217 protein-coding genes, 4 tRNA genes, 1 pseudogene and 1 riboswitch (2 of these 223 cut by a window edge) are annotated in these 226,462 nt (G+C 56.7%); of the genes and pseudogenes, 127 read left to right on the top strand and 95 right to left on the bottom strand.

The features are described from left to right. The 5 genes from ACXAGD_RS10640 to ACXAGD_RS10620 form a co-directional block, all read left to right on the top strand. Positions 1-766, top strand: the 3' portion of a protein-coding gene (locus ACXAGD_RS10640) for a sigma-54-dependent transcriptional regulator (RefSeq protein ID WP_475210415.1). The gene continues 575 nt to the left of window position 1, outside the view; the window shows 766 of its 1,341 coding nt (coding positions 576-1,341); its start codon lies beyond the left edge, outside the window; its stop codon occupies positions 764-766. A 125-nt stretch (positions 767-891) separates the two neighbouring features. Further along, positions 892-1,902: a TRAP transporter substrate-binding protein DctP gene (dctP, locus tag ACXAGD_RS10635; protein ID WP_475210413.1), complete on the top strand. Its 1,011-nt coding sequence runs from the start codon at positions 892-894 to the stop codon at positions 1,900-1,902. A gap of 68 nt (positions 1,903-1,970) precedes the next feature. After that, the gene (locus ACXAGD_RS10630) at positions 1,971-2,603 is read left to right on the top strand and encodes a TRAP transporter small permease subunit (RefSeq protein ID WP_475210411.1); all 633 of its coding nucleotides are present in this window, start codon (positions 1,971-1,973) and stop codon (positions 2,601-2,603) included. A gap of 11 nt (positions 2,604-2,614) precedes the next feature. Then, positions 2,615-4,015 carry a TRAP transporter large permease gene (locus tag ACXAGD_RS10625; RefSeq protein WP_475210408.1) on the top strand — a complete coding sequence of 467 codons (1,401 nt, stop codon included), beginning with the start codon at positions 2,615-2,617 and terminating at the stop codon, positions 4,013-4,015. A 66-nt stretch (positions 4,016-4,081) separates the two neighbouring features. Continuing rightward, positions 4,082-4,417: a hypothetical protein gene (locus ACXAGD_RS10620; RefSeq protein ID WP_475210405.1), complete on the top strand. Its 336-nt coding sequence runs from the start codon at positions 4,082-4,084 to the stop codon at positions 4,415-4,417. A 538-nt stretch (positions 4,418-4,955) separates the two neighbouring features. Here ACXAGD_RS10620 and ACXAGD_RS10615 read toward each other — a convergent pair. Further along, entirely contained in the window at positions 4,956-5,753 is a 798-nt protein-coding gene (locus tag ACXAGD_RS10615; protein ID WP_475210402.1) for an IclR family transcriptional regulator, read from the bottom strand. Positions 5,754-5,854: 101 nt separating this feature from the next. On the opposite strand from ACXAGD_RS10615, the gene ACXAGD_RS10610 reads away from it, so the two are divergent. The 3 genes and pseudogenes from ACXAGD_RS10610 to ACXAGD_RS10600 all read left to right on the top strand — a co-directional run bounded on the left by ACXAGD_RS10610 (position 5,855) and on the right by ACXAGD_RS10600 (position 10,484). After that, positions 5,855-8,317, top strand: coding sequence for an FAD-dependent oxidoreductase (locus ACXAGD_RS10610; protein WP_475210398.1), 2,463 nt, complete (start codon positions 5,855-5,857; stop codon positions 8,315-8,317). 23 nt (positions 8,318-8,340) lie between these two features. Beyond that, positions 8,341-9,588 carry a Tm-1-like ATP-binding domain-containing protein gene (locus ACXAGD_RS10605; protein WP_475210396.1) on the top strand — a complete coding sequence of 416 codons (1,248 nt, stop codon included), beginning with the start codon at positions 8,341-8,343 and terminating at the stop codon, positions 9,586-9,588. A gap of 181 nt (positions 9,589-9,769) precedes the next feature. Then, a pseudogene (locus ACXAGD_RS10600) lies at positions 9,770-10,484 on the top strand (IS6 family transposase). Between the two features lie 114 nt (positions 10,485-10,598). Here the strand turns inward: ACXAGD_RS10600 and ACXAGD_RS10595 are convergent. Further along, entirely contained in the window at positions 10,599-11,912 is a 1,314-nt protein-coding gene (locus ACXAGD_RS10595; RefSeq protein WP_475210393.1) for a GH1 family beta-glucosidase, read from the bottom strand. Between the two features lie 2 nt (positions 11,913-11,914). After that, complete coding sequence (locus ACXAGD_RS10590) at positions 11,915-12,946, bottom strand: LacI family DNA-binding transcriptional regulator (RefSeq protein WP_475210391.1); 1,032 nt, start codon at positions 12,944-12,946, stop codon at positions 11,915-11,917. A 209-nt stretch (positions 12,947-13,155) separates the two neighbouring features. Between ACXAGD_RS10590 and ACXAGD_RS10585 the strand changes: the two genes are divergently transcribed. The 9 genes from ACXAGD_RS10585 (at position 13,156) to ACXAGD_RS10545 (ending at position 23,560) form a co-directional block, all read left to right on the top strand. Next, positions 13,156-14,514, top strand: a complete 1,359-nt coding sequence (locus ACXAGD_RS10585; protein WP_475210388.1) for an ABC transporter substrate-binding protein — start codon at positions 13,156-13,158, stop codon at positions 14,512-14,514. A gap of 55 nt (positions 14,515-14,569) precedes the next feature. After that, entirely contained in the window at positions 14,570-15,577 is a 1,008-nt protein-coding gene (locus ACXAGD_RS10580) for a carbohydrate ABC transporter permease (RefSeq protein WP_475210385.1), read from the top strand. A gap of 3 nt (positions 15,578-15,580) precedes the next feature. Then, positions 15,581-16,729: a carbohydrate ABC transporter permease gene (locus ACXAGD_RS10575; protein ID WP_475210383.1), complete on the top strand. Its 1,149-nt coding sequence runs from the start codon at positions 15,581-15,583 to the stop codon at positions 16,727-16,729. Positions 16,730-16,738: 9 nt separating this feature from the next. Next, on the top strand, positions 16,739-18,394 hold the full coding sequence (locus tag ACXAGD_RS10570; RefSeq protein ID WP_475210380.1) for an alpha-glucosidase: 1,656 nt from the start codon (positions 16,739-16,741) through the stop codon (positions 18,392-18,394). A gap of 3 nt (positions 18,395-18,397) precedes the next feature. Next, the gene (locus ACXAGD_RS10565) at positions 18,398-19,483 is read left to right on the top strand and encodes an ABC transporter ATP-binding protein (RefSeq protein WP_475210379.1); all 1,086 of its coding nucleotides are present in this window, start codon (positions 18,398-18,400) and stop codon (positions 19,481-19,483) included. A 333-nt stretch (positions 19,484-19,816) separates the two neighbouring features. Beyond that, the gene (locus tag ACXAGD_RS10560; RefSeq protein WP_475210377.1) at positions 19,817-21,730 is read left to right on the top strand and encodes an amidohydrolase family protein; all 1,914 of its coding nucleotides are present in this window, start codon (positions 19,817-19,819) and stop codon (positions 21,728-21,730) included. A 269-nt stretch (positions 21,731-21,999) separates the two neighbouring features. After that, a complete protein-coding gene (locus tag ACXAGD_RS10555) occupies positions 22,000-22,338 on the top strand; it encodes a hypothetical protein (protein WP_475210374.1) in 339 nt (112 codons plus the stop codon). Between the two features lie 81 nt (positions 22,339-22,419). After that, a complete protein-coding gene (locus ACXAGD_RS10550; protein WP_475212563.1) occupies positions 22,420-22,593 on the top strand; it encodes a carbohydrate porin in 174 nt (57 codons plus the stop codon). Between the two features lie 478 nt (positions 22,594-23,071). Further along, positions 23,072-23,560 carry a CHAP domain-containing protein gene (locus ACXAGD_RS10545; RefSeq protein WP_475212561.1) on the top strand — a complete coding sequence of 163 codons (489 nt, stop codon included), beginning with the start codon at positions 23,072-23,074 and terminating at the stop codon, positions 23,558-23,560. A 295-nt stretch (positions 23,561-23,855) separates the two neighbouring features. On the opposite strand, the gene ACXAGD_RS10540 is transcribed toward ACXAGD_RS10545, so the two are convergent. Continuing rightward, on the bottom strand, positions 23,856-25,190 hold the full coding sequence (locus tag ACXAGD_RS10540; RefSeq protein WP_475210373.1) for a hypothetical protein: 1,335 nt from the start codon (positions 25,188-25,190) through the stop codon (positions 23,856-23,858). A gap of 99 nt (positions 25,191-25,289) precedes the next feature. Here ACXAGD_RS10540 and ACXAGD_RS10535 point away from each other — a divergent pair, with 99 nt between their 5' ends. The 4 genes from ACXAGD_RS10535 to ACXAGD_RS10520 all read left to right on the top strand — a co-directional run bounded on the left by ACXAGD_RS10535 (position 25,290) and on the right by ACXAGD_RS10520 (position 29,195). Continuing rightward, positions 25,290-25,523 (top strand): hypothetical protein, encoded by a 234-nt coding sequence (locus ACXAGD_RS10535; protein WP_170466840.1) that lies wholly within the window; start codon positions 25,290-25,292, stop codon positions 25,521-25,523. A 10-nt stretch (positions 25,524-25,533) separates the two neighbouring features. Beyond that, positions 25,534-27,000, top strand: coding sequence for a guanitoxin biosynthesis MBL fold metallo-hydrolase GntH (gene gntH / locus ACXAGD_RS10530; RefSeq protein WP_475210367.1), 1,467 nt, complete (start codon positions 25,534-25,536; stop codon positions 26,998-27,000). Positions 27,001-27,014: 14 nt separating this feature from the next. Beyond that, positions 27,015-27,995: a CobW family GTP-binding protein gene (locus ACXAGD_RS10525; protein ID WP_475210365.1), complete on the top strand. Its 981-nt coding sequence runs from the start codon at positions 27,015-27,017 to the stop codon at positions 27,993-27,995. 90 nt (positions 27,996-28,085) lie between these two features. Further along, the gene (locus ACXAGD_RS10520; RefSeq protein WP_475210363.1) at positions 28,086-29,195 is read left to right on the top strand and encodes an HlyD family secretion protein; all 1,110 of its coding nucleotides are present in this window, start codon (positions 28,086-28,088) and stop codon (positions 29,193-29,195) included. Between the two features lie 260 nt (positions 29,196-29,455). Here the strand turns inward: ACXAGD_RS10520 and ACXAGD_RS10515 are convergent, their stop codons facing one another. The 3 genes from ACXAGD_RS10515 to ACXAGD_RS10505 form a co-directional block, all read right to left on the bottom strand. Next, positions 29,456-30,313, bottom strand: a complete 858-nt coding sequence (locus ACXAGD_RS10515) for a tyrosine-protein phosphatase (protein ID WP_475210360.1) — start codon at positions 30,311-30,313, stop codon at positions 29,456-29,458. A gap of 82 nt (positions 30,314-30,395) precedes the next feature. Further along, positions 30,396-31,085, bottom strand: coding sequence for a hypothetical protein (locus ACXAGD_RS10510; RefSeq protein WP_475210359.1), 690 nt, complete (start codon positions 31,083-31,085; stop codon positions 30,396-30,398). A gap of 157 nt (positions 31,086-31,242) precedes the next feature. After that, positions 31,243-32,901, bottom strand: coding sequence for a sulfatase-like hydrolase/transferase (locus tag ACXAGD_RS10505; RefSeq protein WP_475210356.1), 1,659 nt, complete (start codon positions 32,899-32,901; stop codon positions 31,243-31,245). 270 nt (positions 32,902-33,171) lie between these two features. On the opposite strand from ACXAGD_RS10505, the gene ACXAGD_RS10500 reads away from it, so the two are divergent. From ACXAGD_RS10500 to ACXAGD_RS10490, 3 genes are all read left to right on the top strand, one after another. Then, positions 33,172-34,149 carry a helix-turn-helix domain-containing protein gene (locus ACXAGD_RS10500; protein WP_475210355.1) on the top strand — a complete coding sequence of 326 codons (978 nt, stop codon included), beginning with the start codon at positions 33,172-33,174 and terminating at the stop codon, positions 34,147-34,149. A 416-nt stretch (positions 34,150-34,565) separates the two neighbouring features. After that, entirely contained in the window at positions 34,566-34,991 is a 426-nt protein-coding gene (locus tag ACXAGD_RS10495; RefSeq protein WP_475210352.1) for a DUF427 domain-containing protein, read from the top strand. 6 nt (positions 34,992-34,997) lie between these two features. Next, complete coding sequence (locus tag ACXAGD_RS10490; protein WP_475210350.1) at positions 34,998-36,317, top strand: ABC1 kinase family protein; 1,320 nt, start codon at positions 34,998-35,000, stop codon at positions 36,315-36,317. An 11-nt stretch (positions 36,318-36,328) separates the two neighbouring features. Here ACXAGD_RS10490 and ACXAGD_RS10485 read toward each other — a convergent pair whose 3' ends face one another. From ACXAGD_RS10485 to ACXAGD_RS10475, 3 genes are read right to left on the bottom strand one after another with little or no spacing between them, the layout of a single operon-like run. Beyond that, positions 36,329-36,727: a DUF4149 domain-containing protein gene (locus ACXAGD_RS10485; RefSeq protein WP_475210347.1), complete on the bottom strand. Its 399-nt coding sequence runs from the start codon at positions 36,725-36,727 to the stop codon at positions 36,329-36,331. Between the two features lie 17 nt (positions 36,728-36,744). Next, a complete protein-coding gene (locus tag ACXAGD_RS10480; RefSeq protein ID WP_475210344.1) occupies positions 36,745-37,596 on the bottom strand; it encodes a methyltransferase family protein in 852 nt (283 codons plus the stop codon). After that, positions 37,593-38,072: a thiol-disulfide oxidoreductase DCC family protein gene (locus tag ACXAGD_RS10475; protein ID WP_475210341.1), complete on the bottom strand. Its 480-nt coding sequence runs from the start codon at positions 38,070-38,072 to the stop codon at positions 37,593-37,595. Before ACXAGD_RS10475 ends, ACXAGD_RS10480 begins: the two co-directional genes overlap by 4 nt. Before the next feature lie 675 nt (positions 38,073-38,747). Between ACXAGD_RS10475 and ACXAGD_RS10470 the strand changes: the two genes are divergently transcribed. The 4 genes from ACXAGD_RS10470 to ACXAGD_RS10455 all read left to right on the top strand — a co-directional run bounded on the left by ACXAGD_RS10470 (position 38,748) and on the right by ACXAGD_RS10455 (position 43,242). Continuing rightward, positions 38,748-40,277, top strand: a complete 1,530-nt coding sequence (locus tag ACXAGD_RS10470; RefSeq protein ID WP_475212557.1) for an FAD-binding domain-containing protein — start codon at positions 38,748-38,750, stop codon at positions 40,275-40,277. A 2-nt stretch (positions 40,278-40,279) separates the two neighbouring features. Continuing rightward, the gene (locus ACXAGD_RS10465; RefSeq protein WP_475212555.1) at positions 40,280-40,411 is read left to right on the top strand and encodes a DUF2256 domain-containing protein; all 132 of its coding nucleotides are present in this window, start codon (positions 40,280-40,282) and stop codon (positions 40,409-40,411) included. Next, complete coding sequence (locus ACXAGD_RS10460; RefSeq protein ID WP_475210339.1) at positions 40,408-41,640, top strand: FAD-binding domain-containing protein; 1,233 nt, start codon at positions 40,408-40,410, stop codon at positions 41,638-41,640. Before ACXAGD_RS10465 ends, ACXAGD_RS10460 begins: the two co-directional genes overlap by 4 nt. A 108-nt stretch (positions 41,641-41,748) precedes the next feature. Then, positions 41,749-43,242, top strand: a complete 1,494-nt coding sequence (locus ACXAGD_RS10455; RefSeq protein WP_475210336.1) for a cryptochrome/photolyase family protein — start codon at positions 41,749-41,751, stop codon at positions 43,240-43,242. A 476-nt stretch (positions 43,243-43,718) separates the two neighbouring features. On the opposite strand, the gene ACXAGD_RS10450 is transcribed toward ACXAGD_RS10455, so the two are convergent. Next, positions 43,719-43,928 (bottom strand): hypothetical protein, encoded by a 210-nt coding sequence (locus ACXAGD_RS10450; RefSeq protein ID WP_475210334.1) that lies wholly within the window; start codon positions 43,926-43,928, stop codon positions 43,719-43,721. A gap of 376 nt (positions 43,929-44,304) precedes the next feature. Further along, a complete protein-coding gene (locus tag ACXAGD_RS10445) occupies positions 44,305-44,562 on the bottom strand; it encodes a hypothetical protein (RefSeq protein WP_475210333.1) in 258 nt (85 codons plus the stop codon). Positions 44,563-45,419: 857 nt separating this feature from the next. Between ACXAGD_RS10445 and ACXAGD_RS10440 the strand changes: the two genes are divergently transcribed. After that, positions 45,420-46,832, top strand: coding sequence for a radical SAM/SPASM domain-containing protein (locus ACXAGD_RS10440; RefSeq protein WP_475210329.1), 1,413 nt, complete (start codon positions 45,420-45,422; stop codon positions 46,830-46,832). Here ACXAGD_RS10440 and ACXAGD_RS10435 read toward each other — a convergent pair. Continuing rightward, positions 46,819-47,820: a radical SAM protein gene (locus ACXAGD_RS10435; protein ID WP_475210328.1), complete on the bottom strand. Its 1,002-nt coding sequence runs from the start codon at positions 47,818-47,820 to the stop codon at positions 46,819-46,821. The genes ACXAGD_RS10440 and ACXAGD_RS10435 overlap by 14 nt on opposite strands. A gap of 343 nt (positions 47,821-48,163) precedes the next feature. Here ACXAGD_RS10435 and ACXAGD_RS10430 point away from each other — a divergent pair, with 343 nt between their 5' ends. From ACXAGD_RS10430 to ACXAGD_RS10405, 6 genes are all read left to right on the top strand, one after another. Next, entirely contained in the window at positions 48,164-50,110 is a 1,947-nt protein-coding gene (locus tag ACXAGD_RS10430; RefSeq protein WP_475210325.1) for a hypothetical protein, read from the top strand. Positions 50,111-50,191: 81 nt separating this feature from the next. Beyond that, entirely contained in the window at positions 50,192-50,515 is a 324-nt protein-coding gene (locus ACXAGD_RS10425) for a hypothetical protein (RefSeq protein WP_475210322.1), read from the top strand. Positions 50,516-50,520: 5 nt separating this feature from the next. Further along, positions 50,521-51,603: a hypothetical protein gene (locus ACXAGD_RS10420; protein WP_475210320.1), complete on the top strand. Its 1,083-nt coding sequence runs from the start codon at positions 50,521-50,523 to the stop codon at positions 51,601-51,603. Beyond that, positions 51,600-53,663 (top strand): glycosyltransferase, encoded by a 2,064-nt coding sequence (locus tag ACXAGD_RS10415; protein WP_475210319.1) that lies wholly within the window; start codon positions 51,600-51,602, stop codon positions 53,661-53,663. Before ACXAGD_RS10420 ends, ACXAGD_RS10415 begins: the two co-directional genes overlap by 4 nt. After that, positions 53,660-54,112: a hypothetical protein gene (locus ACXAGD_RS10410; RefSeq protein ID WP_475210317.1), complete on the top strand. Its 453-nt coding sequence runs from the start codon at positions 53,660-53,662 to the stop codon at positions 54,110-54,112. Before ACXAGD_RS10415 ends, ACXAGD_RS10410 begins: the two co-directional genes overlap by 4 nt. A gap of 100 nt (positions 54,113-54,212) precedes the next feature. Next, on the top strand, positions 54,213-55,868 hold the full coding sequence (locus ACXAGD_RS10405) for a N,N-dimethylformamidase beta subunit family domain-containing protein (protein WP_475210315.1): 1,656 nt from the start codon (positions 54,213-54,215) through the stop codon (positions 55,866-55,868). A 3-nt stretch (positions 55,869-55,871) separates the two neighbouring features. Here the strand turns inward: ACXAGD_RS10405 and ACXAGD_RS10400 are convergent, their stop codons facing one another. Then, positions 55,872-56,336 carry a putative molybdenum carrier protein gene (locus ACXAGD_RS10400; protein WP_475210313.1) on the bottom strand — a complete coding sequence of 155 codons (465 nt, stop codon included), beginning with the start codon at positions 56,334-56,336 and terminating at the stop codon, positions 55,872-55,874. A 201-nt stretch (positions 56,337-56,537) separates the two neighbouring features. Between ACXAGD_RS10400 and ACXAGD_RS10395 the strand changes: the two genes are divergently transcribed. The 5 genes from ACXAGD_RS10395 to ACXAGD_RS10375 are packed head-to-tail and all read left to right on the top strand — an operon-like array spanning position 56,538 to position 61,630. After that, positions 56,538-57,500: a hypothetical protein gene (locus ACXAGD_RS10395; protein WP_475210311.1), complete on the top strand. Its 963-nt coding sequence runs from the start codon at positions 56,538-56,540 to the stop codon at positions 57,498-57,500. Then, positions 57,497-58,372, top strand: a complete 876-nt coding sequence (locus ACXAGD_RS10390) for a ThiF family adenylyltransferase (protein ID WP_475210310.1) — start codon at positions 57,497-57,499, stop codon at positions 58,370-58,372. The genes ACXAGD_RS10395 and ACXAGD_RS10390 overlap by 4 nt, the downstream gene beginning before the upstream one ends. A 17-nt stretch (positions 58,373-58,389) precedes the next feature. Next, a complete protein-coding gene (locus ACXAGD_RS10385) occupies positions 58,390-59,553 on the top strand; it encodes a hypothetical protein (RefSeq protein ID WP_475210309.1) in 1,164 nt (387 codons plus the stop codon). Next, on the top strand, positions 59,550-60,656 hold the full coding sequence (locus ACXAGD_RS10380) for a hypothetical protein (protein WP_475210307.1): 1,107 nt from the start codon (positions 59,550-59,552) through the stop codon (positions 60,654-60,656). Before ACXAGD_RS10385 ends, ACXAGD_RS10380 begins: the two co-directional genes overlap by 4 nt. Next, positions 60,656-61,630, top strand: coding sequence for a hypothetical protein (locus tag ACXAGD_RS10375; RefSeq protein ID WP_475210303.1), 975 nt, complete (start codon positions 60,656-60,658; stop codon positions 61,628-61,630). Before ACXAGD_RS10380 ends, ACXAGD_RS10375 begins: the two co-directional genes overlap by 1 nt. On the opposite strand, the gene ACXAGD_RS10370 is transcribed toward ACXAGD_RS10375, so the two are convergent. Together ACXAGD_RS10370 and ACXAGD_RS10365 are read right to left on the bottom strand one after the other, a co-directional pair. Further along, complete coding sequence (locus ACXAGD_RS10370) at positions 61,627-61,917, bottom strand: YiaA/YiaB family inner membrane protein (RefSeq protein ID WP_475210300.1); 291 nt, start codon at positions 61,915-61,917, stop codon at positions 61,627-61,629. The genes ACXAGD_RS10375 and ACXAGD_RS10370 overlap by 4 nt on opposite strands. Positions 61,918-61,965: 48 nt before the next feature. Further along, positions 61,966-62,667, bottom strand: coding sequence for a PspA/IM30 family protein (locus ACXAGD_RS10365; protein ID WP_475210298.1), 702 nt, complete (start codon positions 62,665-62,667; stop codon positions 61,966-61,968). A gap of 113 nt (positions 62,668-62,780) precedes the next feature. Between ACXAGD_RS10365 and ACXAGD_RS10360 the strand changes: the two genes are divergently transcribed. Both ACXAGD_RS10360 and ACXAGD_RS10355 read left to right on the top strand, forming a co-directional pair. Beyond that, positions 62,781-63,380: a TetR/AcrR family transcriptional regulator gene (locus tag ACXAGD_RS10360; RefSeq protein ID WP_475210297.1), complete on the top strand. Its 600-nt coding sequence runs from the start codon at positions 62,781-62,783 to the stop codon at positions 63,378-63,380. Positions 63,381-63,480: 100 nt separating this feature from the next. Beyond that, the gene (locus ACXAGD_RS10355; protein WP_475210295.1) at positions 63,481-64,884 is read left to right on the top strand and encodes an MATE family efflux transporter; all 1,404 of its coding nucleotides are present in this window, start codon (positions 63,481-63,483) and stop codon (positions 64,882-64,884) included. A gap of 5 nt (positions 64,885-64,889) precedes the next feature. Here ACXAGD_RS10355 and ACXAGD_RS10350 read toward each other — a convergent pair whose 3' ends face one another. The 8 genes from ACXAGD_RS10350 to ACXAGD_RS10315 all read right to left on the bottom strand — a co-directional run bounded on the left by ACXAGD_RS10350 (position 64,890) and on the right by ACXAGD_RS10315 (position 72,451). After that, positions 64,890-65,987 carry a M56 family metallopeptidase gene (locus tag ACXAGD_RS10350; protein WP_475210293.1) on the bottom strand — a complete coding sequence of 366 codons (1,098 nt, stop codon included), beginning with the start codon at positions 65,985-65,987 and terminating at the stop codon, positions 64,890-64,892. Further along, positions 65,974-66,369, bottom strand: a complete 396-nt coding sequence (locus tag ACXAGD_RS10345) for a BlaI/MecI/CopY family transcriptional regulator (RefSeq protein ID WP_475210291.1) — start codon at positions 66,367-66,369, stop codon at positions 65,974-65,976. The genes ACXAGD_RS10350 and ACXAGD_RS10345 overlap by 14 nt, the downstream gene beginning before the upstream one ends. A gap of 65 nt (positions 66,370-66,434) precedes the next feature. Then, on the bottom strand, positions 66,435-66,839 hold the full coding sequence (locus ACXAGD_RS10340; RefSeq protein WP_475210290.1) for a DUF2160 domain-containing protein: 405 nt from the start codon (positions 66,837-66,839) through the stop codon (positions 66,435-66,437). A gap of 8 nt (positions 66,840-66,847) precedes the next feature. Further along, positions 66,848-67,645 (bottom strand): carbohydrate ABC transporter permease, encoded by a 798-nt coding sequence (locus tag ACXAGD_RS10335; protein WP_058280831.1) that lies wholly within the window; start codon positions 67,643-67,645, stop codon positions 66,848-66,850. Then, a complete protein-coding gene (locus ACXAGD_RS10330) occupies positions 67,642-68,505 on the bottom strand; it encodes a carbohydrate ABC transporter permease (protein ID WP_058280832.1) in 864 nt (287 codons plus the stop codon). The genes ACXAGD_RS10335 and ACXAGD_RS10330 overlap by 4 nt, the downstream gene beginning before the upstream one ends. Continuing rightward, entirely contained in the window at positions 68,502-69,578 is a 1,077-nt protein-coding gene (locus ACXAGD_RS10325; protein WP_475210289.1) for an ABC transporter ATP-binding protein, read from the bottom strand. Before ACXAGD_RS10325 ends, ACXAGD_RS10330 begins: the two co-directional genes overlap by 4 nt. Position 69,579: 1 nt before the next feature. Then, positions 69,580-70,629: an ABC transporter ATP-binding protein gene (locus ACXAGD_RS10320; RefSeq protein ID WP_475210287.1), complete on the bottom strand. Its 1,050-nt coding sequence runs from the start codon at positions 70,627-70,629 to the stop codon at positions 69,580-69,582. Positions 70,630-70,711: 82 nt separating this feature from the next. Further along, positions 70,712-72,451 carry an ABC transporter substrate-binding protein gene (locus tag ACXAGD_RS10315; protein WP_475210285.1) on the bottom strand — a complete coding sequence of 580 codons (1,740 nt, stop codon included), beginning with the start codon at positions 72,449-72,451 and terminating at the stop codon, positions 70,712-70,714. A gap of 244 nt (positions 72,452-72,695) precedes the next feature. On the opposite strand from ACXAGD_RS10315, the gene ACXAGD_RS10310 reads away from it, so the two are divergent. Genes ACXAGD_RS10310 through ACXAGD_RS10280 form a run of 7 tightly spaced genes read left to right on the top strand, consistent with a single transcriptional unit; the run spans position 72,696 to position 80,082 of the window. Next, positions 72,696-74,057 carry a V-type ATP synthase subunit B gene (locus ACXAGD_RS10310; RefSeq protein ID WP_475210284.1) on the top strand — a complete coding sequence of 454 codons (1,362 nt, stop codon included), beginning with the start codon at positions 72,696-72,698 and terminating at the stop codon, positions 74,055-74,057. Continuing rightward, positions 74,035-74,640 carry a V-type ATP synthase subunit D gene (locus ACXAGD_RS10305; protein ID WP_475210282.1) on the top strand — a complete coding sequence of 202 codons (606 nt, stop codon included), beginning with the start codon at positions 74,035-74,037 and terminating at the stop codon, positions 74,638-74,640. Before ACXAGD_RS10310 ends, ACXAGD_RS10305 begins: the two co-directional genes overlap by 23 nt. Then, positions 74,637-76,433: a V-type ATP synthase subunit I gene (locus ACXAGD_RS10300; RefSeq protein WP_475210280.1), complete on the top strand. Its 1,797-nt coding sequence runs from the start codon at positions 74,637-74,639 to the stop codon at positions 76,431-76,433. The genes ACXAGD_RS10305 and ACXAGD_RS10300 overlap by 4 nt, the downstream gene beginning before the upstream one ends. Next, positions 76,430-76,873 carry an ATP synthase subunit C gene (locus tag ACXAGD_RS10295; protein ID WP_170324458.1) on the top strand — a complete coding sequence of 148 codons (444 nt, stop codon included), beginning with the start codon at positions 76,430-76,432 and terminating at the stop codon, positions 76,871-76,873. The genes ACXAGD_RS10300 and ACXAGD_RS10295 overlap by 4 nt, the downstream gene beginning before the upstream one ends. After that, entirely contained in the window at positions 76,873-77,550 is a 678-nt protein-coding gene (locus ACXAGD_RS10290; RefSeq protein WP_475210277.1) for a hypothetical protein, read from the top strand. The genes ACXAGD_RS10295 and ACXAGD_RS10290 overlap by 1 nt, the downstream gene beginning before the upstream one ends. Before the next feature lies 1 nt (position 77,551). Further along, on the top strand, positions 77,552-78,244 hold the full coding sequence (locus ACXAGD_RS10285; RefSeq protein ID WP_475210274.1) for a hypothetical protein: 693 nt from the start codon (positions 77,552-77,554) through the stop codon (positions 78,242-78,244). Further along, positions 78,241-80,082 carry a V-type ATP synthase subunit A gene (locus ACXAGD_RS10280; protein ID WP_475210272.1) on the top strand — a complete coding sequence of 614 codons (1,842 nt, stop codon included), beginning with the start codon at positions 78,241-78,243 and terminating at the stop codon, positions 80,080-80,082. The genes ACXAGD_RS10285 and ACXAGD_RS10280 overlap by 4 nt, the downstream gene beginning before the upstream one ends. Before the next feature lie 8 nt (positions 80,083-80,090). Here the strand turns inward: ACXAGD_RS10280 and ACXAGD_RS10275 are convergent. The 6 genes from ACXAGD_RS10275 to ACXAGD_RS10250 form a co-directional block, all read right to left on the bottom strand. After that, positions 80,091-80,165, bottom strand: a tRNA-Glu gene (locus tag ACXAGD_RS10275). Positions 80,166-80,187: 22 nt separating this feature from the next. Beyond that, positions 80,188-80,262 (bottom strand) — tRNA-Glu (locus ACXAGD_RS10270). Between the two features lie 98 nt (positions 80,263-80,360). Beyond that, positions 80,361-82,103, bottom strand: coding sequence for a single-stranded-DNA-specific exonuclease RecJ (gene recJ / locus ACXAGD_RS10265; RefSeq protein ID WP_475210271.1), 1,743 nt, complete (start codon positions 82,101-82,103; stop codon positions 80,361-80,363). 91 nt (positions 82,104-82,194) lie between these two features. Further along, a complete protein-coding gene (gene glpX, locus ACXAGD_RS10260) occupies positions 82,195-83,178 on the bottom strand; it encodes a class II fructose-bisphosphatase (protein ID WP_475210269.1) in 984 nt (327 codons plus the stop codon). A 69-nt stretch (positions 83,179-83,247) separates the two neighbouring features. Next, complete coding sequence (locus ACXAGD_RS10255; RefSeq protein WP_475210268.1) at positions 83,248-84,534, bottom strand: homoserine dehydrogenase; 1,287 nt, start codon at positions 84,532-84,534, stop codon at positions 83,248-83,250. Between the two features lie 128 nt (positions 84,535-84,662). Beyond that, complete coding sequence (locus ACXAGD_RS10250; RefSeq protein ID WP_475210267.1) at positions 84,663-84,911, bottom strand: hypothetical protein; 249 nt, start codon at positions 84,909-84,911, stop codon at positions 84,663-84,665. A 99-nt stretch (positions 84,912-85,010) separates the two neighbouring features. Between ACXAGD_RS10250 and ACXAGD_RS10245 the strand changes: the two genes are divergently transcribed. Then, positions 85,011-85,598 (top strand): TetR/AcrR family transcriptional regulator, encoded by a 588-nt coding sequence (locus tag ACXAGD_RS10245; protein ID WP_475210265.1) that lies wholly within the window; start codon positions 85,011-85,013, stop codon positions 85,596-85,598. Positions 85,599-85,603: 5 nt separating this feature from the next. On the opposite strand, the gene ACXAGD_RS10240 is transcribed toward ACXAGD_RS10245, so the two are convergent. Next, entirely contained in the window at positions 85,604-86,515 is a 912-nt protein-coding gene (locus ACXAGD_RS10240; RefSeq protein ID WP_475210263.1) for a pirin family protein, read from the bottom strand. A gap of 156 nt (positions 86,516-86,671) precedes the next feature. Here ACXAGD_RS10240 and ACXAGD_RS10235 point away from each other — a divergent pair, with 156 nt between their 5' ends. Beyond that, positions 86,672-87,166, top strand: a complete 495-nt coding sequence (locus tag ACXAGD_RS10235) for a hypothetical protein (RefSeq protein ID WP_475210261.1) — start codon at positions 86,672-86,674, stop codon at positions 87,164-87,166. Here ACXAGD_RS10235 and ACXAGD_RS10230 read toward each other — a convergent pair. Genes ACXAGD_RS10230 through ACXAGD_RS10220 form a run of 3 tightly spaced genes read right to left on the bottom strand, consistent with a single transcriptional unit; the run spans position 87,114 to position 89,998 of the window. After that, on the bottom strand, positions 87,114-87,734 hold the full coding sequence (locus ACXAGD_RS10230) for a TadE/TadG family type IV pilus assembly protein (protein WP_475210258.1): 621 nt from the start codon (positions 87,732-87,734) through the stop codon (positions 87,114-87,116). The two genes, ACXAGD_RS10235 and ACXAGD_RS10230, sit on opposite strands and share 53 nt — an antisense overlap. Then, complete coding sequence (locus tag ACXAGD_RS10225) at positions 87,735-88,265, bottom strand: TadE/TadG family type IV pilus assembly protein (protein ID WP_475210256.1); 531 nt, start codon at positions 88,263-88,265, stop codon at positions 87,735-87,737. It abuts the gene before it with no gap. Further along, positions 88,262-89,998, bottom strand: a complete 1,737-nt coding sequence (locus tag ACXAGD_RS10220) for a pilus assembly protein TadG-related protein (protein ID WP_475210254.1) — start codon at positions 89,996-89,998, stop codon at positions 88,262-88,264. Before ACXAGD_RS10220 ends, ACXAGD_RS10225 begins: the two co-directional genes overlap by 4 nt. 333 nt (positions 89,999-90,331) lie before the next feature. Between ACXAGD_RS10220 and ACXAGD_RS10215 the strand changes: the two genes are divergently transcribed. The 4 genes from ACXAGD_RS10215 to rpoD all read left to right on the top strand — a co-directional run bounded on the left by ACXAGD_RS10215 (position 90,332) and on the right by rpoD (position 96,321). Next, positions 90,332-91,762, top strand: a complete 1,431-nt coding sequence (locus ACXAGD_RS10215; RefSeq protein ID WP_475210253.1) for a Glu/Leu/Phe/Val family dehydrogenase — start codon at positions 90,332-90,334, stop codon at positions 91,760-91,762. A gap of 132 nt (positions 91,763-91,894) precedes the next feature. Next, complete coding sequence (locus ACXAGD_RS10210) at positions 91,895-92,191, top strand: hypothetical protein (RefSeq protein WP_475210250.1); 297 nt, start codon at positions 91,895-91,897, stop codon at positions 92,189-92,191. Positions 92,192-92,271: 80 nt separating this feature from the next. After that, entirely contained in the window at positions 92,272-94,218 is a 1,947-nt protein-coding gene (dnaG, locus tag ACXAGD_RS10205; RefSeq protein ID WP_475210248.1) for a DNA primase, read from the top strand. A gap of 114 nt (positions 94,219-94,332) precedes the next feature. Further along, the gene (rpoD, locus tag ACXAGD_RS10200; protein ID WP_475210245.1) at positions 94,333-96,321 is read left to right on the top strand and encodes an RNA polymerase sigma factor RpoD; all 1,989 of its coding nucleotides are present in this window, start codon (positions 94,333-94,335) and stop codon (positions 96,319-96,321) included. A gap of 200 nt (positions 96,322-96,521) precedes the next feature. Here rpoD and ACXAGD_RS10195 read toward each other — a convergent pair whose 3' ends face one another. Further along, positions 96,522-97,526: a helix-turn-helix domain-containing protein gene (locus ACXAGD_RS10195; protein WP_475210242.1), complete on the bottom strand. Its 1,005-nt coding sequence runs from the start codon at positions 97,524-97,526 to the stop codon at positions 96,522-96,524. A gap of 321 nt (positions 97,527-97,847) precedes the next feature. On the opposite strand from ACXAGD_RS10195, the gene ACXAGD_RS10190 reads away from it, so the two are divergent. The 6 genes from ACXAGD_RS10190 (at position 97,848) to ribD (ending at position 101,435) form a co-directional block, all read left to right on the top strand. Beyond that, positions 97,848-98,285, top strand: coding sequence for a thiol-disulfide oxidoreductase DCC family protein (locus ACXAGD_RS10190; protein ID WP_475210241.1), 438 nt, complete (start codon positions 97,848-97,850; stop codon positions 98,283-98,285). After that, positions 98,286-98,825 carry a DUF4166 domain-containing protein gene (locus ACXAGD_RS10185; protein ID WP_475210240.1) on the top strand — a complete coding sequence of 180 codons (540 nt, stop codon included), beginning with the start codon at positions 98,286-98,288 and terminating at the stop codon, positions 98,823-98,825. Between the two features lie 87 nt (positions 98,826-98,912). Next, positions 98,913-99,314 (top strand): hypothetical protein, encoded by a 402-nt coding sequence (locus tag ACXAGD_RS10180; protein ID WP_475210239.1) that lies wholly within the window; start codon positions 98,913-98,915, stop codon positions 99,312-99,314. A gap of 18 nt (positions 99,315-99,332) precedes the next feature. Beyond that, entirely contained in the window at positions 99,333-99,746 is a 414-nt protein-coding gene (locus ACXAGD_RS10175; RefSeq protein ID WP_475212552.1) for a secondary thiamine-phosphate synthase enzyme YjbQ, read from the top strand. A 121-nt stretch (positions 99,747-99,867) separates the two neighbouring features. Next, positions 99,868-100,338 (top strand): transcriptional regulator NrdR, encoded by a 471-nt coding sequence (gene nrdR, locus ACXAGD_RS10170; RefSeq protein WP_170324479.1) that lies wholly within the window; start codon positions 99,868-99,870, stop codon positions 100,336-100,338. Further along, positions 100,335-101,435: a bifunctional diaminohydroxyphosphoribosylaminopyrimidine deaminase/5-amino-6-(5-phosphoribosylamino)uracil reductase RibD gene (gene ribD, locus ACXAGD_RS10165; RefSeq protein ID WP_475210237.1), complete on the top strand. Its 1,101-nt coding sequence runs from the start codon at positions 100,335-100,337 to the stop codon at positions 101,433-101,435. Before nrdR ends, ribD begins: the two co-directional genes overlap by 4 nt. On the opposite strand, the gene ACXAGD_RS10160 is transcribed toward ribD, so the two are convergent. From ACXAGD_RS10160 to ACXAGD_RS10150, 3 genes are all read right to left on the bottom strand, one after another. Next, complete coding sequence (locus ACXAGD_RS10160) at positions 101,432-103,432, bottom strand: capsular polysaccharide biosynthesis protein (RefSeq protein ID WP_475210236.1); 2,001 nt, start codon at positions 103,430-103,432, stop codon at positions 101,432-101,434. The genes ribD and ACXAGD_RS10160 overlap by 4 nt on opposite strands. Then, positions 103,432-104,562 carry a polysaccharide biosynthesis/export family protein gene (locus tag ACXAGD_RS10155; protein ID WP_475210235.1) on the bottom strand — a complete coding sequence of 377 codons (1,131 nt, stop codon included), beginning with the start codon at positions 104,560-104,562 and terminating at the stop codon, positions 103,432-103,434. The genes ACXAGD_RS10160 and ACXAGD_RS10155 overlap by 1 nt, the downstream gene beginning before the upstream one ends. Before the next feature lie 91 nt (positions 104,563-104,653). Then, positions 104,654-105,952, bottom strand: coding sequence for a capsule biosynthesis protein (locus ACXAGD_RS10150; RefSeq protein ID WP_475212550.1), 1,299 nt, complete (start codon positions 105,950-105,952; stop codon positions 104,654-104,656). A gap of 138 nt (positions 105,953-106,090) precedes the next feature. Between ACXAGD_RS10150 and ACXAGD_RS10145 the strand changes: the two genes are divergently transcribed. From ACXAGD_RS10145 to ACXAGD_RS10120, 6 genes are all read left to right on the top strand, one after another. Beyond that, positions 106,091-106,678: a riboflavin synthase gene (locus tag ACXAGD_RS10145; RefSeq protein WP_475210233.1), complete on the top strand. Its 588-nt coding sequence runs from the start codon at positions 106,091-106,093 to the stop codon at positions 106,676-106,678. A gap of 103 nt (positions 106,679-106,781) precedes the next feature. Beyond that, positions 106,782-107,903 carry a 3,4-dihydroxy-2-butanone-4-phosphate synthase gene (ribB, locus tag ACXAGD_RS10140; protein WP_475210231.1) on the top strand — a complete coding sequence of 374 codons (1,122 nt, stop codon included), beginning with the start codon at positions 106,782-106,784 and terminating at the stop codon, positions 107,901-107,903. Positions 107,904-107,905: 2 nt separating this feature from the next. Continuing rightward, positions 107,906-108,457 (top strand): 6,7-dimethyl-8-ribityllumazine synthase, encoded by a 552-nt coding sequence (locus tag ACXAGD_RS10135; RefSeq protein ID WP_475210228.1) that lies wholly within the window; start codon positions 107,906-107,908, stop codon positions 108,455-108,457. Continuing rightward, complete coding sequence (gene nusB, locus ACXAGD_RS10130; RefSeq protein ID WP_475210225.1) at positions 108,454-108,936, top strand: transcription antitermination factor NusB; 483 nt, start codon at positions 108,454-108,456, stop codon at positions 108,934-108,936. Before ACXAGD_RS10135 ends, nusB begins: the two co-directional genes overlap by 4 nt. Positions 108,937-108,995: 59 nt before the next feature. Next, positions 108,996-109,292 (top strand): hypothetical protein, encoded by a 297-nt coding sequence (locus tag ACXAGD_RS10125; protein WP_475210223.1) that lies wholly within the window; start codon positions 108,996-108,998, stop codon positions 109,290-109,292. 145 nt (positions 109,293-109,437) lie between these two features. After that, entirely contained in the window at positions 109,438-110,820 is a 1,383-nt protein-coding gene (locus tag ACXAGD_RS10120) for a PIG-L deacetylase family protein (RefSeq protein WP_475210220.1), read from the top strand. A 208-nt stretch (positions 110,821-111,028) separates the two neighbouring features. On the opposite strand, the gene ACXAGD_RS10115 is transcribed toward ACXAGD_RS10120, so the two are convergent. Both ACXAGD_RS10115 and ACXAGD_RS10110 read right to left on the bottom strand, forming a co-directional pair. Further along, complete coding sequence (locus tag ACXAGD_RS10115) at positions 111,029-111,454, bottom strand: SRPBCC family protein (protein ID WP_475210219.1); 426 nt, start codon at positions 111,452-111,454, stop codon at positions 111,029-111,031. Continuing rightward, the gene (locus ACXAGD_RS10110) at positions 111,451-111,771 is read right to left on the bottom strand and encodes an ArsR/SmtB family transcription factor (protein WP_475212547.1); all 321 of its coding nucleotides are present in this window, start codon (positions 111,769-111,771) and stop codon (positions 111,451-111,453) included. Before ACXAGD_RS10110 ends, ACXAGD_RS10115 begins: the two co-directional genes overlap by 4 nt. 114 nt (positions 111,772-111,885) lie before the next feature. Between ACXAGD_RS10110 and ACXAGD_RS10105 the strand changes: the two genes are divergently transcribed. Further along, positions 111,886-112,317, top strand: coding sequence for an MmcB family DNA repair protein (locus ACXAGD_RS10105; RefSeq protein ID WP_475210216.1), 432 nt, complete (start codon positions 111,886-111,888; stop codon positions 112,315-112,317). A 4-nt stretch (positions 112,318-112,321) separates the two neighbouring features. Here ACXAGD_RS10105 and ACXAGD_RS10100 read toward each other — a convergent pair whose 3' ends face one another. Next, on the bottom strand, positions 112,322-112,510 hold the full coding sequence (locus ACXAGD_RS10100) for a DUF6324 family protein (RefSeq protein ID WP_068334412.1): 189 nt from the start codon (positions 112,508-112,510) through the stop codon (positions 112,322-112,324). Positions 112,511-112,587: 77 nt separating this feature from the next. Here ACXAGD_RS10100 and ACXAGD_RS10095 point away from each other — a divergent pair, with 77 nt between their 5' ends. Both ACXAGD_RS10095 and ACXAGD_RS10090 read left to right on the top strand, forming a co-directional pair. Further along, on the top strand, positions 112,588-113,070 hold the full coding sequence (locus ACXAGD_RS10095; protein WP_475210213.1) for a GNAT family N-acetyltransferase: 483 nt from the start codon (positions 112,588-112,590) through the stop codon (positions 113,068-113,070). A 47-nt stretch (positions 113,071-113,117) separates the two neighbouring features. Further along, a tRNA-His gene (locus ACXAGD_RS10090) sits at positions 113,118-113,194 on the top strand. 103 nt (positions 113,195-113,297) lie between these two features. Here ACXAGD_RS10090 and ACXAGD_RS10085 read toward each other — a convergent pair. The 10 genes from ACXAGD_RS10085 to secG form a co-directional block, all read right to left on the bottom strand. Next, complete coding sequence (locus tag ACXAGD_RS10085) at positions 113,298-114,104, bottom strand: ABC transporter permease (protein ID WP_475210211.1); 807 nt, start codon at positions 114,102-114,104, stop codon at positions 113,298-113,300. Beyond that, the gene (locus ACXAGD_RS10080) at positions 114,101-114,988 is read right to left on the bottom strand and encodes an ABC transporter permease (RefSeq protein ID WP_475212545.1); all 888 of its coding nucleotides are present in this window, start codon (positions 114,986-114,988) and stop codon (positions 114,101-114,103) included. The genes ACXAGD_RS10085 and ACXAGD_RS10080 overlap by 4 nt, the downstream gene beginning before the upstream one ends. Positions 114,989-115,057: 69 nt before the next feature. After that, positions 115,058-115,771, bottom strand: coding sequence for a transporter substrate-binding domain-containing protein (locus ACXAGD_RS10075; RefSeq protein ID WP_475210210.1), 714 nt, complete (start codon positions 115,769-115,771; stop codon positions 115,058-115,060). Positions 115,772-115,804: 33 nt separating this feature from the next. After that, entirely contained in the window at positions 115,805-116,581 is a 777-nt protein-coding gene (locus ACXAGD_RS10070) for an ABC transporter ATP-binding protein (RefSeq protein WP_475210208.1), read from the bottom strand. A gap of 146 nt (positions 116,582-116,727) precedes the next feature. After that, a complete protein-coding gene (locus ACXAGD_RS10065) occupies positions 116,728-117,450 on the bottom strand; it encodes a phosphate/phosphite/phosphonate ABC transporter substrate-binding protein (protein WP_475212543.1) in 723 nt (240 codons plus the stop codon). Positions 117,451-117,455: 5 nt separating this feature from the next. Continuing rightward, the gene (locus ACXAGD_RS10060; protein WP_475210207.1) at positions 117,456-117,893 is read right to left on the bottom strand and encodes a tellurite resistance TerB family protein; all 438 of its coding nucleotides are present in this window, start codon (positions 117,891-117,893) and stop codon (positions 117,456-117,458) included. Positions 117,894-117,913: 20 nt separating this feature from the next. Beyond that, complete coding sequence (locus ACXAGD_RS10055) at positions 117,914-118,363, bottom strand: tellurite resistance TerB family protein (protein WP_475210206.1); 450 nt, start codon at positions 118,361-118,363, stop codon at positions 117,914-117,916. A 122-nt stretch (positions 118,364-118,485) separates the two neighbouring features. After that, positions 118,486-119,259, bottom strand: coding sequence for an isocitrate lyase/PEP mutase family protein (locus ACXAGD_RS10050; RefSeq protein ID WP_475210203.1), 774 nt, complete (start codon positions 119,257-119,259; stop codon positions 118,486-118,488). 103 nt (positions 119,260-119,362) lie between these two features. Beyond that, the gene (locus ACXAGD_RS10045) at positions 119,363-121,006 is read right to left on the bottom strand and encodes a CTP synthase (RefSeq protein WP_475210200.1); all 1,644 of its coding nucleotides are present in this window, start codon (positions 121,004-121,006) and stop codon (positions 119,363-119,365) included. 160 nt (positions 121,007-121,166) lie between these two features. Beyond that, a complete protein-coding gene (gene secG, locus ACXAGD_RS10040) occupies positions 121,167-121,532 on the bottom strand; it encodes a preprotein translocase subunit SecG (RefSeq protein WP_170325501.1) in 366 nt (121 codons plus the stop codon). A 151-nt stretch (positions 121,533-121,683) separates the two neighbouring features. Between secG and nthA the strand changes: the two genes are divergently transcribed. The 5 genes from nthA (at position 121,684) to ACXAGD_RS10015 (ending at position 125,059) form a co-directional block, all read left to right on the top strand. After that, a complete protein-coding gene (nthA, locus tag ACXAGD_RS10035; RefSeq protein WP_475210197.1) occupies positions 121,684-122,298 on the top strand; it encodes a nitrile hydratase subunit alpha in 615 nt (204 codons plus the stop codon). Next, positions 122,295-122,972, top strand: coding sequence for a nitrile hydratase subunit beta (gene nthB / locus ACXAGD_RS10030; protein WP_475210195.1), 678 nt, complete (start codon positions 122,295-122,297; stop codon positions 122,970-122,972). Before nthA ends, nthB begins: the two co-directional genes overlap by 4 nt. Beyond that, positions 122,969-123,304, top strand: a complete 336-nt coding sequence (locus ACXAGD_RS10025) for a nitrile hydratase accessory protein (protein WP_475210192.1) — start codon at positions 122,969-122,971, stop codon at positions 123,302-123,304. Before nthB ends, ACXAGD_RS10025 begins: the two co-directional genes overlap by 4 nt. Before the next feature lie 217 nt (positions 123,305-123,521). Next, positions 123,522-124,817 carry an adenylosuccinate synthase gene (locus tag ACXAGD_RS10020; RefSeq protein ID WP_475210190.1) on the top strand — a complete coding sequence of 432 codons (1,296 nt, stop codon included), beginning with the start codon at positions 123,522-123,524 and terminating at the stop codon, positions 124,815-124,817. After that, entirely contained in the window at positions 124,817-125,059 is a 243-nt protein-coding gene (locus ACXAGD_RS10015; protein WP_475210188.1) for a DUF2842 domain-containing protein, read from the top strand. Before ACXAGD_RS10020 ends, ACXAGD_RS10015 begins: the two co-directional genes overlap by 1 nt. Before the next feature lie 27 nt (positions 125,060-125,086). Here the strand turns inward: ACXAGD_RS10015 and ACXAGD_RS10010 are convergent, their stop codons facing one another. Further along, a complete protein-coding gene (locus tag ACXAGD_RS10010; protein WP_475210187.1) occupies positions 125,087-125,647 on the bottom strand; it encodes an N-acetyltransferase family protein in 561 nt (186 codons plus the stop codon). Positions 125,648-125,827: 180 nt separating this feature from the next. Then, a complete protein-coding gene (locus ACXAGD_RS10005) occupies positions 125,828-127,462 on the bottom strand; it encodes a hypothetical protein (RefSeq protein ID WP_475210184.1) in 1,635 nt (544 codons plus the stop codon). 100 nt (positions 127,463-127,562) lie between these two features. On the opposite strand from ACXAGD_RS10005, the gene ACXAGD_RS10000 reads away from it, so the two are divergent. Then, on the top strand, positions 127,563-128,291 hold the full coding sequence (locus ACXAGD_RS10000; RefSeq protein WP_475210182.1) for a thiamine diphosphokinase: 729 nt from the start codon (positions 127,563-127,565) through the stop codon (positions 128,289-128,291). Positions 128,292-128,324: 33 nt separating this feature from the next. Here ACXAGD_RS10000 and ACXAGD_RS09995 read toward each other — a convergent pair whose 3' ends face one another. Genes ACXAGD_RS09995 through ACXAGD_RS09985 form a run of 3 tightly spaced genes read right to left on the bottom strand, consistent with a single transcriptional unit; the run spans position 128,325 to position 130,834 of the window. After that, the gene (locus ACXAGD_RS09995) at positions 128,325-128,735 is read right to left on the bottom strand and encodes a GFA family protein (protein ID WP_475210180.1); all 411 of its coding nucleotides are present in this window, start codon (positions 128,733-128,735) and stop codon (positions 128,325-128,327) included. A gap of 22 nt (positions 128,736-128,757) precedes the next feature. Then, positions 128,758-130,131: an L-serine ammonia-lyase gene (locus ACXAGD_RS09990; protein WP_475210179.1), complete on the bottom strand. Its 1,374-nt coding sequence runs from the start codon at positions 130,129-130,131 to the stop codon at positions 128,758-128,760. A 1-nt stretch (position 130,132) separates the two neighbouring features. Continuing rightward, a complete protein-coding gene (locus ACXAGD_RS09985) occupies positions 130,133-130,834 on the bottom strand; it encodes a glutathione S-transferase family protein (protein WP_475210178.1) in 702 nt (233 codons plus the stop codon). A gap of 168 nt (positions 130,835-131,002) precedes the next feature. Here ACXAGD_RS09985 and rpiA point away from each other — a divergent pair, with 168 nt between their 5' ends. The 6 genes from rpiA (at position 131,003) to ACXAGD_RS09955 (ending at position 137,197) form a co-directional block, all read left to right on the top strand. Then, positions 131,003-131,788: a ribose-5-phosphate isomerase RpiA gene (gene rpiA / locus ACXAGD_RS09980; RefSeq protein WP_475210176.1), complete on the top strand. Its 786-nt coding sequence runs from the start codon at positions 131,003-131,005 to the stop codon at positions 131,786-131,788. 141 nt (positions 131,789-131,929) lie between these two features. Further along, a complete protein-coding gene (gor, locus tag ACXAGD_RS09975) occupies positions 131,930-133,288 on the top strand; it encodes a glutathione-disulfide reductase (protein ID WP_475210174.1) in 1,359 nt (452 codons plus the stop codon). 72 nt (positions 133,289-133,360) lie between these two features. Further along, positions 133,361-134,503 carry an FtsH protease activity modulator HflK gene (hflK, locus tag ACXAGD_RS09970; protein ID WP_475210173.1) on the top strand — a complete coding sequence of 381 codons (1,143 nt, stop codon included), beginning with the start codon at positions 133,361-133,363 and terminating at the stop codon, positions 134,501-134,503. Further along, positions 134,503-135,381 carry a protease modulator HflC gene (gene hflC / locus ACXAGD_RS09965; protein ID WP_475210172.1) on the top strand — a complete coding sequence of 293 codons (879 nt, stop codon included), beginning with the start codon at positions 134,503-134,505 and terminating at the stop codon, positions 135,379-135,381. Before hflK ends, hflC begins: the two co-directional genes overlap by 1 nt. Then, on the top strand, positions 135,381-135,575 hold the full coding sequence (locus ACXAGD_RS09960; protein WP_170324515.1) for a DUF2065 domain-containing protein: 195 nt from the start codon (positions 135,381-135,383) through the stop codon (positions 135,573-135,575). The genes hflC and ACXAGD_RS09960 overlap by 1 nt, the downstream gene beginning before the upstream one ends. A gap of 185 nt (positions 135,576-135,760) precedes the next feature. Then, positions 135,761-137,197, top strand: a complete 1,437-nt coding sequence (locus tag ACXAGD_RS09955) for a DegQ family serine endoprotease (protein WP_475212540.1) — start codon at positions 135,761-135,763, stop codon at positions 137,195-137,197. A 212-nt stretch (positions 137,198-137,409) separates the two neighbouring features. Here ACXAGD_RS09955 and ACXAGD_RS09950 read toward each other — a convergent pair whose 3' ends face one another. The 5 genes from ACXAGD_RS09950 to ACXAGD_RS09930 form a co-directional block, all read right to left on the bottom strand. Continuing rightward, complete coding sequence (locus ACXAGD_RS09950; protein WP_475210168.1) at positions 137,410-138,078, bottom strand: Crp/Fnr family transcriptional regulator; 669 nt, start codon at positions 138,076-138,078, stop codon at positions 137,410-137,412. A 153-nt stretch (positions 138,079-138,231) separates the two neighbouring features. Beyond that, positions 138,232-138,837: an inner membrane-spanning protein YciB gene (locus tag ACXAGD_RS09945; protein WP_475210167.1), complete on the bottom strand. Its 606-nt coding sequence runs from the start codon at positions 138,835-138,837 to the stop codon at positions 138,232-138,234. A gap of 16 nt (positions 138,838-138,853) precedes the next feature. After that, complete coding sequence (locus ACXAGD_RS09940; RefSeq protein ID WP_475210165.1) at positions 138,854-139,756, bottom strand: EamA family transporter; 903 nt, start codon at positions 139,754-139,756, stop codon at positions 138,854-138,856. A gap of 88 nt (positions 139,757-139,844) precedes the next feature. Beyond that, on the bottom strand, positions 139,845-141,008 hold the full coding sequence (gene ftsY, locus ACXAGD_RS09935) for a signal recognition particle-docking protein FtsY (protein ID WP_475210164.1): 1,164 nt from the start codon (positions 141,006-141,008) through the stop codon (positions 139,845-139,847). Positions 141,009-141,066: 58 nt separating this feature from the next. After that, complete coding sequence (locus ACXAGD_RS09930) at positions 141,067-141,705, bottom strand: lysoplasmalogenase family protein (RefSeq protein ID WP_475210163.1); 639 nt, start codon at positions 141,703-141,705, stop codon at positions 141,067-141,069. A gap of 128 nt (positions 141,706-141,833) precedes the next feature. On the opposite strand from ACXAGD_RS09930, the gene ACXAGD_RS09925 reads away from it, so the two are divergent. Next, the gene (locus ACXAGD_RS09925; RefSeq protein WP_475210162.1) at positions 141,834-142,229 is read left to right on the top strand and encodes a hypothetical protein; all 396 of its coding nucleotides are present in this window, start codon (positions 141,834-141,836) and stop codon (positions 142,227-142,229) included. A gap of 7 nt (positions 142,230-142,236) precedes the next feature. Here the strand turns inward: ACXAGD_RS09925 and xseA are convergent, their stop codons facing one another. Further along, positions 142,237-143,730 carry an exodeoxyribonuclease VII large subunit gene (xseA, locus tag ACXAGD_RS09920; RefSeq protein ID WP_475210160.1) on the bottom strand — a complete coding sequence of 498 codons (1,494 nt, stop codon included), beginning with the start codon at positions 143,728-143,730 and terminating at the stop codon, positions 142,237-142,239. 75 nt (positions 143,731-143,805) lie between these two features. On the opposite strand from xseA, the gene purD reads away from it, so the two are divergent. Next, positions 143,806-145,068 (top strand): phosphoribosylamine--glycine ligase, encoded by a 1,263-nt coding sequence (purD, locus tag ACXAGD_RS09915; protein ID WP_475210159.1) that lies wholly within the window; start codon positions 143,806-143,808, stop codon positions 145,066-145,068. A 91-nt stretch (positions 145,069-145,159) separates the two neighbouring features. Here the strand turns inward: purD and ACXAGD_RS09910 are convergent, their stop codons facing one another. Then, positions 145,160-145,906, bottom strand: coding sequence for an FG-GAP repeat domain-containing protein (locus ACXAGD_RS09910; RefSeq protein WP_475210158.1), 747 nt, complete (start codon positions 145,904-145,906; stop codon positions 145,160-145,162). After that, complete coding sequence (locus ACXAGD_RS09905; RefSeq protein ID WP_475210157.1) at positions 145,906-146,229, bottom strand: 2Fe-2S iron-sulfur cluster-binding protein; 324 nt, start codon at positions 146,227-146,229, stop codon at positions 145,906-145,908. The genes ACXAGD_RS09910 and ACXAGD_RS09905 overlap by 1 nt, the downstream gene beginning before the upstream one ends. Positions 146,230-146,356: 127 nt before the next feature. On the opposite strand from ACXAGD_RS09905, the gene ACXAGD_RS09900 reads away from it, so the two are divergent. Further along, positions 146,357-146,731: an OB-fold nucleic acid binding domain-containing protein gene (locus ACXAGD_RS09900; RefSeq protein ID WP_475210156.1), complete on the top strand. Its 375-nt coding sequence runs from the start codon at positions 146,357-146,359 to the stop codon at positions 146,729-146,731. Positions 146,732-146,854: 123 nt separating this feature from the next. Then, positions 146,855-147,940, top strand: coding sequence for a Hint domain-containing protein (locus tag ACXAGD_RS09895; RefSeq protein ID WP_475210154.1), 1,086 nt, complete (start codon positions 146,855-146,857; stop codon positions 147,938-147,940). Between the two features lie 15 nt (positions 147,941-147,955). Here the strand turns inward: ACXAGD_RS09895 and ACXAGD_RS09890 are convergent, their stop codons facing one another. Both ACXAGD_RS09890 and ACXAGD_RS09885 read right to left on the bottom strand, forming a co-directional pair. After that, positions 147,956-148,645, bottom strand: coding sequence for a glutathione S-transferase N-terminal domain-containing protein (locus ACXAGD_RS09890; protein ID WP_475210151.1), 690 nt, complete (start codon positions 148,643-148,645; stop codon positions 147,956-147,958). A 23-nt stretch (positions 148,646-148,668) separates the two neighbouring features. Next, a complete protein-coding gene (locus ACXAGD_RS09885; protein WP_475210149.1) occupies positions 148,669-149,604 on the bottom strand; it encodes an alpha/beta hydrolase in 936 nt (311 codons plus the stop codon). 132 nt (positions 149,605-149,736) lie between these two features. Then, positions 149,737-149,814, top strand: a riboswitch (SAM riboswitch). 65 nt (positions 149,815-149,879) lie between these two features. Between ACXAGD_RS09885 and metZ the strand changes: the two genes are divergently transcribed. The 5 genes from metZ (at position 149,880) to ACXAGD_RS09860 (ending at position 156,615) form a co-directional block, all read left to right on the top strand. Further along, positions 149,880-151,070, top strand: a complete 1,191-nt coding sequence (gene metZ / locus ACXAGD_RS09880) for an O-succinylhomoserine sulfhydrylase (protein ID WP_475210148.1) — start codon at positions 149,880-149,882, stop codon at positions 151,068-151,070. A 170-nt stretch (positions 151,071-151,240) separates the two neighbouring features. After that, a complete protein-coding gene (folE2, locus tag ACXAGD_RS09875) occupies positions 151,241-152,344 on the top strand; it encodes a GTP cyclohydrolase FolE2 (protein ID WP_475210147.1) in 1,104 nt (367 codons plus the stop codon). A 274-nt stretch (positions 152,345-152,618) separates the two neighbouring features. Continuing rightward, positions 152,619-153,542: a hypothetical protein gene (locus ACXAGD_RS09870; RefSeq protein WP_475210146.1), complete on the top strand. Its 924-nt coding sequence runs from the start codon at positions 152,619-152,621 to the stop codon at positions 153,540-153,542. Between the two features lie 50 nt (positions 153,543-153,592). Next, complete coding sequence (locus ACXAGD_RS09865; RefSeq protein ID WP_475210144.1) at positions 153,593-155,041, top strand: TrkH family potassium uptake protein; 1,449 nt, start codon at positions 153,593-153,595, stop codon at positions 155,039-155,041. Next, positions 155,041-156,615 (top strand): thiamine pyrophosphate-binding protein, encoded by a 1,575-nt coding sequence (locus ACXAGD_RS09860; protein WP_475210143.1) that lies wholly within the window; start codon positions 155,041-155,043, stop codon positions 156,613-156,615. The genes ACXAGD_RS09865 and ACXAGD_RS09860 overlap by 1 nt, the downstream gene beginning before the upstream one ends. A gap of 50 nt (positions 156,616-156,665) precedes the next feature. On the opposite strand, the gene ACXAGD_RS09855 is transcribed toward ACXAGD_RS09860, so the two are convergent. Next, entirely contained in the window at positions 156,666-158,405 is a 1,740-nt protein-coding gene (locus ACXAGD_RS09855) for a serine protease (RefSeq protein ID WP_475210141.1), read from the bottom strand. 205 nt (positions 158,406-158,610) lie between these two features. Here ACXAGD_RS09855 and ACXAGD_RS09850 point away from each other — a divergent pair, with 205 nt between their 5' ends. Further along, positions 158,611-159,540 carry a glycine--tRNA ligase subunit alpha gene (locus ACXAGD_RS09850; protein ID WP_475210140.1) on the top strand — a complete coding sequence of 310 codons (930 nt, stop codon included), beginning with the start codon at positions 158,611-158,613 and terminating at the stop codon, positions 159,538-159,540. 8 nt (positions 159,541-159,548) lie between these two features. Here the strand turns inward: ACXAGD_RS09850 and ACXAGD_RS09845 are convergent, their stop codons facing one another. Further along, positions 159,549-160,175, bottom strand: coding sequence for a MarC family protein (locus ACXAGD_RS09845; RefSeq protein ID WP_475210139.1), 627 nt, complete (start codon positions 160,173-160,175; stop codon positions 159,549-159,551). A 97-nt stretch (positions 160,176-160,272) separates the two neighbouring features. On the opposite strand from ACXAGD_RS09845, the gene ACXAGD_RS09840 reads away from it, so the two are divergent. The 9 genes from ACXAGD_RS09840 (at position 160,273) to glmM (ending at position 171,097) form a co-directional block, all read left to right on the top strand. Then, the gene (locus ACXAGD_RS09840) at positions 160,273-160,794 is read left to right on the top strand and encodes a DUF6446 family protein (RefSeq protein WP_475210138.1); all 522 of its coding nucleotides are present in this window, start codon (positions 160,273-160,275) and stop codon (positions 160,792-160,794) included. A 7-nt stretch (positions 160,795-160,801) separates the two neighbouring features. Then, a complete protein-coding gene (gene gltS, locus ACXAGD_RS09835) occupies positions 160,802-162,016 on the top strand; it encodes a sodium/glutamate symporter (protein WP_475210137.1) in 1,215 nt (404 codons plus the stop codon). A 9-nt stretch (positions 162,017-162,025) separates the two neighbouring features. Then, entirely contained in the window at positions 162,026-164,101 is a 2,076-nt protein-coding gene (gene glyS / locus ACXAGD_RS09830; RefSeq protein WP_475210135.1) for a glycine--tRNA ligase subunit beta, read from the top strand. A 64-nt stretch (positions 164,102-164,165) separates the two neighbouring features. Further along, positions 164,166-166,706: a putative PEP-binding protein gene (locus ACXAGD_RS09825; RefSeq protein WP_475210133.1), complete on the top strand. Its 2,541-nt coding sequence runs from the start codon at positions 164,166-164,168 to the stop codon at positions 166,704-166,706. Positions 166,707-166,892: 186 nt separating this feature from the next. Continuing rightward, complete coding sequence (locus tag ACXAGD_RS09820; RefSeq protein WP_475210131.1) at positions 166,893-167,534, top strand: cell wall hydrolase; 642 nt, start codon at positions 166,893-166,895, stop codon at positions 167,532-167,534. A gap of 85 nt (positions 167,535-167,619) precedes the next feature. Next, complete coding sequence (locus ACXAGD_RS09815) at positions 167,620-167,772, top strand: hypothetical protein (RefSeq protein WP_475210130.1); 153 nt, start codon at positions 167,620-167,622, stop codon at positions 167,770-167,772. 31 nt (positions 167,773-167,803) lie between these two features. Further along, a complete protein-coding gene (locus ACXAGD_RS09810; RefSeq protein WP_475210128.1) occupies positions 167,804-168,724 on the top strand; it encodes a dihydroneopterin aldolase in 921 nt (306 codons plus the stop codon). Then, a complete protein-coding gene (gene folP / locus ACXAGD_RS09805) occupies positions 168,721-169,719 on the top strand; it encodes a dihydropteroate synthase (RefSeq protein ID WP_475210125.1) in 999 nt (332 codons plus the stop codon). The genes ACXAGD_RS09810 and folP overlap by 4 nt, the downstream gene beginning before the upstream one ends. Positions 169,720-169,753: 34 nt before the next feature. Then, entirely contained in the window at positions 169,754-171,097 is a 1,344-nt protein-coding gene (gene glmM / locus ACXAGD_RS09800; RefSeq protein ID WP_475210124.1) for a phosphoglucosamine mutase, read from the top strand. On the opposite strand, the gene ACXAGD_RS09795 is transcribed toward glmM, so the two are convergent. Beyond that, complete coding sequence (locus ACXAGD_RS09795) at positions 171,094-171,996, bottom strand: DMT family transporter (RefSeq protein ID WP_475210123.1); 903 nt, start codon at positions 171,994-171,996, stop codon at positions 171,094-171,096. The genes glmM and ACXAGD_RS09795 overlap by 4 nt on opposite strands. 77 nt (positions 171,997-172,073) lie before the next feature. After that, positions 172,074-173,096: a ketol-acid reductoisomerase gene (ilvC, locus tag ACXAGD_RS09790; protein WP_475210120.1), complete on the bottom strand. Its 1,023-nt coding sequence runs from the start codon at positions 173,094-173,096 to the stop codon at positions 172,074-172,076. A gap of 131 nt (positions 173,097-173,227) precedes the next feature. On the opposite strand from ilvC, the gene ACXAGD_RS09785 reads away from it, so the two are divergent. After that, positions 173,228-173,683 (top strand): Lrp/AsnC family transcriptional regulator, encoded by a 456-nt coding sequence (locus ACXAGD_RS09785; protein WP_475210118.1) that lies wholly within the window; start codon positions 173,228-173,230, stop codon positions 173,681-173,683. Continuing rightward, complete coding sequence (locus ACXAGD_RS09780) at positions 173,680-174,138, top strand: Lrp/AsnC family transcriptional regulator (RefSeq protein WP_475210117.1); 459 nt, start codon at positions 173,680-173,682, stop codon at positions 174,136-174,138. Before ACXAGD_RS09785 ends, ACXAGD_RS09780 begins: the two co-directional genes overlap by 4 nt. Before the next feature lie 6 nt (positions 174,139-174,144). On the opposite strand, the gene ACXAGD_RS09775 is transcribed toward ACXAGD_RS09780, so the two are convergent. Further along, positions 174,145-174,759 carry a GntR family transcriptional regulator gene (locus ACXAGD_RS09775; protein WP_475210115.1) on the bottom strand — a complete coding sequence of 205 codons (615 nt, stop codon included), beginning with the start codon at positions 174,757-174,759 and terminating at the stop codon, positions 174,145-174,147. A gap of 320 nt (positions 174,760-175,079) precedes the next feature. Between ACXAGD_RS09775 and ACXAGD_RS09770 the strand changes: the two genes are divergently transcribed. Beyond that, positions 175,080-176,207, top strand: a complete 1,128-nt coding sequence (locus ACXAGD_RS09770) for an aminotransferase class V-fold PLP-dependent enzyme (RefSeq protein WP_475210112.1) — start codon at positions 175,080-175,082, stop codon at positions 176,205-176,207. Positions 176,208-176,229: 22 nt separating this feature from the next. On the opposite strand, the gene ACXAGD_RS09765 is transcribed toward ACXAGD_RS09770, so the two are convergent. The 3 genes from ACXAGD_RS09765 to ACXAGD_RS09755 all read right to left on the bottom strand — a co-directional run bounded on the left by ACXAGD_RS09765 (position 176,230) and on the right by ACXAGD_RS09755 (position 178,483). Further along, positions 176,230-177,426: a UbiH/UbiF family hydroxylase gene (locus tag ACXAGD_RS09765; RefSeq protein ID WP_475210110.1), complete on the bottom strand. Its 1,197-nt coding sequence runs from the start codon at positions 177,424-177,426 to the stop codon at positions 176,230-176,232. A gap of 76 nt (positions 177,427-177,502) precedes the next feature. Continuing rightward, complete coding sequence (locus ACXAGD_RS09760; RefSeq protein WP_170331034.1) at positions 177,503-177,751, bottom strand: hypothetical protein; 249 nt, start codon at positions 177,749-177,751, stop codon at positions 177,503-177,505. 87 nt (positions 177,752-177,838) lie between these two features. Beyond that, positions 177,839-178,483 carry a pyrimidine 5'-nucleotidase gene (locus ACXAGD_RS09755; RefSeq protein ID WP_475210107.1) on the bottom strand — a complete coding sequence of 215 codons (645 nt, stop codon included), beginning with the start codon at positions 178,481-178,483 and terminating at the stop codon, positions 177,839-177,841. Positions 178,484-178,583: 100 nt separating this feature from the next. Here ACXAGD_RS09755 and ACXAGD_RS09750 point away from each other — a divergent pair, with 100 nt between their 5' ends. Then, positions 178,584-179,231 carry a GntR family transcriptional regulator gene (locus ACXAGD_RS09750; protein WP_475210106.1) on the top strand — a complete coding sequence of 216 codons (648 nt, stop codon included), beginning with the start codon at positions 178,584-178,586 and terminating at the stop codon, positions 179,229-179,231. Positions 179,232-179,234: 3 nt separating this feature from the next. Here the strand turns inward: ACXAGD_RS09750 and ACXAGD_RS09745 are convergent, their stop codons facing one another. Both ACXAGD_RS09745 and carA read right to left on the bottom strand, forming a co-directional pair. Further along, positions 179,235-181,109, bottom strand: coding sequence for a glycosyltransferase (locus ACXAGD_RS09745; protein WP_475210105.1), 1,875 nt, complete (start codon positions 181,107-181,109; stop codon positions 179,235-179,237). A gap of 84 nt (positions 181,110-181,193) precedes the next feature. After that, complete coding sequence (carA, locus tag ACXAGD_RS09740; RefSeq protein WP_475210104.1) at positions 181,194-182,360, bottom strand: glutamine-hydrolyzing carbamoyl-phosphate synthase small subunit; 1,167 nt, start codon at positions 182,358-182,360, stop codon at positions 181,194-181,196. A 183-nt stretch (positions 182,361-182,543) separates the two neighbouring features. Here carA and ACXAGD_RS09735 point away from each other — a divergent pair, with 183 nt between their 5' ends. Next, a complete protein-coding gene (locus ACXAGD_RS09735) occupies positions 182,544-183,029 on the top strand; it encodes a GatB/YqeY domain-containing protein (protein ID WP_475210102.1) in 486 nt (161 codons plus the stop codon). 22 nt (positions 183,030-183,051) lie between these two features. On the opposite strand, the gene ACXAGD_RS09730 is transcribed toward ACXAGD_RS09735, so the two are convergent. From ACXAGD_RS09730 to ctaD, 4 genes are all read right to left on the bottom strand, one after another. Next, positions 183,052-183,546, bottom strand: a complete 495-nt coding sequence (locus ACXAGD_RS09730) for a DUF2244 domain-containing protein (RefSeq protein WP_475210101.1) — start codon at positions 183,544-183,546, stop codon at positions 183,052-183,054. A gap of 44 nt (positions 183,547-183,590) precedes the next feature. Continuing rightward, complete coding sequence (locus ACXAGD_RS09725; RefSeq protein WP_475210098.1) at positions 183,591-184,190, bottom strand: DsbA family protein; 600 nt, start codon at positions 184,188-184,190, stop codon at positions 183,591-183,593. A gap of 105 nt (positions 184,191-184,295) precedes the next feature. After that, entirely contained in the window at positions 184,296-185,324 is a 1,029-nt protein-coding gene (locus tag ACXAGD_RS09720; RefSeq protein ID WP_475210097.1) for a bestrophin family protein, read from the bottom strand. A gap of 153 nt (positions 185,325-185,477) precedes the next feature. Next, positions 185,478-187,136: a cytochrome c oxidase subunit I gene (ctaD, locus tag ACXAGD_RS09715; RefSeq protein WP_170331069.1), complete on the bottom strand. Its 1,659-nt coding sequence runs from the start codon at positions 187,134-187,136 to the stop codon at positions 185,478-185,480. Between the two features lie 301 nt (positions 187,137-187,437). On the opposite strand from ctaD, the gene ACXAGD_RS09710 reads away from it, so the two are divergent. After that, entirely contained in the window at positions 187,438-187,857 is a 420-nt protein-coding gene (locus tag ACXAGD_RS09710; protein ID WP_475210091.1) for an HIT family protein, read from the top strand. Here ACXAGD_RS09710 and ACXAGD_RS09705 read toward each other — a convergent pair whose 3' ends face one another. Then, on the bottom strand, positions 187,858-188,283 hold the full coding sequence (locus ACXAGD_RS09705) for a MerR family transcriptional regulator (RefSeq protein WP_475210089.1): 426 nt from the start codon (positions 188,281-188,283) through the stop codon (positions 187,858-187,860). A gap of 80 nt (positions 188,284-188,363) precedes the next feature. Here ACXAGD_RS09705 and ACXAGD_RS09700 point away from each other — a divergent pair, with 80 nt between their 5' ends. Next, complete coding sequence (locus ACXAGD_RS09700) at positions 188,364-189,296, top strand: cation diffusion facilitator family transporter (protein ID WP_475210085.1); 933 nt, start codon at positions 188,364-188,366, stop codon at positions 189,294-189,296. Between the two features lie 288 nt (positions 189,297-189,584). On the opposite strand, the gene lipB is transcribed toward ACXAGD_RS09700, so the two are convergent. Both lipB and ACXAGD_RS09690 read right to left on the bottom strand, forming a co-directional pair. Next, on the bottom strand, positions 189,585-190,241 hold the full coding sequence (gene lipB / locus ACXAGD_RS09695) for a lipoyl(octanoyl) transferase LipB (RefSeq protein ID WP_475210084.1): 657 nt from the start codon (positions 190,239-190,241) through the stop codon (positions 189,585-189,587). A 39-nt stretch (positions 190,242-190,280) separates the two neighbouring features. Then, positions 190,281-190,940: a DsbA family oxidoreductase gene (locus tag ACXAGD_RS09690; protein ID WP_475210083.1), complete on the bottom strand. Its 660-nt coding sequence runs from the start codon at positions 190,938-190,940 to the stop codon at positions 190,281-190,283. A gap of 143 nt (positions 190,941-191,083) precedes the next feature. On the opposite strand from ACXAGD_RS09690, the gene ACXAGD_RS09685 reads away from it, so the two are divergent. Further along, positions 191,084-191,170, top strand: a tRNA-Leu gene (locus tag ACXAGD_RS09685). Positions 191,171-191,249: 79 nt separating this feature from the next. Here the strand turns inward: ACXAGD_RS09685 and ACXAGD_RS09680 are convergent. After that, entirely contained in the window at positions 191,250-191,516 is a 267-nt protein-coding gene (locus tag ACXAGD_RS09680) for a helix-turn-helix transcriptional regulator (protein ID WP_475210080.1), read from the bottom strand. Between the two features lie 596 nt (positions 191,517-192,112). On the opposite strand from ACXAGD_RS09680, the gene ACXAGD_RS09675 reads away from it, so the two are divergent. The 6 genes from ACXAGD_RS09675 to ACXAGD_RS09650 all read left to right on the top strand — a co-directional run bounded on the left by ACXAGD_RS09675 (position 192,113) and on the right by ACXAGD_RS09650 (position 198,952). After that, positions 192,113-192,253, top strand: a complete 141-nt coding sequence (locus tag ACXAGD_RS09675; RefSeq protein ID WP_475210078.1) for a hypothetical protein — start codon at positions 192,113-192,115, stop codon at positions 192,251-192,253. A 354-nt stretch (positions 192,254-192,607) separates the two neighbouring features. Then, positions 192,608-194,203: a hypothetical protein gene (locus ACXAGD_RS09670; RefSeq protein WP_475210076.1), complete on the top strand. Its 1,596-nt coding sequence runs from the start codon at positions 192,608-192,610 to the stop codon at positions 194,201-194,203. 181 nt (positions 194,204-194,384) lie between these two features. Beyond that, positions 194,385-195,440 carry an AAA family ATPase gene (locus tag ACXAGD_RS09665; protein WP_475210074.1) on the top strand — a complete coding sequence of 352 codons (1,056 nt, stop codon included), beginning with the start codon at positions 194,385-194,387 and terminating at the stop codon, positions 195,438-195,440. 295 nt (positions 195,441-195,735) lie between these two features. Further along, positions 195,736-196,875, top strand: a complete 1,140-nt coding sequence (locus ACXAGD_RS09660; RefSeq protein ID WP_475210072.1) for a DUF262 domain-containing protein — start codon at positions 195,736-195,738, stop codon at positions 196,873-196,875. Beyond that, positions 196,872-197,990 carry an AAA family ATPase gene (locus ACXAGD_RS09655; protein ID WP_475210070.1) on the top strand — a complete coding sequence of 373 codons (1,119 nt, stop codon included), beginning with the start codon at positions 196,872-196,874 and terminating at the stop codon, positions 197,988-197,990. The genes ACXAGD_RS09660 and ACXAGD_RS09655 overlap by 4 nt, the downstream gene beginning before the upstream one ends. Before the next feature lie 14 nt (positions 197,991-198,004). Next, the gene (locus tag ACXAGD_RS09650) at positions 198,005-198,952 is read left to right on the top strand and encodes a hypothetical protein (RefSeq protein WP_475210068.1); all 948 of its coding nucleotides are present in this window, start codon (positions 198,005-198,007) and stop codon (positions 198,950-198,952) included. Positions 198,953-199,151: 199 nt separating this feature from the next. Here ACXAGD_RS09650 and ACXAGD_RS09645 read toward each other — a convergent pair whose 3' ends face one another. From ACXAGD_RS09645 to ACXAGD_RS09625, 5 genes are all read right to left on the bottom strand, one after another. After that, complete coding sequence (locus ACXAGD_RS09645) at positions 199,152-200,105, bottom strand: PD-(D/E)XK motif protein (protein WP_475210066.1); 954 nt, start codon at positions 200,103-200,105, stop codon at positions 199,152-199,154. A gap of 6 nt (positions 200,106-200,111) precedes the next feature. Further along, the gene (locus ACXAGD_RS09640; protein ID WP_475210064.1) at positions 200,112-202,406 is read right to left on the bottom strand and encodes a Z1 domain-containing protein; all 2,295 of its coding nucleotides are present in this window, start codon (positions 202,404-202,406) and stop codon (positions 200,112-200,114) included. Further along, entirely contained in the window at positions 202,306-203,880 is a 1,575-nt protein-coding gene (locus ACXAGD_RS09635) for an ATP-binding protein (RefSeq protein WP_475210062.1), read from the bottom strand. The genes ACXAGD_RS09640 and ACXAGD_RS09635 overlap by 101 nt, the downstream gene beginning before the upstream one ends. After that, a complete protein-coding gene (dcm, locus tag ACXAGD_RS09630; RefSeq protein ID WP_475210060.1) occupies positions 203,880-205,184 on the bottom strand; it encodes a DNA (cytosine-5-)-methyltransferase in 1,305 nt (434 codons plus the stop codon). Before dcm ends, ACXAGD_RS09635 begins: the two co-directional genes overlap by 1 nt. Before the next feature lie 574 nt (positions 205,185-205,758). Further along, positions 205,759-206,589, bottom strand: a complete 831-nt coding sequence (locus ACXAGD_RS09625) for a tyrosine-type recombinase/integrase (RefSeq protein ID WP_475210059.1) — start codon at positions 206,587-206,589, stop codon at positions 205,759-205,761. 313 nt (positions 206,590-206,902) lie between these two features. On the opposite strand from ACXAGD_RS09625, the gene ACXAGD_RS09620 reads away from it, so the two are divergent. From ACXAGD_RS09620 to ACXAGD_RS09600, 5 genes are all read left to right on the top strand, one after another. Then, positions 206,903-207,886, top strand: a complete 984-nt coding sequence (locus ACXAGD_RS09620) for a glycosyltransferase family 2 protein (protein ID WP_475210058.1) — start codon at positions 206,903-206,905, stop codon at positions 207,884-207,886. A gap of 5 nt (positions 207,887-207,891) precedes the next feature. Beyond that, complete coding sequence (locus ACXAGD_RS09615) at positions 207,892-208,827, top strand: hypothetical protein (RefSeq protein WP_475210056.1); 936 nt, start codon at positions 207,892-207,894, stop codon at positions 208,825-208,827. Continuing rightward, positions 208,824-210,815, top strand: coding sequence for a tetratricopeptide repeat protein (locus ACXAGD_RS09610; protein ID WP_475210055.1), 1,992 nt, complete (start codon positions 208,824-208,826; stop codon positions 210,813-210,815). The genes ACXAGD_RS09615 and ACXAGD_RS09610 overlap by 4 nt, the downstream gene beginning before the upstream one ends. A gap of 134 nt (positions 210,816-210,949) precedes the next feature. Continuing rightward, on the top strand, positions 210,950-211,948 hold the full coding sequence (locus ACXAGD_RS09605; protein ID WP_475210053.1) for a glycosyltransferase family 2 protein: 999 nt from the start codon (positions 210,950-210,952) through the stop codon (positions 211,946-211,948). A gap of 31 nt (positions 211,949-211,979) precedes the next feature. Beyond that, a complete protein-coding gene (locus tag ACXAGD_RS09600; protein WP_475210052.1) occupies positions 211,980-212,963 on the top strand; it encodes a hypothetical protein in 984 nt (327 codons plus the stop codon). 3 nt (positions 212,964-212,966) lie between these two features. On the opposite strand, the gene ACXAGD_RS09595 is transcribed toward ACXAGD_RS09600, so the two are convergent. Further along, the gene (locus ACXAGD_RS09595) at positions 212,967-213,272 is read right to left on the bottom strand and encodes a DUF6476 family protein (protein WP_475210051.1); all 306 of its coding nucleotides are present in this window, start codon (positions 213,270-213,272) and stop codon (positions 212,967-212,969) included. Here ACXAGD_RS09595 and ACXAGD_RS09590 point away from each other — a divergent pair. Both ACXAGD_RS09590 and rpoH read left to right on the top strand, forming a co-directional pair. Continuing rightward, positions 213,271-214,305 (top strand): RluA family pseudouridine synthase, encoded by a 1,035-nt coding sequence (locus tag ACXAGD_RS09590; protein ID WP_475210050.1) that lies wholly within the window; start codon positions 213,271-213,273, stop codon positions 214,303-214,305. The genes ACXAGD_RS09595 and ACXAGD_RS09590 overlap by 2 nt on opposite strands. A gap of 145 nt (positions 214,306-214,450) precedes the next feature. Then, a complete protein-coding gene (rpoH, locus tag ACXAGD_RS09585) occupies positions 214,451-215,347 on the top strand; it encodes an RNA polymerase sigma factor RpoH (RefSeq protein WP_475210049.1) in 897 nt (298 codons plus the stop codon). Positions 215,348-215,394: 47 nt separating this feature from the next. Here the strand turns inward: rpoH and ACXAGD_RS09580 are convergent, their stop codons facing one another. Then, positions 215,395-216,465, bottom strand: coding sequence for a fasciclin domain-containing protein (locus ACXAGD_RS09580; RefSeq protein WP_475210045.1), 1,071 nt, complete (start codon positions 216,463-216,465; stop codon positions 215,395-215,397). 216 nt (positions 216,466-216,681) lie between these two features. After that, positions 216,682-217,860: a dipeptidase gene (locus ACXAGD_RS09575; RefSeq protein ID WP_475210043.1), complete on the bottom strand. Its 1,179-nt coding sequence runs from the start codon at positions 217,858-217,860 to the stop codon at positions 216,682-216,684. A 152-nt stretch (positions 217,861-218,012) separates the two neighbouring features. On the opposite strand from ACXAGD_RS09575, the gene ACXAGD_RS09570 reads away from it, so the two are divergent. Genes ACXAGD_RS09570 through ACXAGD_RS09560 form a run of 3 tightly spaced genes read left to right on the top strand, consistent with a single transcriptional unit; the run spans position 218,013 to position 220,205 of the window. Beyond that, positions 218,013-218,987 carry a Gfo/Idh/MocA family protein gene (locus ACXAGD_RS09570; RefSeq protein WP_475210041.1) on the top strand — a complete coding sequence of 325 codons (975 nt, stop codon included), beginning with the start codon at positions 218,013-218,015 and terminating at the stop codon, positions 218,985-218,987. A gap of 59 nt (positions 218,988-219,046) precedes the next feature. Continuing rightward, positions 219,047-219,316 carry a DksA/TraR family C4-type zinc finger protein gene (locus tag ACXAGD_RS09565; RefSeq protein WP_475210040.1) on the top strand — a complete coding sequence of 90 codons (270 nt, stop codon included), beginning with the start codon at positions 219,047-219,049 and terminating at the stop codon, positions 219,314-219,316. A gap of 13 nt (positions 219,317-219,329) precedes the next feature. Next, positions 219,330-220,205: a DMT family transporter gene (locus tag ACXAGD_RS09560; RefSeq protein WP_475210039.1), complete on the top strand. Its 876-nt coding sequence runs from the start codon at positions 219,330-219,332 to the stop codon at positions 220,203-220,205. On the opposite strand, the gene ACXAGD_RS09555 is transcribed toward ACXAGD_RS09560, so the two are convergent. From ACXAGD_RS09555 to ACXAGD_RS09545, 3 genes are all read right to left on the bottom strand, one after another. Further along, the gene (locus tag ACXAGD_RS09555; protein ID WP_475210037.1) at positions 220,206-222,026 is read right to left on the bottom strand and encodes a M3 family oligoendopeptidase; all 1,821 of its coding nucleotides are present in this window, start codon (positions 222,024-222,026) and stop codon (positions 220,206-220,208) included. A 79-nt stretch (positions 222,027-222,105) separates the two neighbouring features. After that, a complete protein-coding gene (locus ACXAGD_RS09550) occupies positions 222,106-223,086 on the bottom strand; it encodes an alpha/beta hydrolase (RefSeq protein ID WP_475210034.1) in 981 nt (326 codons plus the stop codon). Then, complete coding sequence (locus ACXAGD_RS09545) at positions 223,086-223,376, bottom strand: SCP2 sterol-binding domain-containing protein (RefSeq protein WP_475210032.1); 291 nt, start codon at positions 223,374-223,376, stop codon at positions 223,086-223,088. Before ACXAGD_RS09545 ends, ACXAGD_RS09550 begins: the two co-directional genes overlap by 1 nt. Positions 223,377-223,406: 30 nt before the next feature. Between ACXAGD_RS09545 and ACXAGD_RS09540 the strand changes: the two genes are divergently transcribed. Both ACXAGD_RS09540 and ACXAGD_RS09535 read left to right on the top strand, forming a co-directional pair. After that, positions 223,407-224,015 carry a tetratricopeptide repeat protein gene (locus tag ACXAGD_RS09540; protein ID WP_475210030.1) on the top strand — a complete coding sequence of 203 codons (609 nt, stop codon included), beginning with the start codon at positions 223,407-223,409 and terminating at the stop codon, positions 224,013-224,015. A 22-nt stretch (positions 224,016-224,037) separates the two neighbouring features. Then, positions 224,038-226,462 carry the 5' portion of a helicase-related protein gene (locus ACXAGD_RS09535; RefSeq protein ID WP_475210027.1) on the top strand. Its footprint extends 383 nt past the window's final position, so only the first 2,425 of its 2,808 coding nucleotides appear in the window; the start codon lies at positions 224,038-224,040; its stop codon lies off the right edge, out of view.

Genomic DNA, 226,462 nt, shown 5'->3' with positions numbered 1-226,462 from the left:
CCGCTCACCGGAAGCACCGTTTCTGGCGCTGAACTGCGCCGCATTGTCTGCCGATACGTTTGAGGTGGAAATGTTCGGCGTCGCGGGTGAATCTGATGGAAGGCTTGTGGCGGCATCGGGCGGGACCTTGTTTCTGGATGAAATCTGCTCATGCCCGCCTGCAGCGCAGGCCAAGCTGTTAAGGGTCATCGAAGATAAGCAGGTGCTGCCGGTGGGGGCTGTGTCGCCAGTGCCAGTAAGCTTCAGGGTCGTGTCAGCAACCAACGAAGATGTTGTACTGGCAGCCGAGGAAGGCCGCCTGCGTCAGGACCTTTTGTTTCGATTGAATACTGTTGTCCTGTCTTTACCTCCACTGCGTCAAAGACGGGATGATCTGGTTCTGTTGGCAACGCATTTCTTGAACGAATACGCGCAGGTCTATGAGATAGACGCGCCAGAACTCGATCAGGATGATTTGGCCGCTTTGCTTGCGCATAGCTGGCCCGGGAATGTACGTGAATTGCGCCATGTCTGTGAACGGCGCATATTGGCGGCCCGACGCGGAGGAGGGTCGGTGGTGCAGGCTATCCAAAGCGATCAGCACTTCGACGAAGTGCCGGATACGCTGCGCGAAGCGGTTGCCGCTTTTGAACGTGAACTTATCGGCAAAGCCATCAAGGCACACAAAGGCCGCATGGATGCCGCCGCCGAAGCGCTTGGGATCGGCCGCCGGACACTCAACGAAAAGATCGTCAAACTCGGTCTCGATAAAGAGGCGCTGTTGTAGGAGAAATCACTCTGCGGATATCCGCAGGGACTCCGAAATTTCACGCGCATTTTCCTTCATAGGCAGGCTGCTGCGCATCCTGAATACTCTGCCCAAACACATTGCGTGATCTGGGAGGAGCCATTATGCGCAAACATCTTAACCGGGCGGCCATTGCCGCTCTATCACTGACCGTTGCATCCGAAGCACTGGCTGTAGAATGGAACGTTTCCCTGTGGGGCAAGCGTCGTGCTTTTACCGAACACGTCGAGAAACTTGCCGAACTGGTGAACGAAAAGACCAACGGTGAGTTCACTCTGAACATCAGCTATGGCGGCCTTTCGAAGAACAAAGAAAACCTCGATGGGATCTCCATTGGTGCGTTTGAAATGGCCCAGTTCTGTGCTGGCTATCATCGCGACAAAAACCCCTCGATCACGGTTCTGGAACTGCCGTTTCTGGGTGTGACTTCGCTGGACCAAGAGGTCGACCTGTCGATGGCTGTCTACCAACACCCGGCCGTTGTCGAGGATCTGGCCCGCTGGGATGCTACGCTCCTGATGCCGTCGCCGCTGCCGCAGTACAACCTTGTTGGCGTCGGTGAAGCACCTAAATCACTAACCGATTTCGAAGGTCTCAGCGTTCGGGCGACTGGCGGCATCGGTAAAGCGATGGAGACTGTTGGGGCAGTTCCGACCTCGATGTCTGCATCCGAAGTGCGTCAGGCAATGGATAGCGGCATCGTCAAAGCGGTTAGCTTTGCGCCACACGCGCATATGTCCTTTGGCACCATTGAAAATGGCACGTGGTGGACGACGAACCTCAATCCCGGCACCGTCAACTGCCCGGTCGTGGTGAACACGCTGGCACTGGAAGATCTGTCTGACGAACACCGCGAAGCTCTGCTGGGGTCGGTGGATGAGGCACTGGATCACTACGTGAGCCACTACCAGACCAAAACGATGGAAGCGTGGGGCCCTGAGCTGGATCAACGCGGCATCGAACGGGTCACTTTCAGTGATGAAGAAATTGCAGCGTTCAAAGAAGCCGCTGCCGCCCCAGCGGCCGAGGCCTGGATTGCAGAAAACACCGAGCGCGGCCTGCCAGCACAAGAGCTCTATGACCTTGTGACTGGGAAAATCGCAAACGGCAGCTAATCCACTCACTGCCCGGCGTCAGCTTGATTGGCGTCGGGTTCTTTCTTTCCTGACAGCGGAGTACAAAGATGGCCGGGTCATCCCAGGTGCTGTCCGACGACAGCCGTCTCAGCATTCTCGATCAACATCTTTACAAACTGGAAAGCTTTCTGGCCCTGATAAGCGGTCTCGCAGTTTTCTCGCTGATGGTCATGGCCGTGGTCTCCGTTGGTGGTCGGAATTTCGCCAATGCGCCACTTCCCGGTTACGTGGACTGGATCGAGCAAGCCATGCCGTTAATCGCCTTCATGGGGATTTCCTATGCGCAGCGTGATGGCGGTCATATCCGAATGGACATGGTTGTTGGAGCGCTTAGAGGCCGGACGCTCTATATTGTTGAGTTCATTACAACCGCTGTCATTCTGGCGCTGATCGTCTTGCTGATCTGGGGGAGCTGGGCGCATTTCGCACGCAGCTTTGACTTTGGTGCTCCACTCTGGAGCCGCGACAGCTCGATCGACATAGGTATCCCGCTGTGGCCCGCAAAGCTGTTGGCCCCCGTCGCCTTCAGTGTGCTTTGCCTAAGGCTTGTTCTGCAGCTCTGGGCCTATGGTCGCGCGATCCGACACCCCGATCAGGCACCTATTGCCGTCCCACTAATAGCCGATGCAGCCACTCAAGCTGCAATGGAAGCCGAGCACGTCTCGGGCCACGACAACTGAGGTTAAATCTGATGGAACCCATTGATATTGGTCTGATCGTCTCGGGCGGTATGCTTGTTCTTGTGGTGTTGGGGATGCGCGTGGCCTTCGCCGCCGCGACAGCTGGCATGGTTGGTCTGATCTGGATCTTTTGGGCTAAGTTTGGGTACGATCCGGCGCGGTTCGGCAAGGCTGTGACTGTGGCCGTCAAAACAGCGGGGCAGGTGCCGCACTCCAAAATCTCGAGCCAGGCGTTGAGTCTTATCCCGACCTTCATCCTGATTGGCTACCTTGCCTATTACGCGGGCCTGACCAAAGCACTGTTCGAAGCCGCGAAGCGATGGCTGGCATGGGTCCCGGGCGGGCTGGCGGTTTCGACCGTTTTCGCAACCGCTGGGTTTGCAGCGGTATCCGGGGCTTCGGTCGCCACTTCCGCTGTGTTCGCCCGTATCGCCATCCCTGAGATGCTGAAGATCGGCTACGACAAGCGTTTTGCTGCAGGTGTCGTCGCTGCAGGCGGTACGCTCGCCTCGCTCATTCCGCCTTCGGCCATTCTGGTCATCTACGCGATTATTGTCGAGCAGGACGTGGGCAAACTGCTGTTGGCCGGGTTCATCCCGGGCATGTTCTCGGCGGTAATTTACGGCTTGCTGATCATTGGTATGGCCGTCGTGATCAAAGGATTTGGTCCCGCAGTCAGGGGCTTTACGTGGAAAGAACGTTTCCTCTCGCTGCCGCCCGCATTGCCTATCGTGATTGTCGTCGTGACTATCATCTTTTTTGTCTACAACCCGTTCGGAGGTGACGCCTGGGGTACGCCAACCGAAGGCGGGGCTATCGGAGCCTTCGTGGTGTTCCTCATGGCGTTGTATCAAGGCATGCGCTGGTCCGAACTAAAAGACGCGCTTTTGGAAACCGCCAAGCTGAGCGTCATGATTTTCACGATCATCTGGGGCGTGTTGGTTTACGTTCGTTTTCTCGGTTTCGCCGAACTGCCAAGTGCATTCTCCGACTGGATTACCTCGCTTGAGATGTCTCCGATGCTAATCCTGATCTGTATTCTTCTGGCTTATGCCGTATTGGGCATGTTCATGGATGCGATCGGTATGCTGCTGTTGACGCTGCCCGTAGTTTACCCCGCCGTCATGGCGTTGAACGGTGGCGAGGCCGTAAGTGCAGCCGAGAGTACCTTCGGTATGTCCGGGCCCATGTGCGCTATCTGGTTTGGCATTCTGGTTGTCAAAATGGCCGAATTTTGCCTGATCACCCCACCTATCGGGCTGAATTGCTTTGTCGTGGCCGGCGTTCGTGATGACCTAAGCGTTCAGGATGTTTTTAAAGGTGTAACGCCTTTCTTTTTGGCGGATGCTGCGACTATCGCGATGCTCGTTGCCTTCCCTGCTATCGTTCTATGGCTTCCAGGACAGGTTTGAATCCCATGGGATGATTTTGGAGTGCGGTTTGCTGGTGCCTGAAATCCGAAACAGTGGCTGTTGCGTATGTTGCTTATATTCTCGGGCTCACCGAGCGCCAAGACAAGTGTTGCCAGCTATGGGCTGGGTTTGGCGCGCAAGCATTCTGAGGATTGTCGTAGGATCATAACCGCACGCTGGTACCGCGAGATCTTTCCCGAAACTGTACTAGCCTGTAAAGGCCACACCTCAGAAGAAATCCGCACCACAATCGGAGGCAGTCGCAAGGCTGTCTCCATCGGCAGTTCTTTTGCTGGCCATGGCGCTGATTACATCATCATCGGCGATCTGCTGAGAGTCGGCGATGCGCTCTCCGGCAATCCGCTTCTGGACGAGTTGCTTCGTGATGGCCGTCGGCAGTAGGACCGTGTCAAATCCGATAAGGACAGAAAACTCGGTTTCAATCAGCTTGCAGTCCAGTTTAAGAGGGCAAGGTGCAATTGCAAACTCGGGCTGTCTGGCTGACGGCGTTCAAACGCGAGCTATTGTCTGCCCTCGCAGACGCAACGATCATCAAGTCGACCACTTCTCTCAATTCCTGAACTGGTCCAAAGGCTAGGAGTTATACCAGGCGGTTGGTCGCGATCACCAGATCAACTTTGAACGTCGGGAGTGCAACCATTAGCGGATTCGACGACGGTAGAGCAGTAAACGTAGTTCGAGGTTGATAGTCGGCCTTGAACGGCCCAGCGAAACCTTGACCGTTTGCCCCGAAGGGTGGAAAGCAGAAGTGCGCGGCAATATGCAGGCAACAGAACTGCACTGTGAACGCGGATCTTCAAAGCAGATCCAATCCAGTCGGAATCCTGTGCTGCCACAGCCCTGTCAATCGCCAACGTTACTCACCAACCGCTTTAAACACTTCCCGAATTGGGGACCCGTTATGCAATCTGGTCCCCATTCATTGGGAAAAGCCAACAGCGCTCCATGCCTCTTTGACCTGGATTGGCACTCTGCCGCCCCATCTTTCGGAAAGGTCTTCCGCAGCTGCGGTCAGGTGATGCATGAACAAAGCCTCGGCGTCTTGGGTCAGGCGCGATTTTGGGAGCGCAACCGCGATGGCGCCGTCGCACGCGCCGCTCGCGCCAAAGACCGGGGCTGCGATACTGTGGACATCTTGTTCATACGCCCCATCTGAGCGGCCAAACCCGGTGCGCTGAGCGTCTTCGACGTGCAAGCGCAGGATATCCGGGTTGGTTTCGGTTTCGTCCGTGATGCACTCAAAATTGCTACCCAGCACCTGGTCACGGAACGCCCGGTCACAGAATGCCAGCACCGCGATACCCGAGGCTGTCGCATGATATGGAAGAACGTCCGCCGGTTCGATATAGACCCGATTTCCGTGGCTTTTGTCATCCACATGCGCAAGCGTGCTAAGTCCGTTGACGCCCTGCAGGACCGACACATGCACGGTTTCCTGCACTTCGTCATAAAGCCGTTGAAGAACTCGCCGAGCGCTTTCACTGGCCGGAAAGGACTGTTCGCGCACCAAGGCAAGGCGGGAAATCGCGGCGCCGAGATGGTAGGTTTTTGTGTAGGGGTCCTGCTCAAGAAACCCGGCGTTGACCAGTTCGGTTAGTCGCCGATGGGTCGAGGCCTTGTCATATCCCGACAGCTTCGTGAACTGGCTCAACCCAAGTTCAGGCGAGGTCGTCTTGATAAAACTCAAAAGTTTCAGTGTTTTGGAAACCGTACTCATAGGTTCTTGCGCCTTTCGTCGGGATGATTGACAGACGGGTTCAGAATAAGGGATCATTATTTATACCTCAAGGTCCAAATAATGAACCATAAGGAATTCCAATGTCGGCATACCTGCCCAGCAAAGCCCCAGTTGTCATCATTGGCGGGGGCATCATAGGTGTCTCAACTCTCTATCACCTTTCCAAGCGCGGGGTTCAGGCCGTGTTGATCGAGCGTCGCAAGATCGCCAGTGGCACCACCTGGCATGCGGCTGGGATTGTCGGCCAGTTGCGGGACAGCACCGCACAGACCGAACTTGGAAAATACACGGCGCGGCTGTTTCGCGAGTTGGAGCGCGAAACCGGGCAGGCCACCGGCTATAAACCCAATGGCACCATCAATCTGGCGATTGGCGATGTGCGTCATGAGCAGCTCTTGCGCAGCCATGACCACGCCGCGCGCATGGGGATCAAAACTTTCATGCTCTCGCCTCAGGAGCTGGCTGAGAAATGGCCGTGGATTGAAACAGAGGACGTGAAGTCCGCCTTTTTCGTGCCTTCGAATGGCCAGGTCAATCCGCTGGACGTGACGGTTGCCATGGTCAAGGGCGCCAAGGCGCTAGGGGCAGAGTTGTTCGAAGATACCAAGGTTGAACAGCTTGTGATCCGTGATGGGAAAATCTCGGGCGTTGATACCGACAAGGGTGTGATCGCAACCGAAAAGGTTCTGTTGGCCGGCGGTATGTGGAGCCACCTGTTCGCCAAGGCGCATGGTGTCACGGTCCCCCTGCACGCGGCCGAGCATTTTTACATCCTGACCGAGCCGGTTAATGGTCTGCTCAAGAACCAGCCCATTTTGAACATCGCAGAAGAGCGCACCTATTGGAAAGAAGACACCGGCAAGCTGCTGATCGGCTCGTTTGAAAAATACGGCAAACCCTATGGGGCCGAAGGCATCCCAGAGGATTTCGAATTCGACGAACTGCCGTTCGATATGGACCATGTCGAGCCTTACCTTGAAATGATGTTCGCACGTATGCCGGCCTTGGGTGAGATGGGGATTCAGACGTTCTTTAACGGCCCCGAGAGCTTTACGCCGGACGGGCGGCCCTATCTGGGGCCAACCAGCGAGATCAAGGGGCTGTTTGTTGCGACCGGCATGAATTCAAACGGCATCCTGAACTCGGGCGGCGTGGGCCTGACCATGGCGGAATGGTTGACAGAGGGCGAACCGTCTCGCGGTATGGGATCGATGCTGGCGCGCCGTGCGCATCCGTTCCAGCGCAATACGAAATACAACCACGACCGCAGCGCGGAATCCGTTGGGTTCCACTACGGCGTGTCGTGGGTCGGGCGTCAGGTCACCTCGGCTCGTGGTGTGCGGAAAACACCGCTCCATGACAGGTTGGCCAACGTAGGCGCCACATTTGCCGAACGGATTGGTTGGGAAATGCCGATGTATTTTGACCCCAAAAAGCAGGGATGGAGCCAAGAGCCAAGCCTTTGGTGGAAAGACTGGTCCGGTCACGTGCAGGCCGAATGCCTTGCCGCCCGCGACGCCGCCGTTTTGATAGACCAGTCGATGTATTCTAAAGTTCAGGTACAAGGCCCGGACGCAGTCAAGGCGCTGAACCGGGTTTGCGGGGCAGAAATGGATGTCGCTGTTGGAGCCTCGGTCTATACCCAGTTCCTGAACCGGCGGGGTGGGATCGAAGCCGACGTTACTGTGACGCGGATGGGGCCGCATTGCTTTATGGTCATCACCGGCCATCCTAGCCAGATGCGCGATCAGGGCTGGATCCGGGACAATGCTGATCCGGATTGGCGGTTCGAGATATTCGACGCGACCTCGGCGTATGGTTTGATTTCGCTGCATGGGCCCAAGTCGCGCGAGATTTTAGCGGCGATCTCCGGCGATGACCTGTCCAACGACGCCTTTCCGTTCGGGACTGCGCGCGAGATCGACATAGCCTATGCCCGTGGCTGGGCGATCCGAAGGTCATTTCTGGGCGAGCTTGGTTATGAGCTGATGATACCGACCGAGTTCGTGTTGGGCGTTTACGATGCATTGATAGAGGCGGGCGAACACTTGGGGCTGCGTCACATGGGTATGTTTGCGATGAACGCCTGTCGGTTGGAAAAGGGGTTCCGGCATTTTGGGCATGATATCGGCGAGGACGATACTCCTTATGAGACAGGATTGGGTTTTGCGGTCGCGTTGAACAAGACCGACGATTTTCTTGGAAAGGCGGCTCTGGCCAAGCAAAAGGCGGGCGGCCCTGCCACTCAATATCGCACCGTGTCCTGTGTCGTTGAGGGCGCGAATGCGCAGGATGGCCCTTATCTGATCCACAATGAACCCGTTTGGAAAGGGGGTGCGATCGTCGGGCATGTGACCTCAGGCGATTGGGGATTTAGGCTCTCGGAAATGGTTGGCCTGGCCAGCCTGCACAACGAAGGTGGCGTCAGCAAAGCCTGGATCGACCAAGGCGGTTTCCAGGTGCAGATTGCCGGGAAAATGTATCCTCTGCGCACGCAATTGGCGCCCTTTTATGATCCTAGCGGCAAGATCATGCGCGGGTAGACCTTTCACCAAGGAGGGAAATCATGGGCGGCAAATCCATTCTGGTCATCGGAACCTATGACACCAAGAACGACGAGCTTGCCTTTATGGCCGAGAAAATCACCGCACAGGGCGGCACCGCGTTGACGATGGATATTAGCGTTCTTGGGGATCCGAAACAGCCGACCGACTATTCCAAGCATGACGTGGCCAAGGCTGGCGGTAGTTCGATTGAAAAAGCCATAGACAGCGGCAGTGAACATGTGGCGATGCAGATCATGTCTAAAGGGGCCTGCAAGATGGCCGGCCAACTGCATGACGATGGCAAGGTAGATGGCGTAATTATCCTGGGTGGGACGATGGGCACCGACCTCGCGCTGGATGTGTGCCAATCCTTGCCAATAGGTGTGCCGAAATACGTGGTCTCGACCGTGTCGTTCTCGGCCTTGATCCCGGCCGAGCGCCTGTCCCCGGATATTCAAATGATCCTTTGGGCCGGCGGCCTTTATGGCTTGAACTCGATCTGCAAATCTTCTCTGGCCCAGGCGGCTGGCGCGGTGCTGGGAGCGGCGCGCGCCGCCGAGCCCCTGGGCGCGCCGAAACCCACTGTGGGGATCACCTCGCTTGGGACGTCCTGTCTTAAATACATCAAGACGCTGAAACCCGAGTTGGAAAAGCGCGGCTATGAGGTGGCTGTCTTTCACGCCATGGGCATGGGCGGCATGGCGTTCGAACAGATCGCGGCGCAGGGCGGATTTACCTGCGTGATGGATTTCGCAGGCTGCGAGCTTGGCAACCTGCTGGCCGGGTCGGTTGTGAATGCTGGCAAGGATCGCCACCGGGCGGCAGGGCGCGCCGGTATCCCTCAGATCGTAGCGCCCGGTTGCATGGATCTGATCGACTTTGCTGGGTGGCAGGAGATTCCCGAACGCTTTCTTGATCGCCCGATCCACACCCATAACAAACTGGTTAAGAATACGTTCTATAACGCCGATGAACGCCGCGAGATTGCCCGCGAACTGAACAAACGTATCGGTGAAAGCTCGGCACCCACTCATTTGATCATCCCCAATGGCGGGATCGAGGAATGGGATCGCCCCGGCGGCGACTGTCATGATCCCGAAGGGCTCACCGCGTTTCTTGAGGAACTGAAGGCAACGGTTGCGTTGTCAGTTTCGTTCTCTGAAATCGACGGCCACATCAACGACGTCGAGTTCTGCGAAACTGCGCTGAAGATTTTTGATGCCTGGGTGGCTGATGGGCATGTATCAGCTGGGGTTAGGTCAGGCTGAACTCTATTAGGGCTCTTACGATGAATAAAAACGTAAGCTCGTCTGTTGGTTATAGATACGTCTTGTATCCTCTACGCCTACGGAGCATGCGCCCTTCTCAAAGGCGGCACACCATAGATAATATCGGATCTCGAAAGTCCAATTGACTAAGAGCTTTGCTTGAGCGGGGCAGGGCGGTTACGTGGCTTTTGCCCATACCAGATCTGTCGCTTTCAAATACTTTAAAACCAGTCCCGAGATCATCCGCTTTGCTGTGATGCTTTACATCTGATGTTCGCTCTCGGTTTGGAATGTCAAGAAAAACTGCTGCACGAGCGAGGCATCGAGGAGAATTACGATAATGTCCGTTATTGGTGGGACAGGTTTGCCCCGATGTTTGCTGCTGGTATCAAACGGACGCGTGTTCAGCAGCTGCGCGCGTTCTCCAAATGGAAGTGGCACGTGGACGAGGTTTTCGTTAGGGCGAATGGAAAGCGGCATTATTTTAGCAGGCTGTTGATCACGAGGATGAGGTGCTGGAAGCTGATGTCGCCAAACGCCCAAACAAAGCTGCAGCACTGAAATTCATCAAGAAATTATTGAAGCACCATAGTTGTGCCGGTGAGATTGTGACCGGCCGTTTTGAATCTTTTTTGGCTACGCTCAGGCAATTGGGTGCACTCAAAAAAGGATGGGTAGGTGGCTTAACAACCGGGTCGAAAACTTGCATCTCCTGTTTCGACGACGCGAATGTACTATGCAGAGTTTCATTGGTATTCGAAATTTGCAGAAACTCGCCTCCGTCAACTCTTTCTTCTACAACCAGGTTAACTAGGGAAGATCGCCCGCTAGCCGAGACACACTCAAGCTGACGCGCCGACGGCCTTGCCGAATGACGTCAACTCTGTTCCGGATAGATGCACGGTTTCCACAGCAAACTGAGCCTGGTTCGAATTCGTCTGACGGTAAAATACCAAGACGGGTGGCTGGAAGCTCTTCATCTAACACTACAATCACCGTCAACTGGCAGCTTAGTTATTTGTGGTCAGCATTTTTTGACAGGCGAAGTAAGACGCTTTGGGGGTTCGCTTCATCGAATTGAAATCCACATCAACTAGACCGAAGCGTTTTTCATACCCAAGGGCCCATTCGTAATTGTCCAACAAGGACCAGACAAAATACCCTTTGACCGGTACACCTTGGTCCACGGCTACCTGAACCGCTGCCAAATGCTGATCCAGATAGTCGATGCGGTCGTTGTCTTGCTGACGCTCTGGGCTAGCCATGCCATTTTCGGTTACATGTATCGGCAATTCGCCGGTGTATTCGAGCGCTGTTCGGATCAGAAACCGGCTCAGGGCGGCAGGGTCGATTTCCCATCCCATTTGGGTCTTGGGTAAGGGGCCTGGAACCTCAGCCAGACCGGGCCATGCCGTATCCGCAGCGGCGATCAGTTTGCGGGTGTAATAGTTCAATCCGCACCAGTCGACAGGAGTGCCAATGATCTCAAAATCATCCTGCCAGCCGGTCGGTAGGTGGCGCTCCAGCCCTTCTAGTACGATCTGGGGATAGGCTTTTTTGAACACGCCACCCAAAAAGAACCGGTTATAGATGCCGTCATACAGGGCGGCGGCATTCTGCGCTTCTGGAGTGTTATTGGCTGGTTCGGCCCATTCCAGGTTAAACACGCCACCCAGATTGGACATACCCAACCCACGCATCACTTGAATAGCTTGGCCGTGGGACAGAAGCACATGATGCATAGCCCGAGCTGTGGCTCTTATATCCCGAAGGCCGGGGGCGTGATGTCCTTCAAAATGGCTCAGCCAACTGACACACCACGGCTCGTTGATCGGCGCGACGCTGTACATTCGGTCACCGATCCGTCCCATGATGACCTCAGTGAAATCGGCAAACCAACCGGCGATATCCCGGTTTCGCCAACCGCCCAGGTCGGCCAGGGCTGATGGCAGTTCCCAGTGATAGAGAGTCGCGCACGGGCGGATGTCCCTCTCTAGGAGTGCATCAGTCAAACGGTCATAATAGTCTAAACCAGCTTGATTGATTGGCCCACGCCCCTCGGGCATCACACGCGCCCAACTGGTCGAGAAGCGATAGCAGTCAAACCCTGCGTCGCGTACAAGATCGAGATCCTGTTCAAACCGATTTAGGTGATCGCAGGCCAGATCTCCGTTTTCATTGCGCACCACATTTCCAGGGGTCGCTGCGAACGTATCCCAATGTGTCGATCCGGCACCGCCTTGGGCGTGCCCTTCGATCTGGTAGGCGGAGGTTGCAACTCCAAACAGGAAATCCTTGGGAAAATCGCTGCGCGCATGTTTCATCGTCAGATCCTATTGGGTGCAGGGCCAGTTGATTTGCCGACAACCAATTCCGCCTCGAGCAATCTGTTTTTGGCCGGATCGTCAGGCGACTTTATCCGCTCGATCAGCATTTCGGCGGCAAGCTCTCCTGCATGCCTTACGGAAGATCGCGTCGCCGTGAAAATAGGTACGTCTTGTCCGTTTTTTAAATAGGAGAGGTCATCATCATGCGCGATAACAGAGACATCTTGGCCGATCCGCAACCCTGCTTCGTCCAATGCCCTTCGGACACCGATCGCTGAAATCATTGATGACGCCAGAATGGCGGTCGGTGGCTCATCAAGTCGCAACATATCGCGGGTTTCGTGATGGCCGTATACTTCGGTCATCTCGGCACTGCGCATCAAATGCGGATCAGCGGTTAGACCCGCGTGCTCTAATGCTTGAAGGTAGCCAGCGCGACGACGCTGCGCGAAATCCATATCCTCGAGCCCGTTGATCAGCGCAATGCGGCGATGACCTAAATCGATGAGGAACTGCGTTGCGCGCCGAAATGAGCTTTTGTTGTTCACATCAATCCAGTCGTACTCGGCGTCTATCCCGGTTGAACGCCCGTGTACGATAAATGGCACCGCCATTCGGTTCAGAAGATCAATGCGTCGCTCGTTGACCTTAGGTCCCTGCAAAACGACGCCGTCCACCGCTCCGCGTTGAAACAGGCTGCGATAGGCTCCTTCGATCGAAGTGTCATCGGCCGTGGTGAACATCATGTCATAGCCATGCGCAGCATATGTGCGCGCTGCACCAGCGACGAAGTCACCAAAGATGGGGTTCACCATCTCGTGTTGGGAAGAACTGGGAATCACGTGCCCGATCACCATGGACTTGCCCGTCGCAAGCCCCTTGGCACGGCTGTTCGGCCGATAGCCATATTTTGCAGCGGCAGTCTGAACACGAACCCGTGTCTCTTCTCTCACCTCGGGATACCCGTTCAGCGCACGGCTAACCGTTGTCTGCGAAAGGCCGAGTTTTTCTGACAGCTGTTTTAGGTTCATGGTCAATTCAAAGCGCCTTCAAATCGTATCCTTAACCTGTTGTGTGGGCAAATTCACCGCCCGTCAACATTTTTTACAGATCTTCCGTTTGTTAGACAAATATTGACGTTTTCATTGACAGACGGAAAGTGTTAGCGGATAAACTCAAAAACCAAAGCGCTTTGAAAATTTAGATTCTTAAGGCGTGAGAGAATTTGGGAGGAGAATTCATGAAACACGCGCTTTATGCAGGTGTAGCGACGTTTGCTTTGCTAGGGGGTGCAGTCCACGCGCAGGGTGAGTTGATTCACGAGGTTGGCGATGGCAACTTTGACTGGGATGGTTTTCAGGCTTTCGCGGATGCTCATGACCTGAGTGGTCAGGATCTGACTATTTTTGGTCCCTGGCTTGCAGGTGAGGGGAAGTCATTTGAAAATCTGGTTGCGTATTTCGACCAGGCCACCGGGGCAAATTCCAGTTATGTCGGCTCGGATTCTCTTGAGCAGCAAATTCTTATCGACGCTGCCGCAGGCTCGGCGCCAAACCTGACAGTGTTTCCGCAGCCGGGTCTGGCTGCGAACATGGCCAAGAACGGTTATCTGGCGCCACTTTCAGAAGGGTCGGCAGATTGGATCAAGGACAATTTCGCCGCCGGTCAGTCCTGGGTCGATCTGGGTACATTTGAAAACGCCGAAGGAGCCAAGGATTTTTACGGTTTCTTCTTCAACGTCAACGTCAAGTCTTTGGTCTGGTATATCCCTGAGAACTTTGAGGACTTTGGATACGAAGTTCCGCAAACCATGGAAGAGTTCAAAGCTCTGATGGATCAAATGGTTGAGGATGGCGAGACGCCGCTGTGCGTGGGGCTTGCGTCTGGTGGTGCAACCGGCTGGCCCGCGACGGATTGGGTTGAAGATCTGATGCTGCGCACTCAGCCTCCCGAAGTCTATGATCAGTGGGTTTCGAACGAGGTGAAGTTTGATGATCCACGTGTGATCGCGGCGATTGAGGAATATGGCAGTTTTACCCGCAACGATGACTATGTCGTGGGTGATGCCAACGACACTGCTGCGATTGACTTCCGGGACAGCCCCAAGGGTCTCTTCGACAGCCCGCCTGCCTGCATGATGCACCGTCAGGCATCCTTCATTCCTGCTTATTTCCCCGAAGGAACTGAGTTGGGCATAGATGCCGATTTCTTCTACTTCCCGGCCTATGCCGAGAAGGATCTGGGTACTCCGGTTCTGGGTGCGGGTACGCTGTTCACCATCACAAACCCCAACCAAGCCGCCGACGTGTTCATGGAATTCCTCAAGACACCTTTCGCACACGAGATCATGATGTCTCAGGACGGGTTCCTGACACCTCATCTGGGGGCAAATCCCGAAAACTATGCCAACGACACGCAGCGCGGTCAGGGCGAGATTCTAACCAATGCCACCACCTTCCGCTTTGACGGGTCCGATCTGATGCCGGGCGCGGTCGGTGCGGGAACGTTCTGGACTGGTATGGTCGACTATTCCTCGGGCGCAAAAGATGCGGCAACTGTTACGGGTGAAATCCAGTCTTCGTGGGATGCTGCAAATTGATTGAGGGTAGGGGCGGCACTACCGTCGCCCCATTTTCCAAACCGACGAGGGCATTATGACACCGGCACTTCAGGGCCTGCTGACCATCGTTATCGGTGTGTCGGGTTGCGTGGGTTACTTCTACCTCTCGAACCAATTTCTGGACAAAGTCCTGTTCCCGCCGCGCGGGCCGAACGCAGGGCGCAACATCAACCGCGCGAACTTGATCCGGCCCTGGCTGTTTCTGTTCCCCGCGATCGCCGCGCTTGGTCTGTACCTGGCCTATCCGGTAGTTGAAACTCTGCGCCTGTCACTCACGGAGCGCGTGCCCGGCGGCGGGTACAAATGGGTTGGATTGGACAACTACACTCAGATGGCGGCTGAGCCGAAATTCTGGGAAGCCATGCGCAACAACATGTTCTGGCTAATCGTGGTGCCTGCGATGTCCACCGGGTTTGGTCTGCTGGTTGCACAGCTCACCGACCGCATCCGCTGGGGTAACTTTGCCAAGTCGCTGATCTTCATGCCGATGGCGATTTCATTCGTCGGTGCGTCGGTGATCTGGAAACTCGTTTATGACGCGCGCCCGGCAGAGCAAGACCAGATCGGCATCCTGAACGCACTTTATATCTTCTTTGGTGGGACCGAGCCGCAGACTTGGCTGACCGTTCCGTTCTGGAACAGCTTCTTCCTGATGATCGTTCTGATCTGGATCCAAACCGGTTTTGCCATGGTGATCCTGTCCGCTGCCTTGCGCGGCATACCCGAAGAAACTGTCGAGGCCGCGATTCTGGATGGGGCCAATCCGTTTCAGATCTTCTTCAAGATCAAAGTGCCTCAGATCAAGACCACGATTTTGGTCGTCTGGACAACAATCACTATTACCGTCTTGAAGGTCTTCGACATCGTCTTCGCCATGACCAACGGCCAGTGGGAAACACAAGTTCTGGCCAACTACATGTACGACAAACTGTTCCGAGCCAACGACTGGGGGGTGGGGTCTGCCTCAGCCATGGTGATCATGCTGCTGGTTACGCCGATCCTGATCTGGAATGTGCGCAACGCGCGCAAGGAGATGGAGTAAGCCATGAGCGATATTGCAGGGACCAAACCGGCACTGCGCTGGGTCGTTCACGCCTCAGTCATCTTTTTGGTGTTGTTGTGGATCGTACCTACCCTTGGTTTGTTGATCTCATCTTTCCGCACGGCAGATCAGATTTCTGGCAGCGGTTGGTGGCGGTCTCTCTTCCCGTCCGAGCAGAACCTGACGTTGCGCAGCGCTGCCCCCGAGACTCAGGTGCTAGAGAACGGGACTTACGTGATCAAGGGAGAGCTTTTTGGGGACGACGAACAGGCAAAAATCTCCAACTGGGGTGTCAGCGCGCGTGAGGTTGACGCCTTCTCGCCCGGAGACACTGCCGAGCTGCGTCGGGGCGGTACGATAACCGTGGATGCAGATGGCAATTATCGGATGGAGAATAGCGAAGAATTCACGGGCAATCGCGGTGCGCGCGTGTTTGTCACGGCCAAACTGCCTGCGGAGTTCACACTCGAAAACTACAACACGGTTTTGTTTAGTGATAGCGGCGACGACAATATGGCCAAGGCGTTCTTCAATACGCTTACGGTAACGATTCCGGCGACGATTATTCCGATCCTTGTTGCAGCATTTGCCGCTTATGCGCTTGCGTGGATGGAGTTTCCGGGGCGGGCGCTGCTGATCGCTGCGGTGGTTGGCCTTTTAGTGGTTCCGCTTCAGTTGGCGTTGATACCGCTGCTGAAATTCCACCTGAATATTGGGATCGGGAAAGGATATCTTGGCGTCTGGTTAGCCCATACGGGCTTCGGCATGCCCCTCGCAATTTATCTGTTGCGCAATTACATGGCTGGGCTGCCTCGTGACTTGATCGAGAATGCCCGTGTCGATGGCGCGACTGAGTTCCAGATATTCACCAAACTGATCTTGCCGCTCAGCTTCCCGGCGCTCGCGTCTTTCGCGATCTTCCAGTTCCTTTGGACATGGAACGATCTTCTGGTGGCCAAGGTCTTTCTGATTGATGCCACCGGCCAAACCACCGTGATGACTAACCGCATCGTCGAGTTGTTGGGCACCCGAGGTGGCAACTGGGAAATCCTGGCAACCGCGGCCTTTGTGTCGATCTTCGTACCGCTGGTCGTCTTCTTTGCGATGCAAAAATACCTGGTCCGTGGCCTGTTGGCCGGATCCGTCAAATAGAGGCTTCTGATGAACGTGCAGAACACTGTAGAACTATCTAAGTCAACTAAAGCGAAGTCAGAGTGGTGGCGCGGTGGCGTGATCTATCAGATCTATCCGCGTAGCTTTCAAGACAGCAACGGCAACGGGATCGGGGACCTAAAAGGGATCACCCAACGGCTGGGCTACATCGCTGATCTGGGGGTCGACGCGATCTGGATTTCGCCCTTCTTCAAATCTCCGATGAAGGACTTCGGCTACGATGTGAGCGACTACCGCGACGTTGATCCAATGTTCGGGTCGTTAGAGGATTTTCGCGAGCTACTCGAACAGGCCCATAACAACGGTCTGAAAGTGATGATCGATCTGGTGTTGTCGCACACATCGGACCAGCACCCTTGGTTCGGTGAAAGCCGCGCCAGCCGGGACAACGCTAAATCCGACTGGTATGTTTGGGCCGATCCTAAACCGGATGGCACGCCGCCCAACAACTGGTTGTCGATCTTTGGGGGTTCTGCCTGGCAGTGGGAACCTCGTCGCCTGCAGTATTACCTGCATAACTTTCTGACCTCACAGCCGGATCTGAACTTTCACAGTGCCGAAGTGCAAGATGCGCTGCTGGACGTGGCCAGGTTCTGGCTGGAGATGGGCGTGGACGGCTTCCGTCTGGATACGATCAACTTCTATTTCCACGACAAACAACTGCGGGACAATCCGGCTCTTCCAATCGAAGAGCGCAACGCATCAATTGCGCCTGCTGTAAACCCGTATAACCACCAGAATCATCTTTATTCCAAAAGCCAGCCCGAAAACATCGCCTTCCTAGAAAGGTTGCGGGCGCTGACCGACGAATATGAAGACCGTGCCTGTCTGGGTGAAGTCGGCGATGCACAGCGCGGGCTAGAGATCATGGGTGAGTACACCTCGGGCGATAAACGGATGCAAATGTGTTATGCTTTCGAGTTTTTAGAAAAGCGCGCGTTGACGGCATCATATGCCAAGCAGGTCTTTGACCAGCTTGAGGAAAAGGCAGGCGATGCCTGGCCGTGCTGGGCCTTCTCGAACCATGATGTTGAACGTCATGCCTCGCGTTGGGAATTGGACGATGCGTCTGTTCGCCAGCATGTGGTTCTTATGATGTGCTTGCGCGGTTCGACCTGTCTTTACCAAGGAGAGGAACTGGGCCTGCATGAGGCGGAAGTTCCATTTGAAAAACTGCAAGACCCCTACGGCATTGAGTTCTGGCCCGAGTTCAAAGGGCGCGACGGATGCCGAACGCCGATGGTCTGGACGACGCAGGACGAGCACTCGGGCTTCAGCACTGGTGAACCATGGCTGCCGGTCAGTTCAGCTCAAACGGAAAGAGCCGTCGATAGGCTGGAGGCAGACGGCCAATCGATGCTGCACCATTATCGCCGCGCGATTGAGCTACGCCACACCCATCCGGCACTAACCGTGGGTACACAGTCCGAGATGACTCAATTCGGCCCTGTCCTTACATTTCAACGCGACGACACGTCTGAAAGAGTGTTTTGCGCTTTTAACTTAGGCGCGGAAACGCAGCAGGTAGATTTACCCGCGGGCAATTGGCGGACCATTGGGCAAGAACTCGGCGGCGTCGAGGGTAGGGGAAGCGTAACGTTGCACCCGGCACAGTTTTGTCTGATGGCAATGGACAAGGGGTAAACCATGTCAGAACTCAAACTTACGGATGTGGCGAAATCCTATGGTCCGGTCGACGTTCTAAAACACATCGATTTGGATATAGAAAAAGGTGAACTGGTTGTCTTCGTCGGTCCATCGGGTTGCGGAAAATCAACCTTGCTGCGGATGATTGCTGGGCTGGAAATCATCACCGGCGGCACTTTAGAGATCGAAGGGCAGGTCATGAACGATGTACCGCCCGCCCAGCGGGGCATTGCCATGGTATTTCAGTCTTATGCGCTCTACCCGCATTTGACCGTGCGCGAGAACATGGCCTTCGCGCTCAAAATCGCCAAGATGCCTGCCGCCGAGATTGATGCAGCCGTCGAGCGTGCTGCACAGACCCTTCAGCTGGATCCGCTTCTGGACCGCCTGCCCAAAGCCCTGTCTGGCGGACAACGCCAGCGAGTTGCGATTGGGCGCGCCATCGTACGTGACCCGAAAGTCTACCTGTTCGACGAGCCGCTCTCGAACCTCGATGCTGCGCTGCGCGTCGCGACCCGGATTGAGATTGCGCGCCTGAAAGAGGCGATGCCTGAAAGCACCATGATTTATGTCACTCACGATCAGGTCGAGGCGATGACTTTGGCGAGCAGGATCGTTGTTTTGGCCAACAAAGGTATTGCACAAGTGGGTACGCCTCTGGAGCTTTATGAGACGCCGGACAATGAGTTTGTGGCACAGTTCATAGGCTCGCCGGCGATGAATTTGTTGCCCGGTAAAATAACTAAAACCGGGGAGCAAACCTTCGTCCAACTTGATACCGGCGGAACTGCCATTTCATCCATCGCGACTGACCCTGAACAACTGGGGCTAAAGGTCAATATCGGTGTTCGCCCTGAGGATTTCTTTTCCGACGAGAGCTCCGGGTTCCTGAACGGTGACGTCGATTTTATAGAGGCTTTGGGCGAAGTCACTTTACTATATTTTGCAAACAGGCCCGGCGCTGAAAACGTTGTAGCTAAGTTTCCCGGCGTCGAACGGAACTTGCGTGGTCAAGCCGTAAAACTGAATGCGGACCCGAGCAAAGTGCATCTTTTTCACAATGGTCTTTCGATACGGAAGGGATGATTGCGCCATTCAGCTTGGTACGACAAAAAACCAATAGGTGCCTTTGTGGTTCAACAGTTGAATTGAGAAATCTAAACTAACGCTTCGACGCAGATTGCTTGCGATACAACATATCAGGCGCATGCGAAGTTCGCAGAAACTTGCCTCCGTCTAAAACCATTTCAATCAGGAAAGAGCGCCGGCCAGCCGAGACTGGTTCGAATGCGTCTGACAGCACCTACCTGAAAATATTCATTAGATGACAGCTTTATCGGCCCAGTTTTATCAAATGAATATGAATTTATAGATATCTCAAGCTATTGTGGTCACAGATTTGCAACCTGTGGGGTTTTCATGAAACTGAGAAGCGCGCTGATATCATCCCTTTTTTTGACAAAGGCCGTCGCCACTTCGGCATTCGCACAGACTTACGATGTGGTCATACTGGGTGGGCGCGTCATGGACCCCGAAACAGGCTTTGATCAGGTCGCGAATGTTGGAATCAACAATGGCTGGATCACAAACATCACCGCGGACGAACTCACAGGCATTGAAACCATTGATGCAAGCGGTCACGTTGTTGCACCGGGTTTCATTGATCTCGAACAGCACGGACTTGGCCCTTGGGGTATCAAGGTCAACCTGCGCGATGGCGTCACAACCCAGATGGACTTTGAAATTGGCGCAGCGAATATCGACGAATGGTATGCTGCCCGAGAAGGCACGACACAGGCCAATTTCGGCACGGTCGTAGGACAGGAATTTGCCCGGATGCGCGTTCATGACGGTTTGGCGCTGGAAGGACCGGATATCTCGATGCCCTATTTCTTTGATTACAGAGCCCAGGCTGCCGAGGACGGGATCGACGGGTGGTCGGTTACGCCCAGCTCCAAGGATCAGATGAATGAAATAACAGCCCAGCTTGATGAAGGGCTGCGTCTGGGCGCGCTTGGTGTGGGATCAACCATCGGCTATGCACGAAACGGAATCACGACGTATGAGATGTTCGAGGCCCAGAAAGCCGCTGCAAGATATGGCCGCCTGACCTCGGTGCATCATCGCTTTCATCCCAGTGCCTCAACCCCGACCGAAACCCAGACCGGCGTGAATGAAATTCTGGTGAACGCTATGGTTCTTAAAGCACCTCTGCATATCCATCATGACAACGACTATGGCTGGTGGGAAAACCAGGAAAAGTTACAGATGGCGCGGGAACAGGGTCACAATGTCTGGTCCAGCTACTACCCATGGACGGCCGGCTCCGGGAATTACGGTGCATCTATTCTGGGTCCTGATAACTGGGAAGCTGGTATGGGGTACAAATACGAGGAAACAATCTTTGATCCTCAACTCGACCGCTTTGTTACAAAGGAAGAGTTCCTGGAATTTGCCAAGAATGAACCGGGACGGACAGCCATTGCTTTTAGCCCGCCGCGCGAGGAATGGCTGAACGACTGGATTCAGATTGCAGGATACAGCGTATCGGGCGACGGAATGCCCGGCTTAGACGCAGAGGGCAATCGGCTGAATTGGGACTCCGCTTACGAGGACTACGCTGGCCACCCTAGAGCCGCAGGTAGTCATGCACTTGTTCTGCGGCTGGCGAGAGAGGCCGAAATACCCCTGATGTTGTCACTGTCTCAGCTTAGCTATTCCCACGCCAAACGCCTTGGCGACACGGGTTTGAAAGCTATGCAAGTGCGTGGTCGGATGCAGGAAGGTATGGTTGCAGACATCGTCATCTTCGACCCCGAAAACGTCACCGAACAGGCGACTTATTCAAAAGGCAAGAACGGCCTGCCTTCGACAGGCATTCCGTACGTTCTGGTGAACGGGACCATCGTGGTCGAGGACAGTAAAGTGCTCAAGGATGTCAATCCAGGGCAGGCAATCCGTTTCCCGGTCGAAGAGGAGGGCCGTTTTATTCCGGCAGGTCGTGAACAGATCATGGGTATTCTGACCCCGGACACTGGAACCACGCGCCCGACGTTGATTGAGGACATCACCGACGATCAGGCATCGCTTGACCAGCCGTTGCAAATTCAACCGGTCCTGCGTCACCTTGCGAAAGCTGCCGTTCCCACTCCGCAGGTCACCGATTGGTTCGTTCAGGCCAATGGCCCGGACGATTCCGAACTGTTTCTGTGCATCGTCCACGGTGTACTTGAAGATCCGGAAACGGCCCAACGCGATTGGGAGCAAGCTGTCGCAATGCGCATGAGTAAAACGGGTGGGCGGACACTTCCTGCAGCAACGGCAGAAAACTAAGTCCTGGTTCGAAATTGTGTTCTGGCACTTGCTTTGATCACTCAGGCTGATCGGATTTCCCCCGAAATGTGGCACCGCGTGATTTGCGTAGAAGGATGGGTAGCCAAATAACGGTTTCCGCTTCAACCTCGGTTAAATTGCCCTTGAGCAATCTTCCTCTGCTGATACCGGAGAAGGTGAGGCCGCGAGTGGCATCTTGCAGTTCTACGGCAGTGGGCAGGCGATGGAACAAGGTTCACTGAACTTCAAGATCGAAGAGGGCGGAGAGCATGCAGTTTCTGGGGCTGGATGGCGGGGCGCTTTCGATCATTGGGACCGCCTTTAGTTATAAAGGCGCGTTCCCAACCAATCTGTTTTGGACTCAGCGAGTTGCGGATGGATCGTGGACGCTGCAATTCGGTCAGAATGATGTGACAGATTTCGTGGACATCTACGGCGCCGTCAGCCCCAATTCACCGTTTCAAAATCCCGCATTCTGCACAAACCCGACCATCCGTACACTCAATCCCGGTCTTAGTATTTCAGGCGGTGCCCGTTTGGTTGGTTCAAAACAAATGGCTACCCTTCTTCCGGGCCAGAGCATCCAAAGGAACAGCCGTTCTCTATGACCGGTCGGTTTCGGTTGGGCTGGGCTATTATGGACGGAATACCGACGGCGCTGCATTGGTTTGAACTGGGCCAAGGTACGCGTGGTGGATGGTAGCCAATTCACTACCAAAGCGTTCTATCGACTCTCGATGTCACCCGACTTGCAGATCACCCTGTCCTTCCAGTTCATCGATAATCCGTTGTCCAATGCGAATGAGAGCAGCATCACCTTGATAGGGTTGCGAACCAAAATCGTGTTCCGATCGTGTGGCTAGCTTCGAAGCGCTTTAGAAAACTGCGTAAACCGAAGTGGAGACACCAGTTTGACGACTATACAGCAGCGGTAAACGCGAGCACCACCGCCAGAATAGCTGCACTGGGATAATCAGGCATGGATGCCCACTTAGACGACCCCAAAACGCTCTTTCGGCTTTGGCGGCCAAATGGCCATTTCGTTGTTCATCTCGTGGTCCGTGGGCCTTGATCGTAAAGGTCGGCATTCGGTTGCGATCTGCTAATTCTGCGGCGCGCAGGAAAGCTGGCTTTGCAAAGTTGCGAACCCGACCCGTGGACGAGGGCCAACAACTGGCAAATTCCTGCCGGGGGATAGGAAGAGCTCTTTTCATAACCCGCAAGATCGCCTTAAAACTCCGCAACCCCTCAAACTGGCAATGTAGCTTCTTGCAAAACAGCGATAGCAAAACGAATACAAAATGGCCGCGCTTGCCCGGTACTGCTCGCGCTGCGGTTACGATGGGGTTTTGTGTTCTTGTATCTGCTTGCGCTCAGGGCTCAAACGACGCGGATCTCGATCCAGAACGTCAGGCCATGGCGTTGCGCGAGGTCTCGCAAAAACAGGCTCGAGGGCAACGGGTGTGGTGTGTGCCCTACGCACGTAACCTCAGCGGTATCGAAATTCGCGGAAACGCCAAGGATTGGTGGGGCAAGGCGCGCAGTACTTTTGAGCGAGGTAGTGAACCGGTTGTCGGTGCAGTCATGTCATTTCGAGCGACCCGAGGAATGCCCCTTGGTCACGTGGCCGTCGTATCAGATGTGATTACCGACAGAGAAGTCATCGTGAACCACGCCAACTGGCACCGGAACAAGGTATCATTGAAAATGGGCGTCAGGGATGTATCCAAAAACAATGATTGGACGTTGGTCCGGGTCGAAAGCCACCCGGGCCAGTACGGCAGTTTCTACCCGGTGAACGGGTTCATCTACCCCAAAGTTGGCGATTAGCCCAAATCAATTGCTTATCGCACCCTCTGCGCATTCGGCAGATGCGTAACAAGTGGCCTTCTTTTCGGAAACAAAGTACATACACAAGCCGCCTGCGTTGGGAACAAGTGTGGTGGTGCTCTTCGCGTATCGCGAAGTGCAAAGCCCGGCTTTGGATGTCCGGTTTGGGCTGACATCGGTCAATGAAGACGTGAAGACTAAGGCTTGTACTGCTAGGTGGCTTGAAAGCCTCCATACTTAGTTTCAAACGTCAACTTCCCGGACCAAAGCTGCTCCGGTGTTTTGCAGTCTTGTGTCAGTACCTGTTGAGAGTCTCTAGTATCATTTTCCTGGTATCGACGTCGTTGTAGAAGATCCTGTTGGCGAGAAACTCAGATGGAAACTCGGGCCATGTCTTACGCATTTCGGTAACAAGCTGTTGTGCTTCTTCCGAATGCCCCAACTGATCGTTCGCTACGGCTTGGAATAGGAGAGAGGGAGCGCTGACAGGTGCACCTGCGGCTGGTGCACCCTGGAAGGCTTCAACTACATTTTCGTAGTTCCCGAGCATAAGTTGCGACACGCCCCAGATGTTTCTTGCACCAAACCTACCAGATCCTGATCTGGGTCTCTCTGGGTTGCTAACCTCGGCGGCAAGTTCCGGGGTGTTGGCCATGATGGCTGTGATGCCAACGAGATCCAGAATATGACCATCCATCGGTGCAAGTTCGACGGACATCCTAGCGTATTTCAGTGCCTCGACTGAGTTGTTTTTAGTGGCTAATACCCAGCCATTTGCGCTGTTCGCCCATGCATCGGTAGGGGATAGACTAAGTGCCTTTCCCGACATCTCCAACGCTTTGCCGAAGAGGTCATCTCTTTGCGCTGCTTCCGGGGATAACATGGCCAGGGTCGCCAGGACCTGTGCCGATCCGGCGTAGCCATCGGAAAGTGCTGGGTCGAGCTCGGTGGCATGCTGAAACATTCCCAGCGCTATTTGCTGTCGCTTAACATCGAAAACGGGAAAAAACATGCCTCGGGCTTGATCCGCCAGGTTAGCCGCCTGAAGTCTCGTCAAAGATTGCTCACCAAGGGCTGCTCGCTCGGCCTGTTCGACGGATTGGGTCGTGGGCAAGACTCCCTTGCTATCCCAAGCAAGCCAAAAGCCAATTCCAGCAATTAAAACAAGGCAAATCAGTCCAGCGGGCAGCAGTTGCCGTAAATGCAGATGCCCTCTAAGCGCATCGATGTTCCGCACCCCTAATGTGCCGTCTCCTGCCGTACTTTCTAGCGAAAACCGAGGCTTGTATCCGCCGGAATCAACAAAAATGCGAACTCCTTCACCGTTCCATTGATCTTCATAGAACTCATGTAGCAGTCGCCGCAGCCGTCTGGCTTCAACGCGGACAAGATTTCGACCACCGCTGCCATCAATGCTCCGACCGTAGACTTCAACCGCGATTGCTTTGCCACGGATTTGCGCGCCGCGACCCGCGAGCGTTTCTTCGACCACGTAAGTAAGGAACTGCTGAAGTCGAGGCGAAGCCTGGAACGCGACGCTGGACACAACGCTCTGAAGTGCCTGTCGGACAAGCTCCGGCGATGGCGGTGCAACATCTTGATCTATCGGCAATTCATTGGCTTGGTTCAAAGCAAACTCACCCCCAACTCACGGTGACTCACTTGGCGCATGTCGTCAACCGCACTCATCTTGATGTGAGAATAGATAGTGGGAACCGGGGATTATCCAGTGACTTGGGAACTGAGTGACGAGCTTCCAGAGCTTTCCAATGCGTTTTTAGGGCGTACCGAAACGGATGCGTTGCTCAGCGAGGCAATCGAAGACCTAAAGAAAGTTACTGCGCTGTTGGATGACACATCGATCACAGCCACAGAGCGCGCGGAATGGGCCCACATCAGATCCGAACTCGTGAACGAGCTTCGCCGGATGGTGAAGCGCAACCTTCGTAACACTCCTAACTGAGGACCTATCCATGACCAAGGAAGACAATGGGAAAGACCTGGAAAACAAACAGGTTCAAGCGACAGACCAAATTGAAGACCCCTCGCGACGGAATGTTCTTAAGGGTTTAGCCACTGGAGCAGCCGCAACGGGCGCAGCTGGGTTTGCGGCGGGGAGTGCCGAGGCCCACGAAGGAGACGGCCCACTGGGAGAAACGCTCAAGAATCCATACGGTGGTCGACCCGCAGGCGGCATCTCTTTGCCAGAGTACTTCCGCCCGACGAAATACATGACGGGTTCTAACGCGAATTATTTCCCACTTAGCGAGGAGTTGGGACCAGATGAGATGCGCATCTCATTCTGTGGTTCAACACCCTATCCGCCGCGCGAAGATCAGGCGGGTACTTGTATCATGGTAGAATTGGGAAATGGAAAACGGTTCTTCTTCGACTTTGGATCCGGGTGTGTCCGTAACATTATTGCCATGCAGGTGCCGGGGCAGCTGATCAACGACATCTTCATCTCTCACCTGCATGTCGACCACTATGCCGACATACCTTACATCTACCCGTTCCGGGCTTGGTCAGGAGGGTACACGCCGCTGCGCATTCACGGTCCCTCTGGTCGGACACCCGAGCTTGGAACGGCCGGTATGGTCAAAGGCATGCAGCAGATGCTCAAATGGCACCTTGAAGCATTCGACGTGTTCCCAATTGGTGACGGCTATGAGATCGAGGTCAACGAGTTCGATTTCCGACAAGAAGGCGGCATCGTTTACGACCAAGACGGCGTGACTGTTCGGTCCTGGCCGCGCAGCCACGCCAAGGATGGCGCAGTTGGGTATCGGCTCGATTGGAATGGTCTGAGCTTCGTATGGACAGGCGATGGTCGCCCGGATGAGCTTTCAAGGAAATACGGCGAAGGCGTTGATGTCTTTGTAACCGAAATGTCCGGACAGGATATAGGTCAGCTGATGACCTATAAATACGGTATCCCACAAGAATTGTTCAATTACACAATCGATACGCACCATACCTCTCACTATGCCGTGGGTAAGCTCTTTGCTGACACAAGGCCGCGTTTGGGAATGGTGACGCACTATACTCAGGACGAAGACATCGACGCTGAAATGCTGGCTGGAATTCGCGCCCACTATGACGGTCTGTTCCAATGGGGTCTCGATGTAGCCGTTGTAAACGTGACCAAGGATGCGATCTGGTACAGGAAAGCTGCACTGCCCGGAAAATCCGGTACTGTCCCACCATTTCGCGAACTGGCTGCAGCAGCCGAGGCCGGGCGTATTGAGCTTCCTGATGAAGTCACACTACCGAATCCGAGGCTCACTCGAGCGGATCAGCAAGATCAGAAATACCGAGATATGGAGATTGATCCACGTGAGTACTACCCAACCGACGTTTTCCGAGCGCCCGGCGGGGACTGGCCGCAGGACTTTACCATCAAAGTTTCGGATGTAATCGGCTCGCGCGATGAAGACTGAGGAGAGATTGAACAATGATTGAATTCGGTTCGACTTCCGCAATCCCTGTAACGATCCTTACCGGCTTTCTGGGAGCCGGTAAGACAACACTTTTGAACCGCATCCTGACCGGCAATCACGGGTTGCGGGTTGCGGTTCTGGTGAATGACTTTGGATCAATAAACGTAGACGCCGACTTGGTCGTCGGTCTCGAAGATGATGTGATGAGCCTGGCAAATGGCTGCGTTTGTTGTTCAATACGAGATGACCTGATCGAAACGGTGGAAGCCGTTCTCGCGCGGCCTGAAAAACCGGAATACATCGTCCTTGAAGCAAGTGGCGTGTCGGACCCTTCGTCAATCGCGATGACGTTTACGGATCAAAGGTTCCGGGACATGATCCGCTTGGACAGCCTCATGTGTCTTGTTGATGCGGAACAACTATTTGCTGCGCCGGAACAAATGGAGTTAAAGCTGCGTCAAATTGCATTTTCGGACATGGTAATTCTGAACAAGGTTGATCTTGTCAACAGGGCCACTGTTCAGAAGGTACACGATTGGCTTGGCTCTCGCTTCCGTCGCTATCGTTTGGTCGAAGCTGTCAACGCGAACGTCCCTCTGGACGTACTTCTTTCAGTCGGTCGCTTTGCCTCAGAACAACTAGAAACAGAAGTACCCGACCATCATGAACATGGCCCTGACTGCGGTTGCCATCATGCTGATCATTCAGACAGCTTTTCGACAACTGTGATGAAAGCTGAACGCCCGATAAGTCTATCCTCTCTCCGCAGCGCTATTCGGAAGCTTCCAGGTGATGTCTATCGTCTCAAGGGTTTTGTCTTCAGCCAGGAGGATCCGGATCATCGCATTCTTGTGCAGGTCGTCGGTAAACGTATGGACATCGCACGGGACGAAATGTGGGGGGACCGGAAACCCGAAACAAGGCTTGTTGCAATCGGTGCACCGGGAGCCCTCTCGGAACGCACTCTTTCAGATACGTTATTGGAGACTGTATAGTGGCCAAATCGGCCGAACCTGGTCTTGTGCGTCTATAGGAAGCTCAGATGCTTTGGTTCTTCGTCCAATGAATCCAGTGGAGCATCTGATATGCTAATCGTTCTGGCACTGTATTTTGGCCTGGCATGGCTGGTGTTTTCAAAACTTCGACTGCTGCCTTGGAACGCGGTTTCAAAGACCTTCATCTATGGCGGTAGTGTCGTGATCGCTCTGGTGGTTATCGGTGCGCTGAACCACACGACACCAAGCGGGACAGTTTCGGTTCAGGGTGCTGTGATCAGCATTGCTCCAAATGTTGCGGGACCGGTGACAGAAGTCGCAGTAGAGCCCAATGAGTTAGTGTCAAAAGGGGATGTTCTGTTCCGGATAGATGATACGGAATATGCCGCCGAGGTCGCTCGACTTGAAGCGTCACTTGCTTCCGCCCAATCAGAGGCAGATCAACTGAAGAACGACCTTGAGGCGGCCGAGGCGGACATAGCCTCTCTGTCCGCGCAACTGGAATTTGGGATAGCGCGGCGCGATGATATTATCCGTCTCGCCGAACGAGGAGCGTCCACCGAGTTCCAGCTTCAGGAAGCCGTTTCAACGATAGAGCAGCTTGAGGCGGGCTTACGCGCCGCAAACGCGCGGAAGGCGGGCCTTGAACGTCGTATAGCCGCCCAAGTGGATGGGGTCGATGTTGGCGTTGCCGAAGTTGAGAATTTACTGATCCAAGCGCGTTGGGCATTGGAACAAACAAATGTGCGCGCACCAGCAGATGGCATGGTTACAGGCTTGACCCTGCGCCCGGGGAACCGCGTAACGACGCTTCAAGGGGCAATCAATTTTGTTGTGCCCGGTGATAGAGTTTTGGTCGCGACACTTCCCTTGAGCAGTCTACAGAACGTCTCTTCTGGCGATACAATACGCGTGGCCCTGCGTAGCGCACCGGGGCAGGAGTTCGAAACCACGATCCTGGACATTCCCCCCAGTACCAGCGAAGGGGCGTTGGATGCCAGAAGTGGGCTTCCTTCGCTGCGCGAACTGGTTGGCGCGCCTGATTATATCGTTGTGGCAGATATTCCGGATGATCAGAGCGCACAAGTGACCAAGTTGGGCGCGTCAGGTACGGGCTTGGTTATCACCGAGGAAGCAGGCGCGATTGCAGTTCTGGCTGAAATTCTGTTCTGGATCACCAAGAAACTGAATTACCTTTGATTTAGCCGAAGTAAGGAAGAAACATCTGGGTCAAGACCAACAAAATCTCACGGTTGCGCTGAGCCTCTCCAACTGAGCTTTCTACACTGCGGGTTTTGCGGACTTCGGTGTTAGAAATCAGCTTTGGGCTGTGACTTTCTGCCAGATCGTATTGCTGCCCCCGATCGCCACCAATAAGCTACTAGGGGCAAAGGGCATTTCTTTTGATGGCGGGTTTCGTGCATCTTAACGCTACCTAGGTTGCACGATCCGGCTTCGACTCATTGAAGGTATCTGTCGCGTAGCGTGTCCAATTCCTCATCCGAAAGCCCAAGACCTTCGCGAAGGTAGCCATCTACTGAACCATAGCTCTCTTCAACGCTGTTGTAGAACTCATCGAGATAAGACTCTCGAACCCCAAGCGAAGGCCAGACGGCTGCTGCCGACATGTTCGTGCCGTGAGCCGCATTGACTTCCGCTGCGATCTCTTCGGCTTTGGTGTCGGCATCCTTAAGCACGTTGCTTATCATGAAGTCGGCTTGGATTTCCTCTTTGGTGACACCGAGCGCGGTCAGGATAAGCGCGGTCGCCACACCAGTACGATCCTTCCCGCCTGAGCAATGATAAAGAACCGCCTCGCCATCAGGTTGGCGAAGCAGGACGTCGAACAGATCGCGGTATTCGTCTGTGTAGTCCGTTGCGATGTAACCGAAGGCTCCGGCGAATAAGGCATCTGTTTCCTTCGCCGTGGCCGTACCTGACTTGATGCTGGCGCGCATATCTTCGATCATCTGGTTTTCATTTTCCATCACTGGGAAGTTGTAACGTGTTGGTCCCTGATCTTCGGGCCATTGCGCCGGATGGGCTGTCGCCTCGGATGTGGTTCTGAGATCGACAATTGCGCTGACGCCCATGTCGTCCAAGCGCTGCTTGCTGCCATCACTGATCTCGTCTATCTCACCGGATCTGATAAGTTGCCCGGTACGAACAGCGCGGCCGTCTTTCGTTTTCAAACCACCGAGGTCTCGGGTGTTTAGAACGCCTTCCAGGGGAACAGCCCGCTCTTCGGCCGCAATGACGGTCAGTGCGCCAACCACGATCAAAAAGAGTGTAACGCCGATTGATCTGAGTAGGTTCATGTTTCTCTCCATTGCTGTTTAGGACGTGGGCCGCCGATGTTCTTTCGCTCCGAGCCGTTTGTCGGGTCTTGTGTTGGTCGGCTTAAAATCCGAACCTTGCGCCAATGAAGGGTCCTTGAAAGGTCAGATCGGACAGTACCTGTGTGTTGCCGAGATCCCAGGTCAGATATCGATAGCCAAACACCAAGTCCCAAGTGTTTATCCTGTAGTTGACCGCAGCACTTAACTGGGCTGTCAGATCGCTTTCGCCCGCGCCAATATCCACGTAATAGGACACTCCCCAGCGATCCGCGATCTGGGTCGTCCCGCGGACGCCGACGATGGCGTCCCAGTTGTTGATCCCACCAGAGATGCGCTGTGATCCGGAGGCAATGGAAACATTGGCACTGGTGTCGAGGTTCATAACCCGAAACCCGCCCAGAACGGCGATCCGCATGTCGGTGCCGTTGGCAAGATCATAACCTACAGAGCTGGAAAACACGGTCCCGCGTACGTCGACATCTGCATTGGCTGGAATGCCGGGACCCACGGCGGTGTCCTGGCCATCACTCAGGTCCAGGTACAACGCGTCTGCAAAAATCGAAAATCGGCCGCGCCGTGCCTCGACCGCGCCCATCAATGCAACGTCGAGATTGTCGAGAATGTCGCTGAAACTTACGTCGATGCTGCCACCGGTTGTTGTCTCTCCGCTCAGTGCCGGGGCCCATAGATACAGATAGCCTGTGAAGTCCCGGTTCGTGTCTTGCGCATTTCCATTCGTTGCCCAGCTCAAAAACACGGCAACGCTTATGACGGCCAGGCGCTTCCTTTGAGCTGACGCGGTTCTTTCAAACATGACATTGACCTGTTGATGAGCTGGTTACTCAGTACGACGCACTTTCGTCGTCTTTGCGGCGCGCGCGGGCAGGTCCCGCGCGCCCTTGGGCCTTTCACTCTTGCCAGCTCATGAAGACCTGCCGTGCCTCTTCGCTTTCGGGGCGCAGATTTGCGATTCCGCCGTAGGGGATGTCCTTACCGATCTCAGAGTTCGGATACTTGGCGATCATCTTCTGGTGTCGCTTGATCATGTCCTGAAACGATGCGCCGGCCCAAAGGGAGTACCCAACCAGCGGATGCTGCTCGCGCGGGTCGCGATAGATGTTGTAAGTGGGCGCAGCGGCACCGGGCGCACCCGGTGCAGGCAGGTGCATCTTGAATTCCTGCTTTACGACCGAACGCAGAACCGGACCTTCGTAAACATAAACGTAGTCGCGACGTCCGTTGCCTTCGCCTTCCAGCAGCAGTGCTGTCTGGTCGATGCCATCAATCACGCGATCACGCGGGATATAGTCTGTGGCGCCCGCGATACGCGCGATTGTCGTGTAGATATCCGAGACGTGAAAAATGTCACCGGCAGCGCTGTCAGCTTCAATCACACCGGGCCAGCGAATGAACGCATCAGTGCGCACGCCCCCTTCGAGGTGTTGGGTTTTACCCCCTCGATAGATCAGTTGGTTCAAGCCGGATGTCCCCTCGTAGTGGTACATCAACCCGTTGTCGGCCATGATCATGACAATGGTATTGTCCGCCTCGCCGGTTTCTTCCAGCGCGGCGAGGACTTCACCTATCCAGCCGTCCAGAAGCTGCAACTTGTCCGCGTGAAAGCCTCCATTTCGCGACAGTGCTTCATCGGGATAGACAAAGTTCAACGGATACAGCGGCCAGTATTGGAGAAAAAACGGCTCATCCAAGGCTGCAACGCGCTCAAGCTGTTCAATCGCCTGCGCCTGGTAGCGCTCGTTCATTTCTTCGTATTTGGCTTGCGTCCACTCTTCGCCCGCTGCCATTTCGACCTCGCGCGCTGGGCCACCCGCCTCGGCTTCAACGCCTGTCACCAAACCGTAGGGCTTAAATCTTTCATCCAATAGAAACTCGTTGTTCTGCCCCGATGCGTGGTATCCCAACATATTGTTCGCTTGCATCGCTTCGCGCGTCATCAGGCTCAGCTGAACCTGTTGATGCAGCGGGAAGGCCGCCCAGTCGAAACCCTGGTTATGCGGGTAAGCCTCCTCGATATCGCCTTGATGCCATTTTCCGACGTGGCTTGTATTGTAACCCGCCTGTTTCAGGATTTCCGGCAGCGTCACTTCGCTGGCAGGAAGTCCTTCCCCCACCAAAGCAACTTTCACCTCCTCTACGCCAGCCCGTATTGGGTGGCGCCCAGTTAGCATGGCGGTACGTGTGGGCGTGCACGAGGGCTCGGTGTACATACGCATCAACGACATGCCTTCGCTGGCAAAGTCATTGATATTCGGGGTTTCTATCCCCATCACGTAGTTCATCTTGCGCTCGCCCATCTGACCAAAACTGATGTCGTCGATAAGGATGTACAGAAAGTTTGGTGGCTTGCCGCCGTTGGCTTCCCGGATTTCCGCCAACCTCGTTTCAATTTCGGTGTCTTGCGCATCCCATTGCTCGCCAAATTGAGCGCGCAAGAACTCAAACTCTCCGTCATGCACAATTGCGTCTTGTTGTGCGAGCGCTGGCGCTGTGCTTAGTAGCGCAAGCATACAAGCGGCGGCGCTAGCCTTTTGAATGGCACTAGTCATTATTCGTTCCCCCTTTTGTACTTTTAAAGTCCATCGCGTGAACAATCAGTTCCTGACATTTTGCTGAAAGCGATTGGTTTGACTGACGCGCCAGTTCGCAAAGCCGTTGGTGTTCTGGTGGCGTGAGAAATGTCACCACTCGCTCAGATCGAGCGTCAGCCTCAGGGAGCCGTGATCGGCCCATGGTGGCAAGGTTTGGAGTTTCCGCTGACACTTGACTCCCTGCGGTGCAAATTCGCTACATTACCGGTAAAGTGTCAGGCTCTCGGAATGGACCACATCAAGAATTCGCCAAATTTGCAGAAGGTTGCCCCTCCAAGATCGGACGGGGTGTCACCGGCAATCGCGCTGAATTTTGACCATCCCAATATGATTGGGGACTTTACCCCCTGGGAGATCGACTTTCGACAGCTTGATCCGGGTCGATTGTTGACTGCCATAATGGTGCGTACAGGGCTATCGGTTTCCGCCCTCAACATCGCAATGGACCAACGCGTTCACCAACGTGGCACTTCACCGAAGGGCTGGATGACGTTTGGGATTCCGTCGAAGGGTGCAGTCGACAAGTGGCAAGCAAAGGACGTAACCGATACCGCATTCCTGTCCTTTGGGGACAATGATGAGTTTGACGGTATTTCGACGGCCGGTTTTACGGGCAGTGTTGTATCCTTTGAAACGCATAAATTGGAGAAGTTGGCTGAGACCTGTGGGTTTCATTTAGAGCGCGACAGTCCGAAGGCCCACAAACTGAGGTCCAAAGCAGGTTTGGTCAGCATGGCGCAATTGGAGCGTCGTGTATCCGAGCTTCTTACCAGTGTTGATGCGCAGTGGTCTGAGGCAACAGAGGAGGCTCTGATGCTCGAAGCGCTGAGTATTCTGACCGACAACGAAGCGCATTTTGACAGGAGTCAGGCGGATACCAGACGGCGAGCCCTTGGTCGTGCAATCGATCTTATGCTGGCCAATCTGGAAGACCCGATCTCGATAGAAGAGATTTGCAAAGAAAGTGGGGCGTCTTGGCGAACCCTGAATCGCGCGTTCAAAGAAAAGTTCGGCCATGGCCCCAAGTCGTATTATTTGCGACTTCGGTTAACCCGCGTTCGAGAGGATCTTCTCACAGGTTCTTTCAATGGCACAGTAACTGACGCTGCAAACCGGCACGGTTTTTGGCACATGGGTCAGTTTGCACGGGACTATAGGCTGTTTTTCCGCGAGTTACCGTCTGAGACAAGGTGTTTAAAGTTATAGTATTCTCTAAATTGCCGCTTCACGAGTTATAGTAGCCTGACTACCCGATCTAAGCGGCTCGGATTGCACAGCCGTTCCTAAAAGGACGGGCTAAAGCTTCAACCAACTAGATTTCTTGCGTGCAAAGAAATTGCGAAGTTTAGCGGTAGATGTCTGCTTTAGGCTGCCTGCGGTAATTGATGCGAAATGCATTGATAGGCGGCACTGAGCCCAAAGCAAAAAGTACTCATACTAAGGCTTTCTAGGCTCTGATCCTCTCACCGAGTGTACGGTAAGCGTTCCTTCAAGCCCGACGTTCTAGATTACTTCTGACTTTGCACTAGCTCCACTGCTGTAAAGCTCATGACGCATAGGATAGTTGGTTCCTAATGGCATCTATTAAGATCGAAAACGTTCAGGACTATACACGACCTCCAATGTTGGAATTAGTACAACAACCCATTCGTGTTGAGCTTGGCGGTCGAACAATCGTAGAAACCGATCAGGCGTTTCGGGTTTTAGAAACCCACCACGCCCCTACGTATTACATCCCACCACAAGACGTTGATGCCGTTCTGACAAAGGCCTTGGGTAGATCATACTGTGAGTGGAAGGGTGTTGCGAGCTACTGGGACGTTCAGAACGGTGCAGCTAATGCCACAAAGGCCGCATGGAGCTACGCTGCGCCGACCGTCGGTTTTGAGCCGATAAAGGGCTATCTCTCTTTTTACGCCGGACGTATGGATGCTTGTTTTGTTGGCGAGTATCGCGTGATCCCGCAACCCGGGGATTTCTATGGAGGCTGGGTCACCGAGAACTTGAAGGGTCGCATCAAAGGCTCTCCGGGTACGGAGTTTTGGTGAGCATTGATGACCGACCCTAAACCCTCGGTTGCCCCATTGTCTGTTCCTACAGGCCGTTTGGCTCGTGGTGCTGGTTTGGGCGGCATGGCGGCAGGCATTGCGGGGAATGTGGTAGCACAAGCCCTAAAGCAGATTGGTCGCGGGGCGCGACCTGACATGCGTGGCTTGTTGATGACACCGGGTAACGTCACGCGGATCGCGGATCAGCTTGCACGAATGCGAGGGGCAGCGATGAAGGTGGGTCAGCTGATTTCCATGGATGCAGGCGAGGTCTTGCCGCCTGAACTGGCAGACATCATGGCTCGTTTGCGAGATCAGGCGCATTTCATGCCTCCAAGACAATTGCGTGACGTCCTGAACCGAAGCTGGGGTCCAGATTGGCAAAAGTCCTTTCGAACTTTCGATGTAAGACCCATAGCGGCCGCAAGCATCGGGCAAGTACATCGTGCGACGTTGAAAGATGGGCGCGACGTGGCGATCAAAGTGCAGTATCCCGGCATCGCTCGCAGTATCGACAGCGATGTTGCTAATGTGGCTGCACTGGTTCGGATGTCGGGTTTGCTCCCCAAAAGCTTTGACTTGGGTCCGTATATCCAAGAGGCGCGCAGTCAATTGCATGAAGAAACGGACTATGAACGCGAGGGGCAGCACATGCGCCGTTTTTCTGATCTTTTGCAAAACGATGAAGCGTTTGAAATCCCAGAGTTCTATCCTGATTGGAGCACGCCCGAAATTCTAACGATGTCTTTTTTGGAAGGCCGTCCAATCGAAATAGTGAGTGATGCGCCCAGAGATGAACGCAATCGTGTCTCCGAGGCTTTGATCAATCTCACGCTGCGCGAGGTTTTCGATTTCGGTATCATGCAAAGCGATCCAAACTTTGCCAACTATCGATATAACCCAACAAACGGGAAGATTAGTCTTTTGGATTTCGGCGCGGCCCGCGCACTGCAATCACCTGCAATTGATGGGTATGTGCATCTGCTGCGTGCAGGCTTACTTGAAGATAACGCAGAACTTCGAAACGCGGCGGTCCAATTGAAGCTTATTGAAGGTGATGGACCATTCGACGACCGCATCCTCGGAATGATCCGCAGCGTTTTCGACGCAATCTTATCTGCGGATGTATTTGATTTTTCCGACCGAACGCTTTCCAACCACCTGAACAATGAAGGTTTGGCTTTGGCCGAGGCCGGGTATGTCCCATCCCAAGTGCCAATGGACATACTTTATCTTCAGCGGAAGATCGGGGGGATGTTCTTATTGGCCACTCGGTTGAATGCCTCGTTGCCTGTGAAGACGCTTCTAAAGAAGTACGTTATCTGAACGGTTACAACTCACCCTAAGCCAGCAAGCCGAACAATTACAAAGCCCGCGGCACCGATATGAACCAGTGTGATCAGCACAGATAGCGTATGTAGCAGCTTGAAACGGCGGGCATCGCCTGAGTCGGTAGCTTTATTGATTTCCGGCATCAGAACCTGCCGCGCGAAAACCGTTGTCACAGCGATACTCCCCATGATCACAGCAGACATCGCATCTCTGGCGAGCAGCAGGATAGTAGCTGCGGCTGCTGTCGCCATGACAAACAGGTAAAAGTGGGGAAAGGCCCTCCTGATAAGCGGCCCCGCTGTCTCCGACGGGAGCGCGTTGAAAACGAACGCCGCGAAGCCGAAGGAATAGAGTACTGTTCCGCCAAACATAAGCGCCGTAAAAAGCAAAGCGAACTCAAGCATTTACATTCAGTCCTTGTTTAGTCGCGGGTCATAGATTGCCACGCCTCATTGATCGAACGGCGCAAGCAACTAGCGCGTCGTGGGATCGCATAGGGAATGTCACTTTTGTAATCTCGGAAACGCTGGCCAAACCGCTTCTCAAATCGCCGCTCTTTGAGCATCGGCGCAGCAAGACAGTAGCCCGTCAGCACCAAAGCAAGGGCAAGCTGGTCCGGGCTCCAAACCGGCACAGTCCATAGCGTCAGAGCAAAGGCGACGTAGATTGGTTGCCGTATCACGCGGAACAATCCGGTAGTGGGCATATCCGGAGAAACGGGTTTAGCGTTTCGCATCAGTGACATCCAACCCAATGCACCCGATTGAACCTCGGCCCCGGCATCCCAGCTGGCTTTGATCAATAGCCCCCAAGACGCAGCATAGAGTGCGGTCAGCAGGTAGAACACCCAACCCTCTGCTTGCCACCAGATGACACCGGTGGGGGTCCAAAACGCAAAGAGCGCGAACAGTTGGAGCGAGGCGATGATCGCATAGGTGGATGTGCCTAAAGTCGCGCTATGCGGACTTGGGACAAGGCGGCAGAGCCACTTTCTGCCAGACGCCGATAACAGGAATGAGTGACCCAATGGAAACTGCAAAACCAAAAGGGCGTTGATAAATGCTGCGCTCGGCCAAGGCACGGACCCAAGGCTTCTGCTCATACCAAAAAACATGGAGAACACCATGGCAACAACGGCGGCGGTAAAGACTGTATGCGTGACAATCCCAAAACAAATCGCGAGCATGATGCGACGGTTGCCAGGTGCAGGTTCGAGAACCCCTTTGACCAGCCAGAACAGCCGTTTGGAACGACTATCGCTAGCGCTTATCATGTTGGCTTATCGCCGTGGTTGATCGGCTTCGCTCCGACCGTAGATGCGATCCACGAAAGCGTCGGCCTCAGGGGGAGGAAACCTCGATACGCAAGCTCTAGCAGAGTTATTACCCCCGGTAAGCTTGCCAAACGTGCTATCCAACGCCATTTGGGCAAAGCGCCCCATAGCTCTGCGAACCCGCGCGCGCCGGACACCAGTTTTCCGTCCGCTCGGCGCACATGGAACCGACCAATCGCTTCTTGCTGTGTTAGATCATCACCAAGACCCACATCAGGTTTTGAGACGTCGACAAACCGCAGCCGATCCGCTCCCTCACAACAGGCATAGTGCCTGATCTCAACAGAGCAAAGCGAACAAGACCCGTCATAGTATATCGTAGTTCGGGGTTGATCGGCCTCGGTTTGACCCGATTTGACCGCAACCTCAGCTATGTTCGTTTTTTGCACTTTGATCGACCTCAGCTTTTGGGTCATGCCCGTCCTTTTGAACGAACTAGCGCGAAATCCGAAGAAACGAGGGGGTAGCCGTGGCAAACAGATGCGGTACGAGCCCGCAACTTGGGATGCGACGTGCCAACTTCAACGGTAAGTTTGTCCGCAAAACAGGCATTCTTCGCAACCCGTTTGAGTGTCGGCTGGGCGGACTATCCTGCTGTTCACGTTCTCAGCGTAGGCGACGGTGTGACCTCAGGATGAAACAGGCGTTGTTTGAGCGTGCGAACGACCAACGTCGAAAAAGAGCAGTAGGAAATTTGCATAGCGCATTCGCCAAGATCGGTGTTTCAAACGTGCTTTCCAGTAGTCTGACGGCTTTTGGCTGCTGTACTGACCCAGAGGACCAAAACGCAATTCAATTCCCACCTGGCGTGTGTCGAATATGCAGATACAGCCGAAAGGGTCGAAGTATTTCGCCCATTTTGGCATACAACAACCATCGGTTTTCTTTTGATCCCTCCGCTGCAAGCCGGAATAGAGGTGCGCGTTGTCGAATAACCGCCGGGATATCATACGAGAAAGTGAGAGTGATCAGCACAGCTGCTTTCTCTTCTAACGTTCAAACAATGGTAACGATCCCGGATTGCTTAGTCTTTGTTCGTCTGGACAGGAACGCGATGGAAGCTAGCTTCTGTCGCACAATGCAGACAGAGCGTGAGGGTACAGAGGTTGCAAGTCGTATGGTTCAAGCGCGACTTACGTGTGGAAGACCATAAGGCGCTCTGCCGCGCTGCAAAATTTGGCCCCACATTGCCCATTTACGTTGTCGAACCAGAGCTCTGGCAACAGCCGGATGCATCTGCCAGGCATTGGACCTTTGTTTCAGAAACGCTTGTTGAGCTCAGAGCTGATCTCGCTCGATTAAACCAACCATTGGTCGTACGTGTCGGAGCGATTATCGACACTTTGGTCGAACTAAAACAGGCCGGTCTTTTGCAGGGACTCTGGTCCCATGAAGAGACCGGCAATGATTGGACTTTCCAGCGCGATCTGCAAGTCGCCGCATGGTGCCGCGAACAAGGAGTGCCCTGGACCCAGGTGCAAAATCATGGCGTTTGGCGAAAGCTCGAATCTCGGGATGGGTGGGCAGCGCGTTGGGACCGGATCATGGCTGAAACTACCAGCCGCGCGCCTTTTTTGCAGCCCGTTAGCCTCGAATTGGGGCAAATACCAACAGCGCGCGACCTGTGCTTGAACAACGAACCTTGCCCGCAACGTCAGGCCGGGGGCAGGCGTGTGGGGTTAGCGCGCCTCACGAGCTTTCTGAACGACCGTGGCGAACACTACCGACGCGCTATGTCCAGTCCGGAGGACGGGGCGCGGGCGTGTTCTCGGCTTTCGCCTTACCTAGCGTGGGGCGCTGTTTCGATGCGCGAGGTGGCACAAGCCTGTGAAAGGCGTCGTCGTAGCCTTCCCCAGGGGGCGCAAAACTGGCGGAAGTCCCTGCGTTCTTTCTCAGGCCGACTGCATTGGCATTGCCACTTTATCCAAAAACTTGAGGACGACCCCCGGATCGAATTCGAAAACTTGCACTCACTTTACGATGGCTTGCGTCCGCAAGCCCCAACCGCAGAGCTTCTTCATGCGTGGAGTGTGGGTGAAACCGGGTATCCCTTTCTAGACGCCTGTATGCGGTCCCTGCGTGCTACGGGATGGCTGAATTTTCGGATGCGCGCGATGGTGATGGCGACTGCAAGCTATCACTTGTGGATGGACTGGCGCACACCGGGGTTGCATCTGGCGCGCATGTTTACCGATTACGAGCCCGGTATTCATTGGAGCCAAGTCCAAATGCAATCTGGTACGACGGGTATCAATACGGTGCGTATCTATAACCCGGTCAAGCAAGGGTATGACCAGGACCAGACCGGGGCCTTCATACGAAAATGGTTGCCTGAGCTCGCCGGCATACCCGACCAGTACATCCATGAACCTTGGAAAGCTGAGACTGCAACCAGCGTGATCGGGCGACATTACCCGGAACGCGTATTCGATCATCTTGCGACGGCAAAGGCCGCTCGCGAGCGTGTCTGGGCTGTTCGACGAGGCCCCGAATTCCGGGCAGAGGCGCAAACGATCGTGGCCAAACATGCGAGCCGCAAGTCCGTCCGTCCAAAGCGCGGGCGCAGGTCAGGAAATGCAGCGGCGACGCAATTGAACCTTCCTCTCGGAGATGCACCATGAAAATGCGCAGAAAATCCCAATTGCCTCAGAAAAGCTGCGCCACATGTGGTCGCCCATTCACGTGGCGTAAGAAGTGGGCCAAGGTTTGGAGCGAGGTGCGCTACTGTTCGGCCCGGTGTCGGCGTGCGTCATGAGTGATAGTCTTCCGGGTCTTTCACTGACCGATGAACGGATCACGTTTACTCCTACGCGTGCCGCCGGGTTACAACGGCTCGAACGTTTTGCCGCGCGTACTGGCCGTCTTTATGCGAGTACACGAAACTATGACCATGGTCCTGAATCTCGAACCAATGTCTCTGCTCTATCTCCATGGATAAGGCACCGCCTGGTGACGGAGGAAGAGGTGCTGACCAGGATACTGGCGTCACATAGCCTAGGGCAGGTCGAGAAGTTCGTGCAGGAGGTTTTCTGGCGCACATACTTTAAGGGGTGGCTTGAACAACGGCCCAGTGTTTGGAGCTGCTACCAATCCGAACTGGTCAAAAACCATGCGGCGCTGGAAAATGACCCAGGACTACGGTCTAGTTATCTCGACGCTGTCTCTGGCGCGACCGGAATAGACTGTTTCGATCGCTGGGTGGCGGAACTCACCGGCACCGGGTATCTGCACAATCATGCACGCATGTGGATGGCTTCGATCTGGATTTTTACGCTCCGTCTACCCTGGGAACTGGGTGCAGATTTTTTCCTGAGACACCTGCTTGACGGGGATCCGGCGTCAAACACACTCAGTTGGCGCTGGGTTGCTGGATTGCACACAAAAGGAAAAACTTACCTCGCTCGCCCCGAGAACATCACAAAATACACCAAAGGTCGATTTCACCCTAAGGGCCTTGCCGATGTGGCTGACCCTTTGACTGAAAGTGTCGATCATCCACGACTACCAATAGCGTCGTGCGATCCGTCTCCAATCGGTTCGTACCTTCTTTTGTTGACTGAAGAGGACCTTTGCGGCGCAGATCTTATGACGCACGAACCCAAAGGCGTGCTGGGGCTGCTGGCCACTCACGGTAGGTCTTTTCTGCCAATAGGCGGGGTAGCTCAAGAATTTGCAAAAGGGGCCTTGCGCGACGCATTAGCGAGTAATGCCAGCCAACCCAAAGCAGCCGAAGACTGGAGTGTGCCGATCATTGCGGCGGCTCAGCGGGTGGGGGTGCGAACCATCGCCACTGCCTTTCCGCCTGTCGGCCCAGTGCGATCACGCCTAAACAGCGCCATACCCAAATTGACCGAGGCCGGTTTGAAACTGCATCTGGTAAGGCGCAAATATGATGGTATCGCTTGGCCACACGCAACAGCCGGCTTCTTCAGTCTGAAAAAGAAGATACCCACTATTCTTTCCGAATTGGGATTATTGCGGTGAAGCGGGATGTTTCATTTTGCCATCGGCTATCGGGGTGCTGAACTACTCGGATTTGCCTAGCGGCATCAGTGGCATAATTCAGCACTAAACAAAGCGTGCGAGAACACTATGCCATCGGCCACAGTCCTGCTGCCCAATCAGCTTTTTGCCAATCACCCCGGTTTGGCAGAGCCCACGGATCGGGTAGTTCTATTTGAGGACCCTCTATTCTTTGGCGACGCGCGATACCCTGCGCGGATGCACAAGCAAAAACTCTGGCTACATCGCGCCAGTATGGCACGCTATCGTGAGGATTTGGTTGCCAAGGACATCAAAGCTGAAATCTACCCCTACGAAAAACGAACAGATGCGTGCCAGCGCATGTTTCGAAAACTCGCAGAGGGCGAAATAGATCACGTAGTGGTGGCGGACCCAGTGGACTTCATCGCACAACGGCGATTGAACAGGGCTGCGATTTCTGTGGGCATCACTCTGGAAATGCGCCCGTCACCGGGCTTTCTGAACACGCGTGCTGAAAATGCGTCGTGGATCAAGGGTCGCAAACGTTGGTTCATGGCAGAGTTCTACAAAGGCCAGCGCCGCCGGTTGGATATTCTGATGGATGGCGATCAACCGATAGGCGGGCGGTGGAGCTTTGACGACGATAACCGCAAGAAGGTTCCCAAAGCTCTGCTCGACAGTCTGCCCTGGATTGACTGGCCCAAGTATGACGCCATAGACCAAGCTGCAAAGGACAGCGTGACCGTAGAGTTTCCAGAGGCCCCAGGCACGTTGGACACGCTGTACTATCCGACATCGCACAAGGCCGCTGCCGATTGGTTGCAGCAGTTCCTTGAACGCCGTTTTGATCGTTTCGGTGACTTTGAGGATGCCATCGTCAAAGGCGAAAGCTGGCTTTGGCACGCTGTTCTAACACCAGCGCTAAACATCGGTTTGCTTACGCCCAGACAAGTGCTCGACGCGACGCTTTCATATGCACGGACAAAAGACGTCCCTCTCAATTCAGTCGAAGGGTTTGTCCGCCAAGTTATTGGCTGGCGGGAGTTTATGCGCGCCACCTATGAAGACCTCGGCGTCCCGATGCGCACCTCTAATCATTGGAACCATACCCGTGCGATGCCAACTTCTTTCTATAACGGAACAACCGGTATAGACCCGATCGACGACACGATCCGGCGCATTTTGCAGACCGGCTATTGCCACCACATCGAACGACTGATGGTTTTGGGTGGTTTTATGTTCCTTTGCGAGATTGATCCGGATGAAGTTTACCTTTGGTTTATGGAGATGTTCGCGGACAGTTATGACTGGGTCATGGTTCCGAACGTCTACGCCATGAGCCAGCACGCAGACGGCGGCCTTATCACCACCAAACCTTACTTTTCGGGCTCAAACTACGTCCGGAAGATGAGCCATTGGGGCAAAGGACCTTGGGCAGATGTGTGGGACGGCTTGTATTGGCGGTTTATCTTCAAGCATGAGGATGACCTTGCACGCAATCCACGGTGGTCAATGATGTGTCGCACGGCCGCACGAATGGAGCCGCAAAAGAAAGAAAAGCACCTCAGCATTGCGCAGGATTTTCTGGATCAGCAGATCTGAACCAACAATAGCAAATAGATCTGTGATCTCCGGGCAAGAAGCAAAAAATCATAGCCTGCAATCAATGAGGCGTTCACGACTAAGCCAACCATCCGGAGCGGCGGAAGTTTTGATGCTAGACTTTAACGTCATCGGGTCAATCAAAGCTCCCGCGCCGACGGAAGCTTGCACACTTGCAGCGCGGGAACGCCCGATTAGAAAAGAGGGCTTTTCTCACCGGGTAAAGAGGATACGGATCAGCGGACAGCCCAGACCAAAAAAAGCCCGCGCTTTTACTGCAAGGGATGGTAAGCGCGGGCGACAGTAGGGGATATCAGGTATACGTGGCATTTCGCTGACCGGATCAGCGAACCCGCGCTGCTGACTAGGGGAACCTGCTGGAGTTGCAGCGCGGGCCGTCCCAACAGAGGGATAAGCGATATGTAGAGCGAACATGGAGACTGGGTCTGTGCCAGATGGCCGCAAGTGACAGCGGTCTACGCTTTGTTACGAAGGTTGGCAGACCGGATGCGGCTAGACTCCAGTTCAGCGGCAAGTTCCGGGTCTTTACTCATTCGACCCGCCAACATGCTACCCAGTACGACACTCCAAAATACGGCGACCGCCACAAAGGGGCCAACCAAGGCGTAAGCCGCTCCGATCAAAGCACAAAAGGACACGAGTAACAGCCATTGAATTGCAGACATTCCAGCTTCTCCTTCCTTGTTTATCTCACTGATAGATAAATGGGTGTTACAACGGTTCGTGGCATGTGACGTCCGGCCAAAGTCTTTTGAGCGTTTGCCAAATGGCGCAGTAAATCAACCTTGACCATCGCGAGTACACTCATGGAGCATTGGGCGTAAAGAAGTGGCGCCGAACCATCCCTACGACCCCAGATGCAAGCCGTAAAGCCTGCGCGAATTTCACTTCTCCCCGTCCCTGTAAGACGACTTGGGCGTGATCTTTAAATGGTTGAACCTGCACGGCGTCGGACTGTGAGACCACGCCATGCAGACCAATTCGGGACTCGGTAGGCCGCCGGGGCAAAGATAATGGTCGCTCGCCAGCAACAGAAGCCAGTTAGTCGGTTTTAGTCGCTTCCGACTTTCTGAACACCAACAGTGTTACAAAGAGACCGGCTATCAGTAGCATATGAGCCGCCGCAGTTACGCCGAACACGAAGTAGCTGCCGACCATGAGCGAGAACACTGCGCTCCACATCCAAGCCAACATTTGCATCAGCAAATGAGCCGTGGGTAAAGATTGGTTTTTTAGTGGGTTCTTGGTTTCATCCATTACCGAAGCCCATGTGGTTTTAACATCGAAACTATTGGTCATGATTTTCCTCCCAAATCTAATCAACTCGTGATCTCAGTTACACTGAGCATAGCTGTAGTCTTCGCCGCCGTTGGAGCAGCGGGGTCAAGCTACAAGGCAAATCGTTCGTGATTTGTGATATTCCTATTACGTGCAATTCAGACGGTTGGACTGAAAAAAAACGGTGCCCGGAGAATGGGTGGGCGCACAGAATTCGGGTTTGGGGGGCAAAGCCCTGATCGGATCAGCAAATTGCGCGACCGCCTAGACCGGAGTGACGGATCGCTGGCAACGCGGCAAATTCCGAATGAGAGATGCTCTCTTGTTACCTGGGCCTGAATGCCGGGGCTTTTCCTGATGGCCGAAAGCCAGCGTCGGGGTCATTTCGTCAACTGTAAACTCAAGGTTGGAACGATTTCGTTGATCAGGATGAACAGCAAAGGGATGAAGATGACAAGACGAGCCAAGAAGTCCGCGTGACACAGGCTAACTCACTTAGCCTATTAAATTCGATCAACGTGAGGCTTAGAAAGATCTGCAGTGTCTGCTGTCAGGGCGAAGCTATCATCCGACAGAAATCGCCAGATGGCTGCAAGGAGCCCGTTTGTACGAATGCTGCACTGTGGACGAACGTCCAAAGTCCAAAAGACTTCGAAGGTTGGTGATAAGTATGGTGCAGTTAAACAGGCGAGAGCTACATAAGATAGACTTTGTTGTGCCAATCAGTGGAAAAGGGCAGCTATGCAGGCCCAGTAAAGACTGGTTCGAGTTTGTCTTTTGGCTTCGCCACTCAAACCCGGCTCAATTCATTGCCGCTTTTTGCGCTAATCCAGCGCATACTTGATTTGATGCCGCTGTATGTCACTATGACAGCCGCAATGCCTACAACGCGCGACAACACCAAAGTGCTTTTCGACACAGACGATGCCGACTGTGCGGCAATCATCGAGTCGCTGTCGGAATATAACGCGACCTATCTTAGGCGGCGCAGACTTCTGGAAGGCCCTGATGCTCACGCAAAGGACCTGGTTAGCGAATGCGCGGGGACCCTAATACAAAACAGCGATCAGGCTCTGTTGGATCGGTTTGTCGAGCAGGTTTCGGAAAACCCTACAGAATTTGAGATTTTGACGCTGCTGGTCGCAGGATGGCTTGCCCTGCAGCAGAGGCAATGGTCGACAACCGAAATGCTGGGGCGCGAGGTCGTCAGCCGCGATCACCATGACCTTATGGCACAACGGTTAATAGACGCAGCCCGTGAAACTTCAGAGGACCTAGAAACCGAAGCTGACCGCTGGCTTCGAACGCGGACATGTGGTGCACCTTTTCGGGAAATGGAAACGCGGGTTAATGGGGAAGTTCACTTTTGTTGTTCGGCGTGGCAGCCGGTTCCGATCGGTCGCCTCGAAACGGCGGACGAGGGCGGGTTCTGGAATTCCGATCGGGCCCGTGAAATCAGACGTTCTGTTCGTGACGGGGACTTCTCGCATTGCAGCCGATGGCATTGTCCACAGATCGCCGGTCGCCGGCTTCCGGCCCGAACTGAGGAAACGCAGGGCCTGAAGCTTGAGTTGGAAGAGGGGCCCGACCGGGTTATCCTATCTCATGACCGGTCCTGCAACATCTCTTGCCCAAGTTGTCGAACCCAGTTGATCAACCTGCCGCACAAAGAGACGGAGCGGTTGAACAAGGTCTTTGAGGACCACCTTTTGCCGTTGGTCAGCAAGGCCACGAAAATCAAGGTAACGGGATCGGGGGATCCGTTTGGCAGCAGACATTTTCGCCATCTTCTAGGGCGTTTGACGCAGTCAGGTCCGCCCGGTCGGCGTATTCAGCTCCATACCAACGGGTTGCTGGCCAATGAAAGAGCCTGGAACGATCTTGGCCTCTGGGACAAGATTTCGTCAGTCTGGGTGTCGATCGATGCGGCGCAGGCTGACACCTACAGTGTGCTGCGCCGCGGCGGTGATTTCAATGTGCTCAGGAATAACCTGCGCTTTCTTGGCGACCTGAACGCGCGCGGAGACATTGATACGTTGCGATTGGATTTTGTCGTGCAGGCTGCGAATTACCGAGAGATGCCTGCCTTTGTGGATCTTGCCAACGAAATGAACGCTGATGGCGTTTACTTTCTGAGGCTGCGCAATTGGGGTCATGTCACGCCGCAAGAATTCAAAGGCCAGGATGTGTGCTCTTCGGACCATCCCGAACACAAAGACCTGCTTGAGGTGTTGGCCGATCCGCGCATGGCGTGGAGTGGGGTGGACCTTGGCAGCCTCAATTCGATCTGACGGGCTGTCCTGACGCGGGATCGCCGGACAAAAGCTCCTTTCGGATCAGGATGTCGGCTAGACAAGAACAGGAGTCATTCGTGCATCGGATCGGCTCGTGGGGCAGGTCCACGTCTTCACCCAAATAACCGATGACACCTCCGACGCCGCAGACACCCCGGTAGACTTCGCCATTTCCCCTGACGCGCAGCGATTCAAGCCCGACGTTGCAGTTGTACCCTCGCCACCGGTTCAACCCTCTGAGAATGAACTCGTTCGGGGGTAGCGTTTCACATTGCCCGGACCGAGATGTCGCGCGCATTAAAGAGCGTGGCTTTTCACCGACCGGAGCGATTTGGGAGGGCAATCCTTTCGAAAGCACCAGCATCTGGTCATCGGTATAGTCGTATAGCTTTGACCCAAACTCTTGCCGCAACGGTTTTAACGAGATCGACGCTGCTGGTAGCGCCGCCCGCAGTTCTTGCGCGTCATCGAATGTCTGATCGAAACGGTCCGGATGCATCGTGACGTTGATATGAACGCTGATGCGGTCTTCCATCATTTTCGCCACGCCAATGAAATGGTTCAGTTCGGCAAATTCGGCGTGGTAGGTCAGGATGACGCTGTTCAGGCACCCGTTTATCTTCTCCCAGAACCGGGGTGTTCGTGATGCATTGCTGATCAAGCTGACCTTAAAGTCAATTTCTGACGCGTGACGCAGCAGATCAATGATGCGGGGGTGCATCGTGGGTTCGCCGCCAGTAAACTGAAGCCAGACAACTTTGTCCCGTTCCTCCACATAGTGCCGTTTCATCTGCTGATACAGGTGCAGGATGTCCTTGGTACTTTGCCATCTGACAGAGCCGTCGTGTAAAAACTTTGGGCAATAGCTGCACGCATAGCTGCAGGCGTTTCCCAACATCCAGTCCACCACAACCACTTTGGCATGAACGGGGTTGGAGTGATCGATTAGAGTGAATGCGTCCGGTTTGTTCTGAAGTGCTTCCATTTATACCCAGATGTTTTGCAAACAAATTACCCAAACTACCGCCAAATGACTCTGCAACAGCGTTCATGCGGTGCGTATTAGCCTCTATAGCCTAGCTCGAAATCGGCGATGCGACAAAAAATTACGCTGAAACTGCGGTTCTGCGGGGCATAGGGCGGCGATCCGGTGCTTGGTCAGGCGTGTTCACATTCTGTGTGACAGCACCGGCTGACTTGTCAGCGAGGGGTCAATTTTTTATACTCATGACCATATTTTTTTGCATTTTTGACGCGCCGGCCTGTGTTCCTTTTGACCGGGTTTGAACAGCCAAGAGCTTATTTCAGCGGCCAGTCGGGGGTAATTTATGACGAAGGCGAACGGCCCAAGGACTCGACCAGAAGTTGCCAAGAAACGCGTCTTTCAGACGCCGGGTATCTATGACTTTGTTGAATCCCCTGAATGGCAAAAGGTCCTTGAAAAGGCGCGAATAGAGCAAGAAAGCAACCGCGCAGCGCGCGAACAGAAAGAAAAGCAAACCAAGGCCACGGAAACACCCGGCCGTGGTGGAACGCAATCAACCACAGGTGACCCAGCTCCAGTTGGACAAAAAGCGTGGTCCGATCAGCTTGAAGAAGCCAGAAAGAAAAGAAATGCAGCTGGAGCCGGGCATGCGGGTGAGTCGGGAAAAACCAGACCTAATACGTCTAATGGCGCTCAAAATGCCGAACCGGGCGAAAAAACTCGGGGTACTTTCAGGTCCCGGAGGAGCAAAAACAATACGGGCGGTGACGATGAAACGGATGCAGGTCTGAGTTTAAAGCTCTCGAATGAAGAGATCGATTATCGCCTGTCCAGGAAGATTCTTCAGAAACTGGAGGATCAGCAACGCGCGCGCCGCAAAGTCCGGTTGGGATTGATCGCCATAGGTTGCGCCATGGGGGTGGTGGCCTCATCTTCGGTTTTTTGGGTTCTTTCCGGACCAGGTTCGCAAGAAACGGCGGGTTCAGTAACTGCAGAGGTCGAGGTCACCACTCCGTTGCAGGGCGGAGAGGATATTCCGTTACAACCTGATCTGTCGTCGCCTCTACCGGGTGAAATCGTCATTTCAACGGAAGTGGTCGATGGCTCTGCGTGGCCAATAGCGCCCGATAGCGGTTTGGCTGAGGCGGAAGGTCTGGACAGTCTTGCCGCTTTGACGCCCCCTGTCTTGGAGACGACAGAGACGACAGAGACGACAGAGACGACAGAGACGACAGAGACGACAGAGACGACAGAGACGACAGAGACGACAGAGACGACAGAGACGACAGAGACGACAGAGCCATCCGAGGCGATAACTCTGAGCGTCGCCCCAAACATTCTGGCCTATGTCCCGGCGCTCGAACAGCCGTTTTTGCCGGTAGCCGGCCCCGGTTATCTGCCCGCGCGAGAGGCAAATCCGAGTTTCCTGCCATATGAAGTCGCACCAGAGGTTTCGGACCAGACAACCGCCCTGGCCGCCGTCGCTGCGGCAGGAGTTGATCCCGTAGAAATTGCTGCAGACGCGTTTACCGCTCCGGTACGGACGCCACAACTTGCGGCTCAACCTGTCTTGTTCCGGCAACCTGTGCTTTTGCCGCCCGCAGCGGAGCCCGCGACACTGCCGACACAGGCCCGGGCTATTCAGCCGGACTTACCGCTCTCCATCGATCCGATCGAAATCGTTCTGACGACCGTGGTTTTGGTGCCGTCTGCGCCAATTGAAGACACGGGGATCGCTGCCGAGGCGCTGCAGCCTCCTATTTTTACGCCGCGGGTTGAGCTGTCAGATCCAGTGGAACTTGTGGCGCTGCCCGGTGCCGATGTCGAACTGTCCGGTGCCGATGTCGAGCTGCCCAGTGCCGATGTCGAGTTGCCAGAAGTGGGATCCGCTGCAGGGGGCGCGGCATTTAGACTGTATGCGCCCAACAGGCTGCCGCAGGATGCCGTGGATTCGCTTGTCGCCAACTTGACGTCAACGGGTCACGAGCTGAATACGACGGCACGCGTAGGGTATAAGGTATCGCAGTCCAACGTTCGGTTCTACCACAGGCAAGATGCCGCCAAAGCGGCGGCCCTTGCTGAGGATGCGGGTGCCTTGCTGCGTGATTTCACGGGGTCGAAAACCAAAAGTCCAAGAGGGGTGGTTGAGTTATATCTGGCCGGAGATGGCTACGGCAGTGCGCCGGTCAAGCGAACAGCTAAGAGAAGCACCCGCAGCGCAACGGCAAACAACCCGGTCAATCAACTCAGAAGTCAGGTTCTGAAAAAACTTCGGGCAACGACAAACTAATGACGCTATTCTGGGTGTTAAATGAGAAAGACTGAATCAAATGGTGGGTGTGTTTAACAAGTATTGATAAGGTTTATTTAAATGACTGATAGCAGACTCGTCGGCATTGTAACTGCGCTACTATTTTTGGCGTCGACAGAGAGCGGGCGCGCCGAGATCACGCTTGAGCATCTGATCGTGATTGATCAGTTGTTATCAACCAATGACATCGGGGCGCTTCAGGCATATCTGGAAAGAAACCCGGAGTTATTGACGGGCGACGATGAACTGTCGCGTGAGCTTCGCGGCTTTTATGATGCCGCATCCGCGGGCAGTTTGGATTTCGGCTACCCTGCCGCCGCACCCGATAATCCGTTTGATGCCCCGACAGGGACGACCGCACGCGCAAGTTCGCTGCAGCACTAGGCGCCATGCCCGTGTACGACGTCCTCAACTACCCCTCTCGCCCGAAGATCGCTTACATCATTGAACCACGGTTTTCTGGTGGCACCTCAGCAGCGGTCGCAGCCGAACTTCGGGTGACCGGGGAATTCGGTGAGCTTGAGGTTCACGCCGTAACCTCAAGGACGTTCGGCGAGGACCAGTATATTGCGCCGGTATTACGGCGTGTGCTGGACGAACTGGACATTCCGCTGATTTGGGATGCACCGCGCGTCAGTGCGGATTTTGTGATCCTGCACAATCCGGCGTTTCTAAAGTTTCAGGACGCGTTGAACACAAAGATCTTCGCGCGTGAACTGCTGGTGGTCACCCACGAGAACTTCCTGCGTCCGGGCGGGCAAGAAGGGTTCGACGTGTTATCCTGTCTGAACCAGATTGAGGCGTCGGCGCTTACGCTGAGGAATAGGCTTGCGCCAATTTCGCCGTACAATCGTAAAACTGTAAACGATTGGTTGGCCGGGTCCCGCGTAGCCCGGCAATGGGGAGTTCTGGACACAGATTGGTTCAACATCTGCGAAACCGAGATTGTGGCCCCGTGTGACATACCCCAAGACCGTCGCGGAAGGCATTCACGCCCGGGTTTTGAGAAGTTTCCGGGTCTTGTAGACCTCGACAAGTGTTTCCCCGAACATGCTCAAAGCAATGTCATCCTGGGTGCAGACGCCTTGCTGGATGCCAGTGTGCTACGACCACATTGGACTTTGCTTCCTTTCAACGCCATTCGTGTGGATGAGTTCTTTGGAATGATTGACTTTTTCGTGTATTTCACGGCCCTGACCTGGCAAGAGAGCTTTGGCCGGGTCATCGCCGAGGCTCTGGCCGCGGGCAAGGTGGTTCTGACCAATCCCGATATCGGGGTCACGTTCGGCGACGGGGTGCTTAGCTGTCGCCCAACGGACGTAAACGGGATCATTTCCGACCTAATCGCGCAGCCGGATCGGTATCATGAACAGGTTTCCAGGTCACATTCGGCGCTGGCGCGCTATTCCGCTGACACCTTCAGGGCGCAACTGTCCAATGTCCTGTCCGCTGACAGCAGGGTAACAATATGATTTTCATTGAGGCCGGTTCGCGTTCCTTACGATCCTTCGATGCGCAATTGATCTTTGCCGAGCAACTTGCCGCACGCGGATTTACCGCCTGCGTAGATGCTGAGTACCTGCCCGAAGATGCAGGCCGCGGCAGAGTATACGAGGCCGCCAGATTTCTGGTTGACCCGCTTGAGCATGAGGCAGAAACCGTCTTTGTGCTGGGCGCTGAGGATATCGACGATCCGCTTCTTGCATCCCTTAGGCAAAAGCAGTTTGGCCCGGACGTGCCGGTGATCGCGACTGGGCGATTCCAGTCCCAGCAAAGCTATATCGGTGCAAAGGCCCGTCTGGCTTATGCGCTTGGGCGCGAAGCCACGGTAATCGACCTGACGGAATTTCAGCCACGCTCGGTACTGCCCTCGGCGATCAGTCCTCTGGTTGCCGAGATCCGGCCAACTCCCCGGTCCACGCGTGCGATGCCGAATGTCACGGTTGTTCTGGGGTCTATGGAACTGGACAATCCTGAAACACTTTCCTGCTTTTCCCGGATGAGCAATCAGGGCCGCTATAATCTGCGGCTGGTCGTGAGCGGGGCGCAGAATGAGGCGATCAAGGCCTCGCCGTTTCATGATTTGCCAACCAATCTATACACCGATCTTTCGTCGCTTACCTTGGCGAACTCGACGGACATACTTGCAATGTTCGGCCACGGTATCGCCGGGGTACGTATGGCGGCGTTTGCCGTCGAATTGATCGCGACTGGGGGTGTTGCGATTGATTGCACGGATGACGAGGCCCTTGTGTCCTCGGGCGCGCCAGCGTTGCTGGGCCCTAAAACGCCGTTTTCGCTGGATGGGTATTTGACGGGGAAAATACTTGGCAATACCACGCAAATCGCTGAACAGGCCAGAAAGTCCCAGTGGCTTCATTCGGTGGACATTTCCCGACTGGAAAGCGCCGCGGGTCTTGCACAAAAAGAACGCGAAACTGATCGGAGCACGCAGCGAACACTGTTCTTCCCGACAAACGGCGTTGGATTGGGGCACGCTCAGCGATGTGCGGTAATCGCAAATTCGCTGCCGGATGAGGTGTCACCGGTTTTTGCGGCCTTTCCCAGCTGCGTACCGCTTGTGCGGCGCGAAGGTATCGATTGCATTCCGCTGGTTTCGCGGATCGACATGACGGAAAAACCCGACGGTAATGATATCCTGACATATCGTCGGTTGAGCGCCGCGCTACAAGAACACGACAGTCTGGTCTTCGACGGCGGCCATGTCTTCGATTCCGTCTACCGCGTCATCCTCGAGCGGAAATTGTCAGCGATTTGGGTGCGGCGGGGTCTTTGGCCGGACGGACGGTCGCGGCAGACGATGCTCCGCCGAGAGGGGGTTTTCGATCGGGTCATCGTGCCCTCGGAAGCCTTTGAAGAGTTGAACGACGCCTACAGCTATGGCGATCACGTGCACTATGTCGGCCCGATCTTTCGTCAGGTGGATCAGTCCGCTGATGAACGCGACGGGCTCAGGGCGCGGCTAGCCGAGAGGTTCGGACGGGACTTCAAACAGTTGGTCGTGAGCATGTTGGGCGGAGGCGTTGCGTCTGACCGCTCGGCACAGCTGCAGGCGATATCCGGGATGCTGGAGGATCGGTCGGACTGTCTGCATCTTGTCGTGACATGGCCCGGCAGCAAAGTTCAGCCAGCCACGTTCGGGTGGACAAATACACGTGTGGTTCAGACCTTTGAGGCCACATCCCTGTGTCTGGCCGCGGATCTGGTCATTTCAGCGGCGGGATACAATTCCGTCCTTGAAATCCTTTACCACAAGATCCCTTCAATCCTGATCCCGCAATCGGCCCCATATCTGGACAATCAGGAACGGCGAGCCCGCGCTTTGGCTGATCGCGATCTGTGCGCGATCATCACCGAAAAAGACCTCATGAAACTGGAACGGTCGGTATCAGCCTGTCTGGATCACGATGAGCTGGAGCTTTATCGTGCGGCCTTGAGCGGCATCGAACTGCCGGAGGCGGGGGCGTCGAGCGCGGCTGAAATCATAGCAGGGGTCAGGCACCAAAAATGACAGACAACTCTTGGTTCGAAATTCTTGGCAGAACGTCACCAAAGCAGCCGGTTCAACTGGATGCGCTGATCACGGACAATCACAAGCCCAAGGCTTATGGAAAAGTTGTGTTCCCCGAGATGGACCTGACACCGTCCATGGCCCTGTGGGAGCACGACAAGGCTGGCCCTACTTATATTGGCATCCGGGTTCTTAAACCGCTTGAGTCTGCCTATAACGTCGCAAGACTACTTGCCGCGGCCGCGCTGGAGCGAGAGGTCTTTCCGGTCATTCTAAGCCGCGTTGAATACAGTGGGTTCGAGCAGTTTGGCTTTCGGGTGGAACGCATCCCGGACGAACCGGCGGCGGCGCTTGCCGCCGAAGCAGAGATCAAAAAGTTCTGGGATCTTGCGATCATCATCGACGGCGACGAAATCGGCTTTTGGTCCGGCCAGAACAACGAGGCTTAGTGCGGGTTCGGGGCGATCACTATCTTTGCCTGCCTGTTTCTAAGTCAAATCTCCAAAACTCTAACGCCGAAAACAATCATCCTCTTCTAGTGGTTTAGCCATGACACATTCCGAAACCTCTGAACCCGCGACAACACCAAGAACGCGCGCCAAGGCACGGCACATTCTGGATAATTACTATATAGGACCTGCGCGGAATGCCTCGGTTCTGGAGGTTTGGGGATATACGGATCGAATGACCTATGCCCCGGGTGATCGGCTGGCTTTGCGGGTATCGACCACGGCAGAACGCTGGAACCTTGAGATCGGTCGTGACGGTGCGCGTTATGAGCCGCTTCATACGGAAACGGGTATCACAGGGGTACATCAGACCACGCCAGAGGATTGTTCGGTTCGGGGCTGTGGGTGGGATACCACTTACGAGTTCACAATCCCCGAGGATTGGCGTGAAGGCGCCTACCTCGTGACCTTGAGTGCAGAGCGCGGCGGGGATCGGGTTGAGGAACATCATCTGTTCCTGCTGCGCCGCGCGGTCAGCAAGCCGCCTGCGCCCTATGTCCTGATTTGTGCCACGGGAACCTGGCTGGCTTACAACTGCTGGGGTGGGTCCAACCACTACGAAGGAATAACCGGCTCGGACCGCAATGCGTTTTCCCCAGTGGTTTCAACGCAGCGTCCGTGGACGCGGGGGTTCTGCAAACTTCCTGCAGGCGCCCCCCGTGCGGTGCCCGATACACCGCACCAACCGGGGACGATGGTGCGCTATCCTTATATGGAGTGGGCTTATGCCTATGGGTACTCCAAGAAATACGCCTCAGCCGGGTGGGCGAGCTATGAACGCCATTTTGCGGCCTGGGCCGAGGACCAGGGGTTCGAGTTCGATTTTGCCACACAGCATGATCTGGAGGCTGATCCTGAACTGTTGAAGCGCTACAAATGCGCCGTCTTCGTTGGGCACGACGAATACTGGTCAGCAAACATGCGCGACGCAGTGGATCGCTTCACAGACGGTGGAGGTCGCGTCGCGCGGTTCGGTGGCAATTTCCTTTGGAAAACCCGGATCGAGGACGAGGGGCGCACCCAAGTTTGCTACAAATACAAGGCGGATCAGGACCCGCTTGTCGGTTCGGATCAGGAGCATCTGGTAACGACTGCGTGGGAAGCTGCCCCAGCAAACCGTCCCGGCGCGCAGACCTTTGGTGTCAGCGGGCTCAAGGGGGTTTATGCTGGTCTGGGGCGCTGTGTGGGGCAGGGCAGCGGGGGCTTCACTGTGTATCGCCCCGGTCATTGGGCGCTGGCGGGGACTCAGTTAGGCTATGGCGACCTGTTGGGGGCTACGTCTCGAATTTTCGGATACGAAGTCGACGGGGTGGATTATCGGATGGAGGACGGCCTTCCTTTTGCCACAGGCGCGGATGGGGCTGATCCCGCGGTTGAAATAGTGGCGATGGGGCTGGCGACCAATATTGAGCCGACTTACGAGGTTTGGGGTGAGACGGCCTACATCGCGGATGCGGATGCGAAATTCAAAGCTCAAGCTCTGTTCGGAGAGGTAACACCGGAGACGTTAGATCGCAGCAGCAGGGGAAACGGTGCAATCGTGCATTGGTACCGAGGCGAGGGCGAAGTTTTTACCGCAGGCACCTGTGAATGGGTGATGGGGCTGACTCGGCGGGATTGGCAGGTCGAACAAGTCACCCGGAACGTGCTTGTCAGGTTCGGCAGTCGGGGCACAGCTGGCGCAAGCACTGGGTAAAGGTCACGCTCTCAAAAGGTCCAGAATTCGGTCCAGTATAGCGCGGACCTGTACTCCGATCGTAGGTGCCTCGGACGCTCGGGGGCCGGCGACGTTCAGCACCGACGCCGGGATGGATTGCAACCAATCGCGTACTTGCCGCACGCAGACCGCCAGTCCATCTCTGACATCGACAACAAGATGTGACTTCCCAGCCTCTTCAGCGAATACAATGGTTTGCTGCGTGCCGGGGCTTGCGGACCCATCGACAAAGATCAGCGTGGCATCGCTGGAGACGACGTTGCAGCGGGTTCTTTCCACCACCTTCTCAGAGCCCGTCTCGGTCAGGCCGGTGAAATGCTCTGGAATGCGACCCGCTTCATTCGTTCGGCCCTTGGGCACCCAGCCGCCATAGGCCAACCCGTTATGCCGGGCGAATTCCAATGCCGCCATATCCACGCCGGTTTGCCCGCCAGAGACGATTTTCATAGCCAATACCCTTGTCCTGAGATGAGCTTAGCCAGCCAACGCTATTCGGGAAACTGGTGGAATTCAGGACTTGTGCCAACGCTGCATATTCCGGTTCATGAACAGCACCGGGATCAGACGCGAAATAGCACGCCCCAAACCTTAGTTTTGTCATAAAGAAATAGGTATCTGGCACAGAGCAGAAATTAACGGGAAAAGTATTTGTTAAGCGCCCTTATCAGCGCCGCGTCGCAGCGGTACATGGATGTCCGTCTGAATGCCTCGGGTGGGTATCGTGTTCGCATTGTTGAACGCCCTGGCCTTTGGATGTCGCCGTCGGAGTTGGACAAACTTGTCGCGGACTTGCGTCAGGTGGCGTCCAAAACCCTGCCTGCCGGAGAGTTGAGCTATGGCGTCTTTGCCGGTGACCGCGACAGGCTGGGGCACTCGGTGATCACGCTGGTCTCGCGCCGGGATGATCAGACGCCGGTGGCCTTTAACGCTCTGGCGTTGATGGAGGTTGATCTGGGACATCGGTCCGAGGAGGTGCTGCACCTTGGGCTGGTCATGGTGGATCCCGACCTGCGCAGTCAGGGGCTTAGCTGGGTGCTGTATGGGCTGACCTGCGTGTTGATGCTGTTCCGCAATGGGATGCGGCCGCTTTGGATTTCGAATGTGACACAAGTGCCTGCGGTCGTCGGGCTGGTCGGCAGCGGTTTCGCGCGGGTTTTCCCAGCACCCGAGGGCGGAGCGCAAAACCGGCGCAGCCTTTTGCACCTGCTGTTGGCCCGGGAAATCATGCACAGCCATCGCCATGTCTTTGGTGTCGGTCCCGAGGCTGATTTTGACGAAGATCGCTTTGTGATCACCAATGCCTATACTGGTGGATCGGATCACCTGAAGAAGACCTTTGCCGATGCGCCCAAGCACCGGGAACAGGTCGTGAATGACTATTGTCAGGATCAGTTGGACTACGACCGGGGCGACGATGTTTTGCAGTTGGGGCAGATGGATACGCCAACCGCACTGTCCTATGTCGGGCGCGAGGTTCCGCGCGGGTCCTTCGCCGCCGTCGCGCTGGCCGTGTTTGCCGCTGTGTTGCAGCGGCTGGCGATGCCGTTGTGGCAATGGGCGGACACGCAACGAGACTTCGGCATTCTGCGCGCCAGGGAACAGGGTAAATGAGTACGTTTTCGTATCAGGAATTCACAACGCGTAATCTAGGCTTTGTTTCTGAGGCCGAACAGGATGCGCTGCGCAAAGCTTGCGTTTTTGTCTGTGGCACAGGCGGGATGGGGGGTAGTGCGATTATGGCCCTGATCCGGGCTGGGGTAGGGCGGCTGATCCTTGCTGATCTGGACAGTTTTGAAGTGTCGAACCTGAACCGGCAATTGTTCGCGACATTGGGAACCGTCGACCAAGACAAGGCGATGGCGACCCGCGACCAGTGCCTGCAAATCAACCCCGAGGCCGAAATCGAAGTTCTGGGCGCGGACTGGCCGGAACACGTGGACCGGCTGGTCCAAAGCGCGGATGTGGTCATCAACGGCACTGACGATCTGAGTGCCAGCCTGTTGTTGTATCGTACGGCACGCGCCAATGGGCGGACTGTGATTGACGCCTATGCCTCGCCCCTGCCATCGATTTACGTCACTGGACCGAAGGATCCCATGCCAGAGGAACGTTTGGATTTCCCCACGCAGGGCAGCCTTTGGAACGCATTGACGCCTGAAATGCGCGATGCAGCCGCGGCTGCTGAGGCTGAATATGTGCTGACCCATTCCTCGTCCCGGCACCATGTGGATCTGGCTCTGGCTGGTGAAGTTATTGCCGGCACCCGCAGTCGGATGTCTTTCGCGCCCATGGTGATCATGGCCGGAACGCTGATGGGGGGTGAGGCGCTGCAGGCCGTTCTGGGCCGCCCACATGGCGCGGATTTCCGCGGCTGGTTCCTGAATACCCATACCGGCAAGATTGAACGTCCTTTACCGGGCTTTCTGGCTGCCTTGATGCGGCCGTTGGTCCGTCGACAAATGAACAGGCTGTTGGCGTCATGATACATACGGCGGCATACTTGGCAGATACCTGGGTATCTGTCTGCGCCGCGCTGGGCGCGGTGGTCGTCTTGCTGCATCTGGGCGATCTGGTGCAGAGACCGGAGATCGCCAGAAGGTTTCGGTTCTGCCTTTGGGTGCTGGTCATATTGATGCTGTCCCGGATCGGTCATTGGGGGGGCTGGGGCTGGTTTTTCTCCGCAACTGCTGCCTGTTCTGCCGCTTTGTTGCCTCTGGCTGCTTTGGTACTTGCCGAGGGGTTGCTGCGTCGCCATGCACCTCCCATCCTGAAACAGACCTGTGCTTGGGGGGCGGTTGTTCTTGTCTTGCTGGGGTTGCTGCAATTCAGCAGCCTCGAGGTTTTGCGACTGGCCGCGCTGCTCTGTTTCCAACTGATCGCGCTGGGTGGCGTGGCTGTGTTTGTGGTGCGGCGCGACAGGGACAGCCTGACTTTGACCGAGAACAGAACCGTCAACAGAATGAGCCTGTCTTTCCTGTTGATCCTGCCTTTTCTGGCAACCGATTACATGCGCGAGGCTGTGGTTGATGCCCCGGTCAGGCTTGGCGGTGTGGCCGTTCTGGTGTTGTGCTGGCTGTCGATCGGAATGAACCGCACGGGGTTACGGGCCGGGGATATTTTGCGCAGCTTTGGGATCGTTTTCCTTGTGACCGGGCTGTTGACCCTTACCCTGTCCGGGCTGGTCTCGCTGGACCTGCGTACGGGGATTCAGGTCATGGCTGTCGTCGTGTCTACGCTGATCCTGCTGGCGATCTGGCAGGCCGCGATTGCACTGCGGATCGAGGACCGCCAACTGGTCGCTTTGCGCGAGATTGCCGAGGCCAAGGGGCAGGGACCACAGGCCAGCCTGACTTTGCTGCGCCGTGCTGCTGGGGCTCCGGATGCGGTGCTGGTGGAAGAGGATGAATTGACCGGTATGAACCTTGGTGACCTGCGGTCCCGGTTCAACAATTCGCCAGTGCAACAGGTGGGTGCTACGGATGACGAACAGGTCAACTGGCTGTTCTCACGGTTTGAGGCCACGCATGCCGTGTTGCTTTCGGCTGAACCTCTGCGGCTGGTGATGCTCAGCAGCCCGGATATCGCCGCGCTGGACAGTACGGGCGCAGCTCTGCGCGCGGTGCAGCGGATGGCGGGTGTGCTGGTGGAAAAGGGGCAGGCATGATTGAACTGCTGGAACGGGATTTCAAAAGTTTCTTTGCGGCTCCCTTCCACGCTTACGGGCCCGATACCCCCTACGTGTCGCCAATGAAAGCGGATCTGAAGCGATTCCTGTCGGTTGCAAATCCGCTGTTTTCCAAGGCGTCGGACTTCACCTATTTCACGGCTAAGAGGCAGGGGAGTCCGGTTGGTCGGATCACCGCACATGTTCACCAAGCGTCGAATGAGCTGCATCATGAGGGTCGGGGATGCTTTGGCTTTTTTGATTGTGCGGACGACCCGGAGGCTGCCAACGCCCTGCTGCAGGCTGCGGAAAACTGGGCGCGCGATAGGGGCATGACGCATCTGACCGGCAACTTCAACCTGACTGCGATGCAGCAGGCCGGGATTATGACCAAGGGGTTCGATCAGGCACCCTTCACCGATCAAATCTGGGGCCCGCCACATCTGCCTGGGCTGCTGAAGGCAAACGGGTATGAACCGGGTTTTCCTATGACCACATTCGAGCGCCGCTTAGACGCGGCGCCCGCGCCGCAAGTTCTGTCAGATGCTCAACGCTCACGTTTGCTGGAGCAGGGGTTTTCCTTCGCCCCCGTCACCCGCGCGACCATCGCTGACCGGCTTGAGGATGCACGATCCATCCTGAACCGCAGCTTCAAAGACAATCCGATGTTTGTTCCTGTCACGGCCGAGGAGTTCCATTTTCAGGCCAAAGACATGAAATGGATCATGGATCCGCGTATTTCCAAGGTAGTGCACTATCAGGGCAAACCCGCCGGAGCGGTGATCGCCATCCCGGATCTAAACCCGCTTTTGCGCCGGGTCGGATCACGAATGCGATTGTCTCTGCCGTGGCACTACCTGCGCTACGAAGCCCGCAGGGACCGCGCCGTGGTGATCTTTCAAGGCGTGATGCCAGAGTTTCAGGGCCGCTCGGTCAATCCCCTGATGCTCAGTGAGATGACACGCGACATGATCGCGGCGGGGTATAAGACAGTCGGCGGTACTTGGATTGCCGACGAAAACACCGCCAGCCTCCGGCAAACCGAAAAGGCCGGGGCGGTTCCACTGCATCGGTTGCATCTGTTCTCTAAGGAGTTGTCGTGATGGATCGGGCAGAGTTCGAAGCCGTGGTGGCGCAGGCGATGCTGGCGCCTTCGGCGCACAACACGCAACCGGCGCGCTGGGCGCTGCGGGATGGAGGCATCGACGTTCTGGCCGACCTGTCCCGGCGCCTGCCTGTGGGGGATCCGACGGATCGCGACCTTGAGGTTTCGTGCGGTGCGGCGGTCGAGGGCACGGTTCTGGCTCTAGCCGCACGTGGGGTGGGGGCCAGCGTGACCCTGACTGAAGGCACGGGGGAAGCCGGGTTGCGCCCCGTCGCCCGGATCGTGCCCGAAGGTGTGGCCGCTCCCGAAGATATCGCGCTGGCGGCAGAGATGCCTAGGCGTCTGACCCATCGAGCGGGGTTTTCACCTGCGCCGAACGCCGCTTTAGACAAATGGGCGGATGCGCATATGACGCTGGTGACGGATGCGGCGCAGATCGACTGGTTGGCCAAACAGATCGACGTCGCCTCGGCCCAGATCATGCGACCAAAGCCCTTCCGCTTTGAGTTGTTGCATTGGATGCGATTGCGCAAGGACGATCCGAAATACGATACCGATGGCTTGAACCGGGATGTTCTGGCCATGGATGCCACCACCGCAATGTTGGTGCCGGTTGTGCTGGGCACCAAGGTTTATGGCCTGTTGTCTGCGCTGGGTCTTGGCCCGCAGCTTTCGGGCGAGGCGGCGCGCAGCAAGGACGCAAGCGCGATCGCCTTGTTTCACTGGCCTGCAGAGGGGGTAATGGTCGAAGCGGGGCGGGCGTTTTACCGGACATGGCTGCAGGCAACGGCCCGAGGGTTGGTTGGCTGGCCGGCCGCGGCGTTGGCGGATGATCCTGCCACGCGCGCCGAGGTTTCGGATAGGTTCAATTTACCTGACGACCGGGTGCTGTTCAACGCATTACGGCTGGGGGTTGCCAACAAAGCCACCCCCAGCCGCGCGCGCCTATCTATGCACGATGTGATCGTTTAGGCGGCGATATTGTCGCCCACTTCTTTCAGCAGTTTCTCGGTCTTCGCCTCTTCGATCCGATTGTGCAGACGCTGGGATTCCTCGCGGTCACGAAGCGTTTTGGTGATCGAGACGGTGGTGTGTACCAGCATCAGAGCGGACATTGAGTAGAAGCCTTTCGCCGCGAAGCTGGCTTCGAGGAAATAGATGCCGCCCGCCATCATCGCTGCGGCTACAATAAATGAGCCAATGGTGAACATGTTCCATGCGTTCGACTGCGGCAGGTTCAGGTTTTCTTCGGTGTTCATTGGACTATTCCTTTCAGTTTTTCAGTGCGTTGAATTTGGTACGTGATGTTAGTTCGATTTCGACTTGGCGGATTTCTGGGCCTTCTTTTTCAGCCGCTCCAGAACCTCGTCCGCGTTGGAACGCAGGGGCTTGCCGCAGCCTGCCTCGGCCAGTCGATCACGTACGTTTTCGGCTGATCCGGTGGTCTCCAGCTCGGTCATCGCACGGGCGGTGGCGTCCATTTCGCTTTGCCGTTCCTGCAGACGTTGCAGGGTGTCTTCGGCCTCGCGCAATGTGGACAGGCCGCTGTCTGGTGCCACCTGCTGCAGGCGTTGCGTTTTGTCCGTTGCCGTCGCCAGCCGCTGACCGCGCTGCAACTGCCGCAGCCGGGTTTCGGCCTCGCGCAATACTGTGCGCAGCCGGGCGATTTCTGTGTCGAACCGGGCCTGCGCCTGGGTGGACACGTCGCGCTCAGCCTCAAGGTGGGCGATAGCGTCGGCGGCGTCACGGGCCAGGTCCTCGCGGTTCTGTTGCAGGGCGGCCAGCGTGCGAGCTTCAAGATCGGCGATCTGCTGGGTCAGTCGGTCATGCTGTTTCTTTTCCTGCTCGTTCTGAGCCATCGCGACAGCCACGGCCTTGCGGGACATCTGAACGGCATGGGCGCAATCGCGGATCTGTTGGCGCAATATGGGCAGGGCGTGACGGTCCGTGACAACCGTTGCCGCCTCATAGGCCCGGCCTCGTAGCAAAGTGGCAAACTGTTTGAACATCTTTGGCTCCTCGTTTATGAACATTGTTCATGAGGTGACTATGTGCTATTTTTGAACATTGTTCAATAATAAAAATGAACGATGTTCATTACTTCTGGGTTGCGGAGGATTAAGTGACTAAAAACAAAAGAGAAATACTGAAAGAAAATCTTCTAAATGCAGCGGAAGAGAGGATAAAGTCGCACGGTTTGGCGGCTTTGCGGGCTCGAGATGTCACCAAAGATGCGGGATGTGCGTTGGGTAGCCTGTATAACGCCTACGAGGATTTGGACCTTTTGATTCTGGCCGTGAATTCCCGCACGCTGGCGCGTTTGCATACCACTCTGCAAACTGCGTCGTCCTCAAAAGAGGAACCCGAGGAAAAGCTGTTGGCTCTTGCGCTGGCTTACCTTGAGTTCGGCACCGAGAACTCGAACCTCTGGGCTGCGTTATTTGACCACAGGATGCCACCCGGCGTTCCAGTGCCCGAGTGGCATCTGGAGGAACACGTAATTCTGATTGCCGAGGTGATGGCTCCGCTGTCGCAGTTAAGCCCTAGGCTGGATGAAGCCGCGTTGGCCTTGCGCGCGCGCACGGTGTTTTCGGCGGTGCATGGCATTGTCAAACTGTCTCTTGAAGGTCGGTTTGTTGCGTTGGACACCGATGCCGTTCGTTCAGAGTTGTCGGGGTTTGTTCTGCAGTTCCTGCGCGGGTATCAGGCGGCTTTGCAATAGTAACGCAATTATTTCAGATGAGACTCTGCCCCTAGATTGCCGTTGCATCACCGGTGGAAACGCGGGCAGATTGGCCAAAGGGGCAGGGGCTGAACTACATATGGCAACACAATCCAAAGGCAAAGCGGTCTTTCTGACGGGCAGCCTGATGGGCCACGTCACCCGAATGTCACTAACCACCAGCATCGGCCTGATGGCGATTTTCGCAGTGGACTTCGTCGATATGATTTTCATATCGTTGCTGGGTAACGACGCGTTGGCCGCTGCGGTCGGTTATGCCGGGACGCTATTGTTCTTTACCAACTCGATCAATGTTGGCCTGTCGATCGCTGCGGGCGCTTTGGTTGCGCGAGAGCTGGGCGCCGGTCGGCACGAACAAGCACGCCAGTTCGGAACCAGCGTTGCGGTTCTGGGGGCTCTGGTCGGGCTGATCGTCTCTGTGGCCGTCCTGTTCAACCTGACATTTTGCCTGTCACTGCTGGGCGCCGAGGGCGAAGTGCTGCGGCTGGCCGCCCGCTATGTGTCGATCATCATTCCGACCATGTGGGTGATGGCGGTTGCGATGACCGGTATGGCCGTCCTGCGCGCCTATGGGGATGCGCGGCGTTCGATGCAAGCCACGATTTACGGCGGGGTGGCCAATGCGGTGCTGGACCCGATCCTGATCTTTGCCGTTGGCTTGGGGCTGGACGGGGCGGCCATCGCCTCGGTTATTGCACGGGTTTGCATGTTGATTGCGGCAGTCAGGCCGGCGGTGCGTGTGCATCGCGGTTTTGGGCGACCATCATTGCGGCAGTTGGCAGCAGATGTGAGGCCCGTCCGAGCAATCGCCGTACCTGCCGTTCTGACTAATGTCGCTACGCCTATCGGCAACGCCATTGTCATCCGCGAAATCGCGCAATTCGGAACGGATGCCGTAGCTGGTATGGCGGTGATCGGGCGACTCATGCCGGTGGCATTTTCGGTTGTGTTCGCGCTGTCCGGGGCAATCGGTCCAATCGTCGGTCAGAACTTCGGCGCAGCGCAGTATGATCGGGTGAAAGCGACCTTTCTGGCGGGTGTGAAATTCACCGCCGTGTATGTCTGTCTGATGGCGGTCACCTTGTTCGTGTTACGCGCGCCAATTGCCGATCTGTTTCAGGCGCAGGGGCAGACACGGGCACTGATCTATTTGTTCTGCGGGCCGCTGGCCTTGGCTTCATTCTTCAACGGTGTGATCTTTGTCGCGAATGCCAGTTTTAACAATCTGGGTCACCCGATTTATTCGACTTGGGTGAACTGGGGGCGGCACACGCTGGGCACATGGCCCTTTGCAGTTGCCGGAGCCTATATCGCGGGTGCGCCCGGCGTGCTGCTGGGGCAGGCGCTGGGCGGGGTCATCTTTGCCGTGATCTGCTGGGTTCTGGTCCGACGGGTTGTTGCGAACCTGTCCGCACCGCAACCTGCCGACCCGTTTGCCGGACAGACCAGATTGCAGGCCTTGTTTGGGCGCCGTGGCTGGTAGGCAGGTCAGTTGCCCTGATTGCGTGCTTCCAGCCGCTCGAGGTTGACCACAGTCGACAGCATTAGGCGATCATGGCTCCAGTCTTCAGTCTGCTGGACCGATGCGGCCGCCAACCCAAGGACAAGCGCAAACAGGATACTCAGGCCGAGGAACATGAAGGGCATTGACGATTGCATAGCAGGCGCATCCGCCAGGGCAATCACCCGTTGCCGCAAAACACGTTTTGCCTTGCCACCGGTGACCAAAGCCACGTTCAGAACGCGCGGGCTGCCGCGCATGACGGTTCGGGCGCAATAGTCCAACAGGCAATTGGTATAGTCCTGCGCGTCGATGTTCTTACGGGTCACAACCGACTGATCGCAGGCCAATTCGCGCAGGCGGTCGAACTGATACTTGAGCACCAGATAGGCGGGGTTCCAGAACAGCACAGGGCGCAGCAGCTCGAACCCCAACTCCCACTCAACGTCTCCGGCACGCACATGCTGAAGTTCATGCGCAAGGGCGAAGCGCAGTTCGCGCGGGGTATCCAGCAAGTGGCTGGGCAAAACGACATGACGCCGACGCAGGCCCCGGACCGCGAAGGGCACGGAAATGCGGTCGGACAGGCGGATGTCCACCTTCGCCGAATGGCGCCACAAAAAGCTGGTGTTGACCGTCTCGCGGATCGCCAAACCGTCGCGAATTGCCCGCAGAGCGTAGATCAGCGATGTAAGTGCCATCAGAACTAGTATCACCGATACAACCGGATAGTCTCCGCTGAACAACACCTCAACCCAGCGTTGGCGTGTGTTCAGCAACGCCTCGAATTGGGTGGCCGGCATGCCGATGTCACCGCGCAAATACGCCGCCACCGCGATATCACCGATCGCCACGGTGTTGTTGGCCTGAGTGAGTTTAGCCAGTGCAGATACACCCAATGCCAGCAAGGGGCTGATGACGATGCACATGCACAGCGCCTTAAGCGCACGCAACTGTGCCACGAACCCGTGGCTGAGTGACGTTCTGGACAGTAACCCCCGTGCAGCCAGCCACAGAATTGCGGCAAGGCCAAGGACAAGATTCCATTCCAGATACGCGTCGAGAACCGGTTTAACCGCTGTCATTTTGCAGTCTCCTCTCTACCAGTGCCCGAATTTCCTCCAGATCGGCTTCGCTGAGGCCTGCATCGTCAACCAGACGCGCAACCAGCGTGGCAGGTGTGTCGTCGAACAGCGTCCGCGACAGGTTCTGCAACGACCGTGCCTGATACCTGTCTTTCTCCAGAAGCGGCGTATAGATCAGCGTCTTTCCGTCCTTGCGGCTTTCGACAAAGCCTTTTTCATCAAGAATTCGCAGGATGGTTGCGCCGGATGTATAAGCCAGATTGCGTTCTGGTGGCAGACGATCAAGCACGTCACGGACCGAGCCCTGACCCAGCGCCCAGAGCTCGTTCATGAACTCAAGTTCGACTTCGGTCAGCAGGTTTGTTGTTTTTTTCTTTCGCATCGGTCTTTCGTGTCGCATTTTTAGTATGCCTGACAGACAAGCATCCTTTCGCTGTTTCGCAAAGCTTAAACTTTCCAGAAAACGAAGATGCCCCAGCCGATAGACAGGAAAAGCGGCGTCCAGACGGGCTGTCCGACCAGCCCAAGCCAGGCCAGAAAGATATAAGCCGACCCTAGCAGTGTTATGAACAACCGATCGCCCAGCGTGGTCGTCAGACCCAGAACACCGCGCCGTTCAATCCCGTCCCGGTACTTGAAGCCTTCGAGCACGCCGATCAGGGCGATGGCCGAGAAGATGCCGACAAACACAGCCAGCGTCGCCGGGGTCCAGGCCATCCAGAAGTCGGGCCACAGGGGATCGGTCCAAGAGAAGCCTTTTTCCTCTTGCTGGCCGACATTGCCCCATCCGGCTTGCGCTTGGGCAAAGGCATTGGTGGGCAGGAAGGGGAGGGTGAGAAGTAGTTTGCGCATTTCGAACCTCACACACGACCCATCGCGAAACCACGCGCGATGTAGTTACGGACAAACCAGATGACGATGGCGCCGGGGATGATGGTTAGGGTTCCTGCAGCAGCCAGCAGGCCCAACTCATACCCCGCGCTGGACGCTGTACGGGTCATTACGGCGGCGATGGGTTTGGCCTCGACCGCGGTCAGGGTTTTGGCCAGCAGCATCTCGACCCACGAGAACATGAAACAGAAGAAGGCCGCGACGCCCACGCCTGCCTTGATGTTGGGCAGGAAGATCGTCACGAAGAACCGCGGGAAGGAGTAGCCGTCGACATAAGCCGTCTCATCCAGCTCTTTCGGGATGCCGCGCATGAAACCTTCCAAAATCCACACCGCCAGCGGCACGTTGAACAACGTGTGTGCCAGGGCCACTGCCAGATAGGTGTCGAACAGGTGGATCGAGGAGTAGAGCTGGAAGAACGGCAGTGCGAACACGGCCGCCGGGGCCATTCGGTTGGTCAGCAACCAGAAGAACAGCTGCTTGTCGCCCAGGAACCGATAGCGCGAGAACGCATAGGCCGCAGGCAGAGCCACACAGACCGAAAGCACCGTGTTGATCGTCACATAGATGATCGAGTTGATGTATCCCCAGTACCACGTCGGGTCGGTGAAGATGGTGATATAATTCTCCAGCGTAAAGGTCTGGGGAAACAGGGAAAAGCCCGAAAGGATCTCGTTCGTGGTCTTGAAGGACATCGCCACCAGCCAATAGATCGGCAGCATCAGGAACGCGATGTAGAGGATCGGGATAAGGGACCGCTTCTTCATTGCGCGTCATCCTTTGTCATCAGAGTGTAGAAGACCCAGCTGACCAGCAGCGTGATGGCGAAGTAGATCAGGCTCATCGCGGCTGCAGGGCCAAGGTCGAATTGTCCTAGCGCGATCTTCACAAGGTCGATCGACAGCAAGGTCGTTGAGTTGCCGGGGCCGCCGCCCGTCAGAACGAAGGGCTCGGTATAAATGTTGAAACTGTCCATAAAGCGCAGCAGAACGGCGATGGTCAGGACGGTCTTCATTTTGGGCAACTGGATATAGCGGAACACCGACCACGGGCTGGCCCCGTCGATCTTGGCGGCTTGGTAGTAGGCGTCAGGGATCGACACGAGGCCCGCATAGCACAGCAGCACAACCAGCGAGGTCCAGTGCCAGACATCCATGACAATGACGGTAATCCAGGCCGAGATCGGCTGTTGGGTCATGTCATAATTGATGCCCAGAACGTCATTCAGGAAGTATCCCAGAAGGCCGATTTTTGGCAGCGTGAAGATATTCCACATCGAGCCGACCACGTTCCAAGGGATCAGCATCGGCAGGGCCATCAGCACCAGGCAGACCGGCACCCAGAACCCTTTACGTGGCATCGAAAGGGCGACGATGATGCCCAGAGGCACCTCAATCAGCAGGATCAGGAAGGTGAACAGGAATTGCCGCCCCAATGCGGCCTGAAATCGGTCGGACCTCAAGATTTGCTCAAACCACCCAAGCCCTTCCCAGAAGAACTGGTTATTGCCGAAGGTTTCCTGCACCGAGTAATTGACGACCGTCATCATCGGCACCAGCGCGTTGAACGCGACCAGCGCCAGCACAGGCAGGACAAAGAACCACGCTTTTTGGTTTTCCGTTCTCATTGCGCCCGCTCCTCGGTTGCGATCCAGCCGTCTCGGTAGACGCGGGATTGTTCTGGTTTGAATTGCAGGAAGACGTGTGAGCCTGGGTTGGGGGCATTGTGCTCAGCGACGGCCTTTACCGGTGTATCGCCGACCATAGCGCTGACCACATAGTGACGCCCGATATCCGCAACCTTGGTGACATGAGCGGGGATGCCGGTTTCACCAAAGCTTATGTATTCCGGGCGGATACCCAGATCGGTGCGACCGCCTTCGCCGTGGGTCGGGCCTTCCAGCATGACCTCGTGGCCTTCAAAAACGGCGCTGTCTCCCTTGGTCTCACAGGGCAAGACGTTCATACCGGGTGATCCGATGAAGTGCCCGACGAATGTGTGCTGAGGGCGCTCGAACAGTTCGACCGGGGTGCCGATCTGAACCACTTCGCCTTCCTGCATCACGACCACTTCGTCGGCGAAGGTCAACGCCTCGGTCTGGTCGTGGGTCACGTAAATCATCGTGGCTTTGACGCGCTGGTGCAGTTCTTTCAGTTTCGACCGCAGCTTCCATTTCAGGTGCGGGTCGATCACGGTCAGCGGTTCGTCAAACATCACCGCGTTCACGTCGTCACGGACCAGCCCTCGACCCATCGAGATCTTTTGCTTGTTGTCCGGGCTGAGGCCGCTCGCGCGGGTGTTCAGCATATCGGCGACGTCCAGCATCTCGGCTATCTCATCGACGCGGCGTTTTATCGTTGCCGGGTCCACGCCGCGGTTCTTCAACGGAAAGGCCAGGTTTTCGCCAACGGTCATGGTGTCGTAGATCACCGGGAACTGGAACACCTGCGCGATGTTGCGTTGATCGGGGGGCAGGGCGGTGACGTCCTGCCTGTCAAACAGAATTTGTCCCTCGGACGGCGTCAGCAGGCCCGAGATGATGTTCAGCAAAGTCGACTTACCGCAACCCGACGGGCCAAGCAGCGCATAGGCCCCGCCATCGCGCCAGGTCACGTCGATTTCCTTCAGCGCATAGTCTTCCGGGCCTTTTGGCGTCGGCATGTAACTGTGTCGCAAGTTTGATAGTTTGATCTGTGCCATGTCAGGCCACCCTTTTGCCGTCTTGGCCGAAATACCGGCAATGGGCCGGGTTCATGTAAAAGCTGTGATCTTCACCGACTTGGTAGGGATGCACGCCCGCGGCGAGCGAAACCCATGCGTCATCGCCGTGTTGGAAATGCGCACTGGAATCCGAGCCGGAGAGTTCGGTCACGATCACCCGGCCGGTCAACTCCACATCCGCGTCCGATGTGCGGAAGGGGGTTACGCGGTGCGGTCGCACGGCGACCATGTAATCGCCGTCTGTCATGTCCGTGACTGACCAGCCGCCACCGCCCGCCAATTGCGCTTGAGCGCCTGACACAGTGATACGAGCCACGTTGATCGGCGGGTCCGAGAAGACCCGAGCGGCAGCGATGTTCTCGGGGTTGCGATAGATGTCGGCGGTCGGACCGAACTGGGTCACACGACCGTCTTCCATCAGGGCTGTATGGCCACCCAGCAGCAGCGCCTCTTCGGGTTCAGAGGTGGCGTAGACCACAACGGCGCCACGTCCGGCAAAGAGGTCCGGCAATTGCTCGCGCAGTTCTTCGCGCAATTTGTAGTCGAGGTTGGCCAGCGGCTCATCCAGAAACACGGCACGGCTTTCTTTGGCAATCGCACGGGCCAGAGCGGTCCGTTGTTGTTGCCCGCCCGACAGCTCATGCGGGCGACGGTGCAGCATCGGGCGCAATTGTAGTAGGTCGGCGGCCTCTTCAACACGGCCCTCGATTTCGGATTTTGCCATGCCCGCCACGCGCAGCGGCGAGGCGATGTTGTCGAAAACAGTCATATGCGGGTAGTTCACGAAGAACTGGTGCACCAGGCTGATCTGCCGTTTTTGCGTGTTCAGCTTTGTGACGTCCTGCCCATCCATCAGGACCTTGCCCGAGGCGATCGGGTCCAACCCGGCCATCATCTTGATCAGAGAGGTCTTGCCCGATCCCGTCGCACCCAGCAGCACATTGAAATGGCCGGTTTTCAGCGTCAGGTTCGTGGGTTTTATATGGATGACATTGCCAACCCGTTTGGTGGCGTCTTGTAATTCGATCATGTCCGTGGGTTCCGGTCCTTCAGTGCATCGCACTGGCCTTTGAGGTGGGGATGCCTGAAGCGGCACCCCCGGTTGCATTGGCTTACTGAGACTGCCAGCGCTGAACCAGTTCGTCATAGTTGACGGTCTGGCCTTGCGGCTTTTCGTTCTCAAGCTTCGCCTTGGGCGAACCCGCTTTTTCCAGCCAGAAGGCCGGGTCCTGCGGTTCGTTCAGGCGCGGGCCACAGCCACCGTAGACACCGGCGCTTTCATCCGCGGCCTGCATACGGGCCATGGTGATGTCCATCTCTTCGGCCAGACGGTCCATCGCCTCTTGCGGGGTGAAGGCACCCGAGTTCACATCACCGATCTGCTGCCACCAGATTTGGGCCAGCTTCGGATAGTCCGGCACGTTGATGCCGGTCGGGGACCATGCCACACGGTCAGGCGAGCGGTAGAACTCGACCAGACCACCCAGCTTGGGTGCGCGTTCGGTGAACGACTCGTGGTTGACCGAGCTGTCGCGGATGAAGGTCAGACCCACATGGGACTTCTTCACATCAACAGTCTTGGAAGTCACGAACTGAGCGTAGAGCCAAGCCGCCTGAGCACGATCCTCGGGGGTCGATTTCAGGAAGGTCCAGGAACCCACGTCCTGATAGCCAACCTTCTGACCTTCTTCCCAATACGGGCCATGCGGGCTGGGCGCCATCCGCCACAGCGGCGTGCCCTCGTCATCCACGGTGTTATTGCCTTCGGACTTCGGCTTCACCATATCGGCGGTAAAGGCGGTGTACCAGAAGATCTGCTGGGCTACGTTGCCTTGGCTGAGCGCTGGCAGCGACTGGTAGAAGTCATAAGACGCGGCACCCGGAGGCGCATAGGCGCGCAGCCATTCGTCCCATTTGCGGATCGCATAGACGGCAGCCGGACCGTTCGCCGCTCCACCGCGCGAGACGGACGCACCAACAGGGTTACAGGTACCCGCTTCCATGCGAATGCCCCATTCATCAACTGGAACACCGTTTGGCTCGCCTACGTCACCAGCGCCGGCCATCGACAGCCAAGCGTCGGTCATGCGCCAGCCAAGGTCAGGCGCGCGTTTGCCGTAGTCCATGTGACCATAGATCGTTACGCCGTCGACTTCTTTCACGTCGTTGGTGAAGAACTCGGCGATGTCTTCGTAAGCCGACCAGTTGACCGGAACGCCCAGATCATAGCCGTACTTCTCTTTGAACGCCGCCTTGTTGTCTTCGTCATCGAACCAGTCCTTGCGGAACCAGTAGAGGTTCGCGAACTGCTGGTCGGGCAGCTGATACAGCTTGCCGTCCGGGCCGGTTGTGAACTGAATGCCCATGAAGTCATCCAGATCGAGCGTCGGCGAGGTTGTCGCCGCCCAATCACCGCCCATCATGTCGGTCAGCGGGTAGGCAAGTTGCAGACGCGAGTGCGTGCCGATCAGGTCACTGTCGTTGACATAGCCGTCATACAGGTTCCGTCCGGTCTGCATCTGGGTCTGAACGGCCTGAACCACTTCGCCTTCACCAAGGATCTGGTGGTTGACCTTGATGCCGGTGATTTCCTCGAATGCCTTGGTCAGAACCTCGGACTCATAGGAATGGGTCGGGATGCCCTCGGACAGGACGTTGATTTCCATTCCGGAATAAGGTTGTGCAGCTTCAATGAACCACTTCATCTCGCTCATCTGTTCGTCTTTCGACAGGGTTGATGGCTGGAATTCGTCGTCGATCCAACGTTGTGCTGCGGCTTCGTCGGCCCAAGCAGAACCGTGCCCCGCAATAACGGCAGCCGCCGCCACTGCGGAAAGTAGATGTCTCCGCATCTGTCTCCTCCCAAAGATTATGGTTTCCGGCGCAAACCGGATGGCGATCAGCATCGGCGATTTTTTGCATACGTGTCAAACTAAATTTTTAGTAATTGGTAGAATTGAGGGGTGTCGCAAGGACAACGCATCCTCGGTTGCCAATTTGTGAATTCGTTGTAAGCTGCACCTACGATTACAAAAAATGCCGTTGATTATTGCGGTGGCGATTGGCGAAAATCACTTGGACGCATGAGGATAGGTAATGTCCCAGAGTCTTTTGAAATACACGCGTGTACTGGAAATTGTAGGCGACACGATCAAGGTCAGGGTGCCGTTGGATGGATCGGCAGACGCTGCCGTTCGGTTCAATGACCTTGCGGTGATTGAAACGGTTGATGGGCATAAAACTCTGGCTCAGGCAATATTCATCGACCATGACGTGGTGACCTTGCAGGTGTTTTCCGGCACCAAGGGGATATCGACTGAGGCGACAGCAACCTTCCTGGGCCACCCGATGCAGACGCCATATTCAGCGAATATTCTGGGCCGCGTTTTTGATGGGGCAGGGGGGGCGATTGATGGCGGGCCGGACCTGTCGGCCGAGCCTCGAATCGATATTGGCGGACCGACCGTGAACCCGGCCGAACGGGCGGTGCCCAACAAGATGATCCGCACCGATGTGCCGATGATTGATGTGTTCAACACGCTGGTCGAAAGCCAGAAAATTCCGATCTTCTCGGTCTCGGGTGAACCGTTCAACGCCTTCCTTAGCCGAATCGGCATTCAGGCCGACGCCGATATCGTGGTGTTCGGCGGGTTGGGGCTGATTTTTGACGACTACCACACGTTCCGGACGTCGTTTGAGGATGCGGGCGTGTTCTCGCGGACGGTAATGTTCGTGAATCAGGCAATGGACCCCCTAGTTGAGCGCTTGTTGGTGCCCGACATGGCGCTGGCTGTAGCTGAGAAATTTGCGGTCGAAGAAGGAAAGCGTGTGCTGGTCCTGCTGACCGACATGACTGCCTTTGCCGATGCGATGAAAGAGGTTGGCATCAGTCAGGAACGAGTGCCCTCGCAGCGCGGTTATATGGGTGACCTCTATTCCCAATTGGCGCGGCGGTATGAGAAAGCCTGTGACTATGCCAAGGGCGGGTCCGTAACGGTTTTGACCGTAACAACGATGCCCGGCAATGACGTGACCCACCCGGTGCCTGACAACACCGGGTATATCACCGAAGGGCAGTTCTATCTGCACTCAGGTGTGATCGACCCGTTCGGCAGCCTGTCGCGCCTCAAGCAGAATGTGATCGGCAAGACCACACGCGAAGACCACGGGCAGATCATGAATACGATGATCCGTTTCTATTCCGAAAGCCGGGATGCCGCGCAGAAACAGGCGATGGCGTTCGATCTGTCGGATTATGATCACCAGCTGCTGAAGTTCGGCGCGTTGTTCCGGACACGGTTCATGGACATCAACGTCTCGATCCCGCTGGAAGAGGCGCTGGATCTGGGCTGGAAGACGCTGGCCGAGTGTTTTGCGCCCGAACAACTGCTGATGAAGCAGGCTTTGGTCGACAAGTATTTCCCGAAGGATGCCAATGGCGCGGTTGCAGCTGAATAAATCGTCGCTGGCTCGCCAGCAGACGCAGCTGAAAAGCTATGAGCGGTTCCTGCCGTCGCTGGACCTGAAGCGCCAGCAGTTGATGGCGGAACGCGCCAAAGCGCGCGAGGACGTAAGGCGGCTTGAGGAAGAGGTTAAAGAACTCGCCCAGCAGGTCGGGGCGAAGCTGCCGATGCTGGCGCAGCAGGGTGTCGATTTGGACGGGCTGGTCGAACTCAAGGACTATCAGGTCAAAGAGGTCAACGTTGTGGGTGTGAAAATGCCCGCGCTCGACCGGATTGAGGTCGCGGTGCGCCCTTATTCCCTGTTGGCCAAACCCCATTGGGTCGATGCCGCAGCGCAGTTGCTGCACGACATGATCGAGGCGCGCCTGCGGGTCAAAGTGGCCGAGGAGAGGGTAAAGATTTTCGACAAGGCCGTCGCGACGATCACGCAGCGCGTCAACCTGTTCGAAAAGGTTCTTATCCCGCGCGCCAAGGCCAACATCAAGAAAATCCGCATCTACCTGAGCGATGAGCAGATGCAGGCCGTTGTGCGTTCGAAGATCTCCAAGCGCAAACACGCGCAGGAGGCTGTGTCATGAGTGTTGCGCGTCTCAAAAAACTGTCTTTGGTCGGACGCGCTAGTCAGAAGACTGAGACGCTTGAGGCATTGCAAGAACTTGGCTGTATGCATGTCCTGCCGCTGGCACCCCCACCGGCCGAGCCTGAAAAGATCAGCGAGCGTGGCGCAAGAGATGCCTATAAGGCCTTGCGCTTCCTGACAGATGTGCCCGAGCCACGACGCCAGATACAGCGTGACCCGGATTTCGACATGGACCAGTTCGTCAAGGACGTTCTGGATCTGATGCAGCGTACGCGTGACATGACCGACCGGCGGGATTTTCTGGCTCATCGGATTGCTCAGGTGCGGCCTTGGGGAGACTTGGATTTCCCACCCGATGACGTATTGGCGGGCAATCGGCTTTGGTTCTACCAACTGCCAGTAAAGCACCGCGATGCATTGTCCGATCTGACGCTGCCCTGGGCCATTCTGGAACAGGACCATCGGTTCATCTACGCCGTCCTGATCGCCCCGGAAGAGCCCACTGACGACATCCTGCCGGTTGCGCGCACCCATACTGGTTCGCTGCCCATTCACGAGTTGGAAGCGCAGCTGGAAGAAGCCGAGATCGCCATCGAAGCGCTAGAGGCTGAGCGGATTGCACAGACCCGGTATCTTAGGCTGATGCGGCGGAATTTGTCCGTAGCCGAAAGCGCGGCGGAATTGGCCCATGCGACCCAGAAAGTGCGCGACGAAGAGGCGATGTTTGCCCTACAGGGGTGGGTGCCCGAAGATCGCATTGAGGCCGTGCTTGAGATGGCTCAGGCCAAGGATGCCGCCGTTCTGATCGAGGAACCGGGGCCAGACGACACACCGCCTACGCTCTTGGAGCAACCGGAAAAACGCAGTGCTGCCGTAGACTTGGCGCTATTTTATCAAGTGCCCGGCTATAAGGATTGGGACCCGAGCGTAATCGTCGCCGCCTCGTTTGCGTTCTTCTTCGCGATGATCGTGGCCGACACCGGATATGGTGTTGTCATCCTGCTGGGTCTGCTGCTGTTTTGGAACCGGATGGGTCGAACGGTCGGAGAGAGATCCTGGCGGCTGTATGGGCTGATCATCGCGGGCGCGACAATTGTGTATGGTATTCTGGTCGGCAGCTATTTCGGGGTGTCTCCGCCCGATGGGTCGATTTGGGCCAAACTCAAGCTTCTGGATATGAACAATTTCGGGGCCATGATGATGGTGTCGATTGTTGTCGGTGTTCTGCACCTAGTTCTGGCCAATGCGATGGCCGCTCGGGCGGCGTGGGGGCAGAGGAAAGCGATCGCCAATCTGGGCTGGATCGCGGCGCTGATCGGTGGGTTTGTTCTGTGGCTTAGCTATATGAAAGGGAATTCCCCGACTGTGGGAACGGCGATTCTGATCGTGGGTGCGCTGGTGATCCTGCTGTTCTCAAGCGAGCGGGTGATCAAGAAGCCAACCGATTGGATATGGCGCCTGATCGACGGGGTACAGGGTCTGGCCGGGGCCATGGGCGCTTTCGGAGATGTGCTGAGTTACATGCGCCTGTTTGCGCTGGGTCTGGCCTCGGCCTCGCTGGCGATCACCTTCAACGATCTGGCCATGTCCGTGATCCATGCGTTGAAAGGGCCGGGCATTCTGTTCGGTCTGTTGATCCTGATTATCGGTCACATCCTGAACTTCGCCCTCGCGTTGATGAGCGGCGTCGTCCACGGATTGCGTCTCAATTACATCGAATTCTTTAAATGGGGTCTGCCGGACGAAGGCATCGTCTTTCGTCCGTTCGCCCGCAAGGAGGTTCAGGAATGAATGAGCTTGTTCTGACATTGGGTTGGCTGGGGATTTATGCACCCATGGCTTTGGGTGCGGCCGCAAGCGCCATCGGCTGTTCGATTGCGGGGATGGCCAGTATCGGCGCTATGACCGAAACCGAGGGCGGCTATGGCCGCTTTGTCGGTGTGTCGGCTTTCCCTTCGACCATGGTGATTTACGGCATCGTTATCATGTTCACGCTGAACCGCGACGTGACGCCGGAAAACGCGGGCGGTCTGTTCGGGATTGGTATCCTGTCGGGCATCGCGCTGATGTATTGCGGTATATGGCAGGGTCGGGCCTGTGCGGCGGCGATTAACGCGACCAAGGAAAAACCTGAAATCTTCGGCCTGTCGCTGGCACCAGCAGCGATCATCGAAGGCTTTGGTGTCTTTGCCTTTGTCTTTGCCTTGGTCATCAGCGCGGGGATCAGCTGATGGCACAGGATGGGATGATTTCTCATGGTGTCGATGCGCTGATCGACAAATTGCGCAGTGACGGTGTGGCCGCCGGGCAGGCGGATGCGGACAAACTTCGCGCGGATGCTAAGGCTGAGGCCGCGAAGATTCTGGCCGACGCAAAACGCGAGGCGGATGCCTATCAGAAAAAGGCCCGCAGCGAGTCTGACAGTTACCGCGCTGCTGGCGAAGAAGCTTTGAATACCGCCATGCGTGATGCCGTTCTCACCATGAAGGCCGGTCTGACGGACCGTTTCCGCGAAGATGTTGAAAGACTGGTCACCAAGGAAATGGGTGACCCGGACCTGCTGAAACAGATGATCCTCGAAGTGGTGGGCCGCGCCGCTGCTGAGGCGAAACTAGACGGCCAGGTGCAGGTCATTTTGCCCGCCAAGGTCGCCACGCAAGAGGATATCAAACAGAATGCCGACGACATTCAGTCGGGCAAGCTGACCAAATACGTGCTGGGTCTGACCGCCAAGATGCTGCGCGAGCAGGTCGAGTTGCACGCCTCGGACGATGCGCAGGACGGTATCCGGGTCAGGGCCGAAGATCAGGGCGTAGTGCTGGACCTGACCGACAAGGCTGTGGCCTCGCTGCTGATGGAACACCTGCAGCCCCGATTCCGCGCGGTGCTGGAAGGAGTGATCCGGTAGCATGTCGGATCCCGACGCCTATATCGCGCTGATCAGTAGCCTGCCGGGCTCGGAACGGTTGTTTGTTGCCAAGCAACCGCCGTTGTCGCGGTTGCGTCTGGATCGCAGGTTGACCGCACTGACAGCTGAAGATGCGCGCGTTTTGAAGGTGTTGGAGCACGCACTGAACTGGAGCGATTATGACATGGACGTCACGGACGCTCAGGCCGTCGAACGGTGCAAAGAGGCGTTGGGTGCTATTCCGCAGCCGACCTTGCGAGAGGTGTTTGTGGAGCGGCTGGATCTTCGTACGGCTGTCGCAGCGCTGCGCTTGCGTAAGCAAGGGGGCAGCCCGGCGGCCGGAACGTTCGGCATGGGGCGATGGGCTAGGCATATACCGTCCAACTGGACCGATCCGACCTTCAAGCTGGACGGGCCGATGCCCTGGATCAAAGAGGCCAAGCAATTGCTTGATGCCGAAGACCCTCTGGGGTTGGAACGGCTGCTTTTGTCGGTCAGCCAAAAGCAACTGAAACGGCACGCATCCCGCCACTATTTCGACTTCGAAGCGGTGGCGATCTACGTGTTGATCTGGAACATTTTCGACCGCTGGGCGCAAAGCAACGCGCAGGATGCGGCCAAGAGATTTGAACATCTGGCGCAACAGGCCATGGCCGGTGCCGCCGAGATCGGTTTTGATGGAGCAAGCGCATGACAGCCCCAACCCCCGCCACACAGACCGCCACCGCCCGCGTCGTCTCGGTGCAGGAGGGGCTGGTGCAGATACAGGCCAATCACGATGCTTCGGGCCAGCCCGGGCAGTTGGTCAAGAACGAGGTTGTTTTTATCCTTCCTACACGCCCTGGCCCGGGTGGCCGTCAGGAACGCTTGAAGGCCGAAGTACTGCGGGTGCGCGGCGACATCGCAGACGTGCAGGTCTACGAAAGCACCGATGGGGTGGCCGTGGGCGATCCGGTCGAGCAATCAGGGCAGTTGCTGTCGGTTGAGCTGGCTCCGGGTCTGCTGGGGCAGGTGTTTGACGGGCTGCAATCCCCTCTGCCCAAGGTGGCTGCTGAATTCGGGACCTTTCTGCCGCGCGGTGCCGATGTGGCCCCGCTGGACGATCAGGCAAAGTGGTCATTCACGCCGTCGGTCAAGGTTGGCGATACGGTGACCGCCGGTGATAGCATCGGCACCGTGCCCGAGGGTCATTTCAGTCATAAGATCATGCTGCCCTTCAATTGGGTGGGCGATTACAAGGTGGTCTGGGTCCAGAAAGGAGCGGCGACGATCCACGACATTGTCGCGCGGCTTGAGGATGAGCAGGGCGGCGAGCATACGCTGACCCTCTCGCAGAAATGGCCGGTGCGGCGCGCATTGCCAGAAAGTATCCTGAAACGCGCACTGTCTGAACGGCTTTACCCAACGGAACCGGTTCTGACCTCTCAGCGCCTGATCGATACGTTTTTCCCGATCGCGCGCGGGGGAACTGCCTGTATTCCGGGGCCGTTCGGGGCGGGCAAAACTGTTCTGCAGAACCTGATCGCGCGGAACGCCAAGGTGGATATCGTGATCGTTGTGGCCTGCGGTGAACGTGCGGGTGAGGTTGTTGAGACGATTCACGAATTCCCCAAGATGACGGATCCCACGACTGGCGGCAGCCTGATGGACCGCACGATCATTATCTGTAACACGTCGTCCATGCCGGTTGCCGCACGTGAGGCGTCGATCTTCACCGGCATCACGCTGGGCGAGTATTATCGCCAAATGGGCTATGACGTGCTTTTGATTGCAGACAGTACCAGCCGCTGGGCGCAGGCGATGCGTGAAACCTCTGGTAAGCTTGAGGAAATCCCAGGTGAGGAGGGATTCCCCGCTTATCTGGAAAGCTCGATCAAGGGGCTGTACGAGCGCGCTGGTGCGATGAAAACAAATGATGGCGATCTGGGCAGCCTGACCCTGATTGGCACGGTGTCACCCGCGGGCGGCAACTTTGATGAACCGGTCACGCAGTCGACGCTATCCACGGTGAAATGCTTCCTCGGCTTGTCCTCTGAGCGCGCTTACAAACGGTTCTATCCTGCAGTTGACCCGATGCTCAGTTGGTCTCGTTATTCGGATCAGCTGTCGGACTGGTATGACAAAAACGCTGAACCCGGTTGGACCGGCAAGGTGCGCGAACTGTTGGATCTGATCGAAAAAGGCGAGCAGGTGGACCAGATGATGCAGGTGACCGGTGAAGAGGGCGTCACCATCGAGGACTTTGTCACCCAGCAAAAAGCGCTGTTTGTGGACATGGTCTATTTGCAGCAAGACGCTTTCGACAAAGTGGATGCCACAGTTCCGCTTGAACGTCAGAAGATGACCTTCAAGCTGGTCTATGACGTGACCCAATCAACGGCCTCATTCAGCGATAAAGCTGAAGTGAGGCAAGTGTTCACGCAGTTGACCGGCTTGATGAAGAACTTTCACTATGCCGCAGAAAACACACCGGAATTCAAATCCATCTGGGGGCAGATCACCGATCTGTGCCACGAGAAGTTCGGAACGTAAGGAAGAAATGGCAGCCCGTAGGGGAATCGAACCCCTCTTTCCAGGTTGAAAACCTGGCGTCCTAACCGATAGACGAACGGGCCACTTGGTCCAAACAAGCACAAGTGGCAGCCCGTAGGGGAATCGAACCCCTCTTTCCAGGTTGAAAACCTGGCGTCCTAACCGATAGACGAACGGGCCACGCTGGCTTGTGGAGGGCCTTTTACGGTTTACCTCCCCCCCCCGCAAGCCGAAAAATGCAAGGATGTGAAAGTTTTTTCACGTGCCTGAAACCGCGCTTAATTTGCTTGCGCCGCGTCCTCGAGCCTGAGCTGCACACTCTGCCGTCCGCCCCATGTGTTTACCTCAAGTCGCCCGGCGAAATGGAACCTTGCACCACCGTGGTTGGACAGCTTTTCGCCCATTGGCCCGTCAAAGGCACCAAAGGCGATAGCGTCTAGCCCTCCGCCAACCCCATCCGCCAGCGACAGTTTCAGATGAGATTCGCCGACGCGCTTGGCGAACCGGACTTGCAGGTCGGGCAACGCGTATCGTGGGGCAGGAGCGCTGGCCCCGAAAGGGCCCGCCTTTTCGATCTGTTCAATCAGATCAATCGTCGCCGCACCCGGCATCAGTGTACCGTCCAGTTTCAGATCGGCTGGCCCGCCTTCGCCTGCGCCTTGTTTGGCCAGCAACTCAGACAAACGTTCCATCGCGGGTTCCAACTGATCCCGCATCACCGTCAGGCCCGCGGCCATCTTGTGACCGCCGCCTTTGACCAGCAACCCCTCGGCCGCCAGACGCTGGATCGAAGCGCCCAGATCAACACCAGAGACCGAACGGCCAGAGCCTTTCCCCTCATCCCCGTCAAAGCCGATGACAATTGCAGGGCGGTTCGCGTTTTCCTTCAACCGCGATGCTACGATGCCAACCACACCAGGATGCCAACCTTCGCCCGCAGCCCAAACCAGCGGCGCGTCCAGACCGCGTTCCTCAGCCTGCTCCAGCGCCGCTGCGCGCACTGCGTTTTCGATATCGCGGCGTTCGGTGTTCAGTTCGTCCAACCGCTGCGACAACGCCTCGGCCTCGTGCATAGATTCCGTGCTGAGCAGCCGCGCACCCAGGTCGGCCTGGCCAATCCGCCCACCCGCGTTTACGCGCGGACCAAGCAGAAAGCCCAGATGATAGCTGTTGGGAGCGGAATCCATGCGAGCCACGTCGGACAGGGCCACCAGGCCCGGTCGTTGCCGTTGCGCCATGACCTTCAAGCCCTGTCGAACCAGCGCTCGGTTGGCGCCGATAAGCGGCGCGACATCGGCCACCGTCGCCAACGCCACAAGATCCAGCAGGGAAATCAGGTCCGGGCCCTTCACACCTGCCTCGCGCAGCTGCCGTCCGGCCTCGACCAGCATCAAAAACACAACACCGGCCGCGCAGAGATAGCCTAGATCGCCACTTTCATCCTGTCGGTTCGGGTTCACTACAGCGACGCAATCGGGCAGGACCTCACCACCCAAGTGGTGGTCCAGCACGATCACATCCGCGCCCTTGGCGGCCGCTATGGGCTCGTGGCTGAGCGTCCCGCAGTCGACGCAGATGATCAGGTCATGGTTCGCAGCCAGTTCCTGCATGGCTGGGACATTGGGTCCATAGCCTTCGTCGATCCGGTCAGGCACATAAAGCGTTGCCTGATTGCCCATCTGACGCAGCCACACCAACAGCAAAGCGGCTGAGCTGCCTCCGTCCACGTCATAATCCGCAAAGACCGCAATCCGTTGATTGTTCCGGACTGCCGCCAGAAACCGCGTTGCTGCGGTTTCCATGTCTTTCATCGACCGCGGGTCGGGCAACAGTTCTTTCAATTTAGGTTCCAGAAATCCATCGGCCTCCATCGCGGGAACGCCGCGCCGGGCCAGCACTTGACACACGGCGCGAGGCAATCCGGCCTGTTGAACCAGCATCTCGGTCGCGCGTTCTACCTCGGGCGTTGGTCCAACCCAACGCCGCCCGGACAATGATTGTTCAACCCCTAGAAAGCTCATGACCTGCCTCTGATAAGCCAAGGCCGGACCCTCTCGGACCCGGCCTCATTGTCTCTATGGATAGCCTTGCCCATGGTTCGGGCGCAAGCGGTTAGGCGTTGTCGTGCGGCCACATCGGCGTGCGGTAGGTCATACGCCGTACCGACCCTGTTTTCGAGCGCATCAGAAGGGTGGTCGTCTCTACCCAGCCGGGCTCACGCTTGATGCGCGGCAGCAGCGAACCACCTGTCACACCAGTTGCAGCGAAGATCACGTCCGCCGTCACCATCTCATCGCGCGCATAAACGCGGTCCAGATCGGTGATGCCCGCCTTGGCGGCACGACCACGTTCGTCATCGTTGCGGAACAGCAGGCGGCCAAAGATCTGACCACCCATGCATTTCAGCGCGGCCGCGGCCAGAACGCCTTCAGGCGCGCCACCCTGACCCATATACATGTCGATGCCTGTCTCTTCGCTTTCCGCGCAGTGCATGACGCCGGCCACGTCACCATCGGTGATCAGGCGGATCGAAGCACCGGTTTCGCGCACCTCGGCAATCATCGCCTCATGCCGCGGGCGTTCCAGAATGCAGACGGTGATGTCGGCAGGCTCGCAGCCCTTGGCCTTGGCCAGCGCCTCGACTCGTTCGCGTGGGCTCATGTCCAGATTGACGACACCTTCAGGAAAGCCCGGACCTACGGCCAGCTTGTCCATGTAAACATCCGGCGCGTGCAGCATAGAGCCGCGCGGACCCATGGCGATCACAGTCAGCGCGTTGGGCATGTCCTTGGCGGTCAGTGTGGTGCCTTCCAACGGGTCCAGTGCGATGTCCACACCGGGGCCTTCGCCGGTGCCGACCTCTTCGCCGATGTACAGCATCGGCGCTTCGTCACGCTCGCCTTCACCGATGACGACGACGCCTGCGATGTCCAGCAGGTTCAGCTGTTCGCGCATCGCGTTCACGGCGGCCTGATCGGCTGCTTTTTCGTCACCGCGACCGACCAGAGAAGCCGACGCCAGCGCGGCCTGTTCTGCCACCCGCGCAAGGCCCAGGGACAGCAGTCGGTCGTTGAAATCTACTTTGGCAGCACTCATGTTCGGTATCCTCAGGTCAGTAAAGGCGTTTTATTCGGGATAGCCTGCGTTTCATGCAGGCCGCAAGGGTCAAACCTCTTCAATCCGCAATGCTACGGGTTCTCCGGCCACCACGTCGGTTTCGCGGAGCCCGTCGAGAGCCACGTCCAGTGTGGCGCGAGTAGTTTTGTGGGTGACGATCAAAACTGGTGCGGTGCTTTCCGAATGACCGTACTGACGCATCCGGTCAATTGACACGCCTGCATCGCCCAGAATGGCGGCCACCTTGGCCAGCGCACCGGGTTTGTCGAACAAAGCAAGACGCAGATAGTAGGGTGCAGGCAAACCGGTCACGGCAGGCTGCGCGTCCTGCAGCGAGGCCGCAGGGCGCCCAAAGGTCGGGATCTGCAGCCCACGTGCCAAATCGCAGACATCGCCCATCACGGCGCTGGCTGTGGGGCCTTCGCCGGCACCGGGGCCGCGCAGAACGACCTGCTCAACCGCGTCACCTTCGATCACTACCATGTTGGTGCCGCCTTCCAGCTGCCCAAGGGGCGAACTGCTGGGCACCAGACACGGCTGCATCCGCTGTTCCAGACCACGCGCCGAGCGTTGTGCAACGCCCAGCAGCTTGATGCGATAACCCATGTCGTCGGCCTGATGGATATCATCCAGACTGATCTGCTGAATGCCTTCTATCTGGATGCCGTCGAAATTCGGTTTGGTCCCGAAAGCGATTGAGGACAGTAGTGCCAGCTTATGTGCCGCATCGATACCTCCTACATCAAGGTTCGGGTCAGCCTCCAGATACCCCAGTTCCGCGCATTCCTCGAAAAGTGCGTTATAGCCCAACTCCTGAGACTGCATCCGGGTGAGGATATAGTTGCAGGTGCCGTTCATCACACCCATGACGCGGGTGACCTCGTTTCCGGCGAGCCCTTCGGTCAGGGATTTGATCACCGGGATGCCTCCCGCCACGGCGGCCTCGAACCGGATCACGCGACCTACGGCCTCGGCCTTTTCGGCCAATTCCTGACCGTGGATGGCCAGCAGTGCCTTGTTCGCGGTGACGACATCTTTGCCGGTAGCCAGTGCGGCTTCGACCGAGGCTTTGGCGGGGCCGTTTTCACCGCCAATCAGTTCGACGAAAACGTCGATATCATCGCGTTTCGCGAGAGCTACGGGGTCTGTTTCCCAGGCATAATCGGAGAGGTTCACACCGCGGTCTTTACTTGCATCGCGCGCTGATACGGCGACGATTTCAACAGACCGGCCTGTGCGCGCCTGCAACAGGTCTGCGTGGCGGCGGATGATCTTTACGACACCCACGCCAACCGTTCCCAAGCCCGCAATTCCCAGCCGCAGCGCCTGTGTCATCCCGTGGGTTCCTTTCCGCTCGAACATTCCGTGGTATCGGGCCTGCCGCCCGTTCAGCGCTGCCTTAGCGGGTTCGGCGCTAGGGTGCAATGCGTCGCGGCCCGGTACGGGCCGTGAATCGCAAAGGGTCAGTTGATTTCAGCGGCCTGAAGTTCTTCTGCCTTTTTCTCCAGCGCTTCACGCCGGGCAGCCAGGTCTTCTTCGACCTCGGCGGCCTCGTTCGCAGGGTCAACGGGCGGACCGAGGTTTTCCTGAATGGGAATGAGCTTTGGGTAGCGGGCCGATTTGACGTTTGGCTGCTCGCGACCTTCCAGTTCCGGAAAATCGGCGCATCCGGCACAGGCGAGCAACAGGATCAGCAAAGGCAGGGGCTTCATTCAGAACCCTTTCAAGATCGATTGCAAACGTGATGCACCTTTTACGGCGTTGGTTCAAGCGGGGTTCTATCTGAACATGCGTTCAGATACGGTGTGGAAATGGCACGCACGCAAGGTTCACATTCCGATATCACCGGCCCGCGTATCCGCAAGGCGGCGTTGGGTTTGTTCGCCCGTCACGGCTATGCCGCCGTCTCCATGCGCCAGATCGCGGGTGAGGTCGGGGTGCAGGCGGGGGCGCTGTATAATTATACGCCCGACAAGCAGAGCCTGCTGTTCCGTCTGATGCACGAGCACATGCAAGACCTGTTGTCGGCCTATGACGATCTGGATCAGCCCGCGGATGCTTCCGAAGCTTTGCGCCAGTTCGTCGGGTTCCATATCCGCTTTCACCTTGAGCGCCCGGATGAGGTGTTTATCGCCTATATGGAACTGCGCAACCTGACGCCCGAGAACTTTACAGAGATCGAAGCACTGCGCCGACGTTATGAAGACGCCCTTCAGTCTATCCTACACGCGGGACAGGCGGCCGGGGCGTTTGACATCGCCGACACCAAGATCGCAACTTTGGCGGTGATCGCCATGCTGAACGGTGTGATGACGTGGTACCGGTCCGGCGGCCGTCTGTCGCTGGATGAGGTCGAACAGGTCTATTGGGACATGGTCCGCCGGTCGGTCTCGGCTTGAGTGGTCTAATGCGCGGGCCGAATGAAGGTGCCGTTGCGCAGTTCCCGAAAGGCTTGCTCCAGCTCAGTCCGCGTGTTCATAACAATGGGTCCGTGCCAGGCGACCGGCTCGTCGATCGGCGCGCCTGAAATCAGCAAGAATCGCACACCTTCAGGTCCGGCCTGAACCGTAATTTCATCGCCCGTGCCAAACCGGACCAGCGTCCGATCACCGGACATGTCGCGGATATTGACCTCCTGCCCGGCAACCTCTTTTTCCAACAGGATACCAGTGGGTTGAGAGGCATCGGCAAAGGCGGCCCTACCTTCGAACACATAGGCAAAGGCGCGGCGGTACGTATCGATTTTAAAGGTCTTTTTAACCCCGGCCGGAACATGGACATCCAGATATTGCGGATCGGCTGCGATCCCGTCCACAGGGCCTGTCTTGCCCCAAAACTCACCCACGATCACACGCACAGTGGTGCCATCATCATCAGTGATTTCCGGTATCTCATTGCTTTGAACGTCCTGATAGCGCGGCGCGGTCATCTTTTGCGCCGAGGGCAGGTTGCCCCACAGCTGGAACCCATGCATCTGACCGGATGTGTTTCCGGTCGGCATTTCCTGATGCAGAATCCCGGACCCTGCGGTCATCCACTGAACGTCACCGGCGCCAAGGGTGCCGCTGTTACCAAGTGAATCCGAGTGATCGACTGAACCGGCCAGCACATAGGTGATCGTTTCGATCCCACGATGGGGATGCCACGGAAAACCGGCCTGATAGTCCTGAGGGCGCTCGTTCCGGAAGTCATCGAACAAGAGAAACGGATCAAGTTCAGACGGGTCTTGGAACCCGAACGCGCGGTGCAATTTGACGCCAGCGCCTTCCATCGTGGCGACGGCTTTTCGGGTTTCAAGAACGGGTCGTAGGGACATAGCGGCCTCCTGAAGCTTTGGTCACCATGTATTTTCGGCAGGGACAGCGTCAATCGGCAGAAAAGAACGGGGAATGTGCAAAAATCTGCAGTGGTAGTCCCCCTGTTTTTTCCCGTCAGAAGTCGCTAAACCCAAGGGAAAATGACAGGGGTTCACATGCAACAAGACATTCTGGCCACCATTAAGCCGTCACCCGCCAGGCGTTGGCTTGGCGTCGGTATGCTGAGCACCGTCGGCGTGCTGGTCCTGTCGGTGGCGCTGGCACAGCCTCCCGGACCGATGTGGCTGGTCTTTCTGTTAGCGGTTGGCGGCGCGGCGTTCTGGATGGCGTATCGCATGTGGCACGCGACAAATGACTGGATCGAACTGACGCAAACCGAACTCCGTACCGGGGCAGGGCAGTTGATCGCCAAAGTCGAAGATATCGAAGCCGTTGATCGGGGGGTGTTTGCGTTTAAACCTTCGAACGGGTTTCTGTTGAAAACACGCGTTGCCGGAGAAAACAGTTGGGCGCCTGGGCTTTGGTGGCGAATGGGGCGCCGGGTGGGTGTCGGCGGCATGACGGCTGCCGCCGAAACCAAATTTATGACAGATGTGATCAGCTCGTTGGTGCTGTTGCCACAGGCCCCGCATCCCCTTGACAGAAGTTAGCCGAAATATCGGGGGCGGCCACCAGATCAGTAAAGCGTGGACGTGTGAAAACGAAGTTTCTGAATTCGTAGTCTTTGGTCAGCCAGCCGGTCCTGAACAGTGGATCATAATCGTTCATCGTTTCAACCAGGATCAAAGTGTCCAGGTCTGACATCGGAGGAAGTTTATCTTTTATCCTGTCGATGTTGGCGTTGTTCCATTCACCAGTGAACCCGCAGGTGGTGGTCCACAGGACGTAATGGCGGTCGTCGTCCTCTTGATACATGATGAAGGACAAACGCATCTTCAGCGTTGAGTTATTGTTCACCATCCGCCGCATCAGGGTGTACATTGAGAGTGCATAGGTGTCTGTCAATTCGTCCGTTTCACGCGAGATAAGGTCACCTACGGTGTACGCAGCCTTTAGGTTGGCTGTATTTTGGCGGAATCCGTCGAAAAACGTGTACCCAAGCGTGATGGACCAGACGAAAATCGGGAAAACTACAATTCCTTCGAAGGCGAGGCCGCCATCTTCTTTGCGGGCGAACCTACGAAGATACTGCCGGATACTTAAAAAATAACGTGTCATTTAAGGCTCCTGAACAAATGCGGTAATCGCCGTCAGCGTGATCAAGCCATCGTCAGCTTGCAAAGCACGACCCATCGCGGAAGTCGGAAAAACCGGATCAACCTTTGCACAGGCGCGCAAGATCATAAGGGCGTTCGATGCGCCGGCTTCAAAGTTTCGGGCTGGTTTGGCCTCTTCCTCGCGGTTTACGCAATCTGGTTCCACAGGGAAGTCCAGGCCGGTAAAGGCGTCCTGCAAAATCATCTCCAGTTTAAGATTGGTTTCGCAGCTCTTAATGATCCCCGCTCTGTCGCAGATATCTTCCTTGATCGTATCGTGAGTGATCACTCCGCCGGTTCCCAGGCGTATATCGCGCACAACGATGTCCATGGAGCGTTCCAGCAAAGACTGCTGAATTGTGACCATCGAGTATTCGACCGCGCTCAGGATAAAGAAGAGATAGGCCGGGAAGATCAGGACAAACTCAACCGTCAACGACCCATCTTCAGACCGCTTGAACCGAGCTGTTTTCTTAAAGAGCTTACGGATCATTGTGTCAGCCTCAGGCGTTTGATCGAAGAGGCAATGGATTGGAATGCCTCTTCAAGCGTGAGGTTCTCATCGCCCAGCTTACCGGTGCTGTTAACCGCGTAGACCATGCTGGGTTTGCTGGCGCAGTTTTCGATCGTGGTTAGACCTGCGTCCGGCGCTTCGAAAGCGATGCCGTATACCAGCACCCCTTTGTTTTTAATGGCCGAGCAGATGTTGTTTGTACGCGTGTTCTTCGTGTTTCGTGAGACTGAAGAATATGCATTCGAGTACCAGTCGCTAAGTGCGCTGCCGTCCCAGGGATAAAAGTTGTTCACAGCATTCCAGCGCAGGGACGTAAGGGCGAAAAGCTCTGGGTAGGTCAGGCGAACGGCAGTACCGTCCTCATAATCCTTGTCCCCATAGCGGTGATCCATATTCCACCGTTCCTGACGAGACCAGTAGTACCGGTTCGGATTTGTTGACGACCGGACACTGTATTCGCCTTCAACTGTCACCGTCTCCCAATTGTAAGTGTCCCAATTGAATCTGGTTTCCTGCTGGGAGTAATTTGCATTGTACCAAACAGGGGAATTCCCGCTGCGTAGCGAGTTCTTCAGTTTGTACTGACTTGTATTGTAACCGTCAGTCATAACAATAATGATCTTCTGAACATCAGCGTCGTAGGCCATCGGCCGGTTTTGGAAAGTGCCCGGAACAACGGTCTTAGCATCTTCAGCGGTCGCATCTGGATCAGCTTTCTGAGACGCCAGTTGGGCGATCAAGGGCTGGAATTCGGGGTCCACCAGTGCGGCACCCCATTTCATTCCGATGTCAATCGACGTGTTGCCATTCGCAGTCAGATCATCGATCTGACCATGCAGGTCCGAAACAACGTTTGTAACGGGGGTGATTTCACTGCCGGCCCGGGTAGGGCAAGTTGGCAGTCGGTTGTGCTCCCACTGGTAAGCATCATTACCTGCCTGATACCGGTCGAAATGCGCGGTACGCTTAAGCGAGGTCGAGGGCTTAAGGCTGTGATCTTTGAACTGGTTGCCGGTGAAGTTCACACAGTGCGAATAATTATGTTCGTCGGATACACCTGTAAATTTACCAAGGATGTTCTCACCAGCGTTCACCTGCGTTGCATAAGGAACGATCGAGATCGAAATCTTGTCCGGGTTTTCCTTCGTGTACATGGCTGTCACGAATTTTTTCGCAGCCTCACGCAGAACCTGCATCTTGGATTTTCCGGCCTCAGCAGACGGGTCACCCATCGAACCGGACATATCCAGAACCATAGAGATCTCGATCGACCCCACGGCTTCTTCCGCAGTGCTGGTAACCGAAGCAGTCAGTTTGGGAATGCCAGCAAAGTACATGAAAGCGGTTTTGACGACGGTTTCAGCCTCGGCCGTCACGCGTCGTGATCCGAAACCCGGAACAACCTCGGGTTCTTTCGTCAATCGGCCTCTTACACCGGACTTTTCAAAGTATGCTTTTACAACCTCTGCAGGGGGCAGCTCCTGGTCGAGGTCGGCGGCCGCAAGAACCGCACGGTCCAATGTCGATTGAAGGTTCGCCCTATCGCGCTCAAAATGCATCATGTCGACACCCATACCGGTCAACGTGATGATGATGATGAAGCCGGTCAGCACGAAGATTGTGAACACGCCACCATCTTCGTCCCGGGCGAAACGACGAGCCGAAGGGGTGAAGCTCTTAAATTTCTTAGAGCCGCTTTTAATTACGCGCATTATCATATTGTCGACCTCGCTGAGCAGACATCCAAACTGCCAAGGAAATATTAACTTTCAAAAATTAACGCCGAATCGTGGCGGGAATTAGGCGAAAAAGCCGCTCTCTTGACCGGTTTGCTGGAAAAAGCGGGATAATTTGAGGGAGTTAGGCGCTTCTGTTGTCATATGGGCGACAATTCCGACGAGGTCGTTCGGGTGGGGCGACTCAGGGGGCTTGGAAAAAATAATCTTGGGAATTGGCAGTTTTATTTTCGCTTAAATATTGATCGTTTACGTATTGGGTGCGACAAAACGTCAGAACGTAAGTCGTTCGCTGGCACGGAGGATTAAATGACGGCCAACAAAGAACCCAGCTTTCGCGAGAGTGTGGACCTCATGTTCAACAGGGCGGCGTCCCTGATGGATTTGCCTCCGGGGTTGGAGGAAAAGATCCGGGTTTGCAACGCCACCTACACGGTACGGTTCGGTGTGCGCCTGCGGGGTGAAATTCACACCTTCACCGGCTATCGCTCGGTTCATTCCGAACATATGGAGCCGGTCAAGGGCGGTATTCGCTATGCTCTGGCGGTGAACCAGGACGAGGTCGAGGCGCTGGCGGCGCTGATGACCTACAAATGTGCATTGGTGGAAACGCCGTTTGGCGGCTCAAAAGGGGGACTGTGCATTGATCCCCGCCAATACGAAGAACACGAGCTGGAGCAGATCACCCGACGCTTTGCCTATGAACTGGCCAAGCGCGATCTGATTAACCCGTCTCAGAACGTGCCTGCGCCAGATATGGGCACGGGCGAGCGTGAGATGGCCTGGATGGCTGACCAATACGCCCGCATGAACACCACGGACATCAACGCGCGCGCCAGTGTGACTGGCAAGCCGCTGAATGCCGGAGGTATCTCGGGGCGGGTCGAGGCGACGGGGCGGGGCATTCAATATGCGCTGCGCGAGTTCTTCCGCCACCCCGAAGATGTGCAGAAGGCGAGCCTGTCGGGCAAGCTGGACGGAAAGCGCATCATTGTGCAGGGGTTGGGCAACGTGGGCTATCACGCGGCCAAATTCCTGAGCGAAGAGGATGGCTCGCGGATTGTCGGCATCATTGAATGGGACGGTGCGCTGTATAACCCTGATGGGATTGACGTCGAATCTGTCCGGCAGTGGATCGTGAAACACGGTGGTGTCAGCGACTATCCGGACGCAACGCACTCAGCCGAGGGTGGTGAAGTTCTCGAGGCCGAGTGTGATATCCTGATCCCGGCGGCGCTTGAGGGTGTGATCAACCTGACCAATGCTGATCGGATCAAGGCCCCTCTGATCATCGAAGCGGCGAATGGTCCTGTCACAGCCGGGGCAGATGAGATTCTGCGTAAGAAAGGCACCGTGATCATTCCAGACATGTACGCGAACGCGGGCGGTGTGACGGTGTCCTACTTTGAGTGGGTCAAGAACCTCAGCCACATACGCTTCGGGCGGATGCAGCGTCGTCAGGAAGAGGCGAGGCATGAGTTGATCGTCAGCGAGCTGGAGCGGCTGGACCGTTACCTGGGCGATGCGTGGTCGATGACCCCGGATTTCAAGACCAAGTACCTTAAGGGCGCAGACGAACTTGAACTGGTACGATCGGGCCTCGATGACACGATGCGCATTGCCTACCAGTCCATGCGTGAGGTCTGGCACAGTCGCGACGATGTCGAAGACTTGCGGACGGCGGCTTATATCGTGGCCATTGACCGCGTTTCGAAAAGCTATCGCGCCAAAGGGCTTTGAATTCTGGCCGGGGCGGGCGGGATTAATCGGTCGCCCCGGCGCAACACGATGGCGAGAGGTGCAAAACGACAATGGCGGGCAAGCCGCACCAAGGGTAAGCTGGCGCGAAAGAAACGATTCCGGGAGACCCCCATGTTGCGTACCGCCTTAGCGGCCCTGTTGTTGGCCACACCTCTGGCTGCTCAAGAAACCAAAGAACAAAGCTGCCAGTATCAGGCGGATGTCGTTGCGGCGATTCAGAAAGCGCGTCTGGACAAAGTGAAAGAGCGTGACGTACCGCAGGCGGTGGCTGACACCAGCCCGACATGGCCCGACAACTACAACAATGCCATTCCGCTGATCACACCTTGGGTCTACGAGCAAAAGATGCGTGACGTCCGCAAAAAGGATCTGGGCGCGGCTTGGTTGGAACTGTGCCTGCAGCAATAATCCACAGGCTTCACATTTCCCTGTGGACAACCGCGCGCCATCCCCTTGGCGCGCGTTTTCATTTCTGTCAGGTTTGACCCATGTCACTGCCCCCCGGTTTCCTTGATGAACTGCGCACCCGGCTGAGCCTGTCTCAGGTCGTTGGGCGCAAAGTCATGTGGGATCAGCGCAAGTCCAATCAGGGCAAAGGCGACATGTGGGCGCCGTGCCCGTTCCACCACGAAAAGACGGCCTCGTTCCATGTCGATGACCAGAAGGGGTTCTATTACTGCTTTGGCTGTCACGCCAAAGGCGACGCGATCAACTTTGTGAAAGAGACTGAGAATGTCTCGTTCATCGAAGCGGTCGAGATTTTGGCGCGTGAGGCCGGGATGCCGATGCCGGCCCGTGATCCCAAAGCGCAGGAGAAACAAGACCGCCGCTCGCAACTGGCCGAGGTCATGGAACAAGCGGTGCAGTTCTTCCGCCTGCAGCTTAAGACCGGAGCAGGGGGGGCCGCGCGTGACTACCTGACCGGTCGAGGGTTGGACGCGCAAGCGTTGGAGCGGTGGGAGATCGGATTTGCCCCCGACGGCTGGCAGGCGCTGTGGGATCATCTGCGCGGTAAGAATGTGGCTGAGGACCTGATCCTCGGGGCCGGACTGGCCAAGCCGTCAAACAAGGGCAAAAAGCCCTATGACACGTTCCGCAACCGGATCATGTTCCCGATCCGCGATCCGCGCGGGCGCTGCATCGCCTTCGGCGGTCGGGCGATGGACCCGAATGACAATGCTAAGTATCTGAATTCCCCTGAAACCGAGCTGTTTGACAAGGGCCGCAGCCTCTACAACCACGGCCCCGCGCGGCAGGGGGCGGGGAAGGGGCAACCTTTGATCGTGGCCGAAGGGTATATGGACGTGATCGCTCTGGCTGAGGCTGGGTTTGGTGCGTCGGTTGCCCCCCTGGGGACGGCAATCACCGAGAATCAGTTGCAATTGCTGTGGCGCATCTCGAACGAGCCGATCATTGCGCTGGATGGGGACACGGCGGGCCTGCGGGCCGCGATGCGGGCCGTTGATCTGGCGCTGCCTCTTCTGGAAGCGGGAAAATCTCTGCGCTTTGCCCTGATGCCCGAAGGCAAGGACCCGGATGACCTGCTGCGCGCCGAAGGGGCAGGGGCCGTGCAGGCCGTGTTGGATGGTGCCATCCCCATGGTCAAGCTGCTGTGGCAGCGCGAAACCGAAGGCAAAGTGTTCGACAGCCCCGAACGCAAGGCGGCGCTGGACAAAGTGCTGCGCGACAAGATCAAACTGATCCGAGACCCTTCGATCCGGTCGCACTATGGACAAGAGATAAAGGACCTGCGTTGGCAACTGTTCCGCCCGCAGCGGCAGCCACAGAACCGTCCCTGGCAACCGAAGGGCAAATGGCAACCCAAACCCGCCGCGACACCGGGCGCGCGAGCTTCTTTTTTAGCCTCATCTGAAGGGGCGGAAATCCAGTTGCGTGAAGCGGCCATTCTAGCCATTGCCGCGCTGAATCCGCAGGTTGTCGTGCAATTCGAGCACCAGTTAGAAGAGATGGAGTGCCGCGATCCTGACCATGCAGCCCTGCGCCACGCCATCCTGCGCCATGCGGTTGATGATCCTGAAAACCTGAAAGACCACATTGCCGAAACTTTGGGACCTGAAGCCCTTGAAAACCTGTTGGCCCTTCGCCATGTCGCAGTAATCCCCTGTGTGTACAAACCAGGCGACGTCGAAAAGGCCGAGATGACGCTGGCCGAAGAACTCGCAAAGATCAAAGCGCTCCGGGGGTTGGATGCTGAGATTGCCGAAGCTGCAGAGGAACTGTCCGATCTGGCTGATGAGGCGCTGACATATCGGCTGGCACAGGCCGCCGAAGAGCGCAACCGCACGAGCCGTAGCCAGAATGAGGACAGGGCCGTTTTCGACATCGCCGACAACGGCGCGCGAATCAACCGCGACGAGAAAGATGCGTTCAAGGCAATCATGTCCGGGATCAATTTCGACCGGAAACGCCGCTAAACTGGTGTTTTCGTAAGGCACTGGAAAAGAAAAACAGGTAAACGGGTAGCCGAATCACTTCTACGCGCTAATGATTCGGTTGAAACGAATCACCCATCCCTGCAGGAGCATTGAATGGCCGCCAAAGACACGACCGAAGATCGCAAATCCGACGAGCAGGAACAGGAAATCTCGCTGGACATGAGCCAGGCCCAGGTCAAGAAGATGATCGCCGAGGCCCGCGAGAAAGGCTACATCACCTACGACCAGCTCAATCAGGTTCTGCCGCCTGATCAGGTCAGCTCGGAACAGATCGAAGACGTTATGTCGATGCTGTCCGAGATGGGTATCAACATCATTGAAGATGAAGAGGCCGAAGAGGAAGAGAATAAAGGCTCGACCGAACTGACCACCACTGAAAGCAACCGTGAGGTTGCGCTGTCCGGTGCCGCCACCGAAAAGCTGGATCGCACCGACGACCCCGTCCGCATGTATCTGCGCGAGATGGGTTCGGTCGAACTGCTGAGCCGCGAAGGCGAGATTGCAATCGCCAAGCGGATCGAAGCCGGCCGCAATACCATGATCGCAGGTCTGTGCGAAAGCCCGCTGACTTTCCAGGCGATCACCATCTGGCACGATGAATTGCTGTCCGAAGACATTCTGTTGCGCGACGTGATCGATCTGGAGGCCACATTCGGCAACCAGATGGACGAAGACGGCGATGTCGAGGAACCGGTTGTCGATACCTCGAACGTACAGGCGGCCAAGCCGGCCAAAGACACCGGCCCCGAGCTAGATGCTGACGGCAACCCGCTGAGCAACGACGATGATGACGACGATGACGATCAGGCCAACATGTCGCTGGCCGCGATGGAAGCGGCCCTGAAGGATCAGGTTCTGACCACGCTGGAGCGTATCTCGACCGACTTTTCGATGTTGTCGGAAATGCAGGACAGCCGGATTTCGGCCACCCTGAACGAAGATGGATCGTTCAGCGAAAAGGATGAAGAGACCTATCAGAAGCTGCGCGCCGAGATTGTTGAGTTGGTGAACGGTCTTCACCTGCACAACAACCGTATCGAAGCCCTGATCGACCAGCTGTACGGCATCAACCGCCGTATCATGTCGCTGGACAGTGCAATGGTGAAACTGGCCGACCAGGCGCGGATCAACCGTCGTGAGTTCATTGACGCTTATCGTGGCCGTGAACTGGACCCGAACTGGTTGTCTGAGATGGCCGAAAAGCCGGGCCGGGGCTGGCAGATGTTCATCGAACGCTCGACCGCCAAGGTCGAGGAACTGCGCAACGACATGGCTCAGGTCGGACAGTATGTCGGTCTGGATATTTCAGAATTCCGCCGCATCGTACAACAGGTTCAGAAGGGCGAGAAAGAGGCGCGGCAGGCTAAGAAAGAAATGGTCGAAGCCAACCTGCGTCTGGTGATCTCGATCGCCAAAAAGTACACGAACCGTGGCCTGCAATTCCTTGATCTTATTCAGGAAGGTAACATCGGCCTAATGAAGGCGGTGGACAAGTTCGAATACCGCCGCGGTTACAAGTTCTCGACCTATGCGACCTGGTGGATCCGTCAGGCTATCACGCGGTCTATCGCGGACCAAGCGCGGACGATCCGTATTCCGGTCCACATGATCGAAACGATCAACAAGCTGGTCCGGACCGGCCGTCAGATGCTGCATGAAATCGGTCGCGAGCCAACGCCGGAAGAACTGGCCGAAAAGCTGCAGATGCCGCTTGAGAAGGTGCGCAAGGTGATGAAAATCGCCAAAGAGCCGATTTCTCTGGAAACACCCATCGGCGATGAAGAAGACAGCCAACTGGGTGATTTCATCGAGGATAAGAATGCCGTGCTGCCGCTGGACAGCGCCATTCAGGAAAACCTCAAGGAAACCACCACACGGGTTCTGGCCTCGCTCACCCCGCGTGAGGAACGGGTTCTGCGGATGCGCTTTGGCATCGGCATGAACACTGACCACACACTGGAAGAGGTCGGCCAGCAGTTCAGCGTGACCCGCGAACGTATCCGTCAGATCGAGGCCAAAGCCCTGCGGAAGCTGAAACACCCAAGTCGGTCGCGCAAACTGCGGTCGTTCCTGGATCAGTAAATTCAAAGGCGCCTCAACCGAGGCGCCTTTTTTCTTTCAGCCAAAGCCATCACGTTGGCCGGTTCAACGATCAAATTGGCGGCAACTCACAAGTCTCACATTCAGTGCACCGCTATATCCCCAATGTCCACTCATGGGACAGGCCGGGGCGAGGCTGTGCCGCTGATGACCCCCGGCCACAGGTTTTAGGGACTTTCCGGTTAGTCCAGACGGCTGCGGAAGGTGCTGGGGGCTTGACCCGTCCAGCGTTTGAACGCGGTGGAAAACGCAGGTTGATCGGAATATCCCAGCGAAAACGCGATTTCTGACAGGGGCATCCCGTTGGTTATGAAGGTTTGCGCGAGGTCGCAGCGCAGGTCATCGACAATATCGCGATAGCTGACGCCCTCATCCTTGAGCCGCCGAGCGAAAGTGCGCGGGCTCATTCCCATGTTTGCGGCAGCTTCATCGGCGTTGATGATCGTGCCGGGCATCGACCTGGTAATCAGCCCTTCTACCTGCGCGCGCAGCTTTTGTTTTGGCGAGCGCCGTTCGGCCAGAACACGTTCGCCGTATTCCAGAAGATGCGCCCGAAGGTTCGGGTCATAGGTCGGCACAGGTAAATCCAGAGCCGAAGGCGCAACGACGATCTCAAGCCGTTCCGAACCAAACACAACAGGGCAACCGGCAAGCTTCTGAAAACTCTTCTGGTTTTCTCCAACCTCGTGCTGAAATCTGATCTCGATGGGAAAGAAGTTCGTTTGCGTCAGAGCGCGCATACGGGCCAACCCGGTGAACAGCAGGAACTCGGTTCTGCGATGGTAACGAGCAAAGCTGGCGTCTTTCCAATCCGCTTCGATTGTAGCGAAGTTACCGGCATGTCGAAGGCTAAATACAAGGGCGGGGTCAATGATCCTGTGAAATCGGGACGTGTTTTCCATCACCTGTCGCAGGTCCCGCGAGTACTTACTGATATATGCGGTGAGGCTTGAGGCAGACTTGAACTGCAATCCGGTCTCAGCCGCAAACGTGATATCTCCCAGCGCGTCGCAGGCATAGCGCACGAACAGAGCTTCTTGGTGCGCGGTATAGGTAGTGGATGGCTGCGCGATGGTTTCCCGGGTCAGATTGCATTTTTCAAGAATGCGATCTGATACCGCGGCGCCATTCGTTCGTTGGTCAAGTGCTCGGGTCAGCAACTGGATGCGGGCAATGTCAACTTCCATGGTATTTTCCAAAGTAATTCAATGTACTTGTACGCCAAATCGGTGAGAAGCGCGGTTCCTATCCCAGGCAAGTGTTTGTTGTCTGGAATTCGAAAGGTTTTGGCGCATGAACACAAGACCGGTGGGCCGTTATACATTATTTTTCGCCCGTTGTCGGGTCAGCGCCTTTTAGGGGTGAGAGGCTGAGCCCTGGAAACTCACCAAACCGGTGGCTCCCCGGCATGTTTACAATGTTGGGGTAGCCGGACGTCCACTTGTCGCATTGTCCGGCCTCGGGCGGGATGAAAGGGTTAATCCTGAGATTTAGCGGACTCGAAACACATGCCGAACCCTGTTTCTGCCAGCTTCAAGGATTTGCAGGATACCATTGTATTTGATGCGGAATGTGTCCTGTGTTCGGGGTTTTTTACCTTCATGCTGACGCGGGACACTGCGCAACGCTTCAAGTTCGCGACGGCACAGTCCCCATTGGGACAACGGCTGTATCGCGAGCTTGGCCTGCCGACACGGGATTTCGAAACTAATCTGGTCATCGTGAACGGCAAAGTGCATCAGCGTCTGGATGCCTTTGCAGCCGCGATGAAAAGCCTACCTGGGGGTTGGCCGGTTCTGTCCCTATGCAGGTTCTTGCCCGGTTGGATCAAGGACCCGTTTTATAACTCGATTGCGCGCAACAGGTACAAGATCTTCGGGCGCACTCAGACCTGTATGGTCCCGGACCCTGATTTGCGGGCCCGGTTCTTGCCCGAGGGCTTCTGAGTGCACCTAGATCCCTTTTTGCAATCGCTGCCTTTGGGGGCTGTCATACCCGCCGCTGTTCAGCGCCTGCACGAGGTGCCGGGTCGTTATGCGGGGCGGTGCAATGTCGTCCGAGGCAGGGGGTGGCTGATTGCCATGGCTTTGCGTCTTGGACGCTTCCCGAAGGGTGCCGAAGATATTCCGTTGCAGATCCAGATCGATCGGGACGGGGATGAATGGCAATGGGAGCGGGATTTTGACGGCCACTCCACGCGATCCCGGCTGACATTCGATCACGGCGCGGCATGTGTTCGTGAACAAATGGGTGGGCTGTCCATTTGGTTGCAGCCCGAAATCTGTGACGGTCATCTGCAGATCTACATACGGCGGCTTTATGTAATGGGCCTGCGCTGCCCCTCATTTCTGTTACCGCGTTCATCGACTGTGGAGTGGCAGAACAAAACAGGGCATTTTTGTTTTGACGTGTCGGCTAATATGCCAATGCTAGGTCCGCTGATCCGATATCGCGGATGGCTGGCGCCTGTTCACGGCCAGCGGTGATAGCATTGAATTCATCGTGAAGCGGCTTTGTCTGATTTTAAAGTAAACTAGGTCCATACCTACCTCGAAACAGAAAAGAGATTGGTGATGAAAAAGGTTATGACTTGTGCAGCGCTTGCTGCGATTGTGCTGAGCTCGACAGCATCGGCTTCGTTTGCTCGATTTGGCTATCAGACGGCTGCGATAAACCAAACGGAATTTGAAGTTATCCCCCGAGGGCGCACTGACGTGGATGGGTATTGGTGCGCGGCGTCCGATTTTGCCCGCAGAACATTGGGTGCGGGATGGCAGCAGCGGATTTACGTAAAGCGCGGCTATGGCCCGAGTGTGACGACGGGCCGTAGAACGGCCGTGCAATTCTCGCTCACGCCGCCCGAAGGGGTCCCGCAGCAAAGCAGTGGTGTATTTTCGGCCGGGTTTCAGCCGGGTTTCAATATGTCCGTTTCGGCCGCCAACGGACGGTGCAGTGTTCGCCCCATCCTTGACTGATAATTGGCTGTCCGCCTAATGCAGACCGAGTTTACTATTTCAACGCAGGGCCCGGGTCTCTACGAGTTCACCCAGGACGTGCAGCACTGGCTAAACTCGGTCGGGGGCGATGGGTTGCTGACGTTGTTCGTGCGGCACACTTCCTGCTCTCTGGTCATTCAGGAAAACGCGGATCCCGAAGTGCAAACGGATCTGCGCGCTTATTTTGATCGGCTGGTGCCACCGTCGGATCATCCTGCGATGGCGTATCTGCGGCACACCTATGAAGGCCCGGATGACATGCCTGCGCATATCAAGGCTGCGCTTTTGCCCGTGTCGCTGTCGATACCCGTTACCTCCGGACACCCAGTTTTGGGTACGTGGCAAGGTATCTATCTGTTCGAACACCGCGCCGCGCCGCACTATCGAAAGGTCGCGGCGCATTTCGCGTAGATTCACGATATAGCGGTGAAAAATTCCGACTACCCAAACCCTAGCGGCTGCCCTATAGTTGTGGATAAGTGAGCCAAAGTGCTTACAAAAAGAGGCCGAACCAGGGACGAGGAGACGGCGGATGCGCTGCCCGTTTTGCGGAAATATCGACACTCAGGTCAAAGATTCACGCCCGGCAGAGGATCACGTTGCGATCCGCCGACGCCGGTTTTGTCCCGCATGTGGGGGGCGGTTTACCACTTATGAACGTGTGCAATTGCGCGATCTGGTGGTGATCAAAACCAACGGAAAACGAGAAGATTTCGACCGGGACAAGCTTGAACGCTCGATCCGGATTTCGATGCAGAAACGCCCGATTGAGCCGGATCGGATCGACCAGATGATTTCGGGCATCGTGCGTCGGTTGGAAAGCATGGGCGAGACCGATATCCCGTCCAGCAAGATCGGTGAGATCGTTATGGAAGCTCTGGCGCGGATCGACACCGTGGCCTATGTTCGCTTTGCAAGTGTCTACAAGAATTTCCAGGCGGCCGATGATTTCGAGGAATTTGTCCACGAACTGCGCCCGCCGCAGCCTTCGACGGACGAGTGAGCGAAACTGATAAGCGATATATGGCGCTGGCCTTGTCTTTGGGTCAGCGCGGTCAGGGCACGTGTTGGCCCAACCCGGCAGTAGGCTGCGTGATTGTGCGCGACGATCGGATCGTCGGGCGCGGCTGGACCCAACCGGGTGGGCGTCCTCATGCCGAGCCGCTGGCGTTGGCGCAGGCCGGAGAGGCAGCGCGCGGGGCTACGGCTTATGTCTCATTGGAGCCGTGTTCCCATTACGGAAAAACACCGCCTTGCGCCGAGGCGCTGATCAAGGCGGGTGTTTCGCGGGTTGTTTCCGCGATTGAGGACAGTGATCCGCGCGTGGCCGGGCAAGGCTTTGCTATGCTGCGCGAAGCGGGGATCGAGGTCACCACCGGTGTTCTGGCGGAACAGGCAGCGCGGGACCACGCGGGGTTCTTTCTGAAAACCGAACAGGGTCGGCCGTTTGTGACGCTCAAGCTGGCCAGCAGTTTTGACGGGCGGATTGCCACGTCCAGCGGGCATAGCCAGTGGATCACCGGGCCAAAGGCGCGACGCGCGGTTCACGCCATGCGCGCACGTCATGATGCCGTAATGGTGGGGGCAGGGACAGCCCGGGCCGACGATCCGTCGTTGACGGTCCGCGATCTGGGGATCGAAGCGCAGCCGGTGCGGGTCGTCGTTTCGCGTCATCTGGATATTCCGCTTATGGGGCAACTGGCCCGCACAGCGTCACAGATACCGGTGTGGCTCTGCCATGGTCCATCCCCGGACCCTGAACGCGCCCGCGCGTGGGAGGGGCTGGGCGCACGCCTGGTTCCCTGTGCTTTGGACGAACATCACATAGATGCCGCCGATCTGCTGCAGCAGTTGGGGCAGGCGGGGCTGACGCGGGTATTCTGCGAAGGTGGATCGGCGCTTGCTGCCTCCTTGTTGGCCGATGATCTTGTAGATGAGCTTGTGGGGTTCACCGCGGGTTTAACGATTGGGGCCGAGGGGTTGTCGGCCATTGGATCGCTCGGGTTGGAGACACTGGACGCAGCCCCAAGGTTCGAGTTGGTCGAAGCCCGTGCCGTCGGGCCAGACGTTCTGCATCGTTGGGCGCGGTCGCTGCGTTAGCGACGGCGCCACAGATGCGCGTGCGTGGCAAACACGCCCTGCAATTTGGACAATAGGCGGAGTGATTGGCCGCCTTTGCGTTCTTGTCCGTCGGTCAGGTGGTGCACGGCAACCTCGACAGGGCAGGGTTGCCCGGTGACCGGGTCCAGATAGCGCGGATAATCAATAAGCGCCGCGTGTACCAACCCCAGCATTGAAGGTCGTGCGCCCCGCCGCACCGGGACGGTTCCCAGATCCTGTGTCAGGCCCCAGCCCGCATAAAACGGCGCGCCAAGCGTTGTGACGCGCACCCCGCGCAACAGAGCCTCAAACCCAAGCAGAGAGGTCATGGTCCAGACCTCCTGTACCTGCGACAGCAGAGCGGCCGGGTCGGTGTTGCTGGCGATGACGTCGGCAAGACTTTCGTTTTCTATCTCTCCTTCGCGAAGCCCTGCCTCGACGTCCGGATGCGGTTTGTAGATCAGAACCGCGTTCGGGTTCGCTTCGCGTGTTGCGCGCAGCAGGTCGGTGTTGGCGCGTACAGTTGTGGTGCCCAACAGGATAGAGGCATCGTCGTGCACCTGACCCGGCACCAGAATACGGTGCCCTTCAGGCAGATCAGGGGCCGTGCCGCCGGTGTTGTATTTGCTGAGCTGCCCCGCGAGGATTTGCGCTACCAGACGTTCGGCTCGCAATTCCTGATCCGCGCGCAGGGTTTCGCGGGAGGCGATCAACTCCTCGAGCCTGCTGGGATGTGTCGGGTCATAGTAGATGCCCAGATCATCGGTCGCCAGCGACAGGGGCGGGACAAGGCTGGCACCCAGCCCGCGAGACCTTAGAAACCCGTCTTCGATCCTGACGGCACCTTCCACACCACGGGAGTGGCTGGCCCAGACCATATGTGGGCGGTCAGGCGCCTGTGGTGGGGCAGATGTGAACTTGATCTTCTTCTCGCGCCCGAACATCTGTTGCAGGTGTTTGCGCTTCCACAGGCGCATTCCCGACGCGGTCCAACCCTTGTGATCCTGCCGCCATGCGCGCGTTTGCGCCTCGAGTGCGTCCAGAACGGTTTCAAGCTCGCACAGGTGATCCCGGAACGGGTCATACCAAGTGGGATAGAGGATCATCGACGCGGCAAACAGCTGCGCCCGGGTCAGGTTGCGCTGGCGGCGTGGAAAGTGTTCTTCGTCTTGTGTCAGGCCCCAGCCGGCATAAAAGGGCTGGCCAAAGACGCGCGGTTTATGCCCGGCCATGATGGCCTCGAACCCGAAATGCGACGACAGGGTATAGACGCCCGTTGCGCCTTCTAGCAGGGTCCAGGGGCTGATGGGCGTGTCTATGATCGAAACCCTGTCAGATTCGTCCTGGTCCGAGAAGTAACCGCGTCGATGCCCAGCGACAGTTTCCGGGTGTGTCTTGATCAGAATGCGCGCGCCGGGATTTTCCTCTTGCGCCATGACTAGCATTTCACGGAATCGCGCGTGGTCGCCCTTGCTTGCAATTACCGAGGCATCGTCATGCGCCTGGTCGACCACCAAAACATAGCCTGGGTCTGGTGGAGGCAGGGTCGGATCGACGGCGGAATACTTGCTCAGGTGTAACTCGCGTACCCGTTCGATGCCGTTTCTGGCCCGGTTTAACAGTGCGGTGTCGTCCAGCGGGTGCGTGGCAAGTAGCGTCTCAAGATCGGAAGGCTGGGCCGGATCGAAATGAACGCCCGACCGATCGAGCAGCAGGCCCAGCGGAGGCTCGCCAGCCCGTCCCGGATGCAGCGACCGCAGAAAGGCATCCTCGACCCGCAGAATGGGAGTGCTGCGTTGAGCGGCGATGTTCAAGCCGCGGTGGGCCGTTGGGCTGTTGCCCCAAACACCAACGACATCCCCTTCGCCGGGAAAGCCCAGACGAATGTCATAGCCAGATAGGTTCAAGATACGACGCGCACGGCGTTGGGTCAGGAAGCCGCCATTATAGACATACAGCCGGGTACGCTGTGTCCCGGCTGTTGCGTTGGATTGCATCAGCCGCCCGTCAATGTGGCGACATTTGCAAGCGGTGTCAGGCCGCCCGCGATCAGAGAGATCGACTTGCTCCACTGTGCATACGGCGCTTCGGTGACATAGATCGTGTCATCGTCCCGGATGACAAAATCGCGGGCGATGAACAGCCCGTTGGGCGCGGTGAGGTTCAGAAGGTAGATCATCCGTTGATCCCCTTGCAAATCCTGACGCCCCATGACGGAACGGGCGATGTCCTGACGTTCCTTGCGCAGAACGAAGATACCGGTTGGGTCTGAGGACAGCGATTGCAGCCCGCCCACTTGTGCCAAAGCCTCAAGCGCGGTTAGGTCCTGAGTGTCAAAGGCCACGCGGGATTGACCGGTCGCCCCCAGCGCGATGTAAGAGCGGCTGTCAGCTTCGACCAGAATGCGGTCGCCGCCGCGCAGCGCAACATCCAACTTGGGGTTGCGGAACAGGTCGTCATACCAGACGGTTCCGCGGTCATTTCCGCGGATCAAAGTCACAAGCGCGATATCCGAGCCAACATTGACTCCCCCGGCCTGCGACAGCATTCCAAGCAAGGTTCTGCTGGGCCGTTCGATCGGGTATACGCCCGGCGCACCGATCTCTCCGGACAGGGAAACGGTTGAGCCGTTGCCTGCTGTGCGGCGCACCTCAACTTGTGGGTCGGGGGTCTGATCCTGAAGCTTGCTGGTGATCAACTGGCGCAGTTGCTCGGGCGTGTTGCCAGCGGCGCGAATACGTCCTGCATAGGGCACAAAGATGAAGCCGTCGCTGTCCACCTGCACTTGTTCAAGAGACGTAGACCCGCCAAGTTCGCTGGACAACAATCCGTCATCGACGTTTTCCCAGATTGTCAGACCAAGGATGTCGCCGGGGCGCACTGTATCTGCTGTCAGATTTTGCGCTCCGCTGAAGGCACGTGAAAATCCATATTGCGGGATGGCCGACGTTGCCCGGTTAACCCGATCATCAACCTCGACCACAAAGGCGTTGCCACCATTTGTTGTTGATCCAGACAAAATCTCAGATTTGTTAGGGCCTGCTTTGGGAAGTTGGCACGCGGCCAACAGGCCAATTGCGGCCACAAGGGATATCCCCCGTATCCATCGGATTGGAAAGCACTGCACTGCCGGTTATCCTCAGTCGTCTTTGTGTGGTCTTTTGTTCGGCGCAGGCTACCCGGTTCGCACGATAACTTCTAGCGCCAAGCGGCTTAATTCACTCAACCAGCTTCAACTGTGGCGTCAGCGCCTCTTTGTAGGTGAGGACTGTTTGATAGGGGTCTTGGGTGTGTAGCATCATGTCCGCCACGCCCCGCAGCAATTGTCGCCGACCGCGATGCGAATAGAAACCGCCCGGCAGTTGACTGGTTTTCAGCAGAAATTGGCGATAGCTTTGATAGGCCTCCCGGTCCGGGGGCATCGGGTCAGCGAAGAATGCGGCTAGTGGTTGGCGCGATACGAACTCTGGCTTGTCATAGACCGACCTGCCGAAAATACGCAGCGGGATGCCGCGCCACAGAACCTGCTGCCCGGCGGTTGAGTTGACCGTGACGGCGGAATTGGCAGCATCCAGCAGCTTTGCAAGTTTCCCGCCGGGCACATAGTGTACGCGATCCGAGATGCCATGCGCCTTTGCCAGCTGGCGCACACGACGGTGCAGGGGTTCGCGGTGGTTTTCAAGCGGGTGCTCCTTAACCACTAGCCTGTGATGCGTCGGAGCGCCGTCAGCAAAGCCCCGGAACACGTCCTCAAGAAAATCGGACATGCAGGAATAATCCGAGTGAGCCTGAACCGAACTGTCGTGTCCAAGTTGCAGCAAAACCAGATGGTAGGGATGATCGTTGCCCAGTACCCGCGCGGTGGCCCAGCGGCGTTGAATTCGGTGAAACGGCATCAGGGCCAAACGTTTGAAATACAGCCTGAATTCCTTTGAGACCGGCAAGTCCCGATGCCGTCGAAAGTTGCGGTAGCTTTGATTCATGAACAGGATGAACCAGTGATACAGCGCACCGTAGAAAATGTGCTGCCGCATATCCCCCCAATGAGACGGCGGTGGCGGGGTCTGCAAAACGGATTGATCCAATGCCTGCTGCATCTGCCCAACATCCAATGACATCAGGCGCGAGTTTCCGTTCGAGCCGGAGCGTTCGTAAGTTACCCACCAGGGGCGCAAATACCCCTCTTCAAAAACATGGACGGTAACGCCCTTGGCTTGGGCCACTTTGACGGCGCTGGCATGGACCGGTCGTGTGTCGCCATACAGGACGATATCCGTGATGCCGTATTCGTCGATCAGGCCTGACAGCCTGTCTGGCCATTGTTCGGGCGTATCGCAAAACGGGATGTAGGTTGACTTATCAGGCCAGAAAACCTGATCTCCTGCGTTGAATCCCACGCGCCAAACCTCTGCCCCGGTCGAGCGTAACACCCGCCCAAGCCCGCTGAAAAACGGGCCATGTGGTCCCTGCAGAAACAGGAAAACACGGCGCTTTGGGCCTTTGGTGGAGGATGACATCATTTCTGCTCTTGCCAGTTGTTGATGAATTTATGCCCGTTTCGGGCATTTGCGGCAAGGTGGGGCTTGCCCGTCAGGCTGGTTGGGCTTACCTCGGCTTGGAATACTGGACCAGGTCAGAAAATAAGGGTTACCGGAATGTTCACAGGGATCGTTACCGATGTCGGCACCGTCACCGAGCTGGATCAACAGGGCGATCTGCGAGCCCGCATTAAAACGGCCTATGATACGGCGGGCATCGATATCGGCGCCTCGATCGCCAGCGATGGTGTATGCCTGACCGTTATCGCGCTGGGGGACGACTGGTATGACGTTCAGATCAGTGCCGAGACCGTGTCCAAGACCAACCTAGACAATTGGACAGTCGGCAAACGCGTAAACCTTGAGCGTGCCTTGAAAGTTGGCGACGAGTTGGGCGGGCATATCGTGTCAGGCCACGTGGACGGTGTAGCCGATGTGGTTGCCGTGCAGGACGAAGGCGACAGCACCCGCGTCACCCTGCGTGCGCCCAAAGATCTGGCGCGCTTTATTGCACCCAAGGGGTCGGTTGCGCTGAACGGAACCTCTCTGACCGTCAACGATGTGGATGGTTGTGACTTCGGGATCAACTTCATCCCGCACACCAAAGAGGTGACAACGTGGGGAGATGTTGGAGTCGGAGACCGGGTGAACCTCGAGATCGACACGCTGGCCCGTTACGTCGCCCGTCTGGCCGAGATGTCCTGACTGAAACGCCGCGTTCTGGCCGGTACTAGACGTTTGCAGACTGGCCTTTGCGCGCGCGGTGGTCTATCCACCCGTGCAAACTTGCTCAGCGAAAGGCTGCCCAATGAGCTTTGAAACCCCCGGACCCGTCGAAGCGCAACTACGCGCCGCGATCAGCCCGATCGAAGAGATCATCGAAGAGGCGCGCAAAGGCCGGATGTATATTCTGGTCGACCATGAGGACCGCGAGAACGAAGGCGATCTGGTCGTCGCTGCCGAGTTTGCGGATGCCGAGGCGATCAACTTTATGGCCACTCACGGGCGCGGCCTGATCTGCCTGCCGATGACCGCCGAACGAGTGGATGCGCTGGGTTTGCCGATGATGGCCGTGAACAACTCGTCGCGCCACGAAACCGCGTTCACCGTGTCGATTGAGGCGCGCGAGGGCGTATCGACCGGTATCTCTGCCGCCGACCGGGCGCTGACTGTCGCGACCGCGATCAACGAACAGAACACGATGGCGCATATCGCGACCCCTGGACACATCTTCCCCCTGCGTGCCAAGCGGGGTGGGGTGCTGGTCCGTGCGGGCCATACCGAAGCCGCCGTGGATATCTCGCGTTTGGCCGGGCTGAACCCGTCGGGCGTTATCTGTGAGATCATGAAGGCCGACGGCACCATGGCGCGTTTGCCTGATCTGGTGGAGTTTGCCAAAGAGCATGACATGAAGATCGGCACGATCAGCGACCTGATCACCTACCGGTCGCGCAATGACAATCTGGTGGTCGAAACCTCACGCGAAACCGTGACGTCAGAATATGGCGGCGATTGGGAGATGCGCCTGTTCACCGACCAGACCCACGGCATTGAGCACGTCGTGATGATTAAGGGCGATATCACCACGCCCGAACCGGTCTTGACCCGCACCCACGCCCTGCACGAAGCGCCGGACATTCTGGGCCTTGGTCCGAAGTCCTCGCGCGAGTTGCCCCGCGCGATGGAAAAGATCGCCGAGGAAGGCCGCGGCGTGGTCTGCCTGTTCCGCCAACCACGCAACTCGCTTTATGCGGCCGAGGACGAAGGCCCCCGCACCATCAAACAAACCGGTCTGGGCGCACAGATCCTGTCCAAGATGGGTATTCAGGAACTGGTGCTGCTGACCGACTCGCCGGAAACCGTATATCTGGGGCTCGACGCGTTTGGCTTGTCCATCGTCGGCACCCGCTCCATTCTCAAGGAAGACTGATCGTGGCTGAACAAGACAAACACGGCGTTCTGCCGACACCGACCTTCGACAAACCGGTGAAGCTGCTGCTGGTTGTGGCCCCGTTCTATCGCGACATCGCCGATAACATGGTCGCCGGCGCCAAGGCCGAGATCGAGGCCGCAGGCGGGACCTGCGACGTGGTCGAGGTTCCCGGTGCGCTGGAAATCCCGACCGCCATCGCCATGGCAGACCGCCAGTGTAACTATGACGGCTATGTCGCGCTGGGCTGCGTCATTCGCGGTGAGACCACGCATTACGAAACCGTCTGCAACGACTCCAGCCGCGCCATTCAACTGATGGGCCTGCAGGGCCTGCTGATCGGCAACGGTATCCTGACCGTCGAAAATGACGATCAGGCCGAAGTCCGCGCAAATCCTAAAAAGATGAATAAAGGTGGCGGAGCGGCCGCTGCGGCCTTGCATCTGATCGCGCTCAGCCGTAAGTGGGGCGCTTCGAAAAAGGGCGTCGGCTTCAAGCCCCCGTCCGAGTCCATCCTTGTGGCGGGCGACAGCAACGGACCCACGACAGCATGACCCAGACAGACGCGCCAAAACCGGCCAACCAGAAACGCCTGATGAAATCCGCCGCACGCCTCTATGCCGTGCAGGCGCTGTTCCAGATGGAGCAGTCGGGCCAAACGACCGAACAGGTTGTGAACGAGTTTCTGGATCACCGGTTTGGCGCCATCTATGAAGGCGACGAGATGCTGGACGGCGATACCCGCGTCTTCCGCAAGCTGGTCGAAGATGCGGTGAATTATCAGGCCCCGATCGACCAGATGACTGACCGTGCGCTGGTGGCCAAATGGCCCATCGCGCGTATCGACCCGACCCTGCGCGCCACCTTCCGTGCGGCCGGGGCAGAACTGACCCAAAGCGACACACCGCCCAAAGTGGTTATCACCGAATTCGTTGACGTGGCTCGCGCCTTCTTCCCTGAGGGCAAGGAACCGAAATTCGTCAACGCTGTTCTGGATCACATGGCGCGTGAGGCCCAGCCCGAGGCGTTCTGACGCCTTTACCTTGGGCTTACAGGCGCTAAGCTGAATGTCATAGCGCAAGGAGAGTCGCCATGCCCAAACTGATCCGGCTGTACATCACTCAGGTTGCCTGGGGATTTGTGATTTCGGCAGTGTTTGTCGGCGTCCTTCTGGCTCTGAACGTCGCCAATTTGCGCCACCTGATCACAAGCTCTGAGATTGGCCTGATCGCACTTGGCATGATCTGGTTCATGAACGGGATCGTATTTGCCGGGGTGCAATTTGCCTATGCTATCATGAGTATGGCCGAAAAACCGCAAGGTCCTCGCCGCGGAACGCCGGTGGCCGTGAATTTTAAACCTGCAACGGTCAAAGTGGAAAATCGCTGATCTCTGAATCAAAGCGCCTGCGGTGAAGGGTGGTTCGCACCATTGACCTTTTCGCACCGGTTGAGTGCAAACCGCTTGAATGTCAGAACATGTTGCCATCTGATGCCGGTCAAACACACCAACCGGCAGCAAAAGAGCGTACCCTGTGAACACCAGCACTTACGAAGAGGTCATCGACTCTCGGGCCTTTCGCGAGGATCTTGCAGACCTGAACTATGCCATCGCAGAGGGGCTAATGCGGGCAGGTGAACCTGTCGCTATCAACGGAAACGTTTGCTACGGCCACATGCAGCAGGACTTCCACTTGGGTGACCTGATACCCGGTATGGAGCCCAAGCGGCGGGCTGTGCATCTATTGGCACAAGACAGTTCCTGTTTTGTCGAGGTCGGCGTTGCCGGTGGACATGCTGCCTTACTGGCGTTGCATTCCAATCCTGAGCTCAAGTTCATCGGGATTGATCTGGGGCAGCGACTGCGGGCGTCCTGGCCGCCGGTGGATATCTATGTTCCGATTGTCTTCAAGTGGCTGGAAGACAGGTTTCCAGGGCGGGTCAAACTGTACCTATCGGACGCCATTGACGGCTTGCGCCAGGCGGCGAAAGAACAGCCATTCGGCCCGATTGATATGCTGCACCTGGATGCGATGAAGAAGACCAGAGTTGAAGAGGTCGAAGCTGTATGGCCCGGATTGGCCGGACAGTGCTATCTGTTGCAGGGCGACAATAAGAACGGCCATGTTCAAGCCAGTTCTGAGAAAATGATCGCTCAGGGACGGGCGCGTCGGATCACCTCGGCGCAGTTCCGCGATATCCAAAGCGCAACCTATGATGTTTTGGCACTTGGACCGGATGTTGATGCGGGCAAAGTCAGCCTCGAAAACCTGATGGGCCAGCGGATATTGCTTTGTGTGTGCCATCAGGATGACGAGACCTTGTTTTGCGGATCGACCTTGTCACGCTTGAAGGGCAATGCGGATGTGACGGTCGTCAGCTTTTTCCGACCGGCCCCCAACCGTCGCGACACAAATACGCGCGAGGCGGCAATGCAGCGCGTTTGCGACGCGGTCGGGGCTCGGAGGATACAGTTTCCCTTTGCTGTCGAAAGCGACCACAGACGGTTGCGGCGCTTTATCAAGATGCCGTCCCAACCTGCTGAAAACCCTCCTGAATTGTTACGCCCTTTGGGCCGCCATCCTTTGTTCGAATTGTTGAGTGGATCGGCCTTCGCCCTGATGCGGCAGTATAAGCCGTCAACCATCATCACCCACAATCATGTGGGCGAATACGGCCACATCGAACACGTCTTGCTGCATCATGCGGTCATGCGGGCAGCGCGACGATATAAGGACGCAAGTGTTCTGAGCTTTGGAGTCGGGCTGTCCGAAGCGGATCTCGTCGTGCCGTCTTGGCCCGAACAGAAGAACCAGCTTTTCGACGAATACCTGCCGCAATGGAAGGGGCGGAACCTTTATGATTTCGCGCTGTCTGACGAAGGGTTTGTCCAACAGGACCTATCAAGTAACGGTTAGGGTGGTGTTGTGGCGGGACCACCAAGCAACCGTGCGGTGTGATTCCCGAGGACCTGTATGTACAGGTGGGCGCCAGGTAATCAGGCCAGGACCTGAACAGAGCCAGCCCCCTCGGAATTGCTTAAGGCCACCAGAATGCTACCTATCACAAGAAGGGCAGAACCCGCCACGGGCCTACCTAGGGGTTGCGGCGGGTTTGCACAAGGGGTTAGGCATCAACAGTTTCGTGCAAAGCAGCGCGCATCTGACCGAAATGCTCGTCCCAGCCTTTATCCAATGAAAGGATCATGCCAAAGGCTTCAGCATTTTGCGGCAGGCCTTCGTGTTGCAGGGCCAATCGTGTGCCTCCGGCGACCGGTTCCAGTGTCCACTTTACGACACTAACGGCGTCACCCATTGGTTTGATTGTAAACGTGTATTCTAGGTATTCAGGCGGCCGAGCAACGCGCACTTCGCCCCAAATCAGCAAATCGCCACTGGTCGTTCCAAACATCTCCAGCTTTTGGCCGGGGGTCAGCGGGCGCTCAGGTTTGTGAAACCACTCGGCCAGCCGGTCCGGATCGGTCAGGTAAGCCCAGACGGTTTCTGGTTCTGCCCTAAGAAAGATCGTTTTTTGCAGAATGGCATGGGTCATCTGTCTTTCCTTTCAATGGCTTCTTTCAGGTTACTCAGGCGGTCATCCCAGAACTGGTCGAAGAACTTGAGCCAGTCCAGGACAGGGGCCATCCCCTTGGGTTCCAACCGGTTGATCCGCTCGCGCCCGCGCGCTTCGACCGTGATCAGGCCGCCATCCGACAACACAGTCAGGTGCTTTTTGACGGCGGCGCGGGTCATATCGAAGCGGTCGGTCAGTTGTGCAATGGTCATGTCCTCTTGGGCCAGTATCTGCACGATATTGCGACGGGTGGGGTCGGCCAGTGCGCGAAATACGTTTTGTGTCTGCGGCGGCATTTGGTTCACCATTTGAGATACCATTTGGTATCACATTAATGGAATACCAAATGGTATCATGTCAAGGGTGATGTGGTGCTTGATTTTTGTTCACGAATTGTTCACATTGCTCAGATGACCCTTGATTTGCAACCCGGACAGAAACTGGCCCGAGGCGTGGCCCGCCATCTATGGGCGCATGGGTTTGTTTCTGTTGAGGAATTCGTGCCAGACCGCGGCCTACGCGTGGATGTGATGGGCTTGGGGCCGAAGGGAGAGCTGTGGGTGGTTGAATGCAAATCCAGCCGTGCGGACTACCAGTCGGACTCCAAGTGGCAGGGCTATCTTGAGTGGTGTGATCGGTTTTTCTGGGCCGTCGATACCGACTTTCCGACCGATTTGTTGCCTGCGGAAACCGGCCTGATCATCGCTGATGCTTATGATGCCGAGATTGTCCGCATGGCGCCGGAAGACAAGCTTGCTCCGGCACGGCGCAAGAAGATGATCCAGAAATTTGCAGTTGATGCCGCCCGCAGGCTGCAGGCGCTGCGCGATCCCCGGATCTGAAGGCTCAGCCTTTGACTGCGCGGGCCGCCTGTGCAGCTGCGCGAATTTCGTCCGCGATTTCCTCGGCTTCTTCGGGATCGAAGTCCATTGGAATCTCGATGCCATCGGCCTCGATGAACAGCCGTATCATGCCTTGATCGGTAGGGCCGATCTGCAGGTTTGCCTGAATGTCGCGTTCGGTGTTGATGCCCATGTTCGCCTCCGGGACTGAGCGTTCGTGCTAGCGCGCAAAGGGTTGAGAATCAAGCTGCCTTTGCGGTCAGATACATCATGGAGAACGTTCGGATCAGACCCTTTCGCGGGACAGACACGCCCTGGCTGGTCGAGCAGCATCACAGGCTATACACGCGGGACGAGGGTTTTGATGCCTCGTTCGGCGCTCTGGTTAAGCGCGTTCTGGATGAGTTTGCCGCCGACCACGATTCGACGCGCGAGAGGGGGTGGATTGCTGAGCGCGCAGGGCAACGGCTGGGCAGTATATTTTGTGTCGCGTTGGATGATCAAACCGCAAAGCTGCGGCTTTTTCTGCTGTTGCCAGAGGTCCGGGGGCAGGGGTTGGGAAAGCGGATGCTGAACACCTGTACGGGCTTTGCACGCAGCGTTGGGTACACGGAAATGCGCCTGTGGACCCATGAAAGCCACCGGGCGGCCTGTGCCTTGTACCGGGCGAGCGGGTGGCAGTTGCTGGACAGCAAACCGGTGCATTCTTTCGGGGTCGATCTTGTCGAACAAAGCTGGAAAATTCAGCTTTAATCCTCTTGCATTCCCCCGGCGCGTTCGGTAAATCGCCCCTCACGAGTGCCGCCTTAGCTCAGTTGGTTAGAGCGCTGGATTGTGGATCCAGAGGTCCCCTGTTCAAGCCAGGGAGGCGGTACCATATTTCTCAAACAATGTCGGATGCAACGCGCGCGATGTGCGCCTGCAAACTGTTTCGTTTTTTCGAATTTCATTGCCGGATTGAACGGCTGGCACGCCTGTGATCAGCGCGCCAGGTTCAGTTTCAGCTTCATTTTGCTCCGCTTTGCTGCGGGGAGGTGCCGGTTCAGCCGCTTGTTTACCATGCCGAACCCCCAGATGACCACCAAGGTCAGCAGGATGAAGTAGAAGGCCAGAATCGGGTAGGGGATAAACGGGTTGAACGTCTTGTCCGCAAAATAGCCTGCATAGTACAGCGCATCACCGCGCTGTTGCCACACCGGGAAGGCCGAGAAGAAGACCAGCGTCGTGGCGTGGAACAGGAAGATCGCCTCATTCGTATAAGCAGGCCATGCCAGCCGCAGCATGGTTGGCCAGACGATGCGACGGAACCGCGACCAGCCGGTCATGCCATAGGCGTCAGCAGCCTCGATATCGCCCTTGGGGATCGATCGCAGCGCACCATAGAAGATCTCGCCCGAGTAGGCCGCAGTGTTGAAGAACAGCACGATCAACGCGCCCAGCCACGCCGACGTCAGCGCGTCGAGGAAGGGAAAGCTCTGCTTCAGCGACAGGAACATGAAGTAGGCAAAGAAAAACTGGATGAACAGCGGTGAACCGCGGAACAGGAAAATGAACCATTCTGACGGTTTGCGCAGCCATTTGTTTGTGGATGCTTTACCCAACGCCAGCGCTGTGGCCAGAAAGAAGCCAGTCGCCAGCGCCATGAGCCCGAAATAGATGTTCCAAATCATGCCCGAGCCGATCAGGGTAAACTGCTCGCACAGGGTGAAATCGTTTCGGGGCAGCAGACGCTCGCCAATGCCAATCGAACGCAAGCCGTAGTCCTGGATGGTCTGGATACAGCTCATGCGGTGGTCTCCTTGCGCAGCAGTTCTCCACCCGAGGTTGCCTGACCGTGGGACAGGCGGCGCATCAGCCGTTCAAGGCCGATTTCCGAGACGCGGGTCATGCCCAGGTAGAAGACAAGCAGGGCGAGGAAATACCACATGCGCCAGTCGCCGTGCGGGTATTGAGTGAATTTCGGGTTCTTGTAGCCGCCCAGTTCACGCGCCCAATAGACGATGTCCTCGATGCCAAGCAGGAACAGCAGCGGTGTGGCCTTGATCAGGACCATCCAAAGGTTCGACAGGCCGGGCAGGGCATAGACCCACATCTGCGGCACGAGAATGCGCCAGAAGGTCTGGCGGCGGGTCATCCCATAGGCTTCGGCTGTTTCCAGTTGAGCGTGCGGGACGGCGCGCATGCCGCCGAACAGGACGTTGGCCGCGAATGCGCCGAAAACGATTGAGAATGTTACGACGGCCAGAAAGAAGCCGTAGGTTTCGTGCACCCATTCCGGAGCAGTTCCGAGCGGCAGTTTAGCAGCCTGACAGACGATGAAGTCGTTGCCCTGACGTACGGGATCGGTCCATTCCGGGCAGAGGATTTTGTGACGCGTCCATTCGAACGCCTGATCCAGCGCGATCACAAAGAACATGAAGAAGGCGATATCCGGTACACCGCGCACGATGGCGATATATCCCTTGCCCAGCATGCTGAGCGGCGGGAAATGCGACCGTGCTGCCATGGCCCCCAGAAAGCCAAAGCCAAGTGCCACCGGCGCAGTAATCGCAAGCAACAGCAGCACCTTGAAGAAGGACAGATAGAACAGCCAGTGCACACCGTTGGTCAAATAGCAGGAGAACCAACGGAACGTGCCGAGTGTTTCGGGATCAGTACAGAACGAGAAAATGGCGGGCCTCTTTGACTGGCAAGGGCTCAGAGGCGGCGCGCCCTAGGGGTAGGCGCGCCGCAGAGTTCATTAGAAGGTCGAGGACACTTCCCACTTGGTGATCAGCTCGTTCAGGCTACCGTCATCCTTCATGGACTGGATGGCTGCGTTGAACTTTTCTTTCAGCTCACCGTCGGATTCACGGATGCCCATGCCGACACCACCGCCCAGCGGTACGTCTTCACCAATAAAGAGCAGGCCCGAGCCATCTTCGCTGAACGGCACCAGGAAGGATTTGTCGGCCAGAACGGCATCGGCTTCGCCGTTGCGTACAGCAGCGATGGTTTCTTCGGGAGTTGCGAACTCAACCAGAGTGGCGCCGGATTCGGCAACATAGCCTGCCTGAATGGTTCCGGTTTGTGCTGCAATCACAGCACCTGCCACGTCTACGCCATCGGACATCGCCAGGTAGGCCGACGGATCCGGCGGCGTGTAGTTCTGAGTGAAGTCGATGACTTCATCGCGCTCATCGGTGATCGACATGCCTGCGATGATAGCGTCGTAGTTGCCCGACACCAGGTTCGGAATGATCGAATCCCAGTCGTTCTTGACCCATTCGCATTCCAGACCTGCGCGCGAGCACAGCTCGTCACCCAGTTCGCGCTCGAACCCGTCGATTTCGCCAGCGTCGTTGACAAAGTTCCACGGTGCGTAAGCCCCTTCGGTGCCCAGACGGACCGTGTCCGCCATTGCCATGCCTGCGCCAAGCGCCAGAGCCGCAGTGGTCAGAATCAGTTTTTTCATTGGATACTCCCCAGTTTGTTTTCTGATCTGAAGTTAAGCCGCCTTTGTGGCGGATAGAAAGCCCCGAAGTCGTTCGGATTCGGGGGACGTAAAGATATCTTCCGGCAGACCCTCTTCCTCGATCAATCCTTGGTGCAGGAACACGACGTGGCTTGAAATGTCAGCGGCCATCTTCATGTCGTGAGTCACGATGATCATGGTACGGCCTTCGGCGGCCAGGTCCTTGATCACCTTGATGACTTCCTGTTCCAGTTCCGGGTCCAGCGCCGAGGTGGGTTCGTCGAACAGCAGCGCCTCGGGCTCCATGCACAATCCGCGGGCGATGGCGGCGCGTTGTTGCTGGCCACCGGACAGTTGCGCCGGGTAGACGTCGCACTTGTCGCCTATGCCAACCTTTTCCAGATACTTGCGAGCGCTGTCCTCAACCTCTTTCGGGTCGCGGCCCAGCACGGTCACAGGGGCCTCCATCACGTTTTGCAGGATGGTCATGTGAGCCCACAGGTTGAACTGTTGAAACACCATCGACAGGTTGGTGCGGATACGCATGACCTGTTTCGCGTCGGCGGGACGGCGGTGGTGCATGTCTCCTGACCAGCGTACAGGTTCACCCTTGAACAGAATCTCGCCCTGTTGGCTGTCTTCCAGCAGGTTGCAGCAGCGCAGCAGGGTGGACTTGCCCGACCCGGACGACCCGATCAGCGAAACAACGTCCCCGCGTCTTGCTGTAATATCGACGCCTTTCAGCACTTCCAGATTGCCGAAACTTTTGTGGAGGTTCTTGATTTCGATGACGGGAGTGGAATCTGTCACGGATGGTCCATGTGTTATCGGTGTTGGTGCGGTAATAGGGCTTAAAAATCGGGGCAATGCAATGCGCAATTGACATCATCGGGGGCTGAAACGGTCAAATTGACCAAAGGTATTGGCCAATTCGGTCAGCGAATAAGCCCGGTTGTCTAATCCTGAGACGGATTAGGCACCGACAGATAGTCACCCTCTGGAGTGTCGATCAGGTCTCGAAGGTGCAGCAATTCACGATCTATCGGGGACAGGTCGCCAATCGCGGCCCGAACAGCGCGCGCGACCGCAGCGGCGTCCTGACCTATGGCAGTGATATAGGGCAGGGCTGGCGTTGGAATTGTGGCTCCGGATTCGCGCAAAACCGCGCCCAGGTCGGAATGCGCTTTGAGCATTTCCCACGTTAGCGCGTCCAACGCTGCAAAATCCGCCCTGCCTTCGGCGACTGCGGCCGCCGATTGCGCGTGGCCGCCGGTTGCCACCAGGTCAGCGGGCTGTTGGCCGCGTCTTTCCAGATGGATCATAGGCGCCGCCCAGCCTGATTGGGACAGCTTTTCGTTATAAGCAAAAGTGCCCTTTGCGAGCTGCTCCAGATCGCGGGGATCATCCTGACGGGAAACAAAAATGGAACGGTAATAGCCGGGTGGGCATCCCGTCAGCCCATAATCGGGCGTCCCAACCAGTTGCACTTTGTCGTGCAGGTGGTTGCGATAGGGCATCCCGCAGGTCTGGGCAAAGATCAGATCCGGGTTCAGCCACACATCCCAGACATCTGTATCTCGGGTCAGGTCATCGGGGCCATAGCCAAGGTGGTTCCGAATCGAAGTCCAGAGCCGGTCGTTCACCGGTTGCAGCACGGGCATGTCATACATGCCCAGCATCGCAATCACGATTTTGCGGCCTTTTGACGTGCCAGAGCGGAATCCACGTCGCTGACGCCCAGCAAGCTGACCACCAGACGAAGCAGCGAATCCTCTTCGCCCGTGCGGTGACCGTCGGCCAATGCAACCGACCACATTGCCTGCACCACGGCGAGCCGATCATCATAGGCGATGGCTTCCTTGATCGCGCGGGTAAAGCGGACCGTGTCCGGGGCTTCGGCCTCAAGGTCCTCGGCTCGAGCCCGCAGGGCGGCGGCTTCGAATGGGGACAGGCCATAGCGTTCAGCCGAGATCTTGTCGATTCGAGCCATTTCGGTATCGGCATAGTCGTTGTCGGAACGCGCAATGCGTACCAGCAGCGCCGTCAAGGCAAGGCGGGCGTCATCATCAGCAAGCGGGTCGGGGGCGGGCTGTGTCAGCCGGGCCAGAAAATCACTGAACATGAGTTAGATATAGACAGGGTCTAACGCTCTTCCAAGCGTCTTTGCATTCGCTCACGAGCGTTCTGGCTGTCGTTATAGCTCAGCCCCATAGCGACTCGCGCCTCTTCTACGATCTTCATCTCGCCTTCGTCGGAATTGCCATCAGCCAGAACGACCTCCCACAAAGCGTCCAGTGCAGCCAGGCGTTCCTGCAAGTCGGTGGTTTCACGGATCAGCTTGCCGAAGGTGTCGGTGTCAGGTGCGGCGGCGTGCAGCTTTTCGCAAGTGGCTCGGACCTTGGCGGCCTCGATTGCGTTATGCTGGTACAGCCGGGCTAGGATGCGGTCGATCAGGCTGATTTCCTCAAGCTTGTAATCCCGGTCTGCCTGCGCCACACGCACCATTAGTGCACCCAGCGCCAGTTCGGCATCCGGATCAGGCAGGGTGTCGTGTTGCGGCGGGCGTAAAGCCTGTAAAAACTTCTTCAACATGGCGTGAGGTTATTCCATATTTTGTAGTCCGCCAAGCGCGGACTACCCGTCATAGCAGTAAATTAGAAACGGCTTTTTCTAAGCGGCAAGAACACGCTGAGCGCGATCTTTGAGTGACGGGATCACCCGCCCTGAATGGCCTGTTTTGCTTGCTCCAGCAGCCATCCCAGCATTTGTCGATAGGGGACAGGGCCATAGCTGATCCGCGCAACGCCCAACCCGGCCAGTGTGGCCGTATCGGGTGTGCCGGGCAGGGCAATGATGTTGACCGGTAGGTCTGTCGATTCGCAGAGACGCGCAATCAGGGTCTCGTCCTTCAGGCCGGGCGCAAAGAACCCGCTGGCACCGGCATCAGCATAGGCTTTGGCCCGCGCAATCGCCTCGTCCAGCATAGCGTCGTTGTGGGTTTCAGGTTTCGCCTTCAGGAAGATGTCTGTGCGGGCGTTGATAAAGGCCGGGACAGCGGCAGCGTCACAGCCTTCGCGCATGGCCTGGACCCGCGCTTCCTGCGTTTCAATGTCATAGAGATCGCTGGTGCCAACGATCTGGTCTTCGAAGTTGAAACCAATCACACCGGTTTCCAGGGCACGTTCGACATTGGCGGCGACACCCAGAACATCGCTGGCATAAGCGCCTTCGAAATCCAGTGTCACCGGCAGATCAACGGCAGCCACGATCCGGCGGGCATTTTCCAGCGCGGCATCCATTGGGATGTTCTGACCATCGCCAAACCCCTGCGCCATCGCAACCGGAGCACTACCGGTCGCAATCGCCTTGGCCCCCGCATCACGCACGGCACCAGCGCTGCCCGCATCCCAGATGTTATATAGAATGACCGGCTCGCCCTTTTTGTGCAGGGCTGCAAACTCTTCCGCTTTGGTGGTCTGATTGGTCATGGCCGGTCTCCTGTCGCTGGGTTGCGGACAGTTAACCGTGGAAAGGGCGGGCGCGTATAGGTTTTTTTGCACCCGCCGTCACAAAGCGGTGACTGGCCTGCGATCAGACCAGGCGTGAACTTTCCTTGGAGGCGCGCACGAAGTCACGGAACAGCGGGTGCGGGTCAAACGGTTTGGATTTGAGTTCGGGGTGATATTGCACACCGATGAACCACGGGTGATCCGACCATTCGACGATTTCCGGCAGACGCCCGTCCGGCGACATCCCAGAGAAATTCAGACCAGCCTTTTCCAGCTTTTCACGGTATTTGATGTCCACCTCATAGCGATGACGGTGGCGCTCTTCGATCTGGGTGCCGCCATAAACCTCGGCGACTTTCGAGCCCTCGGCCAGAACCGCGTTGTACGCGCCCAGACGCATGGTGCCGCCTTTGTCGTCGCCGACTTTGCGCTCGACCTTATGGTTGCCCTGCACCCATTCTTTCAGGTGATACACGACCGGCTCGAACCTTCTCTTGCCTGCTTCATGGTCGAATTCTTCAGACCCGGCTTCGGTGATGCCTGCTGCGTTTCGCGCGGCTTCGATCACCGCCATCTGCATGCCCAGACAGATGCCCAGATAGGGAACCTTGTGTTCACGAGCGTATTGCGCGGCCTTGATTTTGCCCTCGGTGCCGCGCTCGCCAAACCCACCAGGGACCAGGATCGCGTGGAAACCTTCCAGATACGGGGCGGCGTCTTCGGTATCGAAAACCTCGGCATCGACCCACTCGACCTTGACTTTGACCCGGTTGGCCATGCCGCCGTGTGTCAGGGCCTCGGCGATCGACTTATAGGCGTCTTCCAACTGGGTGTATTTGCCGACGATGGCAACCTTCACTTCGCCTTCGGCGTTGTGGATGCGGTCGCTGACGTCTTCCCATTTCGCCAGATCGGGCTTGGGGGCAGGGCTTATTTGGAACGCATCCAGAACCGCCTGATCCAGACCTTCGCGGTGATAGGCCAGCGGGGCGTCGTAGATGGTGCTCAGGTCCTGCGCCGCGATCACGCTGTCAGGACGCACGTTACAGAACAGCGCCAGCTTCTCGCGTTCCTTGGTAGGAATCGGGCCTTCGGAGCGGCAGACCAGAATATCGGGGGCGAGACCTATCGAGCGTAGCTCTTTCACCGAGTGCTGGGTCGGCTTGGTTTTCAGCTCACCAGAGGCCTTGATGTAGGGCAGCAGTGTGAGGTGCATAAAGATACACTGACCACGCGGTTTATCTTGGCTGAACTGACGGATTGCTTCGAAAAACGGCAGGCCTTCGATGTCGCCAACGGTGCCACCGATTTCGCACAGCATGAAATCAACCTCATCTTCGCCGATGGAGATGAAATCCTTGATCTCGTTGGTGACGTGCGGGATCACCTGAATGGTTTTGCCAAGGTAATCACCACGGCGTTCTTTCTCGAGCACGTTGGAATAGATACGGCCTGAACTGACCGAGTCGGTTTTGCGCGCAGCAACGCCGGTGAAACGTTCGTAGTGACCAAGGTCCAGATCGGTTTCTGCGCCATCATCTGTGACAAACACTTCGCCATGTTCGAATGGTGACATCGTGCCCGGATCGACGTTCAGATAGGGATCCAGCTTGCGCAGACGTACCGAATATCCCCGGGCCTGCAATAGCGCGCCCAGAGCCGCTGAAGCCAATCCTTTACCCAAGGACGAAACCACACCACCAGTGATGAAAATAAAACGCGCCATGTTTTTCGGCTGCTCCCGTGAGACGTCATTATCAGCTGCCCGGCGGTTCGAAAAAAACCGCTGCATCACGGGACTTCACGTATAAAGGATTCGCGCCAATAGCGCAAGAGAACCGCAAGATGCTGTTGCAGCTCTCTTTTAGATTTCTAAGTGTAGTAGATCAGTCGGCTTGCGGAATCAGCGGCGCGTTGTCGCCCTGAGCCGGAGGCAAAAGATCATCGGTCGACGGAACTGCCGGTGTGCTTTCCTCGGTCGCGGCCGGGGCAGGAACGCCCAGACGGTCGATCACCGAGCTGCCCGACGATTTTTGAGCCGCCAGAATGGTCAGCGTGATCGAGGTAACGATAAAGCATGCGGCCAAGATCCATGTGACCTTGCCCAAAGCCGTCGCTGCGGCGCGACCGGTCATGGCGCCACCGCCGCCACCGCCCATACCCAGGCCACCGCCCTCGGACCGCTGCATCAGAACAACGGCGATCAGGCCCAGAGCCAAGAGAAGATGGATGATGAGAACGACGTTTTCCATGGTGGTCCTGTACAGCGTGGCGTGTATCGCGTGGTACTTATGCAAGTTTGCCATCGGGGGCAAGGGAGGAGTTGCCATCAATCCCTGTGATATGCGGCATCACGTCAAAGAGACTGGACAGGTGGGCAAAAGGTGACGCAGGCTGCGGCCTATGCCGCATGATGATCCCGACCACCCGCACGCCTTATTACCGTCCGATCCCGCCCTTCGCGTCAAAGCGCTTGAGACGATTCTGACCCGCAAGGGGCTGATTGACCCGGCAGCGCTGGATGAGATCATTGACACCTATCAAAACAAGATTGGTCCCAAGAACGGCGCGCGCGTTGTTGCAAAGGCATGGACAGATCCGGATTTCAGGAAAGCCCTGCTTGCGGATGCAACGCCGGTGGTCGCTGATCTCGGATTTTACGGCCGTCAGGGTGAGCATATTGTTGCCGTGGAAAACACACCCGACCAGCACAACATGGTCGTCTGCACGCTGTGCAGTTGCTACCCTTGGCCTTTGCTTGGAATTCCGCCGGGCTGGTACAAGTCCGACGCCTACCGGGCGCGTGCTGTGCGAGAGCCGCGTAAGGTTCTGGCGGACTTTGGGGTTACTCTGCCGAACGAGACGGCCGTTCGCGTCTGGGATTCGACTGCCGAGATTCGTTACCTCGTACTGCCCATGCGCCCCGAAGGCACCGACGGGCTGGGCGAGGACGATCTGGCCGCGCTTGTCACCCGCGACAGCATGATTGGCACCGGCTTACCTAAGGTGCTCTCTTGACTCGCGTACATGATATGGGCGGTCGCTTCGGTGATGGCTTGGTGAATCCAGAACCCGAAGATGCTCAGGTCTTTGCCGAAGATTGGCACGCGCGCGCGCTGGCAGTGACACTGGCCGCCGGGTTTCTGGGGCAATGGAATATCGACGTCTCGCGTCACGCGCGGGAAAGGCTGTCGCCCAAGGATTACGCGCGGTTTTCGTATTACGAAAAGTGGATTTCGGGCCTTGCTGATCTGCTGGTGGAAACGGGCGTGCTGACAGTTGAGGACTTGCAAGGGGCAGGCTCGGATGACCTGCATCCTTTGTCCGACCGCGTACTGAAGGCCGAAGCTGTCGCTGCCGCGCTCGCAAAAGGGGGACCGGCAGACCGTCCGTCAGATGTGCCTGTGCGGTTTGAGGTTGGCCAAGGTGTACGTACCGCCCAGCCATCCACCAATCGACTTGTGGATGGCGGCCACACGCGCCTGCCGAACTATGCATCTGGTGCGACGGGTAAGGTATTGCGGTTACATGGCACTCATGTGCTGCCGGACTCGAACGCACATGGGCTTGGAGAGGCGCCAGAACCGCTCTATGCCGTTGTCTTCCCTGCGTCTGAGCTTTGGTCCGATCCGGAAAACCCAAATGATGAAATTGTACTGGACCTCTGGCAAAGCTATCTGGAACCAGCGTGACCGACAGCACCTTCCATTCTGCGCCGGAACCAGTTTTTGCTGAACCCTGGCACGCACAGGTGTTCGCAGTGACCGTGGCACTGAACGAGGCGGGGTGTTTTGATTGGCCTGACTGGGCCGCTCAATTTTCGAAGACACTGAAACGCCGTGGGCTGGACCGCGAACTGGATGGCGGTGATGACTATTTCCATGCTTGGCTGGAAACGCTTGAGCGGTTGCTGGACGAACTAGGCGCAGCCATCCCAGAGGAGGTCACCCAAATTAAGAACGCGTGGGAAGAGGCTTACCTGACAACGCCTCACGGCCAGCCAGTGCATTTGACCGAAAGCTAGAGGGGGGCGCTGCCCCCCGTTGCCCATTCCGGGCGACCCCCCCCCGGGAAATTTGGGCCAGATGAACTGAGGATCCGCTCTTCGTCTGGCTAAATATATCCCCGCCGGAGGCACCGGGCGCTGCGCGGTTATCGCATGCGGCGAATTACCGGTTTCCCTGTCGCTTTGTCCTCGCTATACGAGCCGAGTTTGATAATTCAGCGCAAAAGGACCGGATATGGCCAATGTGGTTGTTGTCGGCGCCCAATGGGGTGACGAAGGAAAAGGCAAGATCGTCGATTGGCTCAGCGAGCGTGCAGACGTGATCGCGCGTTTTCAAGGTGGGCATAATGCCGGTCATACGCTGGTCATTGATGGCGAGGTCTACAAGCTGAACGCGCTGCCCTCGGGCGTTGTACGTGGCGGTAAGCTGAGCGTTATTGGCAACGGGGTTGTCTTGGATCCGTGGCATCTGGTCAACGAAATCGCTTCGATCCGCAAACAGGGTGTCGAAATCACGCCAGAAACCCTGATGATCGCGGAAAACACCCCTCTTATCCTGCCGATCCACGGAGAGCTGGATCGCGCAAGGGAAGAGGCTGCAAGCAAGGGCACAAAAATCGGTACTACCGGACGTGGTATTGGCCCTGCTTATGAGGATAAAGTTGGTCGCCGGTCGGTTCGTGTAGCAGATCTGGCTGACGAGGCGACTCTGGAGGCGCGTGTAGATCGTGCGTTGCAGCACCACGATCCGCTGCGCAAAGGACTGGGAATCGAGCCCGTCGATCGGGATGCCTTGATTGCTCAGTTGAAAGAAATCGCTACAGAAATTCTGCCTTTTGCTGCCCCTGTCTGGAAAGTGCTGAACGAAAAGCGCAAGGCCGGTAAGCGTATTCTGTTCGAAGGGGCGCAAGGCGCATTGCTGGATATCGATTTCGGCACATATCCTTTCGTGACTTCTTCCAACGTGATCGCTGGTCAGGCGGCAACAGGCGTGGGTATCGGTCCGGGATCGATCGATTTCGTTCTGGGGATCGTCAAGGCTTACACGACCCGCGTAGGAGAGGGGCCGTTCCCGACCGAGTTGGATGACGATGACGGTCTCCGTCTAGGGACACGTGGACATGAGTTCGGAACTGTGACTGGTCGCAAGCGCCGCTGTGGCTGGTTCGATGCCTGCCTTGTGCGCCAGACCTGCGCGACCAGCGGTGTGAACGGTATCTCGTTGACCAAGCTGGACGTTCTGGATGGGTTCGAGACGCTGAAGATTTGCACAGGGTATGAACTGGACGGTGAACGCCTGGATTATCTGCCGACTGCGGCCGATCAGCAAGCGCGCTGCACGCCGATCTATGAAGAGATGCCTGGGTGGAGCGAATCTACCGAAGGCGCACGCAGCTGGGCCGATCTGCCGGCCAACGCGATCAAATATGTGCGTCGCGTCGAGGAACTGATCGAATGCCCAGTGGCCCTTCTATCTACCAGCCCGGAGCGGGACGACACCATTCTGGTGACCGACCCGTTTGCTGATTGATGAGCGACGACGGAAAACCGGGCCTTAGTTACAAGGCGCGCCGCCGCTGGTCGCTGGTGCTGCTGCTGATCGGGCTGCCGGTCTACATCGTGGCTGTTGTGACAATCGTGAATTGGCTAGACCGCCCACCGATCTGGCTGGAACTGCTGGTCTATGTCGCTTTGGGCATTGTCTGGGCGCTGCCTTTCAAGTTCGTCTTCAAAGGCGTCGGCAAGGAAGACCCGGACCATCCGTCAGAATGACCAGTCAGGGCGGTTGATTAGGTTCGTTCATCCTGGCTGCCGTTCCGACCCGGGCCACGTGAGGATCGCGCGAGCCATCGCGTGGTATTCGCCCGAAATCTCTTCGGCAACGCTGAGCGGGGTAGGCCAGGGCGCGGTCAAAGTGGCCTGAATCTGCCCCGTGACCAAGTTCAGGTCTGCGTCGTGTTTCGCGGCCAGACGGCGCATTTTCTGATTGGTGGCCAGGCACAGCATGTGCACTTCGCGAATCCCGCGATTCCGGGCTGCGGTTATGATCCGAGACAGTAAAGCGTCCCCGATACCACGATCCTGCCATGCCGTTTCAACTGTAAAGGCGGCCTCGGCCACATGCACTAGGCTGTCTGGGAGAACGCGCAGTTCCCCCACGCCCCGCAAGCAAGAATCCGGAAAAGCGCCGAAGATCAATGCTGTATTGTCAAAGATCCCGGATAAATAGGTCTGAACATACGCAGCGCTAACCGGAGCGCCAAATCGCGATGTCAGAGCTTCGGTGTTCAGGCTATTGAAATGGCTTTCAATTTTGGATTTATCGAAAGCGCGCAAGCGTCGGATGGGCAGTTCATACATGGCGTGGCCCTTGTTTGAACGGGATCGGAAACAACCGTCACCCTCAACCTATCATCTTTCTGCGCTGCAGCATAGCGCATGAACCCACCGACAGCGGAAAAAGGAACATGCGAATGCCGATGTGCAAGAAAAATGGACCGAAGAAACCTCCGGCCCATCGCTAACTGATTTGGCAGTGAGTTACCCTGCGGCGCGTTCATCATCTGGGCGGAAGCCGATCTGCGTCGAGGCTGCGAAACGCCCGCCGCCCGCTTTTTCGATCTTACCGTCCCGCAGCAACTGGCCGAACGAACGCAGGCTTTCTTCCCGGTTGAAATCATCCTGCTTGAGCGATCGGATTTTGTTCATCAGCTGCGGACGCGAGAACTGCTCCTGACCTTCGATGAAGGAAAGATAGGCAGCCGCCGCTTCCAGCAGGTCCGGCAGAGATTGCGCACCTTGTTCCTGCGCGAAGAGGGCAAAGCCACTTTCTTCCTCCGCAGGTTCTTCACCCTCGGCTTCGGAGGTCACGCGGCGGGGACTCACCGGTCCAGAATCCTTGGTCTGGTTGTCGATGCGCTGTTCGGCCACGAGTTTGAGCGGTGCCGCGTCATCACTGGACGGACGCTTGGTGGTGACCTCAACTTCGGGGCGGCGCGGGCTGACGACCGAGGACAGGTCGCCGCGGTAGTCCTGATCGTCGTCGTGAGTGGTCTGGCCTTTTTCGCTGCGCTCCGCTTCGGTTGCTGCGACGGCTGCGCGCAAATGAGTATAGGCTTCGCGCTTGTTGCTTGCGTCTGGTTTGTCCAACTGCTCGCCAACCTTGTCCATCAGGCGCGAAACATCGTGGTCCAAGTCAGAGTTCGCAGCGTTCGACGTACCGGCACGATCGGCCAGGATGGATTCGACACTGGCAATCTCTTCGAGCAAGTCGGCCTCATCCTCTTCCGTCAGGACACCTTCAGGGGCCGCGACGACGGTCTCTTCGTCAGCGCTGGTGTCGCTCAGGATATTGGCGACCTCTTCCTCGTCGGTTTCACTTTCGTCGGTTTCGTCGAGATCTGCGAACAAAACATCCGGAGTGGCAGCCTCGTCTTCATTCTCTTCCTCGACTGCAGGTGTTTCGAGTTCGCTTTCCAGAGCCTCCACGGTGGGCTCTTCAACCTCTTCCTCGATTACCGGGGCCTCAGGTTCGGCTTCCAGGGTCGGAGCGGCAGGTACCTCAACCTCTTCGGCCTTAGGTGCTTCGGGGGCAGGTGTCTCCGCCGATTGTTCCACCTCCAGGGTGGTTTCCAGATCGGCCGGGTCCAGCGAGCCGGCGGCGAATGCTGCTGCTACCGCGTCGGACGGGCCAGCCGTGCTTTTCATCAACGCCGTATCTTCATCTTCGGTGTAGATGACCGAGTTTTCCTCAGAGTGGGACACCACCGCGCGGATACGCTGCAGTTTGGCAGCAATGCTGTCAGCGGCGGGAGGGGGTGTGTCCTCAACGGATTCAGCCTCGGTGATAACAGGCTGAGAGGGGGGCGAGGGGGGAGGAGTGTTGATGACGTTCAGATCCGGCGCGCTGCTGGTTGGGTCTTCCGTGGCGCGGATTAACAAGCCAGCGTCGCTGTGGCTTGCCTCGACCTTGCGCGACGCATCACGTTGCGCGATTTTTGCCAGCATTTCTGTATCAGGCTGCGGAGGTTCAGAACCGAAATAGCGATCATCGGCGGCAAGATCACGGAAGTATTCGGCAATTGCTTTCATCGTCTCGAAGGAATCGTCAAAACCTTCCAAAGTGCACGAGAAGGTTCCATAGGAGACGGTTAAAACCTTGTTATTCTGTACCATCAGACGCACGTCCTTTACAAACTACATGAGCCATTCACCCGACGACGGGCACACCTATGGCTCGTAACTCTCAGCATGAACCTATCATTTTGTGGTCTCAATGTGTCCAAATCCGGGAAAAATGATCAATCCTCTAAAAAATAAACAAATTGTGCGGTCTGAGGAGCCAATCGGGCTGGTCGGAGGGGGTGAAATAGGTCCTGACGACATGAATTTGATGCTGAATCGCGTCAAAACCGTAGTGGCTGCAGATGGCGGGGCGATTCCGATGATGGATTCGGGGCGTGTGCCGGACGCAGTGATCGGTGATTTTGATTCGCTGAGCGGTGCTGACCTTGACCGGATCCCTGTGGATCGGCTGTTTCCAATACGTGAACAGGACAGCACGGATTTTGACAAGGCGCTGCGCAGCATCAATGCGCCGCTAGTATTGGGTGTCGGGTTTCTGGGTGGTCGGTTGGACCACCAGATGGCTGTCCTTAACGCTCTGGTTCGGCTGCAAGATCGACCTTGCATCCTGATCGGAGAGCATGAAGTCGTTTTCCACGCGCCGCCGCAAATCAGACTAAGCCTTACGCCCGGCGATGTGGTTTCATTGTTTCCGTTTCGTCGTGTAACCGGCCTCAGTAAAGGGCTGGAGTGGCCAATCGACGATCTGGTGCTGGAACCGAACGGCCGCGTGGGGACATCCAACCGAATCATGGCGGATCTGGAGCTGACCGTGGACGGGCCCGGCCTGTTGACCATGGTGCCGCGCGACGCTCTGGATCTGGTCATGCAGGCGTTTTTGTCAGGGCAGACCGGGCACTGGCCCACACGCGATGACTGACATCAAGACCGGTAACACTATTGCGGCCCGCGCTTAGGGCAGGGGCTGAACCTTGGTGTAATCCGGCCCGATGCAGGTAGGCAGGTCGTCGCCCAGTTGAACCCAGTGCAGCTTTTCCTCATGCGCCACGTGCAGCGTGGGTTCCAACTGGTTCGGGTCCTCCAGCGTTGCCACATAAAGATGCAGGACATCGGACATGGCTTGTGAGCGGAACGAGATCGGCGTGCCGCAGTTAGGGCAAAAGCTGCGCTCAACCCCGGGGGAGGAATTGAAGGTCTTCGGCGCATTGCCTGTCCAGCGCCATTGGCCATCGCGCACGCCGAAATAGGTGGTCATCGGTGCCGCGCATTGCCGCCTGCAACTGTCGCAATGGCAGGTGACGCAGGACAAGGCAGGAGGGTCGACCTCATAACGGATGTTGCCGCACAGACAATGACCCCGCATGGTATTCCCTCCCCTTATGACGTCAGCAGTTGGGTACGTTTACTGCCAGACCGCCCAAAGACGTTTCCTTATACTTTTCGTGCATATCATGCCCGGTCTGACGCATGGTTTCGATAGCCGCGTCCAACGGCACGAAATGCTGACCATCTCCGCGTAGCGCCAGTGATGCAGCCGAAACCGCCTTGATCGCCGCCAGTCCATTGCGTTCGATGCAGGGCACCTGAACCAGCCCTTTGACCGGGTCGCAGGTCATGCCCAGATGATGCTCCAGCGCGATCTCGGCGGCGTTTTCCACTTGTTCCGGCGTACCGCCCATCACGGCGCACAGACCGGCTGCAGCCATGGCCGACGCGCTGCCGACCTCGGCCTGACACCCAGCCTCGGCCCCCGAGATCGAGGCGTTATACTTGACCAGACCACCAATGGCGGCAGCGGTCAGCAGGAAATCCTCGATATGGCTTTCCGACGCCCCCGGCACGTGGTCGAGATAATAACGCAGCACCGCAGGAAGCGTTCCTGCCGCGCCATTGGTCGGCGCAGTGACGACCTGACCACCGGCGGCGTTTTCCTCGTTCACCGCCATAGCATAGACGCTCATCCAGTCATTGATGGTGTGCGGTGCGTTCAGGTTCATGCCACGTTCGGCTAGCAGAGCTTCGTAAATGCCCTTGGCGCGACGGCGCACGTTCAGACCGCCGGGCAGGATACCGTCTGTTTTCAGGCCACGTTCAATGCAATCGTTCATGACCTCCCAAAGGCGCGCGGTGCCCTTGGCAAAACTGACAGGGCAGCCTCGCGCCACCTCGTTCTCGCGCTTCATTTGGGCAATGCTCTTGCCGCTGTCTTTCGCCATCTCAAGCATCTGTGCTGCCGAGTGGAACGGGTAGGGCACGGGGGCACCGTCATTGGTATCCTTGCCCTCGGCGAGTTCCTCTTCGGTCAGGACAAAACCGCCTCCGACCGAGTAATAGACCTGCCGCAGGATCACATCGCCCTGAGCGTCGGTTGCCATCAGGATCATGCCGTTGGCATGGCCGGGCAGGTTGTGATCGTAGTCAAAGATCAGATCGGCCTTGGGATCAAATTGCAGGGTCGGCAGACCTTCGGGCATGACCGTATGGGTTTCGGCAATCGCAGCCAGCGCGGCTTCGGCCTTGTCGTTGTCGTAGGTGTCCGGCACGAATCCGGCCAGCCCGAGGATGGTGGCGCGGTCGGTCGCGTGACCAACTCCAGTAAAGGCCAGTGAGCCGTGCAGCGATCCACGCAGGCCTGCGAATTCGAACGGCGACGCGCGCATCAGGTCCAGAAACCGGGCGGCCGCAACCATCGGCCCCATGGTATGAGACGAAGACGGACCGATGCCCACTTTGAACATATCGAAGACGGATAGAAACATGTTAGGTAGCTGAGCCTTCTTGAGGAGTAGCGTAACTCGGGGATGTGAACGGTGTAACCCCCAACCCTTCTGCCGCGATGACGGCTTGGGTGGCAGGGCGGGTTTCAAGCTGTGTCAGGATCGCTTGCAAATGAGGGGTGTCCGACAGCTGATACCAGCTGCGGTCGGTGCTGGCAGGGTACAGCGCCATCCAACGCATCTGGCAAGCCAGGTAAATTGTCAGAACCGAGGGCTGCGTAGGGTGCAGCCAGTCTGGTGCGTTCTTCGCCTCTGTATCCAATATCTGAAGGTGTCGACGCAGCCGTGGTCGAATGCCGTCGCGCAAAGAGTCAGCTTGCACGGCGTCTATGTATTTCTCTGCATAGAACAGAATGCGCAGATCAGCGTGCAAAGTGTTTGATGCGAAGAACAGCCATTTCAGAAACGCAGCCCGCTCTGAAGCTTCGGGTGGTGGCGCCAATTGCGCATGCGTATCGGCCAGCCATAGCAGGATGGCAGCTGTTTCAAAGATCGCTCCTTGCGGGGTCTCCAGCACAGGAATCAGCCCGTTTGGATTCAGCTGACGGTAGGCTGCACTGTCCTGTTCGTTCCGGCGGCGATCCACCAGGACGGTCTCATAGGGCAGGCCCATCTCTTCCAGCGCCAGTCTGATCACCAGAGAGGCGTTGTCGGGGGCATAGTGCAGGCGATACGGCGCAGTCATGGAAATCTATGTATAGCGCGGCGGGCAGGGCGAAAGCCTCGATTGCGACGTTTCCAATCGGAAACGCGTATTTTCGATAGATGTTTGCGTGGCGGTGGGGCGAATTGGCTCTCGCAGTCGGCGGTTGCTTTCCGTATAAACCCAGCAGCAATACAGGGAAACGCTGCCATGACCCGAGATATGTCCCCCATCGATAAGGCCAAATACGTCGCTGCGCGTCGTGCCGCTGATATGGTTCAGGATGGGATGCGTGTCGGGCTGGGCACCGGATCGACCGCCGCTTGGATGGTGCGCCGTTTGGGTGAGCGGGTGCAGACCGAGGGGCTGCGGGTCAAAGGCGTTCCGACCTCGATCCGCACCGCGCAACTGGCCCGCGAGGTCGGGATCGAGGTGGTCTCGCTGGATCAGGCCGGATGGCTGGATCTGACTATCGACGGCGCGGATGAGTTCGATGGTGAGCTGAATTTGATCAAAGGCGGCGGCGGCGCGCATCTGCAGGAAAAGATCGTCGCAACGGCCAGCGATCAGATGGTAGTAATCGCCGATGCCGGCAAAGAGGTCGAAACGCTTGGGGCCTTCCCCCTGCCGGTCGAGGTGATCCCGTTTGGCTGGCAGACCACACGGACCCTGATCGAAGAGGCTCTGGACACGATGGATGTGCTGGGCAACTCGGCGATGTTGCGAATGAATGGAGAAGCGCCCTTTGTGACCGACGAAGGTAACCACATTCTGGATCTGCATCTGCAGCGCATTGGTAATGCGCGCCAGCTTGCATTGGTGCTCAATCAGGTGCCTGGTGTGGTCGAAAACGGTCTGTTCATCGACATCTGTGACAAAGTTGTGATCGGGCACGGCGATGGCCGGGTCGAGTTGCGCGATATCAACGCAGGCACCACCGAACTGGACCAGCTGGTAGAGGGTGGCGAGAACTTGTTTTCGGATCTGGCGGATTGAGACTGGCGACGGAGCCGAAGCGCGAAACACACTTGGTGGCAGTGCTTTAGGTGAAGATTATACGCCGACAAGGGTTGGCAGCGCGTCTTTCGACCCCAGATAACCATCGAATTTTGGCCTGACGAAATAAAGGAACTCAGGATGAGCTTTGACTATGATCTGTTCGTCATCGGAGGCGGCTCGGGCGGGGTCCGCGCGGCACGTGTGGCGGCTGGTGAAAACGGCGCCAAAGTGGCGCTGGCCGAAGAGGACCGCTATGGCGGGACCTGTGTCATCCGGGGATGTGTACCGAAAAAGCTGATGGTTTTTGCCAGTGAATTTTCGGGCATGGTCGGCGACGCGCAAGCTTATGGGTGGGACATCCAGCCCGGTGCGTTGGATTGGAACACGTTCCACGGCAAGCTGGTGACGGAACTGGACCGGCTGGAAGGCATCTATCGCAACATCCTGAAGAACAACGGTGTCGAAAGCTTTGATCAGCGTGCCCATATTGTGGATGCGCATACAGTCGAACTGGCCGATGGTACCCGCAAGACCGCCAAGCACATTCTGATCGCTACCGGTGGCCGCCCGGTTGTGCCCGAGTTTCCGGGATCGGAACTGGCCATCACCTCGAACGAGATTTTCCATCTTGAGAAACTGCCCGAAAGCATCCTGATCGTCGGCGGTGGCTACATCGCCAGCGAGTTTGCTGGGATCATGAACGGGATGGGTGTGAAGACCACTCAGTTCTATCGCGGTGCGCAAATCCTGCGCGGCTTCGACGAAGAGGCCCGCGGGTTGATCAGCGAAGAGATGTGCCAGAACGGCATTGACCTGCACCTTGGCACAAACGTGCTTGAGATGAAAAAGCAGGGCGACAAGATTTGGGTCAAAGCCACCAACGGAACCGAGCAGGTCTTCGATGTGGTCATGTACGCCACCGGGCGCGTGCCGAATGCCGACAATCTGGGCCTTGAGGCTATCGGTGTCGAACGCGGTCGCAAGGGTGAGATCATTGTTGACGAATACAGCCAGACCGGCGTGCCCTCGATCTATGCCATCGGTGACGTGACCGACCGGGTGAACCTGACCCCGGTTGCGATCCGTGAGGGCATGGCCTTTGTCGAGACTGTCTTCAAAGGCAACCCGACGCCTGTGGATCATGAACTGATCCCAACTGCGATTTTCACCCAGCCGGAATTCGGCACCGTGGGCCTCAGCGAGGAAGAGGCGGCTGCGCAGGAACCGATTGAGGTGTATGCGACCTCGTTCAAGCCGATGCAAAAGGCTTTTGCAGGCGGAACGCAGCGGGTTCTGATGAAGCTGATCGTCAGTCAGGCCACCCGCAAGGTGCTGGGCTGCCATATCGTCGCTCCCGGCGCCGGTGAGATGATCCAGCTGGCTGGAATTGCCGTAAAGATGGGTGCGACCAAGGAAGATTTCGACCGCACTGTCGCCGTTCACCCGGTCATGGCCGAAGAGCTGGTGACAATGCGTCAACCTGTTCGCACTGCTTGATTTGCAACTGCGCGCACACAAGTTACAAGGGAACCCGTGATCACACGGTCCAACACAAGGGAATAGATACATATGGCGGGCAACAGCGGTGGCCCCTGGGGGGGCGGAGGCTCCTCGGGTGGCGGAGGAAATCGGGGTAACAACGGGAATGGGCAGCGCCCGCCCGAAGGCGACGGCCCGCAGATCCCCGAGATCGACGAACTGATGAAGAAAGGCCAGGAGCAGCTGCGCGTCCTTATGGGCGGTCGTGGCGGTTCGGGCCGCGGCGGCGGTCAAGGTGCGGGTGGGGGCGGTCCCATCTTTACCAAAGGCACCGTACTGATCGGTGTGGTTGTTGCGGCTGTGCTTTGGGGTGCTGCAAGCTTCTATACCGTCAAGCCCGAAGAACAGTCGGTTGAGCTGTTCTTGGGTGAGTTTTCGGCTGTAGGTAATCCGGGTCTGAACTTTGCCCCGTGGCCCTTCGTGACTGCTGAGGTCATCCCGGTAACTCGCGAACAAACCGAAGATATGGGTGGTGCGCGCGGCACTGACGATGGCCTGATGCTGACCGGCGATGAAAATGTGGTCGATATCGACTATCAGGTCGTTTGGAACATCAACGACCCGGCCAAGTTTCTGTTCAACCTGCGGGATCCGCGTCAAACGATCCGCGCCGTGTCGGAATCGGCGATGCGTGAGATCATTGCGCAAAGCGAACTGGCGCCGATCCTGAACCGCGATCGTGGTATCATTGCCGAACGCTTGCAAGAGCTCATCCAATCGACGATGGACAGCTACGACTCAGGTATCAACATCGTCCGTGTGAACTTTGACAAAGCCGACCCGCCGCAGGATGTGATTGCGGCTTTCCGCGACGTTCAGGCCGCAGCACAGGAACGTGACCGTCTGCAGAACGTGGCCGACGCCTATGCCAACCAGGTTCTCGCGCAAGCCCGCGGTGAAGCCGCACAGGTTCTGGAAGAAGCCGAAGCCTATCGCGCGCAGCAGATCAACAGCGCACAGGGTGAGGCCAGCCGTTTCAGCGCGGTTCTGGAAGAATACAGCAAAGCGCCTGATGTGACTCGCAAGCGTCTCTATCTGGAACGGATGGAACAAGTTCTCGGCGATGTGGACAAGATCATTCTGGACGAGAATTCGACCGGTCAGGGGCAGGGCGTCGTGCCTTATCTGCCGTTGAACGAACTGCGCCGCAATCAGGCCGAGGAGAGCAACTGATGCGTAAGTCACCCCTTATCCTCATCTTCGTCGTAATTCTCGGCGTGATCGGCCTGTCCTCGATCTTTATCGTTGATGAGCGTGAGCGCGCGCTGGTTCTGCAATTCGGCCGCGTCGTTGCGGTGAAGGAAGATCCCGGTCTGGCGTTCAAAATTCCGTTGATTCAGGAGGTTGTTCGCTACGATGACCGTATCTTGTCGATTGACGTTCAGCCGCTGGAAGTCACTCCTCTGGATGATCGTCGTCTGGTGGTCGATGCTTTCGCGCGCTATCGGATTTCTGATCTGAACCGGTTCCGTCAGGCGGTTGGCGTAGGCGGCATTCCGGTGGCCGAGGATCGTTTGGACCGCATCCTGCGTGCCGAAACCCGCGAAGTTCTGGGTTCAGTTTCATCCCGAGATATCCTGAGTTCCGACCGTGCCGCACTGATGCTGCGCATCCGCAACAGTGCGATTGCCGAAGCGCAGGCGCTGGGCGTCAACGTGATCGACGTGCGTTTGAAAGCCACCGATCTGCCGCAGGCCAACCTCCAGGCAACATTCGAACGTATGAAGGCCGAGCGGGAACGTGAAGCCACCGACGAACGCGCCCGTGGTAACGAAGCGGCTCAGCGTGTTCGCGCGCAAGCCGACCGGACCGTAGTTGAACTGGTGTCGGACGCCAATCGCGAGGCAGAGATCATTCGCGGTGAGGCAGACGCCCAACGCAACGCAATCTTCGCCGAAGCTTTTGGCAAGGACCCTGAGTTCTTCGAGTTCTACCGCTCGCTGTCCGCCTATGAGCGTGCGTTGGGCGGCAGCAACAGCTCGATGGTGCTGAGCCCGGATTCCGAGTTCTTCAACTATCTGAAATCGCCCACCGGGCAGAGTGGCCAGTAATGGGTCTGATCCTTCTGGCCTTCGGGCTGGTATTGATTGTCGAGGGGCTGGCGTACGCGCTGGCCCCTTCGCTTATTGAACGTATGCTCGAAGCGCTTCGGTCGCTGCCAGAACAGGCGCGGCGACTGGCCGGGCTGCTTTGTGTGGTCAGCGGTCTGGTGCTGTTGTGGGGCGCCTATCAGGTCGGGTTTTGATACAGTGATTTCACTTGCCGGTGATTTCCCCGCGATCCCGAGTTGCGGGCTTGGACAAACTGACTACATTGGTTGCTAAGAAAGGTTGCCGAGGGGCGGCCACAGAAGAATTGTCGACAAGGAGTTCCCAAGTGCAGGCACAAGCACGAAGTATTTCCGTCCAGCGGGACGATAGTGTTGGTTTCATGCGGCTGATGTGGCTGGCTTTTGCGGGGATGTTGCTTGTTCTGGCTCAGACCGTCGCCGCGCAGGCGCGGGGCGAAAGCCTGGCGCCGCTGGCCGAAAAGATCAGCCCTGCGGTGGTCAACATCACAACCTCAACGCTGATCGAAGGGCAGACAGGCCCGCAGGGGATCGTGCCCGAGGGCTCTCCGTTCGAAGACTTTTTTCGCGAGTTTCAGGACCGCAACGGTGACGACGGCAACCGCCCGCGTCGCAGCAATGCGCTGGGATCAGGGTTTGTGATATCCGAGGACGGCTATATAGTTACCAACAATCACGTCATTGCTGAAGCTGATGAAATCCTTGTGGAGTTTTTCCCTGGCGACGGTCAGCCTGTGAAGGAACTGCCCGCCAAGGTGATCGGCACGGATGAGAAAACCGATATCGCACTGCTCAAGGTCGAGGCCACGGGCCCGCTGCAATATGTGAAATTCGGTGACAGCGACATCGCGCGAGTAGGTGATTGGGTGATCGCGATGGGTAACCCGCTGGGTCAGGGTTTTTCGGTCTCAGCTGGCATTGTCTCGGCCCGGAACCGGGCGCTGAGCGGGTCTTATGATGACTATATCCAGACTGACGCGGCCATTAACCGGGGCAACTCGGGCGGTCCTCTGTTCAACATGGATGGCGAGGTGATCGGCGTGAACACTGCGATCCTGTCGCCGAACGGTGGCTCGATCGGGATTGGCTTTTCAATGGCGTCCAACGTGGTGGTCAAGGTTGTCGATCAACTACGCGAGTTCGGTGAGACACGTCGCGGTTGGCTGGGCGTGCGCATTCAGGACGTGACCGAGGACATGGCCGAAGCGATTGGCCTCGACAAGCCCGGCGGCGCGCTGATCAGTGACGTGCCGGATGGCCCGGCGAAAGAGGCCGGTCTGCTGGCCGGTGACGTGATCCTCAGCTTTGACGGAGTCGAGGTCGAGGATACGCGCGGTCTGGTCCGTCAGGTTGGCGAAACCACTGTTGGCAAATCGGTTCGCGTGGTGGTGCACCGCGACGGGGGTACTCAGACCGTTCTTGTAACGCTGGGCCGTCGTGAGGACGCAGAACGCGCTGAAAGCGATGACGAAGGCGCTCCGGAGGCCCCGGCCGAAGAAGATGCCGATGTTCTTGGTCTGACGATCTCACCGCTGACCGATACGCTGCGGACTGATCTGGGTCTGGATGAGGATGCAGAAGGGCTGGTTGTGACCGCTGTAGACGAGGCGTCGGAAGCGTTTTCCAAGGGGCTGCGTGCCGGTGATCTGATTACCGAGGCCGGTCAGCAAAAGGTCAGCACGATTGAGGACCTTGAGGCGCGCATGGAAGAGGCGCGCGAGGCAGGGCGTAAATCGCTGTTGCTGCTGGTTCGCCGCGGCGGTGAACCTCGCTTTGTGGCGCTGAGCCTGAGCGAGTAAGTAGCTTTATCAGAAATGAAGTAAGGCCGGAGGTAATTCTCCGGCCTTTATTTGTGCTGGGAGGTAATGAGCCACGCGCTTGGAAGGCGCGTGGCCCTGATACAGGGAGAGGTCAGTGGACAGATATCGGGGATGATTCTCTGACCTCCTACGGTAACAGTTATGACGATAGGCTTAACGCCGCCCAGGGTCTGTGAAGCAGGTCACAAGGGTCAGATCAGGTCGGAATCTGCCAGTTCCCGCAGGGCGTCGAAGTCCTGAATTAGCAGCCCGCCACGCGACGCCTCAACCACGTTGTCGCGTTTCCAGGTAGAGATAGTCTTGGATACAGCTTCTCTTGTGGCACCCACGAATTCGGCCAGTTCGCTTTGTGACAGGGTAATCCGCGTGGACGGGTCATCCTGCAGTTCGGACAGGTGCAACAGTTTGCGGGCCAAGCGGATCGGCATCGGCAGAAAGACCTGCTCGTTCAGTTGTGATCCCATCCACCGCATTCGCAGGCCGGCCAAACGGATCAGATCGACGGCAAGGTCGGGATGTTGCCGAACCTGACCCATCACATCGCCGTGCCGCACCCGCAATATTCTCGAAGGTTCGGCGGCCGCAATAGTGGCAGTGCGGGGGCCGCTATCGAACAGGGCAATCTCGCCAAAGACCTCGCCGGGGCGCATAAGGGTCAGCGACAGTTTGCGCCCGCTCATGGCCAGAAAGGACACTTCAAGCGTTCCTTCAAGGATAGCGTAAAGGGCGTCACCTTCATCGCCTTGCTCGAACAGAACCTCGCCACGCTCCAGAGAAATTTCAGTCGCCTGTGCGGCAAGCATGGCTTTCAGTCTGTCTGAAGCATCGGACAGAAAGCCGCTGTCTGGAAAAGCCGTCATGAGTTTCGGGTGCTCCGGCTGTGAGTGGTGTCACAACTTTCCACAGCTTTGGCGTTTAGCCAAGGATTATTGTCCGATTGTACCCGCCTGACGTGTGGGAACTATGTGAGTTTCTGCCTTCGCATGAGGCGAGAGCTGCCTTTGTGCGTTCCGTTATTGGCTGTCGGGATCGTCCATATAGCTTTGCAGAAGATTGAATTGCAGCATCAGGAATACCATGAGCGCGATCGGGAAAGCGAAGGTTTCGATCTTGACCCAAAGGTCGGTCGACATCGTACGCCAGACGAACTCGTTGGCAACGGCCAGAACCGCAAAACAACCGCAAAGCCGACGGGTCAGGATCATCCAACCTTCGTGGCGCATCGGCAGCATCTCGTCCAGAACATAAGCTAGATAGGACTTACCCTGCAGCAGACCGATGCCAAGGATCACCGAAAAGAACCCGTAGACCAGCGTGGTTTTCATCTTGAAGAACCGCTCGTCATTGAACCAGGCGGTAAGGCCGCCAAAGAAAATCACCATGAATGCCGTGAAAATCTGCATCCGGCTGAGTTTGCCGGTCAGGAACCACAGGACGCCCATGGCGGCCAGCATCAGTGGGACAAAGATGATCGTGGCGATGATAAAGCCGGAATATTCAACACCGCCGATCAGAAAACTGTCGTCTCGCAGCCGCAGGTAGATGAAGAAAAAGGCCAGCGGGGGGCCAAGCTCCAGCACCTGTTTCAAAAACGGATTGATCTTTTTTTCGCCTGTCATCGGTTCTTCCTGCTGCTTACCCGCCCATTTCAACTATTACGGCGCCGAGTGCAATCAATGCCATCAACCCGATCCGCCTGGGGCCCACGGTTTCTTTCAAGACCAGCCATCCTATGAGGGCGGCGAAGACGGTCGAGGTCTCCCTTAAGACAGCGGCCTCGCCGACCTTGTCGAGCCTTGTGGCCAGCATGATAGCTCCGAAAGACAAAGGAGCGATAATACCGCCTGCCAGGCCGCGTAACATCAGCGGGCCGATGGTTGGGCGGTTGATCATCGCACGCCATCTGAGGAAGGCATAGATCGGCATCGCGGCCCCGTCGATCATGAAGAACCAGGCCAGAAAGGTGAAAGGGTCGGCGGTGGCGCGAATGCCGTAAGCGTCATAGGTCGTGTAGAGCGCCACGAACAGGCCGGTTGCGACGGCCAGAACCAGTGCAATGCCTAACGTCTCGCGGTTGGTTTCGAGAAAGCGAAAATTGTAGGCCGCCAATCCGAAGATCCCGGCCAACAAGACGGCCACGCCGAACCACTGGGTTCCGGTAAAAGTCTCGCCGAACAACAGATAGGCACCGATGACGGTGAAAAGCGGGCCGGTGCCGCGGACAACAGGATAAACGACCGTATAGGACCCCTTCGTATAGGCCATTGCTTGCAGGGTTTTGTAAGCGATGTGGATCACCCATACTGTGGCAAAGATTGGCCACATGTAGGGTTCCGGCCAAGGGACGATAAAAAATGCGAAGGGGGCCGCCAGCAGGCAATAGCTCGCATCGATGGCACCGCGCGACAACCAGGGATCGTGGCGGCCCTTTTGCAGAGCGCCAAAGACCGCGTGCAGAAAAGCCGCCATCAGGGCCAGCCCCAGCGCAAGCTGGTGGCCTGCTTCGGTGCCTTCTAGAGAGATCAGCCAGTCGCTCAAGTGTCAGGTCTTTGTGCTTGGAGGAGAGGCTGGGGGTTTTCCACCCCCAGACCCCCGGAGGAAACTTGCGGCCAGATGGAGGGCGGGATCAGCTTTGGTCCAGGCCAGTGAGGGCAGCGGCGAATTCTTCGGGGTCAAAGGGGGCAAGATCGTCGATTTGTTCACCGACGCCGATGGCGTGGATAGGCAGGCCGAACTTGTCTGCCAGAGCAACCAGCACGCCGCCTTTGGCGGTGCCGTCGAGTTTTGTCATGACCAGACCGGAAACATCGGCCAAATTGCGGAAAGTTTCCACCTGGCTCAGGGCGTTCTGACCGGTGGTGGCGTCCAGCACCAGCAGGGTGTTATGCGGTGCTGTGTCGTCGACCTTGCGGATGACGCGAACGATCTTGGCCAGTTCCTCCATCAAGTCGGCGCGGTTTTGTAGACGACCTGCGGTGTCGATCATCAATAGATCGGCGCCATCTTGTTGCGCTTTGGTCAGGGCATCGAAGGCGAGGCTGGCGGGGTCGGACCCTTCGGGAGCGGTTAGGACGGGTACGCCAGCGCGTTCTCCCCAAACCTGCAACTGTTCGACCGCGGCGGCACGGAAGGTGTCTCCGGCGGCGATCACGACCTTTTTGCCGGCCGATTTGAACTGGCTGGCCAGCTTGCCGATTGTGGTGGTCTTACCTGATCCGTTGACACCAACGACCAGTACCACTTGCGGCCGTTTGGAGTAGATGGGCAGGGGCTTGGCAACGGGCTCCATGACGCGGGCAACCTCCTGCGCCAGAAGCTGCTTGATTTCCTGAGTCGAAAGTTTGCGGCCATAGCGTCCCTCGGCCATATTTGCAGCAACGCGCAGGGCGGTGTCGACACCCATGTCCGAGGCGATCAGCAACTCTTCGAGCTGTTCCAGCATGTCGTCGTCCAGTGTGCGGCGGACGGCGGTTTTGGCCTCGCTGCGACCGAACAGACGGCCCAGCACGCCCTTTGCGGGGGCAGCCTCGGGCGGGGGCGGGGCAGGGGTCGGATCGACAGGCGCCGGTTCAGGCACCTCGACCGGTTGCGGAATAGGCGCGGGGTCCGGTACTTCGGGGACAGGTTGCGGGACTTCCGGAACGGGTTCCGGCTGCGGCTCGGGCTCAGGGATGATCGGGTCGGGCGCGGTCGTTTCCTCGCCGCCGTCCTCGACGATGGCCTCAAGCCCCTGTTCGAGGCGGGACGAGGATTTGAACAGCTTGTCCTTGAGCTTTGAGAAAAACGCCATTTTTGGTCTCCGCAGGTGTTCACCTCACCTAATGCGGATTTGCGGCAGTTGCAAAGGGTCAGAGGAATGCGGTCAACAAACCGGCCTGCGCACCCCAATAGAGCGGCCAAACCAGATAGGGCGTGATCTTCAGGGCCGGATGGCCTGCAGGCAACAGGAACTTTTCGGTCGCCAGGATCAGGTCGGACGCGATGAAGGCTAGGGCCGCAGGCAGCGCCCACCGTAGGGCGCCGGCTTCGGGCAGCGCCAGAACGGTTATTCCCATCCCCAGAATGATCGGGATATAGGCCAGAACGGGGATTTTGAGGTCTCCGGCACGAGGGGCGAGCAACGTAGCGGCAATGATCCCAAGGATGGTGAGCGACCAGAAAAAGCCGGGCTTGTCGAAAATCAATGTGAGGTCGCTGGCAGGATAGGTCAGGAACAGCGCGATGTAAGCCAGATGCCCCACGGCAAAAGCTCCGATGCCAGCCATGAAGGTGCTGTCCGTCTCACGCGACAACAAAGCGTCGCCCAAGGCGCACAAGGCCAGCGCCAGAACCAGAAGAAGCGGTGCGGCATGTAGCAGCGCTATTATAGCCAAAAGAGCAACCGATGCGGTTTTCAGCAGCGACCGCGAGGCGTTGGCCGGGCGCGGGGACAGAGGAAGATAGACCAGAGCACAGAGACCTGCGAGCCAGAACAATGCGGTTGCCATGAAAACTTCCCCCGTTTTTCTTGCAGCATGTTACGGGTTTTAGTTCCGCCTCAACCGGTGACGTCGAGGCAGGTTGTTTTGCGGAAATGGCGATGGCACCGGGGAACCGCATCTGACACAATGTGCTCATGTTCAGATACCTAGCGATTCTTCTTCTGCTGCCCGCGTTTTCAGTGTCGGCTCAAACAGCGCTGACGGCGTCGGATTTCGACGAATATACGCGTGGCAAAACGCTGTATTATGGCTTTCAGGGAAAGGTCTACGGGGTCGAGCGGTACTTGCCTAATCGCCGCGTCATCTGGTCGTTTCTGGATGGCAATTGTAAGTATGGCGTCTGGTATGAACAGGACGACCAGATCTGTTTTATCTACGAAGATCGATTGGCCCCGCAATGCTGGGTTTTCACTCGTTCAGGGAATGGTCTGCTTGCTCAGTTCGAAGGCGACCCGGCGCAGTCGGAGCTTTATGAAGCCGAAGATATCGACGAAGAGATGATCTGCTATGGGCCGGACGTTGGAGTGTAGGGCGCGCTCAGAAGAGTGAACCCTGATCTGGCGCGTCTTTCTTAGGTGTTTTCTTTTGCGTTGACCGGTGTGAAGTGGGTTGGCCTGTGGACAAAACGCCATCTGCAAACTCGATCTGTAGTGAGCTGTGCTTCTGGGCCTGCTCTTTCGTTGTCACCACATGATCATCGACGCGAACCACGGCGTAACCGCGCAGCAACGTCGCCTTGTAGCTGAGCGTTTCGCGAAGGCGGTCGGTCGCGTCCAGTTGTTGCCGCATCCGATCCAGTCGCGTTGCCTGTGCCACGTTCATCCGCTCGGCCAATCGGGTGATGGTTTGGCGTTGCACTTCGATCTCGCGCTGAATAGGGCGCAGGGACAGGCGTGAGGACAGGTTGCGTACTGCTTCCTGACGGCTAGTCACGAGGTTGCGCAGGGTCGAAGGGCGTAGGTGGGCCGACAGTTTTACCACTTGCAAGTGGCGATTTTGGACGCCACGTTCCAGTGCTGGCGCTAGGCGATCTGCAATTAAATCAAGCCGTTGTCGGGGGGTGTTCAACAGGCTGTCCGGGCGCGGCAGTGCGCGAGACAGGTCGCGCAACCGTTGGGATCGGCGTTGCACTGCGTCGGTTGCGGCGCGGGACAGGCGCGCTCCTTGCTCTCCGGTCCAGGCCAGCAACTCCATCCGCACGGGCACGGCCAGTTCGGCGGCGGCGGTTGGTGTTGGTGCGCGGCGGTCGGAAACATAGTCTATCAGGGTTGTATCGGTTTCGTGCCCGACGGCTGAAATCAGCGGAATGTCCGAAGCCACCGCCGCGCGCGCGACGATCTCTTCGTTAAAGCCCCACAGATCTTCGATCGACCCACCACCTCGGGCGACGATGATCAGGTCGGGGCGAGGCAGGGCTCCGCCGGGTGTCAGTTGGTTGAAACCTTCGATTGCGTTCGCAACTTCGGGCGCACAGTTCGAGCCCTGAACGGCCACCGGCCAGATCAGCACCTTGCGCGGAAAGCGGTCGCGCAAGCGGTGCAGAATATCTCGGATCACTGCTCCTGAAGGTGAGGTCACCACGCCGATGATCTGCGGCAAGTAGGGCAACGGCTTTTTTCGTTCCGGGGCAAACAGCCCCTCAGCCTCAAGCTGTTTTTTGCGCTTTTCCAGCAGCGCCATCAGCGCGCCTTGCCCGGCAACGGCGACCTCATCGACGTTCAGATTGTATTTCGATTGCGCGCCAAAAGCGGTGAGCCGACCTGTGACAACGACCTCAAGCCCTTCTTCGGGGACAACGGACAGGCCAGAAACCTGACCTTTCCATGTGGTACAGGCCAGCACATTCCGGTCATCTTTGATGTCGTAGTACAAATGCCCCGATCGCGCCTTGAACACGCGCCCGACCTCGCCGCGCACACGGATTCGCCCAAATGTGCCTTCGAGCGTGCGTTTCACCTCTCCCGAGATGTCCGAAACGGTGTATTCAGGGGTGTTTTGACCGGGAATTGGGTCATCAAGCAGGTCGGACATTTCAGCGCCTTGTGTCAAATGCCCGCCCAGCTTAGAACGCCCGCAAGGCGAGGCCAAGCAGATCGGAGAGCAGTCATGAATATCCTCATTCTCGGCAGTGGTGGGCGGGAACACAGCCTGGCCTGGGCGGTGATGCAGAACCCCAAATGCGACCGTCTGATCGTGGCACCGGGCAATGCGGGGATCGCGCAGATCGCGGATTGTGCTGCGCTGGATATCGAAAACGGCGGGGCCGTTGTCAGCTTTGCCGAAGAGAATGCGATAGATTTTGTGATCGTTGGCCCCGAGGCGCCTCTGGCCGCCGGTGTGGCAGATCGTCTGCGCGAGGCTGGCGTGCTGGTTTTTGGCCCTTCGGCAGAGGCGGCGCAGTTGGAAGCCTCGAAGAGCTTTACCAAAGAGATTTGCGATGCGTCCGGCGCTCCGACAGCGGCATACGCGCGGTTTACCGAAGCCGAGCCGGCGAAAGACTACATCCGCGCACAGGGCGCGCCGATCGTGGTCAAGGCCGATGGTCTGGCCGCAGGCAAGGGCGTGATCGTGGCGATGGACGAGCAAACCGCGCTGGAAGCCATCGACGACATGTTCGGCGGTGTATTTGGCGGTGCTGGCGCCGAGGTCGTCATTGAAGAGTTCATGGAGGGCGAAGAGGCGTCTCTTTTTGTGTTGTGTGATGGTGAGGATATCCTGTCCATTGGCACTGCGCAGGACCACAAGCGCGTGGGTGAGGGCGACACGGGCCTGAACACCGGCGGTATGGGCGCCTATTCCCCAGCGCCGGTTCTAAGCGCCGAGATTGAAGCGCGTGCGATGGAAGAGATCATCAAGCCAACAGTGGCCGAGATGAAACGGCGCGGGATGCCGTTTCAGGGTGTTCTCTATGCCGGTCTGATGATCAAGGACGGTCAGCCGCGTCTGGTAGAATACAACGTACGCTTCGGCGATCCGGAGTGTCAGGTTTTGATGATGCGTCTGGGCGCACAGGTGATGGACCTGATGCACGCCGCAGCTGAAGGGCGGTTAGGAGAGGCGCGTGTGAACTGGGCTGACGATCACGCTCTGACCGTTGTGATGGCAGCGAATGGTTATCCAGGGTCGTATGAAAAGGGCACAGTTATCAAAGGGCTGGACGGCCTTCCTGAAGACAGCAGTAATATGGTGTTCCATGCCGGAACCAAGTCCTCTGATGGGCAGGTTGTGGCTTCGGGCGGACGTGTTCTGAATGTCACCGCGCGGGGCGATACACTGCAGGAAGCGCGGGATCGGGCCTATGGAATGGTGGCTGGCGTCAACTGGCCGGATGGGTTTTTCCGCCGCGATATCGGTTGGCGGGCGCTTTAGCCCCAAAGGCTCCCGCGCCCTGACGCTGCATCAAAGATGCAACGCCACAGGCCTTGGGCCGGACAGCCCGCTGGTGCGGGCTGCGATGGGTCTAGTTCGAGCAGGCCAAAGCTTGCTTCATTGCTGGGCGGCTGAACGGAGACACGGCCCGTGTTTTCCAGCCCGTGCCTTGGCTGACGCTGACGATCTGTTGCCAGTCAGCGCTGACGACGAGTAGTTCGGGACCGGTGCCGCAATCTCTGATCCCGCTGGTGATGAAGTCTTCGCCGATGCGATGATTGGTCAGTCCGGGCAGCGAGGCGACCTCGGCCAGGTTACCATCCTTGAAGCGCCAGATGCGCAGGGTCTTGGCCAAATGAGGCCGGTCGATATAGGCGATTTCCATGTAGCCATCGCCATCCAGATCCGCCGCGCCAATCGGGGCGAGCCAACGGAATCGGGTGCCTATGTGAGGTGTGGCAGCAATTTTCCTGCCTTCACTGTCATAGATCGCCAACTGAGCGCCCGTCTTATCGTGAGATTCGACGACGATAACCTCTGGTGTGCCATCTAGGTCGATATCTACTAGCCTTGGAGCAAGATCTTCAAATACGCGATCTGAGGTCAGCCGAACGGTGAGCGCGCTGCCTTGTACCGTCAATTCCAGCGCGCCGTACTCGATTTTGTCGCCTAAGACACCATGAGCGTAGCGAGTGGTGGGTTCTGTAAAACGGGCGCTTGTGATCGTTTCGGCAACTGCGGGATATCCTACCGTTAGCCACAAGCTCAACGCCAGCAGCGCGCCGCGTGCCCGAGAGTGCCACAGGCGGGCGGGCAGGCGCGGCGCTTTACAGATCATCAGATCTGTTTTTCGGGCAGCTGTACGACCAGACCGTCCAGCTCATCCGTGACCTTTATCTGACAGGTCAGGCGTGAGCGGGCAGGGTCGGGTTCGTAGGCAAAGTCCAGCATGTCTTCTTCCATGTCGTCCTTGGCCGGAACTTTTTCGACCCAGTCAGGGTGCAGGTAGACATGGCAGGTCGAGCAGGCGCAGGCGCCGCCGCAATCGGCCTCGATGCCGGGAATATTATTGTCACGGGCACCTTCCATCACTGTCAGCCCGTTGGCGACGTCGACTGTATGTTCGGTACCGCTGTGCTCGACATAGGTGATCTTTGCCATTGCGTGCGTCTTCCTTTTTCGATTGTCGAATTCTTCCTTAGTGAAGGCATTTAGGTCTTTCCAGTCTCATTTGCGACTCATCACGCCGTGTCTGGACTTTCTGGCAGTATGTTCTATTTTTGTTCTCATGCTTGTTGCCTCTGTTCGCTCTGCGGTTTCAAACCGGGACTGGCCGCGCCCGCCTGCCTGTCTACCCTCTGACCGGCTGGACGACCCGCCCGAGAGCGCGCGCGTTGCCGTGGCCGGGCTGGTGATCCTGCGACAGAGGCCGGGGACGGCCAAGGGGGTAATCTTCCTGACGCTCGAGGATGAGACCGGGATCGTAAACGTGGTGGTCTGGCGCAAGATCTACGAACAATTCCGCCGCGCGGTGATTTCGGGGCGGTTGCTGAAGGTCACCGGCCGGATGCAGCGGGCGCATTCGGTGACCCATGTGATCGCGGAAGAGATCGAAGATATCTCGGGGATGTTGGATGTGCTGGTACGAGGGGAAGTCGTGTGAACTGGCAGGAAAGATACAATAAAAATAGAATATTTGCATTTTAGGGGGGCATTGCAGAAATTCATGGACATAAGGCATTAGCATCGATGAACATTGAGCACCGTAAATGGTTCGAGGTTTCATGTGGCAAACTATTCCTACATAGGTTACTCGCCTGACGTCATATCGGTGACGTTTTTTGGTTTTGGCACAGTCACTCTGTCACCAACATACGATCCGAGCACAGACCGGCGCGTATTCAATGTTGAAGACCAACCCGGGCCACCGCCGCTTGTCAACGGTGACCCTGACAATGGTACGGATTTCAATGGTGACCGCTTCAACAATGAAAACGGGGATGACCTGACCCAACAAGGTCTTGTTACTGATCTGGACGGCAATCCCATTTCCGGCCTTACAGAAAACGGAAATATCTATCTTGAAGAGTCCTATGCGCTTTCAGATCCCGACGGCGGTATAATCACCGTATACAGGGTTGAAGTGGATGGCGTGCTTGCGGGTTATATAACCTCTGAACCCTTGGTGCCGGGTGTTGCATACGACTCTAGCCCGTCAAATGTGACACCGGACAATGCGCCGGATACGACAGATCCGGATGCAATCGTCGATGTCCCTTGTTTCGTTCAGGGCACAATGATCCGGACGCCATCAGGTGAAAAGTCTGTTGAAACGCTTGAGGTCGGCGATCTGGTTATGACCGCTGAGGGGCAGGCCAAAGAGATCAAGTGGATCGGATCACGGTCGGTTGAAGTCTCACATGCTGACAAATGTCATCTGAAGCCCGTTAGAATTGCCAAAGGGGCACTGGGTCAAGGATTGCCAGTATCTGACCTTTTTGTATCGCCCAACCATCGGATACTTGTTTCTGCTGCCGGGCTGGAATTGCTTTTTGAGGATGCAGACGTTCTGGTTCCTGCAAAGTTCTTGTTAGACTTGCCGGGGATTGAGGTCGCCTCGGATTCTTGCCGAGTCGTCTACTACCACTTTATTTTCGACCAGCATGAGATTGTGGTGTCAAACGGTGCGCTTACGGAAAGTCTGTTTCCGGGGGACATCGCGTTGAAAGGCATGGCGCATGAAGCGCACAAGGAACTCGCTGAAATATTCCCTGGCATTTTTGAAAGCTTGCAGTGGGGATATGGACCAACGGCTGCGAAGGTCCTCAGAAAACACGAAGCTGCAATGCTGATTTCGCAATACATGCAGTAGGGGGTTCAAGTCCTTTTACCGCTTGAACAAAACCCCTTGCGATTGCTTATCCCGATGATCCCCACGCAATTCCGCATGTAGGGCACGCCCGGCCTGAACGCCAGGGCGGGCGCTGACAGCCTCAAGCCAGCGGGTGAAGTGGGGTTTATCATCCAATACCTGCTGTTGGCCTTCCCACAGGCTGGCCCAGCCCCAGATCGACATATCGGCGATGGAATAGAAATCGCCGGCGACATACTCGTTCTCAGCCAGTCGCCGGTCCAGCACGCCGTACAGACGCCCGACCTCAGCGCGGTAGCGGTCTTTTGGATAAGGCAGGTCCTGCGGCGGATCCAGTTGCGGGGCGTATTTCAAAAAGTGATGCGCCTGACCGGCCATCGGACCAACGCCGCCCATCTGCCACATCAGCCATTCTTCGACGGCGATCCTGTCGCGCTCAGTTTTGCCGTAAAACCGCCCAGTCTTGCGGGCCAGATACATTAGGATCGCGCCGCTTTCAAAGACCGAGACCGGGGCGCCATCCGGACCGTCAGGGTCAACAATGGCGGGCATACGATTGTTGGGGGAAATCTTCAGAAACTCGGGGTCGAACTGATCGCCTTTGCCGATGTTGATCAGATGGGTGGTGTAGGGCAGGTCCATCTCTTCCAGCGCGATGGATGCCTTCCAGCCGTTCGGCGTGGGCCAGAAATACAGGTCGATCATGATGCCTCCTCAGCTTGATGCGATCATGAGGCTTTCTGAGCAAACGGCAAGAGAGCTTTGGGGCGAGGCAACGCAAAAAGCCGTGACCAGCGCCGGGTGGATGTTCTGGGCAGACCCTGCCGTATCAGGGGCAGGCTCAGCCGGCCCTCGTTGCGCAGCAGGGCGTTATAGACGCGCAGAACGCCGGGGCGGGTATAGCTGGACCAATGGCAAATACGGCGCTGCGGGTCACCGACCGGAAAGACCACGCGCGACAGATGGTCCAGCGTATAGGCGCAATCGAGTTGCAGCGTGACTGCGTTTGGGGCCTGCAAGCCAATGCCGATACTACGGTCGCCGCGCTTGGGCGGTTGGATCAGCCACTCATACAGAAAATCGAACAGGTCGTTTTCGCGGCTGGTAACATTGATGAACTCAGCCATTTGCCCGGCGGGCGTGCTCAAAGCACCCAACGCACGGCTATGATACACGGCCCCGGACATTGAGATGATGCGATTTAGCGAGCCAGGCGCGAGGTGGTGCAACGCCTCGAGTGCGAGTTCGGTGCCCATCGAATGCCCGATGAAATGAATCGGTCGCTTCGGATTCAGGCGGTGCAGTTCTTCTATCAGGCTTGCCAGAACGCGCCCGGCCTCGATCGCGCGGCGGCGAACGGCCCACAGCGGCCCTTGCGCATTCCAGCCGAATGCGATGCCCAGACCTTCGTCGTCAAAGCCCGAACCAAAGCCCAGTTGCTGCGGCCAGCTGGGGCAATGCCATGCCATCGGTGTGGGGTGCAGTGACAAGATGTGTCGGTGTGGACAGGCCTTAGCGTCGTCAGGGCGATACTTGTACCCGTGGGTCATGATGATGACCGGCCCCTGCGTGTCACGCGTTTGCCGCAAGGTTCCAAGCGGAGAGCGCGGGCTGCGGTGTAAGGCGTACACATCACCGATGGCATTGATCCTGATTACTGGCATTGCTCTGCCTCATACAAGATGTTGTGGTGCCGATGTGACATAACGCTATGACGCTTTGGTGAATGCGCGGTTACAGAACCGTGACGATGCCGTTGCAAGGGTTGACGTGTCTGCAACCGCGGCGTAAGGGCAACAACACTACGTGGCGATTTGTTACCGGATTGCGGGCCACGCTAAACAACACCGCTAAAAGGTCAGGATGAAAGGCCCCTTTCGCTTGACCGCGTCTGGGGTTTTTTTGATGCCCTTGCCAGACAAGGGCCGAGAGGAATGACATGAGCGAGAGCTGGAACAAACGCACCCAAGCCGTCCATGGCGGCATCCGTCGCAGCCAATATAACGAGGTGTCCGAGGCGATCTTTCTGACGCAGGGTTTCGTGTATGAGAACGCCGAACAGGCCGAGGCACGGTTTATCGAGACCGGCCCGGATGAGTTCATCTATGCCCGTTACGGCAACCCGACTGTGTCGATGTTCGAACAGCGCATCGCTGCGCTGGAAGGTGGCGAGGATGCATTTGCGGCTGCGTCCGGCATGGCGGCGGTCAATGGTGCGCTAACCTCGATCCTGAAAGCGGGTGATCACGTTGTGTCCGCCAAGGCTCTGTTCGGATCGTGCCTGTATATTTTGGAAAATATCCTGACCCGCTATGGCGTAGAGGTTACTTTTATCGACGGCACCGATCTGGACGCATGGAAAGCTGCGATCCGTCCGGACACCAAGGCGGTGTTCTTTGAATCCATGTCGAACCCGACGCTCGAAGTCATCGACATCACCTCGGTTTCGAAACTGGCCCATGCGGTCGGGGCGCTGGTGGTCGTAGACAACGTCTTTTCTACCCCGGTCTTTTCGCGCGCGATCGAGCAGGGCGCCGATGTGGTCGTCTATTCCGCAACCAAGCATATCGACGGGCAGGGGCGTGCACTTGGTGGCGTTGTCATCGGCACCAAAGACTACATCCGCGGCACGCTTGAACCCTACATGAAACATACCGGCGGCGCGCTCAGCCCGTTCAACGCCTGGATCATGCTGAAAGGTTTGGAAACCATGGCCCTGCGTGTAAATGCGCAGGCCGAGAGCGCACAGATCATTGCCGAGGCACTAGAAGGTCACGCGGCTCTGGAGCGCACCCTGTATCCGGGGTTGAAAACCCACGCGCAGAATGGGTTGGTTCAGACTCAGTTGGGCGGCAAGGGCGGAACAGTTCTGTCCTTGGACATCAAGGGCGGGAAGGACGCGGCATTTGCGTTCCTGAATGCGCTGACGATCCCGGTGATTTCGAACAATCTGGGTGACGCCAAATCAATTGCAACACACCCAGCGACCACAACGCACCAGCGTTTGAGCGACGAACAAAAGGACGAATTGGGTATAACGCCAGGATTGATCCGTTTTTCGGTCGGGCTGGAGGATGCAAACGACCTGCTTGCCGATATCTGTCGCGCATTAGACGTTTCTCAGCAATAACGGCAACCATTCGCCTGTTATAGCCAGTTCGAAATTGCCGATGGGGGACGCAACTTAAGTGTCCCTCACGTAAATTCGATCCGGGCTGTGTTTTGCTGCGTATACGGTTACAGTGGAAAACGCGCCGAAGCTGTATATAGTCCGGCGATCAACCCGAGGAGCCCCGATCGATGAACGTGCACCCCCGCAGCATTGATGACGCACCTGACCATGATGAGGCCGCCGCCGCATTGAAGACGCTGCGCAAGTGGGCCGAAACCGTAACCGAGGCCGAGATCAGTCAGCTTGATCCCGCCATTGCGCGTTTGGTGCCTGGGCTGGTTCCTGTGAACTACCCGTCGTTGTCGCGAGACTACCCGGAGGGGTTTGAGGTTGATGCCGCCTATCGCGCGACGTTACCCGATTTGCAGAATGGTCCGTCCAGTCTGATCCGCGGAGCGAAACAGCAGATTCAGCACGTGGGTATTTCCAATTTCCGACTGCCGATCCGGTTCCACCGCAAGCATGGTGACGACCTGACGCTGGAGACTTCGGTTACCGGTACGGTCAGCCTTGATGCTGAAAAGAAGGGCATCAACATGTCCCGGATCATGCGCTCATTCTATAAACATGCCGAGCGCACGTTCAGCTTTGAGGTCATGGAGTCCGCGCTGGATGACTATATGACCGATCTGGACAGTTTTGATGCGCGTATCCAGATGCGGTTCTCCTACCCGGATCGCGTGAAGAGCCTGCGCTCGGGGCTTGAGGGATACCAGTATTACGACATCGCGCTGGAACTGGTCGAACGGGATGGCGTGCGCCAGAAGATCATGCATCTGGACTATGTCTATTCCTCGACCTGTCCGTGCTCACTTGAGTTGAGCGAACATGCGCGGTCCACGCGTGGACAGTTGGCGACGCCGCATTCCCAGCGGTCGGTCGCGCGCATTTCGGTCGTTGTTGATTGCGATGCAGATTGCCTGTGGTTCGAAGATCTGATCGCGCTCTGCCGTCGTGCTGTACCAACTGAAACGCAGGTTATGGTCAAGCGCGAGGACGAACAGGCTTTTGCAGAGTTAAACGCCGCGAACCCGATCTTTGTTGAGGATGCCGCCCGCCTGTTCTGTGCCGAACTTCAGGCTGATCACCATGTCGGTGATTTTCGCGTTGTGGCCAGCCATCAGGAAAGCCTGCACAGCCATGATGCAGTGTCGGTTTTGACCGAGGGCCCGACCTTTGTCTCGGCCAGTCTGGACCCACGCTTGTTCTCGACCCTCTTCCATATCGGATAACTTCGTGGGCTCCTGAAGTCTCGAAGTTAGACAAAATGGCGAACTTTCGCCGCACCGCAGCAAAAAATGCTGCGGTCGCGCTTTGTTTGACGTAAAGTAACGGGGATTGCAGCCGTGGCATACGCGCGTATCAGCCGCATTGCCGCACTGAGAGGAAGCCGAGACGTGAGACGCCCCGGGACTTCGAACCTTGGCAATCCGCCCGTGACAACCGGGTGGAGCAGGGTACTTCTTCCCTTTGAAGGTTGCGTCGCTTTCACAGGAGAAATGACTAATGAATCCGATTACCCAGCCGCTGGAATTTCAGGCGGCGGCCATCCGTATGGCCGGCTACGCAGTTAGCAACCAACTGAAGATCATGCAAATTCTGGCCACCTCCGCCATGGAGCTGCCGTTTGCGCCTGTACATGCTCTGCACGTGACGTCCGCTTCTCCAGCGCCGACGACCGCGAGACCGGAATTCAAGTCCAAAGTGGCGACGGCTAAGCCCAAACCGGCCGCAGCCCCTAAGACCAAACCGGTCGCGCGCGCCAAAGTAACAGTGGCACCGAAAGCCGAATCGCCTAAACCTGCCGCGGCCAAAAAGGCGGCCTCGCCAGCGAGAAAAACGGTCGCTGCAACCAAGGCAACGACTTCTCCAGTGGCGCCCAAACCTGCAAACGCAGCAAAACCACAGGCTGCCAAACCCGCGGTCGGGCCCAAGCCTGCAGCCCGCACCCGTAGCGCTTCGGCAGCAAAGCCCGCGCCCAAGCCCGCTGTGGCAAAAACAGCGGTCAAACCCGCTGCGCCAAAAGCTCCGGCAAAAGCAGCTTCGCCCAAACCCGTAGCCGCCAAAGCCGAAGTAAAGACAGCGGCACCCCGGCCCGCAGCGAAAACGGCCCCGGTGAAACCTACAGCCCCCAAAACGGTGTCCAAGCCAGCGGCGCCCAAGGTTCAGACTGCGAAAGCTGCAGCCCCAAAGGCTAAGACCGATAAGCCGGTTGTTCCTGCAACCAAATCCGCTGCTCCTGCGGCCAAAGCTGCTGCACCTATTGCGAAACCCGCAACGCCCGCAGCCAAACCAGCCGCCTCCAAGGCCGAGGCGAAGCCGGTTGCTGCAAATGCCGAGACCGCAAGCCCCGCTGCACCTCAACGCCGGACACGCGCGCCTTCGAAGCCGCCCGCGATGCCCACACCCGCAAGCAAAACCGACGAGTAAACGGGACATCCGCTTGACACGGTCGTGCAGGCGCGCCAACGCTGCGCCTCATGACGGACATGCGCCCGGTTGGATATGTGATTGGCCTGTTGGTCGCCATTCTAGGGGCGACCATGATGCTTCCCATGCTTGCGGACCTCATCGAAGGTCGGGGCGAGTGGCACGTATTTCTGGAAAGTGGCGTCATCACCATGCTGACGGGCGTAGTTCTGTCCATCAGCTGTTCGAACGGGGTGGGCGAAGGTCTGACGATACGTCAAACCTTTTTGCTAACCACCGGTGTCTGGGTAGCGCTACCGCTTTTTGGCGCCATCCCCTTTTTGTTCGGTGAGACCGAACTGCGCTTTGTCGACGCGTATTTCGAGGCGATGTCGGGTCTGACCACCACCGGCTCAACCGTTTTATCCGGGCTTGATAATCTACCGCAGGGTTTGCTGTTGTGGCGTGGGTTGCTGCAATGGCTGGGTGGGATCGGTATCATCGTTGTAGCCATGGTGTTCCTGCCCGAACTTCGGGTTGGGGGTATGCAAATCTTCCGCTCGGAAGGGTTTGAAACCATGGGGAAAATCCTGCCCCGAGCGCAAGAGATCGCGGGTCAAATTTCTCTGATCTACGTCTTTCTGACCTTTGTCTGCGCCCTAGTATACGCCGGGCTGGGTATGGGTTTTTTCGACGCGGTTGTGCATGCGCTAACCACAATCTCGACGGGTGGTTTTTCCAACTATGACGCCTCATTCGGAACGTTTTCCGGCCCCGCTGAATACGCCGCGTCGGTGTTTATGATCCTCGCCGCGCTGCCGTTCGTGCGCTATGTCCAGTTGGCCAACGGCAACACAAACTCTCTTTGGCATGACAGCCAGATTCGGACTTTTCTGGCCACCATTCTGGTTCTGGTCGTGGTAATGGCGGTGTTTTTGACCTCGGTCTTTCCGCATCATCCGGAACAGGCGATTCGCGAATCCCTGTTCAATATCACATCGATCATTTCAGGCACCGGCTATGCCAGTGTCGATTATATGGGGTGGGGCAGCTTCCCGATCATGCTGTTTTTCCTGATCGGCCTGATCGGTGGCTGCGCGGGCTCGACCGCCTGTTCGATAAAAATCTTCCGCTATCAGCTGTTGTTCGCTTCGATCAAAACTCAGATCAGCCGTATCCGATCGCCGCATGGCGTGTTCAACCCGCGCTACGACGGGCGCACGATCGGGCCAGACGTTCTGTCCTCGGTCATGAGCTTTTTCATGTTCTTCGTGCTCTCGTTGGGCGTACTGGCTTGGGCGCTGGCACTGACAGGGCTGGACTTTATCACGTCCGTCTCGGGGGCGGCGACAGCGCTGGCCAATGTCGGGCCGGGGCTGGGGGATCAGATCGGTCCTGCGGGCAACTTTGCAGGGCTGAGCGACACGGCAAAGTGGTTGCTGTCCATCGGTATGCTGGTCGGGCGGCTGGAACTGCTGGCGGTCTATGCACTGTTTACCGTCCAATTCTGGAGAAGTTGATGAAAAGACCTCTGGGTGCCCAGATTTCGCATATGTTGAAAGACCGCGGCGTTGACGTGATTTTCGGCATTCCCGGCGTACACAATCAGGAAATGTACCGGGGCATCGAAGAGGCAGGCATCACGCATGTACTGGCCCGTCACGAGCAGGGCGCCGGGTTCATGGCTGACGGCTATGCCCGTGCAACCGGCAAGCCCGGCGTGGCCTATGTGATCACCGGACCGGGGCTGTGCAATATCATGACGCCGATGGGGCAGGCCTATACGGACTCAGTCCCGATGCTGGTGATGTCGTCCTGTCTGGACGAGACAGATTCAGTGCAAGGCCAATTGCACCAAATGAAGGATCAACGCGGTGCTGCTGAAACAGTCGCGGATTGGTCCCGCCAGGCCGATACGGCTCAGGCTGCTTATGGTCTGGTTGAGCGTGCCTTTGAGGAATTCGAACTCTCACGCCCGCGCCCCAAGCATATTCAGGTGCCAATCGCCCAGCTTGAGGCCGAGGCTGATCCGGCACCGTTTCCCAATCAGCCCGGTCTGCGATCCAAAGTGGTGCCACCTGATTTGGCGCCGCTTATGTCTTTGCTGAACATCTCGAACAGGCCGCTGTTCATTTTGGGCGGTGGGGCGCGGTCCAATTTGTGGCGGCAAATCCTGTCCCAGTTGGGGGCCGCGTGTTTCACCACCTATGCCGGACGCGGGATGGCGGGGCTTGGCTATGCGTTGGATTTCGGCGCCACGCTGCCACGCCCGGGCAGTGCTGATGTGATCGGTTCGGCCGATCTTGTGGTCGCTGTGGGGGCAGAGTTGGGTGAGGTTGACCTGTGGCGCGACACGCTTGGGCATACCTCTCATCTGGTGCGAGTCGATCTGGATCCTCAGGTTCTGTCCGACCGTCACCGCGCGGGGATCAAGCTTCAGGTTGATGGTGAGAGTTTTGCTCATGCCCTCTGGGCGTCGATTGATGCGGTGAGACCGGCAACGGGTTGGAATGCAAAAGAAGTCTCCGAAGCTCGGAAACGCTGGCGGGCGGAATCCGATGCCGAACGTCCAGGGATCTTGCCGGTGCTGGATGCCCTGCGCGAGGCCATGCCCGCCGACACGATGATCTATTCCGACATGACCCAGTTTGCCTATGTCGCGAAGGAAGTTTGGGATATGGCCTATCCCTATTATTGGCACCATCCGACAGGGTTCGGCACGCTGGGCTATGCGTTGCCGGCCGGGATCGGCGGTGCGGTTGGGCGTCGGGGTAAACCCACGGCCGTGATCGCCGGGGATTACGGTTTTCACTACACGATGATGGAGCTTGGTGTGGCAGTTGAGCTGGGCCTGTCTCTGCCCATCATCCTCTGGGACAACAGTAAGCTGAAAGAGATTGAAGACAGCATGGTTCGCAGCCAGATCGCCCCCAACGCCGTTGTGGCCCGGAACCCCGACTTCTGCAAATTGGCCGAGGCCTTCGGGGCCTTGTCCGCCGCGCCGGGAAATCTGGAGGAAATGCAGGCGGCTGTGAAAACCGCGTTTCATGCCCCGGTTCCAACGCTGATCCGGATAACACCGGGCATCATCTAGCAAAAAAAACGCCGCCCGAAGGGGCGGCGTTTGTCGTTTTGTAGGCTAGCTTAGTCCCAGCAATGAACCAGAACGGTCATCCCATTGGCCCGTCGGCTCAGCTCATTGGGTGAGATTTCCGCAGTGGATTGGCTGGGCTGACCGGACACACCAGCCTGTTCCAAGGCTGCGTTCAAGCGATCTGCAGTTGCTGCCAGGCTAACCGAAGCGGGCAGGGTGCGCCCTTCGGACGGAGTGGGCAGCAGCATCCCGACGACCTGTCCGTTGTCGTCAAAGACTGGTCCGCCCGCGTCGCCGGGTTGCGCCGCTAATGCCAGACGTTTTACACCGTCTTCGCCATCCAAGCCCCGTACATCGGTGATCTGGCCATAGGTCAATGTAGGCGCGCCCAATGCGCCCTCATACGAGAACCCCGAGACCGCGACATCCGACTGAAGGCGCGGTCTGTCAGCACTGAATTCGGCGATGCTGATCGGCGCAAGGCTGCGGCGAGGGCGCAGAACGGCCACGCCAAGATCGGCATCTGCCCAAGCGACCTGAACCTCTTGATCGTCGTTCAGCGTGATCCGGGTGCAGCTGTCCGTTGCCTCGGATACGGTCAGAACTGTGCCGTTTGCATCAGTGAAGAAGCCGGACCGGGAGAGGCGGGGTTTGCGCACCTGCAGGCCCGAGACCAGATCGATCCGCTGATCGGCATCCGCGCCGGCACCGGCGTCCAATACGGCGTCGTTGGTGGAGAAGCTGGCTTTGATCGCGGCCAGAACCCGTGCGCGGCGGGCCTCATCACCCTCGGGCCAGACCAGCGTAAAGCCCTTGATCTGGTCGTCTTTCAGCGCTGCCTCGGTATAGGACACTATCCCATTGCCACGACCCTCAAGCGTAAAACGGTCACCGCGCAGCTGTCGCGGACCGTCCAGAGGCACGATCTCCAGCGACTGCATTACTTCGTACAGCGCACGCAGGGTGGATTTGCTTCCCTGCTGGCTGATCAGCAACGCCTTGGCGTTCATGTCGCCTGTGCCGTTGAAATGCGCAAAAGGGGCCTCATAACGATCAAAGGTGATGACACCCAGCGGCAGGTCCAGATCAATGCCAGCCTGCGTGTCTGAATGGCGCGCCATCCCGACACTGATCAAAGGAGCGTTATAGCCATCCATCAACGCCGCACGCTGCGCCGTGGTCAGAACGCCGGTGGGCTCATACCCATTGAACCGCTGCCATTCGCCCATCGAACGCCGGGTGCCTGCACCAAACGCTCCGTCAATGGTCGAGTTATAGAACCCGGCGGCTTGCAGGGCGGTCTGCAAGTCCTTGCGCTGTTGCGAGGTCAAAACGCGTTCGGATTGCAGCGCCTGCGACCGCGTCTCATCCGAGGGCTGCGGGGTCAGCCCGGCGGTGGATGGGTCAGGCTGCGGTGTCGGCTCGACCGGTGGGGTCACCGCGCCCTGATCCAGTGAGCTTGAACCGATCGGCCAGAACTGCTGTCCCAGAGAATTCGAGAAAGCGATGTAGCTGTCCGACGGGATTTGCCCTTCGGCCCGATAAACGCGCAGAACCTGTTCGGCGTCGCTGCGCAAATATGGCCCGATAACAATGGCATACCAGCCAGAGTTCAGTCGAAATCCGTTCACATCCGGGAGAACGCTCGCATAGGCCTGCGCACGTTCCTGCGCCTGGCGCAGCGATGGACGGGCTTCGACCTGCACCCAGACGCCCGCCTCCTGCTGTGCAAAAACGGCGCGTGTGCCGAAGAAAAATAGAAACAAAATTGCAGTGATTACTCGTGTCATTGTCTGCCCGTGTCCGCGGTGTTTTGGCTTTGCCGCAGACTACGCGATTTGAGACGCGGAAAGCCATGCCCGGAGTACGGGGAATTTCCAGTGTGGCTGTGCAGTGACAGCCGGGGTCCATTGGCCCGTTGACGCCCCTTGGCCCCTTGCATAGGAAGGACAAAACCGACCGGAACCGGGCGCAGATGTGCCCAAAGGGAATGTCATGACCGAACCGTCCAGCGCACCACGTTCTTTTCAGGAAATTATCCTGCGTCTCCAGACCTATTGGGCCTCGAAAGGCTGCGCCATCCTGCAGCCTTATGACATGGAGGTTGGGGCAGGGACGTTCCATCCGGCAACAACCTTGCGAGCTTTGGGCTCCAAGTCATGGGCAGCAGCTTATGTGCAGCCGTCGCGCCGTCCAACTGATGGGCGCTACGGTGAGAATCCTAACCGGCTACAGCATTACTACCAGTATCAAGTACTGATCAAACCCAGCCCGCCGGACCTGCAAGAACTGTATCTGGGCAGCCTTGAGGCCATCGGTATCGACATGAACCTGCATGACATCCGGTTTGTCGAAGATGACTGGGAAAGTCCCACTCTGGGTGCCTGGGGGCTGGGCTGGGAGGTTTGGTGTGACGGTATGGAAGTCAGCCAGTTCACCTATTTCCAGCAGGTCGGTGGCCATGATTGCGCGCCGGTTTCGGGCGAATTGACCTATGGTCTGGAACGTCTGGCCATGTATGTGCTTGGCATCGACCACGTCATGGACATGCCGTTCAATGATCCTCAGTCCCCCAGCCCGCTGAGCTATGGCGACATCTTCAAACAGACCGAAGAGGAATACGCCCGCTGGAATTTTGACGTCGCTAATACCGAAGTTCTGCTGCGCCATTTCGAAGAGGCCGAGGCTGAATGCGCCGCCATTCTGGCGCAAGAACATGATGACCCCAAAACCGGCAAGCGCATCGTTATGGCGCACCCCGCCTATGACCAGTGCATTAAGGCCAGCCACGTGTTCAACCTGTTGGACGCGCGGGGCGTGATCTCGGTAACTGAACGTCAGGCCTATATCGGTCGGGTTCGGGCGCTTGCCAAACAATGCGCGGATGCGTTCTTGCTGACCGAGGCTGCCGGGTTCGAGGCCTGATGACGCGCTCAGGCCAATCCGGGCAGCAGTACTTTCAGGCCATCCGCGATCATGCCGATTGCGATGGCCGACAGGATCATGCCCATGAAACGGCTCATGATGACGCGAGCATTGGCCGACAACCGCTTGGCCAAAGCCGAAGCATTCCAGAACGTTATGAACAGCAGAAACAGAACGGCCAGAAAGACGGCCGCATAGATGACGGTGTCCATCGGTTTGGAAATGTGGTGCGCGTACAGGATCAGCGTCGTAATTGTGCCGGGCCCAACCAGGATGGGGAAGGCCAGTGGGTAGAACGCAACCGTGGCAGGTTCGGGGTAGTCCTGTTTCTCCCCCTCGGTGCCATGATGCGTGGTGCTTTCTTTGCCGCTCAGCATGTTCAGGCCGATCATCAGAACGACCAGACCGCCCGCGACGCGCAGGTCATCTACGCTGATCCCGAACAGGCCCAGTGTCTGGTTTCCAATCGCCGCAAACGCACCGCCAAGGATCAGGCAGTACGTAGCCGTTTTCGCCGCGACCTTGCGCTGGTCAGCGGGGGACAAGCCGTCGGTGACGCTCAGGAAAACGGGCAGGTTGGTGATTGGGTTCATGATCGCAAACAGCGCGCCAAAGAACCCAACTGCAAGGGTCATGTCCATTCCAAAAGCCTCGTTCCAACCTGTATCGGTTTGGAAACTGGCCTATTTTCCTTAAAGTTGAAAGAGGCCGCGTGATCGGGATGCTTAAAAGATGACCGGAAAACTGCTTGCTCTTATCCTTGTGCTGTCCGCCGTCATGGCCGGGGTGGGCATGTATTATCTGCAGGTCTACGGGTTCTACTATGACGTTGAACCCCAGCCGGGGCAGGATATCGCTTTGGTGGTCGAAGGGGCGGGGGACTCGCAACCGATCGCGTATTCAGCCTTTCAGGCGATTGACGCCGATAGTTCTCCGATCCGATATCGAGCGTGTTTCGAAACCGACCTAACGATCGAAGATCTGGCGATCTACCAATCTGTTGAAAACCCGGAACCCTTGACCGCGCCAGGATGGTTCGACTGTTATGATGCGGTCGCAATTGCAGATGCGTTGAAATCGGGGCAGGCGCAGGCGTTCATGGGGGCCAAGAACATCCACTACGGAGTTGACCGCATCGTTGCCGTGACCGCGGATGGCAAGGGTTTTGTCTGGCACGCGCTGAATAACTGCGGTGAAAAGGCCTATGACGGAACGGTAGTGGGCGAGGAATGTCCGCCCCGGCCTGAAAACTGAGGGCGACATGACAGACGCCGCGATCCATATTCCCAATTTTCTGACCGCCACGCTCGGCATTGCGGTCTATTTGATTGGTGCCGAGATAAATGCTCGGGTCGCGCTGCTACGTCAATTCAATATCCCAGAGCCTGTCACCGGTGGATTGCTGGCGTCTCTTGTTTTGCTTCTGCTGTATCTTGTGTTGGGGTTTGAACTTACCTTCGACCTTGCCTCGCGGGACTTCCTGCTGATCGTCTTCTTTGCGGGGATTGGTTTGAACGCCCGATTGTCTGACTTGATTTCCGGCGGCAAGCCCTTGTTTCTGCTTCTTGTTCTAACTTTGGTGACGATCGTCGCACAGAATGTCGTTGGTGCTGTAGGCGCGGTTACCTTTGGTTTTCCGGCTCAGGCGGGTGTTCTCTTTGGGTCCGCTTCTCTGATCGGAGGGCACGGTACCGCTATCGCCTGGGCGCCCGAGGTGGGTTCGGTCACTGGTCTTGAGGGCGCCACCGAACTCGGCGTGGCGGTAGCGACGCTTGGCCTTGTGCTGGCTGCACTGGTTGGCGGCCCCATCGCGCGGTATCTGGTCGAAAGCAAGAACCTGACCCCTGACCGCCCGGACGAAGAGCACACGGTCGGCCTGCCAGATGATGCGACCGAGGCCGAGGCCAAGATTGATCATCTCACCATCATGCGCGTCCTGCTGCATCTGAATCTGGCAATCATCTTCGGCTACGTCTTGCATCAGGCAATCGCTTCCGCCGGGTTGATGCTGCCGGTTTTCGTACCCTGCCTGATTATGGGGATCGTTATCGCCAACCTCCGTACAGTGCTGGCTCCCAAAGCTCCGCCAGTATCGCGCACACCCTCACTGGCGCTGATATCTGAGTTTTCGCTTGGCGCGTTTCTGGCCATGTCGCTGATGAGCCTGCAGCTTTGGACTATTGCCGAATTGGGGTTGGCTATCGTGGTCATCATGGCCGCGCAGACCCTGTTTGCCGTGGCTTTCGTGATCTGGGTTCTGTTCCCGGTTATGGGCAGAAATTACCGCGCCGCCGTGCTGTCCGCCGGATTTGGCGGCTTCGCCTTGGGTGCGACGCCGACCGCCATCGCCAATATGACGGCAGTTACCAAGCGATATGGCCCGTCGCCTATTGCCTTTATCGTACTGCCCCTTGTATCCGCCTTCTTTGTGGATATTGCCAACGCCGTCGTCATCCAGACGATTGTAAATTTCTAAGGACCGAAAATGCCCGACCTGCTGATCGAACTGTTTTCCGAAGAAATCCCTGCCCGTATGCAAACCCGCGCGGGCGAGGATTTGAAAAAGCGGATCACCGATGGTCTGGTCGAGGCCGGTTTGACCTATGCCGGGGCTGCTGCCTTGACCACACCGCGCCGTCTGACGCTCGCGATTGAGGGCCTGTTGGCTGAAAGCCCTACGATCCGCGAGGAACGCAAAGGCCCCAAGGTCGGTGCACCGGACAAGGCCATCGAAGGTTTCCTGCGCGGTGCGGGGCTGACCCGCGATCAACTGGAAGAGCGCGACACGCCTAAAGGCGCTGTTTACTTTGCGACCATCGAGAAAGCCGGGCGTCCGGCGGCTGAAATCGTGGCCGAGGTGCTAGAGGCGACGATCCGCAACTTCCCGTGGCCCAAATCGATGCGCTGGGGCAGTGGCCCTCTGCGCTGGGTACGCCCATTGCACTCGATCCTGTGTATCCTGACCGACGAGGCAGGCGCACAGGTTGTGCCGCTTGAGGTCGAAGGCATCACGTCCGGTGATACTACAGCAGGTCATCGCTTCATGGCACCTAACCGGTTCTCGGTCACGTCGTTCGACGACTACGCCGCAAAGCTGAAGAGCGCCTTTGTGGTATTGAACCCCGCCGACCGCTCCGAACATATCTGGAACGACGCTCAGAACATGGCTTTTGCTGCGGGTCTGGAAGTTGTTGAGGACAATGGCCTGCTGGCCGAGGTTGCTGGTCTGGTCGAATGGCCCGTGGTGCTGATGGGGCAGATCGACGACGAATTCCTGAACTTGCCACCCGAGGTGCTGCAGACCTCGATGAAAGAGCATCAGAAGTTCTTTTCCGTGAAGAACCCCAAGACCGGCCGAATCGAACGTTTCATCACCGTCGCCAACCGCGAAACCGCGGATAATGGCGCGACCATTCTGGCGGGGAACCAAAAGGTGCTGTCGGCCCGTCTGGCCGATGCGAAATTCTTCTGGGAAAACGACCTACGTGTGGTCAAAGAGCATGGGTTCGAGCCGTGGGTTGACCGGCTGAACAATGTAACCTTCCACGCCAAGTTGGGCTCGCAAGGCGAGCGGGTCATTCGCATTGGGCATCTTGCGGGAGAACTGGCCGCGGTGACTGGTGCCGACAAAACGCTTGCCACCTTGGCGGGGCAGGGGTGCAAGGCCGATCTGTGCTCGGAAATGGTCTATGAATTCCCTGAGCTGCAGGGCCTGATGGGCCGCTACTATGCCGCTGCGGCTGAATTGCCCGAAGAGATTGGTCAGGCCTGTGAGGAGCATTACTCACCGCTCGGCCCCTCAGACGATGTACCGACTGCGCCGGTTTCCGTGGCCGTCGCGCTTGCCGACAAGCTGGACACGTTGACTGGGTTTTGGGCGATTGATGAGAAACCGACGGGATCGAAAGACCCTTTTGCCCTGCGCCGGGCGGCGTTGGGGGTTATACGGTTGGTTCTAACCAACGAACTAAGTATGCCCTTACTTACAACATTCACGATGCAGGTTTCCGATAGTTCCGAGTTTGAAGAAAAATCAGCAGACCTCCTCTCCTTCTTTCACGACCGCCTTAAGGTCTTCCTCCGCGACGAGGGTATCCGCCACGACATCATCGACGCTTGTATCGCGATGGACGGCAATGACGACCTCAACCTGCTGGTCAAACGCGCCCGCGCTCTGAATGCGGTGATCGCGACCGAGGATGGAGAGAATCTGGTGCAGGGCTTCAAGCGGGCCAACAATATCCTCACGCAGGCCGAGGAGAAGGACGGCGTCGAATACTCCTACGGTGCGGATGTGAAGTTTGCCGAGACTGACAGCGAAAAGGCTCTGTTTGCCGCTTTGGACGGGGCGCAGGCTGAGATCGACACGGCCCTGAAGTCCGAGGATTTCCCTTCAGCCATGTCCGCGATGGCCGCGCTTCGGGGGCCAGTGGATGCGTTTTTCGAGGACGTTCAGGTCAATACAGACAACGACATCCTGCGCCGCAACCGCCTGAACCTGCTAAGCCAGATCCGTCAGGTCTGCTCCAGTGTGGCCGACCTGAGCAAGATCGAAGGCTAAGCCAGAACGCCCTTGCGCCATTGGTGCAGGGGCTTATGCTGCGTGCAAACCAAAAGGTGCCGCAGTGCAGAATAACCCGCATACCACTCTGATCACGACCGAGGCGCCCGTCGCCGCCAACTCCCATGGCGGGCGGGCGAAATGTCTGCAACGTCTGGTCCGTCTGGACTTGCCGGTCCCGCGGACGGTGGCGCTGTCTTTTGACGCGGTGCAGAAAATCGCGGAAGGGCATGTCCCCGATATCGCGGCGATCCTCGAACAGTTCGATCAGACCGCGCTGTTGTGTGTGAGGCCCAGTTCCGAGGACCCTGATTGGGGCGGCCCCGGCGCGATTCTAAACATCGGTATGAATGACGGGCGTTATTTGGACCTGTCAGGCTCGATGGGCGATGAGGCTGCCGCCGCTCTGTATCTGCGCTTTGTCCAGAGTTTTGCCATCCACGTGGCGCGTCTGGACGCGGACGTATTCGACGATATTGACGCGGATGGCAGCGAAGGGCTGCGCATGTCGTTGCGGGCTTATGAAGATGAAACTGACGAGGCCTTCCCGCAGGACCGGGGCGAACAGTTGATCGCCGTGCTGCGATCGATGGCGCGGGCGTGGGATGGAACCTCGGCCCGTCTGCTGCGTCAGGCCAAGGGCGCCCCTGCAGATGCGGGGCTAGGGCTTGTCATTCAAGAAATGATCCCTGGCGTCGGGCAGGGCGAGTGCGGGTCGGGTGTTTTGCAACTTGTTGATTCGACAACAGGAATGCCGCAGATTACGGGCCGCTATCTTAGCCAGAGCCAGGGGCGGGATGCCCTGGGTGAAGGCGTGGCAGCTCTCTACTTGGAAAAGGATCCGCGCGGAAAGTCTTTGGAAGAAGTCGCGCCCGAGGCTTTTGCCAGCCTCAAGGCGCATGCGGCGTTGATGCGCAACAAGCTGCGCGAGGAAATGCAGGTCGAGTTCGTGATCGAAAACGGCCAGGTTCATATTCTGGACGGGGTGCGGGTGCAGCGCAGTGCTCGGGCCGCGCTGCGGATCGCCGTACGACTGGCCGAGGATGGCATCATTCCGCCGCAAGAGGCGGTTATGCGGGTTGATCCGCATTCGCTGAACGAGATGTTGCACCGGCAGGTTCATCCAGAGGCTCGCCGGGACGTGCTGACCACTGGCATCGCTGCCAGCCCGGGGGCTGCAACGGGCAAGATCGTTTTTACCGCCGCCGAGGCACAGGCCAGTGCCGCACGTGGTGAGCCCTGTATTTTGGTGCGCCGCGAGACATCTCCGGAAGATGTGCGTGGGATGCACGCGGCTGTTGCAGTGCTGACCGAAAAGGGTGGCATGACCAGTCACGCTGCCGTGATTGGTCGTGGATTGGGTCTGCCTTGTATCGTTGGCGCGTCCGAGATGCGGTTCCAGACCAAGAAAAGGTTGGTAACCGCACCGGATGGGCGTGTGTTCAAAACCGGCGATACGCTGACGATTGACGGGACTTCGGGGCAGGTGCTGGCGGGGCAGCCAGCAATGCTTGAGGCCGCACTGGATGACTGTTTCCAGACGCTGATGGGCTGGGCGGATGATGAACGTGACATTGCAATCCGCGCCAACGCGGACACGCCGGCTGATGCGCAAACTGCGCGGAATTTTCTGGCGCAGGGGATTGGCCTGTGCCGGACCGAGCATATGTTCTTTGATCCCGGCCGTCTGATCGTGATGCGTGAGATGATCTTTGCGCAAACGTCCTCGGGTCGTGCGGCCGTTCTGGAGCGTTTGCTGCCGATGCAGCGCGAGGATTTCGTGCAACTGTTCCGGATCATGGAAGGGCAGCCGGTCTGTATCCGTCTGTTTGATCCGCCCCTGCACGAGTTTCTGCCAACCACACGTAGTGGGCAGCGCGAACTGGCCGAGGCGCTGGATCTGCCGGTTTCCGACGTTGAACGACGCGTGGCGGCGATGACCGAATACAACCCGATGTTGGGTCTGCGCGGTGTGCGCCTGGGCGTAACCGTGCCTGAAATCTACGACATGCAGGCCCGCGCTATCTTTGAGGCAACGCTTGAGGCCAGCAAGGATGGCGCTCCCGTGGTGCCTGAGGTGATGATCCCGTTGGTGTCAGCCAAGCGCGAGGTTGAACTTGTGAAGTCCCGCATCGATTCCGTCGCTGCAGCGGTGGCCAGCGAACGCGGGCAGGAATTCGAATACCGGCTGGGCGTAATGGTCGAAACCCCGCGGGCTTGCTTGCGGGCGGATGAGATCGCACCGCAGACTTCGTTCCTGAGTTTCGGCACCAACGACCTGACCCAAATGACCTACGGACTGTCCCGCGACGATGCGGGTCGATTCATGTCTGCCTATGTGCGTCAGGGCGTCTTTGTCGAAGACCCGTTTCATGTGCTTGACCCGGACGGGGTGGGCGAATTGCTGAAGCTCGGGGCTGAACGTGGACGCCAAGCGCAACCGGACGTTACCCTGTCTGTGTGCGGCGAACACGGCGGAAACCCCGAATCAATCGCCATTTGCCGCGATCTGGGGTTCGACTATGTGTCATGCTCTCCATTCCGGGTGCCAGTCGCTCGGCTGGCTTCCGCTCAACTGGCGATTTCGTCCAGACTTGGGGGTTGACACAGGGCCTTTCCCCTAGGATTGGTGGTATTTAGGCAACCTTGTGGTGGAATTAAATTTCCTCACGGGCGATTTTCCACTTGCGTTTTCTTCTGATCTGGACGTCCTTGCCGGACTGCGCTAAATGCCTCGTCGCGCCCGCCGGGGGAGGGTACGGCGCGATTTGTGCCTGTGCGAGGTTATCTGATGCTACGATACATACTGGCTGCTGCCACAATGGCGGCAACCATGCTGCCAAGTGTGTCTTTCGCTGAGAGGGAAGCCACCGATACTGCCGAACGCGAACTTGTCACCCGGACCGATCTGCCCGGGCAGAACTTTCGCAACTATCTGACTCTGTTCAAGCCCCGCAAAGAGCTTGAGCCTGTAAAAGTTTCGTACTCCAAGAACTGGCTGGATCAACGGCCCAATGCTTCGGGGGACGAACACTTCAAATGTCTGGCCGAAGCGTTGTACTTTGAAGCGCGTGGCGAAAGCGTGCGCGGTCAGTTCGCCGTGGCCGAGGTCATTCTGAACCGTGTCAAAAGCAGCCGTTTTCCGAATTCGCTGTGTGGCGTGATCAAGCAGGGAACGGGTAAGAAATACCAATGCCAGTTCACCTATACCTGCGACGGTCGCAAGGAAGTGATCCGTGAGAAAAAGGCCTATGAGCGTGTATCCAAGGTAGCGCGTGCCGCAATTGACGGCGTTTCCAAGGAACTGACCGAAGGGGCTACGCATTACCACACTACTGCGGTTAAGCCGTCGTGGTCGCGTGTCTACAAGGAAACTGCGCGCATTGGCGTGCATATCTTTTACCGGCACAACTACCGGACTGCGAGCAACTAAAAGGCTACCCCGCGCTGTTAAAAATGCGGCGCGGGGTGTCGAACTTGGCCGATCATGGGCCTACAGACCGGATGCACCGGTGTTCATGAACCTCAATCACATCGGTGACGTTTCGAATGCCAGAGCGGGGCATATCGGCGGGATCGACCTGGATTTGCTTTACCCAACGCCGCATTCGATGTCTGGAATGGCGTTTGAGGCAGTGTTATACGCCCGCGCACCATATAGTTTTGGCTGATCAGTCCACCAAGCCCGAAAAGGTCCGTTGTATGAGCTCTGAAATCCGTCTTGCCTTTGCGCACCCGTCCGAGCGGTCCGAAGCGACCGCCACGCGTGGCCCGCTGGATCGCATCTCATTGCGGGACCATATCGTCGAGGTTGAGATCGGCGCCTTTCAGGCCGAGCGCGGCACGACCCAACGTATCTGCTTCAATATCGTGGTCGAGGTACGCCCGCTAACCGACCCGATCGATGATGACGTGGATCGCATCCTGTCGTACGACCGCGTGACCGAAGCAATTTCCCACGAGCTGGCCGCCGAGCGGCTGAACCTGCTTGAGACATTAGCGGATCGCGTGGCGGAACGTATTCTGCTTGAGCCTCAGGCCGTAAGAGCCTTTGTTCGAATTGAAAAACTTGATCGTGGGCCGGGTGCTTTGGGCGTCGAAATTGTGCGTGGTAAGGATACGATCCACCATGATGTGGTCGAGGAAGAACGCCCGCATCCACGGTTGGCCTTCCTCTCGAACGAGGCAATGGCCTCGTCCAATCTGACCGGTTGGGTTGATCAGCTGGAAAACCGCCAGCGTCCTTTGATCCTGTGCGTGGGCGCGGCGGATATGGATGTGCCTCAGACCGGTCACGCAATGACGCAGCGCCGGATTGATCTGCTGGCAATCGAACAAAATGCCTGGGTTCTGGCCGCGAAGGATCACCGTTGCGTGGTCGTATCAACGCGGACCGAGTTGGACTGGGCGATGAAGAATGGCCAGATCTGCGTCTGGGCGCCGTCCAAGATTGTGCTGGATGCGGTTGACGGCCCTTCGGCTGCGCCATCGGATGCCGTCGCCTTGGCGGCGTGGTTTGCGGCCACGTTTGAAGCCAGCGAAATGTTGGTGATTGGCGGTGCTTTACCGACTGCCCCGAAAACGCCTCTGCGCGCCATTCCGGTGGATCAGGCGCAACTGTGACCGAGTATTACCGACCGCTGGTACAACATGGCCCGGCCCGGCCAGACGGGGCAGTGCCTCTTGCTGGGCAGACTTTGTGGTTCACCCATGCAGAACGGCTGTCACGGACTGATGCCCCGAGCGTTGTTGCAGCGCAGGAGATTCCCGGCGACGTATTAGCACGACTGACTGGGCCGCGCGCCGAAATCGCCGGGTTGGCAATGGATCGTCCACAGATCATGGGCATCCTCAACGCCACTCCGGACAGCTTTTCCGACGGTGGCGTGCACAACTCGGTCGAGGCGGCAGTATCCTCTGCCGAACGGATGGTGGCACATGGGGTCAGCATTTTGGATATCGGAGGCGAGTCGACGCGTCCCGGTGCCTCTTATGTGGCCGAAGATGAGGAAATCACGCGTACTCAACCCGTAATCGAGGCCATCCGTGCCAACACGCAGGCGCTGATTTCCATCGACACCCGCAAAGCCAGCGTTGCGCGGGCGGCTTGGAATACTGGGGCCGGGTTGATTAACGACGTCTCCGGCTTCACTTTTGACCCGCAGTTGGCCCCGTTTTGCGCTGAGGTTGATGCTCCGGTTTGTGTGATGCACATGCAGGGCGATCCGGCCACGATGCAGGACGACCCGCAATATGATGACGTGTTGCTGGATGTCTACGATTTCCTTGAGGGGATGGTGGCGCAGCTAGAGCAACTGGGTCTGAGCCGCGACAAGATTGTGGCTGATCCGGGTATCGGATTTGGCAAGACGCAGGCACATAATCTGACCCTTCTGCAAAACCTCAGCCTGTTTCACGGGTTAGGCTGCCCGATCCTGCTGGGAGTTTCGCGCAAAGGGCTGATAGGGCAGATCGGTCAGGAACCGCGCAAGGACGCGCGCGCGCCGGGATCAATCGCCGTGGCGTTGGCCGGATTGTCTCAGGGCGTGCAGATCCTGCGGGTTCATGACGTGCCTGAGACCGCTCAGGCCTTGCGTCTTTGGGCCGCCGTCCGGTAATCCGGTCGCAGGCAAGAAATTACGGAGTGACACGATGCGCAAGCTGTTCGGAACCGACGGGGTGCGGGGCACCGCCAACACCCACCCGATAACTGCCGAGATGGCCTTGCGTATCGGCGCTGCCGTTGGGCGTTACTTCCGCCGCGATCAATCCGGTGCGCACCGGGTGGTGATCGGAAAGGACACGCGCCTTTCGGGCTACATGCTAGAAAACGCATTGACTGCGGGGCTGACCTCGACCGGTATGAATGTGTTGCTGCTGGGCCCGGTGCCGACGCCGGCGGTTGGGCTGATGACCCGGTCGATGCGCGCGGATCTGGGTGTGATGATTTCGGCCAGCCACAACCCGGCCGAGGATAACGGCATCAAGTTTTTCGGCCCGGACGGATATAAGCTGTCTGATCAGGCTGAATTGGAAATCGAGCGCTTGATCGAAGAAGGGGTCAAACCTTCTCAGGCACAAAACATCGGCCGTGCGCGCAGGGTAGATGATGCGCGGTTCCGCTATGGCGAGCGGGTGAAATCCTCGCTGTCACGTGACCTGCGTCTGGACGGGCTGAAGGTTGTGGTGGATTGCGCCAATGGCGCCGCGCACCGCACCGCGCCCGAGGTTCTGTGGGAGCTGGGCGCCGAAGTTATTCCGGTCGGGATTGCGCCGAACGGTAAGAATATCAACCTGAATTGCGGCTCGACCAAACCTCAGTTGGCGGCCGAGACGGTGGTAGCCCATGGCGCGGATGTAGGGATTTGTCTGGATGGTGATGCCGACCGCGTGGTGATGGTTGACGAATATGGACAGGTCGCCGATGGCGACCAGTTGATGGCACTGCTGGCGACAAGCTGGGCCAAAGCCGATCGCCTTGAAGGCGGCGCGCTGGTTGCGACGGTCATGTCCAACCTCGGGCTGGAACGGCACCTTGCCGCGCAAGGGCTGCGGCTGGAACGGACGGCGGTTGGTGACCGATATGTCGTTGAACGGATGCGCGAAGGTGGATTCAATCTGGGCGGCGAACAGTCGGGTCATATCGTCATGAGCGATTACGCCACCACCGGCGACGGCCTGATGGCTGGTCTGCATTTCCTAGCCGAGATGGTGCATTCGGGCCGCAAAGCGTCCGAGCTGTCGGTGCAGTTCGAAACCGTTCCGCAACTGCTCAAGAACGTTCGCTATCAGGACGGGCAAGCCCCGCTGGAGAATAGCACCGTCAAAGCAGCAATCGCGGATGCTGAGGCACGCCTGAACGGGCAGGGACGTCTGCTGATCCGCAAATCGGGCACCGAACCGCTGATCCGAGTGATGGCGGAATGCGAGGATGACGCTCTGTTGGCGCAAGTTGTAGATGGCATCGTGGCCGAGGTCGAAGCTGTCGCGGGTTAACGCCCGATCAGCATCTTGCGCAGGCTGAACCACTGGCTGATCGCCAACCCGGTCAGGATCATGATCAACGCGATGTAGAAGCGCAGCGGCAGCGCCTCGGACAGAATCCAGGCGCCAAAGATCATTGACCAGATTGGCACCTGATAATTGACCAGAGTCAGGAAAACGGAACCCGCGCTGCGAATGATCGAAACCCTCAGCAAGGTTGCAAAGGCGGTGGGCAAAAGGCCCAGTGCGATGATCGCCAAGCCGGGACGCGTGCCCTCCCAGCGGGGCAGCCCCTCGATCATCAGCATGATCGGCAGCAATAGTGCCGCGCCAACGACAAGAGACAGCGCAGCCAAAGCAACGGGATCAACCGGCGGGCAACGCCGGGTAAAGATCGAGGCGCAGGAATAGCACAGGGCGGCTCCGATACAGGCCAGTTGCGCCACGGGTTCTGCCCCCTGTCCGATCTGTGCCAGCCCTGGACCGATTAGCACCAATGCCCCGCAAAACCCCAGAGAGACCCCAAGAAATCTGCGAAGGTTCAGCGGCTCATCGGAAAAGAAATGCGCCAGAGGCAGCACCATCAGCGGGATAGCTGCCATCGACAGACCTGCAAAGGCCGACGGCACGTATTGCTGCCCCCAGCTAAGCAACATGAATGGCAACGCGGTCGACAACAGGCCGATGATGGCGATGTAACCCCAAAGCTTCCGGTCGCCCGACGGTAGTTTGCGCCCTGTCAGTGCCATCATCCCCAGCAAGGTCAACGCCCCCAGCGTGGTGCGTGCAGTGGCAACGGTAACCGGTCCGTATCCCTCCAGCGCCATGGTAACAACCATGAACGTCCCGCCCCAAATGAGGCCCAAGGTGATAACGCCGCTCCAATCGCGGGATGTGGGTTGGTCAACCATAGTGTGCCTTGGCGTCGGGAGCTGTTGAGACAAAAAGGGCGGCCGATTGGCCGCCCTTTCTTAAAGAACTGTTGTGATTAGTTCTTTTCCTTGTCGACCATTTTACCTGCCGAGATCCAGGGCATCATGGCGCGCAGTTTCGCACCGGTTTCCTCGATCATGTGCTCGTCATTGGCGCGACGCGATGCTTTGATGGTCGGCTGACCAACAGCGTTTTCCAGCATAAAGTCACGAACGAATTTTCCCTGCTGGATGTCGTTCAGAACCTCTTTCATACGTGCTTTGGTCTCGTCGTATTTCAGGATACGCGGGCCGGTGACGTACTGGCCGTATTCGGCAGTGTTCGAGATCGAGTAGTCCATGTTCGCGATGCCACCTTCGTAGATCAGGTCCACGATCAGCTTCACTTCGTGCAGACACTCGAAATAGGCCATTTCCGGCGCGTAGCCGGCTTCGACCAGAGTTTCAAAGCCGCAGCGGATCAGCTCAACCAGGCCGCCGCACAGAACGGCTTGTTCACCGAACAGGTCAGTTTCGCATTCTTCGCGGAAGTTGGTTTCGATGATGCCCGAACGGCCGCCACCGATGGCCGAGCAGTAGGACAGACCGATTTCCAGCGCTTTGCCGGTTGCGTCGTTGTTGACTGCGACCAGGCAAGGCACGCCGCCGCCTTTGACGTATTCGCCGCGCACGGTGTGGCCGGGGCCTTTGGGGGCCATCATGATAACGTCGACGCCGTCTTTCGGCTCGATCAGGCCAAAGTGGACGTTAAGACCGTGGGCAAAGGCAATGGCCGAGCCGGGCTTGATGTTGTCATGCACGTATTTCTTGTAGGTTTCAGCCTGCAGTTCGTCGGGCATGGTGAACATGATGACGTCGCACCATGCGGCCGCTTCGGCGATACCCATGACTTCCAGACCTTCGGCTTCGGCCTTCTTGGCCGATGCAGAACCTTCGCGCAGAGCGACAACAAGGTTCTTGGCACCCGAGTCGCGCAGGTTCAGCGCGTGGGCGTGGCCTTGCGAGCCATAGCCCAGGATTGCCACTTTTTTGTCTTTGATCAGGTTGATGTCGCAATCGCGATCGTAATAGACGCGCATGATTCCGGTCCTTTCTGTTACGGTTGTTGAGCTTTTAGTTCGGTATCGGTTCCATGGCGAGCGTTGATGCATTGAGTTTTCGACGAAAGAATGAAAAGTTATTCTTCAAAAGTTAAAATGGCGAGAAAATCATGCTTGATGACATGGATCGGCGCATTCTGCGCCATCTGCAGGCCGAACCCTCCCTTTCCACGGCCGAACTGGCCGAGCGGTGCGGCATCAGTCAGGGCGTGTGTTGGCGCCGGGTCGAAAAGATGGAGGCTTCAGGCGTCATTCAAGGGCAAGAGGCCTTCATTGACTGGGCGGCGCTTGGATATGCCGTTGAGGTCTCGCTGCGTGTGACGCTGGATAAGACACAGCCGCGTGCCTTTGATGAATTCACCGCCGCTGCGCGGGAAGTGTCCGAAGTGATCGAGATTCAGACCTTTCTGGGGCGGGTAGATGTGCGGCTTTCTGTGCTGGCGCGCGACATGTCCCATTACCAGCAAATCTACCGTGATCGTATTCTGACCCTGCCGCACATCGCCGATATCGAGGCGCTGATGCATATCGCTCGGGTGAAGCGAAACGAGGTTCTGCCAGTATGATCGAGCTTGATGAAACTGACCGCCAAATCCTGCGTGCTTTGGTGCAGGACGCCACGCAAAGTGCCGGAGCACTTGGTCGTAAAATGGGACTGTCACAGCCAGCGACTTGGCGACGTATCAGGCGGCTAGAAACTGCGGGCGTTATCCGAGGTCGTCGTCTACGTTTAAACGCCGAAGCATTGGGGTTCGGCGTGACGGTTTTTCTGGGCGTCAAGCTGGCGCGCAAGGGGCAGGTCAGTCTGGAAGATTTCGAACGCGCCGTCAGCGCCATCCCCGAGGTTCAGACGGTCGAGCACGTCCTTGGCCTGTACGATTACCGCCTGCGGGTCGTTGCGCGTGACCTGTCCGACTTTGAGCGGGTCTTGCGGCGGCGGATCATGACCTTGCCCGGCGCCGGGGATGTCGAGGCCAATGTGCTTCTCAGCGAAGAGCGCTTGCCCGGTCCGATCGGTTAGCTGGGATTAATACTTGGTGCGGATGCAGTACCCGGGATGGTGCGTCATGCGCGCAAAGGTCATCGGCTGACCATCCCTCCAGGTCGTCCGCTCAAGCTGAATCATTGAGGTGCCGGCGGTGGTACCCATGAATTCCGCCAGGCGCCCGTCGGCAGAGATCGCGCAAAAGGCAATCTCGGCCTCGGTGAAGGGGGCGACATTCAACAACCATTCATGCGGTCCCTGCGAATTGAGATCGGCATGTTCCACTTCGGGAATGGTAGTAATGTTGATCCAACGCTCTTCCAACTGGAAGGGACGGTTGTCCGCGTAATGCATGCAAATCACATGCAAAACACGAGCTTCCGGCGAAACGCTAAGCTGCGATGCCAACCACCCGGGGCTGGTAACGATGCTCCGCTCGACCAGCGCATAACGATAGGTCGAATTTTGGTTCTCGACAGCCTGACGCGCCAGCGACAGCTCCAGTTTCGCATGCTTGCTGGGTTCTTTTTTGACCCGTGTTCCGCTTTTTCGCTTACGCTCGACGAAACCCTGATCGGCAAGTTCGCGCAGCGCGCGGTTTACGGTTGCACGGGCACAATTGAATTCTTCGGCAAGCTGCGTTTCGGTCGGCAGCAAAGATCCCTGAGGCCAAATTCTGCTTTCAATACGACGTTTAACCTCGTCACGTACGACCTGAAAACTGATCCGCTTATGAGCAGTCACGAGAAGTAATACCTTTCTTCTACAAAGTGTATGTATCTGTTCAGAAACACCTCTGGGTGTAAAGGGGTGGTGACACTATTTGGCGTCACAAAGGTGGGTTTATTGTGCAGTTTCGGACCTGTTTTTCACGGGGAAATAAGGTTCCGTGACGTCAATTGTCGGCGCAAGAAAACTGCGTTACCAATTTCGGCAAAAGACTCACGTTGCTCGAGTACTGTTTGAAAGGACAAATCATGCCGGCGCTTTTGGATAGCATTGACCCCAATGGGCTTGAGGAATTCTCGGTTGTATTTACCGACCGTTCCCTGAATCACATGTCGGCCCGGTTTCAGACCGTCATGCGCGACATCTCAACGATGCTAAAGGATGTCTACAACGCGGACGCCGTCGCAGTAATTCCGGGTGGTGGAACATATGGGATGGAGGCCGTGGCCCGCCAGTTTGCGCGCAATGCCAACGTTCTGGTGGTGCGGAACGGGTGGTTTTCCTACCGTTGGAGCCAGATCATCGAATCCGCGGACCTGACGGCGTCGGCAACGGTGCTCAAGGCGCGGCAGACCGGAAACTCCAGCCCTTCTCCGTTTGCACCCGCGCCGATTGAAGAGGTGGTAGCAACTATTCGCGAACAACGACCGGACGTGGTGTTCGCACCGCATGTCGAAACCTCGGCTGGTTTGATTCTACCGGATGACTACGTGACGGCCATGGCCGGTGCTGCGCATGAGGTAGGGGCGTTGATGGTGTTGGATTGCATCGCCTCGGGCTGTGCCTGGGTCGACATGAAGGCGACGGGTGTGGATGTCCTGATCTCGGCCCCGCAGAAAGGCTGGAGCGCGTCGCCTTGTGCCGGGCTGGTCATGCTGTCCGAACGGGCTGAGGCGCGTTTGGAAGAGACCACATCCGATAGCTTTGCAGTAGACCTGAAGAAATGGCGTCAGATCATGCAGGCTTATGAGAATGGCGGACATGCTTATCACGCGACGATGCCAACCGATGCGCTGCAGGCGTTCCGGGACACGATGGTTGAGACCCGCGACTATGGTTTTGAAAAACTGCGTGACGCGCAATGGGCGTTGGGCAACGGTGTACGGGCGATGTTGAAGGATAAGGGCATAGTATCAGTGGCCGCCGATGGGTTCGGCGCGCCGGGCGTTGTTGTCAGCTACACTTCAGACTCCGAGATTCAAAACGGCAAGAAGTTCGCTGCCTTGGGGATGCAGATCGCCGCCGGTGTGCCGCTGCAATGTGATGAGCCCGAAGGATTCAGCACCTTCCGTCTGGGCTTGTTTGGACTGGACAAGCTATACGACGTGGATGGCACAATCGCGCGGCTCAAGCGCGTTTTGGATCAGGTACTGTGATCTTCTGATTGATCTAGGGGCCTCAGCGCACGCCGAGGCCCATCTGCATTAACGTCTTGCGCACGGGCGGCAGGGAATAGAGCGCATTCAGCCCCATCGCCCGCGCATCGCGCAGCGGCCGAGCCTCGATCATTGAGGCGCGGTTCAACAGATCGATTCCTTTGACGCGCATCTCGATCTCGGTGTGACGCGCCTTATGGTAGGCGTCCAACATTTGCGCATCGCCCAAACCGTCGGGTCGGGCTTGGGCCAGATCCAACAGGCTGCGCAGGTCACCTAGCGACATGTTTAACCCTTGGGCGCCGATGGGCGGCACCACATGAGCTGCTTCGGCCATCAGGGCAATGCGTTCTCCCGACAACCGTTCTGCTGATTGGCTGATGATCGGCCAGATGGTCTGGCGCGAGGCCAGTTTCAGCGGCCCGAACAACCCGCAGGAACGCTGGGTCATCAGAGCTTCAAACGCTTCGGGTTCGGTATTCAGCAGTTCAACCGCACGCGGACCGCGTTCCATCCAGACAATTGCGGATGAGGGCTGGCCTTGCCAGTCGGGCAGGGGGACCAGCGTGAACGGTCCGCCTGAACGGTGAATCTCAGTTGAGACGTTGTCATGTGGGATCGGATGCGTCACGGCAAAGGCCAACGCCTTCTGACCGTAGCGTGTGGTGTGCACGTTGATCCCAGCGGCCTCACGCATCGGAGAATTGCGCCCGTCCGCCGCGACGACCAGTTTGCAGCGGATGCGGCTGCCGTCGCTCAGGCCTACACGGGCCTCGGCGGTGCGGGTAAACAGGCTGACGGTGCCGGTCCCGGGGCGGAAATCGACATTAGGCAGCTCGGTCAGGCGAGCCACCATTTCGCGCCGGAGCAACCAGTTGGGCAGGTTCCAGCCAAAGGGCTGATCCGAGATATCGGCCGCGTTGAAATCGCGCACCACGCGGGGTTCGGGCACGTCGCCGCCCGCATCCACAATGCGCATGATCTGTAGAGGGGCGGCGTATTCATCCAGCCGCCGCCACAGCCCGCATTGTTCCAAAAGCCCATGCGCCGGTTGCAGAAACGCCGTGGTCCGCAGGTCGGATCCATCCACATCGCGTTCGGTGATTGGTGGGGTAGGGTCGACGCAGACAACGTCGAACCCTGCGGTTCCAAAAACCGCCGCAGCGGTAAGTCCGGCGATTCCTCCGCCGGAAATCAGGATGTCACAGCTGTCTGTCATGGCCTTGGTCTCCGAGTCTTGGGCAAAAACTAGTTCGGTTCCAAGGTGGGTGCCAAGTGACATCCTGTCCCGTTTGTCAGCCTCGCGAAATCAGGATGAGGAGGATGAACATCATCGGCACCATCATGACGGCCGGAATATAAAGCCCCGGCAGGCCAAACAGCAGAGCCGAACATCCCCACATGCTGACGATCGCGGCGGCCGTGTAATACCAATCTTCGGCCTCACCATTGGCAGCATCCTTGGCCAGCCAGCCGAAAACGGGGATTGCAAACAACAAGCGCTGCCAAATGGGCAGGCGCCGAGGCATCTCGATCGCGCTCATGGGATTCTCCAGTTCTGTTCGTCGCTGACGCGCATATAGGGGCGATGCTGCACCTGCAAAATGTGCAGATCGTCGCAGTGTGACAGCCTATCGCAGACGCGCCAGAAACGCGGTCAGATCGTCGGTGTGGTGGTGTATATGATCAGCCTCATGCGGCTCGGGCGCGACGTGAATCGTGCGCATTCCCATCGCATGCGGAGCGGCCAGATTGCGCGGTTCATCCTCGAACATCGCGGCTTTGGCCGTTTCGATTCCGTCCTGTGCAAAAATTGCTTCGAACGCCGCTTTTTCGGGCTTTGGTCTATAGCCCGCGTGTTCCACGCCATAGATCGCGTCAAACAGACCACTAAGGCCGCGCGCGTCCAAAACGCGTTCGGCATAGGGCGCGCTGCCGTTGGTATAGACGATACGCCGTCCAGGCAGCGACCGGATATGATCAGCCAGCTCTGCGTCGGGGTCCATGTGGCTCATGTCTACCTGATGAACAGCGTGCAGGTATGGGTCGGGGTCCAAGTCATGCTCGGCCATCAGCCCGGCCAATGTGGTGCCATATTGCCGCCAATAGTGCGAGCGCAGCCTATCCGCCTCGGCCCGGTCTACACCGATGGCCTGCACCACGTAATCCGTCATCAGCACCTCGATCTGATCGAACAGGCGCATGTGCGGCGGATAGAGGGTGTTGTCCAGATCGAACACCCATTGGGTGACATGGGAAAAAGCAGGTTTGACCATGGTTTTGGTTTAGGGCGCGCAGCGTCGGTTTTCAATGCTACTCTTGATCCTGAGGGCAATGGGCGGATAGACATGTTCGAACGAGGAGACAAACCACCCAATGCCCCAATCCAGACAGCCGTCCAAAGACGCCTACAGCCTTATACTCGAAGCGATTGATGTGGGCGTTTACAAGCCTGGCGACCGTCTGGTCGAAAGCGAGCTGGCCGAACGGTTCGGGGTGTCACGCACGCCGATCCGCGAGGCGTTGCAGCGGCTTGAAACACAATCCCTGCTGGAGCGTGACGGCCGGTCTCTGATTGTCGCCTCGCTGGACCACAACCAGATGGCCGAGCTTTATGTGGTGCGACGCGAACTGGAGGGGCTGGCCGCCAAGCTGGCCGCCAAACACGCCACTGAAGAAGAGATCAAAGTGCTACAGGATATGGTTGCTTCCGATGACGCGCTGGTCGATGACCCGACGGCCTTGTCGCGGGCGAACCGGCGGTTTCACGAACAGATCCATCTGGCTTCGCACAATCGCTATCTAGTGCAGCAACTGGATCTTGTGCATCGTACTATGGCGTTAATGGCCACGACATCGCTGGCCGTACAGGGCCGGGGTGAGATTGCGCAGAGTGAGCACAAGGCGATTGTCGAGGCGATCGCAGCCCGCGACGAAGAGGCAGCCGGACGCGCTCTCAAAGAACATATCTCAGTGGCCTTCATGACGCGTCTGAAACAGGATGCCGTTGAGCGCGAAAGTTGACAGTCAGTGCGGCAGGCCCTCTTCACTGGCCTGACCGTGTTGTGTTTTATCCCAGAAGAACGGGTCCAGTAGCAATTCCCACAGGGCCTTGTACGCCGCCAACACGCCCAGCGGAAAATACAGAGGCATTGTCAGCACCCACGGTAGCAGAAAACGTCGTTCACGCGCCGACACCGCTACCGCGCCGACAACTGTGTTGACGGCTTCGGCAAACAGGAACAGACCGAACAACGCGGTCAGCCCAGCACCGGTTAGGACCGGGTCTAGCGGTCCGGGCAGTCCAAAGGTTGTCAGCCAGAAAACCCACAGGACCGGGGCCAGCAGGAATTGCCCGATTGTTCCAATAAAGAATGCTTGTACGCCAAAAAATCGCCAAGGGCCGAGATCTTTCAGCAATACTTGAGGTGACCGCATGTGAACGAGGTAAGTGACCATGAATCCCTTGAGCCAGCGAGAGCGCTGCCGCACCCAGGGCCAAGCGCGGAAATTCGCCTCTTCATAGGTGGCGGTATCGACCATTTCCGTACGATAGCCCGCCCGACTGAGTCTTACGCCCAGGTCGGCATCTTCGGTAACGTTATGAGCATCCCAACCGCCCAGTTCCAACAGCTTGTCACGGCGGAAAAAGAAGGTGGTCCCGCCCAGCGGTACGACAAGCCCCAGTCGCGCGATGCCCTGCAGTATAACTCGGAACCAGCTGTTGTATTCGATAGTAAAGCAGCGTGACCGCCAGTTTGTGCGTGGGTTGTAGTAATCCAGAACGCCCTGCAGGCAGACGACGTTTTCATCGGCTTGGGCAAAGTGCCGGACAACGCGTTCGATCTGGTCGGGCTGCGGCGCGTCTTCAGCATCCCAGACGCCTAAGACCTCACCACGGCAGAAATCCAATGCGTAGTTCATCGCGCGGGGTTTCGTGGTCAGACCGTTCAGGGCGGGGACTTCAATGGTTCTGATCCAGCTGGGCAGATCGACCTGCGCCAACGTGGACCGCGTCACCTCGTCGGTTTCTTCCAGAACCAGGATGATATCCAGCAGCGCCTTGGGATAGGTCAGCCGCCGCAACCGCCGGATCAGCGCATCGGCGATTTCCCGTTCCTTGTAGAGCGGCACCATGATTGACACGCAGGGCAATATCAATGGCGGGTTGGAGGGCGTAGCCTTGGACGGGTGGGTCCAGCGATGCCAGACGAAGCTTAACAGACCTGACAGGCGCAGAGTTAAAAACAAGACTAGGCTGATCACGGCAATTGCCACCAGAATGGCAAATCCGGCCAGTGGAAAAAGCGCAAACAGCGCGACAAAGCAAGCGAGCGCGGCTGCTGGTCCTGCTCGGGATCGAGGGGTCCAGGACCGGCAGCTTTGATCAATTTCCACTCGTGCCTCGGCCGATTTGGTCAAAGGGATAGAGAACGCGCGCGCGATTGCCCCGTCGATCTGGTCTGTTGGGGCGAGTACGGGAAGAACAGTGTATCCGGCATCTTCCAGATCGCGGCTGACATCCGGAAACAGATCGGGCCGCGCCGTGGCGACCAGCAGAATAGGGCCTATGTGACGCCAAGGGATGACGTTGTGGGTCAGCCAAAACTCAACGGGTTTAATCTGGCATAGATCGGCGGGTGGGGGTGAGCTATTCAGATCGGCGATCTGAAGGCCGGTTTGTTCGGAAAGGGCGCTCAGCACGTCCTGTCGGTTGACCCAGCCCTCGGCCACCAGAATTTCACCCAGCGGCGCTTGTTGCCAGGATTGCAGGAACAGCGCTTCGTCCAACTGCGCCTTTGTGATCAGGCCACGGTCGACAAGGCAAGCCCCCAAGGGCTTGCGTTCCTGAGCAGGTATCGGCGCGGCCTGCGCGAAATGCTGCAGGTTCAGTTCGACCATAACGAAACAACCCTGACGCGGTTAGCAGGCGTCAGGGTTGCTCAATTAGGGTTAACAGCAGGTTAACTATGTATAATCAGCTGTTTATGCCGTGGCCTTCTTGTTCGCCATAGCATCGGCAAAGCGTTCGAACAGATAGAAACTGTCCTGAGGGCCGGGCGATGCTTCGGGGTGGTACTGCACTGAATAGACAGGGCGATCAGTCATCCGGATGCCGCAGTTTGAGCCGTCAAACAGCGAGCGGTGGGTCTCAACCACACCTTCGGGCAGGGACTGCGCATCGACCGCAAAGCCGTGGTTCATCGAAGTGATCTCAACCTTACCGGTGTCCAGGTCCTTGACTGGGTGGTTCGCTCCGTGGTGGCCGTGGTTCATCTTGACGGTCTGACCGCCCAGGGCCAGCGCAAGCATCTGGTGGCCCAGACAAATGCCAAAGACGGGCAGATCTGTGGTTTCCAGAACCTCTTTTATCATCGGAACGGCGTACTCCCCAGTGGCCGCCGGATCGCCGGGGCCGTTGGAAAGGAAAACGCCGTCCGGGTTATGCGCCAGAACCTCGGCTGCAGTCGCGGTGGCGGGCAGCACGGTTACGTCACAGCCAGCAGATGCAAGGCAGCGCAGGATGTTGCGCTTGGCACCGAAATCGAGGGCGACAACCTTGTGCGCCGGGGCTTCCTGGCGGGTGTAGCCATCAGGCCAGGCCCAACGCGTCTCATCCCAGCGATAGCTTTGGGCGCAGGTGACCTCTTTGGCCAGATCCATACCTTCGAGACCGGCAAAACCACGCGCGGCGGCGACAAGAGCCTCGATGTCGAAATTGCCATCGGGATCATGCGCCAGCGCCACATGTGGCGCGCCTTGCTGACGGATGGCGCGCGTCAGGCGGCGGGTGTCGACGCCGCCGATAGCGATGCGGCCACGACGGGTCAGCCAGGTCTTCAGCTCTTCGGCCGAGCGCCAGTTGGAAGGCTCGGTCGGGTCCCATTTAACAACCATACCCGCAGCCACCGGATCACCGGTTTCGTCATCTTCGGGGTTCACGCCGACATTGCCGATATGGGGGAAGGTGAAGGTCACGATCTGTCCGGCATAGGAAGGATCGGTCATGATCTCCTGATAGCCGGTCATGGCGGTGTTAAAGCAGAGCTCGGCCACGGTCTGACCGGTAGCGCCGAAGCCCATCCCGTAGAACAGCGTACCATCGGCCAATGCCAGACATGCGGTGGGCTTTGTCGGGGTGTTCTGGGCCATCGGGCGACTCTCCTGCTGGGTAAATCGGCGCATAACTAAGGGGGTTGGGGCGCTGGGTCAAGTCTGTTCAAATTTTGGGCTATTGTGGAAAATCAATGGCTTAGCAATATTCACTTCTGGTTGTGTCGCGCTTTTTGTTTCGATATGGTCGGGGTTCCTTTTCCATGGGGATGGACAGATCATATGGATATGCGATCACGGGTGAACTCTGCCCTGAAGCAAGCAATGAAAGACAAGGATGCCGAGCGTCTATCGACGCTGCGGTTGATTAACGCTGCAATCAAAGACCGCGACATCGCTTCGCGGGCCTCGGACAACGAAGAGGCCAAAGGCTGCGGCGACGCCGAGGTTCTTGAAATCCTTGGGAAAATGACCAAACAGCGCAAGGAAAGCGCCCGCGCCTATGAAGAGGGCGGACGGCTGGATCTGGCCGAGCGAGAACTGCGCGAAGTTGAGGTTATCGAGGAATTCCTGCCCAAGCAGTTGGATGACGATGAGGTCTCCAAAGCTATCCAGACGGCAATTACCGCGACTGGTGCGGGATCAATCCGCGATATGGGCAAGGTGATGGGCGAGCTCAAAACCCGCTATACTGGCCAGATGGATTTCGGCAAGGTCGGACCGATGGTCAAGGATCACCTCTGCGCCGCGTCAAGTGGCGGCTGCTGACACCATTCAATCTCTGATATCTCTATGACTGCGCGACTGGTTCGCGCAGTTTTAGCATTAGGTCATCGTAAAGTGCGATCCGTTCGTCCTCGGACAGGAACGCCCCGATTTCCACTTCGCGCCCATCTCCGGTCAGTGTGACATAGTTTGGAACGGGCCCGCCGTGTTTGTGCATTTCGGGGCGAGCCCAATAACGGTTACAGGTCCACTCCTGCTGGCCCGTGCGCGGGTCGTGGTGAACCAGATGCGCCTTTGTGCCGGTCAGTGTCAGAATCTCAAACATACTGCGGGCGCGGTAGTTGCTCTGGATGGCCAGCCACAGGCCCAGAACGGTTAGCAGCAGAAAGGGCAGTAGCCCCCACAGGATAATCGACCCCAGCACCGCCAGCAGCGGAATCAGCCCAAACAGAAATACCGACAGGATAACGATCATCGCCCCGCGAGGTGGCAGAGAGTTATGCGGCCAAAGGCGCAGTTCTTGTTCAGTTTCAGAGGTCTGTTTCCATCGATAAGGCATAGCGAAAAACTAGCGCAATGCGGTTTCGTGGCGAAGTAAAAAAACTATGCCACATGTCCGACGCGCGCCCACGACAACGCATCGTCCAGACGGTCGTCGCCCCAGAAAACCTCGCCACGGACGACAAGACTGGGGGCGCCGAACACGCCTAGTTTCTCGGCTTGATCTGTTTCGGTCTCTAGGGCCGCCACGGTATCGGGGCTGCGGGCGCGGGCCAACACCAGCCGGGGATCCTGTTGGCACCTGTGCAATGCTTCAGTGATGGCGGTTTCGCTGCCGGCTTCAACGTTTTCCTCAAACCAGATGCGATAGAGGGCTTGGGTAAAGTTCTTGCCCCAACCGTCACCCATGCCCAGCAAGGCAACTTGATTGGCCAGTGCAAGATCCGAGATCGGGTAGGGCGCGGGCAATTGCGCGTGAATGTGGTACTTTGCAGCCCGGCGTTCGATATCCCGCCACATATAAGCTGATTTCACAGGCTTGCCTGCAAACGGGATGTTCTGCTGGTCCTTCATCACGCTGCGCACGTTGAACGGTCGCCATTTGACCGAGACCTCATGTTCTGCGCACCAGTCATCCAGACGCATAACCGTCAAAAAACTGTACGTGCTGCCTATGGAATACCAAAAGTCGATTTCGGGCATGCGATCACTCCGATCTCAGAGTTTCACGATGTATCATATACTAATTCAGTCAGTTTTTCGAATGCTGCCTTGAATATAGAGTCATTCAGAGACGCCATGCCTGCTTTAAAGCAGGGCATTGTCGATGGGCTGCGCGGGTTGAGGCGCCACGCCGCACCCTGTCATCTGGCGCATGTCAATCTCGATCGTACGGCACATCGCTGAGATAGGAACATCTGTGACATCTCCTTCGAACGGGTCCTCCATCGAGGCGCTGACACGTTCGGTCACGAAGAAAATCCAGCAGACCAAAGCGCCGACCGGTGCAAATGTCAGCCAATCCGTCAGGACCGTTTTTATCAGCGTGGCATCGGCCCCGACCATGATCGAGCGTTCGTCATTGAAGGCCAGCGGCAGCATGAAGATGAAAATCCAACTGAACAGGCGACCAACTTCTGCGACCTGCCGTGGGAAAGGGGTATTCTTGATCCTTTCGCACCGACCCTGAGCTGTCGAAAACCGGGCCAGGCGATCCATCAATGCGACGTGCCAGAACGAGTCGATTTGCCCTTGTTGTGCCATCTCTGACAACCGCTGCGCCTGCAGGTTGATCAGACACGCAGCGCGATTGTTTTTGCTTTCCAACCGGGGCAGATCCGTCGCCAATTGGTGGTTCTGCCAGCTTTCTGGCATCTGGTGTTTGTCCGGTGCGGCGGGCAGGGGCGAATGTCCGAACAACCAAGGGCTACGCTTGCGGCCAGTCAAAGAGGGTTGGCGCAACTGGTAGGCAAGCATGTTCAGCCATGCGATGTGTCGTTCGATCAATTCGTTGCGCAGCTCATCATCGATTACAGAACCATTTGGTTGCACCAAAGTGCTGACTGTGTTGGCCCAATCCCGGCTTGTATTCGCAATGTCACCCCAAACCCTGCGGGCTTCGGTCCAGCGGCCATAGGTCGACGTGTTTTTGAACCCCAGAAAAAAGGCCACGGCCAGACCCAGCATCGCCACAGGCGGGCTTGGGTTTGATATCAGGTCAATGGGTGTAAGCTCATCCACCACCTGGACCAGAAAAATCCAGGCAAGAACCAGGCAGATAAACCCAATCGATCCTTTGAGCAGTTTTCGTACCGAAATGCCGTCGTGAAGTAACATCGTCTGGGTATATCCGCCGGAAAGTCATGAAATTCGTTTTTCGAATTTTATTCCCATCTCCGCAGTTGTGTCTACGCAACCGCGTGCCTTGGCGGTACTGCAAGAAAAAGCCCCGCACAAGGCGGGGCTTTCGTAGGTCTATGAATGGCGGGATCAGTGCGCGTGGCCTTTGTCCCAGTCTTCCTGCTTCGGCAGCTGCTCAAACGTGTGCTCGGGCGGCGGTGAAGGCAGGGTCCATTCCAGCGTGTCCGCGTATTCGTTCCACGGGTTCGGACGGGTCTCTTTCGCTCCGCGCAGCAGGGCGTAGATCACGATTCCGAAGAACAGCAGGAACGAGGCGAACGAGATGAACGCACCAATCGACGATACAAAGTTCCACTGAGCGAACGCTTCAGGGTAGTCGATGTAACGGCGCGGCATGCCCTGGCGGCCCAGGAAGTGCTGCGGGAAGAAGGTCAGGTTGGCGCCGATGAAGAACAGCCAGAAATGAACCTTACCCCAGAATTCCGAGTACTGACGACCGGTCATCTTCGAGAAGTAGAAGTATACTCCTGCAAAGATCGCGAAGACAGCACCCAGCGACATCACATAGTGGAAGTGCGCAACAACGTAGTACGTGTCGTGATAAGCACGGTCGATACCGGCCTGCGACAGAACCACGCCGGTCACACCGCCAACGGTGAACAGGAACAGGAAGCCGAAAGCGAACAGCATCGGCGTCTTGAACTCGATCGAGCCGCCCCACATGGTCGCGATCCACGAAAAGACCTTAACGCCGGTCGGAACCGCAATAACCATCGTGGCCAGCATAAAGTAGGCTTGCTGACGCAGGGACATGCCGACTGTGTACATGTGGTGCGCCCACACGACAAAGCCCAGAACACCGATCGCGATGATCGCCCAAACCATCGGCAGGTAACCGAAGATCGGCTTGCGTGCGAAGGTCGCAATCACGTGGCTGATGATGCCGAAACCGGGCAGGATCACGATGTACACTTCCGGGTGGCCGAAGAACCACAGGATGTGCTGATACAGGATTGGGTCACCGCCACCGGCCGGGTCAAAGAAGGTGAAGCCAAAGTTGCGGTCCATCAGTAGCATGGTGATCGCGCCCGCCAGAACCGGCAAGGACAGCAGAATCAGCCACGAGGTGACGAAGATCGACCAGCTGAACAGCGGCACCTTGAACAGGGTCATGCCCGGGGCACGCATGTTCAGGAAGGTGGTGATCATGTTGATCGCGCCGAGGATCGAGGAGGCGCCCGATACGTGTACGGCGAAAATCGCAAGGTCCATGGACATGCCGCCCTCGGTCGTGGACAGCGGCGGGTACAGAACCCAGCCCACACCCGAACCAAGCTGGTCGTTACCACCGGGGCTTAGCAGCGAGGCGACGCCAAGCGAGGTACCAGCAACGTACAGCCAGAAGGACAGGTTGTTCATCCGCGGGAACGCCATATCCGGCGCGCCGATCTGCAACGGCATGAAATAGTTGCCAAATCCGCCGAATAGGGCTGGGATGACAACGAAGAACATCATCAGAACACCGTGATAGGTGATCATCACGTTCCACAGATGTCCGTTGGGGGTACATGGGTCGGCCATGAAGCCTTCCAGGCACATATACTGAACACCGGGGTGCATCAGCTCGAGCCGCATGTAAACGGTCATCATAACCGAGATCAGACCGGCCAGTGCCGATACGATCAGGTAGAGAATCCCGATGTCCTTGTGGTTGGTCGACATGAACCAGCGCTGGAAAAAGCTGCGCTCGTCTTCATGGCCGTGACCATGAATGGCTGCGTCTGCCATTATAGGTGCCTCCTGTTGCAACTGACCACGCAGCCAGACCTCTCCGGTGCGCGGTATTACCGTGGTTTTAGAATGCGAAAGAGGCGCCTTCAATGGCCGAGTTTGATCTGGATCAAGATTAATTGTCGCGGGTCGGAGGAAAACCCGCGAAATCTTGGCCATGAACAGGGCACATGTGGCGATTGCAAAACAAATTTCAAGGTCTGTGGGGGCCTGTTCGGGCGGCGCTGCAGAGTTCCGCCTTGACCCTTGGCGGAGTGCGCCGCAGAACTAACGCAATTCCCGAAATCGGAGACTTGATATGGCCGCTTACGATCCCGACAACATCTTCGCCAAGATCCTGCGCGGAGAAATCCCCTCGACCCGTGTGTACGAGGATGACGATACGCTGGCCTTCATGGATATCATGCCCCGGTCCGACGGGCATCTTTTGGTGATCCCCAAAACCCCCTGCCGAAATCTGCTTGATGCGTCGCCCGAACAGCTGGCCGCTGTGATCTCAACCACGCAGAAACTGGCCAAGGCCGTGGTCAAAGCCTTTGATGCAGACGGGGTCACCGTCCAGCAATTCAACGAGGCCGCAGGCGGGCAGGAGGTTTTTCACCTGCATTTCCACGTTCTGCCGCGCCATGAGGGGGCCTCGCTGCGGGCTCCGGGTCAGATGGGTGATTTCGATCTGATCGCGCAGCACGCGGAAAAGATCAAAGCGGCATTGGCCTGATTAGTTTTTACCATCATGCGGCCCCAGACATGCACTGTGGTCGCCAAACGCGTGGAGCACGGCGCAAACATGGTTGTGCCCACCATCGCAGGCTGCGGCAATACGGGTCAGTTCGGCCTCGAGCTTGCGCAGCTGCGTGATCCGGTCCCGCAGGTCAATCAACTGCCGTTCAGCGATTTCGTGCGCCCGATCCAGATCGGAGCCACGCGCGCCCTCCAAAGACAGCAACGCTTCTACATCGGCCAAGGGCAGGCCAAGGTCGCGCCCATGGCGAATGAACCTCAGGCGGTTCAGGGCGGCATCATCATATCGCCTCTGGTTCCCGGCTGTTCGATGCGGTTTGGGCAGCAAACCTTTGTCCTCATAAAACCGGATTGTCGGCACCTTGACACCGGCGCGGTTGGAAAGCTCTCCGATCGAGTACATTTTTCGTGTTTCGCCCCTTGAACCTCTAGTGGCTAGAGGAATTACATGAGGTGTGCAGCCGAAACAAGGGACGCCGGAAAATGCCGCATGATCATCACGGGCACACTCACATTGATCCAACGATAGGAGACAGGCGCGTCGCCGGGGCGATAGCGGTCAACATGCTGCTGACGCTGGCTCAGGTCATCGGTGGAGTACTTTCGGGGTCGCTGGCTCTGATCGCGGATGCGCTGCACAACTTCTCGGACGCCATCGCCCTGATCATTGCGTTCTTTGCTCGCAAGATCGCCCGCCGCCCTGCCGATCCACGTATGAGCTTCGGATATGGCCGGGCCGAGGTGGTGGCGGCGCTGATCAACTACACGACGCTGATCGTGCTGTCGGTTTACCTGATGTACGAAGGTGTTATGCGGTTTTTTCAGCCCGAGCCCGTCAATGGCTGGATGGTCGTCTGGATCGCGGCCCTTGCTTTGATCGTTGATCTGATAACCGCTGCACTGACCTATACGATGGCCAAGGACAGCATGAACATCCGCGCAGCCTTCATCCATAACGTGGCAGATGCGCTGGGATCGGTTGCCGTGATCGTTGCTGGTGCCGCCGTGATCCTGTTCGGTTGGACCTGGGTTGATCCCGCGGTCACGATCCTTATTGCGCTTTACATCCTGTGGCACGTCCGATCCGAGATCGGCGAAACCATCCGGGTTCTGATGCTGGGCGCTCCACCCGGTCTGATCCCCGAAGATGTCGCCACCGCCATCGAGGCAACCGACGGCGTCGCCGGTGTTCACCACATCCATCTGTGGAGTATGCAGGAGCGCGAACCCGCTTTGACCGCCCATCTTGAGATTGCCGGCCCGTACTGGGCAGACGCGGAGCTTATCCGGCAGGCAGTGAAGAAGGCGTTGAAATCCGGGTTCGGGATTGGCCACGTGACCCTTGAGCTGGAACGCACCGATCACGCCTGTACAGCGGCGCCCCGATTTGGGCATCAGATATTGCATCAGCCCTAAAAAGGAATTGCCGTTCCGATTTGGGGTCGGAACGGCAGACTCGTAACCAAACACTTTTCCGAATACCCGGTTTACCCAGGATCACCGGTTTAACACACCACTCACTCTAGAACGGTAAGGATAGAGTACCCGTAAACGCGCGTTTTGTATTCGTCGGAGTGAGCTTTCCGTCAATAAAGCCCAAAAACTTTGGGCAAAATGGTGGATTGTGACTAGGTTCGGAAACAAAGGCGCTGGCAACCGGAGATTGTTAATCCTCATTTAGGAAGGCAGCGATTCGGTTCCTGTTCAGGCGTCGACCGGCTGAAAGCAATCCACGAAGGTTTTCTGCAAGGCGTTGTCGACATCAGCCATCGTCACCGGCAAGCCCAAATCAACCAGCGACGTGACCCCATGCTCGGTGATACCGCAGGGGACGATGCCCGAGAAATGCTCGAGATCCGGTTCGACATTGATTGAGATGCCGTGGAAACTGACCCATTTGCGCAGGCGTAAACCGATGGCGGCGATCTTGTCTTCGGCAGGTTGGCCGGTGGCAGTCAGAGGCTTGTCATCGCGGCGCACCCAGACGCCGACGCGACCGTCGCGGATTTCACCCTTTACGTTGAACTCTGCCAACGCGGAGATCACCCAGATTTCCAGCTTTTTTACAAAACCTCGCACGTCCTTGCCGCGCTTGTTCAGATCCAGCATGACATAGGCTACGCGCTGACCAGGGCCGTGATAGGTATATTCCCCGCCGCGTTTGGCCTCGTAAACCGGGAAACGATCTGGATCGGTCAGGTCTTGGATCCGGGCGGAAGTGCCCGCCGTATACAGCGGTGGGTGCTCCAGCAACCACACGCATTCCTCCGCCTCGCCCGCGGCGATCGCAGCCACCCGCGCCTCCATGAAGGCGACGGCTTCAGTATAGTCGGTTAGCCCGTCGGTGATCTTCCATTCCATGACGGTTCCATATCGCGCAGGTGGGGCAAGGGAAAGGGGTCAGGCGGCCTCTGCCAGACAACGTTGAAGGATCTGGGCATAAGTGTCCGTGCCCTGCGCTCCTGTAACCAGGTATTTGCCACCGAACACCATAGACGGCACGCCCGAGATACCCTTGCTTGTCCAGAACTCCTGCTTTTGACGCACGGCCGCGACATGCGCGCCGGATTCGAGCGCGGTCCGCGCGGTATCAGCATCCAGCCCGGCGACAGTGACCGCTTCAAGCAAGACATCAACCTTCGAGACGTCCTTTTGGTCGGTGAAATAAGCCTTAAACAACGCCTGCTTCAGAGGGTGCTGACGGCCCTGAGACTCAGCCCAATCCAGCAACTGGTGCGCTGCAAAAGTGTTTACTATTCGGCTATCGTCGTCGAAATTGAACTCGAACCCCAGTTCCGCACCCAGTTGCGACAACCGATCCCGCGCCTGTTGGCTTTGTTCCGCGGTCGTTCCGTATTTCTCCATGATATGCTCGCGCAGGTTTTGACCTTCGGTCGGCATGGTGGGGTTCAACTCGAACGGATGCCATCTAAGGTTCGCCAGCACATTCTCATGCTTCAGCGCCAGGTCAAGCTGGCGAAATCCAACGATGCACCACGGACAGACGACGTCCGAAACAACGTCGATCTGAAGGACGGGGCGGGGATCGGGGGTAGTCATGTCCAGGCTCCTGGCTGGGTAATGAGGGGTACCGTGCAGCTATAGATATGGATGCAGGAAGGGAATTCAAACCGGCGTGTTTTTTGCCTCTTCACATCTCGATCATCAGCGTCTATACGCCCCTCTACCAAGTCACTGGCAGTGCGGTCGTGGCGGAATTGGTAGACGCGCAGCGTTGAGGTCGCTGTGGGGTAACTCCCGTGGAAGTTCGAGTCTTCTCGACCGCACCAAAATCAACCCCTAAGTGACAGAAGCTAATATATTTTTGCGTAGCTGCCTTATTCAGCCCCACAATTGGCCCCACATCCGTTAATCCCCGCTTTCCGGCCTTTCGATCCAAAATTTGATTTCAGATACTTTGACTACAGATCTGCTACCTACTTTGTAGATCCTAATGTCTCCGTTTTTGCTGGCCCTATAAAGCGTGTCTTTCGATACACCGAACCATTTAGGCGCCTCGATCAGCGGTACGTAGAGCGGAGCGAATTCAGGCATCGCCTGGGCGGCCTCGCGAATGTATGCGATGTCGATCTCATCGACACCATGAGCTACTTCGAATTTGCTTTGATAAGCCATGTTGAACTGCCTCAATGGTATGTTGTTTGCGTTCGCTTTGGGAATTCATTGCCGTTTGCGAACCTTGAGGTGGTAGTATCACGAAAATTCTCTTCGTCCGGACAAAGCCAAAATATGTCGCTAAGTGTCCCGAGATTGCCAAATAATGTATTGATAGCAATATGTTAATTCTCACAAGTGATCGCATGTAAAACAGCACTGAGAACCATTCGGTTGCGGTAGTTGTACAGCGTCAGTTCGATAGAGACAAAGCGCTCCCGCAAGTAGGCAGTTTGCGGAGCAGTTTTTTACTCCCAAAAAGCGGTTACCCTGGCAATTAATGCGCTAAATCACGTGCGCTTTGTGCGCGAATTCGTACACAACATAGCAGACATGAAAAACTACGCAGATTTCATGTGCGCGATGAAACTGATGCTGAAAAAAGTGGATCATGATCCAATCTCCCCGAGGTGGAAAAACGTATCTAACTTACTGTGTGTATAATGTGTATGGTATGAAAGTTGAAGTGTCAAGCATTTGACGCACTGTGTGTATAGTATTATCCTGGGCCTATGAAAAAACTTGGTGAATGCCCCCCGCGAAGACTGCAAATACTGATGACCGATGAGGAACTGTCGGACATCAAGACATACACCCATCAAAATGAGATCTACGGACGTTCGGCGGCAATCCGTGAGCTTGTGCGTATCGGACTAGAAGCGGAGAAGGCTGCCGGAAGATTCAAAAAGGAGGGCTAAACCGACCCAATAATCCTTGTGGAAATTTCTTACATACTCAGGGAAATTGTTTTCTTTTGTACGGAGTAATGCAGACAGCCCCCAATTTTTTGTTTTTGGCAACCATTCTAATTCGTCCGATTAGAGCCTCGGAAGCAGCATGAGATCCTTTCGGGAACTTAAAGGTGCTCAGTCTTTTTAAGAGTTTTAAACCGCATTTGTGCCATTTGCTTTCTGGCGAGCAGAGGTCGTGGCCACATACCTGAAGTTGGAGTGACAACGCCCCTTTCGCGAGACATTGCGGTCAGAGGCACGGAGTCGATTTAGCTCAAAGCAACGCTTGTCCTTTGGCAATTGAACCGAGGGACAAAGGTTGTGAACAAGAACAACGCGGGTAAAACCCGCGACCAGAGAAGATGTGCGCCACGAAGACGTGATCACCAGAAAACCAAGCTGGATAGCGGGCAGGCAACGTATTTTTATGGGCATGAGGTGCTCCCGCCCAAAACGTTGCTCCAAGTAGGAAAGAAAGTTGCTTACCAGGGTGGGTTCCGTCTCGGTTCAGGCTCCAAAAAATACCGAAAAATGTCTTCCGTAGTTGCCGAAATGGCGGCTGAAGTTGGCCAGGATCTATACAGGCCCGGCAAGAAGAAAGCTGCACAGTTCTTGTTAGGGCTGCCCGACGGTGAATACCTGGCGATCTGCTACACTGCATTCAAACACGACAAACGTCTGCCGTCCGTCGCTTTGGTGGATACAACTCAAACGGCGGCTAATATCCAGTACCACTATGAAACCAAAGTGAAGGGTCGGGCTCAGTTGGCGGCGCTAACATTTCCAGCGCTCGAAAAAAGAATTCTCATTGATGACTATGAAGCCGGCGTGGAGTTGGCATTCAAACGCATGAACAAGCTCAAAACTGCGCTCAAAAAATCTAGCCTGGGCGATTTTGTGTACGTTCAACTGGAAGCACCATTCCATCCTGAAACGGAATCCTTCTACCTGCATTTTCATGTTTTCTTGACGTTGGACTTTGGTGATCTCCCTCGTCAAAGAACATTGGCATTCATCAAGGAGAACACGCTTTGGCTGAAAAATAAGGCTGGAATTCATCTAAAGCGCATTACCCATCAGGATGTCGCCCGTTCCATTCGATACGGAACAAAGCCAAGCACGACCGCATATGAGATTGCCTCGTCCAAAAACAAAGAGGTATTCAAAGAATATCTGGCGATCTCCAAAGGCCAACGACTTACCAGGACGGAGGGTTTGCTTAAGACGACAGTGCAGGAACTAAAGGCGCAAGGGCGACGCACGAAGTTTTCCCAATGCGAAAATACAGGTCGTCTTTCTGTCTGCCTGGTGGAAAAACGTGGAGCCCACCAAGCAGAACCAATTGCACGTGCGGGCCGCAAGCAAGGCAGGAAACAGGACTCGTTGAGTTCAAAGACAGGGAGCAAGGCTAAAAATGTTTACTGCGGTTGTGGTCGACCTGTCGCGACATCAGGTGGTCGCATTGTCGCCTTTGGGTACGTCCAGGATTTCTGTGAAAAAACTTTCGAGCCAAGTTTAGGTAGTGGTGTTCAGGGCAGTTTGTTTGAAGTCAATCGGACTGCTCGACATGCTTGGGAGACGAACACGGGAAGATCGTTCGATATGAAAGAATTCCTTGCTCCAATTGCGGACGACATAATGCGCTTGCTCCGCGATGCTGAAGTACAGAGTTACACGGTAATCGCGTCGCCAATGGTACTGAAAACGATCCGGGCGATACACAATGAACGAAGTCGACGATTCAAGAGGCAAAAGTCAGTTCGCCCAAGAACAACTGGTGAGAAAGGTAGTGCAAAAATGCGATGGCGTTGGCCTGCAAGCGTGGCCCTTGCATTCGATTGGATCTCAGGGTTCATGAAGAGATTTCCCATTGCGAAAATCAGGTTTTCTTCAAGCACGGCTACCTATCACGATTAGAAAGTCCATTGAATTTCCGATGAACCTGCAATATGTTACGCGAATGCAAAGAAACCGGATCCGCATTCACTTGATATGAGCAGCAGCTTTGCTGGTCGAAGTCTATTGAATGCAGGCGGTCTGTTTCTGAGGGTAGTTTCCTTGACATCACCATCTGCGATGCTTGCATGAGGGTGTTTATATGCCAAGAATTGTACAGTTGCTCACCGATCTGAAACTGTTTGAAACCGATGATGAGGACGTCGAACGACGCTTAAGGGCCCATTTAGAAGAGGTTCGGTATTCAAGTTGCAAAGATGATAACGCCAAGGAGCCAAGGCGCGTGACTTGGCAGGATACCGACAAGATCCGTCGTCGTGCAAAGAAGATCATCGAAGCCCGTGGCAAGTATTCTCAAGGCCAACATCTCTCCCGAGCTGACAGAAAGATGTTGCGGCCTGTTATGAACGGAGTTTCAGTGGGTGGCCCATCGTCTGAACATCAAGTCGATGAAATCGCAGCAACGCTGTATGATGAGATGCCTTGGATGCAGCAGGTTATCAATGAAATCTGGTTGGACATGCGCCACCACGTCATTGAGTATGGTGCAGGGCTGAAGTTGAGGCCAACGCTTTTGGTGGGCGGCGCAGGCCTCGGGAAAACGCATCTTGTGCGTCGAATTGCAGACCTTTCACATCTGCCGGTGGTTCATATTGATGGAGGTGCAAGTTCCGAGGGATTTCCTGTCGCTGGCTTGAGTCGAGGGTGGGGTGGTGCTGAATGTGGACGCCCGCTTAAAACGATGCTGTCCTCAAAAGTAGCAAATCCGATTGTCGTTATCGATGAAGTCGATAAGGCCGGGACCGCTTTCGGTACTAGCGGTCACAGTACGTCAATGCATTCTGCTCTGCTTGGTTTGCTGGAACCTGTGTCGTGTGCCAATTGGCACTGCCCATATTTCCAGATTGGAGTTGATATGAGCCGGATCAACTGGTTGATGACTGCCAACGATGCAAGTGTTCTTCCGGCATTGCTACGGTCTCGCATTCGTACAATTCATGTCGATTCGCCGAGTGAAGCTCATTTGGCGACGTTCATTGAAAAAGAAGTTCGAAGGCGGTCGCTACCTGAATACTGCCTGGGACAAGTAATGAACGCTATCCACAAGCCCGTTTGGAGCCAGGCTGTCAGCGTTCGTTTAGTTGTAAAGCTTCTTGATGAAGTACAAAGGTTCGAGACCTTGCCCCTGAAACACTAGTAGGAGAGTTTACTAGGCAAGCTTAATTTCCATGGCTTTCGGGCTCGCTTGAGTCCAGAAATCGAAACGACCTGTCAGCACTGATGTTCTCCACTGAGTGGGTTGCTGCGATCTGTTGAAGCCACCACAGCAAGTAGACATTGCATATTAGGGCGGCAACATGTAGTTGAAACATTGCAAGTTTTGGGCTCAACATGCCAAATTGTCACTTACAGAATCCCGTGAAACTGGAGGTGATCGGGGGGAAGCCGATCTGAGATTTCGGAGCATCTGTGACTTATTCGAAGGAACTGGTATGGTCGACCAAATCGAACTCGACGACGAAAACGGTTTTGAGCATGAAGATTATGGGAGCTCAGAAACATCCTTTGATACCGAGCGACCATTCGATCCAAAAAAAGTTGATGTAACAATTACAACTCCAAATCTGAGTGCGTTGATCTCTAGACTGAAACACGGAGAAATTGATCTTCTTCCGGACTTTCAGCGGTCAGGTGATTTGTGGAGCAAACAGGCTCAAAGCCGGTTGATTGAGTCAATACTCATTAGGCTACCAATACCTGCATTTTATTTTGATGCAGTCTCTGATGAAAAATGGCAGGTAGTCGACGGACTTCAGCGACTTTCCGCAATCAAAAACTTCGTTTTAGAGAAGACTCTTGCTCTTACTAACCTTGAGTTTTTGCAGGAATTTGAAGGTTGTCGTTACGACGACTTACCTCGTCCGCTACAGCGACGCATTGAGGAGTTTCAAACTTCGGTGTACCTGATCAGACCAGGGACACCTCTGCAAATGAAGTATTCCTTGTTTCACAGAATCAACACAGGAGGGTTGAAGCTCACGCCACAGGAAATTCGGCATGCAATGAGCCAATCTGTAAACAACGGAGAGGCGTCAGCGTTTCTGACTTATTTGGTTCATGAACCTGCATTTGAAACGGTTGTTGGAAAAAACAACAAGAGAATGTCACAACAGGAACTGGTTCTAAGACATCTGGCTTTTGCAATTTTTGGATTGGACGAATACAGGTCATCCTTGCCCAAGTTCCTAGATGCCGCAATGATAAAAATATCTGAAATGGACGATGAATTACTACATGCATATGGGCAAAAATTTCTTGTCTCGATGGAGATAGCACATGAAATCTTCGGAGAAGATGCCTTCAGGAAATCCCTCGTTGCGGGCCAGAAGAGACTAGTTAACAAACCATTGTTTGAGGCTCTGTCTGTGGGTTTGGCCGAACTTGAATACGACGACCAAGAGACTCTTTTGCTAAATGGAGAGCAATTCCTTGAAGAATTCTCTGACTTGCTGAATGACCCAGAATTCAATGAAACGATAAGCCGGTCGACCGCCAGTACAGCACACGTTTACGCACGATTTTCTTACATTCAAGATTTCATTCAGGACTTTATCCGGAGAACACAAATATGATCGAAAGGCTCTCTTTGGTCAATTTTAAATCCCTACAGGAAGAGTATTTTGATCTTGAAGGTTTAAATATTTTTTCCGGTTTGAATGGAGCCGGTAAATCATCGATTTTTCAATCTCTACTACTCTTGAGACAGTCATTTGAAAAGCATATTTTGCCAGATACTGGTGTTTCACTTGTGGGTGACTACACAAATATCGGAACTGGTCGAGATGTGTTATTTGTGGGTGCGGACAAGGAAGTTATCGGCATTCACTTGATCTGGGAGGCTTCCGAATTAGACCTTTTATTCTCCTACAAGGAATCCTCCGACATGCAGCCGCTTTCCCCAGAAGGCTGCAAGATCTCTGGGGAGCCATTTGGGGAATCATTGTTCACTTCAAATTTCCAGTATCTTTCTGCCGATAGAATTAGTCCTAAAACAATTTATGAAGTTTCAGACTATGCTGTCAATCAGAGCCGCTCTCTCGGAATTACAGGTGAGTACACGGCGCATTTTTTGGCAGTGAATGGAAGCAAAAACATACCCCTTGATTCACTGGTTCATCCAAAATCGCCAACAAGTTCCCTGATTGATAATATTAACGCTTGGATGTCAGAGATCACACCGGGAACAAGGGTCGTGGCAAAAATTATCCCTGATATAAATCAGGCCAGCTTGCACTATCAATTTGCTTCGGCATCTGAGTTAACCGACAAATTTAGACCCGAGAACACAGGGTTTGGATTGACTTATGTTCTACCGGTGGTTTTGGCGATATTATCTGCGCGAGCCGGAGATTTACTTATGATTGAAAATCCGGAGTCGCATCTACATCCAGGTGGGCAGTCATTAATCGCAAAGCTAGCATCGATGGCAGCTCAAAGCGGTGTGCAAATTTTCATTGAGACCCATAGTGATCACTTTTTCAATGGGGTCCGAAACTCTGTGAAATCTGGATTTATTGAACGAGACTGTGTTCAGACATACTTCCTCTCCCGAAACTCCGAAAATGACCTTCATTGCGCGGCTGTGGAGAAAATTTCAATTGATGACCGTGGCAGAATCGAGCACTGGCCTACCGGTTTCTTTGATGAGTGGGATAAGAACCTCGATGCACTTCTGTCAGAGGGCTGAGGATGTCAGATTGCGTGGTTTTGAATGATGCCTCACTTCCTTTCCCAAGCGACACGAATTTTGGAAGCGATTTAGTAAACTTTTTCAATATTTTAAAGAAGACATATGAAGCCAAAATTCGATGTGCTCGTGCCGATGGCGTCGAGGGCAATTGGAGCACTTTAAACTATTCTGAAACATTTAATTTTGGCGATTGGCTGAATAATGAAGTTGACACCGATGAACGCCGGTCAATCAAAAGGGTAATGAGTAATGTGCCATGTCCACTAAACGCCGATGTAGGGAAAGTGCTAAAAGAAAGGATCTTCTCACTTGCTCAGGATGACAGTGTCTCAGTTGATGCTCTTGGATATGCTGCAAAACTTGGTTACCCAAGCCTAAGTTTTCCATCACATGATCGCTGGGTAGATGAGTGTCTAGAGATACTGGAGACAACTGAAGCTGGTGGCTTTCTTAAGGAAGAGATCTATAAAGTTAGAAATTTCGCAACTCTGGCTCAAATAGAGCCCTTTTTGAAGGACTTAGAAAGGGAGAGGCAGGAGAGCGCCGGATACTTTTCAAAACTGAAAGCTCGAAACAATATTGATTTCCAGAATATTATTTTTGGAAAAGAGGCGTTGAAGGCGTTGCGCAATCCCGCAATCTCGGGGCCGAATAGTGTGGAGTTGCTAAATGTTTTGAATAGATTGAATTCCGAGATAAAAAACTCCAACTCCCAAGAAGAACTCATTGAGCGTACTGGATTGGATATTTCCGGTGAAAGTACGGTGACTATGGGGCATAAGAAATTCGCTCGGAAACGCACCTTTGATCATCCAGATCTTGGGAGGGTATTATTTGAGTCTCATGTGAAAAATTTTAAACTTTCCAAGCGAATGCATTTCCTGGCCGATTATAAAAAGGGTGAAATATGTATTGGGTACTTTGGAAATCACCTGCCGACAATTTCAGACCCAACGTGATGCTTTGATTTCATTTTAAATGGTTCGATCAGCCATTTTGTCCAACATTATTGAACAACGGTTTCCGCCTTCACTGTGAGGGCGGTCAAGACCAAATGGCCCCTGGATCGACGGTGCTTTGGGTTGGTAACAGTCTTCAATTGGTAAGTGACCGGAAAGTAACTGCCGGCGGTCTTGGGTGTTTAATTTGAGTGCACCGTTATCCAAACCCGAGTTTTTCCATCACTAGCGGGGTGTCCAAGTGCGCTACGTGAGACAGTTCAACATCAAACCGAATATTTTCGATAGGTTCACCTGCTTCTACAGTTGGCACTGGTATGTTTCGCGCATCATATATCCTGAAAGCACTCTTGTCGGGATATGCTTGAAGTCGAAGTGGGCTTCGATAGATATCGCGCCCACCTTTGGTCAAGCATTGAAGCAGGAATGCGTTACGAAGTTCTGCATCGGTAATTTGTTCCGCGACCAAGTCTATCATGCAACCGACAGATCTGCCCGCCGGGATTTCTTCGACGCAGAGTGAAAAAACATATGCACAATAGTCACCCGCCGGACGCAGTTGTTCCATCGAGAATCTGTGCTTCGGAGTGTTCGAGAGCGTTGTTTTGACGTCAAGAACAAAAGTTTCTGCGATGAAATCGTACTTTGCGTTTTTTCGGGAGCTCCAGGATTGAACGGCTTTATCGACGTCTACGGATTGAGCTATCGCGAAGACCTCACCCCAAAGGCCGATAAGGTCCCTAGGGCTGCTAACGACTTTGCTAAAAAGCGCGGCAATCTCCTGAATACTTTCCGCTATTTCGGAGTTTTTGAATGCGTTACCTTCGCGGTTAAAACGCTCTTCAAGGATCTTCATGAAGAGGCGTACAATGTCAGGTTCATCGTCTTTCAACCGGATTACTGAGTAGCAACCTGATTGTACCTGACCGCCAGCAGTTTGAATTTGGCAGTGTCTTGAGAACTCAACATCTACGGATTTCAGAATGATATCTGGCCTTACATCGGTCTCCTTGGCATTTAACAGAAGCGATGGATATGCTTTGTGATCAATTGCGAGCCATAGCGTTTTCGAGCCTGTGACAGGTAGTCCATATTGAGAGCCTTCGGCTCGTGGGATGTTCTCGCAAAGCTTCTTGTAAAGCGCGAACAGCATAGTGCGTTACCTTTCTATCCAAACGCGCTCCATTAAAGGATCGGGTATGTGAACTGCGAGAATGGGCACGTCTTTAAGCAAGCGCTTCTTGTCGGCCGTTTGAATATCATAGCGATGGAGTTGAAATGTCACGGTCTCCGAGGACACCAGTGCGCGCGCGCCAGGATAGTTTGTTCGAGCGTTAGAACCTTGGAATAGGTTTTTGATCTTAGGCGGAGTCTTCTTTGATAAACTTCGCTTCGAACTTACGCCCGACCAGGGTCCAGATAGAGCATAGAAACTGCATCTCATTTCTGGTTCATCAGCGATCATTCGTTCAAGCCCCAGCATTAGTGCACCGTGTTCAAGTGTGTCGTCCGGCCATTTGTAACGAAACTGGCCAATAAAAGGGACAATTTCGGCTAAGCGCAGTGTATTGCTGAACTTGGGAACAACTTGTTCATCATTCCACCCGTTTTCCTCGTAGGACTCAAAAGCAAAGGCATCTAAGATTGCGTCTACGGTGTCACGATTGTCCGAAACAACTTCTGCGTCGTCGAAGGGGTGATTAGGAATGATCCAACCACCTTTTCCCTTTGATTGGTACATTTCCAACAAAATGATTGAAGAACGCGTGGGCTTTAGACTTTTGTCCAGAGGGTAGCTTCGGCGCCAATCTTTAAGTGTCTTTCCTCCTTTCAAGTGGTTACGGATTGATCCGCGGATAGTCTCCTCGTGGCGAACATACCCAGAGAAAGCACTTATGTTCTCTTCTGTCAGGTAGATACGGCATAGACCCAAATAGCGTTTCTTGTAGCCGAAGAAGCGTGCTCTTTGCTGGATATTGTCGGCGTTGCCAACACCTGTTGAACGCGGCATATAGGATACGGTCAAGCCCTCCACGGTGAAGCCGCGGTCGAGTCCAATCCCACCCACAAGAATCCAGCTATATTCTGCTTCCCAATCGATTGGCGCAATGCGGTTTTTTTCCCGTGTATTGAGTTCTTGAACGGTTGTTTCTTTCATTGCCTCAAACAAGACAGGGGCAATGTCAACGAAGCTAAAGTCGGTTTCATAGGTCTGAAGTAAACCCCTGGCTGAAGCATCGAATTGCTTCAAAAGGTTTTCGTGCTCCGGATGGGTTGTGTCTTGAAGGATGTCTGTCCAGTGGTCTGTGATCTGGCGAACCCATCTCGCGAACATCAAGTGCTCGTCTTTTGCGACCGCTGGATGGATCATCATTGAACGGTTTCGGCCTTTTTGGAATTCCCCTTCTAGGAATCCAATGGCAACACCGATAAAAAAATCCCGTAGAGCGGATTTAAGGCTCTCCGGCGGTTGAAGTGGCAAATCGTCTTTGTCAGGAACATCTTTGCTCGGAATGAGTTCAACGTACTTGTTTTGCCCTTCAATGAAGAATTCTTGACCGCCGACGTAATGATCGCCTGGCGTCAAGACGCGTCCAAAGTCTGGGGATAGCGCATCGATCCTGCTTATGAGCAAAGGAGCCTGCGGCGTGGCAGTGTAGAGGAGATAGCTGTGATGAGGAAACAACTCCCTTAATTCCCTAATGCGCTGGTAGGTTCTGCTTTCATCCTCCTGTTTGGCTTTAGTATTCATTCCCGCCTGGTCACCTTCGTCATCAATGATGAGCGTTGGAATGTCAGAAAAATCAGACTCGCCGAGCAAGCGTGCTAGATTTTCGAGATGTTGATGCTGTTTCATCGATACGATGATGATGGTACGCGCACGCGGAGAATTGCGGCGCCATGCATCAAGCTCCTTGTTCACGCGTCCGGCTTCACTTTCTTGAAAAGCCTTTTGCTGCGTCGTGAACCGGTTCCATTCACGCGCACCGGCCTTGTCCAGGTCGGTCTTTAGGCGGTCAAAGGACTGTTCGACAAGGTTGTTGGTTGTTCCTGCCAGCAAGATTACAAGTCGATAGCCGTTGTCTCTGGCCAGCGCCGTTAGGCTGGTGAATGACAGCGTTTTTCCGCTTTGTACGTAACCAATCACAAGACCGGTATTGTTATGATCACAGCATTGCGGCGGCGCACACTCGCTGAGGATAGAGACGGTTTCCTGTACTAACCTCTCTTTTTCGGTTTCTGAGAGATTGTCATTGGAATTCAGTAGATCAGTGAGCGCGGGCCCCTGAACTGGGGACCATTTTCCAGAAGAAACAGAATTGTTGGCAGAGATCGTAATTATGTTTGGTTGGTCAGTCATTGGCGATTGGTTTTGAAAGTTGGTTTTTGAGAATTTCGTTGGTGTATCGACGAACAGCGGACGGGTTTCGATCAGCGCGTTCGCCAGCTGCAATTTCCGCGAGAGCCATGGCCGCCGCGATGTTCATGACCGCAAGGAAGCCTTCTGAATCCAGAGTCGGAAACTGCGCCATAAAAGGATGTAGCATTGCGATACGGATGCTGATTTGGCGCGGCTCGGGGTCTGCGATGGACGGTCTATTGCTTATATCAAGCCACTTAGAAGCATCATCTGCGTAGGATAGCTCGATGGAGACGATCCATTGCTCATCCCTAAAGCGCGTTCGAACCTGTACATGTTCCTGCTTGTTTGGCGGAATATCGGGAAGCGGAGTTTCCGGCGATGGTTCAGGCTCATCTTGTTGGAACAAATCAGGAGAGCGTCCTGCGCCGGGTGTGGAATGCGATAAATCCTGCCCTTTGAGGCGCTCGGCCATCGTCTTTAGCGCGGTAGTAGCGTCCTTCCGTTTAGCCTTCGCGTCTTTTTTGCTACGGTGCTCACGCACTTGTTGCAAAAGCGGAAGCTCATCAGATAGCAGTATCTTCCGGAGTTCCTTAAGAAACGTGTCTTCGCTCTCTTCCCATTTGATACCGTCCTTGGTGTGGCTGACGTGAAAGCCGCGTAGGTGTATCTCTCCAAAAACACGAAGATATGCGTAGGTGTTCGACGCACCAAAAATGTCTTTCGGTCGGTAGGTTTCATCGAAACTGCCCATGATGAGCCGTTTTCGTCGAAAAAGGGCCAATCCGGCAAATTGGTTGCTAATAGTCTTGCGGATAGCCACAAAGCCCGTCGCAGCTTTGCCGTCACCCAGATCAATATTGATGTCTTTCTTCCACTGGATATCGGGCCCATCGGGATCACGGTAACTCGGCGCTAACAGTATTTCAGGGTCTTCGAATTCAAGCGGTTCGCCGTCAATACGTAGTTCCATACTGCCTTCTCGGATGAAGACACGGTAAATGCTTGCTAGATGACTTTTGATCTTCTTTACCGTGTTTCCCTGCGGAAAACGGCGGATATTGTCGAGGCGAATTTCCGTGTAGTGTTTGTCGGTTGCAACTTGAGTCGGAACGACACGCAACTCTTCCACACTGTCCTCTACAATCTTATCAATATCAAAGAAAATGGCTCGTTCGATGTTTTCTCCGAGCGCGCTGGAGGTGACACTCCAGTTAGGCGCAAACCAGCATGCAGCACTCTTCATTCCCATGCCGAACTCTGACAGACCGGTTGCGTTAGGTGGAACCTCAGCTGGTCGGAAAGCGCGCGCATAGTCTCGTTCGGCAATCCCTGCCGCGTTATCTCTAATTGTTATGCTATTCTCTTGGGGGTAAAAGTCTATGTCGATGATAAGTTTGTAACCGCCGCCATCTACCTTTTTCAGTGCGTTTTGCTGGCTAATACTACTTTGAATGGCGTTGTCCACGAACTCCGCAAGCGCGAACCAAGCCTTGTAATTTAGATGCGGTAATACGGAAAGAACGTTTACGCCGGGTCGAATGTTTACCGAACTTAGTTGGGTCATTACTCAACTGCCACCGCCAACTTTTTTTCGAACTGCTTTGTCTCGCGATCCGTCAATGCGTCGAAAATATTCCTGACTACGTCAACGTTGACCGCGTTACCGAAAGCTTTGTACGCTCCGTCTTTTGTTTCGGGTAAGAATTTTAGAGCGCCCATGCTTTGTAGGCGGCTACATTCTCTTGGTGTCATGTATCTCTTCTTCCAAGCAATAATTGGCACTTGACTAGTGGTCATTGCGATGAGGGATGGTGCCGTGTCAGTTTTTTTGACACGAATGCCACTGGCACGAAACTGAATAACGTGGTTCCAAATGTTACGTTCGGCACCTTTGCAATTCCACTCAAGTTTCTGAAAACTTGGAGGAAAATCTTTAATACGATCAATCCACGGATCAATTATGTCTTGGTGACGTGAGTAGAAATTGCGGTTTTTTTCAATGAAATCAATTTTCCACTTGGGAAACTCTACAAGCGATGTGCGAGCGTAGGAAGGCAGCAGTTTTTTGACTTCATTCGGGGACTTGCCATCCAAAGAAACACCGAACGCGCCCTTAAAAGAATTCAAGCCACTGTAGCCAATCGCATCTGGTGTTTTTCCTTCTAATGGGTAATTCGCACCGAACTCCATAGCCCATATCGGAAACGATGGCAGGTGCTCATCAACTGGAAAAGCCGCTATAAAGTCCTGCCATGTTTCAAGGTACTTGAGATGGTCTTTGTTTAGAGCGTGTGCTTCGTCAGGGTCGTCATCGAGAACTGTGTGAATGGAAGTTGAGGAAATTTCGGTAGGAATCGGCCAAGAAAACTCCCCCAAACCATCAAGATCACCAACAATAAACGCGCGTTCGCGTTTCTGCGGAACGCCAAACATGTGCGGAGACAGGCGTTGAAAGGAAATGTCGTAGCCAAGCGACCGCAGTTGATCGCAGATGATTTTCCAAGTTTCTCCGCCTTGGTGGCGCATGAGGTTTGGAACATTTTCTACTATAAAATAGCGTGGTTTCTTCAACTTTAGAATGCCGACCACATAGTCAAAAAGGTTTCCCCATTGCGGACATTCCAGTCCCTTTTGATCACCGGCCTTTGAAAAGGGTTGGCAAGGAAAACCAGCACAAAGGATATCGTGATCGGGAATTGCCCCAAGGTCGACCTCCCGGATATCTCCTGCCGGGAGAACTCCAAAATTTCGATTATAAAGAGCTGCCAGGTGCGGATTCAGTTCAGAAGCAAACACACATTCGCCACCACGCTGTGCCAGCGCTTGATGGAATCCACCCAGTCCTGCGAATAAATCGATAAATTTCATGATCTTATGGCTGCTTCTATTTTTTGCATAGAGCCTATACACGTATACTTTTGGTTGCAATAGGTGAGAGCTGCGCGAACGAATTATGTCTTGTCGGGTAGTCGTTTCGCTCCTTCTGGATCCCAGATGCCTTGTTCATCTTCGCATAATGACAGCTTCAAAGAGCTAGAGTTCCGGGCTACTCAACCGCAGACACGTTCACAGCCTATTTCAGTTGGTCGCCGAAGACTTGCTGGTTAATTACGAAGCTTGACCACTTGGACGTGAGCATACGCCGCGGCTCCAATAAGTCTGACCTTTGATACGAGCGCTCAGTCTTGTTCCCAACTTTATGAGCTAGGCAAGTCTCTGAAATTGTTTCTAAACCGGCATGATTCTCACGTTGCCAGTCCTTGAAGCTACTCCGAAATCCATGAGGACGACCCGGCTCACCCATTTCATCTAGTGCCTTCAAAAGAGAGTTTCCATGAATAGGTTTGCCTCCATGTCCAGGAAACAGAAATCCGTTTTTTCTTCGCTTCTTACATTCCTCTACAATTAGCAGGGCCTCAGGCGCCAACGGGACACGGAAGTCTTAGGCATGGCTCTCGGTGCTTTTCATGCGCTCTGCGGGTACAGTCCAAACATCACCTTCAATCTCGTCAAAGCAAGCGCCGCAAACACTGTCTGCGCGTTGAACAGTCAGGATGATAAGCCTTAACGCAAGATTGCTGGAGGTTGGCTTATTCAAGCGATGGTACAATGCGGGCACGTCTTGCCAAGGCGTGGCTTGAATGTTGTTGGTTTTGTGATTGATTACAGGAAGGCGGCCTACAGCTTTTTTTACGATTAGAGGGTCTACCTTGGCATCTTGGTCCAAACAGAAGTTCAATACCATTCTAGTTCTTTGAACTACCTTGTCGGCGGTCGGCTTATGGTTCGTCCAAATTGGTTCCAACACCCGGACGATGTCGTGGGTTTTCAACGAGGAAACACGCCGCTTCCCAAGTTTCGGAATTACATGGGTGTCCAATGGAGAGCGCCATCTGCCAGCAACCCCACCTTTCTTTAGTTTAGCCGCGTTGTGTTTGAGGCAGCTTGATACGGCATCTTCGAAAGTTGGGTCATATGCATTCTGTTCGATTTGTTTTTGAGCGAGTTTTTCTTCCCTAACTTCAATGGGATCGCGACCATTGTTTTTGACGTTTTCCCATTGGTCCCTCGCCAAGCGCGCGTTAGCCAAGCTGATGCTGGGGTATGGTCCCAAACCCATATCCCTTCTTCTGCTCATGTAGCTGTAGCGGTAGATCCATTTTCCTGAAGTTCGAGAAGTCTTTTCAAGCTGCAAACCACCTCCGTCGTACAGCGTCCCGACTTCAGTGTTCTTTACTTTTGGCGCACTTAGTTTGTGTCTTGCTCTGCTCATTTCATTGCCCTCGGCCCCACAATTGGCCCCACATTTGACTTGCAATTTTCTGCATCGGTGTGCGGCTTCTAGCAACAGGGCGTCAGGTAAGTTATTGAAATTAAATTGGCTGTGCCGCAGCCTGCAATGGTCTGCTGCACTTAGTGTGTCTTCTCGACCGCACCATTCTCATCAGACAATCTGGCAATTGCCGCCCCCGTGCCGGGGTAGAGTTGCACCAGTTTTCTTCGGATTCTTGATATCGCGATTTCCTGTCTCGCCCATGTCCGCAGGGTTGTGTATGACGAACGACAATACAAGTCGGGAAGTTTTGATGTCGCAGGCCATTACCGTATTCACCACCATGAAGAACGAAGGCCCCTATATGCTGGAATGGGTCGCGTTTCATAAGACGCTGGGCGTCGATCACTTTGTGATCTTTACCAATAACTGCGATGACGGCACCGATGATATTGCCCGCAGATTGCAGGAGCTGGGTCTGGCTACCCATGTTTCGAATGAGGTAAAAGAAGGTGGAAATCCGCAGCATCAGATGCTGCGGCGGGCGCGACGTCAGCCCAAGGTCAACGAAGCCGACTGGCTGCTGTGTCTGGATGTCGATGAGTTCTGGAATATCCGCCACGGTGACAACAGCTTTGACGCTCTGATCTCCGAGGTCGAAACACGTGCAGGTAAGCAGGTGGATGCGATCTCATTCGCGTGGAAACTGTTTGGAAGCTCTGGAAACATCAGCTTTGAAGACCGGCCCGTAACCGAAGCTTTCGAGATGGGTGATCAGGAGTTCCCCCATCATTCGGGCCGGGCCTACGGTCTGAAGACCCTGTTTCGAAACAACGGAAAGTTCACCCGCTTCGGACCCCATCGCCCGAAGGGGATCGAAGAGGGCAAGGAGGCTGAAGTCGCTTGGTCGGACGCCGGAGGTAAACTTTTCCCGGCCGAAAAGGTTGGCTGGCGCGCATGGCGTGGGTTCGATCACTCGCTGGGGCGTCTGCACCACTATTCAGTCCGGTCTCTGGACGGTTTTCTGATCAAGCGCGATCGGGGGCGGACCAACCACATCAAAGTGGATCAGGGGCGGTCCTATTGGCAGGACATGAACGCCAACAAAGAAGCCGACCCGTCCATTCAACCCATCGCGCGGCGCGCGGCACCGCTGCTGGAAGAGCTGAAAGCGGACCCGAAATTGGGAGAATTGCACGCCCAGGCCTGCGACTGGCACCGTGCCAAGATTGCCGAGATTAAAATGCGCCCGGACTGGGTGGATTTTCGGATGTGGCTGGCGGATAATCTTATCTGAGGATCATGGAAGACGACCTTTCCAAAGAGCAGTTGAAACCTGAACACCCCGACCGCAAGACGGGGTACGAACGTATTTTGACCGATCCAGCGCCACCGTGGTTTGTAGAGCTCTATCCGGGCGGAGACGGAACTGGTTTCTTGCAAAAACTTGAACGCCATTCGGTGCTGTTCCACCAACGCTCGACCTCGCAACTGGTTGTCAGCTTTGACAATATCGCAAACGCCAATGACCTGTCTTTTGCACGCGAGCCCTGGGGTTGGAAGTTCTTCCGTGACGAGGGGTGGTCGCATATGGGCGTCTTTGCACGCACCAAAGCGTGGTATCGCGACCCCGAGATCATCTCGTATTTTCAGAACCTTGCGGCCGAAGGTTATTTCGATAAATTCGAACGGGTTGTCTTTGCCGGTGCGTCGATGGGCGGGTTTGGGGCGTTAACCTTTTCCGAACTGGTCCCCGGTTCAAATGTGGTTGCGTTCAATCCGCAAACCACGTTGGATGAACGTCAGGTGCCCTGGGAAACCCGGTATCGCTTTGGTCAGGTTCAGGACTGGGACCTGCCTTTGAGCGATGCGGCGCAAACGGTGAAAAAGGCGGGCAGGGCCTATGTGTTCTACGACCCGTTTTTTGACCTCGACCGGCGGCAGGTCACACGGTTGCAGGGGGACAACGTCCTTTTGCTCAAGACGTGGTTTTCGAACCACTTCGCTGCGCCGATGCTGCGCAAGCTAGATATCCTCAAGCCAGTGATGCTGAAGGCGATGGACGGATCGCTGACGGAAAATGACTTCTACCGGATGATGCGCGCCCGTCGCCGTCTGCCCATGGTCATGCGCGCCATTGAGGCGCAGGCCGGTGAGCGTCACCCGCACCTGGTCCGGAAAGCCCGCCAAAAGTTCCGGGCTCTGCGACGTGCGGCTTTGGCCGAAAGCTCGCAATGATGCCTAAAAAAGGGGTGTTTATCGGACAGCGCAAGGATCGCATGGGCGCGCGCCTTCTGATGATGCTGACCTGCATTCGACTGGCCGAGGACTTCGGCACCTCCTACAAAGTGAATTGGTTCCCGCAAGGATCTGACGCGCCAGAGCTGGATAAACCGCAGGAGTTGTTCGCGGAGGACTGGATGGATGCCCGTTTTCTCGGCGCCAAGGAATTTGACCGGCTCTCCAAAAAGGCGCTGCCGATCTGGAATTTTCAAGGCGATAAGACTCCGGATCGACTGATTGCACATCTCGACGCGGGTCGCTCGGTTCTGGTCGAAGAAGGGTTCGAGGTGCTGGCCTTCCAGTGGGAAGATATCGAGGCGATTCGCCCGCGATACAAGGACTTCATTCATCAGATCGGCTTTACGGATGAAATCCGAGCCATCATGGCATGCGCGGACGAGAAACTGTCTGGGCAGGGTGTGTCGGCATATCACATTCGACGTGGGGACATTCTAAACGGATTGCCCTGGAAGCACACGACCTGGCCCGCAAAAATCGAACCGGAAGAACTGTACGAGGCGCATCTGGAGAAAGCCGCCGGGCAAACGGCCATCATGTTTTCCGATCAGTCCGAGTTGATCACCCGGTTCCAGAAACGTTTCCCTAACTTGTTGCGGATGTCGGATATCGCGGATGTTTCTGGCATGCCTCGGGCACAGCGCGATTTTCTGGAACTTTATACGATGTCGCGGGCCGAGCAGGTGGTGGCGCCCTATATATCGGCGTTTTCAATGGCCGCTGCCCGGATATCGGGGCGGCAACGTCTGGTGTTCAAGGATGTTTTGGCAGAAGACGAAATCTCTATAGCAAATCATCGCGTAGTCGACCGCGTTGCCCAAGGCCCAGCTGCCTTTCTGAACCCGTCTGAGGCGGCACATATCTATTCCAAGGCCGCGCAGTATCTAAGCGCGCGCGATGAAATAGAAACTGCCTACGATTTGGCCCGGCCGATTTTGGAGGCAGGTGCGGACAATGCGTTCATGCCGCTTCTGCAGGCCATAAACTGTTTCTACCTTTCAAAGTGGAAAGAGTGCGAAAAGCTTGCCGCGACCGGGTTGGACAACAAGAACCTGTGGTCCGAAGACTATGCTGCATTGCTGGCATTGCGCGCGGCCACGCTGGGGGCGCAAAAGAAGAGGTGGTCGGCCAGCCGATATTTGGCGCGGGCATTCTGGGGTAAACCTTTGCGTCCCGACGTTGCGGTGCTGGCCTCCCGAATGTTGTACCGCGATCAGATTTCCGCCCGGCTGTTCCCACCGACGGACTGGCAGGTGCAAAGACAGCTTCGGCGGCGGCGCTTTCCGCCCTTTAACAATCTATATCTGGTGCAGCACAAGGTGCTGGTCAGGCAGCCCTGCAATTTTGACTTTGTCTTATTGGATTGGTCCGATCTGGCCCTGGATCAAAAAGCTCGTAGGATTCTTGACGATCGCGCCCGCTTGGAGAGGTTGGCAGAAGGGTTTGACAACCTCGAAGGCGTAAACGCTGACGATCCGGGTATTCTGTCAGGCAGGGCTTTGCTGGACTGGCACCTGGGCGCCACAAACCTGCCGCAAGCCATCGATGAGACACGGAAAACCACATCGGGCTGGCCGGAAAACCCGCTTTACCACAAAAGGTTGTCGTCGCTTTATGAAGCGGATGGTGATTTGGCACGCGCAAGGATGACGCTGGCCGAAGCCTTGGCCTGTGATCCCGGAAACCCGTTTCTGGTCTTCGCAATGGGGAAGTTTCTGGAAAGGAATGACGCCGTCGACCAAGGCCAAAACCAGATCATTCAAGCAGCTGAACTTGATGACGACTCAGCGGTTATTCAGGGCGAAGCCGGACAAATTCAATTGCGGCGCGGCAACAAGGGCAAGGCACGGACTTACCTGCAAAAAGCGCATGATTTGTTTCCGCCGTTCAAGCGTTTTGCAAACCAGCTGGCGCGCACCCGATGAGAATGGCGCAGGTTTTCAGAACGATGCCGGATTGCTCTTGGCTGTTGCCCTCAGTAGGCCTAGGCTGTGGTCCGAGCGAAAGCCGCAGTATGTCGAGTGCAGGTTCAATAAGCGGTATAACACGAGGCGAGTAAGTGTCTGACCACGATCCCCGATATGTCAGCGTGACCCCGATGAAGAACGAGGGCCCCTTTGTGCTGGAGTGGGTGGCCCATTGTCGCGCGGTCGGTGTCGATCGGATTGTTGTGCTGACCAATGACTGTACCGATGGGACTGATGCACTGCTGCAGAGGCTGGACGAAAGGGGCATTCTGACCCATGTCGACAATAACTCACGCCGCCAGAGCAATCCGCAGAAACGGGCCTATAGAAAATTCCTGAAGATGGAGATCGCGCGGCCCCAAGACTGGGTGCTTGTTATCGATGCCGACGAGCATATTAACGTCAAAACCGGGGACAATACCCTGAAGGCGCTGACTGATGCTGTGCCGGATGCCAAAATGATCTCGATGACGTGGCGACTGTTCGGGAATGCAGGTGTTGTTCGTTACGAGGATCGGTTCCTGTCGGATCAATTCCGCCGTGCGGCTCAACAGCAAAAACATCGCCCGCCGCAGGCCTGGGGGTTCAAAACGATGTTTCGGCGCGAGCTTTGGGACACACTCGGCGTTCACCGGCCGAAACGACCTAATGTCGAGTCTATGGAAGAGTGTCATTGGTACAACGGATCGGGTCAGTTGATGCCGGATCGGTACTTTACTGGCAGCTGGCGTTCCGCGCGGGATTCCATTGGCTATGATCTGGTGCAGATCAACCATTATGCGCTGAAGTCCTGCGAAAGCTATCTGGTCAAGAAGCTGCGCGGGCGGGCCCACCATACAGGGGAAAGCCTTGGCATGGAATATTGGGACATGATGAACCACAACGCCGAGGAAGACAGCTCGATCGACGCCATCCTCGACTACAAGCGCGAGCAATTCTACGAATTGCTGTCAGACCCCGAAACAGCCCGGTTGCACCATATGTCCTGCGATCTGCACAGGCAAAAGATCGCGGAGCTGCGCGAACAACCCGAGATGCAAGAGCTGATGCAAAGGATGACGGCAGATTTTGCGGCTGGTCAAAGCGAATGAGCTGGATCAATTCTGAAACAGGAGGCATCTGATGCTCTGGCTGCATTTGGGTATGCCCAAGACCGGCACGACTGCGCTTCAGGGATTTGTGCAGCAGAACAAGAAACTGCTTGCCGATGCGGGTCTGCACTATATGGAAACCGGTCGGCGGCGCCAGGAAGGTCAGGGCCGTCTTGCGATCAGCCACAACATCATTGCCTTTCACATGAACCAGACCAATCAGCCGATGGATTCGTTCCGCGAGGCTATGGCTGTCGAATACGAGGCGCACCGAGATCAAACCTGTCTGGTATCGTCCGAAATGTTCTATACCTGTGACCTGAGCAAGCTGGCGCAGGTCTTTGCAGAAATCCCGTCGCGCGAGGTGCGGATTACCTACTATTGCCGCAGGTATTCCGATTTTCTCGAGGCCGATTACAAACAGCGCGCCAAGAACGGCCGTTTCGGCGGAAGCGCGACTGACTACGTCCACAAGTTGCTGGACAGGATCAAGGCTGATCCCGACGTATACAGTTTCTCGGCGAGGTTGGATCGAATTCGGCAGGCTTTTCCTGGGGTCACAGTTTTACCGATCCTGTATGATCGCTCGCAGATGGCACAGGGGCATGTGGTGGATGACTTCATGTCGCGGATCGGTGTTTCTTTACCCGATGGCGGGGTGGTCGACCGGCCATCGAACCAGTCGCAGTCGCGTGCTGCGAGTGAGGCGTTTGGCATCGTGTCCCGGGCGCTGGGCCGTAAGGCAAGCCGCCGTCTGCGGCGGCGCGTAGTGGATGATCCGGTGATGATCCGGCGGTATGATGTGTTGGAACCGCAGGAACGCGCTTGGCTGGACGAGTTCGTCGCCAGCCACGACGTTGCGTTCCAGCAGGAGTTCTTCCCTGATCGGACCCGGTTGTTTGATCCGGTTGAGCTCAGCGAAGACGACCAGAAATTTCGCCGTGACACGCCCCAGGAGTACGACGCCTTACGTCGCGCATCAGAGATCGTATTTCGCATGGCGCTGGAGGGCTGAGCGTCAGGGCTCGACGGTGATTTCCTGACGCTGGCGACCGGTTGTCTTGTCAAAAATCAGGATGCGGTTGTCATCGGTCACCACCGCATACCAGTTGTTGCCGATAGTCACGGCTTGTGCTTTCGCGCCGTCGGGCAACTCGACCTGATCGGGCAGGGTGGGGGTTCTGTCCGATAGCCGGATGACAATCAGTGCGAATGTCACTAGAACCCCGCCAATCATCACCGCGGTCAATAGCATGACCATTCTCCGCAGCAGGCGAAGCTGTGGTGTTTCCTGCGGTTCTTGGGGTTCGGAAGGGACAGTCATGGGCACCCGTCAAATTGAATTTCAGATCGCGGCCGATCCGCCGCCACGCCTTGATAAGGCGCTTTCGCGCGATGTGCCAGCCGAGGAAAACCTGTCGCGCACGCGATTGGCAAAGCTGATCGATGAAGGTGCCGTGTTGATCGACGGGACCGAGGCACGCGATCCAAAGGCCAAAGTTGCCGAGGGCGCATCGGTGTCGATCACCATGGCCGAGGCCGAAGACAGCCATATCGGTCCCGAAAACATCCCGTTGGAGGTTGTGTTTGAGGATGCCGACCTGATCGTCATCAACAAACCGGCGGGTATGGTGGTGCATCCCGCACCGGGCTCGCCGAACGGAACGCTGGTAAACGCGTTGCTGCATCATTGTGGCGATGACCTGTCCGGCGTTGGTGGTGTGAAACGGCCAGGCATCGTGCATCGCATCGACAAGGAAACCAGCGGCCTTCTGGTTGTCGCGAAATCGGACGCAGCGCATCACGGGCTGGCCGCTCAGTTCGAGGCACACACGGTCGAGCGCTACTATCGCGCCATCTGTTACGGCGTGCCTGATGCGAATGACCCGCGTCTGCGAGGAGTTAAGGGCGTCAGCTTTGAACCCGGAAATATCATGCGTCTGACCACTCAGCTGGCCCGCCACAAGACCGATCGGCAAAGACAAGCGGTGTTGTTCCATGGTGGGCGTCACGCTGTCACGCGCGCGCGGCTTGTTGAGACATTCGGCAATCCGGCAGGGCTGGCGCTGATCGAGTGCTGGCTGGAAACCGGCCGAACGCACCAGATACGTGTCCACATGGCCCATGCCGGGCATGGTCTGGTGGGCGATCCGGTTTACGGCGGCAAACGCAAATTGGCGGCCAAAGCGTTCAGCGCCGTAAGCTCTGACGCCGTGCGCGCATTTCCACGGCAAGCGCTTCACGCTGCTGTTTTGGGCTTTGAACACCCTGTAACCGGTGAAAACCTGCGTTTTGAGGCCGAGTTGCCGGAAGATATGCAGAAACTCATTGATCAGCTTCGCGCGCCGCTGACATAATACGCAAAGTTACGTGAATAACATTTTCTTAGGTTTCCTTTATCGTTCGTTAATTCCAAACTGTTAACGGTACCTCTTGAACGGATTGGGGTGGCATCCCATATCCATGTTAACGACTTAAACATTTGTCGGAGGGACATGAAACATGGCAAATTACGCAAATCTCCCCGCGCCGACGCCGGAAGGCGGTCTGAACCGCTATATGCAGGAAATTCGCAAGTTCCCGCTACTGGAACCGGAAGAAGAGTACATGCTCGCCAAGCGTTGGGTGGAAGAGCAAGACACTGAATCGGCTCATAAAATGGTCACATCGCATCTGCGGTTGGCGGCCAAGATCGCTATGGGTTATCGCGGTTACGGCCTGCCGCAGGCTGAAGTGATTTCCGAGGCCAACGTGGGCTTGATGCAAGCCGTCAAACGGTTCGACCCGGAAAAGGGTTTCCGTCTGGCGACCTATGCGATGTGGTGGATCCGCGCCTCGATTCAGGAATACATCCTGCGGTCGTGGTCTTTGGTGAAACTTGGCACGACTTCGGCGCAGAAAAAGCTGTTCTTCAACCTGCGCAAGGCTAAGGCCCGCATCGGTGCGCTGGAAGAGGGTGACCTGCGTCCTGAGAACGTCGCGCAGATCGCCAATGACCTTGGCGTGACCGAAGAGGAAGTCATCAGCATGAACCGCCGGATGTCCGGTGGCGATGCCTCGCTGAACGCGACCGTTGGGTCCGAGGGCGAAGGTACGATGCAATGGCAGGACTGGCTTGAGGATGAAGATGCCGATCAGGCTGGCGACTATGAGGCGCGCGACGAACTGGACGCGCGGCGCGAGTTGTTGTCGGCCGCTCTGGACGTGCTGAATGACCGGGAAAAGGACATCTTGACCCAACGTCGTCTTATGGATCAGCCCGTCACGCTGGAAGAACTGAGCACGCAGTACAATGTCAGCCGCGAGCGCATTCGTCAGATCGAAGTCCGCGCTTTCGAAAAGCTGCAGAAGAAGATGCGTGAACTGGCGCGTGAAAAAGGAATGCTGGGCACGGTCTAATACCGGCCCAAGCAAAGAAAGCCCGCCTGTAACGGCGGGCTTTTTTGTTAGGCGAATATAAAGTCGCTTTCGGACAGCTGCCCGGCCCGAACGCCAAGCAGGTCTATGCTGTCGCCGTTCTCCAGGTCGATGGTCGTGCTGTAGAACCCGCCCGAGATGTGGTCCTGGACGTCCTCAAAGCTGTGGATGCCGTCATACTCGCTGAGGTCGATCTTGTCCTTGCCGACTTTGAAGTCGAGGATGAGGTCCGCTCCGTCACCATCGTCGAAGAAGAACGTGTCGTGACCGCGCCCACCGACAAGAAAGTCGTCGCCGGCACCGCCATCGATCAGATCCTTACCACGACCGCCAAAGATGGAGTCGTCGCCTTCGTCGCCGCGCACGATGTCCTTGCCGCGGCCGCCGAATATGACGTCATGCCCCGTGCCGCCCAGGGCAACGTCATCGCCGCGCCCTGCGACGATGAAATCATTGCCGCCGCCGCCATGCACGAAGTCTTGTCCGCGGCCGGTAAAGTGAAACTCATCTGAGTCGTCACCAATTATGAAATCCGTGTTCTTCTGCCCCAGAATTCCGGTCACCGAAACCGGGAGCAGCACTCCGTCAAGCACATGGATAATCCCGTTGGACGCCTCGACGTCAAAGGCGATCAGACCCGGATCAGCAATGCCGGGATCCGCGTCTTCCAGACTTGGCGGGGAACTCAGTAAGTTCAGCTCCAAACTCGTTCCCAACAAGGTTTCTATCTGGGCACCGTCCCCCAAGCTGACGACGGCATCCTTGGTGAACGATCCGTCCACGACGTGGTACTGCAGGATATTGGTCAGCAAGGGCAGGGGATCGCCTCCGCCCAACAGAGTGAGTGCTTTCACAATGTACCCAAGCGACCCGGCCTCATCCGACCCGCCATAGCCCAAAGCCTGCGCCAAGGCCACGAAGGCCGCGTCGGTTGGTGCAAACACGGTCAGATCGACTGCGTCGCTGTCCAGCGTCTCGGCCAGACCTGCCGCGATGACGGCTTCTCGGAGGATATCAAAATCCCCACCGTCACTGTCGAATGTTCCCGGAGCTCCGCTGATTTGAATAACGCGTTCTGTGATCGTTGGTTCGTCTGTCATTTCTGGCATTTCGGTTAATCTCCCACCCTGGTTGCCGCCTTTGACCGGAGAAGGGCCCGCAAGACCCCATCCTAATGTCGACGATACTTTTGGTACGGAGAGAGCCGGAAAACGGATCACGAAATTCGGATGTCGCAATTTGAAACGGTAGGTATGCCCACTGTTTCCATCGCTAAATCCAATTTTGGTATCATATGGTTACGGCGGTAAATTCGCTTAGTTCAATTGTTGCCTAAAAACGCGCACCATGTTCTCGCCCATCACCTTGCGAACCTGCATTTCGGTTAGGCCCTGTGCCAGCAAGGCCGATGTCAAAGCGGCTAGTTCCGAGGTGTCAAATGCCGTCTCGACCGATCCGTCATAGTCCGACCCCAAGGACACGTGATCCTCGCCCACGGTGCCAATCGCGGCCCTGATCATCTTGGCAATACCTGTCGGGGAAATGTCTCCGCAGGTCACATCCGCCCAGTATCCCATGCCGATCACGCCGCCCGTTGCGGCGATGTCCTGCATCAGATCGTCCGGGAAGTTGCGTTTGACCGGGCAAAACCCGTGCAACCCGCCATGACTAACGATGAGGGGGACGTCGGTCATCGCGATCACCTCTTTAGCAACCTGCGGGCTGGAATGGGCAAGGTCGATGACGACGGGGCGCTGCGCCAATTCGGTTACGACCTGACGGCCGAACTCGGTCAGGCCGGCGTCACCAAACCCATGTAATGATCCGCCCAGTTCGTTGTCGAAAAAGTGGTGCAGGCCAAAGACGCGGTGTCCGGCGTCGAACAAGGTGTCCAGATTGCTCAGGTCGCCCTCTAACGCATGTGCACCTTCGATGCCCAGAATGCCTCCGACAACCGGTTGACCGGCGGCACGCGCGGCCATCACTTCGTCCAGATCGGCCCGAGATTTAACGACCTTCAACTGCCCGTCCGAGGCGGCCTCGAACTGGTGAAGCTTTTCGGCCTGATAGATTGCGCGCTCTTTCAAACTGTCCCACGTGCGCAGGGGCCAAAGCTGCCCGATCGCCAGAAGAGTGATGTTGTCGAACGCCTCGGCCGAGTTGGCCTCATAGTTCTGCCCGGCAGGGGATTTGGTCACGGCGGTAAAGACTTGGAGGGCGACGTTGCCTTCGACCAGGCGGGGTATATCAACCTGACCACGAGTGCCGCGTTCGGTAAGATCTCGGCTCCACAACAGCGGGTCTGCGTGCAGGTCGCCAACAATCAGAGTTTCGTGCAGGGCTTCGGCATCCCCAGATACTTCAAATGGGGCGTGATCGATCACGCTGTTGCGTTTGGCTTCGATGTAGGACGGCAGAAACCCAAAAAACACCACAGCGCCGACGATCACTGCAAGCAAAAGCAGGCCGCCGATCCATTTGAAAACTCTCTTCATCCTCACTCCCCTTAAACTGTTGCGGGCAGATTACGGTGGTTCCGTGCAGATAAAAGCCTGACTTAACGTCGGGGGGTTGATAGAAGGGCCAGGACAGCCCTGTTAGCGATAACTTTCAGATTCGGGCTTAATCACGCATGACGGAGGAACACATGCAAAAACCGGTTCAATGGGGTGTTCTGGGTGCTGCAAATTTCGCGCGCCAACACATGGCGCCTGCTATCAACGCAGCCAACGGCGCGCGTCTGGCGGGGCTGGCCACCTCCAGCGCGGTGAAGGCCGAACCGTTTAAGGCTTTTTGCCATGATCTGACTGTTTACGACAGCTACGAGGCTTTGCTGGCCGACCCTGATATCGAAGCCGTTTACATCCCGCTGCCCAATCACCTGCATGTGGAATGGACCCTCAAGGCACTGGATGCGGGCAAGCATGTGCTGTGCGAAAAGCCCATTGCCATGACCGGCGCCGAGTTTGCACCGTTGATCGAAAAACGGGATGAGACCGGCCTTCTGGCGGCCGAGGCCTATATGATCGTGCACCATCCGCAGTGGCAGTTGGTGCGAAAGCTGATTGCAGACGGGGCCATCGGTAAGCTGGCGCATGTGACCGGTGCATTCAGTTTCGACAACCGCGCGGATACCGCGAACATCCGCAACCGTGCAGAAACCGGGGGTGGCGGGCTGCGCGACATCGGTGTCTATGTGATCGGCAGCGCGCGGTTCGCGACGGGGCAGGAGCCGGTGCAGGTCGAGTCCGCGATCAGGTGGCAGGATGGGATCGACACTTTCACAGAGATCCGCGCGCAATTTCCGGACTTTACTTACTCAAGTTATGTCTCGATTCGCATGCATCCGCATCAAGAGATGGTGTTCCATGGCGAAGGTGGTGTGATCCGCCTGACAGCGCCGTTCAACGCCAGAGTTTTCGGTGAAGCACGAGTGGAATTGCACCGCCCGGGGCTTGAGGTTCAGGTCACGCGGTTCCCCGGTGACGATCATTACAAGCTGCAGGTCGAGGCGTTCTGCCGATCGGTGCGTGAAGGGGCAGAGTATCCGTGCCCGTTGGAGTTCTCGCGCGGGACGCAGGAAATGATTGATCGGGTTCTGGAAAACGCTGTACCCCTCTGACTTGCCACGTCCTGCGCAGCCGGGCTATTCTGGCGGGCACCTGATCAGGAGGGAGGCCCATGGCCGGCGGATGGTCGCGCGACGGCGCAGTGAGTGAACAGATTGAGGCATCCATTTCGGATGAACTGGCCCGCATGCAGGCGCAAAAGCGCCCTGTGGGGGAAAGCCTGACCCATTGCGCCGAGTGTGAAGAGCCGATCCCCGAAAAACGGCGGCTGGTTTTGCCGGGCGTCAAACTGTGCCTCGACTGCCAGCAAGAGCGTGACGGAGCCTTCAAAGCCCGTGCCGGTATTAACCGACGCGGCTCTAAAGACAGTCAGTTGAAGTAAGAAGGGCGAAAGGATGCCCAAAACCAACCTTTTCCAAAATGGTCTGGTTCTTGGGTTTCTCGCCGCATTTCTGTGGGGCACGCATAGTGTCATTGTCCGTTATTTGACCAGCGATTTGGGCGGGTTGCAGATCGCCGTCACGCGCCTGTTTATCGCGGCACTAGCGATCTATTGCATGCTGCGGGTGATGCGGGTTTCCGTGTCGATCCGACTGAGCGACTGGAACTTTCGGCTGGCCGTTCTGTCGACTGTAGTCAATTACATTCTGTTCCATATAGGCCTAGAACACACCGGTGCCGCGAATGCGATGGTGTTGGAAAACACCGCACCGTTCTTTGTTCTGGTTTTTCTGTATTTCTTCGCGGACACGCCCGTCACACGCACCGATGTTCTGGCAACTGGTTTGGCCATTCTGGGCGTATTCCTGACCGTTTACATGGATTTTCAGGGTGGCGGAGAGCCCTTGTTTGGAGATCTTCTGGAAATCGGGGCTGGGCTTAGCTGGGCGGTGTTCCTGATCTCAAGCAGCCGCGCGATGCGCAGTTCGGAAACAACCGCAGAACGGCTGAATTTCCTGTTCGGCATCTTCACGTGCTCAGGCGTGCTGTTGTTGCCGTTGGCCGTGTTTACGCTGCAGGTGCCAACGGTCAATGACGTGGTGTTCCTGCTGCTGCTGGGAATGCTTCCAACCGCACTGGCCTACTACCTTTGGTATGAGGCCGCCGCGCGAGTTTCAACGCTGACCGCGACATTGATGTTTGCCGCGTCTGTCGTCTTCACTTTCATCAACTCGGCCTTGTTCCTTGGGGCCGCAATCACACCGATTGCAGCCCTAGGGGCTGTGTTGATCGTGGCCGCCGTGTTTCTGACGACCAAAAGCCAGAAGTGATCAGTCTTCCATCGCTTCCAGTTCGTCGATGAAGCCCGAGATCATCGAGAGGCCCTTGTCCCAGAACTTGGGATCGCTTGCGTCCAGTCCGAACGGGGCCAGCAATTCCTTGTGGTGCTTCGATCCACCAGCGCGCAGCATCTCGAAATACTTGTCCTCGAACCCGTCCGATCCGCTTGCGTATACCGAATACAGCGCGTTCACCAAGCCGTCGCCAAACGCATAGGCGTAGACGTAGAAGGGCGAGTGCACGAAGTGCGGGATATAGGCCCAGAAGGTCTCGTACCCCTCCATGAATTCGAATGCGGGCCCAAGGCTTTCGGCCTGAACGCTCATCCACAGGGCGTTGATGTCGTCCGGGGTCAGCTCACCTTCGCGGCGTGCCGCGTGGAGTTTGCATTCAAAGTCGTAGAAGGCGATCTGGCGCACGACCGTGTTGATCATGTCCTCGACCTTACCGGCCAGCAGAACCTTGCGTTGCTCAGGGGTTTCAGCCTGGTCGAGCATTTTGCGGAAGGTCAGCATCTCACCAAAAACGGATGCAGTCTCGGCCAGTGTCAGCGGGGTCGAGGACAGCATCTCACCCTGATCCGCGGCCAGGACCTGATGCACGCCGTGGCCCAGCTCATGCGCCAGAGTCATCACATCGCGCGGTTTGCCCAGATAGTTGAGCATCACATAAGGATGCACATCGGTCACGGTTGGATGCGCAAAGGCACCCGGAGCTTTGCCGGGCTTCACCGCCGCGTCGATCCAGCCCTTTGAGAAGAACGGGGCCGCGATCTCACCCATGCGGGGATCAAAGGCGTTATAGGCATCCATTACCGTCTTCTCAGCCTCATCCCATCCAACGATGCGAGAGTCTTCCATCGGCAGGGGGGCGTTGCGGTCCCAGACCTGCATCACATCCAGCCCCAGCCATTTGCGCTTTAGTTCATAATAGCGGTGGCTCAGCTTGGGGTAGGCGGCCACGACGGCCTCGCGCAGGGCTTCGACCACTTCGGGCTCGACATCGTTTGACAGGTGCCGACCGGTTTGCGCAGTTGGCATGTTGCGCCAGCGGTCGACGATTTCCTTTTCTTTGGCCTGCGTGTTGTGCACGCGGGCGAAGGTTTTGATGTTGTCCTGAAACACGGCTGCTAACTCGCGCGAGGCGGCTTCGCGCTTGGAACGGTCCTGTTCGGTCAACAGGTTCAGCGTGCCTTCGATGTTCAGCTCTTCGCCATCAACGGTAAAGGTCAGACCGGCGATCGTTTCGTCGAACAGGCGCTCCCAAGCGTCGCCGACAACGCCCAGATCGTGCAAGAACTTTTCCAGCTCGTCTGACAGCTGATAGGGTTTCATCGCACGGATGCGGCGGAAGACCGGTTCATACCTCGCCAGATCGGCATTGGCGTCGAAATGCGCTTTCAGCGCGTCATCGTCGATGCGGTTGATTTCCAGTGTGAAGAACACCAGCGGCGTGGTGAAGATGGTGATCTTTTCCTGCATGTCCGACAGGAACTTGGCGCGTTCGGCATCCGTGGTCAGTTGGTAATAGCGTAGACCGGCGAAAGACATGATGCGACCGGCAATCGCGTTGATCTTTTCGTTGCGCTGCACGCAGGTCAACAGGCCTTCGGCGTCCAAATCGGCCAGCTTACCTTCGTAGTCTGCCGCAAAAGAGGCACATTCGCCCTCAAGCCAGGCCAGGTCGCGCGACAATTCCGGCGCGTCTTCCGAGCTGTACAGATCGGTCAGATCCCATTCCGGCAGGTTGCCAAGATCGCCGGTTCCTCCGGCTGCGTTTGCGTCACGGACTGGAAATGGAAGGTCGCGCATGGATCACCTCGGAATATCTGCTTTCGCAAACATCTAGGCGTGGGCGGCCCGGATCACAAGCCGCCTTTGCACGAGGATTTTATTGGTTTGAAAGCGCAGGTGCGGGTGTCGCGTCCGACTGGGTGGCCAAAAAGTGCGCTGCTAGTTGATCATAGACTGGCCCGCGCACTTCGGGCGGCTCCATCAGCACTTCGTGTTCGCCATCCTGGATTTCGACAAGCGTGCCATTGGGCCAGTTCGCCATCCGCGCGCGGATCGCCTTGCGATCAACGATTTGCTCGTGGCTTCCAAGGAAGGTCAGGGCGGGCGTCGCGGGGGCGGTCTGCTCCATCAACCAGGCGCATTCGTCCAGCGCTTCGCGCAGCCAGATTGTGGATGGCGCGCCGAGGGCCAGTTCGGGATACGCCGTCAATTGATCTTTCATCATCTGGAACATCGCCGGATCACGTGTCAGCACATTGCCGTCAAAGGGTTGCGAGGCAACGTAACTTTCAAGCGACGTGGTCGGCGGGGTCTTTTCCCCCAGCCCAATCCGCGGGCCCCAATAGGCGGTCAACCGGCTGAGCGGCTTCATGATCGGCGTGAAAAAGATGCCCCACATCGGGCCGGTATATGCGCAAGCGGCAAAACAGTCGCGTTCCAGAACCGCGCGCAAGCCAATCGCGCCGCCCATCGAGTGGCCGATCACGTACCATGGTTTCGGCAGGTCCAGTTCGGCCGCCAGATCCAGCGTGGCTTGCACATCGTGTTGATAGTCGATGAACTGTTCGACATGCCCGACACGCGGGTCGTCTAGCAGACGATCCGCCAAGCCCTGACCGCGCCAATCGACGGCTAGACAGGCAAAGCCGCGCTCAGTGAATTCAGCGGCGGAATCGCCGTATTTCTCTATATATTCCGTACGGCCCGGGAATATCATCACCGTGCCGTTTGCCTTGCCTTCGGGGCGCCAGTGCCCCACGCGGATACGGATACCGTCCGCGGTTGTTACCCAATGGGCGGCACCACCGGCAGGGCCGCCGGCCACGTCTTCATAGAAAGGGGCCGGCGAGAACTGCATCAGGCCAGCACCGAAGCAAGTTTCATGGCAACACCCATGTCACCGTCAACGCTCAGCTTGCCGGACATGAACGCACCGGTGGGGTTCAGGTCGCCGCTGAGGATTTGTTCAAACGTATCTACATCCGCGCTCAGGGTGACGTCTGCTTCGTCGTCGCTGACGCGGGCGCCGTTTGCGTCCAGAACGATAGCGCCCAGATCGGCAATAGCAAACTTGGCCGAAGCGTCGAAGTCGCCGCCGGTCAGTTTTTCGTTCAGCGCGGCCGCGGCTTTTTCTAGTGTTTCGCTCATGGTGTTCCTCATATTGTTTGTGCGCCGTGAATGGACATCCCCGGTCGCAACGCTACACTGAACATTGTTATGGGCATTGCAATAAACAATCTCAAAGGTACCGTTGCGGCATTTTTTGTCACGGTCATGTTTTCCACCAGTTCCGTAGCGCAACAGGCGGACCTGAGGGATGAGGCCGCCTTGCTGCAGCAACTGGCGGAGGCCACGCCCGAACAGGCGGTTGGGCTGGATCGTCAGCTCAAGGCGCTATGGGCGCAATCCGGGTCAGCCTCGGCTGACTTGTTGTTAGAGCGCGGGCGCGAAGCGCTTGAAGACGGCGATCCGCTGGCCGCCATCGAACATCTGACCGCGCTTACCGATCACGCGCCCGGCTTTGCCGAAGGATGGCACATGCGGGCCTCGGCGTTTTTCGGAATGGACCGCTTTGGCATGGCCGCAGCCGATCTGGAATACGCGCTGACGCTGAACCCAAATAACTACGAGGCGATCTTTGGGTTGGGCCTGATCTTTGAGATTATCGAACAGCCCGACAAAGCGCTGGACGCCTATGAACGCGCGCTGGCTATACATCCTCATCATGAAGAAGTAACCAATGCGGTGAATCGACTGAAGCCTCAGGTCGAGGGCTCGGCCCTCTAAAGAACCGGGGCAGGGGGCAAAGGTGAGTGGGTCATCCCGAATCGTGGCCGTACTTGGCCCGACAAACACAGGTAAAACTCATTACGCGATCGAGCGGATGCTGGGGTACCGGACCGGTGTGATCGGTCTGCCGCTGCGTCTGCTGGCGCGCGAGGTCTATGACAAGATCGTCGCCATTCGCGGCCCGTCCGTTGTAGCTTTGGTCACGGGTGAAGAGCGGATTGTACCGCCGCGCACCCAGTATTGGGTCTGCACGGTCGAGGCGATGCCCGAGGGTATGGGCGCGGATTTCGTGGCCATTGACGAGATCCAGCTCTGCGCCGATCCCGAACGCGGTCACGTTTTCACAGATCGGCTGCTGCGCGCTCGTGGCACCAATGAGACGTTGTTTTTGGGCTCTGACACCATGCGCGGCCCAATTGCGGCACTGGTGCCTGAGGTTCAGTTCGTGCGCCGCGAACGCATGTCGCAGCTCGTCTACGCTGGTTCGAAAAAGATCAGCCGGATGCCCCCGCGCAGCGCCATTGTCGGGTTTTCGGTCGACAGCGTCTATGCCATCGCCGAGTTATTGCGCCGTCAAAAGGGCGGAGCGGCCGTGGTCATGGGCGCGCTCAGCCCGCGTACTCGGAACGCGCAAGTTGACCTCTATCAGAATGGCGAGGTCGACTATCTGGTCGCCACAGACGCCATCGGCATGGGATTGAACTTGGATGTCGACCACGTCGCCTTTTCCTCGCTGACCAAATTCGACGGTCGTCGGATGCGTCCTCTGGCCCCCAACGAACTGGCTCAGATCGCCGGTCGCGCCGGGCGCGGCATGTCTGACGGCACCTTCGGTGTAACCGGAGAGGCCCCGCCGCTGGACGAAGGTGTGGCGCAGGCCATCATGGACAGCCGGTTCACGCCAATGAAAAAGCTGAACTGGCGAAATGCTGCCCTGCGATTTGGCTCGGTGGATGCGCTGATCAATTCGCTTGAGATCAGCCCAAACGACGAGCATCTGATCAAAGCGCGCCCAGCAGACGACCTGAACGTGCTGAAATCACTGTCGCAAGTGACCGAGGTCGCAGCCCGCGCCAGCGATCCTCAATCCATCCGTTTGCTGTGGGATGTGTGCCGAATCCCCGATTTTCGTGGTATCAGCCATGCCGAACACGCCAGCCTGCTCGAAGTGATCTATGGCCATCTGCACGAGCGCGGCTCGATCCCGGATGACTTTATGGCGCGGCAAATCCGACGTATCGACCGCACGGATGGCGATATTGACGCACTCTCCAAAAGGTTGGCATATATTCGTACTTGGACATATGTTGCGCAGCGAAACGGTTGGGTGCGTGACGAATCACATTGGCGTGACGAAACGCGCACTGTAGAAGACAGGCTGTCGGACGCATTACATGACCGACTGACGCAAAGATTTGTGGACCGGCGCACATCTGTGTTGCTGCGCCGGCTCAAACAGAAGGAGGCCCTTTTGGCCGAAGTAAATGACAAGGGTGAAGTGACCGTCGAAGGCGAATTCGTCGGTCGTTTGGAAGGGTTCCGGTTTAGTCCGGACAAAAGCGCGCAAGGAACCGAGGCGAAAGCTTTGAAATCGGCGTCCCTGCAAGCACTCGCGCCGCAATTCCATCTGCGTGCCGATCGCTTCTACAACGCGCCCGATACCGAAATTGATTTCACTGATCAGGGTGGCCTGATGTGGGGCGAATATGCCGTCGGCAAACTGGTTGCCGGGGCAGAGCCACTCAAGCCGATGGTCGAGGTTTTTGTGGATGAGGCCGCAGGGCCGGATGTCGAACAGAAAGTGCAGCGCCGTCTGCAGCACTTCATCGACCGCAAGGTCGCTGCGCTGTTCGAACCGCTGCTGAATCTGTCGCGCGACGAAGAACTGTCTGGCCTCGCCAAAGGGTTCGCCTTCCGCATGGTCGAAGCGTTGGGCGTGCTGCCCCGCGCCGGTGTCGCGCAAGATGTGAAAGATCTGGATCAGGACGCCCGCGGCGCGCTGCGCAAGCACGGCATTCGTTTTGGCCAGTTCACAATCTTCATGCCGCTTCTGCTGAAACCCGCGCCGACGCGCCTGCGTCTGGTTCTATGGGCGCTGGCCAACGGCTTGCAGGAATTCCCCGAAGCGCCGCCTCCGGGCTTGGTCACTGTACCGGTCGCAAAGGACGCGCCGCAGGGCTATGACACCATGTGCGGCTACCGCGATGCGGGCGACCGCTCGATCCGGATCGATATGCTGGAACGCCTTGCCGATATGCTACGCGCCGAAGATAGCCGTGGCGGGTTCGAAGCAAAGCCAGACATGCTGTCGATCACCGGAATGACGCTGGAACAGTTCGCCGACCTGATGAAGGGACTGGGTTACAACGCCGAACGCGGTGAGCGTGAAAAGGTGAAACCTGCCCCGGTAGAGCAACCCACCGTCGAAGCGACCGAGCAACCAT

This window comes from Ruegeria sp. ABF4_144 (genome assembly GCF_056160045.1).
This window is presented reverse-complemented; position numbering and strand designations above follow the sequence as displayed.

Excerpts from the sequence above, each read along its gene's own strand:
- dctP (WP_475210413.1), top strand. The coding sequence starts at position 892 with ATGCGCAAACATCTTAACCGGGCGGCCATTGCCGCTCTATCACTGACC.
- ACXAGD_RS10630 (WP_475210411.1), top strand. The coding sequence starts at position 1,971 with ATGGCCGGGTCATCCCAGGTGCTGTCCGACGACAGCCGTCTCAGCATT.
- ACXAGD_RS10625 (WP_475210408.1), top strand. The coding sequence starts at position 2,615 with ATGGAACCCATTGATATTGGTCTGATCGTCTCGGGCGGTATGCTTGTT.
- ACXAGD_RS10620 (WP_475210405.1), top strand. The coding sequence starts at position 4,082 with ATGTTGCTTATATTCTCGGGCTCACCGAGCGCCAAGACAAGTGTTGCC.
- ACXAGD_RS10615 (WP_475210402.1), bottom strand. The coding sequence starts at position 5,753 with ATGAGTACGGTTTCCAAAACACTGAAACTTTTGAGTTTTATCAAGACG.
- ACXAGD_RS10610 (WP_475210398.1), top strand. The coding sequence starts at position 5,855 with ATGTCGGCATACCTGCCCAGCAAAGCCCCAGTTGTCATCATTGGCGGG.
- ACXAGD_RS10605 (WP_475210396.1), top strand. The coding sequence starts at position 8,341 with ATGGGCGGCAAATCCATTCTGGTCATCGGAACCTATGACACCAAGAAC.
- ACXAGD_RS10595 (WP_475210393.1), bottom strand. The coding sequence starts at position 11,912 with ATGAAACATGCGCGCAGCGATTTTCCCAAGGATTTCCTGTTTGGAGTT.
- ACXAGD_RS10590 (WP_475210391.1), bottom strand. The coding sequence starts at position 12,946 with ATGAACCTAAAACAGCTGTCAGAAAAACTCGGCCTTTCGCAGACAACG.
- ACXAGD_RS10585 (WP_475210388.1), top strand. The coding sequence starts at position 13,156 with ATGAAACACGCGCTTTATGCAGGTGTAGCGACGTTTGCTTTGCTAGGG.
- ACXAGD_RS10580 (WP_475210385.1), top strand. The coding sequence starts at position 14,570 with ATGACACCGGCACTTCAGGGCCTGCTGACCATCGTTATCGGTGTGTCG.
- ACXAGD_RS10575 (WP_475210383.1), top strand. The coding sequence starts at position 15,581 with ATGAGCGATATTGCAGGGACCAAACCGGCACTGCGCTGGGTCGTTCAC.
- ACXAGD_RS10570 (WP_475210380.1), top strand. The coding sequence starts at position 16,739 with ATGAACGTGCAGAACACTGTAGAACTATCTAAGTCAACTAAAGCGAAG.
- ACXAGD_RS10565 (WP_475210379.1), top strand. The coding sequence starts at position 18,398 with ATGTCAGAACTCAAACTTACGGATGTGGCGAAATCCTATGGTCCGGTC.
- ACXAGD_RS10560 (WP_475210377.1), top strand. The coding sequence starts at position 19,817 with ATGAAACTGAGAAGCGCGCTGATATCATCCCTTTTTTTGACAAAGGCC.
- ACXAGD_RS10555 (WP_475210374.1), top strand. The coding sequence starts at position 22,000 with ATGCAGTTTCTGGGGCTGGATGGCGGGGCGCTTTCGATCATTGGGACC.
- ACXAGD_RS10545 (WP_475212561.1), top strand. The coding sequence starts at position 23,072 with ATGGGGTTTTGTGTTCTTGTATCTGCTTGCGCTCAGGGCTCAAACGAC.
- gntH (WP_475210367.1), top strand. The coding sequence starts at position 25,534 with ATGACCAAGGAAGACAATGGGAAAGACCTGGAAAACAAACAGGTTCAA.
- ACXAGD_RS10525 (WP_475210365.1), top strand. The coding sequence starts at position 27,015 with ATGATTGAATTCGGTTCGACTTCCGCAATCCCTGTAACGATCCTTACC.
- ACXAGD_RS10520 (WP_475210363.1), top strand. The coding sequence starts at position 28,086 with ATGCTAATCGTTCTGGCACTGTATTTTGGCCTGGCATGGCTGGTGTTT.
- ACXAGD_RS10515 (WP_475210360.1), bottom strand. The coding sequence starts at position 30,313 with ATGAACCTACTCAGATCAATCGGCGTTACACTCTTTTTGATCGTGGTT.
- ACXAGD_RS10505 (WP_475210356.1), bottom strand. The coding sequence starts at position 32,901 with ATGACTAGTGCCATTCAAAAGGCTAGCGCCGCCGCTTGTATGCTTGCG.
- ACXAGD_RS10500 (WP_475210355.1), top strand. The coding sequence starts at position 33,172 with ATGGACCACATCAAGAATTCGCCAAATTTGCAGAAGGTTGCCCCTCCA.
- ACXAGD_RS10495 (WP_475210352.1), top strand. The coding sequence starts at position 34,566 with ATGTTGGAATTAGTACAACAACCCATTCGTGTTGAGCTTGGCGGTCGA.
- ACXAGD_RS10490 (WP_475210350.1), top strand. The coding sequence starts at position 34,998 with ATGACCGACCCTAAACCCTCGGTTGCCCCATTGTCTGTTCCTACAGGC.
- ACXAGD_RS10485 (WP_475210347.1), bottom strand. The coding sequence starts at position 36,727 with ATGCTTGAGTTCGCTTTGCTTTTTACGGCGCTTATGTTTGGCGGAACA.
- ACXAGD_RS10480 (WP_475210344.1), bottom strand. The coding sequence starts at position 37,596 with ATGATAAGCGCTAGCGATAGTCGTTCCAAACGGCTGTTCTGGCTGGTC.
- ACXAGD_RS10475 (WP_475210341.1), bottom strand. The coding sequence starts at position 38,072 with ATGACCCAAAAGCTGAGGTCGATCAAAGTGCAAAAAACGAACATAGCT.
- ACXAGD_RS10465 (WP_475212555.1), top strand. The coding sequence starts at position 40,280 with ATGCGCAGAAAATCCCAATTGCCTCAGAAAAGCTGCGCCACATGTGGT.
- ACXAGD_RS10460 (WP_475210339.1), top strand. The coding sequence starts at position 40,408 with ATGAGTGATAGTCTTCCGGGTCTTTCACTGACCGATGAACGGATCACG.
- ACXAGD_RS10455 (WP_475210336.1), top strand. The coding sequence starts at position 41,749 with ATGCCATCGGCCACAGTCCTGCTGCCCAATCAGCTTTTTGCCAATCAC.
- ACXAGD_RS10450 (WP_475210334.1), bottom strand. The coding sequence starts at position 43,928 with ATGTCTGCAATTCAATGGCTGTTACTCGTGTCCTTTTGTGCTTTGATC.
- ACXAGD_RS10445 (WP_475210333.1), bottom strand. The coding sequence starts at position 44,562 with ATGACCAATAGTTTCGATGTTAAAACCACATGGGCTTCGGTAATGGAT.
- ACXAGD_RS10440 (WP_475210329.1), top strand. The coding sequence starts at position 45,420 with ATGCCTACAACGCGCGACAACACCAAAGTGCTTTTCGACACAGACGAT.
- ACXAGD_RS10435 (WP_475210328.1), bottom strand. The coding sequence starts at position 47,820 with ATGGAAGCACTTCAGAACAAACCGGACGCATTCACTCTAATCGATCAC.
- ACXAGD_RS10430 (WP_475210325.1), top strand. The coding sequence starts at position 48,164 with ATGACGAAGGCGAACGGCCCAAGGACTCGACCAGAAGTTGCCAAGAAA.
- ACXAGD_RS10425 (WP_475210322.1), top strand. The coding sequence starts at position 50,192 with ATGACTGATAGCAGACTCGTCGGCATTGTAACTGCGCTACTATTTTTG.
- ACXAGD_RS10420 (WP_475210320.1), top strand. The coding sequence starts at position 50,521 with ATGCCCGTGTACGACGTCCTCAACTACCCCTCTCGCCCGAAGATCGCT.
- ACXAGD_RS10415 (WP_475210319.1), top strand. The coding sequence starts at position 51,600 with ATGATTTTCATTGAGGCCGGTTCGCGTTCCTTACGATCCTTCGATGCG.
- ACXAGD_RS10410 (WP_475210317.1), top strand. The coding sequence starts at position 53,660 with ATGACAGACAACTCTTGGTTCGAAATTCTTGGCAGAACGTCACCAAAG.
- ACXAGD_RS10405 (WP_475210315.1), top strand. The coding sequence starts at position 54,213 with ATGACACATTCCGAAACCTCTGAACCCGCGACAACACCAAGAACGCGC.
- ACXAGD_RS10400 (WP_475210313.1), bottom strand. The coding sequence starts at position 56,336 with ATGAAAATCGTCTCTGGCGGGCAAACCGGCGTGGATATGGCGGCATTG.
- ACXAGD_RS10390 (WP_475210310.1), top strand. The coding sequence starts at position 57,497 with ATGAGTACGTTTTCGTATCAGGAATTCACAACGCGTAATCTAGGCTTT.
- ACXAGD_RS10380 (WP_475210307.1), top strand. The coding sequence starts at position 59,550 with ATGATTGAACTGCTGGAACGGGATTTCAAAAGTTTCTTTGCGGCTCCC.
- ACXAGD_RS10375 (WP_475210303.1), top strand. The coding sequence starts at position 60,656 with ATGGATCGGGCAGAGTTCGAAGCCGTGGTGGCGCAGGCGATGCTGGCG.
- ACXAGD_RS10370 (WP_475210300.1), bottom strand. The coding sequence starts at position 61,917 with ATGAACACCGAAGAAAACCTGAACCTGCCGCAGTCGAACGCATGGAAC.
- ACXAGD_RS10365 (WP_475210298.1), bottom strand. The coding sequence starts at position 62,667 with ATGTTCAAACAGTTTGCCACTTTGCTACGAGGCCGGGCCTATGAGGCG.
- ACXAGD_RS10355 (WP_475210295.1), top strand. The coding sequence starts at position 63,481 with ATGGCAACACAATCCAAAGGCAAAGCGGTCTTTCTGACGGGCAGCCTG.
- ACXAGD_RS10350 (WP_475210293.1), bottom strand. The coding sequence starts at position 65,987 with ATGACAGCGGTTAAACCGGTTCTCGACGCGTATCTGGAATGGAATCTT.
- ACXAGD_RS10345 (WP_475210291.1), bottom strand. The coding sequence starts at position 66,369 with ATGCGAAAGAAAAAAACAACAAACCTGCTGACCGAAGTCGAACTTGAG.
- ACXAGD_RS10340 (WP_475210290.1), bottom strand. The coding sequence starts at position 66,839 with ATGCGCAAACTACTTCTCACCCTCCCCTTCCTGCCCACCAATGCCTTT.
- ACXAGD_RS10335 (WP_058280831.1), bottom strand. The coding sequence starts at position 67,645 with ATGAAGAAGCGGTCCCTTATCCCGATCCTCTACATCGCGTTCCTGATG.
- ACXAGD_RS10330 (WP_058280832.1), bottom strand. The coding sequence starts at position 68,505 with ATGAGAACGGAAAACCAAAAAGCGTGGTTCTTTGTCCTGCCTGTGCTG.
- ACXAGD_RS10325 (WP_475210289.1), bottom strand. The coding sequence starts at position 69,578 with ATGGCACAGATCAAACTATCAAACTTGCGACACAGTTACATGCCGACG.
- ACXAGD_RS10320 (WP_475210287.1), bottom strand. The coding sequence starts at position 70,629 with ATGATCGAATTACAAGACGCCACCAAACGGGTTGGCAATGTCATCCAT.
- ACXAGD_RS10315 (WP_475210285.1), bottom strand. The coding sequence starts at position 72,451 with ATGCGGAGACATCTACTTTCCGCAGTGGCGGCGGCTGCCGTTATTGCG.
- ACXAGD_RS10310 (WP_475210284.1), top strand. The coding sequence starts at position 72,696 with ATGTCCCAGAGTCTTTTGAAATACACGCGTGTACTGGAAATTGTAGGC.
- ACXAGD_RS10305 (WP_475210282.1), top strand. The coding sequence starts at position 74,035 with ATGGCGCGGTTGCAGCTGAATAAATCGTCGCTGGCTCGCCAGCAGACG.
- ACXAGD_RS10300 (WP_475210280.1), top strand. The coding sequence starts at position 74,637 with ATGAGTGTTGCGCGTCTCAAAAAACTGTCTTTGGTCGGACGCGCTAGT.
- ACXAGD_RS10295 (WP_170324458.1), top strand. The coding sequence starts at position 76,430 with ATGAATGAGCTTGTTCTGACATTGGGTTGGCTGGGGATTTATGCACCC.
- ACXAGD_RS10290 (WP_475210277.1), top strand. The coding sequence starts at position 76,873 with ATGGCACAGGATGGGATGATTTCTCATGGTGTCGATGCGCTGATCGAC.
- ACXAGD_RS10285 (WP_475210274.1), top strand. The coding sequence starts at position 77,552 with ATGTCGGATCCCGACGCCTATATCGCGCTGATCAGTAGCCTGCCGGGC.
- ACXAGD_RS10280 (WP_475210272.1), top strand. The coding sequence starts at position 78,241 with ATGACAGCCCCAACCCCCGCCACACAGACCGCCACCGCCCGCGTCGTC.
- recJ (WP_475210271.1), bottom strand. The coding sequence starts at position 82,103 with ATGAGCTTTCTAGGGGTTGAACAATCATTGTCCGGGCGGCGTTGGGTT.
- glpX (WP_475210269.1), bottom strand. The coding sequence starts at position 83,178 with ATGAGTGCTGCCAAAGTAGATTTCAACGACCGACTGCTGTCCCTGGGC.
- ACXAGD_RS10255 (WP_475210268.1), bottom strand. The coding sequence starts at position 84,534 with ATGACACAGGCGCTGCGGCTGGGAATTGCGGGCTTGGGAACGGTTGGC.
- ACXAGD_RS10250 (WP_475210267.1), bottom strand. The coding sequence starts at position 84,911 with ATGAAGCCCCTGCCTTTGCTGATCCTGTTGCTCGCCTGTGCCGGATGC.
- ACXAGD_RS10245 (WP_475210265.1), top strand. The coding sequence starts at position 85,011 with ATGGCACGCACGCAAGGTTCACATTCCGATATCACCGGCCCGCGTATC.
- ACXAGD_RS10240 (WP_475210263.1), bottom strand. The coding sequence starts at position 86,515 with ATGTCCCTACGACCCGTTCTTGAAACCCGAAAAGCCGTCGCCACGATG.
- ACXAGD_RS10235 (WP_475210261.1), top strand. The coding sequence starts at position 86,672 with ATGCAACAAGACATTCTGGCCACCATTAAGCCGTCACCCGCCAGGCGT.
- ACXAGD_RS10230 (WP_475210258.1), bottom strand. The coding sequence starts at position 87,734 with ATGACACGTTATTTTTTAAGTATCCGGCAGTATCTTCGTAGGTTCGCC.
- ACXAGD_RS10225 (WP_475210256.1), bottom strand. The coding sequence starts at position 88,265 with ATGATCCGTAAGCTCTTTAAGAAAACAGCTCGGTTCAAGCGGTCTGAA.
- ACXAGD_RS10220 (WP_475210254.1), bottom strand. The coding sequence starts at position 89,998 with ATGCGCGTAATTAAAAGCGGCTCTAAGAAATTTAAGAGCTTCACCCCT.
- ACXAGD_RS10215 (WP_475210253.1), top strand. The coding sequence starts at position 90,332 with ATGACGGCCAACAAAGAACCCAGCTTTCGCGAGAGTGTGGACCTCATG.
- ACXAGD_RS10210 (WP_475210250.1), top strand. The coding sequence starts at position 91,895 with ATGTTGCGTACCGCCTTAGCGGCCCTGTTGTTGGCCACACCTCTGGCT.
- dnaG (WP_475210248.1), top strand. The coding sequence starts at position 92,272 with ATGTCACTGCCCCCCGGTTTCCTTGATGAACTGCGCACCCGGCTGAGC.
- rpoD (WP_475210245.1), top strand. The coding sequence starts at position 94,333 with ATGGCCGCCAAAGACACGACCGAAGATCGCAAATCCGACGAGCAGGAA.
- ACXAGD_RS10195 (WP_475210242.1), bottom strand. The coding sequence starts at position 97,526 with ATGGAAGTTGACATTGCCCGCATCCAGTTGCTGACCCGAGCACTTGAC.
- ACXAGD_RS10190 (WP_475210241.1), top strand. The coding sequence starts at position 97,848 with ATGCCGAACCCTGTTTCTGCCAGCTTCAAGGATTTGCAGGATACCATT.
- ACXAGD_RS10180 (WP_475210239.1), top strand. The coding sequence starts at position 98,913 with ATGAAAAAGGTTATGACTTGTGCAGCGCTTGCTGCGATTGTGCTGAGC.
- ACXAGD_RS10175 (WP_475212552.1), top strand. The coding sequence starts at position 99,333 with ATGCAGACCGAGTTTACTATTTCAACGCAGGGCCCGGGTCTCTACGAG.
- nrdR (WP_170324479.1), top strand. The coding sequence starts at position 99,868 with ATGCGCTGCCCGTTTTGCGGAAATATCGACACTCAGGTCAAAGATTCA.
- ACXAGD_RS10160 (WP_475210236.1), bottom strand. The coding sequence starts at position 103,432 with ATGCAATCCAACGCAACAGCCGGGACACAGCGTACCCGGCTGTATGTC.
- ACXAGD_RS10150 (WP_475212550.1), bottom strand. The coding sequence starts at position 105,952 with ATGTCATCCTCCACCAAAGGCCCAAAGCGCCGTGTTTTCCTGTTTCTG.
- ACXAGD_RS10145 (WP_475210233.1), top strand. The coding sequence starts at position 106,091 with ATGTTCACAGGGATCGTTACCGATGTCGGCACCGTCACCGAGCTGGAT.
- ribB (WP_475210231.1), top strand. The coding sequence starts at position 106,782 with ATGAGCTTTGAAACCCCCGGACCCGTCGAAGCGCAACTACGCGCCGCG.
- nusB (WP_475210225.1), top strand. The coding sequence starts at position 108,454 with ATGACCCAGACAGACGCGCCAAAACCGGCCAACCAGAAACGCCTGATG.
- ACXAGD_RS10125 (WP_475210223.1), top strand. The coding sequence starts at position 108,996 with ATGCCCAAACTGATCCGGCTGTACATCACTCAGGTTGCCTGGGGATTT.
- ACXAGD_RS10115 (WP_475210219.1), bottom strand. The coding sequence starts at position 111,454 with ATGACCCATGCCATTCTGCAAAAAACGATCTTTCTTAGGGCAGAACCA.
- ACXAGD_RS10110 (WP_475212547.1), bottom strand. The coding sequence starts at position 111,771 with ATGCCGCCGCAGACACAAAACGTATTTCGCGCACTGGCCGACCCCACC.
- ACXAGD_RS10105 (WP_475210216.1), top strand. The coding sequence starts at position 111,886 with ATGACCCTTGATTTGCAACCCGGACAGAAACTGGCCCGAGGCGTGGCC.
- ACXAGD_RS10100 (WP_068334412.1), bottom strand. The coding sequence starts at position 112,510 with ATGGGCATCAACACCGAACGCGACATTCAGGCAAACCTGCAGATCGGC.
- ACXAGD_RS10095 (WP_475210213.1), top strand. The coding sequence starts at position 112,588 with ATGGAGAACGTTCGGATCAGACCCTTTCGCGGGACAGACACGCCCTGG.
- ACXAGD_RS10085 (WP_475210211.1), bottom strand. The coding sequence starts at position 114,104 with ATGAGCTGTATCCAGACCATCCAGGACTACGGCTTGCGTTCGATTGGC.
- ACXAGD_RS10075 (WP_475210210.1), bottom strand. The coding sequence starts at position 115,771 with ATGAAAAAACTGATTCTGACCACTGCGGCTCTGGCGCTTGGCGCAGGC.
- ACXAGD_RS10065 (WP_475212543.1), bottom strand. The coding sequence starts at position 117,450 with ATGCTGGGCATGTATGACATGCCCGTGCTGCAACCGGTGAACGACCGG.
- ACXAGD_RS10060 (WP_475210207.1), bottom strand. The coding sequence starts at position 117,893 with ATGTTCAGTGATTTTCTGGCCCGGCTGACACAGCCCGCCCCCGACCCG.
- ACXAGD_RS10055 (WP_475210206.1), bottom strand. The coding sequence starts at position 118,363 with ATGTTGAAGAAGTTTTTACAGGCTTTACGCCCGCCGCAACACGACACC.
- ACXAGD_RS10050 (WP_475210203.1), bottom strand. The coding sequence starts at position 119,259 with ATGACCAATCAGACCACCAAAGCGGAAGAGTTTGCAGCCCTGCACAAA.
- ACXAGD_RS10045 (WP_475210200.1), bottom strand. The coding sequence starts at position 121,006 with ATGGCGCGTTTTATTTTCATCACTGGTGGTGTGGTTTCGTCCTTGGGT.
- secG (WP_170325501.1), bottom strand. The coding sequence starts at position 121,532 with ATGGAAAACGTCGTTCTCATCATCCATCTTCTCTTGGCTCTGGGCCTG.
- nthA (WP_475210197.1), top strand. The coding sequence starts at position 121,684 with ATGCCGCATGATGATCCCGACCACCCGCACGCCTTATTACCGTCCGAT.
- ACXAGD_RS10020 (WP_475210190.1), top strand. The coding sequence starts at position 123,522 with ATGGCCAATGTGGTTGTTGTCGGCGCCCAATGGGGTGACGAAGGAAAA.
- ACXAGD_RS10015 (WP_475210188.1), top strand. The coding sequence starts at position 124,817 with ATGAGCGACGACGGAAAACCGGGCCTTAGTTACAAGGCGCGCCGCCGC.
- ACXAGD_RS10010 (WP_475210187.1), bottom strand. The coding sequence starts at position 125,647 with ATGTATGAACTGCCCATCCGACGCTTGCGCGCTTTCGATAAATCCAAA.
- ACXAGD_RS10005 (WP_475210184.1), bottom strand. The coding sequence starts at position 127,462 with ATGGTACAGAATAACAAGGTTTTAACCGTCTCCTATGGAACCTTCTCG.
- ACXAGD_RS10000 (WP_475210182.1), top strand. The coding sequence starts at position 127,563 with ATGTGTCCAAATCCGGGAAAAATGATCAATCCTCTAAAAAATAAACAA.
- ACXAGD_RS09995 (WP_475210180.1), bottom strand. The coding sequence starts at position 128,735 with ATGCGGGGTCATTGTCTGTGCGGCAACATCCGTTATGAGGTCGACCCT.
- ACXAGD_RS09990 (WP_475210179.1), bottom strand. The coding sequence starts at position 130,131 with ATGTTTCTATCCGTCTTCGATATGTTCAAAGTGGGCATCGGTCCGTCT.
- ACXAGD_RS09985 (WP_475210178.1), bottom strand. The coding sequence starts at position 130,834 with ATGACTGCGCCGTATCGCCTGCACTATGCCCCCGACAACGCCTCTCTG.
- rpiA (WP_475210176.1), top strand. The coding sequence starts at position 131,003 with ATGACCCGAGATATGTCCCCCATCGATAAGGCCAAATACGTCGCTGCG.
- gor (WP_475210174.1), top strand. The coding sequence starts at position 131,930 with ATGAGCTTTGACTATGATCTGTTCGTCATCGGAGGCGGCTCGGGCGGG.
- hflK (WP_475210173.1), top strand. The coding sequence starts at position 133,361 with ATGGCGGGCAACAGCGGTGGCCCCTGGGGGGGCGGAGGCTCCTCGGGT.
- hflC (WP_475210172.1), top strand. The coding sequence starts at position 134,503 with ATGCGTAAGTCACCCCTTATCCTCATCTTCGTCGTAATTCTCGGCGTG.
- ACXAGD_RS09960 (WP_170324515.1), top strand. The coding sequence starts at position 135,381 with ATGGGTCTGATCCTTCTGGCCTTCGGGCTGGTATTGATTGTCGAGGGG.
- ACXAGD_RS09955 (WP_475212540.1), top strand. The coding sequence starts at position 135,761 with ATGCGGCTGATGTGGCTGGCTTTTGCGGGGATGTTGCTTGTTCTGGCT.
- ACXAGD_RS09950 (WP_475210168.1), bottom strand. The coding sequence starts at position 138,078 with ATGACGGCTTTTCCAGACAGCGGCTTTCTGTCCGATGCTTCAGACAGA.
- ACXAGD_RS09945 (WP_475210167.1), bottom strand. The coding sequence starts at position 138,837 with ATGACAGGCGAAAAAAAGATCAATCCGTTTTTGAAACAGGTGCTGGAG.
- ftsY (WP_475210164.1), bottom strand. The coding sequence starts at position 141,008 with ATGGCGTTTTTCTCAAAGCTCAAGGACAAGCTGTTCAAATCCTCGTCC.
- ACXAGD_RS09930 (WP_475210163.1), bottom strand. The coding sequence starts at position 141,705 with ATGGCAACCGCATTGTTCTGGCTCGCAGGTCTCTGTGCTCTGGTCTAT.
- ACXAGD_RS09925 (WP_475210162.1), top strand. The coding sequence starts at position 141,834 with ATGTTCAGATACCTAGCGATTCTTCTTCTGCTGCCCGCGTTTTCAGTG.
- xseA (WP_475210160.1), bottom strand. The coding sequence starts at position 143,730 with ATGTCCGACCTGCTTGATGACCCAATTCCCGGTCAAAACACCCCTGAA.
- purD (WP_475210159.1), top strand. The coding sequence starts at position 143,806 with ATGAATATCCTCATTCTCGGCAGTGGTGGGCGGGAACACAGCCTGGCC.
- ACXAGD_RS09910 (WP_475210158.1), bottom strand. The coding sequence starts at position 145,906 with ATGATCTGTAAAGCGCCGCGCCTGCCCGCCCGCCTGTGGCACTCTCGG.
- ACXAGD_RS09905 (WP_475210157.1), bottom strand. The coding sequence starts at position 146,229 with ATGGCAAAGATCACCTATGTCGAGCACAGCGGTACCGAACATACAGTC.
- ACXAGD_RS09900 (WP_475210156.1), top strand. The coding sequence starts at position 146,357 with ATGCTTGTTGCCTCTGTTCGCTCTGCGGTTTCAAACCGGGACTGGCCG.
- ACXAGD_RS09890 (WP_475210151.1), bottom strand. The coding sequence starts at position 148,645 with ATGATCGACCTGTATTTCTGGCCCACGCCGAACGGCTGGAAGGCATCC.
- ACXAGD_RS09885 (WP_475210149.1), bottom strand. The coding sequence starts at position 149,604 with ATGCCAGTAATCAGGATCAATGCCATCGGTGATGTGTACGCCTTACAC.
- metZ (WP_475210148.1), top strand. The coding sequence starts at position 149,880 with ATGAGCGAGAGCTGGAACAAACGCACCCAAGCCGTCCATGGCGGCATC.
- folE2 (WP_475210147.1), top strand. The coding sequence starts at position 151,241 with ATGAACGTGCACCCCCGCAGCATTGATGACGCACCTGACCATGATGAG.
- ACXAGD_RS09870 (WP_475210146.1), top strand. The coding sequence starts at position 152,619 with ATGAATCCGATTACCCAGCCGCTGGAATTTCAGGCGGCGGCCATCCGT.
- ACXAGD_RS09865 (WP_475210144.1), top strand. The coding sequence starts at position 153,593 with ATGACGGACATGCGCCCGGTTGGATATGTGATTGGCCTGTTGGTCGCC.
- ACXAGD_RS09860 (WP_475210143.1), top strand. The coding sequence starts at position 155,041 with ATGAAAAGACCTCTGGGTGCCCAGATTTCGCATATGTTGAAAGACCGC.
- ACXAGD_RS09855 (WP_475210141.1), bottom strand. The coding sequence starts at position 158,405 with ATGACACGAGTAATCACTGCAATTTTGTTTCTATTTTTCTTCGGCACA.
- ACXAGD_RS09850 (WP_475210140.1), top strand. The coding sequence starts at position 158,611 with ATGACCGAACCGTCCAGCGCACCACGTTCTTTTCAGGAAATTATCCTG.
- ACXAGD_RS09845 (WP_475210139.1), bottom strand. The coding sequence starts at position 160,175 with ATGACCCTTGCAGTTGGGTTCTTTGGCGCGCTGTTTGCGATCATGAAC.
- ACXAGD_RS09840 (WP_475210138.1), top strand. The coding sequence starts at position 160,273 with ATGACCGGAAAACTGCTTGCTCTTATCCTTGTGCTGTCCGCCGTCATG.
- gltS (WP_475210137.1), top strand. The coding sequence starts at position 160,802 with ATGACAGACGCCGCGATCCATATTCCCAATTTTCTGACCGCCACGCTC.
- glyS (WP_475210135.1), top strand. The coding sequence starts at position 162,026 with ATGCCCGACCTGCTGATCGAACTGTTTTCCGAAGAAATCCCTGCCCGT.
- ACXAGD_RS09820 (WP_475210131.1), top strand. The coding sequence starts at position 166,893 with ATGCTACGATACATACTGGCTGCTGCCACAATGGCGGCAACCATGCTG.
- ACXAGD_RS09815 (WP_475210130.1), top strand. The coding sequence starts at position 167,620 with ATGAACCTCAATCACATCGGTGACGTTTCGAATGCCAGAGCGGGGCAT.
- ACXAGD_RS09810 (WP_475210128.1), top strand. The coding sequence starts at position 167,804 with ATGAGCTCTGAAATCCGTCTTGCCTTTGCGCACCCGTCCGAGCGGTCC.
- glmM (WP_475210124.1), top strand. The coding sequence starts at position 169,754 with ATGCGCAAGCTGTTCGGAACCGACGGGGTGCGGGGCACCGCCAACACC.
- ACXAGD_RS09795 (WP_475210123.1), bottom strand. The coding sequence starts at position 171,996 with ATGGTTGACCAACCCACATCCCGCGATTGGAGCGGCGTTATCACCTTG.
- ilvC (WP_475210120.1), bottom strand. The coding sequence starts at position 173,096 with ATGCGCGTCTATTACGATCGCGATTGCGACATCAACCTGATCAAAGAC.
- ACXAGD_RS09785 (WP_475210118.1), top strand. The coding sequence starts at position 173,228 with ATGCTTGATGACATGGATCGGCGCATTCTGCGCCATCTGCAGGCCGAA.
- ACXAGD_RS09780 (WP_475210117.1), top strand. The coding sequence starts at position 173,680 with ATGATCGAGCTTGATGAAACTGACCGCCAAATCCTGCGTGCTTTGGTG.
- ACXAGD_RS09770 (WP_475210112.1), top strand. The coding sequence starts at position 175,080 with ATGCCGGCGCTTTTGGATAGCATTGACCCCAATGGGCTTGAGGAATTC.
- ACXAGD_RS09765 (WP_475210110.1), bottom strand. The coding sequence starts at position 177,426 with ATGACAGACAGCTGTGACATCCTGATTTCCGGCGGAGGAATCGCCGGA.
- ACXAGD_RS09760 (WP_170331034.1), bottom strand. The coding sequence starts at position 177,751 with ATGAGCGCGATCGAGATGCCTCGGCGCCTGCCCATTTGGCAGCGCTTG.
- ACXAGD_RS09755 (WP_475210107.1), bottom strand. The coding sequence starts at position 178,483 with ATGGTCAAACCTGCTTTTTCCCATGTCACCCAATGGGTGTTCGATCTG.
- ACXAGD_RS09750 (WP_475210106.1), top strand. The coding sequence starts at position 178,584 with ATGCCCCAATCCAGACAGCCGTCCAAAGACGCCTACAGCCTTATACTC.
- ACXAGD_RS09745 (WP_475210105.1), bottom strand. The coding sequence starts at position 181,109 with ATGGTCGAACTGAACCTGCAGCATTTCGCGCAGGCCGCGCCGATACCT.
- carA (WP_475210104.1), bottom strand. The coding sequence starts at position 182,360 with ATGGCCCAGAACACCCCGACAAAGCCCACCGCATGTCTGGCATTGGCC.
- ACXAGD_RS09735 (WP_475210102.1), top strand. The coding sequence starts at position 182,544 with ATGGATATGCGATCACGGGTGAACTCTGCCCTGAAGCAAGCAATGAAA.
- ACXAGD_RS09730 (WP_475210101.1), bottom strand. The coding sequence starts at position 183,546 with ATGCCTTATCGATGGAAACAGACCTCTGAAACTGAACAAGAACTGCGC.
- ACXAGD_RS09725 (WP_475210098.1), bottom strand. The coding sequence starts at position 184,190 with ATGCCCGAAATCGACTTTTGGTATTCCATAGGCAGCACGTACAGTTTT.
- ACXAGD_RS09720 (WP_475210097.1), bottom strand. The coding sequence starts at position 185,324 with ATGTTACTTCACGACGGCATTTCGGTACGAAAACTGCTCAAAGGATCG.
- ctaD (WP_170331069.1), bottom strand. The coding sequence starts at position 187,136 with ATGGCAGACGCAGCCATTCATGGTCACGGCCATGAAGACGAGCGCAGC.
- ACXAGD_RS09710 (WP_475210091.1), top strand. The coding sequence starts at position 187,438 with ATGGCCGCTTACGATCCCGACAACATCTTCGCCAAGATCCTGCGCGGA.
- ACXAGD_RS09705 (WP_475210089.1), bottom strand. The coding sequence starts at position 188,283 with ATGTACTCGATCGGAGAGCTTTCCAACCGCGCCGGTGTCAAGGTGCCG.
- ACXAGD_RS09700 (WP_475210085.1), top strand. The coding sequence starts at position 188,364 with ATGCCGCATGATCATCACGGGCACACTCACATTGATCCAACGATAGGA.
- lipB (WP_475210084.1), bottom strand. The coding sequence starts at position 190,241 with ATGGAATGGAAGATCACCGACGGGCTAACCGACTATACTGAAGCCGTC.
- ACXAGD_RS09690 (WP_475210083.1), bottom strand. The coding sequence starts at position 190,940 with ATGACTACCCCCGATCCCCGCCCCGTCCTTCAGATCGACGTTGTTTCG.
- ACXAGD_RS09680 (WP_475210080.1), bottom strand. The coding sequence starts at position 191,516 with ATGGCTTATCAAAGCAAATTCGAAGTAGCTCATGGTGTCGATGAGATC.
- ACXAGD_RS09675 (WP_475210078.1), top strand. The coding sequence starts at position 192,113 with ATGACCGATGAGGAACTGTCGGACATCAAGACATACACCCATCAAAAT.
- ACXAGD_RS09665 (WP_475210074.1), top strand. The coding sequence starts at position 194,385 with ATGCCAAGAATTGTACAGTTGCTCACCGATCTGAAACTGTTTGAAACC.
- ACXAGD_RS09660 (WP_475210072.1), top strand. The coding sequence starts at position 195,736 with ATGGTCGACCAAATCGAACTCGACGACGAAAACGGTTTTGAGCATGAA.
- ACXAGD_RS09655 (WP_475210070.1), top strand. The coding sequence starts at position 196,872 with ATGATCGAAAGGCTCTCTTTGGTCAATTTTAAATCCCTACAGGAAGAG.
- ACXAGD_RS09645 (WP_475210066.1), bottom strand. The coding sequence starts at position 200,105 with ATGCTGTTCGCGCTTTACAAGAAGCTTTGCGAGAACATCCCACGAGCC.
- ACXAGD_RS09635 (WP_475210062.1), bottom strand. The coding sequence starts at position 203,880 with ATGACCCAACTAAGTTCGGTAAACATTCGACCCGGCGTAAACGTTCTT.
- dcm (WP_475210060.1), bottom strand. The coding sequence starts at position 205,184 with ATGAAATTTATCGATTTATTCGCAGGACTGGGTGGATTCCATCAAGCG.
- ACXAGD_RS09625 (WP_475210059.1), bottom strand. The coding sequence starts at position 206,589 with ATGAGCAGAGCAAGACACAAACTAAGTGCGCCAAAAGTAAAGAACACT.
- ACXAGD_RS09620 (WP_475210058.1), top strand. The coding sequence starts at position 206,903 with ATGTCGCAGGCCATTACCGTATTCACCACCATGAAGAACGAAGGCCCC.
- ACXAGD_RS09615 (WP_475210056.1), top strand. The coding sequence starts at position 207,892 with ATGGAAGACGACCTTTCCAAAGAGCAGTTGAAACCTGAACACCCCGAC.
- ACXAGD_RS09610 (WP_475210055.1), top strand. The coding sequence starts at position 208,824 with ATGATGCCTAAAAAAGGGGTGTTTATCGGACAGCGCAAGGATCGCATG.
- ACXAGD_RS09600 (WP_475210052.1), top strand. The coding sequence starts at position 211,980 with ATGCTCTGGCTGCATTTGGGTATGCCCAAGACCGGCACGACTGCGCTT.
- ACXAGD_RS09590 (WP_475210050.1), top strand. The coding sequence starts at position 213,271 with ATGGGCACCCGTCAAATTGAATTTCAGATCGCGGCCGATCCGCCGCCA.
- ACXAGD_RS09595 (WP_475210051.1), bottom strand. The coding sequence starts at position 213,272 with ATGACTGTCCCTTCCGAACCCCAAGAACCGCAGGAAACACCACAGCTT.
- rpoH (WP_475210049.1), top strand. The coding sequence starts at position 214,451 with ATGGCAAATTACGCAAATCTCCCCGCGCCGACGCCGGAAGGCGGTCTG.
- ACXAGD_RS09580 (WP_475210045.1), bottom strand. The coding sequence starts at position 216,465 with ATGACAGACGAACCAACGATCACAGAACGCGTTATTCAAATCAGCGGA.
- ACXAGD_RS09575 (WP_475210043.1), bottom strand. The coding sequence starts at position 217,860 with ATGAAGAGAGTTTTCAAATGGATCGGCGGCCTGCTTTTGCTTGCAGTG.
- ACXAGD_RS09570 (WP_475210041.1), top strand. The coding sequence starts at position 218,013 with ATGCAAAAACCGGTTCAATGGGGTGTTCTGGGTGCTGCAAATTTCGCG.
- ACXAGD_RS09565 (WP_475210040.1), top strand. The coding sequence starts at position 219,047 with ATGGCCGGCGGATGGTCGCGCGACGGCGCAGTGAGTGAACAGATTGAG.
- ACXAGD_RS09560 (WP_475210039.1), top strand. The coding sequence starts at position 219,330 with ATGCCCAAAACCAACCTTTTCCAAAATGGTCTGGTTCTTGGGTTTCTC.
- ACXAGD_RS09555 (WP_475210037.1), bottom strand. The coding sequence starts at position 222,026 with ATGCGCGACCTTCCATTTCCAGTCCGTGACGCAAACGCAGCCGGAGGA.
- ACXAGD_RS09550 (WP_475210034.1), bottom strand. The coding sequence starts at position 223,086 with ATGCAGTTCTCGCCGGCCCCTTTCTATGAAGACGTGGCCGGCGGCCCT.
- ACXAGD_RS09545 (WP_475210032.1), bottom strand. The coding sequence starts at position 223,376 with ATGAGCGAAACACTAGAAAAAGCCGCGGCCGCGCTGAACGAAAAACTG.
- ACXAGD_RS09540 (WP_475210030.1), top strand. The coding sequence starts at position 223,407 with ATGGACATCCCCGGTCGCAACGCTACACTGAACATTGTTATGGGCATT.